The organism is Ensifer sp. NPDC090286, from assembly GCF_044769565.1.
GTDB lineage: Bacteria > Pseudomonadota > Alphaproteobacteria > Rhizobiales > Rhizobiaceae > Ensifer.
This window is the reverse complement of sequence record NZ_JBIVYF010000004.1, coordinates 170323-395032: the sequence shown is the minus strand read 5'-3', so window position 1 is coordinate 395032 and position 224710 is coordinate 170323. Positions and strand designations below refer to the sequence as shown.

Here is a 224710-nt window from a genome sequence, read left to right as displayed (position 1 = left end):
TCCGACCGCATCGCGGTGATGTTCGGCGGCCGGATCGCTCAGGTTGCGACGCCGAAGGAAATCTATCAGCGCCCCAACACCCGCCAGGTCGCCGACTTCCTGGGGGGCATGAATTTCATGAAGGCGCGCGTGACCAACGAGACCGCGACACGGATCTCCGTCGAGACCCCGCGGTTCGGCGGCGTCACGATCGACAAGCCGCTCGGCTTCGTCGCCCGCAACGGCTCAGCGACGATCGGCATCCGGCCGGAGCGGCTGCGCGTTCTCTGGGACGACGCCCGCTCCGACTTCGAGGTCGCGGGCAAGGTCGTCGACCGACACTATTTCGGTGAAATCACCCACCTGATCGTCGATATCCCGGGCCTCGAACAGCCGCTCTCGGTTTCGGAAACCAACAATTTCGGCGCCGACGACATTCCGGTCGGAGACACCGTACGGCTGGCCTACGATCCGGATGCGCTGGTTGCAGTCGCCGACTGAGGAGAATTCGGCGAGCCGTGCTTCACGGCTCGCCGGTATTTCCACTCAGTAGCCGGATTTGATCTTCTCGAACTCGGCGATCATGCGCTGACGCAGTTCGATCGGCATCGGCGACTGGAACAGCGTGTTGGCGAGGAACTTCGAGACATCCGCATAGCCCTTATCGGCAAGAATTTTCGGATCGACCTGCGCCATGCCGCGAGCGTTGGCGTGCCCATAGCCCCAGGCGTCGACCATGTAGGAGGTGATCGCCGGGTCGGAGATCGAATTGAGGAAATCATATTGTTCGTCGACCGGCGCTGCCGCCCCCTTGAGCCGGACATAGCCGCAAACCCAGGTCGAAAGTCCCTCAGCCGTATCCTTCTTGATCGCCGCCGGAACGCCGTCGGCCTGAAGCGTGGTCGCCGTCTCGTTCCAAGCCCAGGCAAGATCGACCTCGCCGCTGGCGATCGCCTGGCTCAAATCGGTGTTGTCGGTCCAGTAGAGGCGGACGTTCTTGTGCACCTCCCGCAGGAAATCGGAGGCCTGCTTGAACTGCTCGTCGGTCATCGTCGTCCAGTCCTTGACGCCGATGGCGAGGCTCGCCAGCGCATAGGCGTCATCGACATTGTCGCCGATGGAGACCCGGTCCTTGAACTTCGGATCGGCAAAGGCCTTGAGCGACTTGACCTCGTCCTCCTTCACCGTGTCGGTGCGGTAGGTGAGCACCGTGTTGCCCCATTCGAAGGGCAGCAGCCAGGCCTTTCCGTCCGGCGTGGTCACCAGCCCCTTCATGGCAGAGATCGCCGGATCGATATCGTTCCAATAGGTGAGCTTGGAGGTGTCGAGCGGCTCGATCAGCCCGGCTTCACGCCATTTCGCCACGCTCTGCGAACAGGGATGGGCGAGGTCCGCCTTGAAGCCGGAGCGCAGCTTCTGGAACGCCTCCTCTTCGTCACCGAAGAAACTGAAGTCGGGCTCGTCCCCATGTTTTGCCGTGTAGGACGGATGGAAAGCCGGGTCCTCGTAGCCGGACCAGTCGAAGATCGTGAGGTTCTCGGCAGCAAGGGCCGGCAGGGCGGTGGTCGAGACAAGCGAGGCGAGAAGGGCGCCTCCCAAGATTTGCCTGCACGCGTTCACCAATGTCATTGCCAACCTCCTCTATCCGGCCATTCCGGCGTTATCGTTCCCTATTTCGGCCCTTCCCGGGTGAAATGCTTCGGGAAGGCGACGAGCAGATATTCGACCGCCGCCGCGAACGCCTTTTCGCGCGTCAGCCCGTCGCCCATCATCAGCCGCAGCCAGAGCCCTTCCATCGATGCGCAAAGCGCCAACGTCATACCTTCCGGCTCGTAGGCGTAGCCGCCCTCGTCCTTCAGCGTCTGGCAGAGCGCCAGGAAAATATCCTGATACTTGACGTCGCGCGCACCGCAGAGCGCCTGGTAGGTCGGGCGCGACTTCGCCTCGCCCCAGAAGGCGCACCAGGCCGCCAGCTTGCGCTTGGTGCAGATCTTGCGGTCAAAGTCGCAGGCAACGAGCGCCCAGAGTTGCGCCGCCGCCTTGTCTCCTGCCTTTTCAAGTGCCGCGCCCCAATTGGCGGCATATTCGTCCGCCATGAATTGCAGCGTGGCGATCAGCAGCTTTTCCTTGCTCTCGAAATGGAAGTTGACGATGCCGCGCGACAGGCCGGCGCCGTCGGCGACATCGGCGAGCGTCGTTTCCGAATAGCCGCGCTTGGCAAGCGAATCGATCGTCGCCTCGATCAGTTGCTGCCTGCGTGTCTCCTTCGACGCCTTGCGCCCACGCTTCTCCGTGTCCGCCGCTTCCCGCACTTCAGGGGTGAGTTTCATCCGTACCGCCGTCTCGTTCTTCTTCAGGCGCAGGTGCATGTCATGCATCCCGCCGCATCGGCTTGATGCCCCGCAGATGAGTGGGACAATGCTCACCACTGTCAAGCACCTTCTGCATGGCCGTCCAGGTCCGGATATTCTTGGCCACATAGGCCTCGCCAACCGCTGCGACGGCAGCCGAATGCAACGCTCCCTCGAGACGCAAAAGCTCCTGGCGCGCGACGCCGCGGTACCATTCATTGCGGCTTTCCGCGCGTGTTTCCACGAAGCCCGCCTCCCCCATGGCAGAAAGATAGGTCGCGGCGGAAGCCATGCCGAAACTTAAACCCTCGGCCCTGAGATAGGCCTTCATGTCGTCGGAGGGTTCGCCGTCATGGGCGATCAACCAGTCGGAGGCGGCAAAGGTGCCGCCCGGCGAAAGCACGCGAAAGATCTCGCAAAACAGGTCGTGCTTCTGGGGCACATGAACGAGCGCATCCTTGGAAAAGACGACATCGAAACTGCCGTCGAGGAATGGCAAGAGGCCGGGCGGCGCCTGGACGAAGGAGACGCCGGCGACGCCCGCGCGCTCGGCCGCCGTCCTTGCATGTCCGATCACCGGCGCCTCGACGTCGAAACCGGTGATGACAAGGGGATGATGGGTTCGGGCGATATGCAGGGTCACGCCGCCGGCGCCGCAGCCGAGGTCAAGGACGCGTTTGCCCGCCAGATCGAGCCCACGAAGCACGCGATCGACCTCCTCGGGACCACCGGGCGACAGATACCCCTCGCCCCACAGCACCTCGAGGAAACGGATAGCCGTATCGTCATATTCGACGCCGTGCACCGCTTCTTGATCGACCGACGACATCCGAGCTCCTGGCCACATCAACCCTTGCTAAAAATCCTATCGCATTATCAGCGGATTGCAATATATTTGCTGAACGCTCATTCAAAATGGATGGACAACATTCTGCTTTCCGTGTCATTTTTTGATCAACGACAAGGGGAGCCACATGAAAAAATACGACGTGGTGATGATCGGAGGAGGACATAACGGCCTGGTCGCCGCCTGCTATCTGCAGCGGGCGGGGCTGAATGTCGTCGTCCTAGAAAAGAATGACTGGGTTGGGGGTGCTGCCACCAGCCGCGAGCTGACGCCCGGCTTTCTTTATTCGAACTGTTCCTATGTCTGCTCGCTCTTCCGCCCGGAAATCATGCGCGACCTCGAACTGCCGAAACATGGGCTGCAGGTGATCTCCTACGAGGGTGGCGCGGTCCTGACCCGCGACGGCGACTATCTCGCCTCCTATCGCGACCACGATTCCCACCGCCGCGAATTCGCGCGCTACTCCAAGCGCGATGCAGAAGCCTATGAGCGCTACGCCCGCGACGTCACCCGCCAGTGCCGCTTCATCCAGCCGCTTTTGATGCGCACCGCCCCCGACCCGTTCAGCTTCAAGCCGCGCGACATCTCGGAACTTCTCTATCTCGGAAAGAAATTCGGCGAATTCTTACCGGCCGAGATGGCGGCGACGCTGCGCTTCTGGACCATGTCGATCGCCGATTTCCTCGACGAGTATTTCGAGACCGACGTGATCAAGGCCTATCTGGCGCTTTCCGGCATCATCGGCACCGCACTCGGGCCGATGTCGCCGGGCACTGCCTATGTGCTTCTGCACCACTATATGGGCGAGGTCGACGGTTCGGTCGGCGCCTGGGGTTACGCCCGCGGCGGCATGGGCGCCGTCACTAAGGCGCTCGCCTCCTCGTTTAAGGCCGCAGGCGGCACGATCCGCACCGGCGCCGACGTCGCCAAGGTCCTGACCCGGGGCGGCCGCGCCCAAGGTGCCGTGCTTGCCGACGGCGAAGAGGTTCACGGCCGCCTCGTCGTCTCCAATGCCGACGTCAAGCGCACGTTCCTGAAACTCGTCGATGAGGACGCCCTGCCGGAGCGCTTCGTCCACCGCGTCAAGCACTTCAAGATGCGCGGCTCCTCCGGCAAGCTCAACATCGCGCTCGACAGCCTGCCGGAATTCCCGGCGCTGCCTGCCGGCTCCTCCTGCATCCGCGGCGACCTGCATTTCACCGACAGCGTCGAGCGCATGGAGCGGGCCTATGACGACTGGAAGGCCGGGCGCTGGTCGGCCGACCCCTTCGTCGACATGATGATCCCGACGACGCTCGACCCGACGATGGCTCCGCCGGGAAAACATTTCGTCTCCTGTTTCGTGCAGTACTGCCCACCGAAGGTGGAGGGCCGGGACTGGACCGATGCCGACAGGGACGCCTTCGCCGAGACGGTGGTCAAGCAGATCAGCGACTACTCACCGGGTTTTCGCGACCGCATCCTGCACATGGAGGTGCGCACGCCACGCGAGATCGAGCAGGAAGTTGGGCTGACGGAAGGCAACATCTTCCAGGGTGAACTCACCTTTGACCAGTTGCTCTTCAACCGGCCGGTCCCCGGCTATGCGCAGTATCGCAGCCCCGTGCGCGGCCTCTACATCTGCGGTTCGTCGACCCACCCGGGCGGTGGCGTCATGGGGGCGCCCGGCCGCAATGCCGCCGCCGAGATCCTGCGCGATCTTCGTCACAACCCCTCCGACAGGATGAGCCCCGCCCATGACGTCATTTGATGCCATCGTCATCGGCGGCGGCCACAACGGCCTGACCGCCGCCACTTTTCTCGCCCGCTCCGGCGCCAGGGTCCTCCTCGTGGAGGCAAGCGACGCGCTCGGAGGTGCGGCACGCGGCTATTCCTTCCATCCGGGCTTCTCGAGCCCGGGGCTTGCCCATGTCGTCAACCGCCTCGACCCGGAAGTGGGGGCGGCCATCGCGCTCGACGGCAGCCGCGACACGCCCGCGCCGACCGTCGTTCTGTCCCTGAGCGGACGTCACGCGGTGCTTCGCGGCGGCTATGGCGAGGTCATCGACGGCGTTTCTGACGACGAGGCGAAGCGCTTCCAGGATCTGCGCGGCAAGCTGATTTTCCAGGCAGGGATCCTGAAGCGTTTTCTGAAGCGCCGCCCGCCGGAGATTGGCGAGATGGCGCTGACTGACCTTGCCGCGCTGGCCGGCGCCGGGATCGGACTTTTGCGCAAGGGGCGCGAGGAAAGCCGCGACTTCCTGCGCATGCTGCTGATGAATGTCGCCGATATCGCCGACGAGTATCTGACCGACGACCGATTGAAAGCGCTCATTGCCTTCGACGCGACGCTCGGCATCCACCTCGGGCCCCGCTCGCCCACCTCGCTGCTCGGCCTCTATTATCGCCTGACCGGCGAGATGCAGGGCGTGACAGGCGCCCAGCGGATCGCCGGCAGTGGCGGGCGATCGACGATCGCAGCCTTTGAGAAAGCGGCAATCGGTGCGGGCGTGACCGTGCGAACCGGCGCTCGGGTCGAGCGTATCGTTGCGGACCGGGGCTGCGCCTCGGCAATCGTGCTTTCCTCCGGCGAAACGATCGAGGCCGCGGCCATCGTCTCGGCGATCCACCCGAAGGCGACCCTCACAAGCCTTGTCGATGCGGCCGAGATCGGCACCGGCTTTCGCCGCGCCGTCGGCAACATCCGCTCAAACGGCAATGTCGCCAAACTCGACCTGGCGCTTGATCGTGTGCCGGCATTTGCCGGCGTCGCATCCGCCGATCTTGAGGGCCGGCTGGTGATCGCCCGTTCGGTAGACCATGTCGAAGAGGCGTTCAACCCGGCGAAATACGGCCAGTTCTCCAACGATCCGGTGATGGAGATCACCCTGCCGAGCCTTGGCGATCCGTCGCTGGCGCCTCCCGGGGGCTGCACCCTGTCGGCACTTGTCGAATTCGCCCCCTATTCGCTCGCCGATGGCTGGGACAAGGGCAAGCCCGTCTTTGAAAGGATCGTGCTCGACACGCTGGAACGCTACGCGCCCGGCCTTGGAGATAGCATCGTGGCCGCCCACCTCCTGACCCCCGCCGACATCGAAGACCGCTACAACCTGCCCGGCGGCCACTGGCACCACGGCGAGCTCCAGGCTGACCAGCTGCTCGTCAACCGCCCGGTCAACGCGGCTTCCGGTTACGCAACGCCGCTGCGCGGCCTTTATCTGGCAAGCGCCGGCTCGCATCCGGGAGGCGGCATCTCGGGCTTGCCGGGCCTGCTCGCGGCCCGCCAGGTTCTTTCGGAGAAACGCTGATGACGATGCATCCGACCGCCCTTCGCCGCGCAGCCCAGGGCCATATCCAGACGCCCCGGCTGGAAACGCCGTTCCACGCACGCCTTGCAGCGCTCAGCGAAACCAACGACTGGTACAGCTGGGCAGGCTATAAGGCGCCGCACTCGATCTTCGACACGGAGCTCGAATATTTCGCGATCCGCTCGACCGCGGCGTTGTTCGACATCTCGCCGATGGTGAAGTACCGCATTCGCGGCGCGGATGCCGAGCGCTATCTCAACCGGCTGACGCTGCGCAACGTCGCAAAGCTCGGCACCGGCCGGGTGCATTATACCGCCTGGTGCGACGACCATGGCCACGTGCTCGATGACGGGACGCTGTTCCGGCTCGGCGCCAGCGACTTTCGCCTCTGCTGCCAGGAGCGCCATCTGCCATGGCTGTTCGACAGCGTGGCAGGTTTTTCCGTCGAAATCATCGAGGAAACGAGCGACATCGCGGCGGTCGCGCTTCAGGGCCCTACATCCTTCGCGGTTCTGGAAGCCGCGGGTCTTGCCGGCGTGGCGACGCTGAAACCGTTCCAGTTGGCCGAATTTCCGCACGGCGACGGCACCGTGACCATCTCGCGCACCGGGTTTACCGGCGATCTCGGCTACGAACTCTTCGTCGATGCTAGGCAGGCCGTCAGCCTCTGGGACCGGCTGTGGGCGGCCGGCACCGGCTTCGGTCTCAAGGCGATCGGCTACGATGCTCTCAACCGAGCCCGTGTCGAAGCCGGGTTCATCGTCGCCAACGCCGATTTCATCACCGCCGAGGCCGCACTTCGTGCTGACCGCGAGCGTTTGCCGGACGAAATCGGCCTCGACTGGCTGGTGGACGCGGAAAAGCCCTTCTTCAACGGACGCGACGCCATCTTCCGCGCGCGCGAAAGGAACACGCTGAAGCATGTGCTCGTCGGCCTTGAGATCGAAGGCAACATCCCGGCTGAGGGGGCAATTGTCTATCACCGCGGCAAGAAGGAAGTCGGTCTTGTCACCGCGGCGATCTGGTCACCGCTTGCCAAGCGCAACATTGCGATCGCCACTCTTTCACGGCCTTACGGCACACGCATCGTCGACGATCTCTGGGTCGAGATTTATGCGCTGCGGGAACTTCAGTATCAGAAACTCATGAAACGGGCCCGCATCGTCGCCCGACCCTTCGTCAAGCTCGACCGCCGTTCGGCCAACCCGCCGGGACGGTTCTGAGATCACCGCCATGGACTACGAGACGAAACGGCACTGGGAGATGATCAGGTTTCCGGCCGGAACCGAGTGGTCCGGCCGTGCCCGATATGCCGCCGCCATGTTCTTCTACCAGCACGGCCTGATGGATGCTGAAACGCTCGAGGTCTATCGGATCTGCTCTCGTCTCGATGCCGAGGACCCCGCTGCCGTTCTGCGGCGCTACAAGATCGGCGTTGATTGGCTGGCCCTGCTGGAAGGCTCCGTCGATCCGTAACCTCCCCGAGGGAAATGGAGCTGGGTGGCGAGACTTCTAGCGCCCGGCCGCTGCATCGTGACTTGGAAATGCCGCGTCCTGCGTGATTAAAGGCCTGGCGCGACGGTATTGAATCCCCCGCGATCGCGGCATCGGCTTAGCCGTGTTGTCGCTAATTTTGTCGTCGCGGTTTCGGCGGAGATGAGGCGCAAGCGTCGTCTTGGCAACCACGCCCCACTCGCTCCTACAACTGCTGTTTGCGAGCATGACTGCAGTTGTCGACGCGGAAGCATTGTTGCCGCGTCACGCCGGATCTCATGCAAGCGTTGACCTGAAAGCGCCACCGTCGAGCAGGATGTTCTGGCCGACGATGTAGCCCGCGTGCTGGCTGCAAAGAAATGCCGCGGTAGCGCCGAATTCGTCAATCGTGCCGAAGCGCCCGGTCGGATTCTCCGCATGCGCCTGCTGCCGCACCTGTTCAAGTGAGATACCCTGCATTTCTGCCCTTCGCTGGAGAAGCGCGGCTACACGATCAGTCTCATGCGAGCCCGGCAGGAGGTTGTTGATCGTTACCCCATGTTTCGCGACTTGCCTTGCCGTGCCGGCCACGAAACCAGTCAGCCCGCTGCGCGAGGCGTTGGACAGGCCCAACTCCGCGATCGGTGACTTTACTGACGCGGAGGTGATGTTGATCACACGGCCCCAGCCCCTGTCGATCATGCCGGGCAGAACCGCCTTCATCAGCAGGATCGGTGTCAGCATGTTGGCGTTCAATGCATTCAACCATTCATTCGCCTCCCAATCGGACCACAGCCCAGGCGGCGGTCCTCCTGCATTGGTCACGAGGATGTCGGCTTTCGGTTCTGCTTCGAGAAGCTGTTGCCTGCCTTCTACGGTCGTCACATCGGCTACCACGGCATAGACTTCGCCACTTGTCAGCGCGCGAAGCTCCCTTGCGGTGGCCTCCAGCGTTTCATGGCTCCGACCATTGAGGGTAACGATCACGCCCGCCTCTGCGAGCTTCTGCGCCACACCTCTGCCCAGCCCTTTTGAACTCGCACAGACGATCGCGCGCTTGCCCCTTATTCCCAGATCCATCGTGGTTCCGTCCTTCTATCGGATTGCATCTTTTGCGATTTTTTCAACCGCATCGACGAGGTCCTCAACCTCTCCCGCAGTGTTGTAGTAACTGACCGAGGCCCGGGCTATTTCCTGTAGTCCGCGCGCGGTCATGTCGAACGGCGTGTAGGGTACGCCGTTTGCCCCGATCGAGATACTTTTCTCGGCCAGCTTGCTTCGTACAACCGATGCGGAAATTCCCTCCACGGTAAAAGAGACGAGGCCTGACTGTTTCGTGCCGAGATCGCGCACCTCGACACCCGAAATGCACTTCAACCCTTTCCGAAGCCGGGTTGCCAGGAAGGCAATGCGGGCTTGGATCGCCTCGACGCCCAATTCCGAAGCCAGCGCGATCGCCTCGCCGAGCCCGAGAAGCAGCGATATCGGCGCTTCGGACGTTTCGAACAGGCGGGCGTCTTTCCTCAGTTCGACTTTTCCATCCACGAGAGGGCCGGAGCTTACGTCGACGAAACCGGGATTGAGCGTCTCAAGGAACTTGGAGCGAATGTAGACGAGAGCGGTTCCGCGGGGGCCTCTGACGTATTTCCTGCCGGCCGCCTTGAGGACATCGCAACCTATCTTCGACACGTCGATCGGGAGCTGACCAAGCGCTTGTCCGGCATCCACGAAGTATGGGACGCCCGCGGCGTTGGCTACCCGCCCGATGGCTTCGGCATCGTTTATCAATCCCCCATTGGCAGGAAGCCATGTCAGCGAGATTAGGCGCACCTTGTCGTTGAGCATTGCAGAAAGAGCGTTCGCATCGACACTGCCGTCGTCCAGGCAGGGAATGATCTCGATGCTTGCGCCGGCATGGCTTGCCGCACGCTGCATCGATGCGACGTTGCCGCCCCATTCCTGTCGGCCGATGAGAATACGGTCACCCGATCTCAGTGGTGGCAAAGCGGCAAACACGCTTCCCCAAAGGGCAGACCCCGATCCACCGAACGCAACCTCGCCTTCTTCGGCGCCGATGAATCTGGAAGCGTTGGTACGCAGCATCGCGAGCTCGTCCGTAACCCGTGCGGCAGCTTCCATCGGACCTCGCGTGGATTCCAGCATCAGGTGACCGACAATGGCTTCGGTGACGCGCCTTGGCGGCAGCGAAGCTCCGGCGTGATTGAAGTGCCTGCGCTCGGCGCAACCGGGTGTATCGCTACGCAGGCTGTCGATTCTTGCGTCGCTCAGCACCTGGTCGCCTCCAGTTCCACGACCGCGTCGATCTCGACGGCTGCCCCAGCGGGAAGCGAACTGACACCAATGGCGGCCCTCGTGTGCTGTCCGGCTTCGCCGAACACCGCGACCATCAGGTCGGAGGCACCGTTTGCAATCTTCGACTGATCCTTGAAATCGTTCGTTGCCGCAACGAACACGCCGAGCTTGACAATACGACGGACAGACGAAAGCGAACCGTCCGTCTTGGCGGCGATCTGCCCCAAAACGTTGAGGGCTGCGACACGCGCCGCGTGCACCCCCTGCTCGTGGGAGATGTCCGCCCCCAAGATGCCCGCGACGATATCACCATCCGGCGCCCTGCTGATCTGACCGGAAATGAACAGGAGGTCGCCGGTGCGGACCACCGAAATGTAATTCGCAGCCGGAGAGGTCGGCGCGGGCAGTTCCAGGCCAAGAGTAGCCAGTTTTTCTCGGATCGAAATCGTCATCGCTTTCTCCTTTTCTTTCTTGCTTCATGGAAGAAATCCGAGGAGCCCGCCAATTCAAAGCTTTGCGCCCTGCGATCGAATTTGTTAATGTCAACCGTCAATCATCCGCGAGGCATCGGCACGTTGCGAAGTTCCCCATCCCTCCCACCTCTTTCCGCGGCCAGGGTCTTTCAGGTGGTCGCAAAACGAGGAAGCTTCCGATTGGCCGGCGAGGGAACTGCTCATTACCCAAAGCGCGGTGAGCCACCACATCAAGCAGCTCGAGAGTGCTCTGGGCACTCCGCTCTTTCGTCGGATGAGTAAGAGCATAGAGCTGACCGAGGCAGGCACGATGTTTCTTGCCACCGTTGACGAGGCTTTCGCTGTGCTATCGGAGGGCACCGCGAAGGTGCGCTCGCGTTCCGGGCAGACCAGCTTGCGTGTGAGCCTGCTCCCCTCTTTCGCCGCGAACTGGCTGGTCAACAGACTTGGCGGTTTCCTCAAGAGCCATCCAGCGATCGAACTCGAATTGGATCCGACGCTGCGAATTGTCGATGTCGGGCGCGGAGAAGCCGATATCGCGATCCGATTTGGTGATTTTGGCGCGAGCAAACAGTCCTGCGTGCACCTCGCAGACGAAGATTTATCTCCAGTCTTGAGCCCGGCGCTGTACGGTGACGGATCCAAGTTTCAATCCCCCCTCGACATTCTCGACCACGAGATATTGCAGGCCAAGAGCGGCCTCGAGTGGCAGCTGTGGTCCGAGGCATTCGGATTTCCGCTTGAGAAGGCCAAGCAGACCCGCCTGACCGACTACAACATCGTCTTGCAAGCTGCTCTTGATGGTCAGGGCGTCGCCATGGGACGCGGCCTCCTTGTTCGGGAGCATGTTCGGGCCGGGCGGCTCATCAGGCCCTTGTCAGCGACCTTGAGCTCACAGAAAGCAGCGTACTGGGCAGCCTTCGACCCTCTCTCGAAAAAACGTTCAGCGATCGAAGCGTTTGTCGGCTGGTTGAAGAACGAGATGACCCTATCGGCGTAGCGAGCCGTGCGGCCCCAGGTCTGATCGATGCAATTCGTGCATTTCAACGACGCGAGCGGCGGAGTGGTGGCGATCAGAGACTGCGCTGCCCGTCAGCGTAAAATGCCCCCTCACCTCATCTGCCCGGCCACGCCAGCGACGGCGATGTCGATGATGTCGTCCGTGCACTGAGGGATCCTGTCATTGGCCGCTCGAGTGAGGTGAGCGCGAGCCTTGTTCTTGTCTCACCGTAGGCGGCTCGCTTGGTTCATCCTCCATCCGGGCTAATGGCGGCACGGCCAAACGCATGATAGTTTTATATTACTAATTGCGAATATATTGGTGCTTGTTTTGGGCGCGACATAGTTCGCATTCCTTGCGCAGCTGCCGGTGGACGATACTTCCGGCCGACTTTCGTCTCGTCTCCAACAATTCGCGGGAAGCCGAGGCAGAACGCAACGGGATCGCTCGGACCGCCGCGCGGCAGGCTTATGGGGGGCTGGGCGGGTGCGACCGGCAACTGCGCCGGGTTGATCTCGCATCGAGTACGAGTGGGAGGGGACATGCTGAAAAATATGATGCTGTTGTTGATCTCGCTCACCGTGGCGCTCGGTGTCGGGGAAGCAATGCTGCGCATGTTTACGCCGTTTCCAATCGGCACACGGACACACAAGAGCATCGACGAGAAATACGGCTATCGCCTCGATCCGGCACTGGGCGACGTCGATAAGGACGGCTTTCGGGATCCCTCTGGACTAAGCCATGACTTCCAGGTCGCGGCGGTCGGCGATTCGATGACCTATGGCAACAACGTTGACAGCGCGCATTCCTGGCCGGCGGCTTTTGCGGCAATGACGGGCGAGCGCACGTACAACTTCGGTGTTGGAAGCTACGGTATCTACACTTATCACGCCATCGTGCACGATGCTTTGGCCGCGGGCGCGAAAGGCAACATTGTCGCCGTTTTCCCTGCCAACGACTTCGCGGTCGTCTTTTCCGCCTGTGATATCATGAAGGCTCGTTCCGACTTCTGGCTCTCAGAGCAGAAGCGGCTTCATCTGAAGGCCCTGTTTGGTGACGCGCGAGGCTATTCGATGTGCGGCGAGGAGCAATCCGAGAGCCTCAAGACGAAGCTTGTCGAGAATGTCGCGATCCTGAGTGCCTATCACCATGAGATAGCGGAACGACTGAAGAGCCTTTACGCCCAACTGTTCAAGCAAGGCGACGGGGAAACATCCGAATACTATACATTTCCGGACGGGTGCCCTTCGGTCCTGAAGCGCTATGTCGACGACCACGGCCGGATGGCGGATCTGGCGTCGCCCGAAACCGCAGCAATGTTTGGCGACTTCCAGCGGTTTGCGGCCGATTGGGCACAGCAGCGGCCGGGGCGGGTCGGCATTCTGCTCATTCCGTCAAAAGAGCGCGTGATCTTCGAGTGGCTGCGTCGCCACGACCGGCTGGCGTCAGCCGCGCCGGAGTTTGTACTCAGCGTTGAACGCCAAGTTGCCCTCGAGGACAAGATCCGCCAGACCGCAGAGGAGTTCGGTTTGCCGTATCACAGCGCGCTGGCCGCAACCACCGATGCCCTGCAGGAGGCGATCCTTGCCGGGCACCGCCTTTATCCTGAACGAGACGGCCATCCGTTTGAAGCTGGTTACAGCGCGTTCGCACGGACAGCATCATTACTTTGGGATGAGATGACGGTGAGGGCCGCTCAGGCTGGCGACTAGTCGCCGATCGGAAGCCCTTTGATAGGGCCCAGCGAGCAATGAACGCTGTGCCGATGCGCGAGATTTCCCCCTCTTGGACCAGGCAACCCTTTGATCGACGCCGCGCACGAGCTTGGCGTCAATCAGAGTTCAGACTGAATGACGTTGACTATTATGCCTGATGGTCAACGCCACCCCTTGAAACCGCAGAGCGGGCGCGGTCAAAGCACCAGCAAATCTGGACCAACTCGCTTGGCCAATTTGCTAATCGCGCCTGGCGATTCAGAATTCCTGCCAATCGCTGCTGACATCGAGTGCTGCGCTCCCGTGGTAAGCTGCTGTCCTACGTGTCGGCCGATGCGGCTGAGAGCTGTCGCTCCTTGTGGTCGTTCGCGCATTCGCCAAGGGCGTCTCCGCTATGCCCTGAAGCTTGAATTGGCTGACAAGCTCCCTGAGGCGCACGGCCTCATTGGCAAGCGTGTTGGATGCCGCATTGGACTGCTCCACCATTGCCGCATTCTGCTGCGTCGTCTGATCCATCGCGTTGACGGCGGTGTTGACTTCGGCAAGCCCGACGGACTGCTCTTTCGCCGACGTGGCGATCGATTCCATATGGACATTGATTTCGACAATGAAGCCACTGATCGTCTTCAACGCGGAGCCTGCGTCCCGGACGAGCTTCACACCGTTCTCCACCTCTGCGGAGGAGTTGTGAATGAGGCCTTTGATTTCCTTGGCTGCCTGCGCCGAACGCTGCGCCAGCTCACGAACTTCCTGGGCAACGACCGCAAAGCCCTTGCCGGCTTCGCCCGCCCGGGCCGCCTCCACCCCGGCGTTGAGGGCAAGAAGGTTCGTCTGAAACGCAATCTCGTCGATAACGCCGATAATGTTGGAAATCTGCTGCGAACTTTCCTCGATCTTTCGCATGGCCTCTTCGGCGTGGGATACGACCTGGGCGGATTCAGCGGCCGAATGGTTGGCGCGGCTTGCCACCGCCTTGGCCTCCTCGGTTCGTTTGGAGGAATTGGCGACGTTGACGGTAATCTCGTCGAGCGCCGCCGCGGTCTCCTCGAGGGAGGCTGCCTGCTGCTCCGTTCGCTTTGAAAGATCGTCCGTTCCGACGGCGATCTCGCGCGTGCCGGTATCAAGGGTCGAAATCGATCCTGAAATCTGCACAAGGGTCGTGCCGAGTTGGGCGACTGACTGATTGAAATCGTGGCGAAGCGCTTCGAAATCCTGCGCGAAGGCATTATTGAGCTGGAAGGCCAGGTCGCCGGATGCCAGCCTCTTCAAGCCAGCTGCCAGGCCCGACGTTGCGACGCGCAACCGTTCGGTGGCATCGGCTTCAGCCTTTTCCTGCATGGCAATGCGCTCGAACTCGGCGCGTTTGCGGCTTTCTGCGGCGTCCTGTTCGAGCCGCCGGTTCGTGATGGCGGCCTGGCGGAAGACTTCAAGCGCCTTGCCCATATCACCGATTTCATCGGAATTGCGCGCAAGTTCGATCTGGGCGTCCAGCTGCCCCTCGGCAACGAGACCCATGGAAGTCCCAAGCCTGTACATGCCTCCGATAATGCGTTTGAAGGTGACAAATCCGACAATGACAAGCATGAGCGCCAAAGCGGACATGGCGATGGTGATAAGGGTCCAGTAGAACGATGCCTCGACATTGGCTTCGTCGACCGCGGCTTGCGTGCGATGCTCCAATTTCACGTAGAAAGCATCCACCGGCTTCATGATCTCAGCCTTGAACCGGTGGTAGTCCGGCGAGTTGAGCATTTTCGTCGCTTTGCCCTTGGCTTCGGGCCCAAGTGTGGCGGCGTTGTCAACGAGCTCCATCGCCTCGGTTTCAAGCTTGATCAGCGCATCGGAGCGCTTTCCCGCCTCGTCGAGAAGGGCGAATTCCTCCTTGGTGAAACCGGCCTGCTTCATCAGGTCCTGCATGGACACGGCCGCCCCGTCAGGACGCGGCTTTGCGTCCCCGCCGGCGACGAAATCCCAATAGATGCGGTGATAGTCTTCAGGCCGAGGCCGCGTTCCATTGCGGATTTCAACCACCGCATTGTATTGGTCCTTGAAGGAAGGGTCCCCGGTCTCCGCGTAGGTACGCACAAGCCGGGTCAGATCATCCGACGATTGCCGGAAGTTGTCAGCCAACATGTAGGAACGATACTTCTGGTCGTATGCACGCGTAACATCGGCTGCGGCACCCGCGTAGCCCCAAAGGCTGGCGACGAGGCCAGCCATGGTCATACCGGTGACCGATGCCAGAACGATGAATTGGCTCTTAATTCTCATGACGACGATTCCTGATGCGGATATCGCTGCTGGCGCGCCGAATTCATTTCTTCGCCAGAGGCCATACCTCACACAAAAGCAGGGTAGACCGGACTGCATTGCCCGAAACAAGTATCCCCTAGAATAAATTGGTTATTGAACCGATAATCGATGTTGAGGATACAACGAATTTTCAATAAATTCTGAATATTCCCTTTTAGGTTGCAATATTTATTATAATAATTTGTGGTTTACCTCTTTCTGGTTGGTCGCGCATATTGCTGCCATAGCGCATGGTATCGAAGATTATACCTTCTAATGGTCGATATGCGTCGCTACAATTTCTGAGTGAGAATTTGGAGACTGCGCGGTCCTGCCGCGGAAAGACCAAGCCCTCGGCCGTTCAACCCGTTCACGATGCTAATCCAATAAGGATCGCCAACGGTGAAACGACTGGAAGCTGGGACGATTGCTGTTCAACCACTACCTGGCGAAGACCAGCAACATATTGTTGGCAGGCATCTCGATCGTCTCGCGGAGATTTAGTCCGGCGGCCTCAGCCGCTTGCTCAAGCGCAACGATGTCACGCACACCCCAGGATGGGTTTCGCTCCCTTAGAGCGGCGTCGAAGGTCGCGTTCGAAGGGGCGTTGTGTGCGCCATCGCGCATGTAGGGGCCGTAGAGAACAAGAAGCCCACCCGCCCGAAGCAAACGGCCAGCTCCTGCAAACAATCCCAAGCTTGCCGCCCATGGCGCGATATGGATCATATTGATCGACACGATGGCGTCAAAATGCCCCGCTTGCTCGACGCCCCATTGTCCTGAGCACACATCAATATCCAGCGGTGGCAGCACATTCTCCTGCCCTGCGAATTTGATCCAGCTGGACGTGCTCGCGCGTGCGTCGGCATCCGGATCGCTCGGCTGCCAGGTGAGGTTCGGCATTGCTCCCGCAAAACACACGGCGTGCTCGCCGGTCCCGCTACCGATCTCCAGTATGGCCCCATGTGCCGGAAGGACACGTTTCAGGACCGCGAGGATGGGCGCCGAATTTCGCGCAACGGAAGGCGAGAACATGCGCTTGTCAGCAGTTGCGCTGCGCTTTTCCAGCGCGACAGACGAGCGATCCTCCTTCTTTGTGGGCATAGGTCTTACATCTCCTTTGGGCGCTGTGCTTTTCGGACGGCGCCGAGGCCAGCTCTTCGGCATCCAGATGATTGCTATGGCCGCCCGGCCGCTGCCGCAAGCGGTGAACGACAGATTGCGGCGCAGACCATCACGGAGAGCAGGCGCAGACCGCGTTGATGTCCAGAGCCCCTTGTTTCCACATCCTGGCGCTTCGCACCTTCTTTGAGCAAGTGCTGACAAAGCGGCTTGACACCAGGCGAAAGCGTCCGTAGTTAGTTGTAGGCCTAACCCTACAAGTGGAATTCATGCCTCATTTGCCTCACTCTTCGCCCGCAGCCCTGCAGCTGACCGATCTGCCCGGCCCGGATGTGACCGTACGTCGCCTGCGGCACCCCGGCCGCTGGATCAGCGGGGGCCTCGTTCTGCTGCTGCTCGCCGTCATCGGCCGGGCCTTCGCCGTCGGGCAGATCCAGTGGACCGTGGTCGGACAGTTTCTGACTGCCGGCGTCATCGTCACTGGCTTCGGCTGGACGCTGCTGATTTCGGCCTGTGCTTTGGTACTCGGCGTCGCCCTTGGCTTTGCCTTCGGCATCATGCGGCTCTCGGAAAATCCGATCCTGCGTTTTGCCGCGTGGCTCTATGTCTGGGTTTTCCGCGGCACGCCGGTACTCCTGCAGCTGCTCATCTGGTTCAACATCGCGCTGGTCTTCCCACGCCTCTATATTCCGGGCATCGTCGACGAGCGCATGGTCGACGTCGTCACGCCGTTCGTGGCAGCTGTCCTCGGGCTCGGCGTCAATGAAGGTTCCTATCTCACCGAAGTGGTGCGCGGTGGTATCGGCTCCGTCGACCGCGGCCAGAAGGAAGCGGCCCACACGCTCGGCATGACGCCGGGCCAGACCATGCGACGCATCATCCTGCCCCAGACGGTGCGCCTGATCCTGCCGGTGCTCGGCAACAGCGCCATCGGCATGCTGAAATTCTCCTCGCTGGCCGCCACGATCGCCATGGGCGAGATGCTGAACGCTGCACAGCGCATCTACTTCATCAACGGTGCGGTGATCGAGCTCCTGTTCGTCTGCGCTGTCTGGTACCTGGCCGGGACCACCGTCCTTTCCATCGGCCAATATTATCTCGAACGTCACTTCGGCCGCGATGCCGCAACCGCCACCAGCGATCGCCGCGGGTTCTGGGCCTGGGCGCGCCGGCCGGCCGCAAGGGGGGAAGCATGAGCCTCGCAGTCAAGGCGGTCGGTATCCGCAAGAGTTTTGGCAGCCACGAGGTCCTCAAGGGCCTGGATCTCGACGTCGCCTATGGCGAGGTGCTTTGCATTCTCGGGCCATCCGGCAGCGGCAAGAGCACGTTCCTGCGCTGCATCAACCACCTGGAAACACCCAATGGCGGCTATGTCTGGGTCGATGGTTCGATCATGGGCTATGAGCTTAACCGCGGCGCGCTTCAGGAATTGCCGATCAAGCGGTTGCGCGCCCAGCAGAGCCAGCTCGGCATGGTGTTCCAGCATTTCAATTTGTTCGCGCATCGAACGGTGCTCGGAAACGTCATCGAGGGCCCGATGGTTGTGCGCGGTCTCAGCCGTAGCGAGGCCGAAGCCCGCGCCATGACCCTGCTCGAGCAGGTCGGCATGGCCGCCAAGGCGTCCAGCTACCCCTCGCAACTTTCTGGCGGCCAAAAGCAGCGTGTCGCGATTGCAAGAGCACTGGCGATGGAACCGCGCGTCATGCTGTTCGACGAACCGACCAGCGCGCTGGATCCGGAACTCGTCGGCGAGGTGCTGGAAGTGATGCGCAATCTGGCACGCGGCGGCACGACCATGATCGTCGTCACGCACGAGATCGGCTTTGCCCGCGAGGTCGCCGACCGCGTCGTGGTGATGATCGACGGCGAAATCCGCGAAAACGGTGCGCCGCAGCAGGTTCTCAGCAACCCCGGCGACCCGCGCGTGCGCAGTTTCCTCAGCCGCGTGCTGGCCTGATCAACAAAGTTCAAAAAAGGGAGAACGGAAATGAAACAACTGCTGCCGACGGTCCTCGGGCTCGCCTCAGCCACATTCATCAGCCTCGCATCCGGCCTGGCCGCCCATGCCGCCGACGAAAAGCTAGCAGCCACCCTGCCGGAAGCGGTTCGCTCGGCCGGTAAGCTGAACTTCACCATCAGCCTCGCCTATCCACCGATGGAATACAGCGACGCCGGTTCGACCGAACTCAAGGGTTTCGACATCGACCTTGCCAAGGCGATCGCCGAACGCCTCGGCCTGACGGCAGAATTCCAGAATGTCGAGTTTCCGCAGCTCATTCCGCAGGTCGTCACCGGCCGCTCGGACATGATCATCACCGCCTTCTCCGACAAGGTGGAGCGACAGGGCCAGCTCGACTTCATTGACTATTTCAAGACCGGCAACGTCTTCTACTCGACGCTCGATCATCAGAGCGAGATCAAGACCGAGGCCGACCTTTGCGGAAAGACGGTGGCCGTGGCCACCGGCACGAGCTGGGTTACCTGGGCGGAAGAGCTTGGAAAATCGATCTGCCCGGCCGACAAGCTGATCACCGTCATCCAGATCCCGACCCAGGCCGAGCACATCATGCAGATCCGCCAGGGCCGTGCCCAGGCCTCGGTCATCGGGCTCGAGGGGCTTCTCGATCTCATCAAGCAGGAGCCGGGCAAGTTCTACCAGATCGGCGATGTCGGAGAAATCAACCACTACGGCATCGCCTTCGCCAAGGCGAACGGCGATTTGCGCGATGCGGTGCATGCAACGCTCAATGCGCTGAAGGCAGACGGTACTTATGCACAGATCCTCGACCGCCACGGCTTGAAAGAGGCTGGCGTCGAGGAGTTCAAGATAAACGGAGCGACAAAGTAACCCCTTGCCGGAGCCTGCCTTGACCCATCCTTCCACGCCAGACGCCAACGCAACGACCGAAAGCCCGGATGACCGGCTGTCGCGCTTTCGCCTCGATTCCTTTTCGAGCGAGCAGCTCTACCGGCAGCTATACCGGGCCTTGCGTGCCGCCATTCTGAGCGGTGACTTCTCCGAAGGGGAAGCCATCCCCTCGGAGAACCAGTTGCGCGACCAGTTCGGCATTGCCAGGACCACCGTGCGCAACGCGATGGCGCTGCTGGTGTCGGAAGGATTGGTTCAGCAGGTGCGCGGTCGGGGCACCATCGTCTCGCACCGACCGATCAGCCACAACATCTGGAACTTCGGCAGTTTTACCGAGCTGGCCCGACGCCAGGGCCAGCGCCCGGTGACCCGGGTGCTGGAGCACAAGGTGGAAAACGGCGAACTCCTCCTGGTGCGCGCCCGGGGCCTTGCGAACGGCGAGACGATCAGCTGGCTGAACGTCGACACGTCGCACCTCGACCTTTCCCTCTACCCCGGCATCGATGCCTACGATTTCGGCGCGCAATCCCTCTACGAGGTGCTGCGCCGCGATTACCATCGCCATCCCCTTCGCTCGGAACTGCTGCTCACCGTCGTGCCGCCGTCCGATCGTCTTCGGGAGGTCTTTGCTCCGGCGCCTTCAGTGCCGGGCTATCTTTGCGCCAGCGGAGACGTGCTCGATGCCGACGACCAATTGGTTGAACGCACGTCGATCGTCTACTCGCCGGCCGTCCAGATGAAATTCGCAACGCGCTGGGGGCGCGATACCGCGCCCGCATGAAGGCGGTGCGACCCAGGAGAACTGACATGAGCCGTTTTGGCGAGACTTTCACAACCCCGAAACCCATCCTCGGCATGCTGCACCTGACCGGCGATGGACCCGCCGCAAAATGCGCCCAGGCCGAAGAAGAGGCCCGCATCATGGCCGGCGAAGGGGTCGACGGGCTGGTGGTCGAGAACTATTTTGGCGATGCCGACGATGTCGAGCGCGTCCTCGAACGGTTGTGCACCCTCAACCTCGGCGCGCGGATCGGCGTCAACGTGCTGCGCGACGATGCGCGGGCGTTTGCGCTTGCCGCACGCTTCCCCGTCTCCTTCATTCAGGTGGATTCCGTTGCCGGCCACCTGCCGCCGGAAAGCGACGTCTCGTTTGCGGCTGACCTTGCCGCCCGGCGGGCCGGCGTACCGGCCTTGCTTCTCGGTGGCGTACGGTTCAAGTACCAGCCGGTTCTTTCGGGGCGATCCGAAGAAGATGACGTCCGCCTGGGGGCAGCACGCTGTGACGGCCTCGTGGTGACGTCGGATGCCACAGGCCAGCCAACCGACATGGAAAAGGTGGCGCGCTTCCGCGCGGCAACCGGCGGCACCGTGCCGCTCCTCATCGGCGCCGGCCTCACGGAAGCCAATGCGGTCGAGCAGCTTGCGCACGCCGACGGCGCCGTTGTCGGGAGTTGGTTCAAGCACGACCATAAGGATACCGGCCTGGTGGAGGCCGGCCATGTGGCACGGCTGATGCGCGTCGTGCGCACCGCACGGAGTGCAGCATGAGCACCCACACCGTTGCGGCGCGCCCGGTGACGCCTGAGAATTTTGCCCGCTACGGCAAGGTCTATGACCTCGTCGACGATCTGGACGCGCAGGTGATCTGGACGACGGGCGATGGATGGCATGATGGCTTCACCCGTATCCCGCTGGTAGAAGGCTCGCCCCGCCTCGGCATCACGCGTGCGCCGGGAGCGCCATGGTCGTGCACCGCGATGGAACGGCATCTGCTGACCGAGGAGGCGATTTTCTGCGCCGGCGAGCCGGTCGTCCTTGCGGTGGCTCCCGCTTCGGCGGCCGATGCTCCCGTTGCGGCCGACATCGAGGCCTTCATCATCACGCCGGGCAAGGCCGTGGTGATGCATCGGGGTATCTGGCATGACGCCTGCCGGGGTGCATCCGGCCCGACGCCCTATTATTGGATGGCGGTCTGCGGCCTCGGCGAAAGTCCATGGGTGCCGGTCGAGGGAGGACCGCGCCAGATCGAGGTCGTGCAAGGACAAACCGCATGACCGCCTTTTTCATCGGCGATATCGCGCTCGACGAATACTACACGGCCGATCGTTGGCCCGGCCGCGCAGACAAGGGCATGGTCCGCGAATTGCCGGCCGAAATCGGCGGCTCCATTGCCAACGCCGCCGTCGTGCACGCGGCGCTCGGGGGCGATACCCAGTTCATTTCGCTGCTCAATGACAGCCCGCTGTCGCGCCGCCTGATCGACGACCTCGGGCAGAACAGCGTCGCTGCCGATCATATGCTGACCGATCGCACGGTTGCGGAATCGCGCAATCTCATCTTCCTCATCGACGGCGAGCATGTCGTTTTGACAGTCGAGATGGGCGAGCAGCCAATGTGGCTCCCACCGGCAACGCTTGCTGCCCTGCGCCAGCCAGGCTTCCTCTACACGACGCTTTACCGGGTGCGTCGGCTCCATGCAGAGACCGACGGGGGCGTGCTGAAGCAGGCCGATCTCGTTGCCGATCTCAGGCGCCACGACCGCCGCGCGATCTTCGATCTCGATGTCGGCGGCTGCGCATCCGAAGACCTGCCCTATCTCAAGGGCGCTGCCGTCGTCATCTTCAACCAAGTCGGCTTCCGCGCCGCCTTCGGCCATGACGACATCTCCCGCATTGCTGACTGGATACGGGATCACGAGATCGGCTGGGTCGTGCGCACCCTGGCCGCCGACGGTGCGGAGGCACACGACGGAAAGACGCGCCTTGAGGCAAAAGGCTACCCGGTCGACGTCGTCGACGTGACGGGTGCCGGAGATACGTTCGGCGGAGCATTGACCTGGTGTTTGAGCGAGGGGCAATCCTTTGCAGAGGCGCTGGATTTTTCCATCGCCGCCGCGTCGCGCTCCGTTACGATCCATGGCCCGCGCGGCGGTAAGGCGAGCGCGCCGGATATCCTTGCATGGCGTGCGCAAAGGCGCGGGCCCTGATAGGCCGAGACTGCGACCGTGCCTCAGCCCCGAAATCGCCGCCCGTACGCTTTGCCTTGATCTCGCGAAACGGGAGGCCTTGCCTCCTGCTTCGCAAGCTCGCGCTGACCGATGGGGATTGAAGTTGAAGCGCCTGCGCGAGGAACCGGCCGCACGGAGCGAAACGTCAGTGAAGTAAAGGAAGCCGGGCGGCAGGTGCGTGAAGAGGCGGAGGGAGCAGCTCCCGGCCCCTCAAAGTTCACGAAGACCCGGTTGTGACGTCGAACTCCGCGGCCAAAGGGCATGATACGCACGACGACCAGGGCTCCCCAGGGCCGCTCGCGGACCTACCCGGTGGTTTGCCGGCCCCCACCAACGCTGCGCTCGTCGCGGCAGCGGCCACGGCAAGCGCTGGATAAGGTCCCGCGGCACCTGGCCGATCGCATCGAACGGTTCGCAAGCCAACGGCATGACCAAGCAAGAGGTGGAACTCTGCACCATCCTGACAACGCCCGTTGCAGTTGCGCCACAAATGGACATCCGTTGATATGGACGAATAGAGTTTGCTGGCCGGCTCAACGACATCACGCAACGCGGTTGGCTTTTGCAAGCGTTCGATCCTCGTCACCTGTCCCGGAAGACTTGCGGATGTGTACGGCGCCGGCCGCTCTGAATGCCACGGCGGCCGTCATCAGCGCGAGTGCCGCGATCACCGCTGCGCCCACCGGCAATGCGGCGATGTCGTAGCGGACAAGGAAACCGCCGACGATCGTTCCCAGTCCGACGCCAACATGCATTGCCGAAAAATTCAGGCTGATGCCGGCTTCGGCTGTTTCCGGTCCGGTCGAGATCAAAAAGCGCTGCACGACGGGCGAAATCATCCAGCTGATGCAGGCCCAAACCATCATGACGGCGAACAACGGCCCGGGGCTGCCTTTGAGCAAGGGGAGCCCTGCAAGCGCCGCGAGATAGGCCGACGGCGTCAACAGGAGGGCTGCGCGCGGTGACAACCTGTCTGCAAGCCACCCCCCGAAATATCCACCGCTTACGCCTGCTATTCCCAACGCGGCGAAGCCAAGAGCGACATTCCCGTCCGCGATGCCGGCAACCTCGACGAGATAGGGCGCGAGAAAGGCAAAGAGAACGAAGTGCCCGCCAATCATCAAGATGGAGACCAGCTGCCCGGCGGCGAGAGGGGCCGATCTCAAATGCTTGAGATATCCAGGTAGCGCGACCTCGCGGAGGCCGGAGGCGGGAATGCAGCGCCAGCTCACCATCCACACGGTGAAAGCAAGTGCGGCGAGCGCAAGAAAGACCCCTCGCCAACCGGTTACGTCCGCTATCAAGATGCCTGCCGGAACGCCGAGCACCAACGACCCGCTGATCCCCATGAACATAATCCCGATCGCCCGCCCTTGCATGCTCTCATCTGCGAGTTCCGTCGCAAGCATTGTTGCCAGCAGGCACACGGTCGCGCTCGCCGCAGCCATCCCGATACGAGTAAGAAGCATGATCGCGAAATTCGGGCTCGCGGCCGCGGCAAAGGTGCTCAGGATGAAGAGGCCGAGCGCTGCAAGGAACAAGCGTCTGCGATCAATCCGTTTCGTCAGGACGAGCGCAAGAGGCGCCGTGACCGCAAAGACGATGGAAAAGACGGCGGTCAGTTGACCCGCAAGCGCCAACGACACAGCGAGACCGCCGGCTACTTCGGGAAGGATCCCGACAATGATGTTCTCCGCCGTCCCCGTCACAAAGGTTGCGAAGGCCAGCAAGATGACGACGGGATTCATGCGTTTCACCCTCCAAACATGACGACCCATGTTGGGTGGCGAATAGCCGGCCCGACACGGAAAGACGTGTCGGGTTTCGAGGCAAAGCTTCGGTTATCCCTTAACGGCACGACTAACACGCCATTGGGAAAGCGGAAAGCCTTTTCGGTGCCATGACTGCAGGTCGACGCCCAGGCGGGCCACTGGCCAGTCGCCAAGCTATAGGGCATCGAACTCCATGCGGGGATGCGCGATCGTCCGGATAGAAAATATTCGGCACCATGAATGCCGCAAGTTTCGCGCTCACCACATCTGCGATGTGTTTCGGGCATGATTTGCGCGAACGGAACATCAATGGGCGGGAACATGGAGCGCGACGAAACCACCGAGCTGACGCAAACGCTCCTCCAAAGCCTTTCGGTGATTGCCGAAAGTGACGATCAAACACGGCTTCGGATCAAAAATACCTATCAATCCGGTCTTATGCTTTCAGCCCATCTCGCCCTGACGGGCGATGATGCGCGCCCGGGTATCCGAACCTGTCTTGCGTGGTATCGGGCAGCAAGCGAGGCAAACGAGGCCGCTTCCGTCGGCTGGCTGCTCGCTGCAATCGACGAGCGGATCAACGCGCGCGATCTGCGGGACTGGCAAGCCCTGCAGAAGCTGCTTGATGACGCTCACGACTGTCTGACGCCCACGCATCACTAGACGATAGCACAGCCACCGATTCTAAAACCCGCCGAGCGAGGCCGCTCGCGGCGACAAGCGGTCGATGTGGAAAGCAGGCCGGGCCCGCACGTGAAGCTCTCCGACACATTCTGGCGTGGCCTACGAAAGGGGTGATCATAGCCCACGGTCCGCCGATCACCGATGACGGGCAAGCCTTCCTGCGCAGTGCGTTTCACTGGTTAACTGGCCAAGGGTGAACTTCGAACGCGATCCGGCGACGGGGATCTGTTCCGTCATGATGGGCAGTCCACCTCCTGAGGCGCCGTGGGAAGCGCGGCGCAAACTCCCACCTCGGTGTCGACCGATTTCAGGCGGGAGTAAATTGTAGGACGGCCAGCGTGATCTCGCGGCAGCAACGTGACGTCAATCGGTCGCCCGACCCCGTTCTAAAGATAACGGTGATCGCGTCCTCAAGGGCTTGTGACAGGCCGGAGACATTTAGTCCAACAATAGTCAGAAAATTCGTACGTTATTGCGAGCGCTTGCGTCGGCCATACGAAGAATGCGCCCGATGCAGCCCGTACATTTTACGGCCCGCGAACACCGAGACTTGATACAATTGCCGTCGGTGTTCTCAGGGCTTTGACGGAACGTGGTCTGCGCGTCCCGCAAGACATCGCCCTTGCCGGCTTCGACGACCTTCCCATCGCGTCGATGCTCACGCCCTCTCTCACCACGGTTAGACATGACCCGAGCCAGCATGCCGCGCTGGCCGCGGATATGCTTGTGCGCCAGATCCATCGAAAAGCTGTAACCGAACGACAGGTTGAAATCGCTCCAGAGCTGGTGATCCGCGAGTCCTGCGGTCGGCTATCGGATTGATCGAAACAGCCGCGGGTTGACGCAAGATTTTCACGTCGGCGAGCATTTCTGTCGATACCTATGCCGCTCTAACAGGAACATAGCGTGTCGAGCGTTGTCGTCGCACCCAATTTGGCCGCGCCGACGTTACGCCCCAGATCGCCGCACGTTGGACGACATCGCGCGGATCAGCGCTTCTCAGTTGCAAGCTCTATGGCTGGAGCGGAGGGTCGAAGGCCTCTGGTGCACGGAAAACTGCAACCGAAACGCGACCTGATCAAGCTTTCAGGAAAACCAGCGCGCGCAAGATCTCGGCAAAATCCGCATGCTTGAAGGCAACGGCGCGAGGACCGTGCGCATAGGCTCCGGGATACCAGCCGGCACGATAGGCATCTGTCGGATTGTTGAACTCGATCACCACTTCGTAGCGCTCGGCCCTGGACGGCAGCACCTGAGAAAAATCGCCGGACAGCGCTTCTGCTACGCCTTCACGAATAAGCCGGCGCGACCAGGCAGGCGAGATCGACGTCGTAGAACGACCTTTACCCTCCAGTGTTTCCACGGACTTCAGCCCCGGCACCATCGCCCGGGCGTCGGAGCATATACCGGCATCGCCGGCAAGGAAGACCGACGGTACGCCGTAACCGGCGGCGCAGAGCGCGTTGACGCTGAATTCCGAGGCGACCTCGCCGTTCAGAAGCAGGCGCGAGATGCGCATGGTGGAGGTATGGGCGAGCGGATTTGCCTCGCTGCCGGCTTTGGAGTGATAGCCCGTATAGATCGCGGCCGCGAAGCCGGCATCGAGGCCGAACATCATCGCATCAGGATGGCCGGACCAGCCGCGCACGATGCGGACATAGTCCGGCAGGCGGTCGAGAATGAGGTTGCGGCCGCTGTCATGGGCGTCTTTCACCATGACTTCGGTCGCACCGGCGGCACGCGCGCCCTCGCAGGCGGCGACTACCTCGGCGGTCATCAGGGCGCGAAATTCGGTCCAGTCGGCATGGGTGCGCTCGGCTTCGTCCCATTGCGCAATGCCTGCGGTGCCTTCGATGTCAGCGGAAATGAAGACTTTCATGGGTAGGTTCCTCTATCGGTCAATCGGGAAGAGCGGGATAGATGCGGTCGTTTCAGGCAGGCATCACGAAGGCCAACACCCGCGCTCGGCGCCCCGCAACCGCAGGGCTTCAGCGGCCACTTGGGCAGACTTGTTATCGGCGAGGCACGCGTGACTGGTAACCGGCGATTTGCATGTCGTTGGGACGGAACATTGGTCAAGCTCCCCACCACAGGCCAATTCAATTTGCGCAAAACTCCATGCAAAAATCGCCTAACCCCTGAAATTTCAATTTGTTATGGATACCCTCTCACGAACAGACGGGCACGCACGATCGGTAGCGCGATGCCGCCGACGCCAAAGTCGGCGGCATCGCCACACGCAGTTCTAGAGAAGCTCGCCCATCGACTGCAGGAGCCGATCGATCTGATCGGTCGTGTGCTCGGAAAACACCGCAAGCCGCATGGTCGCGACATCGGACGCGTCGGAATAGCCACCAGGCTGCTGCACCCTGACAATGATATCGCGCTCCGCAAGGCGATCGCGCAGCTGTTCGAGGTCGGTGACGCCCTTGATGGTGACGATCGGTACCGGCGTGTCGGCAACGTCGAACCCGAGGCTCCGCAACCCGCAGCGCACATGCTTGACGTTGCGAACGAGATTGGCGCGCTTTTGCGGTGTCGCCTGCAGAACGCGCAACGATGCCGCGGCAGCGGCTGCAAGCCCCGGTGGCGCCGGCGAGGCGCCACGCATGATCATGGCATTTCCCGCGATCTTGGCAGCCAGATCCGCACTGCCGGGAACGATGCCGCCGAGCGCGCCGAACGCCTTGCTCATCGTGCCGGCGAGATAGTTGCCCTCGCCTTCGAGACCCGCGTGCTGCAGCGATCCGCGGCCGGTCTCACCAAGAACGCCGACGCCGTGGGAATCGTCGATGCAGAGCAGCGCGCCATCATAGGGGGTCATGGCCTGCCGATAATCCCCAAGTGGCGCCAGCCGCCCGGACGACGGAAAGACGCCGTCGGTCAGCACCGCCGGTCGCTCGCCCGCCTTCACATACAGCGACAGTTGCGCAGCAAGATCCTCCGGATCGGCATGTCGAAACTCATGAACCCGCTTGCCGAGCGTCGGGATCGCGTCACGGGTGCTGTAATGCGTTGCGGAATCCATCAGGATGACATCGAATTCGTCGCGCAGCCCCTGCAGCAACACCATGGGGCTGGTGTAGCCGGAGATCATGTAGACGACCTCCTCCGTGCCGAACCAGTCGCGCAACCGCTCCTGCAAATCGGCATAGACCTGCATATGGGCAAGTGTCCCCGGACCCATGCCGTAGCGCCTCGTCGCTTCGCAGGCCGCCTCGATCACCTCGGAGTGGCCATGCAGGCAGAAGTACGACGTTCCGCAATAATAGTCGACCTCGCGCCCGCCGATGAACATGCGGGCGCCAAGAGGTGACTCCATCTTGATTGGAGGGGTCATGATTGGGTCACGCAGCTTCGGCTTGAGACGGGCTGCGTCGCTCCAGGAACATCGGGCCGACGCGGATGCCGCGCTTGCCGTTGTCGTCGACGGCGTCGAGCTCGAGGATCTCGTCTTCGTAAAGCCGCCCGTGCATGCGGAAGCGTCCCTCCTCGACCGGCTCGCATGTGTGGGTGCAGAAGTACTCGATCAGGCACTTCAGCCCGCCGTGGCTGTAGGTCAGGTAGGTGATGTTGAAGTCCGGCCCGTATTCGCCGAGATGCGGCGCAATGGCATCGGGCACAGTCTCATCCTCGGGCGTCTCTATGCGTGTCCAGCTTGTATCCCGCCAGACGAGCTTGCCGGCTGCCGGGAAGGAGAGGTTCATGTGGGCATAGTCCGCACCGCGCCCGTAGATACGACCGTCGATGACGAAATCGTTGCCGGCAACCGGACGGATCTGGTGCGGTACGCCCTCGCCCATCAAGTAGATCTTGCCGCCCTTGGACTTGACCTCGACAATCTCTTGCGTCGCATCGTCCCGGTAGTAGCCCGGAAGCGTCTCGAACTGCGCTTCCGTAATTTCCGGCGGACGCTGTGTCCGCTCCGGCATCTTGCCCATCTTGCGTTCGGCAAGGACAATTCGCACACCTTCGACACCGAGCCGCGAGGCGATCTGGTTGGCGAAGTCGAGGGTCGCGAAGATCAGCACGCCGACGCCGGCTGACGGCAGCAGCATCATCTGCGAGGCGTAGCCGTAAACCGCGCCGCCATGGCCGACGGAAGTCCAGCCGTCAACTTCGCCTGCGCCAAAGCACAGGCCATAACCGGCGAGCGTCTTGTCGCCACCCGGACGCTTGCCGAACGGCGTCCACATTTCGCGCAGCGACGCCGGCGAGATGATGGAATTGCCCTCGGCATCGAAGCCTCCGCGCAGCAGGCATTGGGCGTAGCGCGCCATGTCGCCGGTGGTGGAGAAGATGTTGCCGGCCGGCGACCCGCCGAGGCTGAACACCGGCGCCGGCGTGTCGCCGTCGAGCGTCCACATGTCGGCAGGTGCCAGCCGCTCGCGAATGCCGGGCGCCATGCCGCAGGAGGAACTGTCCATACCGAGCGGTTTCAGGATGTTGGCAGCGACATAGTCGGAATAGCTCTGGCCTGTGACGACCTCGATCACCCGGCCAACGACGGCGATGCCGGCGTTGGAATAGTGCATCACGCCAATGCTCGGATCCTGCTTCAGGACGGAGGTTGCCAGCTCGTTGACCGTGTCTTCGAGCGGAGGACGGGTTGCGTCGAGATAGTGGCCACTCTTCGGTTCGCGCACGAGGCCCGCCGTATGGGTCATCAGCTTGCGCAGGCTAATGACCGAGCCGTAGGGCCCGCCCTCGGCACCGGCGAACGGGTTCTCCGGCTTGAAGCCGGGCAGATAGGTCGAGACGTCGACATCGATATCGACAAGGCCCTTTTCGACCAATTGCATGATCGCGAGCGACGTGAAGGTCTTGGTGATCGAGCCGATACGGAAGCACGTGTCCTTGCCCATGTGGAAATGGCGGTCATGGCGCTGGACATGGCCTTCGGCAAGCACACCGTCGCGGTCGACGAGGGCGTAGGAGATCGACGGGATCGCCTTATCCTCGACCTCGTACCGGATCAGGTCCTCGAATAGCTCGATGGAAGCAGCAGACAGAGGGGACATGGAAAATGCTCCTTGGGTCGTAAAGGGATTGGGTCTCAATAGGCGTGGCGCGGGTCGAGCATGTCGCGCAGCGCATCGCCGACCAGGTTCCACGACAGCACGAACAGGAAGACGGCCGCACCGGGGAAGGCCAGCGTGTACCAGAACTGGAAGGGATTGCCGGGCTGACCGACGATCCAGTTGCGCGAATAGGCGATGAACTGGCCCCAGTCGGCATACCCTTCTTCGGTGCCGACGCCGAGGAAGCTGAGCGCCGAGGCGGACAGCACCATGGAACCGGTCGCCATCGTCGCGAGCACCAGCACCGGGAACATGGCGTTCGGCAGGATATGCAGCACGATCAGCCTGAGATCGCTGGCGCCATAGCTCCTGGCTGCGTGGATGTAATCCATCTCGCGGATCCTCAGGATCTCGCTTCGAACGATACGGGCATAACTCATCCAGCCGAATGTCGTGAGCGCGATCGTGATGGGCACGATGCCTTTGCCGAGCAACGCCGTCAGCACCATGGCGGCGATCAGGAAGGGTACGGCCATGAACACGTCGACGATGCGCATCAGCACTTCCTCGACGACGCCGCCGTAGTAGGCCGCGACAGCGCCGACGACCGTGCCGATGAGCACGGAGATCGCCACGACCCCGAGCCCGATCTTGAAGGCCGTGCGCGTACCCCAGACGACGCCATAGAAGATGTCGTACTGACCCTGGGTCGTGCCAAACACGGCCTCCGGCGAAGGCGGTTGCGGCGTCGCCAGGAAACCCGCGCGCGGCGTGTCGTAGGGCGAAAGCTGGAAGCTCTGCGGCGGTGCCAAGACGGGGGCGAAGACGGCGATCAGCACGAAAGCGAGCAGGATCACGACGCCAAACAGCGACACCGGATTGCGTGCGAGGTAGCGAAGAAACTTCATTGCGTCTTCACCCTCGGGTCAAGCAACGGATAGATGAGATCGACGACCAGGTTCATCAGCACCAGGACGACTGCGAAATAGAGGCCGAAGCCGAGAACTGCAGGAAAGTCGAGATTGGCGGCGGTCTTGGCGGCGAACTGGCCGAGGCCGGCATAGTCGAAGATGGTCTCGGTGATGACCACGCCGCCCATCATCACGGCGAGTTCCATGCCGGCGATGGTTGCGAGTGGCAGAAGCGCGTTGCGTCTGGCGTGATGCAATTCGACGACGCGGCGCGGCAGTCCCTTGGCGCGGGCGGTGCGCACGTAGTCCTGGCGCAGCGTTTCCAGCATCGAGGTGCGCATCACCCGCGTCATGCTGGCGACGTTGACATAGGTCAGCGTGATGACGGGCGCCGCAAGGTGGCGAAGTGCATCGCCGAAGATCGCCAGGTTACCGTTCAAGAGGGCATCTATGGTGTTGGCGCCGGTGTAGCGAACGAAGTCGCTTGAACTGACGATGGTCTGGGCCCACTGGCTGAGCCGGCCGGGCGGGAACCAGTCAAGCGCCGAATAGAAGATCAGCAGCATCAGCAGGCCGAAGACGTAGACCGGAAAAGACCAGCCAAGAATGGTGAAGATGCGGATGACATGGTCCGGCCAGCGGTTGAGATAGATGCCGGCGCGCGAACCGAGGTAGACGGCGAGCAGCAGACAGGGCACGAAGGCCAGCACGACCAGCTCCAGCGTCGCCGGAAACAGCGACATCAGCGCCGTCGACACCGGCTGGCGGGCGGTCTCGGACCAGCCGAGATTGCCGCTGAGAACGCCGCCGATCCAGCGGCCGTACTGGAGGTAGAAGGGATCGTTCAGCCCGTACTGCTCGATCATCCGGCGAATGCTTTCCTGACCGCCCTTGAGATAATCGGGCGACGGTGCGTAGGCCGCCAGTCTCTGTGTCGGCGAAAGCGACATCTGCAGTGCGAAGATCATCAACGACAGCGCGAAGAGGACGATCGGCAGCATCATCAATCGTCTGAGTGCATAGTTCAGCACGGCTCACACATTCCGATTTCAGGGAAAATGAAACAAGGGCTACCGGGCGGGATCGCCACCCGGCAGCCCTGGCCAATCAGTCGTTGGCCTTGGTGACCGGGTAGAAGTCCCACGCACCGTAGAGGATCATGTTGTCGACATAACCATCGATATTGCTGCGGGTGACGACGTAGCCGAAGTCTTCCCAGAGGAACTGGGTGGTGGCGTATTCGTAAGACATTTCCTGCAGCTTGGCGTAGATCGGCTCGCGCACGGCGGGGTCGACCGAGGCCCAGGCTTCGTCCAAGAGCGGTTTGAACTTCTCCGCCATCAGGTCGCGGTAGCCCTGGCCGACCATGCCGCCGACGAGACCCGTGGGCGAAAGATAGTAGCTGGCGGCACCGAGCGGACCGCCCGGATCGGAATAGTCAGGTCCCCAACCCATCACCGTCAGGGGTGCTGCCGGCTTTTCGCGGTTGTTGAGCTTGTCCGAGACGGAGGCCCAGGGCAGCGCCTGGATCTGCATCTTGAACTTCGGATTGATGCGCGACAGACCCTGCTGCAGCGCGGAAAGTGCGGCGGTCAGCTGCGGATTGCCTTCGGTCACATAGGCGGTGAAGGCAAAGCCTGTGTCCCAGAGCTTACCGCCGAACGCCTTCTTGAAGTGTTCTTCGGCCTTGGCGGGATCATAGCTGTAGACAGGTGAATCCGGCCGGTAGCCCATGATGCCGCGAACGGTCGGGCCGCGCGACTGCACGGTCTTGTTGAGCAGCACCTGGGTCAACAGCGCATCGTAGTTCTGGGCGTAGTTGAAGCCCTTGCGCACGTCGATGTCGGCAAAGAAGTCCGGGGGAATGCCGGCACCGTCCAGCTTACCACTGCCGATTGCCGGATTGTCGTTGTCGTCGAGCGGCCAGGCAAAGAAGGCGCCGCGCGAAAATACCTTCTGCAGGCCGTCAATGACTTTCACGCCTTCGGTCTTGCTGAGTTCGTCGATGAACTCGACCGGGGCGGTGACGAAATCGGCGTCACCGGACAGAAGCTGCAGGCGCCGCGTCGTCCATTCCGGCACGGTGCGCATGACCACGCGCTCAAGCTTGGCGGGGCCCATGAAGTAATTATCGAAGCGTTTCAGGGTGATGCGCCGGTCGGTCCGGTCCCATTCCTCGAGCATGAACGGTCCGGTGCCGTTTTCTTCGGCAAACAGCGGATTGGCGCCAAGTTCCGGTCGGTAATAGGCCTTCCAAGTGTCGCCGGAACCGTCCCAGCCGCCGACAGATGCAACCCATTCCTTGTCGACAACCGAGGTGCCGAAGGGCAGCGCGATCACGCCGAGCGTCGCCGGAAACGACTTCGGCAGTTTCAGCGTGACATTATCGCCGTCGACGACGATCTGCGAGGCGAGCTGGTCATAGACCTTGCGCAAAACCTCGGGGCTGGCGTCATTGATGGATTTGACCTCGCCTTCGGTCTCAACCCACTTGGCGATGTCGGTGTATTTGCCGGCGGTAATCACTTCGGTGATCGCGTTCGACATCCACGACTGCCCCTGGAGGATGGCGCGCAGCAGCGAATACCGCACGTCCTCCGGCGTGATCTGGCCATAGCCAGGCTCGATCGTCGCCTTTTGGGCGTCGGTCAGCTTGTCGTAGTACTCCCAGGTGACTTTGCCGTCAGCGCCCTTGATCCCGACCTTGTGGGCGAGAACGCCTTTGCGGATGGGGAAGGTGTAGCTGACGGAGCCATCGGCCGCCTGCTTGATGAGGCCGTTTTCGAGCGACGGTACTTCGGTCGAGAGCGACGGCACGAACTCGGAAATCTTCGAGCCGTTGAAGTTCAACAGGCGGCTGTAGATGTTGAGCGAGCCGTAAGAGCTCGGCGTGTTGGCGATATAGGCCGGATCGAACGACTGGATGTCGTCAGTCCACATGAAGACGAAGGTGCCGGGGTTCTTGGTCTCGGCCATAGCGGGCGCAGCCGCGATGCCGAGCCCCAAGCAGAGAGCTAGGGCTAAGGTGCGTTTCATCGTTGTTCCCATTTGGTGGAGGCGGAAGTTTTTCTTCTCGTTATGGGGGAGGCTAGAAGAGCCCTTGCAGGTCTGTCCAATGTGTAATTAGGATAGACTATGCAAAACACGCATGAGGGCCGGCATGGAACTGCAATGGCTTGAAGATTTTCTCGAAATTGCCGCCACGCGGAATTTCTCGACGGCGGCGACGGCACGCAACATTTCGCAGCCTGCCTTCAGTCGCCGCATCAAATCGCTTGAGAACTGGATCGGCGCAGACCTGATCGACCGCAGCACCTATCCTGTTCAATTGACACGGGCGGGAACGATGTTCCTTCCGGGTTGCCAGCGTCTCGTGCGTGAGGCCTACCGGCTGCGCACCGATTGCCGCAACGTCGCGGGCGAAAGCTCGGCCATGCTGACATTTACCTCGCTGCATACGCTGGCGATGTATTTTTTCCCGAGATGGATCGGCTCGCCGCTAATCTCGCGGATGCCGCTTCGCACCAGCATGCATGCCGCCGACTTCCTTGAAAGCATAGATCACCTATGTTCGGGCCAGTGCGATTTTGCCATCACCTATGTGCATCCCGATGGCCCGCCGGTTCTGGAAGGCGGTCCGTTCGAATCCCTGCAGATCGGCAGGGACAGGCTCATCCTCGTGTCGGGAACCGACGAGAGCGGCCGCCCGCTATTCGACATCGACGGGCCTGAAACCACGGAAATTCCCTACCTCGCCTATTCCTGGAGCGACGGTTACATCGGCAAGCTGGCAACGCTCATCCAATCCCGCTGGCGCCGCCCGCTCAACCTCAGCACCGTCTACCAGTCGGGCCTTGCCGACGGCCTGAAGCACATGGCCGTCGCCGGGCGCGGCGTCGCCTGGCTGCCGCAGATCTGCGTGGCGGAAGCCCTGCGCCAAGGCCGCCTCGTCCAGATCGGCGGGCCACAAATGTCGCTCGAAATGGAGATCCGCATCTTCAGGCGCGCCGGCCCTGGTAGCGCCGACAGCGATGCGTTGTGGCAGCATCTCAAGCAATGTGCGGCACTGCCACAGTACAAGAACGGATTCGATGCCGGCATCGACGCCGCCTGAGGCACCGTCATGACCGAAATCGCCCGACCGAGACCGTATGCGAAGACAGGCGACACGATGCAGAAAGCGCATAGTTTCGATTGCCACATTCGCGACACATTGATTTCATTCGGTTTTGTGGGACGGACCGAAGCCGCTCGGATGCCGCCCGGGCACTGACGGTCAACCTCCCAGGGAGTTCTCCACCATCCGAGCATATTGACAGGATGCAACCCCGTTGCGAGACCTGACAGGGCAACGTCCCCTCGAAATCGGGTCCATGTGCTGATGTTCCTGTCTAAATCCGCGCCCCCTGAACTGCCCGAGGATGTCATCCTATCCGTGGAAGACCTTGAGGTTTCCTTCGCGGCCGGCACCCGCTCACAGCTGCGCGCGGTGCGGGGCGTCTCCTTCCGCATCGCGCGTGGCGAGACAGTTGCGCTGGTCGGCGAGTCCGGATCCGGCAAATCGGTGACCGCCATGACGATCATGCGGCTGACCGAATATGACGGCGCGGCGATTACCGGCGGACGGGTGCTGATGCGCTTGAAGGACGGCAAGGTCGCCGACCTTGCGACATTATCGGAAAAGCGGGTCGAAGCCCTTCGCGGCGCGGACATCTCGATCGTGTTCCAGGATCCGATGTCCAGCCTAAACCCGGTCTTTACCGTGGGCGACCAGATTGCCGAAGCGGTGATCCATCACCAGAAAAAGAAACCCGAAGAAGCGCGCCAGATCGCGCTCAACACCCTCAAGCTCGTGCGTGTGCCCGATGCGGAGCGCAGGCTCGACCAGTATCCTCACCAACTCTCCGGCGGCATGCGCCAGCGCGTCATGATCGCCATTGCGCTTGCCTGCCGCCCATCGCTGATGATCCTCGACGAGCCGACGACCGCGCTCGACGTGACCATTCAGGCGCAGATCCTCGATCTGGTTCGCGCCCTCCAGCGCGAAATCGGCATGTCGGTGTTGTTCATTACCCACGACATGGGCGTCGTTGCGGAAGTCGCCGACCGGGTCTGCGTGATGCTCAAGGGTGAAATCGTCGAGACGGGTTCGGTCTACGACATCTTCGCCAAGCCGAAGCATGCCTATACACGCGCCCTGATTTCCGCCGTGCCGCGTCTCGGCAGCATGGCCGACAAGGATGCGCCGGAGAAATTTCCGCTGCTGGTGTTTGAACCGGAGCGGCAGCCCGCGGAGGCGACACAATGAACGCGCCGGCTCATATGACGCAAGCCCCTCGCCCACTCGTCGAGGTGCGAAACCTGGTGACGCGCTTCGATCTCAAGGCCGGGCTGTTCGGCCACGTCTCCGGCCGGGTGCACGCAGTGGAGAACGTCTCCTTCGATATTTTTCCCGGTGAGACCCTGGCGCTGGTCGGTGAATCCGGCTGCGGCAAGTCGACGGTCGCCCGCTCGCTCATGCAGCTCGATCGACCGCGCTCTGGCTCGATCCGCTTTGATGGAACCGAGTTGATCGGCGCGCCGCGCCCTGTCCTCGCGCGGTTTCGGCGCGAAGCGCAGATGATCTTCCAGGATCCGTTTTCTTCGCTCAACCCGCGCATGACGATCGAGCAATCGCTGACGGATCCGATGCGGGTCCACAAGCTGGGTTCGACCAGGGACATGCGCGCCCGCGCCGCCGAACTTCTAGCAAAGGTAGAGCTTTCGCCTGAGCACCTCGAGCGCTATCCGCATGCATTTTCCGGTGGCCAGCGCCAGCGTATCTGTATCGCCCGGGCGCTTGCGCTCAAGCCGCGTCTCATCGTCGCCGACGAGGCGGTCGCTTCGCTGGACGTGACGATCCAGGCACAGGTGATCAACCTCCTCATGGACCTGCAGCGCGAGATGCAGATCGCCCTTCTGTTCATCAGCCACGATATGGCGGTGGTCGAGCGTATCGCTCACCGCGTTGCGGTCATGTATCTCGGCGAAATCGTCGAAATCGGCGATCGCCGCTCGGTCTTCGGCAATCCGCAGCACCCTTATACCCGTAAGCTCCTATCGACCGTGCCGATTGCCGATCCGACACGCCGTCCGGAAGGGCGCCAGCCGATGTCCGACGAAATTCCAAGTGCGGTGCGTGCGCCGGACTTCGTGCCTTCCGAACTGCCGATGCGGCAGATCTCATCGACCCACTACGTGCGCCAGGTCGCAACCGGCTGACAGTAGCCGCGATACGCCATTCCAGATCAGAGTATCCCATCATGAGCACTTTCGAAGTGACGCAACCGGCTGCCAGCGCTGCCGGCCTAGCGGCGACAGATATCAGCGACAGCGCAAGCGGGACTAAGGCCACAGGGTTCCTGCGTCCAGCGGCCGCCGATCAACCGACACCCTATATCGAGGTCGACGAGAAACGGCTCACCCGCAATATCAAGGCCATGCAGCAGCGCGCCGATGCAGCCGGCGTGGCAATGTTTCCGCATGTGAAGACGCACAAGAGCCTCCACATCGCCCGGCAGCAGCTAGCTGCAGGTGCGCGCGGTATCACCGCCTCCAAGCCCAGCGAAGCGCTGGTCTTTGCCGAAGCCGGGATTCCGTCGATCATCCTGGCCTATCCCATCGTCCGCGCGGCGTCGCTTGATCGCCTGTTGCCTGCGGTCAAAGCGCGGGGTGTGGAACTGCGCACGATTACGGCAAGCGAAACAGGTGTCGATGCGCTGTCGGAGGCCGCCAGCCGGCACGGCGTCGAGATCGGCGTGTTCCTCAAGGTCGACGTAGGCCTCGGTCGCGTCGGCCTCAAACCCAATGACCCGGCAGCGCCTGAACTGTGCGCAAGGATCGCCGGCGCCCCCGGCTTGCGATTTGCCGGACTGCTTTCGCATGCCGGACATGCCTACGCCGCTCCGGAGCCGCACGCCCTCGCCACGATCGCCCGCGACGAGGCGGAGGCCCTCGCCGGCCTCGCCGACCGGCTTCGGCAACGCGGGATCGCCGTCGATTGCATTTCCGTCGGCGCAACGCCGACTTGCCTCGGTGCACCGCTGCCCCGGGAAGTCGATTACATCCGCCCCGGCAACTACGTCTTTCTCGACGGCACCGCCCTTCGGCTTGGCATCTGCACCGCCGACGACCTCGCGCTTTCAGTCGTCGCCCGCGTCGTTGCCTCCAACAACACGCACTTCATCATCGACGCCGGTTCGAAATCCATGAGCTCCGATCGCGGCGCACACGGCATGGGTGGCGCAGGGTTTGGCACGATCGTCAGCGCCGAAGGCGATGGCGAGACCGGCCTGTGGACGCTCGAGCGACTGTCCGAAGAACATGGGTTCGTCCCCCATTCCGGGCGCCCCCTGCCGCTGGGCAGCCGCGTACGCGTGTTCCCCAACCATTCCTGTGCCTCGATCGCCAACTTCGACAATTTCGTCCTGGCGCGCGCGGATGGCACCTCAGCCCGCCTGCCGGTCGACGCCCGCAACGGTCAGACGTGAATAGCGCACCGGCCTTGGCGGTCATTTGGGCGGCGATTGATCGCGGCCCGTGAGCGATCTGAAGATCTCGATTCTTTATCCATCATCAAGATGGATTGCTGGTTTCTGCGACCTAGATCTCCCAGATGTCATTGCGACGCCAATGTCAGTGCATCGAGAAGCCGACGCGGCTGATCGGACTTCAAATCTACTCCTCCAGTGCAAAGGATATGATCCATGAAGGTCCTAATGGTCCTCACTTCGCACGACACCCTCGGCAACACCGGCAAGAAGACAGGGTTCTGGCTCGAAGAGCTGGCGGCTCCCTATTACGTCTTTAAGGATGCCGGGGCCGAAATCACCCTTGCATCGCCCAAGGGCGGCCAACCGCCGCTCGACCCGAAGAGCGATGAACCGATGTTCGAGACCGATCTCACTCGTCGCTTCAAGGCTGACCGGGAAGCCAAGGCCCAGCTCGCCGAGACGGTTCGCCTCGACAGCGTCAACCAGGGGGACTTCGACACCGTTTTCTATCCCGGCGGTCACGGTCCGATGTGGGATCTCGCCGAGGACGGAAACTCGATCAGGCTGCTCGAAGCCTTCATTGCGGCGGGCAAGACGATTGCCCTCGTATGCCACGCCCCCGGCGTTCTGCGCCACGTCAAGAAGCCGGACGGCTCACCTTTCGTAAACGGTCGAAGGGTCACCGGTTTTACCAATTCCGAGGAAGCGGCCGTCGGCCTGACAGAGGTCGTGCCCTTCCTGGTGGAAGACGAGTTGCTCGATCTCGGCGCCGTTTTCTCGAAGGTGAAGGACTGGGGCGTTCACGCAGTCGTCGATGGCCGGCTCATCACCGGCCAGAATCCCGCCTCATCTGGCGAAACGGCAAAAGCCCTCCTGGCCGCCTTGAAATCGTGATCGGAGAATGGATCGCCAGAAAGAGCAGCCGCCTTGCCTTCGCTAGAGCAGTGCGCATCGATCTCATCGGTAGACATCATTGCGCTCTCATTGAGAGCATATTGCACATGATGCGAGCCGGTGAGCGATCACGACACGCTCGCTCAAATCTGGCTGCCAGATCCCCGAGCCCACCGGCGTTCAACGGCAGGCCGCGCCCAGTGTGGACTTGGTTACAGGCGGCGCCCTACAAAGGTCCACATCTCTGGGCGCTGTCTTAGCCATATGCCTGCGACGACAGTTCCCGGGGGGCATCGAAGTCAAGGCATCGTCGACGGTCAAGGCTGAGGGCTTCCGAGGACTGCGGCACGGCATCATTTTGCATGATCACGACCGTGTGGCGCAATTCGGTGATAAATTGCACGCTTCATCTCTTCCGGCCCTGTGGACGATGTAAAATCGCGCAAGATTTATTGTGGAACCTTGTCGACCATGGCCATCCGTCAATCGGCCAGCGCACGTCAATGACTTCGCCCCCGCGCCTCACAGCGGGAGTATCCCCGCTGTGAGGCCAGTCGGCGTCAACAATGCCCACTCAGGCCTCAAAGCCTCAATAATGGACAGACAAGGAGTCGATTGGCGCCGCCTTCGGCGGAGCGAACTTCGTCAGGTCGATTCCGTCAACAGCGGTTCGGTACTCATCCATGCTCGGCGTGCGGCCAAGGATCGCTGACAGCACCACGACCGGGGTCGAGGCCAGCAGCGATTCACCCTTCTTCTCTGCCGTATCTTCAACGACCCGCCCCTGGAACAGACGGGTGGAGGTTGCCAGAACCGTATCGCCCTTCTCCGCCTTTTCCTGGTTGCCCATGCACAGGTTGCAACCCGGACGCTCGAGATAGAGGATGTTCTCGTATTCGGTCCGGTTCGCAGTCTTCGGCTTCAGGTCGTCGAACTCGAAGCCCGAATACTTCTGCAGGATGTCCCAATCACCTTCGGCCTTCAGCTCGTCGATGATGTTGTAGGTCGGCGCAGCGACGACCAGCGGCGCCTTGAACTCCACCTTACCTTCGAGCTTCTCGATGTTCTTCAGCATCTGCGCGACGATCTTCATGTCGCCCTTGTGCACCATGCACGAGCCGACGAAGCCGAGGTCCACCTTCTTGGCGCCGCCGTAGTAAGAAACCGGACGGATCGTGTCGTGGGTGTAGCGCTTGGACACGTCGGCGTTGTTGACATCGGGGTCGGCGATCATCGGCTCGTCGATCACGTCCAGGTCGACAACCACTTCGGCGAAGTACTTCGCGTTGGCATCGGGAGCCAGCGCCGGCTTCTCACCCGAGCGGATCTCGGCGATGCGCGCATCCGCCTTGGCGATAAGGCCCTTCAGCGTACCGGCGGCATTTTCCATGCCCTTGTCGATCATGATCTGGATGCGCGACTTGGCGATTTCAAGCGACTCGATCAGCGTCTCGTCCTGCGAAATGCAGATCGAGGCCTTGGCCTTCATCTCGGCCGTCCAGTCGGTGAAGGTGAAAGCCTGGTCGGCGAGCAACGTGCCGATGTGGACTTCGATGATGCGGCCCTGGAAGACGTTGTCGCCACACTGCTTGAGCATCTGCGCCTGGGTCGCGTGCACCACGTCGCGGAAGTCCATGTAAGGCTGCATGGTGCCCTTGAAGGTCACCTTGACCGATTGCGGGATCGGCATGGTCGCTTCGCCGGTGGCAAGCGCCAACGCAACTGTGCCAGAGTCCGCGCCGAAGGCGACGCCCTTGGACATGCGGGTGTGGCTGTCGCCGCCGATGATGATCGCCCAGTCATCCACGGTGATGTCGTTCAACACCTTGTGGATCACGTCCGTCATCGAATGGTAGACGCCCTTCGGGTCACGAGCGGTGATCAGGCCGAAATTGTTCATGAAGCTCATGAGCTTCGGGATGTTTGCCTGCGCCTTCTTGTCCCAGACCGAGGCCGTGTGGCAGCCCGACTGATAGGCGCCGTCCACGAGCGGCGAGATGACGGTGGCCGCCATTGCCTCCAGTTCCTGCGCGGTCATCAGACCGGTCGTGTCCTGCGAGCCAACGATGTTCACCTTCACCCGCACGTCGGAGCCCGCATGAAGGGTCTTGCCCGGCGTCACGCCGACGGCGTTGCGATTGAAGATCTTCTCGACCGCGGTCAGGCCCTGACCCTCGACGGTGATTTCCTTGTTCGGGGCAAAGACCGGGGTCGCCTCGACGCCGAGGGTCTGTGCCGCGAAGGTCTGGAGCTTCTTGCCGAAGACGATGGCATAGGAGCTGCCCGCCTTCATGAACTCCATCTTCTGCGGTGTGAAGGCGGAAGCGACATCGACCAGTTCCTGGCCGGCCTCGTCGCGGAGTTTCTTGTTCCTCACGTCCAACGAAAGAACGGTGCCGGTCTCGACGGAGAACTTCTGTTCCAGGATCGGATTGCCGTCATTGTTGAGGATCGGCTTGCCGTCTTCACCTGTCTTTTTGACCCAGTTCTTCAGATTGATGCCGATGCCGCCGGTTACGTCGACGGTTGTCGCGAAGATCGGCGAGATGCCGTTAGTGCCTGCAACGACCGGGGCGTAGTTGACGAAGGGCACGTAGGGGCTGGCCTGCTTACCCGTCCAGAGCGCCACGTTGTTGACGCCCGACATGCGCGACGAGCCCACGCCCATGGTGCCCTTTTCGGCGATCATCATCACCCGCTTGTCCGGATGCTGCTTTTGCAACGCCACGATTTCCTGCTGCGCCTCCGGCGTGATCATGCACTGGCCGTGCAGTTCGCGGTCCGAGCGCGAGTGGGCTTGATTGCCGGGAGACAGAAGGTCGGTCGAGATATCGCCTTCGGCAGCGATAAAGGTCACGACCTTGATCTCGTCCTCGACCTCCGGGAGCTTTGTGAAGAACTCGGCCTTGGCGTAGCTCTCAAGGACGCCCTTTGCGATCGCATTGCCCGCCTTGAAGGCGTCACGCAGCCGGAACATGTCGGCATCGTAGAGGAAGACCTGCGTTTTTAGCACTTCACCGGCCTGCCCGGCTATTGCGGTGTCATCGCCAAGGGCAATGTCCAAGAGCACTTCGACCGAGGGACCACCCTTCATGTGCGAAAGCAGCTCCAGAGCGAATGCGGGGGAAATCTCGGAAACTACCGTTTCGCCAAGGATGATCTTCTTCAGGAACGCGGCCTTGACGCCAGCCGCACTCGTCGTGCCCGGCAGCGTATTGTAGATGAAGAATTTCAGGGCATCCGCCCGGTGCCCGTTGCCGGCATCCTCGATCAGCGCAATGATTTCGGCCACGAGCCCGCCGTCATCGATCGGCTTGGGAGCGAGCTTTTGACTTTCTCTGCTTTTGATCTCAGCCAGGTAATCGAGGTAAAGGGTCATCGCTATCTCAACGTTTAGAGGTATGTGCCGTCCAAATGCCGTTCGTTGAACAGCTTTGCTGGCTGAGGTGGTTATACGCCTCGACTACGTCAACCAACGCCGGCTGACAAGATACCGCAACCGTGTAAAAAAGTGGTGTTTTGTATTCAAGTTTAATCGGCTAGACGTTGCCTTGAATGCGCATCGGATTGGATTAGGGCAAACTTCGATTTTATCGCACTTGGCTTTTCCGATCTGTCCAACGACGAGCGTTCATCGTTTCGGTTTTTCGACTTTGGCAATCGAGCGGCACCTCTGCCATGAGCCGAAAACAGCCTGACCGACACGTTGAAAAAATGATCGGTTGCGTGACGGGCCTGCTTCTTGTTCGACGTCTTTGGAACACTTCATCGGCGAAAAACGTCCAGCAATCGCTCGGTCTTGACGGCGATCGAAGAGACGCTGCTCAACGAAATCGGTTCCGTTGACGGCGCGACAAAGCAATGCGTCAAATCGTTAAAGCCTCGGAGATCCCGCGGTCTGGCTATGACCACCTCCTGGAAGTGATCCGCAGACCACCGCGAAATTGACTATACTTAATAAATATTTCCGGAAAACCAGAATTAATTTCAAAACAATACAAGTACAATCCCCAATAATTTGAAGGGTTGACTAGGCAATACAAGACATACATCGTGACAGCATTAGAGGGGATATTTGCATGATCGATGGGAATCTGCGCACATGAAGTGGCGCGGTCGGAAGAACTTGTCCCGTTCATCCATCGCACCTAACGTTACGGCGAGGATAATCTCCGCTCACCTTCTGCTGGTGTTGTCGTCATGCACAACCGATGCGGTCGACGACCTAAATCCCAACAGCGAAATCGCACGCGGCGTCCAGGAAGAGTATCGTCGCTTCGTGGCCAAGGCCGAAGGAGACCTTGGGCCGCATACGGCGGACAAGGATGGCAACGTGACCCCTATATCGCGCTCGGATGCCGCCTATGCCGGAGCCTCGAGGATCCCTCCCAAGGTCGAAGGTCTGCCGATCGGAAAGGCATCCGCCGGGGCCTATTGGGAAAAGGCTATGAGCGCGCGGCAATCGCGCAAGCCGAAGAAGGTCCAGGTTGAAATAGACGAGCTGCTCGGTCGGATGCTTGCCAGCTCAAACCAATTGGCAGCAAGTTCCGATATCCCGATGATCCGAGAGGCGGTGGTCAAAGAGGAAGAGGGCCGCTTTTCACCCTATGCGTTCGGTGAAGGCAACTACAAGGACACGGATACCCCGCGATCGAGCCTGCTGCAGACCGGAACGTCCTCATCCTCTCCGACAACATTGAAGGAAGACGAAGGGTCGGTCGAATTCGGCCTTGGTCAACCTCTGATCACGGGCGGTGAACTGCGGCTGTCGCAACGGCTCGGCCGGCGCGACAGCAATTCGGAATTCTTCGTGCCCAAGGACCAGGCCGATGCCAAGCTGCGGCTGGAGTTCAAGCAGCCATTGCTCCGCGGTGCGGGTGTCGAGGTAAATTCTGCGCCGATGCAGCTCGCGCGGCTCGAACGTGACCGAAGCGTGGCTGATTTCCAGCGCCAGATCGAAGACCAGTTTTCCGAGGTGGTACGGGCCTACTGGACCCTCTATGCGGAACGTGCGCGGGTCTTGCAGCGGCAACGCCTCGTCGGCGAACTCCAAGGGGTCGCCGGGCGGATCGCAGCGCGAAAGGGTCTGGACACGCTAACCGGCGAGACCGAACAGGCGACCGCCTCTATTCGCAGCGCCGAAGCATCCATCATCCGCGCCCGTACGGGCGCGGACAACAGCCAGGCCCGCCTTTCCGCCCTCTTGAGCGACAAGGGGCTTTACGGCGACGAGGTCGAGGTCATTCCGACCCAGGGACCGGTCAAGAAATTCGTCGATGTCCCTCTGGAAGACGTGGCATTGCTCGCGGTGCAGAACCGTCCGGAGCTGAAAGCCGTCGCTCTACAGTTGAGGAGCGCTGAGCTTCAGGAAAAGGTCGCCAAGAACAATCTGCTCCCGGACCTCGATCTTTTTGCCGGCGTATCCAATGACGGTCTTGCAGGAAACAACCATTATGGCGATGCCTGGAAGGGCCAATGGGACCAGACCGACGTGGATGTCGATGTCGGCGTTCGCCTGAAGGTGCCGCTCGGCAACACGAGTGAGAAGGCCCAGCACGAACGTCGGCGCATCGAGCTCAGACAACTGACCTCGCAAATGCGCAACGTCAGCGACACCGTTTTGCTTGAGGCCCAGATCGCTGTGCGCGAGGTCCGCAGCGCCTATCAGGAAATGAAAGCGCGCGAGGCTGAACTTTCGGCCGTCAGCACCGAAATCGGCGCTCTTCAGGCTCGATCCGAGGAGGGGCTCGAAAGCGGCAGCGCGTTTCTGGCGACATTGATCTCCGGTCTTGAGGACCGCACACAGGCGGAAGAACGGCTAATGGAAGCCGCCGTCACCTATAATCTTGCACTTTATGCGCTGGAGCGCGCGGCCGGAACGATGTTGACCGTCCGCGGCATCCAGGCAACGCGCATCGCGTCCGACGATCTCGACTACATCAAGGTGAGCCGGCGCGACTATGTCAGCAAGGATGCCAACGCGTCGCAAGATGGCTCCGGCAACATACTTGTCGATCCGCAGGCCATTCGAAAGCGCAACGCGCAGACCGGGGCTCAAAATGCCAAGACGGCGCAGGACTAGGTCGTCAGCCAGCTGTATGATGGCGCTGATCGCCTGCGCGGTCGCAGGCGCTGCAGATGCGCAAGAGTGTACCGCAAAGGTGGCCACCGGCTTCACCGAACCGGCATCGACCGTCGAAGTGGCCGCCCGCGAACCGGGTATCGTGGCGGTGATGCATGTCGAAGCGGGCCAGAAAGTGAAAGGCGGCGACGTGCTTGCAGAACTCGACAAGACGATGGCGCAGGCCGAGGTTGACAGCGCACGCGTGCGTTACGATGCCAGGGGGCGCTTGATGATGGCAGAGGCCAAGCGTGACCTGGCGCGCCGAAAGATGAGCGAGCTTGAAAAACTCGAGAAGGCACGGGCCGTCCGCCCGCTGGAAATGATCGAGGCGCGCGCCGAGCTTCAGGTAAGCGAGGCTGAAGTCGAGGCCGTGGAGGAGGAGCGCCGCGCTGCTCAGATCGCGCTTTCGAGTGCCCAATCGCGCCTTTCGCTGCTCGACATCCGCGCTCCCTTCGACGGCGTCGTCAGCACCCTGCATCGCAAACCGTCGGAACTGGTGGGCGCCGGCGGCGACGCACGCCTCGTGACCTTGCTCAAGCTCGAAAAGCTCCACGCCGACTTCTTTGTGCCCCCGGTCTGTCTTGGCAGCGCAAAGGCGGGAACCTCCGTCCAGGTCCGGTTGTTGCGGGAGGGGCGAGAGGTCACAGCACGGGTCCGCGACCTCGGACCCGACATCGATGCACCGACAGGCTTGAGGCGGCTCGGCATTGAAATCGAGAACGGCGACTATCAGCTTTTGAGCGGGGAAAGGGTCGAGCTGGCGCTTCCTCTCTTGGCTCCCGTGCAATGAACGCGGCAGGAAAGATCGGCGCGGCCGCAAGCAGCAGTCAGGTCGATGGGGAAACGCCGCCTCCACCCGTCTACCGCCGCCTGCATGGCCTCGTCCAATCCTTCGGATCCGATCGTGGCAAACCCAACCGCCGGCAGGGCGAACTTCTGGCGGCAGTTGCCGAGCTGATCGATGCGCTTGCGCTCGGCCTGGTTGTTGACCGCGAAGGCACGCTGGCTCTCAGCGAATTTGCGCTCGACGCAAGCCATCGCGCCAACCACTTGGCGATCGGCAACGAACTCCGCCTTGCCGCAAGCGAAGCCATCCGCACGATGGAGCCACGCGCCGACGTTTCCGCCACAGTGCCGAACGCGGTTCTGCTCGCGACCCCCCTGCCCCGCGGCATCGGCGCGATTACCGCAATCAGGGCAGCCTCGGAGGCCGCGCTCGGATCATCGCGGGCCACTTTGGAATTGGCGGCGCTGGCCGTCTCTTTTGGGAATATCGACACAGATACGAGACATTCAAAGACGCTTGCGGATCTGGTGGCGGCAAGCGCAACAACGCCATTGCCGCAGGACCCAAGCGCCCTCGCCGATCGGCTTCGAGAAACCTTGCATGCGCGCTCGGTGTTGATCGCCACGCCTGGCGGCGATGTTCTGGCCGCTTCGCCGGCGGCTACACCGCGCGGCTCAGCGCCGATTTCGGAACAGATCAGGAGCTTTGCGCGACGCTGCGCTCGGCTGGACCAACCACTCGTCGAGGACAAGGCGAAAGACGGCAGGCCGGGCCTCGCCTTCGAACTCAACGCACGCAGCGTCGTCGGCTTTAAAGTCACAGACCGCCGATCGTCACACGATACCGTCATCATTGTCGCCGAGCCCGGCTCCGCGTTCGCAGAGCTGGACGGCAACGGCTGGACGGTTGTTCGCACCGTCGTCGATATCAGCGTGAAGCGCGAAGCAAAGCGGCGCATGCCGAGCCTTCGCCCCGGCGCCCGTCTGTTGATGGCCATTGCCTTGGCAGCGTTGCTGGCCGCGGCTCTCTTCGTTCCCGTGCCGGACCGCATCCGCGCGGAAGCGGAACTCGAGGCTGAGGGCAGACATTTTGTTTCTGCCAGTTTCAGCGGTGTCCTGAGGGAGGCGAAAGTCAAGGCCGGGGACGTGGTCCGGCAAGGCGACATCATCGCTCTGCTCGAAGGCGAAGCGCTGCAGCTTGCACGCAATACCGCAGCCTCGAAAGCAGACGAGGCCTTTCGGCGCCGCGACGCGGCCGTGCGGGAAAAGCGCATCACCGAGGCCGAGCTTGCCCGCAACGAAGCGGAGGCAGCCGCTGCGGAGCGCGACCTGCTCGATTGGCAGCTCGCAAATCTGGTACTGAAGGCACCGGTAGACGGGGTCGTGCTCAGCAGTCCACTCGAGCGTTCAGCAGGCGCGCCCGTACGTGAAGGCGATACGGTCGCCGAGATCGCGCCACTCGAGCACATGCGCGTGCGTGTCGACGTTCCGATCGAAGCCCTGGCGCGCCTGCCCCATCAGGCAGACGCACTGCTCTATCTCGATGGCGTGCAGTCAGAGCCCATCAAGCTTGAGAACTTCAGGAACGCGCCGGAGGTCGAAACCATCGCCGGCCGCACCGTCCTGCCGGTGCGCTCGACAATCACAAACGCCGGCCAATCCCTTCGACCGGGACAACGTGGCGTCGCGATCCTTCCGACCGGCCGGGCCCGGCTCGGAGAGATCCTCTTTCGCGACGCCTGGATTGCCCTGAAGCGGTGGTGGAGGTGAGATGGCGGACGATTTCCCACGGCTAAGGCCGGAGCTACGCTTCATCTATCGCGACGAGGACGCCCGGGAAATCGTCCTCATCGAGGATCCGTTTGGCGGAAGCTTTATGGAAACGGATCCTGAGACGGCGGCGTTTGCGCGCCTGCTCGACGGCACGATCGCCAGCAACGAGGCGCATGCCCGGCTGCTGCTCGAATATCCAGGCGCCGGGCTGAAGCAGAACGAGGTGCCTCAGCTCGTCGACGAGTTGAAGCGGCATGGACTGCTTACCGGTTCGCAAAACGCCAACTCGCCGAGCAGTCGGCGAAACCTCGGAGTGATTTCCCAGCGGATCAGGCTTGGGACCTGGGATCGGTTCTTCCAGTTTTGCGCTGTCCGATTGACGTGGCTTTATGGCCGGCTCGGAGCATTGCTCTTTCTTGTTCTGCTGGTTGCCGCTGCGGTCGAGCTTACGGGCAACTGGAATGCCTTCCGCAGCGACCTTGGATCGCTATTCAGCCTCGACATGGTTGTCTGGCTTTGGCTCGCCTGGGTCGTGAGCAAGCTTTGGCACGAATGCCAGCACGGCATTGTCGCCCGGCTCTATGGCGTCGAAATCCGGGAAGTGGGCATTCTCTTCATCCTGTTCATGCCACTGGGCGCCTATGTCGACGTGACCGGGGCCTGGCGGTTGCAATCGCGCTGGCGCCGCCTGCACATAACCGCCGCCGGCATCATGGGCGAACTGGCGCTTGGCGCGGTGGCGGTTCTCCTATGGTCGCAGGCAGAACCTGGCCAATGGAAGGCCTTTCTCCAGTCGCTGATCGTCGCAACGACGCTGAGCACGGTCGTCTTCAATGCCAACCCGCTGATGCGCTACGACGGTTACTACGCGCTGGTCGACCTGTTTCGGGTCTCCAATCTGTACCAACGCGGTGCAGCGGCGGCCCGTGACCGTGCAATGCGGCTCCTGACGGGGATCAGCCCGAAGGTGTCCGAACGCGGATGGATCGAGTTCTACGGCTGGCTCGCCTTCGCCTGGCGGCTCATCGCCGCAAGCACGCTGACGCTCGTCGCTACGCATCTGGCATTTGGTTTTGGCCTTGTCTTGGCGGCCCTCGTGGTTTGGACGATGGTGGTTACACCCTTCTTTCGCTTCCTTCTGGCGGCCTGGAAGCTCACGGCGGGCGATCGGCGAGCGGCATCTCAGCGCGTGGCATTGGGAATGGTAGTCCTGCTTGCCCTGTGGTTTGCGCCCGTCCCCGTCTGGCTGTCAGCGCCCGGCGTCATCGCCTACCGCGATGCCCTTGAAGTGCGAGCGGCCAGCGCCGGGCTGATCACCGATATCTTCGTCAGGTCGGGAGACAGGGTCGAAGCCGGCGAGCCATTGGCATTGCTTTCAAATCAGTCGTTGCAGGCAGACCGCAGCCGCCTGATGGCCCGAAAGGGTGGTATCGACATTCTTCTCGCGCGTGCGCTCGATGGCGGCGATCCGAGCGCGCAGGCAGGCGCGGAACAGGCGCTTTCGGCCATGCACGACGAGATCGCTGACACGGATGAGCGGCTGGCCGGCCTCAAGATCACTGCGCAACGATCCGGCATCATCTACGGCAACGACATGGACGCGCTTTCCGGCCGGTGGATCGAGCGTGGGGAGCTCCTCGGCGAAATTGCCGAGCCGCGAAGGTTGGAGATCAAGGCCTGGCTGCTTCCAGAGGACGCCGACTGGCTGCGCCAGGATGCGGGGGATGTGTTTTTTCGCTCAGCAGTTTTCGGATCAGGCCCGGCTCCCGTCCAGCTCCTGAGAATCGATCCGACGGCCAGCAATGCCTTGCCGCCGCCGGCGATCACGGCCGAAGGCGGGGGTCCGCTGGCCGTCGACATCAGCGGCGCCAAACACACGCTTATCGACGTCCGCTTCAACTCGGTCTTCCTGCCATATGAAGTCCAGGGGGACTGGGTCGCAGGGACGCCCGGACGGCTCACTTCGGGACTGCGATGGCGTTCCGTCGGCAGCTTTGCTTCGGAATGGCTGCACTACGTTAACCTGGGGCATCTGCCGCGCTGGGCTCACTATCGAAACTGATGTATTGTCGCGGGCACCTACCATCGCGAGTTGCGCGCCCGAGACATGACGACAAGGGAGATGGCAATGCAGATCGAGCGGGGACAAGCCTACAGACCGCGGATTCGCCGCCTTGAGGACCGGGTGCTTCTCAACGCGACACCGGAGGCGGCCGTCGTCGACCTTCCGGCCGAAGAGCTGATCAACGACGATTTCGCCTTCGCGGTCACCTTCGACAACACTGCCTCGCCCTCAGATCCGTTGGGAACCGGGTATGGTCCCTTTGTCGATGTCACGGTCGAACCCGGTGTCGAAATCAACAGCGTGACCTATCTTGGAACAACCGTGACGAGCCAGACTGTCGGCACCTGGAATGGCAGCAACTGGGTCGACGGCAGCGGCAATGTGGTCAGTGCCCATCCCTTCGGCGGCAACATGGCGCTGCCGCAGGGGACCGAGATCGGCCAGACCTGGGTCAACGTCCTCGCCCCATTCGGCAGCTATGGGCCGGACCAACCGGTCATTCGCCTGGATTTCAACGCCACGCTCGCCCAAAGCCCCAATGGGGTGGACCCGGGTGCCGTTCCCGGTGATCCGATCGACATCACAGCCCGCGGCGGTTTCCGCTTCGGTATCGACGAGCTGAACAATCCATCGACCGATCCGCCGATCCAGCAGGGATCGACCAGCACGGACGCGATCACCCCGATTGTCATGAGGCTTGAAAAGGCGGTGCAGCTGGCGGAAGGCGAGACGGCGCAGGGGCCGAACTTCCCCTTCACCTATACGATCTCCATCGATGTCGCGACCAACATCACGGTCACCGACGTGGACGTGCGGGATCTTCTGCCGACGAACCTCTACTTTCTCAACGCAACGACCAACGTCGCTGCGACATCAGCAACAGCGCCGGGTGTCGGCGCAACACCGCAAGGGGTCCCCGGCGCCGACACGGTGACCACTGCGGAGTGGAGTTTTGCGACGGTCACCGGTCGGGCTGGTGATGGCGACATCGTCATCACGCTCAGCGCCTACGCGCCCGAAAGGGATGCCAGCGGCGCGCTGATCATCAATCCGCTGAACCCGCATGTTGCGATCGCCACCAACGATGCGAGCGTCGAGGCGCTCTATCAGGGCAACCCGGTCGACGCGGCAACCGGCGGAGATCTCCAGGACAGCATCGACATCGCGATCCGCCCCTATACGGTCTTGAAGACGGTTTCGGTCGAGGGCGGCGGCGCCGCGATACCGGGCGCCTACCTGCGCTTCCAGGTGACCATCGATGTTTCCGACTACCAGGCGTTCAGAGCCGCGATCCTCAACGATATTCTCTCGGACGGTCTCACATTTGACACCACCGACAACGGCGTTCTGGAACACACGCCCGTGCTGCAACTGGTGCAGAACGGCCAGACCACGTTCATCGATCTGCAGCGACTGGTTCCTCCGAACCAGCAGACGGAACTGACCTCGGCATTCCAGACAAACGGCACGGAAACGCTGACGTTTTTCATCAGCAACGCGCTTAGCAACAGCGGCCACGATTCGCGCCTGGTCGGCGACCTCTTCGCCGGCGATGCCCAGCAAGGCGCCACGACACTGACGCTCGTCTACTTCGCTCGCATCGACGAAACGTTCCGCCAGCCGGGACGCGGCCCGGTCGTCGTCAACGAGGTGCTTTCCAATTCCGTCTCGATGACTGCAAACAGCGCGCTGCCCGGCGGAGGCGCTGCCGACCCGGATGGATCGCAAAGCTCCGTCACCGTGCCCCAACCGCAGGGCCACAAGAGCGTCTACGCCGTCAACGGCGTGCTCGGTAATCCGGGCACGGTCTCGCCCGGAGACACCGTCACCTATCGCATCCGCATCGTCGTCGCATCGAGCGACGTCGACGATCTCGTCATCACCGACTACCTGCCTTTGCCCGTTTACGACGTTGACGCCAATGGCACAGGCCTCGTGTTCACGGACACGCAGGGCGGCGTCCCTGTTGCCTTCACCATCATTCGCGGCCCCGACGATACGTTGACCGGCGGCGGCAGGGTTGCCGGCGTACCTGTTGTCACGACGCTCGGCGGCAACAATGCCATTCGCCTGTTCTTCGACAATTTCGACGAGAATGCGAGCACGGGGGGCATTATCGATATCCTCTATACCGTCGTCGCCACCGACCAGCCGTTTGCCGACGGCCTGTTGCTCGTCAACCAGGCGGTCGTTCAGACCGGCGACAGCCAATCGTCGCTTGTCCTCGAACAGGACTTCATCAACTCGATCATCCTCAGGCAACCGATCCTTTCCTTGACGAAGGGCGTTGTCGCCACCAACGCCAATGGCGCTGTCGACAATTCGCTCGCCTTCAATCCATCAACGGTCGGACCGTCGAAGCTGACCTTTACCGTTGGCACGCCCGGCTTTTCGACCACGTCACCGCTGACGACGGCAGATCTCACCTCCAGCCCGATCGTCAGCGACCTCTCAGGCATCGACGCGGGCGATACGGTCAAGTTTGCCATCGTCATCCAGAACACCGGCGGTCAGGATGCCTTCGATTTGCTTATTCGCGACCAGTTGCCGCCGGGCTTTACGATCCCGCCAGGAGCAGCCCTGCAGCTTGACGTGCGCTACGGCGACGGCACGGCGGTCGGCAGCTTTTCCGGCGATCTCTTCGGCGCCGGCCTGTCGATCACCGACGGCAACGGCATCGGTTCGATTGCGGCTGACGGCGCCAATGACGGCCGCAACATCATCATCATCACCTACCAGCTGGTGGCGATCGACAGCATCGATCCGGGCATTACCGTCGAAAACGCGGCCGAACTCGTTTCCTATGCGGCGGTCGAGGGAGGCACCGACTTCACGCTCAATGTCGAGGGCCAGTTCATCGACGCCGTTTCGCTGGTAACGCAGGGCGTTGCGGCTTCCAAGCGGCTGGTGGCGACGGACCAGACCTTTACATCCGGCAACGACTTCGCGATCGGCGAAATAGGCACGTTTCAAATTGCGGTGACCTTTCCCGATGGAGACACGGCAGCAACGGTTACGGATACCTTGCCCGCGGGCATGGTTCTCGTCGGCTCGCCGATCCTGCGCCTCACCTACGTCAATGCCGCCGGACAGACCGTCACCTTCGACGGCGTGGTCGCGCAAGGCGGTACCCTTCTTTCGAACGGCGCGCTGCTGACCTACACTTATGTCAACAACGTGCTGACTTTCGATTTCAGCAATGTGGTCGCGAACGCGGCGCCGGGCACCACGCTTTCGGGACAATCCTTCGTTATCGAGTATCAGGTGCGAGCCAGCGACGATCCCGCCCTCCAGGCTGGCGTCACGGTCAGCAACTCGGCCATCCTCGATACGCCGACGACCGCGCCGACGGCGCCGGCCGTCGTTCCGGTCGATATCGTCGAGCCCAACCTGTCGATCATCAAGGAGTTCCTGCCCGACGTGGCGCAGGGTGGCCAGCTCATCCAGATGCGCCTGACCGTTCAGAACTCGTCGGCAAGTTCGAGCACGACGTCTTTCGGCCTGCAGATGTCCGACGACGACCTGCCGCTCGGCTGGTTCACCAACCTGGTTCTTTCGTCCAAGACGGGCACCGGCGCCGTCAATACCGCGTTCGTGGACGTGACGATTTCGCAAGCCGGGGGCTTCTGGGTCATCACCGTTGCCGACAACGATCCGAACTTTGCTATCGCGCCCGGCGAGAAGCTGATGCTGAACTTTGCCATGCGCGTCGATCCGGGCATCATCACTGGAAGCACGCTTGACAACGTCGCGGTGATCCCCGACGGCGGCTATACCTCACTGCCGGGCATCGACCCGAATGAGCGCGCATTCGAGCAAGTGACAGGTCAGGATCGGCTGACGATCCTTGCGCCACAGATCACCAAGACGCTGATCAACACCTCCTACGGCGGCACTGAATATCTGACGCCCGGGCAACCGGGCTACGTCGCCGACACCAACCCCAATGTGCTTGTCGGCGAGATCCTGATCTATGAAGTCCGCGTGCCCATCCCGCGTGGCACATCGCAGAACGTCGTCGTCTACGACGACACCGACTTCCTGAACGTGCTCGGATCGCAGGGCATCATCGAGATCCTGAAAGTCGACAGTTCCAGCGTCGGCTCGGATCTGCAGCTTTCCGGAACGCCGTCCTACCAACTGCTGGACACTGACGGTGACGGTGTCGTCAATCGGTTGCAATTCGAGTTCGGCACGATCGTCAACAACGCAACGGGCACCGTCAGCGATGAGGAGACGATCGTCATCGTCGTGCGTGCCCAGGTGCTGAACGTTCCCGAAACCGATGAGGGCGACGTCCACCTCAACGGTACCGCTGTAACATTCAGCGTCGGCGACGTTCCCAATTTCGCTTTCCCCGACACCAATGTCACGGTGACGGTGACCGAACCGGCGATCGATGTGGTCAAGTCGTACACGACACCGGATAGCACGACCGATGCCGGCGACGTTGTCACCTATACCTTGACCATTCGCCACAACGCCTCGTCGACCGCAGACGGTTTCGAGCTCAACCTCGTCGACCAGCTGCCGCCGGGGACCATACTCGTTTCAAACTCGGTGACGATCCGTGCGGGCACGCCCGCCTTCGGTCTGGATCCGCTGCAATTGAGCGACGTCACGCTCGACCTCGTCAACAATCGCGTGCTCGTTTCCGGCTTCGATCTCGGTCTGAACCAGGTGGTGACTATCACCTATCAGGCGACGGTCGCGCCGAATGTCGTATCCGGTCAGGCGCTGACCAATACGGTCGACCTCACCTACAAGTCGCTGCCGGATGTCGATGTCGTCGACAACGAAGATCCTTCTCTGGCGAAGGACGTCCCCGGCGCCGTCAGTGAGCGTCGCGACGGGAGCGACGGCGGGCCGCGCACGGACGAGGCCCTGCTTAACAACTATGCCTTCACGACGACGTCTACGCTAACGATTGCCCAGCCCGGCCCGATCATCAAGACCAGCGACCGGACGACCTACACGATCGGCGAGCAGATCATCTACACGATCACCATTCCGGTCATCGAGGGACTGACGGAGAACCCGTTCCTCACCGATTTTCTTCCGGCCGGTTTCGTCTTCGTTCCAGGCAGCGGCATTGCCGTCGACGCCAACGGCAATGCTCTGGTCATCGATAGCGCCAATACGGCCACCCAGACATTGACGCTCGACCTTGCCAGTTTCACGACGCTTGCCGACAACGACCCGAACAACGACTTCATTCGGGTGAGCTTCCGCGTCCAGGTCCTGAACACGCTCGACAACGTCAACGACGCCGTCAAGGTCAACACAGCAACCTTCACCACGGATCATTCGCCGACGCGCACCGACACGGTCGACGTTCGCATCGTCGAGCCGAAGCTCACGATCGGCAAGACCAACGACGCCCAGGGCCCGGTCGATGCCGGCGATATCGTCACCTATTCCATCACCGTCGCCCACACCACGTCTTCCAAGGCGACGGCCTACGAATTTGCGTTCCGCGACCCGACGCCGGCAGGCCAGCGCGTCATCGGCATCGTCAGCGCCAGGATCAACGGCGTCGATGTCACCAACCAGATCGGTTTCGATGCCACCGGCGTCTTCTCCGTGGCCGGGTCCAATCTCGACATTCCGCTGGGCTCGACCCTGACGGTCGTCTACCAGGTCGAGATGCTGGACAGCGTCGGACCAGGGCAGACGCTGACCAACACAGTCACCGGCGACTGGAGCTCGCTCGACGGTGAGGTCAATCCGGGGGCGATCAACGGCGAGCGCATCGGCACGCCCATCCCTGACGCCAACAGCTACATCACCGCGGCACAGAGCACGATCGAGACAGCCACGACCTTCGAGATCAACAAGGAGGTCGTCGGTCCGGACACGCAGTTCACCATCGGCGAACGCATCGACTATCTGATCGATCTCAAGGTCTTCGAAGGCACGTTGCGCAACGTCGTCATCGTCGATGTGCTGGTCCCGGGGCTGCAGATCGACGCTTCAACGCTCGCCATCGTCAACAGCGGCTTTGCCGGCGGCACCGTCTCGATTCGCAATGTCCAGGTCACGACCAACGTGCTCGGCTATACGATCCTGACTTTCGAGCTCGACAACGATGCGGCGACGGCCGGCTCGCAGATCATCAATCCCGGCGACCCCGCCGGCAACACAGTTGCAAACGACACGATCCGCATCGCCTATCAGGCGATCGTGCGCAACATTTTCTCCAATCAGCAAGGCGAGTTCCTCCCGAACGTCGTCGGCGCGCAGGCGGACGATGTCGACGACGCGCTCGGCGTTGCGATCGTCGAGGTGGTCGAACCGCATCTGACGATCGACAAGCGCCAGACGACGCCACCTAGCACCGTCGATGCGGGTGACTCGGTCGGTTTCGAGGTGCTGATCACCAATGACGGGCTGTCGACTGCCTATGACGTAACGTTTGTGGATGCCGTAACGCCCAATGCCGTCTTCGGGCTCGCCACCGCCTTCGACAGTTCCGGCAATGTGGTTGGATCCTTCACGATTTCGCCGAATGGACACGTGCTTAACGGCAGTGGCTTCACCATCGCGCCCGGCGATTTCATTCGCGTCGTCTATACGATCGTTGCCTCCGACTCCCTTCAACCGGGCGACGATATCATCAACGGCGTCGATGTTCGCTGGACCTCCACACCGGGCGTCAACCCGGACGAACGGACCGGCGCCGATGGCCCCGGTCCCGATGAGACCGTACTCAACAATTATGTCGCGCGCGACGTCGAGATCGTTGCGACCGGTCGCGGAGTGAACGGGGTGGACCTCGACAAGTCCGTGTTCGATACCAGCATCGTCCAAACCGCCGGCACGAACGTCGCCGTCGGCGAAGTTGTGATGTTCCGGTTGCGGATCGTGCTGGACGAAGGCACGATTGTCGGCCTGCATCTGCGTGATTTCCTGCCTGCCGGGCAGCGCTACATTCCCGGATCCGTTTTCGTCGTGCCGGGCAATCCGGGCGCGACGCTCAATTTCGATCCTGCGAGCGTGACCGTCACCGCCGGCAACGAACTCATCATTCCGCTCGGAACCGTCGTCAATCCCGGCGACAACATTCGGCAGAACGACTTCGTCGACGTTTTCTACTCCGTCGTCATTGTCGACGATCCGACCAACGTCACCAATGGCGCCGTTCTGCCGAACACCGTGCTCCTCACCGGAAATCGTGTTGCGGCCTTCGACACGGCCGACGTGACCGTCGTCGAGCCGAAGCTCAACATCGTCAAGAACGTCAGTGCGCCCTTTGTCGCCATCGGTGATCGCGCCAGCTACACGATCACCGTCAGCCACGACCCAACCTCGGCGATCGACGCCTTCGACGTCGTCGTTTCGGATCCGTTCGACAATCCCAACATGGTGCTGGACCCGACCTCGATCACGGCCGTCATCGTCAACGGCGCCGGGCTGCCCGCTCCGATCGTCGAACTGGTCGGAACGGGCTTCCGCGTGACGGTCGCCGATCTTCCTGTCGGCGCGACGCTTCAGATCAGCTTCTCCGCCGTCGCCCAGAACACGGCAACGGTGAACGGCCAGAGCGTCGTGAACACCGCGACGATCAACTACGACACGGTGCGCGGCACCGATACGCCGGACGAGCAGCGCGGCTATAGCGATAGCGACGACGCGACGATCACGATTGCAGGTCCGGACCTGCAGGTGCTTAAGGACGCGTCCGCGCTCGTGGTGCGCCCGGGAGAAGTGTTCAGTTACACGATCCAGGTCCTCAACAAGGGCGCGCCCGGCCTCGATGCCGGATCGATCGAGCAGGCCCGCAACGTCGTGTTGACCGATACCTTGCCGCCCGACATCATCCTGCACACCGTCAGCATCGATGGCGTCGCAGTGCCATTCACTCTCGATCCGATCACCCGGCAGTTCAGCGTCAATCTCGGCACGATGAACCCGGAACAGGTTCACCTCGTGACGCTGACGGTTTCGGTGGCGGATCCGCTGTCGCCCGTCTTTAACGGTGGTCCTGACCGGTTCTTGCTCGTCAACACCGCGACCGCCACGATGGATCAGCCCGAGCCGACCCCGTTCGACAATACCGACACGGCGACGGTCACGGCACTGGCCGACCCGGATCTCGTGATCACCAAGACCAATGCGATCGAGGAGACCGGTGGCAGCGAAACCGTGACCTTCACGATTACGGCGAAGAACGTCGGGCAGCGGATCGCCGCCGGCGTCGAGATCGTCGACATGGTCGATACGACCGTCTTCGACTTCGTCTCCGCCAGCAATGGCGGAGCGTTCGACGCGGCCACCGGTCGCGTCATATGGCAGCTCAACACCCTGTCACCCATGGATCCCGATCTCACTCTGACGCTGGTGCTGAAGGTCAAACCGGGCCTGCCTGCGAGCCTTGATGAAACCACCAACGTCGTCGTCATCGGCGATAACGGCCTCGGCGGTCGCGATCCGACGCCCGACAACAATCGCGACACCCATACCGACCGGCTGATCTATCCCGACCTCGTCGTCACCAAGACCAACAATGTCGAGGAGGTTTCGCCCGGAGACGTCGTCACCTACCAGATCACCGTCAGCAATGTCGGCGCGTTCCTCGCCGATGGCGTGCGGGTCACCGATATCGCCGATCGCAGGGTCTTCCGCTTCATCAGCGCCAGCGACGGTGGTACCTACGACCCGGCGACCGGCCGCATCACCTGGGATCTCGGCACGCTTCAAGCCGGGTCCGCACCACGTGTGTTGACGCTGACAATGGAGGTCCTGTTCCCCTCGACATTCGGCATTGAAAACGCAGTCAATCTCGTGGCGATCACGAGTGACGGCACCCGCGGCCAGGATGCGAACATCTTCGACAATATCGACGTCGATATCGACAAGCTCAATGCGGCCATCGATCCGGCCGAGATTCGCGCGCTCTTTGAGCATGACGAGCCCTTCTTCGAGGAAGAAGAGGACGACCGGCTCTATATCTCTCCGATGCTAACCGGCCGCGCGGCTGTCGGTTCCTATGTATCGGTCGTGTTAATCGGACCGGACGGCCAGCGCATGGAACTTGGCTCCACGCAGACTCCAGCCAGCGGCGACTGGATGATCAGCCTGCCCGACATGCACGGAAGGGGGCCGGTTTCAGCGATCGTGACGACGGCGCCGCCCGTCATGACGAGCCTCGGGGCGCTTGACGCCAACAATGTGTTCTTCAATCCGGGTGGAGATTCGCCGATCAGTTTCCAGCGGCGCTACGATCTGTTCAGCGTCAGTGACAGTGGCAGTCATTCCGCACTTCAGGCGCGGATCGCCGCCAGCGAAGAGCCCCTCGCTCTCGCATCACGTCGGTTTGTCAACTTCAACAAGGTCGGAGCGACGGGCATCAGCCTCTTCTAACGAATGGCTTACCCATGGCATCACCTGCCTGGTCACGCCAGCGAGCGGGCAATGATATATTAGCGACAACGTACCGGATTCGCGGAAAGTGACCTTCCCGTGGCGCTTCATTCTTGGCTATGTGCGCGTGTCAGTCTTTTGATGGAGTTTCTTCCCCGCGTCCCAGAGCCAACTGGGCGCGAGCCTTGCCCCGCCTTCCCCGGCGGGGTTTTCTTTTGGACGATTTTGTGGGCGAACCAGCCTGAAACGTCTGCCGTTCCTCTCGCCAATCAAACGCCACGACCTCAAAAAGCAAAAGCGCCCGCGGGAGATGCAGGCGCTTGGCAATTCTTCGATCTATGTGGGTCGCCTTAGCGGGCGTAGGCCGTGCGTGCAACGCGGTCGATGTCGGCGCGTTCGATGCCGAGGTCGCGAAGTTCGCGGTTCGACATGCGGCCCAGTTCGGTGACCGTCTGACGGTACTTGCGCCAGTTGTTGATGGAGCGTGCGATGTTCATTTGATCCCCCTTTCAATGGGCTTTCGAAGCCTGGCCGCCAGTCCGTGGCGCCTCGTTCACTTCGATGAACACCTTATAGCTCAGGCTTTCCGTAAGTTGCAGCGCTCAAAACTCAGCGCTCCCATGTGGCAAATGCATAGGCGCTCGACGAGCCAACGGCGATGGCCACACACCATTGTGAGCCGGGCGCTACAATGTCCGGTGGGTAAAAACATGGCTGCCGCCCCGATTGACGGCTTTCAGCCTGCCCTACGCGACTTGGCCCAGCACGTGCCGTCTCCCTGCTTGGTGTACGATGCCGGCTTCCCCGACAATTACCCGGAGAGATCTGCGCGGCTGCGCTGGCCGGTGACGCTCGTGCCAGGTGAGAGCGACTGATCGATGACACTTTCGGCGAAGGCCATCATCAGCGGACCGACACCCTTGGGATCATCGGACACCACCCGTTCTGCGAGGTAGTAGCGGGGCGTACCGTCCCTGTACGTGCCTTCGAAGCCCCCGAGACCTGCAACGCAGACGATCGTCGTCATCCTGGTTATGCCCTCGGTGTCGGCAACGAGCCGCATGGAGAGCAAAGCACCGAGTGCGCGGCGCCCGGCCGCGATGGTCTCTGGCACCCGATCGGGTTCGACGAGGCCAAGACGTGCAGCGCGGATCAACGCATAGGCAAACATGGCGGAGGCAGAGCTTTCCTCGTAGTTGCCTTCAAGGTTCGGTGCGTCGAGCACCTGCATCCAGAGACCAGACGATGTCTGCCGCGCCATGAGCTCCCCCAAAAGCTGGCGCGCCCGCAACCGATGAGGACGGGAGATTTCGTCGTCAGGGAGAAGCGCCAGCGCATCCACGAGTGCCATGGCCAGCCAGCCAACAGCGCGTGCCCAGACGGCAGGCGATTTGCCTGTCTCCGGATCGGCCCACCGCTGTTTTCGGCTGTCGTCGTAGCCATGAACATAAAGGCCGGCCGGGGTCGCCGTTAGCGAAAGCGCCGTCGACAATTGCCGGAGAGCGTCAGTAATCAACCACGGCTTGTCTGTGGCGAGCGCATATTCGATTTGAAACGGCAAGCCCATGTAGAGCCCGTCAAGCCAGACCTGATGGGGATAACGCTGCTTGTGCCAGTAGTTGCCTTGGGGAATCCGCGGATGGCTTTCGAGTTGGCCGGCCAGTTGTTCTGCCGCCGCGAGGTACCGGCTGTCGCCCGTATCCCTGGCCAAGGCGAAGAGCGGTCGGCCCGCCAGGATGTGGTCGATGTTGTATTCCGCGGGATCGTAGCCGAGGAGCGTACCATCCGCCCCAATTTGCCGATCGGCCAGCCGGTGCAGATGGTCCATCCAACGCTTCTCGCCCGTTGCCTGAAAAAGAAGCTGCAGACCTCGGTAGAGGCAGCCATCCTCGTAGCACCAGCTTCCACCCTTATAGGGCCGGTAGCGCTGCGCAAACTCGTCAAAATAGTCGGTCGGGTTCATGGGAGGTCTCACTCGAAGGACGTTGATATTGCGGCCGCGCTCAGGAGCGCCAGGTCGTCGCAATCGACCTCCGCCTGTTCCGAGACGATGGTTTCGTGGCGCATCGGGCGGACATGGTCAGCCATGATGGGAGGGGCGGCCGCCGCCTTCGGATCGAAGGACGCAATTTTGAGGCGGCGAATTTTGATGTTGCGGATTGGGGCCTCCGGCAAGCCGAGGAAGGCGCCGGCAGCATGGGCTAGATCCCGGATCTCGACGTCCTCGATCGTGACGCCATCGATGATGGGCGTACCCGCATCCACCGGAGCCGGCCGACGCGATTGCACCCAGGTGTCGTGGCCATCCGGATCGCAATGGTAGTGGGCGTTGGCGGAGAGCGCAGTCTCGACGCCATCCATAAGAACGTGGCGCATCGTGATTCCGGTAATCGCGCCACCGCGCCCACGCCGCGTCTTGATACGCAGCCCGCGATCGGTACCGACCATCACGCAATTCTCGACGGCGACATCATGCACGCCGCCGGACATTTCCGAGCCGATAACGAGACCGCCGTGACCGCGCTCCATCAGGCAATGGCTCACGCGCACGCCCCGCGTTTCGCTGAGATGCTCGCCCTCGCCGTTCTGCCCGCGCTTGCCGGCTTTAACGGCAATGCAATCATCCCCGACGGAGAAGCGCACGCCGGCGATCGTCACATCCTGGCAGCTTTCGGGATTGAAGCCATCGGTGTTCGGGCTGTCGGCCGGAGCGGAGATGAAAAGCCCTGCCGCCGTCAATCGTCTGCAGCCCTGCGGATGGATCGTCCAGGACGGTGCATTGCGGATGGTGAAACCAAGAAGCGTCACATCGGAGCAGGAGGCGAGATGAAGGCCGCGCGGGCGGCGTGCACCGCCGCGCGTTTCTTTCGGCCAGGTCCACCAGTCCCCCCTGTCGCCGGATCCGTCGAGCGTGCCTTGCCCCTCGATTGTCAGCGCTGTCACGCCAACGGCATGAAGCGGAGCTGCGAAACAGTCAGCCGGAAGGCCTTCCCAGCTCCCCAACATCTCGCCGGACGTGTCACGGGCGACCAGGACGGGCCATCCGGCCCGACCCGAAGGCGCCCGCAAGACCGACCCTTGGGAAAGATGGAAGGTCATGCCGCTCTTGAGTGCGAGGGGAAATGCCGTCCAGACCCCGGCCGGCAGCCTGAGCGTACCGCCCTCGGGAACCGCAGCAACAGCCTCTCGAAGGGCAGCGGCGTTGCGGCGTGCGCCCTCGATATCGTCAGGATGGATATCGCGAACGAGACCGAACTCGCCTGCATCGACGAGCCCCGCGCAGGACGGGGTGTCAAATTCGACAGCTTCAAACCCTTCCGCTTCGAAGCGATAACGTGCGCGAGGTTGAAGCTCGTGCAAAAGCGGCACAGCAAGAGAGGTCTCTCCCTGCCGCACCTGTTCGTCCGCGTCGGACGAGGAAAGGCGCCACTTCGCTGCCGCCGGCAGGAGATAGAGCGCTCCGCGTGCCGGCAGGCAAAGCGCCGCCGTTCGCGCCGACAGCGCGATGATGGATGGTCGGGTCATGATCTCTTCTCGTGTAGGCTCCCCGCAGGGCGCAGTGACGCCCGCCGCGACGGGCAGTCTTAGCAATCAGTCAAACTTGGCGAGAACGTCATTCACCGTATCGATGATCTGTTCTGCCGCCTCCTTAGCATCGAGCTGCCCATAGGCGTATTCCTCGAGCGTATCGATGAAGGCGGCGCGGATCTCCGGGTGTTCATTGAACGGCGAAACCGTCGGACCGCCTGCGGCGAGCACGATGGCGTTGGCGGCACGGACCTCGGGCTCGCCCTTTTCGCCAAGGCGGGCTGCAGCGGCCTTCGACGCCGGCAGACCGCGAGAGGTGCCGAGCGCATCGATGCCTTCCGGTTCGTTCAAAAGGCAGTTGACGATTTGAGCCGCCGCCGCCGGGTCCTTCGAATTCTTCGAGATCGAGAACACCATGGACGGTTTGCGGTAGACGCCTTCCGTTACCGCGTCAGCGAGCTTAAGCATCGGCACCGGCGCCAGCACCTGACCGTCCTTCAACGGATCGGCATACTTGGAATAGGTTGAGTCCCATTCATAGGAACCGGCGACCTTACCCTCGGCCCAGGCGGGCTTCTCGAACAGATTGACGTTGCCATCGGCTGCCTCTTCCTTCTGGGAACGGATGGCGCCGGTCTCGACCAGCTTGCCGAGGAAGGAAATGCCTTCGGCCAGTTCCTCCGGTGTCCAGGCGACACGATTGGTCTCGGGATCGACGAGGTCCTTGCCGGTCTTTTGGACGACGGCCAGCGTCGTTAGAAGTTGTGCGGTCTCCTTGACGGCGTTGAAGGTGTAGTAGTCCTTGCCGAGCTTTTCCTTGATCGTGGCCGTTGCGGCAAAGAACTCGTCCCAGGTTTTCGGGATGGGCACCCCGGCCTTCTCGAAGGTCGTGGCGTTGAAGAAGAAGACGCGGCCGGTGGTCGAGACGGAAAGCCCCTGCAGGACCCCGTTCATGGAGCCTGCCGCGAGATCGGCGTCGCTCCAGTTGGAAAGGTCGATCGCCTTCAGCGTCCGCAAGTCGGCAAAACCGTCGCCATTTTTTGAAAACAGCGGTAGCCACGGCCAGTTGACCTGCACGATATCCGCTTCGGTCTTGCCGGCCATCTGGGTCGTCAGCTTTTCGAGGTAGCCGTCAAAACCGGTGAACTCGCCCTTGACTGTATGGCCATATTTTTCACCGCACGCTGCGATCGCCTTCTGGGTGGCAACGTGGCGGCTCTCGCCACCCCACCACGCCATACGCAATTCAGCCGCGTGCGCTGCCGTGGCGAGCGCAAGAGCGCCATATGCGACGCCGGCAAGCGCGGCGATCTTTGCTGTCATTCTCATTGCCTTCTCCTCCTTGGAATTGAACGACGCGGCGCCTCCTCAAAGCGACACGTTGCGGCCATCGGTCTTGTCGAAAACATGCAGTTGGGCAGGGTCCGGGCGCAGGCGGATCACATCCGAGCGTCCCAGAGCCTCGAATTCGGCAGCCCCCACCACGCTCACGAACTTTCGCCCCTCAAGATCGGCGTGCAGGTAGACTTCATGCCCCATGAACTCGGCATTGGTCAGCTTCGCCGAAAATGCCGCGCCGTCGGCGGCAAGCGAGAGATGTTGCGGGCGTATGCCGAACACAGCCTCAGCGGGCCTCGACGAAAGCCGCGTCTCGAGGTTGGAGCCAAGTGGCAGACGCTGGCTGCCGATCGAGACGTCCCCACCGTCGAGCCTTGCATCGATGAGGTTCATCTCCGGGCTACCAATGAAGCCGGCAACGAAAAGGTTCGCCGGGCGATTGTAGAGTTCCTTCGGCGTCGCCACCTGCATGATGCGACCCGACTGCATGACGCAGATACGATCGCCCATCGTCATCGCCTCGGTCTGGTCGTGTGTCACGTAAATTACGGTCGAGGATAAGCCTTCGGCCTTGAGCTGGCGGTGCAGGTCGGTGATGCGGACACGCATCGAAGCGCGCAGCTTGGCGTCGAGATTGGAAAGCGGCTCGTCGAACAGGAAGACCCCGGGCTTCTTGATCAAGGCACGCCCAAGCGCCACGCGCTGAGCCTGGCCGCCGGAAAGCTGCTTCGGCAATCGATCGAGCAACGGCTCGATTTCAAGGATTTTGGCCACGTGATCGATGGCTGCGTCGATTTCCGCCCTTGGCTTGCCGGCAATCTTCAGACCAAAAGCCAGATTACCGCGCACCTTCATGTGCGGGTAGAGCGCGTAGTTCTGGAACACCATAGCGATGGAGCGTTTGCCGGGCGGCAAGTCGTTGACCCGCTGGTCGCCGATCACGACCTCGCCTCCCGATATCTCCTCGAGCCCGGCGACCATGCGCAGCGTGGTGGATTTGGCGCAGCCGGAGGGGCCGACGAAGACCATGAACTCACCATCCTCGATATCGAGGTTGATGCCGTGCACGGCCTTGAAGGCGTTGCCATAGACCTTCTCGAGATTCTTCAGTTGGACCTTAGCCATGTTCAGCCTTTGACTCCCCCGGAGGAGATCCCTTCAATGAAGTACCGTTGCGCAGCGAAGAAGACGACCAAGGCGGGTGTGATCGTCAGCACCGACATTGCGAGAATGCGGTTCCATTCGAAGGCTTCGGTGGTGTCGATGGAAAGTTTGAGCGCGAGGCTCACGGGATATTTGTCGACCGACGACAGGTAGATCAGCGGCCCGAGGAAATCGTTCATGGTCCACATAAACTGAAACAGACAGACTGAAATCAGCGCCGGCGCGAGCATGGGGACGACGATGTAGATCAAAGTCTGGAGACTGTTGGCACCGTCGACACGAGCCGCCTCTTCCATATCCGTCGGAAGCGAGCGCAGGAACTGCACCAGCATGAAGACGAAGAAGGCATCGCCTGCGAAGGCCGAGGGCACCCAGAGCGGTAGAAACGTGTCAAGCCAGCCGAGATCGCGGAAAAGAATATACTGCGGAATGCGTGTTACGACATTTGGCAGAAGCAGGATGGCGATGACCGAACCGAAGAGGATCTTCTTCAGCGGAAAGTCGAACCGTGCGAAAGCATAGGCCGCCATCGTGCAGGAGATCGCCGTGCCAATCACTTTCGGCAGGATAATCAGGAAGGAATTCCAGAAGAACCGACCGAAGGTATAGGGCGTCGACGTCTGCCAGCCCTTTACATAGCCGTCAGCGGTCGGACTTGTCGGCATGAAGCCGGCGCCCGAAAAGATCTCCGAATTCGTCTTGAAACTCGCGCCAACCAGCCAGATCAGCGGGTAGAGCATGACGAAGCCAACGGAAAACAGCAGCACATAGCGAACCGTCGTGGAGAACAGGCGGAGCCTTGCCCTGCGGGCGGCCAGGCGATCGTTGAGAACTTGAAGATCGGTCATCTCGTCAGCTCCTCTTGTCGCCGGCGTAATAGACCCACTTCTTCGAAGACCAGAAGGCAACAAGGGTCAGCAAGGTAATGATGGTGAAGAGCACCCAGGCGATGGACGAGGCGTAGCCCATGTTGAACTTCTTGAAGGCCTCGTCATAGATATAAAGCGGAAGCAGATAGGTCGCCTTCAGCGGCCCCCCCTGGGTGATGATGTAAGGACCGTTAAACTCCTGAAACGCCTGAACCATCTGCATGATCAGGTTGAAGAAAATGACGGGCGTCAGCAGAGGCAAGGTAATCCAGAAGAAGGTGCGCACCTTGCCTGCGCCATCGATCGCGGCCGCTTCATAGAGCGACTTGTCGATCGACTGCAGGGCGGCAAGGAAGATCACCATGGCCGAGCCGAACTGCCAGCAGCGCAGTAGCGTGATCGTGAAGAGCGCGTTCACGGGATCGCCGAACCAATCGACGGGCGCAAGACCAAGGGTCGCGAGCGCCATGTTCGCAAGACCGTCCGAGGCGAAGACATAGCGCCACAGAACGGCGATCGCGATCGAGCCTCCAAGGATCGAAGGCACGTAGAATGCCGTTCGAAAAAGACCGATAAACGTCAACCTATGATTTAGAATGGCCGCGATGAAGAGCGCAAAGGCGAGCTTCAGAGGCACGGTGATGAAGACGTAAAGAAGCGTCACGTTGAGCGACTTGATGAAGGTGCGGTCGCGGGTAAACAGCCGCTCATAGTTGGCGACACCTGTCCAGCGCGGTTCGCTCATCAGGTCATAGCTCGTGAAGCTCAGATAGAATGAGCCGATGAACGGAATAGCCGTGAAGATCAACAGGCCGATAATGTAGGGCGCCAGATAGCCAAGCCCCAAAAGACGCTGCCCTTTCATGCCGGCCCTCCCGGACGGCGCTGAAGAGCGGCCATTTTAGATACGGTTTCGTACAAATTACGCTCCCGGAACGGTGCAGACAGGCGCAGGCTGTAGCCCCCTCCCCGTCCGCTGACCGATCTCCTCCCAGTTCGATGCGGTGCGTGCATGCATTTCTGCGATGACACTCACGCATTTTTGTCACAGAATGAATTCACAAAGGCGAGGAAAAAGATGGACGAAATTGAAGGTGGAATTCTCTCTGCTATTCCGCCGGCGGCGCTGACGCTTAATCTGACCCGAGCGGCTATCCGCATGGAGCATTCGCAGACTTGGCGCATCGACAAGTCGAACCCGGTCGACGACCTCGTCATCTGCCTTGAAGGGCGCGGTCACTATCTGGTCGATGGAGAGCCACACGTGATGGAGCCGGGCGATGCCATGCTGATTTCCCGCGGGCAGCGCTTCATCGGATGGAGCGAGGGACCGGAGACATATCGCGGCCTCGCCCAGCATTTCACACTTGATATTTACGGCCGTCACAACCTGATCGAGCAGATGGATTTGGTGCCGAAGCTGAGGCTGGCGCGGTGGGGGTTGCTTGAGCCGCTGGCGCGCCACTATCGTCAAAGCGCGCCGCCCTCTTCCGTGACGCTTGGTCAGCACCACCTGTTCATGGTTCTGCTGATCGCCTTCATCGAAGATGCGTTCATCGGCTGGCGAGACCATGCCACCTACCAGCCCGAGGGAGCAGATGCGATCGATCTCGCCGTCATGAAGGCGGCAACGATGATTTCCGCCAATCCGCTCGACCCGGATATTGCGACAAAGGCGGTCGAAGCATCTCCCTACAATCGCGATTACTTCCTGCGGGAGTTCCAGAAACGCGTAGCGCGTACACCGCGCAAATACCAGGAACTGAAACGCATGGAGCGGGCAATGCACTTTCTCGAAGCAGGGCTTTCGGTTTCCTCTGCAGCCGCGGAAGTCGGCTACCCCGACCCCTACTACTTCTCACGGATGTTCAAGCGAACTCTGGGCCTCAGTCCACGCGATCACATGAGAAGGGTTCGACAAAGCCGAGACGGTGGCCTCATGCACCTCGACGAACACGAACAGGCCCTTATGCTTGCCGACGGACTTGCGGGCGACTAGGTGGGAGTGTGTTTGGCGCTAAGCCGGACCGACACGCACCCATGTGTATCGCCACGAGCCGGAGAACATGCCCGGCAAGTTCGGACAGGGCCCCATGCGGCACGCACGTCCACCTGGCTCTCACGTTCCGGGCATCTTGAACTGGGCGAGTGCGTCGCGGTCGATCTCGATACCAAGGCCGGGTGCGTCGGGAATGGCAACGTCACCGCCCACCGCCTCGATCGGCGTCTTCAGCACCGCCTGGCGGAACGGGTTTTCCGTCCGGTCGAACTCCAGGATCGGCTCGATGGGATTGACCCGCACCGGATCCGGCGTCATCGCCGCCATGAACTGCAACGCGGCAGCGATGTGCACGCCCGTGCCCCAGACATGCGGCACGATGCGCACGCCGTGCAGCGTCGCAAGGCTTGCGATCTTCGCCATTTCGGAAAAACCACCGCAGCCGCAAAGGTCCGGCTGCAGGATATCGACGGCCCGGCTTTCGATCGCCGGCCACATGCCGTAGCGGCTGTGCCAGGTCTCGCCGCCGGCCACCGGGATCGGCTGGCCGGCACGCACTTCGCGATAGGCCGAGAGCTGTTCCGGCACCACCGGTTCCTCGAACCAGTCGATGTCGTAGTCGGCCGCCGCCTTGCCGAGCCGGATCGCCTCGGTGACGGTGTAGCCATGGTTGGCGTCGATCATCAGCCGCATCTGGTCGCCGATCGCCTCGCGCACCGCCCGGATGACCCGCAGGTCTTCGTCGATGCCGAAGCCGATCTTGATCTTGCAGGCGTGGAACCCTTGCGCCCGGCGCTCCGCCATCTCCAGCGCATTGTCGGAGACCCGGTCGACGCCGTCGCGCTTGAAGCTGCCGGTCGCATAGGCGCGCACGCTCTCGCGCCAGCGCCCGCCAAGCAGCATCGAGACGGAGGCACGATAGTGTTTGCCCTTGATGTCCCAGAGCGCGATGTCGATGCCGGAAAGGGCGGTGATCGCAAGCCCGCGCTGGCCTTGATCGCGCAGCGCATTGTAGAGGATCGCCCAGAGCTTTTCCGTCTGGCGCGGATCCTGGCCGATCAGCCAGGGGGTGTAGGCGGCAACCACCGCCGCATTCGGGCGCGCCGGCCCGAGGCATTCGCCCCAGCCGATCGTGCCGTCGTCGCATTCGATCTCGACCAGCACATGGGCGCGACGGTCAAAACGCATGGAGGCGCTTTCGAACGGCACGGCCAGCCGATGTTCGAGAAGATGGGTACGGACGGCGACGATCTTCATGGGCTATCCTCGCAATACGCTCATTTCCGACGCTTGTTCGCACCGATGAGCGCGTCGAGCATGGCGACCTCCTCCTCGGTCAGGTCTTTCAGCGGCGCACGCACCGGACCGGCATCGAAACCCTGCAGCCGTACGCCGGCCTTGATCGCCGACACGGCATAGCCCTTGGCGCGGTTGCGGATGGCCATGAACGGATAAAAGAACTCGTTGAGGATGCGCTCGCAGGTGGCGCGCTCGCCGGCGCGAAGGGCTGAATAGAATTCGTTGGCAAGGCCCGGCACGAAATTGAAGACGGCCGAGGAATAGGTGGTGAAGCCGGCACCGAGATAGGCCTCGGCAAACAGTTCCGCCGTCGGCATGCCGCCGAGATACATCAGCCGGTCGCCCATCTTGGCGGTGACCTGGCGCACCAGCCCGATATCGCCGGTGCCATCCTTGAAGCCGATCAGGTTCGGGCATTCGTCGCAGAGCCGCGCCAGCGTGTCGGCCTGCAACACCGCATTGTCGCGGTTATAGACCATGACGCCGATGCCGACCGACTGGCAGATCGTCTTCACATGGGCATAAAGCCCTTCCTGCGGCGCATCGATCAGGTAGTGCGGCAGAAGCAGGATGCCGTCGGCGCCGACGCGCTCGACCGAGCGGGCGATGTCGACCGCCATCTCGGTGCCATAGCCGCAGCCCGACACGATCGCCGTGTCGCCGGCAACATCCTTGGCCGCCCGGACGATGCCGGGGATTTCCTCCGGCTTCAGCGAGAAGAACTCGCCGGTGCCGCCGGCGGCAAACAGCACCGGCGCCTTGTAGCCGGCCAGCCACTCGACATGCGCCCGGTAGCTGTCGGACGCAAAACGACCCTCCGCATCGAAATGCGTCACCGGGAACGAAAGCAGGCCCGATCCAAGTGCGGCCTTGATTTGCTCAGGGGTCATAACGTTGGTTTCCTCTTTGGTTGATGACTCCCAATAGCCGGCTCATCACACTAATGTCAATAGTCATCATACAAGTAGTCATACAAGTTGGCAGCTAACGCGCCAGCCAGCCGCCATCAACATTCAAGACCGCACCATGGACGTAGTTTGCAGCCGCCGACGACAGGAACACCGTCGCGCCGGCAATGTCTTCGGCGCGGCCCCAGCGGCCTGCCGGAATCCGTTCGAGTATTGCCTTGTTGCGATCGGGGTCTGCCCTCAAGGCCTCGGTGTTGTTCGTCTCGATGTAGCCGGGCGCAACCGCATTGACGTTGATGCCTTTTGACGCCCATTCGTTGGCGAGAAGCTTCGTGACACCCACAACGCCATGCTTGGCGGCGGTGTAGGACGGCACGCGAATTCCGCCCTGGAAGGAAAGCAGCGAAGCGATGTTGACCACCTTGCCGGGCATGCCCTTCGCAAGCAGCTCCCTGGCAAAAGCCTGCGTCGTGAAGAACAGTGCCTTGAGGTTCACATCCATAACTGCATCCCAATCCGCTTCGGTAAAGTCGACCGCGTCCGCGCGACGGATGATGCCTGCGTTGTTGACGAGAATGTCGAATCCCGCGCCGGCAAAGATTCCGGCTGCTGCCATCGGATTGGCGAAATCAAGCGCAAGGGCGGTCGCCCTTCCCCCGGCTTTGTCGATGAGTGCGAGGGTCTCGTCGGGCGCTCTGCGTGCAGCGCAGACGACCTCAGCTCCCGCCTGAGCCAGGCCAACAGCAATCGCTTGACCAAGACCGGTGTTCGCCCCCGTGACGAGAGCCTTATGTCCTTCAAGAGAAAAGAGATTTTTCATCGCAGGTCCGCCGGTTGAATGAAATCCATGTCCGTGTAGTCGATGTTATCGCCGGCCATCGCCCAGATGAAGGTGTAAGAGCCGATGCCCGCACCCGAGTGGATCGACCATGGCGGCGAGATCGCACCTTCCTCGTTGGCGACAAAGAGATGCCTCGTCTGCTGCGGCTCACCCATCAGATGGAGCACGCGAGATTTTTCGTCCATGCCAAAATAGAGATAGGCCTCCATGCGGCGGTCATGCACGTGGGAGGGGATCGTGTTCCAAACGGAGCCGTCTTCGAGCGTTGTGTAGCCGAGCACGAGCTGGCAGCTTTCCATCACGAGCGGGTGAATGAACTGATTGATGGTCCGCTTGTTGGAGGTTTCCGCCGCGCCAAGCTTGACCTCCTTGCTTTCACCGAGTGTCACAAGCCGCGCCGGCAGGGTGCGGTGCGCCGGGCAGGAGACGATGTAGAAACGCCCGCGCCCGGCAAACGTCACCGCACCGGAACCGGCTCCGAGATAGAGCACGTCGCCGCGGCTGAGGGCGTATGTCTCATCGCCGGCCGTCACCGTACCGGCCTCACCGATGTTCACGATGCCCATTTCGCGCCGGTCAAGGAAGGACGGCGTCTTCGTTTCCTCGACCCGGTCGAGCGTCACCGTGGCGCCGCCTGGAACGGCACCACCCATAACGAAGCGATCGTAATGCGTGTAGATCAGCCGGATCTCACCGGGACGGAACATATCCTGCGCCAGGAAATGCTTGCGCAGGCCCTCCGTGTCGAGCGCTCGCGCATAGTCCGGATTGACGGCCTGCCTGGTTTCGACGGTCAGCATTCGGTCCTCCTTTGGGGTATTGCGGACAAGAGATAATACATGTTAGTCCGTATTGTATGATAACATGTTCAAGGTCAAGACCCGAATGAAGCGCCTCCTGATCACGGGCGCGGCCGGCGCGCTTGGTCGCGCCTTGCGACCGCGACTAGCGTCGCTTGCCGAAACAATCCGGCTTGCCGACATCGCACCGGCGGAGGCCACCGGCCCCAACGAGGAATGGCTGCACTGCGATCTCGCCGAACCGGGAGCGGTCGACGAGATGGTAGCGGGCTGCGACGGTATCGTGCACCTCGGCGGGATCTCCGTCGAACGCCCGTTCAACGAGGTTGTCTCAAGCAACATCGTCGGCCTCTACAATCTCTACGAGGCCGCTCGCGCCCATGGCTTGCCCCGTATCATCTTTGCAAGTTCAAACCACACGATCGGCTACTATCCGCAGACTGCTCGACTTTGGCCCGATGCACCGTGTCGGCCCGACGGGCTCTATGGCGTCTCCAAATGCTTCGGTGAATCGCTCGCCCGCCTGTACTTCGACAAGTTCGGACAGGAGACGGCACTCGTGCGCATTGGTTCCTGTACAGCGGAACCGATGGACCACCGGATGCTGTCAACCTGGTTTTCCCATGGCGACTTCGCATCGCTGATCGAAGCCATTTTCCGCGCACCAGTGCTTGGCTGCCCAGTCATTTGGGGCGTTTCAGCAAACGACGCCTGCTGGTGGGATAATTCGCATCTGGCTTGGCTCGGCTGGATGGCGAAAGACAACGCCGAGGCCTGGCGCAAGCAAATCGAAACGAACGTGAAAAAGCCAACCCCCGATAGATCAATGGCGCGCTTTCAAGGCGGTGCCTTTACCGACAATCCCATCTTCAAGGAGTGACAATGACCTTCACCCCTCACGGCAAACACCTCGTTGCGGGCGAGTGGATCGCGACCGAGCAGACATTCAGCAGCGAACCTGCCCATGGCGCCGCGTTTAAGTTTTCCGTTGGCACGATCGATCTGGTCGACAGGGCCGCGAAAGCGGCCGAGGAAGCGTTCTGGTCCTATGGCTACTCCAGCCGGAAAGAGCGCGCCGCCTTTCTCGAAACCATTGCCGATGAGATAGAAAGCCGCGGGGCGGCCATTACCGAGATCGGCAGCGCTGAAACCGGTCTGCCGGCAGCCCGGCTAGAAGGAGAACGTGGGCGCACCACCGGCCAACTCCGGCTCTTTGCAGCCCATGTCCGAAAAGGCGACTATCTCGACAGACGCCGCGATGCGGCATTGCCGGAAAGAAAGCCCCTGCCGCGCCCCGATATCCGACTGCTTCAGCGACCAGTCGGTCCGATTGCGGTGTTCGGTGCCTCCAATTTTCCGCTGGCCTTCTCAACGATGGGCGGCGATACCGCGTCGGCCCTTGCCGCCGGGTGCCCCGTCGTCGTCAAGGGCCATTCCGCCCATCCAGGGACGAGCGAGGTGGTTGCCGAGGCCGCCCATGCCGCGATCAGGAAGCAAGGGGTTCACCCCGGCGCATTCTCCCTCATCCAGGGCGGCCGCCGGGACGTCGGCACTGGCCTCGTTACACACCCTCTGATCAAGGCCGTCGGCTTTACCGGCTCCCTTGCAGGTGGCCGCGCGCTTTTCGACCTATGTGCCCAGCGCCCGGAACCAATCCCCTTCTTCGGCGAACTGGGTTCGGTCAACCCCATGTTCATCCTGCCTGAGGCCGGCAAGGTCGGCTGCGAGGAGATAGCTAAGGGTTGGGCAAGCTCGTTGACGATGGGTGCCGGACAATTCTGCACCAATCCAGGCATTGCCGTCATCTCAGCCGGCGAGGCGCCAGCGTTTGCGGAAAGCGTGCGAGCCGCGCTTTCGCAGATCGGCGCGCAAGTGATGCTGACGGATGGGATTGCCAAGGCGTATCGCAATGGGCGCGATCGCATCGCCTCAGGCAACGGGGTTCGCGACGTCTTCACGTCCAGTAGCGATCGGCGCAACGTCACACCCAATCTCTTCCTCGTCTCGGCACGGGACTGGCTCGCCAATCACACGCTATCAGAAGAAGTGTTCGGCCCGCTCGGCCTCATCGTCACGGTCGAAAGCATTGAAGAACTGATCGCCGTCGCCAGGCGTTTCGATGGCCAACTGACCGCAACTCTCCATCTCAACGATGGAGACACCGATCTTGCGCGCAAACTTATGCCCATCCTGGAGCGCAAGGCCGGCCGTGTTCTTGTGAACGGATTTCCCACGGGCGTGGAGGTCTGCGACGCCATGGTTCATGGCGGGCCTTATCCGGCCTCTACGAATTTCGGCGCGACCTCGGTCGGAACTATGGCGATCCGCAGATTTCTGAGGCCCGTATCCTATCAGAATGTACCCGACGGGCTTTTGCCTGCTGATTTGCTATCGGATTGAGGAGCGATTGCCTCGTCCGCCAGCTTTCGACGTATCCAAAGATCCGATCCGGACGCCCAGCGGCCCAGGACCCTAGTGGCAAAGGTTACCGACGATCTGCGCTACCATTTCGCCAAGGGCCGCTACCGACCCGGCGACCGGTGCCATCAGAGGCGCAAACTAACCCAAGATTTTGAGGTCGTCGTAAGAGAAGCGACTGTTCCGACGGATTGGTCGAGGCACGGCACGGTGTCGACGTTTTCGTGCTGGAGCCTGCCCCGGCTGCGAGATATCCCTTTCACAACGTCGATCTCCCGTAACTCATCATTGATCGAGATGCTAGAAATCAGAGCGGCAGTCGAAGGCGATGCGGCCGGATTGGCGGCGCTTCGCGCCGTCCGGTCTCCGGCGACGGAAAAGAAGCCACCCTTCCCTCCGGCGCGATGCGCCAGCTTTCGATGAACACGAGGCGATACTCGACGCGCTCCAAAGCGGTGATGAGATACTGACTCGCGCGGCCATGCGCGATCACCTGCAGAACGGCCAGACACGATATCGCTCCATGCGGCGAACCTTGCACTAACACAGGTTGAGAGAGCCGCACTTGCATTCGAACAGATAACGGCTAACATGCCAGACAGGTTTAGGCATGTTGGGACAAAAATGGAAGCCGTGAATACTATGGAGCGTGGCACGTCGCTTGCGGCAAAAATTAGCGCCGCGCTGCGTCGCGATCTGGCGGAAGGCGTGTTTCGCCCCGGCGATAGGCTTCCGAGCGAAAGCGCTCTGACCCGCGAGTATTCCGTCAGCCGTACAGTCGTGCGGGAAGCGATTGCCATCCTCCGCGCCGACGGCCTGGTCGAAGCGCGCAAGGGCGCCGGCATCTTTGCCCTTGAGATACAGCCGGAAAAGGACCAACCTTTCAAGGATTTGAAGACCGAGCGCATTTCGTCGGTTATAGAACTTCTCGAACTTCGAACGGTTTTCGAGGTCGAATCGGCTGGGCTGGCGGCCGCGCGCCGTTCGCCCGCCCAGATCGAAACTATTCTGGAGGCCCATCATCGTGTTGGCGAGTGCCTGGCGACTGGCAATCCCACGCGCGATGCGGATTTCGAGCTTCACCTGGCGATTGCGGAAGCGACGCAGAACCGCCGCTTTCCGGAGTTTCTCCAACTGATCCGCACCGGAATCATTCCGCGCGGCGAATTGCAGGGCTCCGCGCCGGGCTCGCGCCCGAAGGACTACAACCTCCATCTTCAGGAGGAGCATGGCCAGATCGTTGAAGCAATTATCGAAGGCAACGCTGAAGCGGCGCGCCAGCGTATGCGCGCCCACTTGCGGGGAAGCCTCGATCGGTACAATGCGCTCTTGCGTTCCCGCACCATGACCCCCGACGCAGTTTAATAGACGCACAGAGTTGTCATACAGGAAAGGACATGTATGGTGATGTTGTCATACATCATCAATGAGGTCCGCATGTCTCTTCCCACTTTCCCCTCGATTTCGACCGATACTGGCGTCACCCGTCAGGTCCTTTCAGAATCGCCTGAGCTCATGGTCGTCTCCTTTCGCTTCGAACGCGGTGCGAAAGGCAAGCTCCACCGCCACCCACACGTACAATCGACATATGTGGCGCACGGCAAATTCCGCTTCTTTCGCAATGGCCAGGCCTACGAATTGAAGACTGGCGACAGCCTTGTAATCCCCGGAAACACGGAACATGGCTGCGAATGCCTGGAGGCAGGAGAGCTTATCGACTGCTTCACGCCCCGCAGAGATGACTTCCTCTCCGTCAGCTCTGCTTGACACTCGATATAACCTGTGACAGGTTCAATGAAAGTTGTCATACAGGATTGGAGCCTGTAACGCCTCACCGCAGGCGACTGACAAACGGAGGAACCATGTCAATTCGTCGCCTACGATTCCACGGCGTGGCCGGGCAGGTCGGGACCATTGCGGTCACGTTGCTCGGCCTTCTGCTCCTGACGTTCTTCATCGGCCGCCTCATGCCTGCCGATCCGGTCCGCGCGATCGTTGGGGAGGACGCAACCCGTGAGACTTACGAGCAGGTCTATCGTTCGCTCGGGCTTGATCGACCACTTTGGGAACAATTCGCCTACTATCTTGGAGATGTTTTCACCGGCAACTTCGGAACCTCCATCCGCACCGGCCAGCCGGTCATCCAGGATATCCTGCATGTGATGCCGGCAACGATCGAGCTTGCGACCTTCGCAATCCTCATCGGGGCTGGCCTCGGCGTTCCGCTCGGGGTGCTTGCTGCCGTCAACAAGGATCGCTGGCCCGACCATATCGTGCGCGTCTTCAGCCTGTTCGGGCACTCCATGCCGATCTTCTGGACCGGCATGATCGCGCTGATCGTCTTTTATGCCTATCTCGGCCTCGTCGGCGGCAGCGGACGCATGGACCAGTTCTATATTGGCCTTGTCGAGGAACGGACCGGATTCCTGCTGATCGATAGCCTGATCGCCGGCGAAATGGATGTGTTCTGGTCGGCCGTCAACCACATCATCCTGCCGGCGTCGCTGCTTGGCTACTCGTCGTCCGCCTATATTACGCGCATGACCCGCAGCTTCATGCTGGATCAGCTCGGTCAGGAATATGTCACGACCGCACGCGTCAAAGGCCTTTCTCGCAGCCAGACGATCTGGCAGCACGCCTTCATCAACATTCGGGTGCAACTGGTCACCATCATCGCACTTGCCTATGGCTCGCTGCTCGAAGGCGCCGTGCTGATCGAGATGGTCTTCGCGTGGCCGGGCTTTGGCCAATATCTCACCAACAACCTCATCACCGGCGACATGAACGCCGTCATGACCTGCGTCCTGATCGTCGGGATCATCTTTATCGCCCTCAATCTTCTGTCCGACGTTCTCTACCGCATCTTCGACCCGAGGACACGCTGATGACCACCCAAGCTGAAACTGCGTTCCGCTTGCCGGCTCCGCTTGCCGCACTCAAAAACATCGTGCGCTTCCTTTTGAAAAGTCCGACCTCGACCTTCGGTCTTGCGGTCCTGGTCCTGCTCGTCCTTGTCGCGACCTTCGCGCCGCTGATTGCCACCGATGATCCCTATGCCCAGAACCTCGCAAACACCCTGCAAGCGCCCGGAAATGGGCATCTTTTCGGCACCGACGAGCTTGGTCGCGACATCTTCAGCCGCCTGGTCTGGGGCTCGCGTATCACGCTCACGATCATCTTCCTCGTCTCGATTGTCGTTGGCCCAATCGGACTCGTCATCGGCACGACTGCGGGCTATCTCGGTGGGAAGGTCGATACCGTGATGATGCGCATCACGGACATCTTCCTGTCTTTCCCGAGCCTCATTCTCTCGCTCGCTTTCGTTGCGGCGCTCGGCCCGAGCCTGAACAACGCCATCATTGCGATTGCGCTGACGTCGTGGCCGCCGATCGCACGCCTCGCGCGCGCAGAGGCAATGACCTTTCGCAAGGCGGACTACATCTCCGCAGCCAGGCTCCAGGGTGCATCGGCCACACGCATCATCGTCAAATCGATCATGCCCATGTGCCTGCCCTCGGTGCTCATTCGCCTCACACTGAACATGGCGACGGTTATCCTGACGGCTGCCGGTCTCGGTTTCCTGGGGCTCGGCGCCCAGCCGCCGCTGCCGGAATGGGGCGCGATGATCGCGACAGGTCGTAAGTACATGCTGGACAGCTGGTGGCTCGTCACTTTCCCGGGTGTCGCCATTCTTTCGGTCAGTCTCGCTTTCAACCTTCTCGGCGACGGGCTGCGCGATGCGCTCGATCCGAAGCAGATGAACCGGAGGTAGACTAATGAGCAAAGTTATTCTCCAGGTCGATAACCTCCGCATCCGCTATGGCGGCGCAGCGACCGATGCCGTGCGCGGCGTGTCCTTCACCCTTGGCCGCGAACGCCTTGGCATCGTCGGCGAATCCGGCTCCGGCAAATCGACAGTCGGACGCGCCCTGCTGCGACTTCTGCCGGGTGCCACGATCACCGCCGACACGCTGCGCTTTGCCGAGCTCGATCTGACGGCGCTTTCGGAAAAGGAACTGCTCAAAGTGCGCGGCCGGCGCATGTCCATGATCCTTCAGGATCCGAAATTCTCTTTGAACCCAATTCGACGGGTCGGTGACCAGGTGGCGGAAACCTATCTGCGACACTTCAGGTGCCCCAAGGCGGAAGCCCGCGAAAAGGCGCTCGCCATGCTGTCGGCAGTCAAGATCCGCGACCCGGAGCGCGTTTATGACCAGTATCCGCACGAGATATCCGGCGGTATGGGGCAACGCGTCATGATCGCGATGATGCTGCTTGCCGATCCGGAGCTCGTCATTGCCGACGAACCGACTTCGGCACTCGACGTCACGGTGCGACTTCAGGTGTTGAACATTCTCGATGGGCTGGTGCGGGATCGCGGCATTGGGCTCATCATGATCAGTCACGATTTGAACCTTGTACGCAATTTCTGCGATCGCGTGCTCATCATGTATGCCGGCCGTATCGTTGAAACGCTGGCCGCCCGGGATCTCGACAAGGCCCAACATCCCTACACGCGTGGCCTGCTGGCAGCTCAGCCGCGGATTGGCGGCCCACGGGCACCGCTCAGCGTGCTTGATCGCCGTCCCGAATGGTTGGAGGAGAAAGCCTGATGTCCGTCTCTGTCGAAGCTCGCGACGTCTCCATCACCTTTGGTAGCGGTCCCACCGCAGTCAAGGTGTTGCCACGCGTCACCTTCTCCGTGGCGCCAGGCGAATGTTTCGGCCTCGTCGGCGAAAGCGGATCAGGCAAGTCCACGGTGCTGCGCTGCATCTCGATGCTGACCGACATCTGGACCGGCGACGTGCTGATCGGCGGCAGGTCGGTGCGTGACATGCCGTTGATCGAGCGTTGCCGTACGCTGCAGATGGTCTTCCAGGATCCCTACGGCTCGCTGCATCCGCGCCAATCGGTTCGCACGGTGCTGAACGAGCCTCTTGTCATCCACAAGCTCGGTGATCGAGAGGAGCGCATGCGCAAGGCAATTACGGATGTCGGCTTGCCGGTTTCCTTCCTCGATCGTTTTCCCCACCAGCTCTCCGGCGGCCAGCGGCAGCGTGTTGCGATCGCGCGAGCGCTGATCCTCGAACCTTCCCTGCTACTTCTCGACGAGCCGACGTCGGCGCTCGATGTTTCGGTGCAGGCGGAAATCCTCAACCTGCTCCAGCGCCTGCGTGAGGAGCGTGGCTTCACCTACATCATGGTGACGCACGATCTGGCGGTGGTGGACCACATGTGCGACCGCTTTGCGGTCATGCTGCACGGAGAGATTACCGAAATTTTGCCCCGCGAGGCGATCCCCGGCAACCAGGCAACCCACGCCTACGCACGTGAGCTCATCGGCGCCTCGCTGGAGTACGAAGGCTCGCACTGAGCCAGCCGCATCTCCTCCCCAAGAAAACCTCCTTCTCCCCAACTCGCCCGGCTCAACGCCGGGCTTTTGTTTGCCCGACCGAACCTGGCCTGATGTGACAATTGCCCGTGATTTCAGCTTTCCAATGGCCCAGGTGTTCGCCGCGGGCCCTTGCACACGCAGCGGGGCCTTTGAACCTTGCGGCGGCGCGATTGCAATTCGCTGCCCTTCACACCCGCCACCAGCCGTGCCGGCAATCAAGGTTTTCGCATGACGAGGGTGATCGGTGGCCATTCAGGCAAGCCGGTGAAGGATAGGAATACATGGGGGGTAACAGCGAGAGGACGTGGCCTGGGGTGACCAAGGGGCCGTTGCCGATTGTATGCGACAGGCGCGTTAGCGTCTGGTTCACGGCGCTTTTCGCAGTCGCCAAAGAAAGAAGGCGCATGGATCACATGCGCCTTCTTCACTTCATTTTCTCGAGTGTCTGGAAGCGACTACCGCTCCTTGGTCACGCCCTCGAAGCGCGAGAGCCAGGGGCTGACGATCATCCCCTTCACATCGCTTCGGTACGCGGCCGTGTCGATCACTTCCGAGAAGGGCTGGATCGACATGACGATCTCGTCCATGTACTGCTGCACGCCCTCGTAGAGCTTGGCCTGCTTGGCCGGGTCGCGCTCGACCAGGGCCTCCTCGATCATCTTGTTCAGCTTCTCGTCATGGAAGCTCGTGCGCCAGCTCTGATAATTGGTGAGCTTGGCGTCGTCCGAATTGTCGGGATTGTAGGCGATAGAGCGCAAGTTGTTGTCGGGATGCGGCTGCTGGCCGCCGCCGCCACGGCCGAGGAGCAGCTCGAAGTTCCGCTCGCGCATCGCGCCGTAGATCTGATCGCCCGAACCGCTGATGAGCTCCGCCTGAATGCCGGCCTGGGCAAGCGTGTTCTGGATGGCTGTCGCCGCCTTCATGAACGGATCTTCGGACAGGACCCGCAGCGTCGTCTTAAAGCCGTCCGGATAGCCTGCCTCGGCAAGCAGTGCCTTTGCCTTGGCCACATCCAGCTTGTAGCCCTCGTCCGGCAGCGCACCGAGAACGCCCGTCGACAACGGCCGCTGATGCAGCTTGCCATAGTAAGGCATCACGGCCTTGTCGAGACCGTCATAGTCGATCAGATAACGCAGGGCTTCACGCACCTTCTTGTTGGCAAAGCGCTCGTCCTTCATCGAGACGCTGAGATAGTAAAAACCCGAGCCCGGTGTCGATGCGATCGCAATCGCCTCGTCGGCTTCGAGCGACTTCAGGTCCGGCGCCTGCAGGGAGTAGGCAACATCGATGTCGCCTTTTTCCAGAAGTAGCCGCTGCGACTGGGATTCCGGCAGATGGCGCATCAGCACCCGCTTCATCGCGGCCTTTTCACCCCAGTAGTCGTCATTGCGCGTAAGGATGATGTACTCGTTCGACTTCCACTGCGTGAGCGTGAAGGGACCGGATCCGGCGGAATTCAGGGTCAGCCAGGCGGCGCCAAGATCGCCGTCCTTCTCGTTTTCGAGAACCGTCTTGCTGTCGAAGATGGAACCAGGCCCGTTCTGGGCAAGGATCATCAGCAGCAGGTTCGGGTCGTCGGGTTTCGGCAGATTGATAACGAAGGTGTGGTCGTCTTCGGCGACAAAGGCCTTGTCGGCCTCTTCGAGCGTAAAGCCTCGCGTCTTCAAGAAAGACGACTGCGCGAGATTACGCGCAAGCAGGCGCTTCAGGCTCCAGGCAACATCCTGAGCCGTGACCGGGTTGCCCGACGCAAATTTCGCATCGCTACGCAGGTGAAAACGGATTGAATTGCGATCGTCGGAGACCTCCCAGCGCTCGGCAAGGCGTGGTTGGACACTGCGGTCCTTCGGCGAAAGAACGACCAGCGTATCGTAGATGTTGTTGAGGACCTGAACGGTCTCGCGGCCAGTGATGGCAGCGGGATCAAGCGTCAGGATATTGCTCATCGTCGTTGCGACGACGAGTTGATCTTCCGGAGTTTCGGCGAACACGCCGTGTGGCGTTGAAGCGATGAGAAGCGCGCCGAACGCGACCGTTGCTAGAAAGCGTTTCATGTTTCCTCCTATTGCGGCCGCCCGTGCGGGAGTTCGGCCTTCCGGTTACAAGTTCTGCCCCGCCTGTTCCTCCACAGGCACCGGGACAGATCAGCCAAGAATTTCGGCAACGGGTGCTGCAAGCGCCCGGCCGATCGCCGCCGTGGCAGCGGCTTCGAGATGGACCCCATCGACCTGCGAGGCGCGCGCGACGGAGCCGGCATCAAAGAAGGCGTGTCCAAGTTCAACTGCGAGCTTGCGGTAGAGCGGAGAAAGTCGCTCGGATTCAGCGACGCTGCGTCCAGCCGCTGGCACCCCGCCCGGACCGGCGCAACAGGGTGGAGGAGCAACGATCAGCATTTTCGGCCTCGCACCACTTGGCTTGTAGGGAAAAGTGTCGATGATCTGCGCCAGCCGGCGCACGCCGGAAACCGCTCCCTCCGCCCGTCCGCCATGTACGGGCTTGATGTCATTGGTACCGAGCATCACGATGACGAGATCGAGCGGCATGTGGCTTGCTAGCGCCACTTGCAGCGCTTTGGCACCATTGCGGCATGCCGGTCCACCGTGGTCGTCGTAGCAGGTCGTGCGGCCGCCAAGCCCTTCGGGAATGACCTTTGCCGTACCGTTGAGTTCACGCGAGAGCACCTCAGGCCAACGACCTTCAGGCGGATGGCGCAGACCGGTCTGCGGATCCGCTCCCCACGTCAGACTGTCTCCAAAAGCGAGAATGGTCTTCATGAAAGATGCCTTGCTTCTTACCGCACCCGGTTGTTTTCGATGAACTCGAAGTTGATGTCCTCGCCCAGCCCCGGCCGATCCGGGACATGCACATAACCCTGGCGATCCATCGGATCGGACAGCGATTTCAGGTAGTCGTGTCCGTCGTCGTATTCGAGGAACGGGTGAAGCAGCCCGCGTTCGTACCAGCGGCAATTCTTCGTCGCCGCGACGACATGCAAGTTCATCGCCGTATTGCCGTGTACCTCGCACTCCATGCCGAAGGCCTCGGCGAGATGCATCGTTTTTAGTGCGGGCGTGATGCCGCCAACGTCATTCACCCCGGTTCGCAAGATGTCGCAGGCGCCCGCCTTGATCCATTCGGCACGGTGCCAATGTTTGCCGCCGGCGCTTTCCGGACCAACGACGGGGATATCGAGATTGTCGGCCAGCCACTTGTAGGAAGACAGCGACTGCTCATCCATCGGCTCTTCGATCCAATCGAAGCCGAGCTTTTCCAGTCCCCGCCCCAACTCGAGCGCATCGGTGCGCGAGTACCAATGAAAGGCGTCGATCATCAGGCGGATGTTCGGCCCGACGGCTTCGCGCACGGCCGCACAGGCCTTGATGTCCATTTTCACGTCCGGCGCCCAGCTGACGGGCGGCATCCAGGTGTGCAACTTGATGCCTTTATAGCCACGCTTGACGAGAGCTTCGGCAAAGCGACCGTAGTCTTCAGATGTTGCGAGCCCACCTTCCAGTTCATCGCCGCACATGATGGAACCGTAGGCTAACACCTTGTCGCGATAACCGCCGACCAACTTGTATACAGGTTGCTTCAAAGTCCGCCCGGCAAGGTCCCAAAGGGCGCAGTCGACCACCGCGAGCGTGCGATCCGTCAACTGCGCGGCCGATCCCCGTTGCCAATGGGCAAGACCCTGCCAAAGCCGCTCGCGATCTCGGTGGTCCTGACCAATCAGGACCTTCTTGACGAATTTTTCGATCACATGCGACCGCACGATTTCCGGCGCCGTGAATGAATGCCCTTCATGACCGTCCTCGGTGCGAACAGTCAGCATAGCTTGCTCTACCTGGTGCGGCGGGCCCGGATGCGCGTGACCGGCGCTGTCCGAATGGCGGCGCGTGGTCGTGCGGAAAACCCGCACTTCGACGTCGGTGATGATCATTGGTCCTCCGGCATGTGAAAGGCGCGGCCTGGCCACACCAACTTGTCTAACGTTAGATTAGACAGATATCAGTCAACCTGTCAAACATGTATGACATGTTTTTATAATATGCCTGATAAGAATCTAGCCATCCAGCGATTTCGGAACGCAAGCCATGATGCGAGAGGCGCGACGACTTCGTGCTTTCAGCACGGTGAGCGACCGGCGAATGTATGCCTAACGAGGGGAACATGCTCGACAGAAATAGAAACGACCGTCCGCACGCAGGCGGGCTAGGTTTCCAGTACGTTCGCTAGAGGCGTGAAACTGCCCTCGATTGGAAGTCGATCCTACTTAAGCAGCGCGTCTCGCCAATCCGCCGGCACGTCGGTCCATCAATGGCTGCTGCAAAAGCGCATCCGAAGGCAAAAGAATACTTGATGAGCACCGACTTTCCCGTCGCTGAAATCGCCCTTGCTCTTGGATTTTCCGACCAGGCCCATTTTACCAGGGCATTCGGTCATGCCGTCGGGACAAGCCCGGCGAAGGGGCGGCGTGCGCTCCGCTACTGAAGGCCATGGACGAAGCCAACGTGGCTATTTGAAAGCGCACCCGCTCGTCGATGACTGAAAACCGCTTATAGATCGAAGCCGCCGGAACGACAGAAACACCCGCGCAACGTCATGCGCGGGGATATCCGTTGAAGCGATGATAAACCTGCCTGCCGACAGGCACGCATCGATATTGCTCTGCAAGAGCGCCGATCAAGCGTCCTCGTCAGCAAAAGCCGCGCCTGATGCCAGCCATGCGCTGATCTGATCGTCAGAATAGCCGAACTCACCGAGGATCTCGCGCGTGTGCTGGCCAACGAGCGGTGCCGGCTTGCGAATTGTCGCGGGCGTTTCGGAATGGCGCACCGCCGGGGCAACGACTTTGACAGTCCCGGCCCGCGGATGCTCGTAGCTCGTCACCAACCCCATATGACGTACCTGCGGGTCTTCTGCCGCCTGCAGATGCGACTTCACTTCGCCGCACCAGATATCGGCCGCCAGCAAGGCGTCCAGCAAGGCGGCCGTCGTCCATTTTCCGGTCTCCGCCGCAAGCCTGCGCCAGATCTCATCGCGTTGCGCAAAGAGCTTTTCCGGATCGTCGTAGACAAGCAGGTCATCATTGCCGAGTACGCCGACAAGGGTCCGGTAGGGGCTCATCGCGATCGTGACCCAGCCGTCCTTGGTCGGATAGGTTCCGAACGGCGCATCCATGCCGGGATGACCGATACCCGAACGCGGCCGCTGGAAATCCTCGTTGAAGTTCAGAGCCATCACCATTTCCTGGTTCTGGTGCGCAAGCATGCCCGCAAGAAGGTTGACCTTGACCTCCTGGCCCCGCCCGGACTTCTCACGCCAAGCCGTTACAGGCAAGCATTGGATCGGCCTCATCGCGGCCTTCGGCGGCATCGCGCTCGTGGCCGTGGGAAGCGGTTCGGGTGTCGACGACCTGTCCAGGACCACGATTTCGGGCGTCATCTGGATGCTCGTTTCAGCCGTAGCGATCGCCTTCTACTACATCTGGAGCGCCGAACTGGCGGATCGGTACGGCACACTCCCGGTGGCCGCGTGGAACGCCCTGGCGGGGCTGGTCGCGATCCTGCCGCTGGCCGGCCTGGAGATGGAAAACACATCCTATCAGGTGACCGCTCAGACGCTGTGGACGGTGGTGTATCTCGGCGTCCTGGTTTCGGTCGCCGGCCTGTTGCTGTGGCTCTACATCTTGCGCGTGGTGCCGGCCCGGGTCGCCGCCAGCGTGCAATATCTTCAGCCCGTCTTCGGAATTTCCGCCGCATCGTTTTTCTTCGGCGATCAGCTTGGCTTGATGTTCGTCGCGGGCGTCGCGTCGATCCTGGGCGGCCTTGCCCTTGCCGTGTCGAACACGCGGCCCGCCCGGGGCGAATCCTGACTATAAGCCCGCCCTCTGCCCTTCGTTCCCCTCCGCTCCCATACTCCTGGAGCGGGTTGGCCTGCCCTCAGGGGCGGGCCTTTTTTCGAGAGCGCGCAGCCCACTTTCGTTTCCACTGCCCTTCGAGGACATCCCGATTTAACGTCGCCCAATACCAAGTCGGCATCGCTGACCCCACGAGGCTACGAAGGCCGTTCCGGCATGCGTAGTCGCATCCACACCTGATTCCTGCCAACCCACCTTCAACTGCGCCCGCGCGAGCGCGCAAGCCGCGTTTCAGCGGTCGCACTCGCTTGGCACTGCCCGCCTCAACGAGGAATGATCGACTTTGCGACCTTCTGCCCGCTCTCGGGCCGACCGCAGTTAAATCAGCCCTTAAGCCGCGGCCTCCACTTCAAGAACCAAATTATCACTCCATTAACCATAACGAACGCAGAAGTAGTCTTACACCTGCAACTGCAATTTGAGCGTCACGATGCAAACCTCACCCCGCCCTAATCGGATCACGCGCCGGCCTCGCTCTTATATGGTGACCGCCGCGGTGCCCGTGGTTGTGTTGCTTGCCACCGCGCTCCAAGCACGAGCACAGGTTATCCTTTCTGGCGACACCGACCCGTCGGATCCTGCAGCCGTAGACAGCAGCATGGATCTCGTGGTCGGCAACAGCGCTGTCGGGAGCCTGACGATATCGAACGGCGGCATCCTGACGAATCATACAGGCATTATCGGCAACGACCTCACAGGTGTCGGTACCGTTAGCGTTTTGGGCCAGGGCGCGCACTGGAACAATTTTGGAGACGTGGTCGCCGGGCAGTCTGGTCGTGGCACATTGGACATTCTGGGCGGCGGGCTCGTTACTAGCGAGGCTGGTTACATAGGGGCCAGCGCGGACAGCGTGGGCGTCGTGACGGTCTCGGGCAATGATGGCTCCGGCGTCGCTTCGTCCTGGACGCTAAGTCAAGATCTTCGCGTGGGCGATGAGGGCAGCGGGACGTTGAACGTCACCGACGGCGGGCGCGTCGTGACCACGAGACGGATCAGCGTCGGCGGTTGGCACGCGGGCACGATTGACGCTTCGAACGGCGCTGAGTTGACAAGCCACGACGGCATTGTTGGCGTCTCGGCACATGGTGAGGCGCTCCTGAGCTCAGGCGCCACCTGGTCGATGATGGACCAGCTCACCGTGGGCCTGTTTGCCCAGGGAACACTCAGGGTCGAAGACGGCGCAAGCATAACCAGCAACCAGGGTTATGTCGGCGCAAACTCTGGTGGCGACGGCAGCGTAACGGTAACAGGCGCTGGATCGAGCTGGACGATGACAGGGTCGAACCTGTCATTGGGCAACTACGGCGTCGGCACCATGACCATCGAAGATGGCGCAAGGGTCTACGCCAAGAACGGTGTCTATCTCGGCATATCGGATGCGGCGGCAAGCGGCACACTGAACGTGCTGGGCACATCTGGTGCCCGTGGGGCGCTGGAAACCAGCGGGCTTCGCGGGGGCCTCGGTACGGCGAGTGTTACAGTGGATGGCGGCATTGTCCGGGCCATCGGCGCCAATGCGAACTTCTTCTGGAATTATGGTGCCCAGATGGTCACTCTCGGCGCTGGGGGCGGCATCTTCGACACCAACGGCCATGATGTCGGAATAGCACCCGAGTTTACCGGCGCAGGTGGACTGACGAAGGAGGGCGGAGGAGCTCTGACCCTGACCGGCACCAACAGCTACGCTGGCGGCACGACGATCAATGCAGGCACCTTGCAACTCGGCAATGGCGGCACGAGCGGGAGTATCCTTGGCGATGTCGCCAATGACGGCGTCCTTGCCTTCAATCGATCGGATCTCGTGCACTTTGACGGCACGATCACGGGAACCGGCGGTGTCCATCAGGTCGGAAACGGCCAGACCATCCTGACGCAGGACAATTCTGGGCTGTCAGGCATGTCGCGGATCTCCAACGGGATTTTGTCCGTTAACGGGATTTTGGGCGGTACCCTCGAGGTGACTGGTGGGCGCCTGCAAGGCGATGGCAAAGTAGGAGCCACGACCAATTTTGCAGGTGGCAGCATTGCGCCGGGCAATTCTATCGGCACGCTGACGGTAGCCGGCAACTATGCCGGCAGGGGCGGCACACTCGAAATCGAGGCAGTACTTGGCGATGACCTTTCGAGCACGGATCGCCTCGTCGTGACTGGGGACACATCGGGCAGTACGAGCGTGCGTGTCATCAACGTCGGTGGCGCTGGCGCAAAGACGAACGAAGGCATCAAGATTATCGATGTCGGCGGCGATTCCGGCGGAAGTTTTTCACTTTTGGGCGATTATATCTTTCAGGGCGACCAAGCCGTCGTTGCAGGAGCCTACGCCTATCGGCTTTATCAGGGCGGCGTGAGCACGCCAGCGGATGGCGACTGGTATCTGCGTTCAGCCCTCCTCAACTCTCCAACACCGACCGAGCCTCTCTATCAGGCCGGCGCGCCCATCTACGAAGCCTATGCATCGGTGCTGCAGAGCTTTAACGACCTGGAGACCTTGCAGCAGCGTGTTGGCAATCGCTCCTGGACCACGGGAACCAACCAGTTCGCCCTGACCGATCCCGCCGGTAACAACGGTTTTATCTGGAGCCGAATAGCCGGCCGTACAGCAAAGACGGCCCCCGAGTTTTCCACCACCGGCATGCAATTCGATACCGACACCTGGCAAATCCAGTCCGGCGTCGAGGGCCAACTTTCCGCCAGCGAGGCCGGAAGCCTGATTGCTTCGCTTTACGCACGCTATGGCAATGTCACCGGGCAAGTCTCCTCGATCTTCGGCATTGGCTCGATCAGAACCGATGGCTACGGTTTGGGGGGCGCTTTGACGTGGTATGGAACCGACGGATTCTACATCGACAGTCAAGCAAGCCTGACGTGGTACGACAGCACGCTCAAGTCTTCGACTGCGGCGGTTGGCCTGACCGCGGGAAATGGCGGTTTCGGCTACGCACTCGGTGTCGAAGCGGGCCAAAAGGTCACGCTGAATTCCAACTGGGCAGTGACGCCACAGGCGCAGATAGTCTACTCCGGGATCAACTACAGCCAATTCACCGATGTTTTCGGCACCAACGTCGCTCTAAAAGAGGGCGACGACTTCAAGATCCGTCTCGGTATCTCTGCTGACTACGAGGATGCCTGGCGAGCCGAGAACGGACAGACCAGCCGGTTACATGCCTACGCAATAGCCGATCTCTACAATGATCTCCTGCCGCAAAACAGCGTCGAAGTCGATGGCGTTCGCCTTGCAGCGGAGCAGGATAATCTTTGGGCCGGTATCGGACTAGGCGGCACCTACAGCTGGGGCGACGGCAAGTACGCGCTTCATGGCCAAGGCAAGATCAACACGGGTCTTGGCCACTTCGGCACCAACTATGCACTGACAGGCTCAGTCGGCCTCACGGCAAGGTTCTAGGCCGAAGCCAATCCCTGCCTGGACAATCAAGGGCGGACCCCGCCGCTTCAACGACATCAAGCGCGCGATCGGGACGATCTCCCAACGCATGCTGACGCTGACGCTCAGAAGCATGGAGCGTGACGGTATCGTCAAACGTACCGTCTACCCGACAAAGCAGCCGCGCGTGGACTACGAACTGACCGCCCTTGGACATTCCCTGCGCGAACCGGTCGAGCAGTTGGGCCTTTGGGCAATCGAACATGGAGCTGCCATCACGAGGGCCCAAACGCGTTTCGATGCCAAGGAGCCGCGCGGCTGGAGCACGCAGAGGTCGCAGACTGCGCTAGCATGCCTCCCGAACATGGCATTGTCTGGACGGCGGCAACGCCGGGGCAAAGTAGCTCCGGCGTCGTCTATTGTCCGCGGCCTTAGCCGCGCTGAGAGTCCAGCTGTTCGTGGTACCTGGTAACGAGGTTCGCCAACCATGAGCGGTTGGAGGCGAAAGCTGCCCGCCAAGAGGCGGGCAATTGCAATTTAGGCGCCGGAAACTTGGCGGATCGCGTACGTTGGGCGACGCGATTGCAAAGGTCTAGCCTCTCCTCAAGACACGTTCGATTTCCAAGGCGAGCTGATGTTGGGTGTAGGGCTTTGCGAGCCTTGCGACATCGAAATCAATGCCCGGCGGGAGTTCGGCATATCCCGACGCAACGAGGATCGGCAAATCGGGAAACAGGTCACGCGCCGCACTGGCAAGATCTCCACCCGTCATTTCCGGCATGGAATAGTCCGTGATCATCAAATCGAAGTGGCCGTTTTCTCTCAGATGGGTGAGCGCCTCCTTTCCGGAATGCGCCTCAACCGCTTCGTGGCCAAGATCGACAAGCATGTCGACCGAGCTCATCGCGATCAGAAAATCGTCGTCGACGAGAAGGATGCGGAGCGATCCTACGTTTTGCACATCCTCTGGCGCCTCTAGCTCTTCCCGGACCGACACCCTGCCGCTTGAAACGGGCATCCATAGCTCAGCGGTCGTGCCTTCCCCAAGCGTACTGTTCAGCCGCAAGGTTCCTTTGAGCTGGAGGGCAAGACCATGGATCATCGACAGCCCTAATCCCGTGCCTTTCCCGAGTTCCTTGGTCGAAAAGAACGGGTCCACGGCCTTTTGCAACGTGTCTTCATCCATACCGTGCCCGTCATCGGTCACGCAGAGCACGCCATAACGGCCCGCAGCCAGGTCACCCTCAGGTTTTGCCAGGCTCATCTCTTTAAGAGAGATACAGACCGTTCCACCGTTCGGCATCGCATCGCGAGCGTTCACGACAAGGTTGAGAAGCGCCAGTTCCAGCTGATTGGGGTCGGCGAGGACAGGCGACAGCCGCTCGGGAAGGCAGGTTTCAATCACGACGCTGGTGCCGACTGAGCGCTTCAGGAGATCGGTCATTTCTCCCACCAGCTTTGCAAGATCCACCGCATCGACATGCAGGTCCTGCCGGCGCGCAAAGGCCAGTAGCCGCTGCGTCAGCGATGCGCCCCGTTTAGCGCCCTGAAGCGCGCCGTCTATCAGCCGCTCGGCCCTTGCATCGCCACCGACATGTTTTCGCAAGAGCTCGAGGTTGCCCAGAACCGCCATCAGCAGGTTGTTGAAATCATGTGCAACCCCACCGGTGAGCTGCCCGATCGCTTCCATCTTCTGGGCCTGCCGAAGCTGCGCCTCGGCTCGCTCACGCTGGGCCACCTCCGCCATGACGATCTCGTGTGCCTTGTGCAGTTCCGCCGTTCGCTCGGCGACGCGCTCCTCCAAAACCTCGTTTAACCGCCGCTGCTGCTCTTCAGAGATTACCCTGGCGGTGATATCCGACGAGATGCCGACCAACTTGGTCGCTCTTCCGTTTCGATCCCGATAAAGCTGGGCCCGATTTTCTGCCCAATGGACGCTCCCGTCAGGCCAGACCGTGCGATACTCGATGGCATAATCGACGCCGCTCACGAGCGTATGCTGTATGGCGACTTTCATTTTCTCAACGTCGTCAGGATGGATGGCGGCAATCAGATCGTCATAGGTGAAAGCGTCGGCAGGACCTCGGCCGAAGACCCCTCGGCAAATGGCCGACGTGATCAATGCGTAGGTGGCGAGGTCGAGCTCCCAAGCCCCCAGATGACCCGCTTCAAGCGCCGCCTGAAGCCGCCGTTCACCTTCGTCCAGCGCATCGATGCGCAGACGTGCCTCGTATTGGCGCCGGCGGCTACGAACGGCCGAAGTCGCGACACTGATAAACGTGGTGGCGTGGAACGGCCGTTCGATGAAGCTGACGTTCCCCAACACCTCCGACAGGCGGCTTGCGGAAGGGTTTCGTTCCGGTCCACCGCCGCGATGGGTGAGGATGACAAAGGGCAGATCGGACCAGCTCGGTTGCGACTTGATCCATGCCACGAGGGGACGAAGATCTGCAAAGCGCAGGGCCTCCTCCGTCACCACGGCGAAAGCGATATCCTCTTCAAGCGCCGAGATGAAATCGGCAAGATCACCGCAGAGCATCGATTGAAAGCCGGCTTCGGCCAGAAGCGAACCTGCAATCTGGGCATCGCGTCCCATTGGCGCAAGGATAAGCGCAATGACGTTTCTATTTGGAATTGTCTTAACCCTCAACGGACTGTAGATGCGGCTTTTCGCCGACAAAGGTTGGCACGCCGCGCAACACGCCCTGGAAGCCCGAAAGGGGTTCGCCGAGCGAAAGTCCGCCCTTGCCGATGGTGAATTCCCGTATGGTTTCCTCGTGTTTGCCGGTACGCTTCTTGACGACGGAGATCGCCCTCCTGACCTTTCCGAGCGCTTCGAAATAACGAAGTAGCACGACCGTGTCGGCAAGATAGGTGACATCGACCGGCGATTTCATATCTCCGACCAGCCCGTGCTGGGCCACCGTCACAAAGGTGTTTGCGCCCTGGCGGTTGAGGTATTGCAACAGCTCATGCATGTGCAGGATCAGCGCGTTTTCCTCGGGCATGGAAGCCTGGTAGCCGTTGATGCTGTCGATAACGACGGTCTTTGCGTCAAAGCCGGCGACACGATCGCGCACGCGCTGGGCGAATTCGCCGGGCGAGAGTTCAGCCGCATCCAACTGCTCTATGTGAATAAGGCCCTCCCGCTGGTAGGTTTCCAGGTCGAAATCCAAGGCTTTCGTGCGCTCGAAGAGAAGGCCCAACTCCTCATCGAAAATGAAGAGGGCCGCTTTTTCACCGCGCTTGACGGCCGCATCGACGAATTGCAGCGCAAACAGACTCTTGCCTGTGCCGGCAGGACCGATCAGCAGCGTGCTCGATCCGCGCTCGATGCCGCCCCCCAGCAGCGCATCAAGTTCGACAATCCCGCTCTTTAGCGTCGAGCGTTCGAATTCCGTTCGGTGTTCAATCGCTCGCAGCCGCGGAAAAACCGATACACCTCCAGTCTTGATCGTAAAGTCGTGATACCCGCCGCGGAACGCTTGGCCACGGTATTTGGTGATCCTCAGGCGTCGTCGTTCCGAACCATAGTTCGGCGCCAGCTGTTCCAGGTGGATGACCCCATGCACCACGCTATGCACTGTCTTGTCGAGACTGTCGGAGGTCATGTCGTCGAGCAGCAGCACTGTCGCGCCAGTTTTTGCAAAGAAGTGTTTCAAAGCAAGGATCTGCCGCCGGTAGCGCAAGGAGCTTTGCGCAAGCAGCCTGATTTCCGACAGGCTGTCGAGCACAACGCGGCTCGGCTTGGTCCTTTCGAATGCCTCGAAAATCAACTTCGTGGTCTCGCCCAGTTCCAGATCCGACGAATAAAGCAGGCTCTGCTGCTGTTCAGCGTTCAACAGGCTCTCTGGCGGAACAAGCTCGAATATCTCGATGTTGCGATCGAGTTCCATAGAGTGGGAAGCCGCACTGTCGCGCAATTCCTCTTCGGTCTCAGATAGGGTGATGTACAAGCACTTTTCGCCAAGAGCTGCGCCTTCTTGAAGGAACTGCAACGCGATCGTCGTCTTTCCCGTCCCTGGTGATCCCTCGAGAAGAAATACATGTCGCCGCGACAGTCCCCCTGAGAGAACATCGTCCAGACCCTCGACACCCGTTTTTGCTCGCGCCGAACCGCTGTTATCCATTTTCGCCCTCCGTTGGTCTGCCGGTAACTAGGGTGCAGCGGTGCAAAAGCAACGGGGTCCTTCACCTCGGTCGGAGGCGTCTCGCGCCGGGCGCGGTCGGCTTTTTGAATGCCGAAGAACATCAAACATGCCCAACCAAAGGATGACGAGAAGTGGGGACCCGTCTTCGTGCCCCCCTGTCAAGCAACCCTCTGTTACTCAAGGCAGTTGGTCGCGATATCCACGGTAGGAACAGGGTTTAGCCCGGATAGGCAAATGGTGTGGCGGCGCGCGGTGTGATAGCGAGCGTCAGCCGTCTTCGGACGGGGAGGAGGCGGTCAGAGGCCTGGCGCTCCAATTGCAGCGACAGGCCTCGCCAAAGTATCCTTGGCGCGTGGCTGTTGTTGGCGGTCGCGTGCTTGAACGGCTTGAGCAAAGTGCCCGGGAAATCCGAATTCCTCGCGCGCGCCTAGCGCCCGACGGAACGTTCGTCTTCGCGCATCACCGCAAGGAGGCGGTGATCGAGGATGCGATAGCCGCCGCCTTGATAGGCGGCGATTGCAGCTCTGTTGCTACCGGTTACGAAAACCTCCGAGACCGGCACCTGCTCTTTGACAAACCATTTGTGGGCTTCGTCGAGGAGGTCTCGGGCGATGCCGCGTCTGCGAAATGCCGGTTCGACATAGATCCAGGATAAAACACCGGTCTTAAGCGCGAAATAGCGGTCCATGCGCTTTTCGGCATAAACGACCCCGACGGGCGTCTGCTTGATCTTGGCCACGCGGACAAAACAATCCTGGTCCACTGCAGCAGCTGTGATTTCCGCCCATTCGCGCTCTACCAATTGATGGCGCTTTATATGCGCATCGACGCCGCTTGCTGACCAATCCAGGCCATAGGCGCCACACCAGCCGTTGACATGCTCGGTCAGCCATTCAGCCAACCACGCCTGCACGGCCCCCGCGTCGCCCTGCAGAAGCCACGAAAATTCGACGTCCTGCGTCATGATATCGATCCCTTCTGAGCCTGAGCAACGATCAAAGACCTTCACCGTATATCGAGCGACTGAGCAAGGACCAGAAAGCAACACCGAGGAACATCGGTCGTTCGTTTCACGACGTAGAGCAGTCCCTGAGGAACCCTCTTTCGAGAGCCGGCGCCTTTGCCGGCTACCCATCTGGGTGGAACAACCGGCGATAGTACCGGTTATCACCGATGGCGAACGGCTTGGCGCATGACTGATCGGCCGATCTCGTTCGGATAAAAGCGTCTCATTGCGCGGAGGATTTGCTATGGACACGCTGGTTCGACATCGGCGCATCACGATCGCCGGCATCGAAGTCTTCTATCGCGAAGCCGGACGGCAAGGTGCTCCGGTCGTCCTGCTCCCACACGGATATCCGTGCTCGTCCTATGAGTTTCGCAATCTGATGCCACGGCTTTGCGACCGTTGGCATCTGGTCGCTCCGGATTTTCCTGGCGCGGGTTACAGCGATACGCCGGATGATTTCGACTACAGCTTCGACGGCTACGCAGCATTTCTGAGCAGCTTCATAGATGCCCTTAAGATCGATCGTTTCGTTCTTTACCTGCATGACTTCGGTTCACCGATCGGAATTCGGCTCGCCATAGCAAGGCCTGCGTCCGTGGTCGGGCTCATCATCCAGAACGGCGACATTCCCTATGAAGATGCCTTGGGACCCAAATATGCAGACATCGAAACGACCTGGACGCTTCCTTTGCCGGAAATGAAGAGCGCGTTGGCCGAAACGGTACGCGAGGAGACATTTCGAGAAGAGTTCCTGAACGACCTGGAGCCCGATCTCGCAGAGACCATTCCACCAGACCTATGGAAACTGCATTGGTCGCTCATGACGCCAAAGCGGAAGGAAATCGCCGTCAATCTAATCGCGGGTTTGAAGGAGAACCGGTCATGGTTCCCGCAACACCGAAGATATCTCGCGGACCATCAGCCCCCTGCGCTCATCGTTTGGGGACCCAAGGACCACTACATGCCGGAGAAATCCGCGCGGGCCTATCTTCGCGATCTGCCGGATGCGGAACTTCACCTTCTGGGTGGCGGGCATTGGTTACTGGAAACCCATCTTGATCAGGCAGCGGCACTTATCCGTGACTTTCTCGAACGGGTCCATGGTTAGCGCATATCCGGCTGGCCAGTTGCAAGTCGATGCATTCGATCGACCGAAACCGCTTAAGGGCCGTCCGGGAAACCCGGCGGATCGCGCCAACGTCTAATCGTGCGCTGGCGCAACCCGCCACACCCTGTTGCCGACGTCGTCGGCGACGAGCAACGCGCCATCGCGCGCCATGGCAACGCCAACCGGCCGGCCGAGCGCCTTGCCGTCGCCGGTCAGGAATCCCGTCAGAATATCGCGCGGCGGGCCGGACGGTTTCCCGTCGGTAAACAAGCGGGTGAAGCCACAGAACCCGGAATTGGTGGCGGTTGCGGTCAAGCCGGACTATCCGCTTGGCCACCACACCGCGTTCCGGCGGTTTGTTTGCGATGGGGCCTTGTCCAGGAACTTAAATGCCGGCCAAGCATTGACCAACAAAGCAATCCGGCAACCTTGAAAGGCAGCCCAGATGCCTTCATTTCCGACCCTTGACGATAAGACACGCCCCCTTGAGACACAGGTGGTGGACCTCATCCCGGCCTTAAGGGCTTTTGCGCGAACCTTTGGCGGTTCGAGATTTGAGGCCGACGATTTGCTGCAGGAAACGCTGTTTCGCGCGCTGCGTGGTATCGACGGCTTCGAACCGGGGACCAACCTCAAATCGTGGCTCTTCACAATCATGCACAACGCGTTTCGCACGCAATACAAGCTGCGCAAACGCGAAGCACCCGGCGCCATAAATTGCGCAGATCTCCCCATTGCGATACCTGCTCCGCAGGATTGGTGCGTGTTGAACGGCGAGTTGCGGACCGCGCTTGACAGGCTGGCGCCCGATCACAGGGAAGTTCTGGTGCTCGTCGCCGGCTACGGTTTGAGCTATAAGGAGGCAGCCGACATCTGTGATTGCGCGGTCGGCACCATCAAGAGCAGACTGAGCCGCGCCCGCGACGAACTTGCCCTCCGCATGAACGGTGTTCCGCTGGATTGAGCGACACGGACAATGACTGTTCAAGCCAAGGCAAACGTAATTGCGAGAGCCGCAGCCAAGCCAACAAGAAAGATGAGGCCTTTCTTCGCAACGCGATCGGCGTTTTCGCGCCTGGTCATGGCACGCGCGTCACGTTGCGACAGCTTGGGGCCGAACCGGCCTTCTCGACGCAAATCGCCCGCTCCCTCATCTCGCCTTAGGCGTTTATCCCTATTGGCGGCGACATCGAGCAAAAGCAATCGACGTCTGTATTGCGCGACATCCCCACCTTGCCTTTCGACCTGGGTGAGATTGTCCTGAAGGTCGGCTCGCTTGACGACGGCACCAAGCGCATTGGCCGCCGCGCGTATCGTCAACGCGTCTTTGGGTTCTCCTGGGCGATGGGTCAAGCTTTCGACAGCCGCTACAACGTCTGGGGAAAACCCGGAAACCAGCAATCTCTCGAGCGTCCAGTCCGGAGCTTTTTCGACGATGTCATGAAGAAATGCGACTGTTTTGGCCTTGTCGCCTTCGACCGCCTCTGCAACCCGCTGGCAATGACGGATATAAGGTTCTCCCGCCTTATCCCGTTGGCCTGCATGAGCGTGCAGAGCCACCTCTTTCGCCCAGACACGCTGCTCCGTGACAGACAGTGAAACCGGAGAGCGCCAAAAAGCGCGCTTTTCGCGGATATCGGCCATGATTAGGGCCTCTGGATATGTGGTCCACCGGGGTTCGTGACGTCTTGCAAGCCGATGCCGGCGAGAGACGGATCCCGGCGCGCTGCGTCGGCAAGCGAAGCGAGGCCAACAAGACCCTTGTTGCGGTAGGGGACCGGCAGGCGGCGGACCTGCTCGTTACCAATGTTGTGTGCGAATTCCGACACGTCCTCGTCTTCAAAGCAATAATTGACGTCGGCCGTCATGATGTCGCTCAAACGGGTATGATCGTGACGCCGTTCCCCGACACAGCACACGACAATGTCGCGATCCGTTATCATCCCGACAAGCCGATCGTTGTCACCAACGGGAGGAAAGCCAATATCGTTCTTGGCCATTTCCCGCGCAATTGTCGAAACGGTGTCGTCGGGCCGCGCGACATGGACGTTCTTCCTCATGATGTCAGCTATTCGCATGGGACTGCTCCTCGAAAATCATGGTTCATGGCTTGGCTGACCCGCCTTTCCCCGCGGGGCGGTCGAAGGCGCGACGACCGTTCCCACCCCACTCTCTTCTCGTCTCTCGTCTGTTGGTTCGCTTGGAGGGCGTTGATCGCCATCTGCCAATTCGCCTTCTGCCTTTTCCCAATGGCGTCGATCGTCACCCTCGGGGCGGCCTTCGCTTTCCCAAATCGCATAGGCGCGCTGGCGAATGCGTTCTTCCTTGTCGTCCATGTCCTTGACCCTCCTGCCTGTGCAGAAGGACAAACCGACCAATGCCGTATTTGTTCCGTCTCGATGCTCTGGCAAAGACCGCAGCTTCGGAACGCGCCCAAGACGTTGCAGCAGTTGATCGTGCAATGCACCGATGGCAAGCGTGACCCGGCAGATCCCGTACAGTCCAGATGACCGGCGAGGCTCCGACGGTGACGCCGTTCGGAACTTTCAGGGGAGTTATCGGTTCGACCTGCAATGCGCCGGAGTGGCGTGAGAAACAGGTACCTATCGGCCAGCCCTGAATTGGGCGTCGACGGCTCTATAGCGGAGAGATGTGATGGCTGAACAGTTGGATGAACGCGGCGAACCGAAAACAGCAACACACGGCGCTGACCGAACCACTTTTTCCGCGCGTGAAACCCGCCAAGCCGGAATGGGCGCTCGGGTTTTCCTGGTGCTTGCCGCAAGCCTCTTTCTGGCGCTGCTTGTCTGGGGGTTCGTCGAATGGGGCCACCGCGGTGGTGAGCAGACCGGACAACCGGCGTCATCCCAACAGCAACAGCCGGATGCCGAAGAGCGTCCAAGCACCGAGAGCCCGCAGGGTATGGCCCCCGCAGAGCGCGCCCCCAATCCACAATAGGCCTGGCGCGATAGCGCTAGAATGCCCGTCGCTCAGAGCATCGACGGACAGCGCCAGGCGCACCCGCCTACCGCCGGGGGTGGCAATTTTCTTCCGGTGACAACCACGTTTCGCAGTCAATTTCGATCGACGAACTTATTGAAGCGGCTGAGTTTACCGTCTTCAGTCGTGTCCTGGTGAAGGAAGAGCAGTTTATTGCGATCAAAAATGACGAAGAACTCTTTCCACGAGATTGGCTCAAGTCCGTTCTCCGGCTCACCGAAATCAATCCTCAGGATGCCATTGAGCGCCCCTTTTACTCTTGCGGGGCGACCTTTCCTCGTCTCGGCCCATTGTTGAATTTCATTGTGATCATCGGTGGTTTTCGCCTCACTCATTGATCTGCTCCTTGCGATCTTTTTGTGCGCCGAACCTCCTTCGCGATCGATTGTTCCGGAACTGCGATCCATCCATACCGCCGAACTTTTCGGAACCAAGCGCAGCTACCCTTGTTCTCCCTGTAGACGAGGAGCAAGGACATGACCCCCAAACCACACGATCCAGGCGAGCGGCAACCGCCAATGCCAAGACCGCATGAGACGCCACCGCCCGTAGAAGAACCCGAACCTGAAGATATGCCGGATGAAAGGAGAACACCGAATCCGGACGAGGTCCGTGAGCCGCCCATTCACACCGATCGGCGCCCTCTCGCGTCCCGGCGTCCCGAGATGCCTAGTGCGGCCCGTATGGGTTTTCAGTGTGAATTGCCGCGATCAGTTCGTGCAGCCACGCGTCGAGACTTTGAGACCTGTCCCTTGTGCCCGCCAGAGCAATGGCTCGCTCTAGTGTCCGCTCCACAAGACGATCGGCGGCTTTTGCCGGAGCTCCGACCATAAGAAACCGCGCTCTGAAACGTAGCGCCGGTATCAGTTCGCTCACGGATTGATCAGTCACCCCGGTGTAAAGTGGCGCCAGGTTCGACAGGCTAAGAAGATGCTGCTCGAAAACCGCGCTCACGAGGTCCGACGAGGCGGAACATTTGCTGACACGCGCAACCGCGCGGAAGCGTTCGGGGACGTTCATGTCGTCATAGCCACTGAAAAAAATCACCGGGACCGATCGGCGCGCAAGTTCGTCGGCAACGGGGAAAATCAATTCGCCATTTAGGTTGATATCGAGAACAGCAACCTGAACATCGACCGCCTGCGCGAGACTATTCAACGTTTCCTTTACCGTGGGCGTTGGGCCGATAATCGTCGCGCCGGCCTGCTCGAGCCAATGCGCGATGTCATTTGCAACAAAAAACTCATCCTCGGCCACGAGCACCCGCAATCGCTGCAGGTCCGGCGTCATTTGCTATCCTCGATCCGCTCGGTGACCATCTCAGTGCTTCCGACGTAGGGTGCCGGTCGTCGCTCGCGACATCTCCCGATGGTCGAGCGCCCTTTGCAACCGGTTGGCAAGTATCAGCAATCGATCCGGCACATGGTCCAATTGCACCATGTCGCCATCGCCTGGACAAGGTGTTGCGCTGTCAGCCAGCAACTCCCGTTTTTCATCGTCGGCTTTTTTGCCCGATGCCATCGCCTTGACCCTGTTCGTCGGAACAGCGCTTCTTCGGCCGTGTCCGTCGCCTATGGTGTCCTTGTCTGAAGATACGCCTTCAATGCAGAGAAGCCAAGCTATTGACGGCCCAAGGGCCAGGCGCGTGCGCGAAGGGAACGGTGAAACAGCACACCCGCGCCCGAGATAGAAGGTGGCTGACTGTCGTCAATGCCGACAGAAACCGAAGGAACCAATCGTCAAAGAACGCGTTTGACGCCCACATCAGGTGGCTTGATCATGATGAAATTCATCATGCCACGTTTACCTGGAGTTGGGTTTTCGCGCCGCCGCCTGGTTCAGCCTAACCTGGGAGACGACCAGATCGGCCTTCGGAAGGAGATCGCAAGATGCTTGGAACCGTACTGTTGATTATTCTAATCCTGCTGCTCGTCGGCGCGTTCCCCGCTTGGCCCTATTCGTCGGGCTGGGGATACGGGCCATCCGGACTGCTGGGCGTTGTGGTCGTCGTTCTGCTGGTTCTGCTTCTGATGGGGCGGATCTGATTGGACACGCGACAGAGAGGGCGCGACGAGGCAGCCGAGCTTGTATATGTCTCGGATAAGGAACCGGGCTATAGTCGGTCGCGCTCCGCCAAAGGCTTTATTTACCGGCGGCCAAACGGTGAACTCCTGAAAGACAGGAGCATTCTTGCCCGCATCCAGAAGCTTGGACTACCGCCCGCCTACGAAGATGTCTGGATTTGTACCAGGCAAAACGGACACCTCCAGGCAACAGGCTATGATGCGCGCGGTCGCAAGCAGTATCGATACCACGATATCTGGCAGGACATGCGAAGCCGCGACAAATACAGCCAGCTTCCCGCCTTTGCCAAAGTGCTACCCCGGCTGCGGCGAACAATCCGCAAGCAGATGGAGGGCCCGGTTGGCGATCCTGCCACGGTTCTTGCAGCCCTTGCGTCACTGCTTGACCAAGCTCCGCTTCGTATCGGTAACTCAAGTTACGTCCAGGAGAATGGCAGCTATGGCGCCGCCACGTTGCTCAAGCGACATCTCAAGATTGCTGACAACTGCATTGAACTGAATTTCAAGGGCAAGGGCGGACAGCGCATCCGAAGACGATTGCGGAACCCTCGACTGCAGCGGATTCTTGAGGAGATAGCGGAGCTTCCAGGCCGCCAACTCTTCGTTTGCGTCGGGCCAGACGGAAGGCCGGATCCGATCGAATCTGGCCGATTCAATCGGTATCTTGCAGAGATCTGCGGAGCGCCGGTTTCAGCCAAGACTTTCAGAACCTGGGCGGGGAGCGTTGCTGCATATGCCGTTGCCCGTCGGGCTCTCGTCGAAGGCCGACGTCCAACCGTTAAGGCGATGTGCCAGGCGGCTGCCGATGCACTTCACAACACTCCGGCCGTTTGCCGCAAGAGTTACGTACATCCGGAAATTCTTGCCTTGGCAGACGCCCACCAAAAAACTCCCCAGCTGCGTAACAACGCCAAGCCGATATCTGGACTTCACGCCGACGAAATACAGTTCGTTCGTTTCCTCAAATGGCTAGCCAGGAACGGACGGCGGTAAACGGAGTGTGCTCGGCCTCGCGTCGGAAGCTCTCGAAATGGAATGCTCATATTGAGAAGCGCACTGTGGCCATCAACGCAATGCTGCCACTTCCAGCGACGGGCGGGAACAATCATCGGGGATACCGGTTGGGAACGAAAACTCGCGATGCCGGTGAGCGTTTCGATCGGCTTTTGAAAGAGCAAACAAGTTCACCGCGCGATCCGCGCCGAACCTCTGCCCCGCAGATCATCGCGTTGTTTCAGCCGGGCTGCTGCAACGGCGCCAACCCTCACTTCCGTCCTAGCGGAGGTTGGAAAATGCCCAAGCTGTTGCGGTTTATCATTTGGCATTTATCGACTGGCTTCGCACTGGGAGCCGTCACCACGCTGGTGATCGCCTTCAGATACCCGCACGCGCTCGGCCATGATGGCGCGATCGAACCAATTGCTCTTCTGCTGCAGATTTATGCCTTCGGCGCATCGTTTGCTCTTGGCTGCCTCGGCACCGCGCTCATGGGAAAGATCGAGTGAGCTCGCCTCGTTAGCTGAAGTCTCCCCCTTGGGTCTGAGGAGGCCAAAGTTTTCAGCCGACGGTTGCTGCTGTTCCTCAAAAAAGCGAGTGCGCCGACCAGCAGCGGGGGCGATTGCCTGCATCGTGGAGGGTTTAGCGAGGCGGCGGGCGTGTCCGCCCTCCGCCGTTCGCGTCGTTTAAGCGGAGGCCTTGATGTTGGCGGCGGAAAGAGCCAGCTTGCTAAGCGCCTTGTCGGTGGCGCCTTCCTCCTGAAGCGTCTGATCAAGCAGTACGACTGCTTTATCGTGCCCAAGCTGCTTGGCCCAGGTCTTCAATGTACCATAGCGCGCGATCTCATAGTGCTCGACCGCCTGAGCCGCAGATATGAGACCGGCATCAAGGGCCGCGCTTCCCTTGAACTCCTCAATAACCTCCTCGCCTTCCGCAATAATGCCTTGAATTGCTTCGCAGGTTTTACCCTGCGCACGCTTGCCGATGATCTCGAAGACCTGCTGAAGGCGCTCCACATGGCCTTCGGTTTCATCGCGGTGCTTTTCGAATGCCGCCTTGGTATCGGGTGACTGTGCCGCGCGCGCCATCTTCGGAAGCGCTTTCAGGATTTGCCTCTCAGCATAGTAGATGTCTTTCAGAGTTTCATGGAACAACATATCCAAGGTCTTCTCCGGCATGGCAACCTCCTTCGCCTTTCTGGGAGGCGCACCCAACACCACAGGGCTTCAAAGGTTCCGGAAGGGAACAAAAAGCACTGTGGAGCGCTTTGACGGTTTTCCGCAAAGGAACGAGCGGTGATCCACCCGAACGGAAGACACATCGTCGATCAGGGAGAGAAGGATGAAGCACAACCAACCCATGTCGAGCAGCGGCGTATCGCTTTCGGCCTATACCAAGAGAAGACGCGCCAAGATCATAGATCCTTCAGAGGCCGTCTATGGTGGACACTACGACCTCGCCGAGTTCATTGCTGCCTATGGTCTGACGCCGTTGGATGCGCGCGAAATTTTCGTTCGCATCGGCCCCACACGGACCGACCTCGATCGGTACATGCACGAGCGCCGCAGCTCCCTGATTTGACCAAGGGGCCTTGGCGTGTGCAAGAGATCGGCTTTGCATCAAACCAACGGGACGGACGGGGCGTCGTCCGTCCGCGTCACAGCAAGGCGGACCCGGGCGCCCCTTTCAATCTCGGCTGCAACGCGCAACGGTTCCTGCAACCTGCCTGCAAGTGGCTCTCGGTGACGCGGTGGGCTCACCATGGCGGCTCCGACTAATGGTCTCGTGATTGCACCGGATGACGGGAGGGCCACAGCCGGAAATGCGAGCCTGACGTTCCTAGAACGCGATGCTTCCGGCCATGAATGCAAGAACAAGGAACAGGAGGAAGATCGCCAGGGCAACGAAAAACAAAACCTTTGCAATACCGGCCGTGGCTGCCGAAATGCCGGAAAACCCGAGCAAACCGGCAACGACCGAAACGATGAAAAATATGATTGCCCATTTGAGCATGCCGATCCTCCTTGATACGCGAATTTGCGCCAGCGTGGGTTTTGAACCCACAAAAGGAAGGATTGTTCCAAGTCGGAAATTCGGAAAGCTCGCCTGAGGACCTCTTGGCCCGTGAGCGACCGCGAGCAAGATCCATCGTAAGCCGATGCGCTCACGCTCAAGAATTTTATGGTTGGAAGCGCAGGCGATGCCATAGGAAGCGACCGCCTGCTATTGCGGTTCGCCAAGGTTTTCTCGTGCAGCTCCGGTACGGTTCAGACAAGAGGTATAGAAAACCTGGAGCGCGCCCGAAAGTTCCGCCATAGGGCTTCAGTCCGATGGGTTCCCACAAAGGTCCTAGTTGGCTGGTGATCCGGTTTCACCGCGCTACCTCCAACCTTAGCCTGGGGTAAACTCCCTGGCATTATGCCGTCCCGGGCGGACAACGACACCAGAGCGGCTTAAACGTCCCTTCGTTTGGCTCGGGTGCCGTTGTCCACGAGGCAGGAAGGATCCTGGAATGTACGAACGCTATAGTTACGGCAAACCGCAGCGGACTTTCTCTACCGGCCTTCCGATCGGCGTCATGCTCTTCGCATTCGTGGTCATTGGCGGTTACCTCGTCATAGGCAGCGCGATCGTGAATGACAGCAATCAAACTGTCGGCGTGGTTCTTCCAACGCCTGTCGCCAGCCTGTCCAAGTAGTCTGCCTAGAACGGACAAATCATTTGGACAGCGTGGTTCCTCCTCCGACATTTCCAGAGACCACCCCGTCGAAAAGGGGAAGCAGCAGGGATTAATGCACCTGGGCAGAGCCCGATTGGCGATGGTGCTTCCGAAACATCGGATCCAGCTTGTCTTTCCGTGCGGACCGTCCGTACGGTGCCTCGGATCCGCGTGATCGGAGGCGAGGAGATGGGCCAAGACACGGACGGCAGGTTCGCCCTCACCCACGGTGTCAACGGTGGCACTCGTTCGATGCCGCAGCGTCATCTGTATTTGACAAGCCGGATCCATGCTCCACTTCAGAAAGATGAGCTTGAGCGAAGTGCGCAGTAGGGCGCAACGGGCAGCAAAACTGGTTAAACGGCCTTTCGGCCAGAAGCGGCGGCGCCCGAGCAGCCCCGTATCCTCCATGCGCAGCTTCTGGGGCCTGTTGTTCGCCTACTGGCTCTCTAATCGGTGGAAAGAAGCCTGGATCCTGACATTTCTCATCCTGCTGCTTACCGGATTGTCGGCCCAGGCAAGCGTCTGGTTTGCGCTGACATCGGGCGAACTGGTCAATCAGATCGCGAATTTCCACCACCCCACCGTCCCAACGACGCCATTGTCACTTCTAAATACCGCAGCGACGCTCGCTGCGATCGCGATCACGAGGGATGCAGGGTTTACCGCGGTCCGCCACTTCCTTTCGACCAGCCTGCACCGTAAATGGCGCCAGTGGCTGGACGAGCGTTTTAACCGGGCGCTACTCGATTCCAATCACACGCACTTCCACCTGCAGCAGAACGGGTTTGGTGGCGGGAGCGAGGCGGACACGTCATCAGCACCTGACAACATCGATCAGCGGGTACAGGAGGCGATCAAAGGTATGACGGGCGGTGCGATCGGCCTCGGCGTCGGCATCGCCGGCGTTGTTCTGTCGCTCGCCTTCGTTGGCGGCAAATTGATCGAGACGTCGAGCCCGGTGAGAGGGCTCGATTTTCTCGGCAGCTACGGTAGCGCCTGCCTGACGCTGCTAGCGATCGCGATCTATGTTCCCCTCAACACGTTCATTGCAGCCAAGCTGGGCGGTATTTTGCAGGGGCTGTCCATACGCATTCAATCGGCGGAAGGCAGCTATCGCAGCGAACTCAACCAGTTGCTGCACCGCAGTTTTCATGTTGCGGTCATCAAGGGGGAGCCGGCGCAAAAGGCGCTCAACGTGCGCCGGTACCAGGATATCGACCGGACCTGGGCGAGCCTCAATCGGATTACGGCCGGCTATATGGGCTTTGAACTGGTGCATAATTTCCTCGGCTCACGCATCGTCGCCTACGCGCCCGGTCTGCTTCCCTATGTCGACAAGACAATCAGCCTGCAGGACTACGTGACTGGCGCCGAACTTGCGACAGCCCTGATCAATGAGTGCTCATGGTTCATTCACGCGATGCCGGACATCGCCACGCTCCGGGCCGACGCGCACCGCATAACGGAGCTCGCCGAAGCAATAGAAACGGTCCAGCGCCCGCAAGACTATTATGCGCAAAGTGGTCCTGCAGCGTTTGAATATACGTCCGAGAACGGAGCAAAGGGCCTGACGATCCATGCGGTCGAGCTCATGCATACTGGCGAGGACGAGCCCTTTTTGACTGCCAATGCGCTCAACTTCGCTCCGGGGGAGTGGACGTTGGTGATGGGCGAATCGGGAAGCGGCAAGACCTCGCTTCTCAAGGCGATCAACGGTCTTTGGCCGCACGGGAGGGGTAAGATTGCGTTGCCCGACGGTTTGCAAACCCTTTACGCCGCCCAGGACGTGAAACTTCAAGGCGTTTGCCTCAAAGATCTCGTCTGTCTCCCCGATGAAGCCGCCGCGCATCAGGACACTGCGGTCTCAAGCGTATTGAAAGAAGCGGGGCTCGAAGAGTTTCAAGGAGAGCTCCGAGATGAAGGTCGGGATGGTCAGCAGTGGGACAAGCTCCTGTCCGGGGGTGAAAAGCAAAAGCTCGTTCTTGCGAAAATCCTGCTGCTGAAGCCAGGCTTGCTTTTTCTGGACGAGGCGACAAGCGCCCTTGATGGGCAGGCAGTGCAAGCGTTCTTTCAATCGATCAAGGACAATTGCCCGGATGCAACGGTCATCGCCATTATGCACGATACGTCCTCGATCCAATCGGAGGGCGGGATTGATTTCTTCGATAGCGTGCTGGTGATCGGAGAAGGCGTCGCCGAAAAGGTGGCTTTTTCGGCGTGGCAGTCGGCGCAAACAAGCGCCCAGACGGGTGTTGCGACAAGGAAATGAGAGGGCGCTAGGCGACATGGTGATGGTTACAAATCCGATGGATGGAACAATGCGTCACCCCGGAGGTTTTCTGCCGAACCGGAGGCAACGGAAATGGAAGCCATTTTTTGGGATCACCCCGTCAGGATCGGCACGCATGGCGAGCGCTGCATCAACGGACCACAGGAAGCACTGCAATATTTAAGCGAGCTGCCCCAGGGCGGGTGGTTCTATGAGCGCGCACGGAACCGTTGCTATGGCGCATTGGAACGCGGCGAAGCGCTCGATCTTTCACGCAAAGCCTTCATTGGCGCAGCGATTGAGGGGTCACTTCCGATCCTCGACGACGGAAACCAGAGCGTTTGAGCCAATCTTAATTAGACGGCTCTCAGCTTGTCGCCTTGAGCGGCCAACTGCGGAAATCCGAGGCCTGGTCAGGGCTCGAAGATTGGACAGTACGCTGCAGCCGAGACAACCGGCGCCTGGATGATCAAGGGCACCAATATTGGCTGGAACCATGAAGCGCAAGGGCAAGTCAAATCACCTTGATTTTCCCGACCGTTGGCGACCGTACGCTCAAAACGCTACGACGCGGGGGAACAAGCACCTGAGAGTCTTGTTTGAATGTGCATCCCGGGCAAGCAGGAAAGGAATGCTCGTCACGGAGGTTGGGTCATGGATCGATTCTTCGCAAAATTCGCCACGGCAACCGCACATGCGACAGGCAGCCCTTTCGCCTTTATCGTCTGCGTCATGACGGTTCTCGCGTGGGCTTTTTCAGGCCCCGTGTTTGGTTTTTCAGAGACTTGGCAGCTGGTGATCAATACGGGCACGACCATTGTCACGTTTCTGATGGTGTTTCTCATTCAAAATACGCAAAATCGTGATGGCGCCGCGCTCCAAGCAAAGCTCGATGAGATCATTCTGTTCACAGATGCCGAGAATGAATTCGTCGGCATTGAGAAGTTGACTGACAAGGAGCTCGATGCGCTACACGCCCGATGCGAAAAGGCCGCTCGGCGATCAAGCGCCATGCTGCAGAGTGCACATGAAGAGCGCGACGCGAGACGGCAGCGGTCGAAGTAGCCGGTTCTATCGGCGCCTGAAGCTACTTGCGTCGATAGGAACAGCTGATGTCGCAGCATCCACACCCAGATCTACGACGCGGGCCTGGCAACGCACACTTTCCAAGTGCGGCGCCTTCGTCCGCCTTCATGAAGAAGGCCTCCGTGTGTGCTGGCTCCGCCGCGGCTCAAAGCCTCCACGAGCATGAGCTTCAACGGTTGCGCTCAATTTGGGGCTAACATTGTCCGAGGCTATGCGGCCACAGCCGCTCGGGCCCCGGCGACGTCGACCAACTGGACCCGGAAATGTACCGAGCGCAGCGTAGTAGCCCTCAAATTCTGGCGAAACGTAAGCGTTAAACCTTTTTGCGCTCCTCAGCCAACGCGTTTGCTTTCTCTCGCGAGTCGCCCGCTTCCTTGATGATATCGCGGGCCTGCTCCATTGTGAGCCCGTGCTTGCGCTTGAAGTAGTTGAGTTCGTAGGCCTGTCCGGCGGCAACGCGTCGACGGGCGCTGCCAATATTCTTCTTGTAGTGTGCCATAAAGTTCCTCCGGCTTGGCCAACTTCAACGGCAGATGCCCGAGGAATGTTCCAAGCTCGCTCGAAGGCAGAACCCAGCCATTCTGCCTGGATGGCCCATCATGGGCACGTCGGCGAAGGAATTCATGCAAGCACAGGGGAGGCATTCTGCCGACGACAGCCGAAAACGGTGGACAGGATCGTGACACTTCAGAGGAACTGGAATGGCGAAATGGAAGGGTGGGAAGGCCCCATAACCGAAGATCAGCCCAGTCGCTTTATGTGAACGAGACGAAAAGCAAGCGGCGGCGGAACCTCTTCCAAAGTCAGGCGTTCGTACCGCGGGCCTAGCGTGTTTCCATCCCTCCGGGCCCACGCATGCATCAAACTCCTTAGCCCCATCTCCAGTTGGGGCCTCTTTTTCGCCGCGCAGGACCGAGGGTACACCATGGGATTGATGCAATTGGGTCGAGCACGGCTGGCTCTGTCTTTGCCACGCCATCGCAAACAGTTGCGCGACGCCAGAGATCACCGGCTGTATGGTCTTTTCGAGGAATACGCTCGAGCCTCATCAAAGCTCGCCGACCTCCAACGGGAGCTTCCTCGTCGCGAAGCGCTGATAGCCAACTATCAGCAAACCTGCCTGGATCTGCAGGCAGATGTCCTGGTGTTGCTCGGTAAACTGAACGAGCCGCTTTTTTACTAGATTTCTGACATCCCGCGCCTATCGGAACCAATCCGCAACAGGCGCCAGATCACCGGATCCATTCTTGCTGTGCTGACTTCCGATCAAATCTTCTGGCCCTCAGGCCACCTTTCGCGCCATCTTTTCTTGCAAGGCCCGGAACGATTTCCCAATGCGCGCGTTCCTGCATTGTCTTGATCCCGTTTCCCCGATCGGGTCAGGCGCAAGGCTTCACAGATGTCCCCCAGTGAAGTCTCCTCGATAAGAGCCTCTGGCCTCGTCGCGCCCCCGACGGGGCCATACTTTTTTGGTCCTCTGATGACGGGCAAGTGAGGCCTCGAAGCTCGGCCGATGTTATCGCGTTCGAGCCGACAAGGTCTCTGCCGCCTGACGCTCCTTTACGATCCATGGCCCGCGCGGCAGTAAGGCGAGCGCGCAAGATTGCGTGCCGCGCGCAAAGCGGTCGGGGCTGAGGAGCGCGACCGTGCCTCAGCCCCGAAATCGCCGGTGACGGCACCAGTACGATCACGCCACTCTACCGACCACGTGCGGAAGCGAGCCAGACACCGCCCACTATCAACACGGCCCCTCCAATACGGCCAAGGTTCCGTCTTGCCATCGGGTTCAATCTCCGCCCGATGTACCCGGCGACGAAGGCATAGCTGCCGTCCGAGAGCACACAGAAGACGATCGCAGTCCCGCCGAAGATCACCATCTGCCACACTTGATTAAGGGTGGGATCGATGAACTGCGGCAGGAGTGCGCCGAAGAACAGGAGCTGTTTCGGGTTGCTTAGGGAGACGAATAGACCCTGCAGAAAAAATCCCCTGCGCGGAGGCGCTGGCTGCCGGTTCTCCAGGGACGTACCCTGATCTCGGATCATCTTCCAGCCCATCCAGCACAGGTAAGCTGCCCCTCCCAGCCTGACCCAGTCGAGCCAGTGACCGGCCAGCGCAATGAGGGATGCCAGGCCGAGACCGGATATCGTGATCATGACGGCGAGGCCAGCGATCGTCCCCCCGACATTCAGGAGACCGGCACGGACGCCATGGCGCATCGCGTTGGCGAGTATCATCATATTGGTCGGCCCCGGCATTATCGTCGCGACGAGGCAGATGGCCGCATAGGCGGCGTAGGTTTCGAGAGTCATCCGGAGAGCCTTCGCGCATCGTCGTCACAAAGATTGAAGGTCACCGTAGGCTTGGCGCCGTCCGACATGCGCTGGGTCATGAGGATCGTCGTCAGTTGCCAGGCCGGATCGCTGACGAAGCCGCCGCCCCCTCCGATGGTTACTGCGGGCGCCCCAGCCGGCGTCTTCTCGACGGCGACCGACACCCCGCAATGCCAATCCTGCACTTGCTGAAGGATGATTTCGCTCTTTCTGGGCTGCGCCGGCGTTATCTATTGCTTGTCAGCGCCGCGACCACCTCCGCCGACAACATCCGGCGCACGTCATCCCCGCCGCAGAGTGGTTTCGATTGATCGGTCATGGGTCCTCCCTAGAACCTTTCGAGGTCGTCCGCGCCGGCCCCACCTTGCGGATTGCCCGCGGCAAACCCGGCAAGGCTCGCGTAGCCGCGCACGACCTGCTCGCGCTCCTCGTGGGATGCGACCGCCTCGATGTCGTCGAAACCGTCGGGTGCGCGTGCCTCAATGAGGTCGATCACGCGTTCCGGCCCACCCTTGCGGTTTGACAGGACGATTTCCGATGTGGGCGGACGGCGCTCGCTATCGTAGGCGCCGAGCGCGATCTCGACCGATGTATCGGTTCGCAGATGCTGCGCCAGCGAGTGGGCATCGAGGATAGCCTGGCTCGCGCCGTTCGAGCCCACCGGATACATTGGGTGGGCAGCGTCTCCCAGTAACGTGATGCGCCTGAACGACCAGCGTGGCAGCGGCTCCCGGTCGCAGTTGGGATATTCATAAAACCCGCCGGTGGCGCGAATGATCTCCGCCGGATCGACGTATTCCAGGCGGAAACGATCCCGCACAAAGGGTAAGACTTGTGCAAGGTCTCCCGGACGGCTCCAGTCCCCAAGGGTGCGGCCCGCTTGCAGCGAATAACTGCGGGCCATCACAGCCCAGTTGGTGAGGCACATGGCTGGGTCGTCCGGGTCCTCCCCGATCGGATAGAAAACGAATTTGGCGTGGTTGCCGCCGGCGATCGCCATAGTGCGACCGTCCCGCCATATCGGCCAGCGCGTTGCGCCGCGCCAAAGCATGACACCGTTCCAGACCGGCAAACCTTCTTCCGGATATAGCGCTGCGCGCACGGTCGAATGAATGCCGTCGGCACCGATCAGTAGGTCGCCTCGCGCCAGCGATGCCTTTCCGCCTTCAGACAAGTGGACGGTCACGCTTTGGTCGTCCTGTTGGAAGCCGTGCACGCGGCATCCTGTGCGGATGCTCCCCTGCCCCAGCCGGTCGATGACGGCGTCGTGGACAAGGCCCAACAGCCTGCCGCGATGAATGCTGAACTGCGGCACGGCATGGCCGGCCTCGATACCGCGCAATTCCTGCCAGATGATCTGGCCAAAACGGTTCGCATAGATCAATTCGCGCGTGCGGATTCCTGCCGCGTCAAGCGCGTCCATCAGCCCGAGGTCGGCCAGAAGGCCGACGGCGTGCGGCAGCAAATTGATGCCGACGCCGAGCTCGCGTACAGCGTCGGCACGCTCGAATATCTCAACTTCGAACCCCGCTCTGTGCAGGAAGAGGGCCGCGGTCAGCCCGCCAATGCCGGCGCCTGCGATCAACGCCTTCATCGCCCTTTGCCCTGTTGCGGATATTCGAGCTGCATGGCAACCACATCAGCGGTTCCCTGCCCATGACGGGCTGCTATCTCCTGCAAGGTGCTGTCCAGAGCCTCGGCCGGCGGCTTGTCCGGCATCAGCCGCTCGCCCGCCCAGGAAACGACAACCTGGTCAGGAAGGACGCGCACGCCGTTGCGCGTCGTCACGGCCGTGGGCGAGGCCGCGAAAATCTCGACGCTCGAGCGATAGGTGCGCGACCAGGCGTCAGCGACGAGCGCGAGCGAGACTTCATCCATTCCCGGCTCGAGCGCCACGCCGAAACGATCACGGTTCCAGAATGCAATACGATTGCCCAACACAGTCGCAACGAATGGGCGCGTAAAGCGGAAGGAGCCGCTGTCATGCCCGGCGCTCCAGCCCTCCTGCCGGAGGGCGCGGGCAACCGCCTCTGCCTTGCCGCGCCCGGCAATAACCTCGATCAGAGTCAGCATCATCGGCATTGAGGCGGTAATGCCCGTGGTGGTCGCTATCCCCCGGTCCAACACCATACGCCGGTCGGCAACGTAGCGGATCGACGGGTGGCGCTTCAGCAGTTCACCGAGATAGTACCAATGGGTCGTCGCTCGGCCGCCGTCGAGCAGTCCGGCACTGGCGACAACCTTCGCGCCGGCGCAGATCGCGATGATGATGGCCCCACCCTCAGCCTGCTTACGCAGCCAGACTGTTACCACCGGGTCGTCATCACGGCTCATCGCCGGAACGATCACATAGTCGGCTCCCTTGGGATGAAGCGCGTCGAAGGCCGCGATCGTTGCGTCGGCCTCGATGGTGAGCGCCGGATAGAGTTTGACCGAACCGGATCCGCTCGAGAGGGTCGTCACATCGGCGATGTCCGCTCGGCGCAGAATTCCCACGGGCATCAGATAGTCCGTCGTTTCCGTTGCGTCGTTTATTCCGACGACGGCAATGAGCGGTCGGGCACGCTTTGGCGGCTTCAGCGCCGACAGCATGACCTCCGTTTCGGCCCTCGAAATGGCCGGCGGCGCAAAGGTTGCGGGTGCGGCCTGCAGGGTCGCCAACCAAAGGCCGAAGCCCACAAACGGTATCGCAAGAAGGGCCAGACCCGCGGGAAGAAAATAGCGCATGAACATCGGCACTCCGATCTGCTTGCTGCAATCTTCAGGGTATCGCGCGCATTTTCTGGCGGGAATGACAGAAATGTCGTATTTTCTGCCAATGCATCGTCTCACCTTCGCCGTCTATCCCGGCTTCGAGCTGCTCGACACGGCCGGGCCGATCTCGGTTTTCACCGGCGCCAACCGCGCCCTTGGCCATAGCGGCAAGCCGCCCTTCTATACGGTCGACCTGGTATCGCCAGCGGGTGGAACGGTGACGAGTAGTAGCGGTATTGCCGTGCTTACCCGAAGCTTGGAGGCGTGCGCCCGAGAGGGGGTCGATACGCTTCTTGTCGCCGGCGCCGAAAGGGAGCATCTGCTGCCGGTTCTGGCAGACCCCGCCTGGCAGGCCTGGCTCCCGGAACTTGTCGGCAAGGCGCAACGGTTCGGCTCTGTCTGTTCGGGGGTGATCGTCCTTGCAAGGCTCGGACTGCTCGACGGGCATCGCGTCGCCACCCACTGGGATGCCTGTGGCCCGCTCGCGGCAACTTTTCCAGCCATCAGCGTTGATCCGGACGCGCTTTACGTCGTCGACCGCCGGCTATGGACCTCCGCAGGCGTGACGACCGGCATTGACATGGCGCTCGCCATGGTCGCGCAGGATGTATCGGCCGACATTGCCGGCGAGGTTGCCAAGCGGCTCGTGCTCTATGCACGCCGCCCCGGCTACCAGTCGCAGTTCAGCCCGCTACTTCACGCCCAGGTAAAGGCCGACAGTCCTTTTGCGGACCTGATTGGGTGGATATTGGCTAACCTCGGTTCGCAGCTGGATGTTCCAAGGCTGGCGGAGCGTGCCGGGCTCAGCGAGCGGACGTTCCATCGAAGATTCGTTGCGGTCATCGGCCAGTCCCCGGCCCGCTTCGTCGAAACGGCCCGCCTCGATGCCGCGCGCATGCTGCTTTGTCGGGGACTTTCCTTGAAATCGGTGGCGGCCGAGGTCGGCCTTTCGCCCGCGACACGCTTCTGCGAAGCTTTTGAACGGCGATTCGGCATCGCTCCGCGCCTGTTTCGCGAGATGCATGCGGAATTTTGACCACTCGGAGCATCGGGGAATGCCCATAAGGATCTACAAGCTCACCGGCTGAGAGAACCAGGATTGGATTGGGCGGGGCTCAAAGCAAATTGCCGGAACCCGCTAGGGATCCGGCAACCCACCATATTCTCACAAACCGGTAGCTATGCTGTGTCTCGGGAGGCGGTCATGAGTATCGATCATGGTGACGCACCCATTCCATCCCCTCGGCTTCGTTACGGCCTTTCGCCATGAGATCGAGAAGGGCATAGGTACCCATCATTACCTCTACGCCGCGACCGAAAGTGGAGTAGGTGTGGAAGACGTTGCCGGCCTCGTCCTTGAAAAAGGCGCTGAGGCCCGGCCATTCCTCGCCCAGCTCGCTCCATTGCCCGAAATTGTAGTCGATATGCCCGCTGGCGACCTCCTCAGGCGTGAAACTGACCCGAAAATCGAAGTTGAACGGGCTGCCATTCGAAGACACCCAGCGGAACCGCCACCCCATGCGTTGGCGAAAGGGCTCGATCTCGGCAAGTGGGGCCCGAGAAACGGCGATCATGGTTACGTCATGCGGGGCCAGGTGCATGTTCATACCATCGGTATGATCGGCCATGAAAGAGCAGCTCGGGCAGCCTTGCTTCCATCCCGGCGCGAACATGAAGTGTTGCACCAGAAGCTGAGATCGTCCCTCGAAGAGATCAGCCAGCGTGCGAGGGCCATCGAGCGTATCGAACACATATTCCGTCTCGATGCGCCTCCATGGGAGCTCCAGCCGCTTTCGAGCGACCTCATCGCGATGACGCGTGAGCTCCTTTTCCGCCTTCAGCAAGTCCCGACGGGCGGCTAGCCAGTCATCATGCGAAACGGCAGCGTGTTTCATTGTCAGTCTCCTCGGGTTGGGACGAAATAGTGCCGCGCGCTGTGGATATGCTCAGCCACGGCGGCAGGTGAAAAAGGCTCCTAGGGCTCAGGAAAGCGGCCAAGCGGAGCATATGAACACCCGGCGGGTGAAGCAGGCTGTCGGGGCCAAGGTTGCGCTCGTAACGAGGCCGAGCCGTCCGGCGAGGCTATCCACCCGCTTGAGCACCGATGGTGCCGTTTCTGCGAACTTCGGCATGTCCTTCCTCCATATCGTTTCCAGCGATTGTGGCAGGAAGAGGCTATCGCGAGTGGAGGACATGGTAGGAGTTACAAGTATGGCGGGATCCGTACGGACGCGCTGATTATCGTGGCAATGCGGCCCCTTTTTTTCCGCCGAGAGCCGGTCCGCGCTGACAAGGTGGTGTTGTGCAGGCTCATTGCCATTCCGATCGCAACGCTGGACACCAATGCTGTTCTGCCGTTTTTGAACATGCGCGAGATGGACCTGCAGGTCCGTGTTTCGGAAGTCGCATACGAAGAGACGGTTACTTCATTTCGAACCAAGATGGTGAAGGCCCTGATTGAAGTCGCGAATGGGCTCTCATCCAGGTCAGCCTTGTCCCTCCAGCACCAGCACCTCAAAAAGGCGCTCGATGCACGCAAACGCGCGGAAGCACTCTACGAGACCCGATATCGTGCGGGAGCGATCGCGCTGCGCCCGCTGCTCGACGAGCACGCGAAAAGCCAACGCGCTCGCGGAGGAACGGAAGAGGTAACCATATGAAGGCTTCGCAAGCTCGCACGCTGTCGAAATACGACAGCTGCCGTATGTCAACGGCTCGGCGATCGTCCTAGGCCAAGTCTCCCCGCTTAGAGCCGGGAGATTTCGAACGAAGGAGACGACCAATGAAGATCATGATAGCCGCCGCAGCGTCGCTCGCGATCGCGGGCTCTGCCCTTGCTGCTGTACCGTCCACGACCGTCGAGCAAAAGCCCTCGCTAAAATCGGTCGGCCAAATTGACCTTGCCTGGGGACCAAACCGCAGCGGGAACAAAGCACCATCAACAGGCAAAATCTCGAACGGCAAGACGTTCGGCTGATCGGGCTTGAAAGGGCGGCTAGGGCCGCCCTGAAATTTTGGCATTGTTTTGCCGATGCCGGTATCCCCGCGATGCAAGTAACGGAACGGAGACGAGCGAAACGTCAGGAAGCGCGACGGTTTGCCTTTTCCTGCATGAGCGTCCCTTTACAGTACTTCGATCGTGGCTGCTTGCGCGGCAAGCCGGTAACATAAAGCGGCATGGCGTTGGATGCCGATGCCGCCCAGGATCTGTTCGAGCCGCTGGGATCGCTAGATTTGAATGGTTGCCGGTGACGACGGCGAGCCCGCCCGCCGCGTCAGGGTTGCGTTAGACATTGCTGCCAGATCTCGCAAACATCGCGGACTGGCGGAGGGCCGCGGCGTGTACACCGAGCCGAACCGCGAGGAACCAGCCTGCAACGTGATTGCGATCAGAGCCAGCTCCGTCCGTCAGGGGCACTGCACCCATACGGTGGGAGCTCCCCTTCGAATCTCGATTGCATTTTTCGGCAGCCCCAGCTTCTCAAGGGGAGAGGCATGTAGCCATTCAGCGCGATTCCTACTTCGTCATAGGGACTATCACCCAAGGCGACATACATGTACCACCGCCCACCAATCATCACCGCCATCGCAACGGAAACGAAGATAATGACCTGAACTAACTTCTTGATATTATATCTCCTTACGCGTTTGGAGCAGCCTTGTATTCGTTTTGTATCTGCCAATCAAGGCCATCGACGACGCGCCTTCCGCAGCCACGACCAGATGGCCAGGCGAGCGTGGCACCGATCTGCATCGCCGCCTGAGTGCTGTGAAATTCTTGTGGCGCCTGGCGCCGGCGCGAGGCGTGTTGTTTGGTTTTGAACGGATCGAAACCTAGGCGGAAAACGGTGCCGGAACTCAATCGGCAGACGCAACTCCAATCCTTGTCTTCGACCGCACCGTTCAAATCTCCCAAAACGCCTTGCGAAGAAAGGGACGTCGTTCCAGTTCAGCGGATTTATGGGCCTGCCTGAGGCGAAGCAGGTCCTTGCGGGCGACAAGGCCGAGCAAGGCTCCCGATACCGGATCGGTGATCGGAATCCTCGCTGCATCGGTCGAAATCATGATGTCCGCGATGTGACCAACGGTGTCGTCGGGATGCCCGATCGGGATCGAACTGTCCGACACCTTGTCTGCCAACAGGTCAGTTCCGATTTCCGGACCTCTCCGCCACCTAAGCGCATCTGCACGCGAAACCATGCCGACAAGGACCCCACCCTCGTCAACCACCGGATAGGTCCGGTGAGCATCGTCCGCAGCGGCAAAGTGTGCGCACACTTCCCGCACCGACATCGTCGCCGGCAACGTAGCGACGGTGCTGACCATGATGTCGCGAGCCCGCGCGAACTCGAAGGGATCGACGCCGTATTCACGGCTGATGTGCTGGCCTCTCCGGGCAATTTTCTCTGTCAGTATCGAGCGCCTCAAAAGAAGCACGGTCACTGCATAAGCGGCAACCGTGGCCGCCAGCAAGGGAATGAGCGTGTTGAGATCGCCGGTGATCTCGATCGCGAAGAACGTTCCCGTCAGCGGCGCACGCATCGTGCCCCCCATCATTGCCGCCATGCCGAGGAGTGCCCAGAAGCCAGGATCTCCGGGAAGCAACAAGCCTATCAACCATCCTAGTGCGCCTCCGAGGATCAGCAACGGAGCAAGCACACCCCCTGACGTACCGGACGAGAGAGCGATCAGCCAGATCGTGGCCTTGACCAGGAGAATGGCGACCACCGTCGATGCGGGCAAGCTGTTTTCCAGCAATCCCTCGATAACGTCGTAACCAACACCGAGAGCATGGGGTTCGAGAAGGCCACCGAGCCCGACGGCAAGACCGCCCAGCGCCGGCCACCACATCCAGTGGATCGGCAATCTCTCGAACAGATCTTCGATCTTGTAGAGCAGGGTCGTCAGCAGACCCGATTGAAGGCCCGCAACTATCCCCACTCCGGCACAAAGCATAATCCCCCACCAGGGAAGGTCGGTCCGGAAATGCGTTGGAAAAAGCGGCCCAGCGACGAACAAAAGCGGTCGCCACGAGATGGCGACACAGGCCGAGACTGCAACGGGGATAAAGCTGCGGGGCTTCCATTCAAACAATAGGAGTTCGACCGCGAGCATGACGGCTGCGATGGGTGAACCGAAGATTGTCGTCATGCCGGCCGCCGCCCCTGCCACCAACAGCGTCTTTCGCTCCGCTGCGCTCATGTGGAAGAACTGGGCAAAAAGCGAACCGATGGCGCCACCGGTCATGATGATCGGCCCCTCTGCGCCGAACGGGCCTCCCGTGCCGATCGAAAGGGCTGACGACAGCGGCTTCAATACGGCAACCTTTGCCGACATCCGGCTGCCGCCGATCAAGATGGCCTCTATCGCTTCCGGTATGCCGTGCCCCCGGATCTTCTCCGACCCGAAGCGGGCCATCAGGCCGATGACGAGGCCACCCACCACCGGGATCAACACCATCCAGGGTGAGAAGACGACGTCGGCTATCCGCGCCTCCTGCGTGCTCACCCGCCCGAGCCAGACGACGTTGGTGACAAGGGATATTAGATTGACGAGGAACCAGGCCGCGAAGGCGCCGCCGGTTCCAACGATAAAGGCCATCCCGACCAGCAGGAGAACACGCCGGTCGGTGGTGAAGTCGCCTGCTTCGCGGCGAGCAAGACCGCCCATGAAATCGTGCGGATGCGGACGGGAGAGTGGCGGTGACATCGGAAACCTGTGTGACGGCTGAAGGGAAGCGCGATCGCTCGCAGGGCAGATATATCGTAATACGACATAAATCAAGCCGGTGTTGGCAGCTTGGCCCGCGAGCGCTATGGACATAACCCGTGAAACACTCCTGGTGCCAAAGTCTGTGACCAAGAAACAAGACGCACTCACCGATGCCGATTACGAGGCTCTTGCCAACCTGCGCTACATCCTGCGTCGATTCACCGATTTTTCGGCGTCGGCTGCGCAGCGAGAGGGGCTCCCAACTCAGCAGCATCAGGCCCTGCTGGCCATCAAAGGCCATCGCGGCGAAACCCCCATGACAGTCGGGATCTTGTCCGAGCGCCTCGTCGTCGCGCGGCACACCGCATCCGAACTCGTCGAACGGCTCGTGGGGGGCGGCTATGTTACGCGCGAGACCGATGCGCACGACAAGCGACGTCAAACGCTCGCGCTTACCGCCAAGGCCGAAGACGTCCTTACACGGTTGAGCGCCATTCATCGCGCTGAGATCCGTCATATGGCCCCGCGCTTGATAGAGCTGCTCGGCGATCTCCAGACGAAAGGTCCGGTTTCCAAGCCCTGACCGCTTAACCGCCGACAGCTTTCCAAGCCCAGCGACCGCGATCCGTTTGTTCCATCTCTTGATCGCAGGCAACGAAAGCGAACACCGCTTTATTTATATCGTCTTACGATATATATTGTATCGTGCGCGATTGTCGTGGTGACCCGGACTCGTCGCGGCCGCTTGTTCCAGAAGCGCGTTTGCAACACTGCGACAGCCCGATTGCCCGAATTTAGGAACTGAAAGAGGGAGGTGGGAGGCAAAATTGGATCCGGGTAAGGGTGCCGACATCGTCGGAGCGGCCGGCATCGCCGGCGCGCGCATTACCATCATCGTTTCAGCCCTCGGCGCCGGTGGCACGGAACACGTCGTCAGCCTTGTTGCCAGCCATTGGGCGCGGCTCGGTTGCGCCGTCACGGTGATTACTCTCGAAGCCCCGGCCTCAGAACCCTACTACAAGCTCGATCCGCGGGTTGCCCTCAGGCGGCTCGACGTACCGGTGCGGATGGCCTCGAAGATAAACGCTGCGTGGTTGGTGATCCGGCGGCTCCGTCTCCTGCGCTCGGCAATCCGCAGCTCCCGTCCCGATTTCGTCCTGAGCTTTCTCACCCGAACGAACGTACTGACGCTCCTGGCAACCAGTGGCCTTGGCCTTCCGGTCATCGTGTCCGAGCGCAACAATCCGGCGGTGCAGCCCTTCGGCCCGATTTGGAAATGGCTGCAGCTTCGCCTTTATCCGCGCGCATTTGCGCTGGTGACGATGACCAAGGGAGCGCTCGACTACTTCTCGCCTGATGTCCGCCGCCAAGGAAGAGTGATCCCCAACGCCATCGACCTGCCCGCCGGCTGGAAAAACAGGCGCGGCAACAACAAGCTCACCGCCGTCGGCCGCCTGACCCGGCAAAAAGGCTTCGATATGCTGCTGGAGGCCTTCGCCAGGATCGCCGACCAGCATCCCGACTGGAAGCTCGTTATTTGGGGCGAAGGCGAAGCAAGGACGGAGCTTGAAGCCCAACGCGATGCGCTGGGGCTGACCGACCGGGTGGAGATGCCGGGTCTCACGCAAAGGCCTGGCCTCTGGCTCGAAACCGCCGACGCCTTCGTTCTCTCATCCCGCTACGAGGGCTGGGGTATCGTCCTGCTCGAAGCCATGGCTGCCGGCCTCCCGGTCGTTTCCTTCGCCTGCGACTGGGGCCCGACTGACATGATCGCGGACGGCGAGGATGGCATCCTCGTGCCGAGCGGCGACATCAAAGCGCTCGCCGACGCCCTGTCCGACGTGATGGGCAACAGCGCGCTTCGAACCCGCCTCGCCGCGAATGCGCAGGCCAACGTCCGACGCTACGACGCAAAACACGTCCTCTCTCAATGGGACGCCGTGGCGTTAGCGGCGCTGGAACACTTCGGCCCGCGCAAAAAGCCGGTAAAGCCCTATCCTGCCGAGGCAGCAGGCTAGACAGTCTGGGTCGCGGTGCCGGCGAAGCAATCACATCGGCGAGATGGATCAATCTCATTCTCGAAGAAGTTTAGCCGATCGTCCGTTGATAAACATCGCTCCCATAACATGGTTGTCGTCGATCCCACGGATGTGGTCGAGGACAGGCTGATCGTCGTAGACCATGGCGGCGCTGGCGACCCCGTCGAACGGTCGTGTTGTCAGTGAGGCGACCGTTCGCCCGCAAGCGACGCTGAAGGTGGAGAAAAGATTTCGCGCGACCCGCGTCGTGCCGAGGCCGTAAAAGCCAAGCGCCAGTCTTAGGGTACCTTCTTGGCATCCATCGCCGCCAGCCACTGCTCTCCAGTCCAGAACAATAGCGCGTCCGCCCGCAACTCCGGGGTGAACCGTTTGCCAAACCAGCCACGATTTTCCAGTACACTATCGAAGGGATGGCCGGAGGTTTCCAAAGGACGATCCGTCCGCGTCACGCCGCACACCTCACCATTTCTATCGTTCAAGTTCGGCGTGATCGAGACCGAAATGATCCAGCATGAGTTGCAAGTTGCGACGGTTGGATTTGAAATAGACGTCAAAGACGTCGCCGAGTACGGGAACGCTGCCTGCGGCCGCGTCCAGAACGACATTGATCAACATCTTGAGAAGCTTGTCGTTCGGCACTCCGAGGCGTCGCGCCTCGTTGACGATGAAGAGGCTGACTGCGGCCGCGCCGAAGTCGCCGATGCCGGGGATCAGGCCGATGACGGCGTCCGCGCCAAACGAGAAGCGCGTGCCCGGAATCCGCAGCGCCGTGTCCATCAACCGCGCGAGACCACGGATCCGGCGAAGCCTCGCCAATCGATCGATTGCAATATCCTGCTCCGCGCGATCAAGCGCTGGCGAATTCTGCCGGGATCCAATCATGCCGCAGCCTTCTGTTTGCCCAACCGCTTGATCGCCTGCTCCAGCTGTCGCTCACCGTCGCAGTAATCTTCCCATGCGCTTGTCTTTTCGAGCAGCGCCGGGACTGTGCGGACCGTGAACCGTTTGGGGTCAAGATCGGACTTCACCTGGGTCCAGGTAAGAGGCATGGATACGGTGGCACCCGGCCGCGCCCGTGGCGACAGCGGCGCGACAGCCGTCGCCATGCGATCGTTGCGCAGATAATCGAGGAAGATGCGCCCGCCCCTCAGGCTCTTTGCCATCTTTATGAGAAAGAGGTCCGGATTGTCGCGGGCCATCGCCTGGCACACATCGTGGGCAAACCCCTTGGCCTCGGCCCAGGAAAGCGGCTTGCGGGCATTGACGGCTAGCGGCGTCACGACATGCAGCCCCTTGCCGCCAGTGGTCTTGCAGAAGCCGACCAGTCCGAGATGGTCCAGCCGGTCGCGCATCTCGCGCGCGGCCGCCACGACGGTCGAGAACGGCACGTCCGGCCCGGGGTCGAGGTCGAACACCAGGCGGCCAGGCACGTCAGGTTTACCCGGTTCACAGTTCCAGGGGTGCAGTTCGATCCCGCCGATCTGGGCGATGGCGACGAGACCCTCGATGCGGTCGACTTGAAGGTAGGGTTTCTTGTCACCGTCCACCTTGACCAATTCCAGCAGGTTCGAGGTGCCCGGCATGGCGTGTCGTTGAAAGAACTGTTGGCCGCCGATCCCATCTGGCGCGCGGATGATCGAGCAGGGACGCCCCTTCACGTGTTCGATGAGCCAGGCACCAACGGCCTCGTGATACCGGGCGAGGTCCTCCTTGGTGATCGCGTTGCCGTCGCCGCCAGCATCCGGCCACAAAGGCTTGTCAGGGTTGGAGATGAGCACGCCCATAATTGCTTCTTTTGTGCCTTTGCGGCGCGCGGGCTTTACCTTTGCAACCGCGGCTGGTTCTGGGGTCTCTGTCGTTGCCGGTGACGCCGGCTTTTCGGCTTCCACCTCCGCGGCCGGCTTGTCTTCCCGTAGACCCTTAAACGCGGCCTGGCGAACAAGGCCATCGGCAGTCCAACCAGCGAACTCGATCTCCGCAACCAGGTCAGGCTTCAGCCAGACGACCTCCTTTTCCTTCTTCGGTGCGGCGTTGCCGGTAAAGGGCGACGTTGTCGTCTCGACGGCTTTCATCTTCGCCAACAACTTTGCGACTTTCCTAGCACCAAAGCCCGTGCCGACCCGGCCGACATAGACGAAATGCGCACCCCGATTGATGCCGACAATCAGCGAGCGGAATTTACCGTTCGTCGTGGCATAACCGCCGATGACGACCTCATGGCCCGCCCGACATTTCGACTTTGCCCAGGTTTCTGCGCGCCCTGACCGATAGGGCGCGTCAGCCTGCTTCGAGACGATGCCTTCCAGCGACAATTTGCAGGCCGAGCGAAGAACCGCGTCACCGCCGGTCTCGAAGTGCTCGACGAAGCGCAGGCGCGGATCGTCGGCTCCACCGGCAAAATGCTCGTGCAGCCGACCCTTGCGGTCTGTCAGAGGCTTATCCCGCAAATCGTCGCCGCCATCGAACAACAGATCGAACGCGAAATACACCAGGTTGGCCGTGGTGCCTTCCGAAAGCGCGGCCTGGAGCGCTGCAAAGTCGGGAGCCCCATTGTCATCGAGCGCGCAAATCTCGCCATCAACGATACAGTCCGGAAGCGCGGCGGCGGCCTTCGCGATTTCGGGATACTTTGCCGTCCAGTCGAGACCCTTGCGGGTTTTGAGTGTCACCTTGCCGGAGACGACCCTCATCTGAATTCGATAGCCATCGAACTTGATCTCGTGCACCCAGTTTTCGCCGGTCGGCGGCCGCTCCAGCGTTCGGCAAAGTTGCGGCGGGATGAAGTCCGGCAGATCGGCGGCGGCCGATATCATGGTATCCTTGCGCGCCTTTACCTTGCGCGCATCGGCGGCGAGACCCTGCCTGCTATCCCACACAGCGTCCGCTTCGACGTCGCCGCTGGCCGTCATGAACGGTTTCGGCTTGCGCCCCTTGCCAGCGGCGATCTGTTCCATTGTTCGCGACGAGGCAACCGAGGTCGTGTTGTCGTCGAGAATCGCGGCACCGTTTTTTTCGACGGAGTGTGCGTCATGGTGCTTGATGAGCAGCCAATTGGTCCGCTTTCCACCGTCGCGATCGTGACGCATCCGAACGAGGACGAAGCTGCCGTGCAGCCGCTTGCCGTGCAGGGCGAATTTCAGATCGCCCTTCTTCAGTGCTTCTTCGGGCGACTTGTTGCCCTCGGGCTCCCAATAGCCGCGGTCCCAAAGCATAACCGTGCCTCCGCCATATTGGCCCTTCGGGATCGTGCCCTCGAAATCGCCATAGTCGAGTGGGTGGTCCTCGACTTCGACGGCAAGCCGCTTGTCCTGTGGATCGAGCGACGGGCCCCTCGTCACGGCCCAGGATTTGAAAGCGCCATCGAGTTCGAGGCGCAGATCGTAATGCAGACGGGTGGCGTCGTGTTTTTGGATAACAAAGCGAAGCCGGTTCGACGGCTTGACGGCGGCCAAGCCCTCCGGCTCCTGCGTCTGCCTGAAATCGCGCTTCTTTTTATACGTTGAGAGCCTGTCAACGGCCATCTTCATCCTCGTCGCCAGCACATGGATCGATAGAAAACCCTCTGGGGAGCATAGTTGTTCCAGCCCGTCCGCAGATGCTCGGTTGGCCGCGACGTTGGCGTTTGCCTTATCGAGCTGCACGACTACGCAGGCGGAATTTCGCAACGACCCGGCGCGCGTGAACAAGTCCGTGCTCTGTCCGAGGTTTCCTGCAGAGTTCAGATTCACGCGGTAGAAGTGTGTCGACTTGTCAGGGACTTTCCGGAGAAGGGCGAGCGCACGTGAAGCAGCACGGCGTGTGCCGAACCGTCACGACGCAAAGCAGGTAACTGCGCCGACAAGACGATCACGGGGACCTGACGGCCGCATGGGAATCGTCGACCGCTCCCGTCGGGCCGCATCCGCACAACAATCAATCGGGTTTCATCGCAGCCGAGAAAAACGGCGGCGGAACAATGGCCGTCCTCCGCGGTTGACAGGGATCTCAAGGAGGACTGAACGACATGACGGATCCGGCACGCGAACCAGCAGACGATCAACCACCGGAACTGGCTGGCGAGACAGATCAGCTAACCGAGGCCGATGACATTTATAAGCCCCCCTATGACGCGAGAGAGGCCGAACTGGAGGCCTTGCGTTCTGACATGAACAAGCTTCGCACCGAACTGGCCGAGATCGCCGCCGGCACTTCAAGGCTGATCATTCTGGAAGCTGATGCGGTCAAGCAGATGGCGGAGACCAGGATTAGGCCTCACCTTATTCCAGCTCTGGTTGCGGCTGGGATCGTCGGGTATGTCTGGAGCGCGTTTTTGCGGCCGCGATGAGACGCCGAACTCGACCGAAAAGGACAGTTGCCTTTGTCGATGCGTTCGAAATCCCCGAGCAGTGATCGTCAAATAGCCCTCGGCGTTTGCGTGGTCGCTGCGATCGGACTTTGGCTGCTTCAAGTGAACCGAGAAACCCAGAGTGCTTTGCGGAGACGTGCTCTCGATCAGCCAGGTGAAGCAATCGGCGAAGATCGCGGTAGAAACGCTGACGTCCCCGAGGAAATTCCATCAAAGGGGCTCTACGACGTAGCGTGGCGGGTGGTGCACGAAATACTCAAAGACCGAGTGGCGTTTGTTGCCGCCGGCGTGACCTTTTACATACTCCTGGCGCTGTTCCCGGCTTTGGGAGCGATCGTCGCACTTTACGGGTTGCTCGTCGATCCGGTCGATATAGCCGACCACTTACGAACGCTTGCGTATGTTCTTCCACCGGGTGCTTTCGACATTCTGGCGACACAACTGCTCACGCTTGTGCACATGCGTGACGCGACTTTGAGCGTTACATTCTTCATCGGCCTCACAATTGCTCTTTGGAGCGCGCGAAACGGTGCGCTCGCGCTCTTCGATGCCATGAACGTCGCCTATCAGGAGGTCGAGAAGCGTGGATATTTCCGGCTCAATCTTGTTGCCATCGCATTTACGCTCTGCGCGATCGTGGCGATTGTCCTGATGATTGGTATTGCCGCCGCGTTGCCAACGGTCCTTAGAGTTACGTCGTTTGATCCGACAGACGAAACCATGATCCTGCTCACGGGCAGGTCGCTTGTGGTCATTGCGGCTTTGATAGGCTCGGCTGTGATTTATTGGGTCGGCCCCAGTCGGCAGCCGGCGAAAATCCGCTGGCTGACCTGGGGATCGGTCTTCACGACAGCCACCTGGGTCGCAATGTCTCTGGGCTATGCTTGGTATCTCGACAATCTTGCTAACTATGCCGCCAGTTACGGTGCGCTCGGTGGGCTCGTCGGATTCCTGATATGGCTCTGGCTATCCGTAGCGCTGTTGATCGTAGGAGCCGAGATCAATGCCGAACTTGAGCATCAGACCGCAAGGGACTCGACGACCGGTACGCCCCTTCCGATCGGTTTTCGCGGCGCACACATGGCTGACACGATCGGCAAAGCGGCTAAGTGACCATTCCTAACGCTCGGGTCGATAGACAAAACTGAGCTCGAAGATGTCTCATCAATCAGATCTAGCGTGACGGCGATCGAAGGGGAGGCCTCCTTCGAGACGTCAAATCACCTGTGAGGCTGGCCAGCATCGCGAGGCTGGAAAATCGAGACCCGAGAAAATCAGGACGGTTTCGGCCGCTCAGGGCGCCAGACATGCTTCTCACCTGCTCGAAAAGGAAAGGCCCCGCCGTGAGCGACGAGGCCATACTGATGTTGTCGAGGCTTTACGCGGTGAACGCGTCATTTGCTACTCGGGAGGAGGGAGGTCGTCCGGATCGTCGTCGTCTGGATCATCCAGGTCCGCCTCCTCGGTCTCGGCGAATTCGTCGTCATCCTCAGGATCATCGAATTTCGGCGGTGGGTCGCGTGGCTCGCGCAAGTCGCCTTTGCCGAGCGGGCTATCGTCGGGGTAATCGGTCGGCTCGCGTCCGCCTGCTGTCGACGTATTTGCGATGTTCTCGCTGTTACCGTCTAGATTGCGCATCACCGTTCTCCTTGCTTATGCTTTCGCCTATCTCTGAAGGCGTTCCATTTTTGCGAGGACATCCAACGCGCACGAGAATGCGGCCGGCGCCAGCGATATCTTCGGCAATGCCGCGGACGAAATCGTCCGCACCTGAGTGGCTAACCTGGCCCTCTATGACCACGGATGTTCCAAGCACTCTGAAGCAGAGATTTTCCGTGTCGAAGGGCGCTTGGCACGCTAGAGCAAATTTGATCGAGGCGATGAGCCCCGAGACGTCCGCCCCTCCGCCGCCCCGGTAATCGAATTCAGGTCGAATGAAAACCATAGAAACCTCCTGTTCGGAGTCTCAACTCGCCTTCACGGACCTTGTTCCTTGTCGTATTGCTAATTTAATGGCGCCGTTCATTGCGCCAAACAAAATGGCCTCCAAAGGACGACTAAGAAGCGCGCCGCCCATGCGGAACTGCGGCTAAGGCAACACCGCGCGCGCGATTTTAGAGGTCGGATGGCGAGCGGGGCGCTCAATGAAGGGGAGCCTTGGCCTTCCGAATGATGGCACCCGCCCCTTCTTCGAACATTTTCTCCTTGGCATTGAGCATGAACCACCGGTTATGCGCCAGTTCGATCAGCGCTTCGGCGACCTCGCGTTCGGTCCAGCCCGCCGCCTCGCCATACTCGGCCACCGACTGGAAAACATCTTCCATCGCCAACTGACACTCTAGGTCTCGGTCTGGATACGAACCCGTCCGTTTTGACGACAGGAATCTTGGATGCTTTGCCATGACGGACCTCCTTGGATCCGCAGTAGAACGCACTAAGCTATCCGCAAGCTTTCGCTAAAAACGCTTGTGACTTCTCGCGGTTCCATGCGTCGTTGCGGCAAAGCCGAAACAGCGGAAGAACCGCGGCTGCCTGCCCGCCAGACTTGTCCTTTTCAGGTGGGCCGAGTTCCACGTTGCTGCCGCTCAATCGCACGGGCTCAGTCGAGCGAGTATCAGGCTGTCCGAATGCGCCACAGGAGAAGTGGAACGATTTCTCCGTAAAACTCTTTCTCTCCTGCATTCACCTGCCAAGGAGAGAACCATTGAAATCGCTGGCTGAAATTTTCGAGCATACACTGCAGGATATCTATTTCGCTGAGAACGCCATCACCAAGGCGCTTCCCAAAGTTGCTAAGGCTGCCAAAAGCGCCGAACTGAAAAAAGCAGCCGAAGAACACCTCTCGGAAACCAAAGACCAGATCAAGAAGCTGGAGCAGGTTTTCAAGTCGATCGGCAAGACGGCGTCTGGCGAAAAATGCGACGCCATCGAAGGGCTTATCAAGGAAGCCGACGGCTTGATGAAAGAGGCCGAAGGAACAGCTCTCGACGCCGGACTGCTGGCCGCTTGCCAAGCTGTCGAACACTACGAGATCGCGCGCTATGGCTCGCTTCGTGAATGGGCCAAGGATCTCGGTCATGATGAGGCTCACAAGCTTCTGAGCGAGATCCTTGACCAGGAGAAGGCCACCAACAACAAGCTCACCAACCTGGCCGTGACGTCGATCAACAAAACATTGAAGCGATCCAAGGCGGCCTAAGTCGCCAAGCGGCGGCCGCGTCCATTAAGTGGCGCGGCTGGCGGCGGGGCGGCCACTGCAGCCCCCGCGCCGGCGAGCGGCCGGTTTCGTGAAACCTCATTCTGCAGCGGCGTTCGTCAAAGGAGAAAAGCGCATGACTTACATTGAGGACGACGGCGAGGTCTGGGACCTTGCCGAAAAGATTGGGTTCTGCATGCTCACTACTCAATCCGGAGGGGAACTGAAGGCACGGCCAATGTCGGCGCACATCGAGCGGGTTGAGAACGCCTTGTATTTTTTGACGGACATCAAGGGCCACAAAGATGACGAGGTCGCACAGCACCCAAATGTCTGCCTGGCGTTCGCAGACACGAAGAAGCAAAAATATGTGTCGATCTCGGGCGTGGCCGAAGTGCAAAATGACCGCGAGAAGATCCGCGATCTCTGGTCTACCCCTGCCAAGGCGTGGTGGGATAGCCCCGACGATCCGTCCATTCGCATTCTCAAAGTCACACCTCGCTCTGCAGAGTACTGGGACAGTCCCGGCACTGTGATCAGCTACATCAAGATGGCGGCGGCAGCCGTCACCAGTGCCAAACCAGACATGGGAGAGAACGCCAAGGTTCGGATGTAGGCGGGGTGGGCCGGATGGAAAGTAGGCGCGGCGGATTGGTTTGTACCCGTCGGTGTGAAACTCGATTTCGTACCGCATCTGATAGCGAAGGATTGCGCCGCCTCCGTCGAAGCCAACACCGTTAATCAGCCCTTCGATGGCGACCAACGGAAATGTCGCCAACGTTCAACCTGAGAGAGGTCCGGTCCCGTCGAGCGGTAACGCAAGGCAGAAAAGATGCCGAACCACACCGGCGGAAACGCGACGGCGGAGCGCATCTGCGCCACTGCCGCAATTGGTGTCGCCGCGGGGCTGAGATCGTATGACACGGCCATCGTTCTCTCGATCGTCACCTTCGTAACACCGAAGGTTAAGAAAAATTTCAACTCACCGAGAAACGAAACCCTGACGCCGCTGGAAAAGGAGGGAAATAGCGTCATGGATTGCGGTAGCGGGAGAGCCGCCAACCCTAAGCTGCGCGACCCAGAAAGTCCCGCGGCAAGAGCAAGAATGTTTTTCCCTTCAACATAAACCGCCTGCTCGGGACCGCCATGATATTTTCGATTACAAACGGCCTCGTCGGCAAGACCCTCCTTCCCGACGAGGACCGTCTCGCTCGTTGGGTTCTTGTTGATACCGGTTTTTGCTTTCTTCCCGGGTCTTCCTTCGGGTTTGCCGATGCAAACCGCCAACACCCTTAGATCTCGCGTAGCGACCTCCATGTAAGAGCCAGCTTCCCCTTTGGGCGTACTACTACGGTTGGGTTGAACTTCTTTTGAAGCAGCATTGGCGCAAGTGCTTCTTCGGCCGTTCAAGCATCCCTACCTTCTCTGAACGTCCCCACAACTATATGAGCTGTGACTTCCCGGACGTGTCGGAGCGCGGTTCGCCGGTCACCTCATCCGCGTCCCTCGGCAACTCACCGTTCGGAGTGAGATCATCGACGGCGGTCGGGAGTTCGCGACTTAAACGGCTCACGATTTCTTCGCGCGACAGCCCTGTTCGTGCAGCCAGGTCGTTGAGCACTTCGGGGCCGAGGACCTCGGAGAGCTCGGTCTCGGCAACCGGCTTATTCTCGCCGGGTCGGACCCAAGAATCAGCCGTTTCGGCCTGCCCCTTCTGCTCAAACTGTCGGAGCAACTCTCCAAGGCTTCCCGCTAGCCCCCCGCCCGAGGCCGCGCCACCAAGCAGGCCTCCGAGCCCGCCCATGCCCGATTGGCCGCTGCCGGCCAACCCCCAGAGCAAATCGCCCAAACCTCCTCCGGTTTGCGATTGTCGATCAGGCTCCGGCTGTGATGGATTCCTCAGACCATTTAAGAGTTCGCCGATCTTGTCCCGGTTTTGGTAACCGGCGACGGCCAGCACGCCCAAGAGGGCTTTCAATGCATTGCTCACCATAGCGCATCTCCCTGACATGTTGATGCTTGATGTTGCGGCCCTTAAACAGCCGCTTCGCTCGAACTGTTGCAGTTGTTGCTCTGTGCCGCTCACCCAATCTTCCGCCCTTTGAGTTCTCCTGCAAGCGATGTCCGCAAGGCGTCCATGATGTTCACCACGTTGGAGGATGACACGCGAGTCAATGGCGAGGGCTTGGAATCGTTCCCAGCTAAAATAATTTATTTTCAGAGCCTTGAATCGGTTACATAAATCACTGTCGCACGTTTTGCGAGAATGAGGTCCGCTAGCCATCACCGCGGCTTTCGCACGATGTCCCAACCTGATCATCATCACCTCGGCGATCAACCATTTGATGAAGTACGAGACTTCTTTCCGTCGCGGGCTGAATTCAGGCCGCGACCATCTGCGGAACCAAGTCCACCGAGCACGCGTCAAGCGCGTCGGAGGCGGAGCGCCCGCGAGGTCGCGCCAGACCGCCCGTCGAGCTTGCGCTTGTTTTGGAACCGGCGCCAAGGCGGCTCGCCGGCAATTGACATGAGTCAATGCAGCATTCCCTCCTTCGGGTTTGTTTGGGCGATCCTTTCGCGCCGCAGTGCGCGGTCGCTGCACCAGGGGCTTATCCTCGGTTGTGTTTGAGTGGCCGCGGACTATTCTCGTGGTCTGTTGTGATGGTGGAACGCTAAAATGGAAAAAGCCCGGAAGAATTGGTTTCTAGTCGGTCTGGTTACTCTGGCACTCGTGGGCGGCTACTATGCCTGGCAAAACATGGATCGCAATGCACTGCCAGCAGGGATTGCGAGCGGCAACGGGCGCATCGAGGCCGTCGAGATTGATATCTCGACCAAGACGGCGGGCCGGATCAAGGAAATCTTGGTGGACGAGGGTGACTTCGTCAGTGCCGGCCAGGTGCTCGCCCAGATGGATACCGTGCAATTGGAGGCGCACCAGCGCCAGGCTGAAGCGCAGCAGCAGCGTGCGATCATCAGCGTCGAGGCGGCGAAGAACCTTGTAACGCAGCGCGAAGCCGAAAAGGCGGCTGCCGTGGCTGTCCTCGCGCAGCGGCGCGCGCAATTGGACGCCGCCGAGCGGCGCCTTGCCCGCTCCGAGCAACTGGTAAGATCGAACACCGTTTCGCAACAGGTACTCGACGACGACCGGGCGACCGCCGAGGGCGCGCGCGCTGCCGCCAGTGCCGCGGAAGCTTCACTTGCCGCGTCGAATGCGGCCATCAATTCGGCCAAGTCCCAGGTCGTCGATGCCGAAGCCGCAGTCGAGGCGGCTAAGGCGTCGGTTGAGAGCATCATCGCCGACATCAACGACAGCACCCTAATCTCGCCGCGCGATGGCCGTATCCAGTATCGTGTGGTCCAGCCCGGCGAAGTGCTGGCAGCCGGCGGCCGCGTGCTCAATCTCGTCGATCTCGGCGATGTCTACATGACATTCTTCCTGCCGACGGATCAGGCTGGCCGCCTGTCAATCGGGAGCGATGTCCGGCTGGTGCTGGACGCCGCGCCGCAATACATCATTCCCGCCAAGGTCTCCTATGTCGCCGATGTCGCGCAGTTCACGCCGAAGACCGTGGAGACCGCCGAGGAACGGCAGAAGTTGACCTTCCGCATTAAGGCGCAGATCCCGAAGGAACTCCTGAAGAAATACATCCGCATGGTGAAAACCGGTCTTCCGGGCGTTGCCTATGTGAAGGTCGATCCGAATGCAGAGTGGCCGGCGAGCCAGACCGGCACTCTGGTGCAGTGATGGCCGCCCCGGACCGGGCCGGCGCGCAGCCGGCAGAGCCCGTGGTTCGCTTGAGCGCTGTGACTCTTTCCTTTGGGAAGACAAAGGCGCTGGACGAGGTGACGCTGGATATTCCGTCGGGCTGCATGGCCGGGCTGATCGGACCGGACGGCGTCGGGAAATCGAGCCTGCTGTCTCTCGTTGCCGGCGCCCGCGCCGTGCAGGTGGGCCGCGTCGAGGTGCTTGGCGGCGACATTGCCGATGCCGGCCATCGCCGCCGGACCTGCCCACGCATCGCCTATATGCCGCAGGGTCTCGGCAAGAACCTCTATCCAACGCTTTCCGTATTCGAGAATGTCGACTTCTTCGGCCGGCTCTTCGGCCATGATCGCGAAGAACGCGAAAGGCGGATCAAAAGCCTGCTCGAAAGCACCGGGCTTGCTCCCTTCGCGGCGCGTCCCGCGGGCAAGCTCTCCGGCGGCATGAAGCAGAAGCTCGGGCTTTGCTGCGCGCTGATCCACGATCCCGATCTCCTGATCCTCGACGAGCCGACAACGGGCGTGGACCCTTTGTCGCGACGACAGTTCTGGGAACTAATCGACGACATCCGCGCTGAGCGGCCAGGCATGAGCGTCATCGTCGCGACCGCTTACATGGAGGAGGCCGCCCGCTTCGACTGGCTGGTCGCAATGGATGCCGGCCGGGTGTTGGCGACGGGCACGCCCGATCAACTCCTTGCAAAGACCGGGGTCGACACGCTCGACGCTGCCTTCATCGCGCTCCTTCCCGAGGAGATCCGGGGCGAGCACCACGACGTCGTCATCCCGCCGCGTCCCGAAGGCGCGAGCGACGACATCGCCATCGAGGCGAACAACCTTACCATGCGCTTTGGCGATTTCGTCGCCGTCGACAATGTCAGCTTCCGCATCGGCCGTGGCGAGATCTTCGGCTTCCTCGGTTCCAACGGCTGCGGCAAGACGACGACGATGAAGATGCTGACGGGCCTGCTTGCCGCCAGCGAAGGTACGGCAAAGCTCTTCGGACGCGAGGTCGACCCGCGCGACATGGAAGTGCGCCACCGCGTCGGTTACATGTCGCAGGCCTTCTCGCTCTATACCGAACTCACGGTGCTGCAGAACCTGGAGTTGCATGCCAAGCTGTTCGGAATGGCAGCGGACAGCATTCCCAATCGGATCGAGGAACTGGCAAAGCGCTTCGATCTCTCGGACGTGATGGAAGCCTTGCCGGATGCCTTGCCGCTTGGCGTGCGCCAAAGGCTGTCGCTTGCGGTCGCGCTGATCCATTCACCCGATATCCTCATATTGGACGAGCCGACATCCGGCGTCGATCCCGTGGCGCGCGACAGTTTCTGGCAGATCCTCGTCGATCTCTCCCGCAACGACCAAGTGACGATCTTCATCTCCACCCACTTCATGAACGAAGCGATGCGCTGCGATCGCATGTCGCTGATGCATGCGGGCAAGGTGCTCGTCAGCGATACGCCGGCCGGCATCATGAAGAGCCGTTCCGCCGTGACGCTGGAAGAGGCTTTCATCGCCTATCTGGAGGAGGCGATCGCCGGGCCGAAACAGCCGGTGCCCGCAGTGGTCAGGGCCAAGGCACCGATGGAGCCGGTCGCCAAGCGGTCCAACGAGACGACACGACCGCCGAAATCCGGTTTTTTCGACGTCGGGCGGATGTTCAGCTATACCCGCCGCGAGGCCCTGGAACTGGTGCGCGATCCCATTCGCGCGACGCTTGCCACGATCGGCACGGTCATCCTGATGTTCGTCATCGGCTACGGCATCAACATGGACGTCGAGGACCTGACCTTTGCGGTGCTCGACCGTGACCAGACGACGACCAGTCGCGAATACATTCTCGAAATTGCCGGGTCGCGCTACTTCATCGAGAAGGATCCGATCACCGACTATGCCGATCTGGACCGGCGCATGCGCAACGGCGAACTAAGCCTTGCGATCGAGATCCCACCGGGTTTTGCTCGGGATGCGGCACGCGGCGACACGGTGCAAATAGCCGCCTGGATTGATGGCGCGATGGCGAGCCGGGCCGAAACGGTCAAGGGCTACGTGCAGGGACTGCACGCCCATTGGCTGACCGGCAAGGCCCGCGAACGCTATGGATCGGCAGGAACCACGGGCGCCTTCAAGATCGAAACGCGCTTCCGCTACAACCCTGATGTCAAGAGCATCGTCGCCATGGTGCCGGCGGTCATCCCGCTGCTACTGATGCTGATCCCGGCCATGCTTTCGGCGCTCAGCGTCGTGCGCGAAAAGGAGCTGGGGTCGATCGTCAATCTCTACGTCTCGCCGGTGACGCGGCTCGAATTCCTGATCGGAAAGCAGATCCCCTACATCGCACTGGCGATGCTCAACTTCGTATTGCTCACGGCATTCGCGATCTTCGTCTTCCGGGTGCCCTTTACCGGCAGCCTGCTTACCTGGACGGTCGCGGGGTTGATCTATGTCTCGGCGGCAACGGCCATGGGGCTCGTTATCTCCACCTTCATGTCGAGCCAGATCGCCGCGATCTTCGGGACGGCGATCCTGACGCTCATTCCGGCGATCCAGTATTCCGGCATGATCGATCCGGTGTCGTCGCTCGGAGGCGCGGGCGCCTTCATCGGCCAGATCTATCCGACCACGCATTTCATGACGATTGCCCGCGGCACTTTTTCCAAGGCGCTCGGCTTCGCCGATCTCGGCGGTGCCTTCGTGCCGATGCTGATCGCGGTGCCGGTGCTGCTGGCGATCGGCACGTTCTCCCTCAAGAAGCAGGCGAGGTAGCGATGCGCCTGTCCCACATCTACCATCTCGGCATCAAAGAACTCTGGGGGCTCTGGCGCGATCCGATCCTGCTGATCCTGATCGTCTATTCCTTCACGCTGTCGGTCTATACCGGCTCGACCGCCATGCCCGAAACTCTGAACCGCGCGGCGATCGCCATCGTCGACGAAGATCAATCGCCGGTTTCGACGCGGATATCGACGGCTTTCTATCCGCCCTATTTCGTGCCGCCGCAGATGATCACGCCGGCGGAAATGGACCGCCGCATGGACCAGGGACTCGATACCTTCGCGCTCGACATTCCGCCCAATTTCCAGACGGATCTGCTCGCCGGGCGCACGCCGACGATCCAGCTCAATGTCGACGCGACGCGCATGAGCCAGGCTTTTTCCGGCAACGGCTATATCCAGCAGATCGTGACCGGCGAGGTCTCGGGTTTTCTGGAGCGCCACCGCAACGAGACGCCTCTGCCGGTCGATCTCGTTCTACGGGCTCGGTTCAATGCCGAGCTGAACAAGGGTTGGTTCGGCGCGGTCATGAACGTCATCACCAACATCACCATCCTGTCGATCGTGCTGACGGGCGCCGCCCTTATCCGCGAGCGCGAGCACGGCACCGTGGAGCATCTGCTGGTCATGCCGGTGACCCCGTTCGAAATCATGGTCAGCAAGGTCTGGTCGATGGGACTGGTGGTGCTGCTCGCATCCGCGGTCTCGCTGATCTTCGTGGTCAAGGGCGCGCTCGCCGTACCGGTACAGGGGTCGTTTGCCCTGTTCCTGCTGGCTACGGCGCTGCAGCTTTTTGCGACGACGTCGATGGGCATCCTGCTTGCCACGATTGCGGGCTCAATGCCGCAATTCGGCCTGCTGCTGATGCTGGTGCTCCTGCCGCTCCAAGCCCTGTCCGGCGGCATGACGCCACGTGAAAGCATGCCCGAGATCATCCAGAACATCATGCTAGCGGCGCCTAACACGCACTTCGTCATCCTGGCGCAGGCGGTTCTGTTTCGTGATGCCGGGCTGGACGTGGTTTGGCCGCAGCTCCTTGCCTTGCTGTTGATTGGTGCGATCCTGTTTGCCTTCGCCATGCGGCGCTTCCGGGCGTTCCTGAAGTAAGCCGCCTTCCGAATGGCAGGCGATGCCGACCGGTCGGCTCCGGCGCGCAGCACGTCGGGGGGGGGGACCTCGGACTTTTGATCTCGTCGGTCGCAATCGATCGTTTTAGATTGCGCCGTACCGGATCTGGCACGGGGACCGCAGCCATTAGCTTGCGCGTATAGCATGCTGCGGGTGGTCAAAAACCGCCTGGCACGGGCCGATTTCGACGGTCTCGCCCAAATACATTACCCCGACGCGATGGCTCACCCGCTCCACAACCGCCATGTCGTGGCTGATGAACAGATACGCAAGATTGAAACTTTGCTGAAGGTCGAGGAGCAGATTGCAGACCTGTGCTTTTATCGACACGTCGAGCGCGGACACCGCCCCTCCTCCCAAAGCTTCAGGAACTCGGACGCGGCAAAGCCAACCGTGTAAAGGTGCTCGCCTTTGGGCGTTCCGCAGCTGATGCATCCGGCAGCACATGGGCGCCGTGATGCGCGATCACGCTTCCACGCCTCCCCCGCGGGCGAAAAAAGGGCCGCCGCAGGAGCTTCAACATAGTGGCCCGAACGGGAAGCGGGACCGACTGCCCCCGCCCGAACGTTCCGCTTGAGGAGCGGTCTTAAGGCCTCGTCGCGGACTTTGTTACAAACCCCACTGTGAAGCCAAACAGTCTTCCGATTTTTTCCAATGTTTCCAAAGTCGGGTTCGCCGTACCTGCTTCGATTTCGGCGACTTGCCTACGGGTTAGCCCTAAGGTGCTGGCGAACTCCTGTTGCGAAAGGCCTATACTCTTGCGCATATCAAGCACAGCTTCCGGTATTCGTAACGAGCCGTGCCGGGCGCGCTCAGCAAGGTCCTGGCGCATCGCCAAAATCTGCTCCTTTGTCGGCTTTCTCCAGCGCGCCATGGCTCAGGCTCCTGAAGAACCGGCGAAAGACGCTTCCACGCCGTCGGCGATCTCAACGCACCGCGTCATCACGCGATCGACAATCAGATCCGTCGCGCCCAAGTCCTTCGCGTATTGGGGTATCTGCCTCAGTCGATCGGAAAGCGACAGCAATTGGCTGGCGATGCTCGCCTGGCCGTCCGGTTCGGGCCAAACACCGGCGCAGATCCGGCTCCAGTCCGGAAAGTGGTCTCGGCCGGCATCGCGCATCGATGCCCATCGCGTGGATCGCAAAATGCCCTCCCTTGCCAACCGCATGGGGGCGAAGTCAAAAAGTGGGGAAAGCCGGATTGTGCCGTCAGGATATTTGCTGAGTGCGGAGTTGCGGCCGTGATTGTCAGGATTGCCGAGCGCCAGGTTGACGATGTCGCGTTTCAAATACTCGGCAACGTCTGCAATCGGATCGGCCGAATACGTCTTGAGAATGTCGATATAGGCCTCATGAGTACCGATATGGCCGAAGTCCGCAACACCGGCCGCCGAAACAAGGCTTTCCTGGCCGAGCCGGATCGTATCTCCGTTCGAACCCTTCTGTCGGTCGAACCTGGGAATGATCAGCACGCCTTCAGCATAAAGGGACGGCTCCTTGACGTTCAAACCAAGTTCCAGCGCCAATTGGGAATAGAGGGCCTCGCCCTCAAGTATCGTACGATCAACAGGCTCATTGCTGCGAACGAGCTTGACGATGACGTGCCGAACGGCCTCATCGTCATTCACGGTGCTGTCGGCGTAGTAGAGACCGTCCGAGGCCTGGGTCATTGACACTTTCGGCCATTCGCCCTGCAGCCCGCTTGAGCCGGAGGCAAGCATCGCAAAGCGGTCCGCAATCTCCATGAAACGGTCGGAACGCTCAAGAATATCCTTTTCGGCGACGCCCTGACGCTGCAATCCGCGCAGACGCTCCGATTCCGCCTCGGCCGCCTCCTTGATGCGAATGTTGCCTATTCCACCAGTCGCCGCTCTCAGGAGCAGCGAATAGTCCGACGAGCGAGACACTTCGTTGAGACCAAGATGTTCAGCGAGTTTCCGCCTTGCATGTCCCTGTGGCATCAGGTCGAGAAGGAAAGGCGGCCAGCGATTGCTGTGCCGATTTTCAAGGTCGACGGGGAAGCGAACTGAAAGCGCACGATGATCGCAGACGGTTTTTCCAATCGCGAAATCCCGTGCCGCCGTGGCAACGAAGTAATCAAGGTCGTAGTCGACCAGAGAGGCGCCCTGGTAGCCGGCCTCATTGTCCTCGAGGGCAATCGCCGCAGCCTCGTGCCATTTGCCTTCAAAGTGGATTTCGAGCGTCAGCCTCATGAAACGACCCCTTTGAGGATCATTTAATGTCAAACAGGAAAATAATCAACCCATTTAAGGGGTCATTAACAACCTTTGCGACATAAGAGTTATTATGGAACTTTTCGATGTGCGCGTGCAAAGATCTGAGCGTACCAGGACCATCGATGCGTTACGACGAAACAACCGAGGTCAGTCGTCATAGAAAAAATTAAGCTGCCAGCGCCGCGAGACGAGGAGTTCTGTGACAGGAGAAAGTTCTGCAAACGTTCCCGCTGATGGGCCTTTGGAACAAGGCACGCGCTCCATAGTTTGGCAGATGGAATAATGGGAGACGCTATTGCGTCTTAGCAAAAGAAGGGCCAATGCGAGCGAAGGCTTTCCAATGCAAAGTCGTTTCCTGCACGCTGCTGTTTTCGTTTTCCTAATAGCTCCTCTTACGACGGGGTGTGCGGGGATCTCTAACCAGCAGACCGCAAGGAACACCGGCAAGATCGGTTATGGTTCGAACCCGGTGCTGCCAAAGCCACGGCACACGGTGATCCCAACCGTCAAGATCGCCGACGCTGAGGGATGGCCCAACGGGGCGCACCCTGTTCCGGCCAAAGGATTGAAGGTGAATGCCTTCGCGGCCAATTTCGATCACCCCCGCTGGCTGCATGTGCTGCCCAACGGTGACGTGCTGGTGGCGGAAAGCAATGCCCCGGCAAAGCATGACGAAGGCTTCAGCCTGAAGAAGGTCTTCATGAGCCAGGCGATGAAACGCGCTGGCGCTGCCACGCCAAGCGCGAACCGCATCACGCTGCTGCGCGACACGAATGGCGACGGGGTTGCCGACATGCGCACAACCTTCGCAGAAGGTCTCAACTCGCCCTTTGGCATGGCGTTGTCGCAGGGCAAGCTATATGTCGCCAATACCGACGCACTTGTCGCCTTTCCCTATTCGAACGGGCAGACGCATGTAACGGCGGTGCCGCAAAAAATCGCCGACCTTCCCGCCGGTGACCTCAACCACCATTGGACCAAGGATGTCATCGCGCGACCGGACGGCAGGCTGTATGTTACGGTCGGCTCCAACAGCAACGTTGCGGAGAACGGCATGGCCGTCGAACGCAGCCGTGCGGCGGTACTTGAAATCGACCCGGCAAGCGGGCGCGCCCGCGTTTTCGCCTCAGGGCTGCGCAACCCCAATGGGCTATCCTGGAACCCGCAAGACGACAGACTGTGGGTCGCTGTCAACGAGCGCGACGAACTGGGCGACGATCTCGTCCCGGACTATATGACCTCTGTGCGTGAGGGTGCCTTTTACGGCTGGCCCTACAGCTATTTTGGCCAGAACGTCGATACGCGCGTCAAGCCGCAACGCCCCGATCTGGTGGCGAAGGCCGTCAAGCCCGACTATGCGTTGGGCGCGCACACCGCGTCGTTGGGGCTCACTTTCGCCAAAGGATCGTCCCTCGGCCGAAGGTACGCCAATGGCGCCTTTGTCGGCCAGCACGGTTCCTGGAACCGAAGCGTGCCGAGCGGCTACAAGGTGATCTTCGTCCCATTCCGTAATGGCAAGCCGAGCGGCCCGCCGCGAGACGTGCTTACCGGCTTCATCGGCCAAAGCGGGAACGCCATGGGTCGCCCGGTCGGCGTAGCCACTGACAGGAAGGGCGATCTGCTGGTCGCAGACGATGTCGGCAACGTGGTCTGGCGCATCAGCCGAAAATGACCCTTGCCCAAGGCTGAAACGCCAAAGGCGGTTCGTTCCATCCTTCGAGCGGTTGACCAGGTCTGACCAGTATGGGGCCAGGAACCTTGAGCGTCGGCCGCGGTTTGATCCACTCCACTCAAATAAGGAGGAGGCACTCATGCCCCGTGGAGACAAATCCGCCTATACCGACAAACAGAAACGCAAGGCCGAACACATCGAGGAAGGCTACGAGGACCGTGGCGTCTCCAAGGACGAGGCTGAGCGACGCGCCTGGGCGACCGTCAACAAGGAAAGCGGCGGCGGCAAGAAATCGGGCTCGGGCCGTGGCCACGCGGAAAACCATGCTTCGTCGGAAAAGGGCGGGCGCAAGGGCGGCGCAGCCTCGGCTTCAAGGACGAAGGAAGAGCGATCCGCGTCCGCCAAGAAGGCCGCAGCAACCCGCAAACGCAACGAGCAGCACTCGCATCACTAAAAAGGGAAACGGCGCCGGCCGGCTGGCGCCGTTTCAGGAGAGACGCATATGCCAACAAAATCGAAGAAGAAGTGGTCGCAGAATGTTACCGACACCAGCGACGCAATGGATCTTAACGAAGGTGTCTTCAAGGAGCGAAGTGCAAAGAAGATCGCCCACGCGCTCAAGCAGTCCGCGCAAGCAAGCAGCCGCCGCAAGGCAACTCCATTCCAGTCGGCGATGTCGATGCTGAATTTCTACATCAACCGCGCTGGCAAGCAGCTGACGAAATCACGGGCGGCCACCCTTGAGCGCGCCAAGGATGAATTGCGCAAGGACTTCGACAGACCACCAAAGCACTGACGTCACAGTCGCAAGAGACTTTGCAGGCCGGAGAGCCAGGGGGCGAAGCCGCGCGCATTGCCGACGTCCTACTTCTGCGGAGCGACCCGCCAAACCTTGTTGCCGACATCGTCGGCCACCAGCAACGCGCCGTCACCGGCAATCGCCACACCCACCGGCCGGCCAAGGGCTTTTCCCTCCCCGGTGAGGAACCCGGTGAGAATGTCGCGTGGCGGCCCGGACGGCTTGCCGTCGGCGAAAGGAACGAAGATGACCTTGTAGCCGCTGCGCGGGATCCGGTTCCACGAGCCATGCTGACCGACGAATGCCCCATTTTTCATGTCCGGCCCGAACAGGTCGCCTGTGTTGAAGGTGAGCCCCAGCGACGCGGTGTGAGGCCCGAGCGCATAGTCCGGCCTGATGGCGGTGGCCACAAGATCAGGATTTTGCGGCTCCACCCGTTCATCGACATGCTGGCCATACCAGCTATAGGGCCATCCGTAGAAAGCGCCGTCCATCACCGAGGTCATGTAGTCGGGAACAAGGTCGGGCCCGATCTCATCGCGTTCATTGACGACCACCCAAAGGTTGCTGTCCTGCGGGTTCCACGAAAGGCCGTTGGGGTTGCGCAGCCCCGACGCGAACGGACGCATCTGGCGGGTGGCAAGGTCGATCTCGTGGACTGCAGCCCGACCCTTTTCCTCTTCCATGCCATTTTCGGCCACATTGGAATTGGAGCCGACGGTGGCAAACAGCTTGGTTCCGTCACGGCTCGCGATGACGTCCTTGGTCCAGTGGTGGTTGCGCCCTGAGGGCAGGTCGACGATCTTTTCAGGCGCCGCTGTGATCTCCGTGGCACCGTCCTCATAGGGAAACGCCACGATGGCGTCGGCATTGGCGACGTAGAGCTTGCCCTTGAGCAGCGTCATGCCGAAAGGCGAGTTGAGCCCACCCAAGAATGCTGACTTCGTTTCCGCAACGCCGTCGCCGTCGGCATCGCGCAGTAGCGATATGCGGTTGGCGCTTCGTGTCTCCGCTCCGGCCTTTGATTGGAAGAGGCCCATGAAGAAAGCCCGGATTGAAAAGCCTTCGTCGGGCTTTGGCGGTGCATTGCTTTCCGCCACCAAAACATCTCCGCTCGGAAGCACATGAAGCCAGCGCGGATGGTCGAGCCCGGCCGCGAATTCCTTGACCTGCAAGCCCTCAGCCGCGCGTGGCATCGCGCCAGCGGGCCAGGGCGTCGCCTCGGCGACATTGACCGAAGGTATCCACTCGGTCTTCGGCTCGACAAGAACCGGGTCAGGGCCGTAGGTCTGCTCGATGGGCACGGTCGCCTCCTGCCGCGACGACGTGATGACGCTGAAGCCGGCAATAACTGCGACTGCAACAAGGACGAAGGCAGCGATCAGCAGCTTTTTCATGATGATATCCCTTTGATGGCCGAACCAAACCACGTCCCGCGTGAAGTGTTTCAATCTTGCGACCCAAACCCTGAAAAATACTCGGCGACGCTCTCGATATCGTCGTCGGAAAGGTCTTTGACAGCCTCTTCCATCAAATGGCCGAAGCGGCCCCCTCCCCGTTTTCCCTCCCGAAACAGGTGCAGCTGCGCGCTGATGTAGGACGCAGGCTGGCCCGTGAGCAGCGGATAGTTGGGATTGCGCCCCTCGTTTGCGTGGCAACCAAGGCATGCCGGTATCTTGTCGGCAGGTCGCCCGGAACGCGCGATCTGTTCGCCGGCGCGCGCTCGGCCACTTTCGTCTTTCCCTGTCTCATCACTCCTTGGCAATGCCGCGAAATGGCGCGCGAGTGCTGGAAACTGCGCGGGATCGACAGCCTGCGTGGCGACCTGCATCACGCCGCTCGGTCGCTGCCCGGACGCATAGGCGCGCAGGCTCTCGAGCAGGTAGGTCTCTTTCTGTCCGGCGAGAACGGGCGTGAGGGCACTGCGGCCCTTCCCGTCGCTGCCGTGACAGCGGACACATTCAGCCACGCCCTCGTCATAGCGCAGTGCATGAGCCGGCGCCGCCGCGTTGCCGCCATAGGCGAGTACACGATATCGGCCCGGGTCCATCGCCGGGAGCGCGCGCAGGAATACGACCATGGCCCAGACCTCGTCGTCCCGCGCCTGCGTCGGCCAGGCCGGCATGCCGGTAAAGCGCACGCCGTGCTTAACGATGCGGAAGAGTTCCGCGTCGTCCCAAGTGTCGACCACGGCCGATAGATCCGGCGGCTGCGGCAGCATCGCGAGCGCTGCAGGCGATCTCGGTTCGCCCGGAGCGCCATGGCAGATGGCGCAGCCGCGCACGAAATGGGCCGCTGCGGGCTGGAGGCCCTCCTCCGGCAGCCGGTCCGGGACGTCTACGGCAAGGGCGTAGGTTCGAACCGCAGAGCGCATGGCAAAATGCAGGAACCAGTCGGTGATCTTCCAGTGGCCCGTCGATGCCCCGACGTTGAAGAAGCCGATCCAGGTTGCGAAGAGCACGACGATCGGCAGCATCGCGAGCGCGACAGCCAGGTGTTTCCATCGCACGTGCATCAGGCGGCCCTCCGATCAGGATCCGCAAGCAGGCCAGACAACAGCACGACCCCGCCCGCCAGGTAGGAGGCAGCCCCCACCAGCAGCATGACGACAGCGCCGACCTGCTGGTCCTCAGCCGCGGTGAGCGTCAATCCGAGACATGTGACGTTCTCGTCGCCGTAAAGCGGACGCGGACTAAGCGCAAGAAGCGCGCCAAGCAATGTCATGTGCATGCTCGTCAGGAGCAGACCGACGGTTCCGGCAGCTCTTTGCGATGGCCTTGCCGCTCGTCCGGCGGCCAGGCACGACATCCAGAGAAACAAACCCGCCATGAGAAAGCTTGCCTGCTCGGCAGCCATGCCCAAGGACGAGCCGTCGGCCCACCGGCGCGCAACGGGTGCATGCCACCCCCAGACGACCACCAATTCAACAAGGGACGCCCATATCGGCAAACCAATCAGGGTGGATGCCTTCGGCCTGATAATAGATGGCGCAAGGCCGACGGCCATAAGCGGTGAAGCAACAGCAACCACTGCCATATGTGCCAGCATGTGCGCCGTTACGGAACCGCGCCATCCCGCAATGAACTGTGCGGTCCAGATCACGGCGAGCAACAGGGTGCCGATCGCGAGACAGAATGACCTCATCGCAAGCACTCCGTCAGGAACAGGGCGGGCAATGCGGTCATCACCACTGCAATAAAGCTCAGGCCCGACAGAAGCAGGGTCGCAAAACCCTGGAAGAGAACGCGGTCGCGACGGGTCGGTTCGTCGTGCGGCGGGTCGTCCGTGCCGAAACCCCACTGCCGCCAGGCGAGGAAGGATGACAACAGAATTGCCGAAAGTGCTGCGATCGTGACGGCTGCGATCGCGACGCGCAGGGCGCCGAAGGTCACGCCGAAGAGGTCCGGTTTGGCGCAGATGAGCGCCGCGCTGATGTAGCAGAAGAGGAAGTGACCAGCCCAGACCACCGGTGCGGTAAAGAGCGTCCAGAGCGTATCGACCTCCTTCGGCACCAGACGCATCACAGAGCCTCCGGAAACAGGCCGACGACGGAAAAAGCAATTGTCGCCGTCGTCACCATGAAGTGCCAGTAGAGCACGACATTGCAAAGATCCATGTCGTGGCGTTTCGTCAGCCGCCCGGCAAGGCTGCGGGCAAGACAGTAGGCAAGCATCACCGCACCGACTGCCGCGTGAACGAGCGTCCATCCAACCAGCACCCAGACGATCGCCGCGTAGACGTGACCGGTCGGGTCCATGCCGTGCGACCAGGGACCTGCAACGCCTGCCGCGCCCCCTGCCGCGGCAAGGACGAACGCGACGATGAGGGCGGCGCGCGTCAGGCCGACCCGGTCAAGTCTGTTGAAGCGTCTTGCGACAAGCGCCGTGAGCCAGGCGAGAGCGAAAAGGGCCGCCGCCAACATCGGCCACGCCACCCCCGGCCCGCTCGCGCCGGCCGTGAAATCCTCGTGAATCGTCCAATAGAAGAAATAGCCGAAGACGAGGCTCGCAAAGGCCGTGCTATCGCCGACCATGGTGATGAACATCGCCCACCAGCCAACAGAGGCGGGGCCCGACGCGTAGATTGGCAGGATAAGCCCGTCGCCTACATCCTTTTCCGCCTGTTCGGGAATTTCGGCAGTGCCGGTCCATAGCCAGTAAAGGAGCGCGCAGAATGTGATGAGCGCGGCGATCGCGGTCGCGATCCACCATTTGAAGGTCATTGCGACGAACACGGCGCCGAGCGCCGTAGCAGAGAGGATCGTGACCTTAGAGGTGCCGCCGACCCGCAGCACTTGTTCTGGCCGCGCATCGAGGACGGAGGTGATCAGGCCCTCGCGACGCCCCTCTTTTGCGTCTGCAAGATACCAGCGGCCCTCGCAAATTTCTTCGGCGAGTTCGGGCTGATCCCATAGGGGATAGCGGCTCGCAACGAAGGGGATCGACCGCACGCCCCAGTTTTCTTCGGGCTCGCTGATCCATTCGAGCGTGCCGGCGTTCCAGGGGTTCTGCTCGCCGCGGCGCTGCCGATGCTTGGGGCGAAGGACGTCGACAACGACGATCGCGACGCCGGCCGCAAACACGAAGGCGCCGGCCGAAGAGACGAGGTTCAAGGTGTTCCAGCCGAGATCCGCCGGATAGGTAAACACCCGCCGCGGCATGCCCATGAGGCCGGTAAGGTGCATCGGGAAGAAAGCGATATTGAAGCCGGCGAACATCAACCAGAAGGCGGCGCGGCCCAGCCGGTCCGAAAGCTGTTTCGCATCGATCAGCGGATAATAGTAATAGATGCCCGCGATCACGGGAAACAACATGCCGCCGATCAGGACGTAGTGCAGGTGGGCGACGACGAAGTAGGTATCGTGTGCCTGCCAGTCGAATGGCGCGATGGCGACCATCACGCCAGTCAATCCGCCGACGACGAAGATGGCAATGCCGCCCATGCCGAACAGCATCGGCGTCGACAGGATCACCCGACCGGCAAGCATCGTGGCGATGAAGACAAAGATCTGGACGGCGGTGGGGATGGCAACGGCCTCGGAGGCTGCCGAAAAGAAGGCGAGCGATATCTGCGGCAAGCCGGTCGCAAACATGTGGTGAACCCACAGCCCGAAGGAGAGGAAGCCGGTTCCGACGGCTGCAAGCACGATCCAGGAATAGCCGACGATCGGACGACGCGAAAAGGTCGGCACGATCATCGCCATCAGCGCGATCGCCGGCAGGAAGATGATGTAGACCTCTGGATGGCCGAAGATCCAGAACAGATGCTGCCAGAGCAGCGGATCCCCGCCGCGCGACGGATCGAAGAACGGCCAGTCGAACATGCGCTGAAGCTCAAACAGGATGTCGCCGGCAATGAGGGGCGGAAAAGCAAACAGGATCATGCCGGCAACGATCAGCAGGTACCAGGCAAAGAGCGGCATCAGATTGATGCGCATGCCTGGCGCGCGGCATTTCATGATGCCGACGATCAGTTCCACGGCTGCAGCGATGGAGGCGACCTCGATGAAGGAAAGGCCGAGCAGCCAGATGTCGGCGCCGATGCCGGAGAGCTTCTCGTCGGTTGCAAGCGGTGGATACATGAACCATCCGGAGGACGGTGCGGCGTCAAAGAAGATCGAGCCGCAGACGAAGACGCCGCCGAGAAAGAAACTCCAGAACCCGAAAGCTCCGAGCCGCGGGAAAGGCAGTTCCCGTGCGCCCAGCATCGGCGGCAGGAGGAAGATCGCCACGGCCTCGAAGATTGGGACCGCGAAAAGGAACATCATCACCGTTCCGTGCAGGGTAAAGGCCTGATTGTAGAAATCGGCGGAGACGAGATCGTTGTCCGGCAAGGCGAGCTGCACGCGCATGATCAACGCCAGAAGACCGGCAAAGAGCAGAAAGGCGAATGCGGTGGCGGCATACCACAGGCCGATCTGGGTGTTGTTGACGCTGGTCCAGTAGCGCCAACCGGTCGGATTTGCCCAAACTTTGCGCAGGCGCTCGGCCTGTGCGGAACGCTCGGCATCGGCCAATCTTTCGGTTGGGCGGTTCACTTCAGCCCCCCTAACCAGACCGCGATGGCCCGGATGTCTTCGGCAGGCAACATCGAGAACGCAGGCATACCGAGGCCAGGCTTGAACGCGTGAGGCGCGACGATGAAGCGGACGAGGTTGTCCTCGGTGTTCGTCATGATGCCGGCGGCGAGCATCTGCCGCGAGCCGAGGTGAGAAAGATCAGGGCCTAGCCGGCCTGAGGTTGCCGTGCCCGCAACGCGATGGCAGGCGCCGCAGCCGTGGCGGATGAAGAGGTCGCCCCCCTTTTGGTTCACGCCTATGGAAGGTTGCGCCTCGATCGCTAGCCAGTTTTCGAAGTCAGCCGGCTCCAACACAACGGCGGTCATGGCCATCAACGCGTGCGAACTGCCGCAAAATTCGGCGCAGGCTCCACGAAAGACACCGGCCTTGTTCGCCAGCAGCGACAGACGGTTCTCACGACCGGGGATCATATCCATCTTGCCGCCAAGTGCAGGTATCCAAAACGAATGAATGACGTCGTCGCTCTTCAGCGACACCTCTACCCGCTCGCCGACCGGCAGGCGCAGCTCGTTGGCAGCGATGACCGGCACGCCGGCTCGATGATAGGTGACCTGCCACCAGAATTGCCGGCCGACAACTTCGATGCGCAGTGCATCATCGGCAGCTGTCGCAAATGGTCGCAGGGACGGCATCAGCCAAAAAGCGTAGGTCAGGAGGACGATAAGTGCTGCGGAAGGAACGACGGCCCCGCCCCAGAAGATAAGCCGGCTCGCCGACTGCTCCGGCACCACGCGCCGGCCTGGGCGCAGGGCAAACCACACGAGGGCAGTAACACCAAGCCAGATGACGCCGCCTGCCCCGGCCATACCCAAAAACAGCGTTCTTACCGCCTCCGCTTCCGCTCCGGCAGGGTCAAGCGCCGACTGTGCGCCTTGACAGCCCGCAAGGAAGGGCAGCGTGCCCAACAGCCCGCGCAGGTGGTTCATCGATCCGGCAGCTCGGGAATCGGGCGTGGCGGCTTTCCTTTATAATTGGCTCGTTTCTGTAACTCACGTTTCCGGTCAATGTTCCACAACGCTGAGATGCCGGGCAGCACGACGCCCTTGCGCGACGCATACCATACAAGCAACGCCCCGGCCTTCATCGGAACAACATGCGCGCTGTGGGGTTTGAAGAACACTGCGGCCTTCGTCATACGGAAGGTTTAACGGAAATTGCGAGAGGGGTTCTCATGCCACGAGCAGGACATTCAGTCGCGCTGGTGACCGGAGCCGGTTCCGGGATCGGCAAGGCCGTGGCAGAACGGCTGGCGGCATTGCAAATACACGTCGCCGCACTCGGGCGTACGGCGGCCGAAATCGAACGGACCGTCGCTGGGATACGCTCTCGCGGTGGCTCGGCCCTGCCACTCCAGGCCGACATCGCCGATGAAGGGCAGATGCGCGCCGCCATCAAGCAACTGATCAGCACCTACGGTAGGCTCGATATCGTCGTGGCAAACGCCGGCATTAACGGTGTCTGGGCGCCGATCGACGATTTGAAGCCACACGAGTGGGACCAGACGATCGCCATCAATCTGCGCGGAACCTATCTGACGTTGCATCTTTGCGTGCCACATCTCAAGACGGCCGGATCCGGCGCCATCGTAATTGTCTCTTCGATCAACGGTACACGCACTTTCACCAGTCCCGGCGCGACCGCCTATGTTGCAACGAAGGCGGCTCAAGTCGCGATGACACAGCAGCTCGCCGTGGAGCTGGGAAAGCACGGCATCCGCGTCAACGCCGTCTGCCCCGGTGCGATCAGAACGGCCATTTCGCAAAACACCACTCGTCGTGGCGAGGACGAGACGGCGGTTAGGGTCGAGTGGCCAGAGGGGGACATTCCCCTGACGGGTGGGGATCCTGGCGAACCGGAGCAAGTTGCTGCCGTCATCCAGTTTCTGGTCTCAAGCGAAGCGCAGCACGTGACCGGCACTCCGGTCTGGGTCGATGGCGGGCAGGGATTGCTGCGCTGAAATGCCCGCACTTCACCGCAGGTCGCGGGCGTTTTCGCAACGAAAGGCGCAATCAAACGATTTGCTGACCGCGGCGGCCCGATGCCTGAACGGCAAACACCGCTCTACGAAGGCTCGTCTTCTGTCCAGGTTCGCACGGTCCATCCGCCTTCCCTGGCGGCTTCGATAAAGGCCTGCCGCGCGGCGTCCGGGGTGGTGCAGGCCAGCAGGCCAGCCTCACACGTTGCCAAAGCCGCCGCTTTTGCCGGACCGCCCTCAACGGGCCAATGGTTCTTGAGACACAGATAGGCATCCCGCGTGCTCTGCACCCGGAGCACGTGCTCTTCACGATCCAGTATCACCGCCTCGTCCCAAAGCCGGTCAACCTCTAAATCCGTCATGTTTGGAGAACTCCCTATTGTTGAAGAAACGCGCCAGTCTCCCATTCCGGCGACGAGCTAACTCGTCGACCAGACGATGGTTCCCTATTTGCGATCAGCCCGTATCGCGGCCGCGGACTTCGGCACGGCTGACAATCCCCAGCAGTTCCTCTGTGACGGCGTTTTGGAGGGCAAAGTCGGCGCCCGGGACAATCCCGGGATCTTCTTCATGATCTTGAACCGACAAGTCGTCGCGCAGATGCACCATCAGCTTTCGCCACCAGTCCGCATCGCTGGCGGCGACGGCCAGAAGGGCCGTCAGAATCTTGCGATGAGCGATAAGCTGGAGCTCGAACTTCTCCATCTGCGACCACCTCTCGTAGGGTTGCGTTGACTGGAAACAGCACCAACCTGGTTGGCCGTTTTTGGTTCCAGGCGGTTACGCTCGGAAGACAGTGGAACTTAATCGCCAACCAAGCATTGACTGCGGACAACCCCGCTTGCTTCGAAAGGCGACCTTCGATGCCTTCCTTGCCTTCCAACGAAGAACATGAACGCCCATTGGAAACACAGGTCGTCGATCTCATTCCGGCCCTGCGTGCGTTTGCACGAACTTTCGTCACCTCGAGCTTCGAGGCGGACGACCTTCTTCAGGAAACCCTTTTCCGCGCGCTGCGCGGGATTGACGGGTTCCAACCGGGCACGAATCTGAAGTCGTGGCTTTTCACAATCATGCACAACGCGTTTCGCACGCAATACAGATTGCGAAAGCGGGAAAGCCCCGGCGCAATCAACTGCGCGGACCTCCCGATTCCAATGCCGCCTCCGCAGGAATGGTGCGTGTTGAACGACGAATTGCGCACCGCCCTCACACAGTTGGCACCTCTCCACCGGGAAGTTCTTGTGCTCGTCGCCGGATACGGGCTCAGCTACAAAGAAGCCGCCGAGATGTGCGGTTGTGCGGTCGGGACTATAAAAAGCAGGCTCAGTCGTGCTCGTGACGAGCTTTCCGACTGCATGAGCGGCGGGCCGTTGGACTAACGACGGCAGAGCGGCCCTGCAACCCTTTAGAGTCAGCGCGTCAGTATCGTAATGGCAACAGCGATCGCCGCTAACGCCACCAAGAGCACAAGAATGCTTTTCGCCACGCGATCACCATTCTGCCTACGAACCGCTCGCGCCGCCCCGGTTGCCGTGGGATGGGCCTCTTCAGGCTCTTCGTCGAGATGCCTTTGTGCTATCGCGACTTCGAAAAGGTGCAACCGGCGCCTGTATTGAGCGCCGTTCCTGCCGTGCCTTTCAAGTTGCGCAAGGTTATCTTCAAGGTCCGCGCGCTTCACCGCAATCGCGAGGGGATGCGACGTGGCGCGGATCACCAAGGCATCCTTCGTTTCACCGGGCCGGTGTGTCAGCGTTTCAACTGCAGCGACGATGTCGGGCGAGAAGCCGCAGTCAAGCAGTCGTTCTGACGTCCATCCCGGCGACTTTTCAAGGACATCATGCAGGAAGGCGACGGTCTTTGCCTCGTCACCATCGACGGCATCGGCAACCCGTTGGCAATGGCGGATGTACGGTTCGCCAGCCTTGTCGCGCTGACCGGAATGGGCATGCACGGCGACTTCTCTCGCCCAGGCCCGCTGCTCCGAAGCCGACAGCGATACCGGGGAGCGCCACAGACCGCGCCTGTCTCGGGTCTCAGCCATCTCTAGACCTCTGATTGTGAGCGCCGCCAGGGCATGTCACGCCCTGCAGGCCCAGGCCGGCCAAGGACGGGTCCTGGCGTGCCGCATCGGCGAGCGAAACGATGCCGACGAGCCGCTTGTTGCGATTGACGACCGGCAGGCGGCGGATCCGTTCATCGCCCATATTGCGGGCAACATCTCCCACCTCCTCGTCATCGAAGCAGTACTTCACATCGGCGGTCATAATGTCGGCAACGCGTGTCCTCTCGTCGCGGCCGTCCGCCACGCAGCGCACGACGATATCCCGGTCGGTGATCATTCCGACAAGGCGATCATTGTCACCAACGGGCAGGAAGCCAATGTCGTTTTCGGCCATCTCCCGTGCAATCGCCGCGACAGTATCGTCGGGGCTGGCGACGCGGACGTCCTTTGTCATGATGTCGGCTATTCGCATGGTTCATCTCCTTGACGGTTCCTCGACCATTCGGCGGGTATTGCGCCTGGGTGCGTTCGAAGGGGTAACAATCGTTCCCGGTTGGTCCTCTACCCTTTCGTCCTTCGCCGTTTCAGCCGAAAACGGATGATCGCGTTCCGCCATCTCACGGCTTGCCTGCTCCCAGTGCCGTCGATCGTCTCCATCCGGCCGTCCTTCATTTTCCCAGATCGCGTAGGCGCGCCTGCGAATGAGTTCGTCCCTCTCGTCCATGACATATCCCTCCTGGCTGTGGCGGCCGACCAACCGCCGAACGCCAGTTTTGTTCCCATCGCGCGCGGCGTGAAACAAAGCAAAAAATGGCTGGGAGCAGGATTTTGGCCAGGAACGTTTTCGCGCGCACCCCGTTCGGTGCGGCGATCAGAAAGTTGGAGACACCAATGGCACGCCGAAAGACAACTCTCGTCCCACGCCTGCGGCTGCGGCGGGGAGAAAACAGCGCCGCCGAGATCAACATGCCGCAACGGGCGGTCCTGCCGCGCGGAGCGGACTACGAGAACTCGCTGCGCGAAACTGCTATCGCCAATCGGTTGTCGATCGCCGGACGGCGGACTATTCGCACTCCATATCGGCATGCGCCGGCGTCGCGTGAGGCCGCCAATCGCACCGAAGGGGACGGATGCTGGCAAGGCGTCGGTCCGCGCTCGTATTTGCGCAAGGACATTCGCATTCAGGAGGATGTCAGTGATCGTCTTACCGACGACCAGAAAATCGACGCCTCGCAAATCGAGGTTTCGGTCACCCGCGCTGAGGTGCTGCTGCAAGGTTTCGTTTTATCGAAATGGGCGCGGCGTCACGCCGAGGACCTTGCCGAAGCGGTCCGTGGCGTCACGCATGTCCAAAACAATCTTCGGATCCAGGCTCCCACCACATCGTGCGCCCCCAGCATCGGAAGGCCCGAGGGAAGCGAAAAGCCTTAGGCTTGGCTTTTGCAGCGGCTTTTGAAAACGACGACACTCTGCCCTGCAATCGGCTCTGCGCTTTCCGCCGGAAGGTCTGCGAACGCGCCCGCTGCACTGTCGAGAACGCGCCGCCACTGACGATCGCCGTCAGAAAGGTCGGGAAGGTGGAAGCGACACTCGTCGCCGGCATTGAGCACCAAGAGAAGATCGGTTTCATTGTCCTGCGCCTGCGCAAGCAGCAGCATACCGACGATGTCACTGTCTCCATCTTGCCAGCTCTCCGCCGACATCTCCTTTCCGTCCGGACCGAACCAGCGGGCTGCCTCCTCGTCGAGAAAACGGTTCTGGCGCAACGCGCCATGATCGGTGCGAAACGCTACCAGCCCTTGGCAAAACGACAGGAAGGCGGCCTCCTTCCCCTCCCAATTCACCCACCCGATATGGTTGTCCTGGCAATAGCCGTTGTTATTGCCGCCTTGGCTATTGCTGAGTTCGTCCCCGCCAAGGAGCATCGGAACACCTTGGCTGAGCATCAATGTCGCCATCAAGGCCCGCCGGCGGCACGAACGCCGTTCCCAAACATCCGGATCGTCGCTGTCACCTTCGGCTCCCAGATTGTCCGAGCAGTTCTCATCGTGTCCGTCCCGGTTTTCCTCGCCGTTGGCTTCGTTGTGGCGATCGTTAAAGGATACGACGTCGGCAAGCGTGAAGCCGTCATGTGCGCTGACAAGGTTGACGGACGAGGTCGCGGCGCGCCCGGAGTGGTTGAACTCGAGGGGAGAGCCCGAAAGACGCTCGGCCAGCGCTGCGAGCATCCCCTTGTCCCTCCGCCAGAAGCGTCGCACATCGTCGCGAAACCGGTCATTCCATTCCCGGAACGGCGACGGAAAGCCGCCGAGCTGATAGCCTCCCGCACCGACGTCCCAGGGTTCGGCGATCAGCTTGACGCCTGCGAGCACAGGATCCTGGCGAATGGCATCGAAGAACCCGCCCTCGCGATCGAAATCGATGTTTTCCCGTCCGAGCGCACTGGCAAGGTCGAACCGGAACCCGTCCACATGCATGGCTGTGACCCAGTAGCGCAGGCTGTCGAGCACCATGCGCAGGACCATCGGATGTGCGACATTGAGCGTGTTTCCGGTTCCGGTCGTATCGAAGGTATGACGCATACCGCCCTGTGAATGCCGGTAGTAGCTCAGGTTGTCGATGCCGCGGAAACTCAGCGTAGGTCCCAATTCAGACCCCTCGGCCGTGTGGTTGTAGACCACGTCCAGGATCACTTCGATGCCGGCGGCATGAAAGGTCTTTACCATCGCCTTGAACTGCTGGATCCCGCCTGATGGCAGATAGCGTGGTTCCGGCGCGAAATAGCCAAGCGGCTGGTAGCCCCAGTAATTGCTAAGGCCCTTGTCGAGAAGTTGCTGGTCGTCGATGAAATGCTGCACGGGCAACAGCTCTATGGCTGTGATGCCGAGCCGCGAAAGATGGTCGACGATGCATGGATGTGCCATGCCGGCAAAGGTGCCGCGAAGCTCTTCGGGGAGTTGGGGATGCAGCATCGTCAGTCCGCGCACATGCGCCTCGTATATCACCGTGTCGGCCCACGGACGCCGGATTGCCTCCTCGCCCGACCAATCGAAATCCGGATCCTGAACAATGGCCTTCGGCATGAAGGGCGCGCTGTCGCGCTCGTCGAACGTCAGATCCGCCGCTTCGTCGCCGATGCGATAACCGAACAGCGCGTCGTTCCACTGCAGCCGGCCGAACACCTGTTTCGCATAGGGATCCAGCAACAGCTTGTTGGCATTGAACCGATGGCCCCGTTCAGGGTCGTAAGGTCCGTGCACGCGATAGCCATAGATCGTTCCCGGTCCTATTCCGGAAACAAAGCCCGACCAGACGTCACCCTCGCGATCTGGCAAGGGAAGCCGCGCGATCTCCTTTTTGCCATCGTCCGAAAACAGGCAGAGATAAACTTGCTCTGCATGGGCTGAAAACAACGCGAAATGCGTTCCCTCGCCCGTGTATTGGGCGCCGAGTTCCGGCATGAGTGTATCCAGCCGCGAAAACGTAAAATCCATGGGGCCCCTCTCCGCAAGCCCTTCAAGGCTCGTGATCGTCGCTCAGGTTTCAAACGCCGCATGCAAGCGGCCGGGATGCGAACTCGCGGCCCACTGATTTGTTCCTGGCTGACCGCCGGACCGTTTCTGGAACCTACGGCTGCCCCCAAGGTTCTTTGAATTGAAAGAGGGACGATTTCATGAGCAAGTCTAGAGAACCGATGTGGGGCGCGACGGCACTCAACGGCAAGGAGGCACGCTTTCGGATCTGGGCGCCTGACCACCGGTCCATGCGTCTGGCGCTTACCGATCGCCTTATTGAGATGGATGCAGAGCCGGACGGCTGGTTCTCGATTGTCTGCGCGGCCGTGGCCGGCGATCTCTATCAATTCGCGCTGCCCGACGAAACGAGGGTAAGCGACCCGGCATCACGGGCCCAGGTCCATGGCGTCGAGGGACCATCGATCCTGACAGTCAAAAGGGGCTTCGACCAGCCCTGGAGCGGGCGCCCCTGGGAAGAAGCGGTTATCTATGAAATCCATATCGGCACCTTCACGCAGGAAGGGACCTTTCTGGCCGCCATTCCGCGCCTTGCCGAACTCGCAAGCTGCGGGATAACTGCAATCGAGATCATGCCTGTAGCGCAATCTCCCGGGAGCCGCGGCTGGGGTTACGACGGCGTGCTCCAGTTCGCACCCGATGGCGCCTATGGCCCACCGGAAGCCTTGAGGATGCTCATCAATGCCGCCCACGGTCTGGGGCTGATGGTTTTGCTCGATGTCGTATACAACCACTTCGGGCCCGTCGGAAACGCGCTTCCGCAATATGCCGGCCGTTTTTTTGACGATCGCCGAACCACGCCTTGGGGCAAGGCGATCGCCTTCGATGAACCGAACGTCCGTCGCTATTTCCTTGAAAATGCGCTTTACTGGCTGACGGAATTCGGCTTCGACGGCCTCCGTCTCGATGCAGTCCAGCATCTCAAGGACAGCCAGCGTCCCGATTTTCTCTCCGAACTGGCAACCGTCGTGCGCGAGGCGGTGCCGGGCAGGCATGTCCACCTGATTGTCGAGGACGACCAGCGCCGGCAAGAACTGATCCGCTATCGGCCGCCGCAAGCGCCGGTCCTCTATACTGCCGGCTGGAACGACGACTTTCACCATGCGATCCACACGATCGTCACTGGCGAAACGGGAGGCTACTATCGCCCTTACGCCGATGCGCCCTGGCGCAAACTCGCCGAGACCCTTGCCAACGGCTTTCCGGTTGATCGCCCCGCAACTGAGGAAACGGCGCCAGCGGTCCCGATGGCGCGCGTGGCATTCCTGCAGAACCACGACCAGGTGGGCAACCGCGCAAAGGGTGAACGCCTCACCACCCTTGTCACGGATCCGGTCATGGAGGTGCTCACCGCCTTGCTTCTTCTATCGCCGCAGACGCCACTCCTTTTCATGGGTGACGACTATGGCGAAACGCGGCCGTTCTTCTATTTCGCCGACTACGCTGGCGAGCTCGCCGAGGCCATCCGCAAGGGTCGGCTGAAAGAAGCCGAAAATTTCGGATGGAGCCGTGATGGCGCCGCCGAATCACTTCCCGACCCGATCGACATTGCTACCTGCCAGGCATCGAAGCTCGACTGGAGCCGTGCGCAGACACCGACAGGGCATCGTCACCGGTCCCGACTGAGAGAGCTCACCGCGTTGCGTCGGAAATTCGTCGTGCCGCTTGCCGGTCGCCTGGAGGATTTTGTCATCCATCCCGTCGTCGAGGGTGTCATGGCGGTAGATTGGCTTTTCCCGGATGGAACGCTTCAGATCAGGATGAACCTTTCGCAAGCGACTGAGCCGGTGCCGCGGCCTGCCGACACCACCATCTGGTCGATTGGCTGGCGCAGCGACGAAGGCGTACTCGCATCGCCTGGAATCGTCGTGGCTGTCGGTCCACCGGTTGAGCCGGGCTGAAACAGTCAGGAGAGGAGGAAGGGATGCAGCAGACAATAAGGACGAGGGCGGGCCCAGCACTCGTCGAGGAACACGCACCCGGCTCTTCACTCGGCGCCATCGAGCGACAAGCAAAGGACTGCCGGCGCTGCGATCTCTACAAATACGCCACGCAACTCGTCTTCGGCGAGGGCCGCCGCGATGCCCGCCTGGTGCTGGTCGGCGAACAGCCGGGCGACAAGGAGGATATCGCCGGGCGACCCTTTGTGGGACCGGCGGGCGTTGTGCTCACCGACTGCCTTCACGAAGCTGACATCGAGCGAAGCGATTGCTATCTGACCAATGCCGTAAAACACTTCAAATACGAGCAGCGCGGCAAGCGCCGGCTGCATTCGAGACCGAATGCCGGTGAAATTCAGCGTTGCGCCTGGTGGCTCGGCGCCGAACTCGACCAGCTTGATCCGCACGTCGTGGTGGCGCTGGGTGCGACGGCTGCAAGAACCCTGCTCGGCCCGTCAGTTAAGGTGACCAGGGACCGAGGACACCCGATTGCGACGGATAGCCGCTTTACGATTTTGGTGACGATACATCCGTCCTATCTCCTTAGAATTCGCGATCGGCAAGCGGCCACGGCCGAACGCTCGCGCTTTATCGATGATCTGAAGACCGCCGTGAAACTTGCCAAGGGAAGCGAGTGACCCGTCAATCCGAACGCTTCAGAATACCAGCATCCATACACCGCGCCAAAACAGCGATCCGGGGCTGTCGAGGTGCTCTTCGTCGGCGCATGCGTCGTGCCGCGTACGGCATTCCTCGGCCTGCTTTCGAAGCGGGCGGCAGGGGTAAGGCACGATAATCCACGTGACGGTCTGTTTGCTCATCGAGGTCATCCTCACGCTCTGCCAACTCCGGTCGCGCGGTAACGTTCCGCGGTGTGTGCAAGTTCTCCTCGGGAACATTCCCCTTGAGTGCCAGTTCGGTTTTAAAGTGGCGGCACTCGGTCGACGCGCATGGCTCTCGCCCGGTCTGAAGGGGGCCGGAGCCCTATCGGATTGGAGAGAACCCATGGCAGAACGACTGGACGAACGAGGTGAAGCGGCGACTGCGACGCACGGCGCAGACCGAAGCCAGTTTTCGGCACGCGAAACCCGTCAGGCAGGAATGGGCGCCCGCGTTTTACTGGTGCTTGCCGCAAGTCTTCTCCTGGCTCTGCTCGTGTGGGGCAGTGTTGAATGGGGATGGGTCGGCACCGGAAGCGACCAGGCCGACTACGGGCAATCCGCGCCGCAGAGTTCCTCGCAACAGCAACCCGACGTCGACCAACGCCCGAGTACCGAAAGGCCTGAAGGCTTGGCGCCCACGGACCGCAACCCGACACCGCAATCCGGATCCGGCGCCCCAACCCAGAACACCGCGCCCGACGACACCAATCGATAGCAGGTCCGCTTTGTTCAGCCCTTGCCCGGGCGCATTACCGCCTGCCAACTGTCGGGAGCACCTCGCCATGCAAATTCTTGCGGCTGCGGCCGAAATCTATCCCTTCGTCAAAACCGGCGGCCTGGCGGATGTTACCGGCTCACTTCCAAAGGCCCTTGAAAAGTTCGGCGTTCACACGCGAACGCTCGTTCCGGGGTATCCCGACGTCTTGCGCTCCTTGGACAGCGGGACGGTGCTTCGAACCTATGAGAGCGTTTTCGGGGCGAAAGCCCGGTTGCTCGGCGCGCATGTGAACGGGCTCGACATCATTGCCCTTGACGCACCGGATTTGTTTCTTCGGCCCGGAGGACCCTATGGTCCGGGCGGTGCGCAAGAATACGACGACAACTGGAGACGGTTCGCTGCGCTATCCTGGGTCGCCGCCGACATCGCACAGAACGGCGCGGATGGCTGGCGTCCCTCTTTGCTGCATGCGCATGACTGGCACTCCGCACTCAGTCTCGTCTATCTCAAATATTGCGGAAACGTCGACATCCCGCGGATCCTCACCCTTCACAATCTCTCGTTCCAGGGCCAGTTTCCGGCTGAGCGCTTCGCCGAACTTGCATTGCCGGCGTCCTGCTACAATGTCGACTGTCTCGAATACTACGGCGACCTCAGCTACCTGAAGGCGGGTCTCTTGTCAGCCGATGCGATCACGGTGGTCAGCCCCACCTACGCGCGCGAGATCCTGTCGCCGCAAAACGGCATGGGTCTCGACGGCGTCCTCAACCTCCGCCAGGAGGACATCGTCGGCATCGTCAACGGCATCGACATGGATATTTGGGACCCTTCTTCCGATCCCCATATCGTTCACCGCTACTCTGCGCGTACGCCGCTGCGGCGCCTCGCAAACAGGATCAGTCTTCTCAAGCAGGTGGGCCTGCCGTCGACACGCGGCCTCGTCTTTGCCAGCGTCAACCGCATGACCTGGCAAAAGGGAATGGACATGCTGGCCGCCGTCGTCGACGAAATCGTCGACCGCGGCGGCAAGTTGATCGTACATGGAAAGGGCGACGACGCGATCGAACAGCTTTTCGTCCGCGCAGCGAAACGCCATCCCCGTCATGTTGCGGCCGTGATCGGTTATGACGAGGCGCTGGCTCACATGATCCATGCCGGGGCCGACGCCATGTTGGTGCCTTCGCGCTTCGAGCCCTGCGGACTGACGCAGCTCTATGCATTGCGTTACGGCTGCGTGCCGATCGTCTCGCGCACCGGCGGCCTTGCCGAAACCATCATCGACGCAAACGATGCAGCCGTGCATGCCCGCGCTGCGACTGGCATCCAGTTCAATCCCATAAACGTCGGCGGTCTGCGGCACGCGCTCCAGCGTGCCTTCAAGCTGCATCGCCGCCATCGCGGATGGGAGAGGTTATGTCGGCAGGCCATGAAGGCCGATTGTTCGTGGGAGCGCAGCGCCGCTCAATATGTCGAAGTCTATGGCCGGCTTCTGGACAAGGGCGACCACCTCCAGCAGCAGGCGTGATCTGTCAGCAAAAAAGCTGATCGGCAATGTTGCCGCGGTGATCAGGGTCGATCGACGAACTTGTTGAAACGGCTCGGCTTGCCGTCGGCCGTTTCGTCCTGATGGAGGAACAACAGTCTATTGTGATCGAAGATGCGGAAGAACTCCTCCCACGAGATCGGCTCAAGACCTTTTTCAGGCTCTCCGAAATCGATCCGCAGAATGCCGCCGGTCGCGGCGCCCTTGACCCGGGCCGGACGTCCCCGTCTCTTTTCGGCCCAGCTGCGGATTTCATGATGATCGCTGGTGGTCACAGTCTGGCTCAATGTCGTCTCCTCGCTTTGCCGTCTACGCGTCGAACCGGCTGTGCTAAGGATTGTTCCGGCCAAAATCCGGTGATGGCAGGTCGGCGCCGTTCCTGGAACCAATCGCGCCCCATCGAAGAGCCGGAGCCCGAGGTGCCGGACGAAAAGAACGCCGAACCTGGACGAAGTCCGCGAGCCTGCCATCCACACCGATCTTGGCGGATTGACGTTCAATTCGGGCCGTAAGGGCTTTCGCCGTGGATGGCGGCCATCAATGCGTACAGCCAGGCGTCGAGAGACTGGGATCTGCATCTGGTGGCCGACACTGCGATAGCACGCTCAAGGGTGCGCTCCACCAGACGATCCGCTGCCTCGAGCGGGGCCCCTGCCATCAAAAGCCGTGCGCGATAACGAAGGTCCGGCAGGAGGTCAGTGACCACTTGGTCCGGAATTGCCGCAGTCAGTGGAGCGAGGCCCGAGAGGCTGAGAAGATGTTGCTCGAAGACGGCGCTGACGAGGCCCGACGAGCGGACGCACTTGCTGAGCCTGGTGGCCGAGTGGAACCGGGAGGGAATGCTCAGGTCGTCATAGCCACTGAAAAAAATGAGCGGCACCGACCGCCGCGCCAGTTCGTCGGCCACGGGAAAAATCAGTTCGCCGTTGAGATTTATGTCCAGCACCGCAACCTGGACGTCTTCCGTCCTTGCCAGGCTCTTGAGTGTTTCTTGTACTGTTGGCGTGGGGCCGATAATCGTCGCGCCTGCCCGCTCAAGCCACAGCGCGATGTCATTTGCGACGTAGAACTCATCTTCAGCCACCAGCACCCGCAAGTGCCGCAGGTTTGGCATCATGTCCTATCCTCGGCCATTCCAGCCCACCCTAGTTTTTTCTGCGGCCGTTGGCCGGCCCAACTGCGCGCCGATTGTCGAGCGCCCTTTGTAACCTGTTGGCAAGAATCAGCAGGCGGTCCGGCACATCGTCTACCCGCGCCGCATCGCGATCGTCAGAGTGGGAAGCAATGGGGCCCACCACAAGGCTTTCGTGCTCATCGTCGGTTTTCTTGCCCGAAGCCACAGCGTCCACCCTGACCTTCCATACCGTACCTGCGTGTCCGTGCTCGTTGCATAGTACACAATAGCGCAACGATACGCCCTCGAAGGCCATAAGCCAAGCTTGAGTGCTCCTTGGCGCGCGCGCCAACGAGCACGAACCGAGCGGATCCGAGCGACCCGTCTCTTCTCCAGAGGTTGGACGCCGCTGATCTGTATCGTCAGCGACGTTCACGTGGTTACGCCTTGGGCGAGCGATCACAGAAGGTCATCCGACGCTGCGGTCGTCGGCCTCGCCGATGCGCGGATGCGAAGGTTGTTTTGAACATGCGTGACGCCGGAAACCATTTCGACGCAATCTTCCGCCCGGCGCTTGTCCTGCCTGCTGGAGACTTCGCCGGAAAGCGTTACCTCGCCGTTTGCAACGGACACGTCGATATCCGACGCGTCGAGCCACGGATCGTCAGTGAGGCGGTCGTTCGCGTCCTCCTGTATGCGCTCATCGGCGCGCGTGTATCCTTTCGGCCCTTTGCCACGGAACTGATCGGCCCGGCGGCGCGTAGCAGCGTCTTCATCACCAAACCAGGATGCGACTTCATCGCCGGCGCGATCCAGAAAATCACGCTGGTTTCGATAGCCCTGACGCCCGCCGAAACGCCCCCTGTCCGCGCCATAGCGGTCACTCTCGCTGTAGGATTCATAGCGCCCACCCGTCGAAGGATAGTCGAGATCGTCCGTCCGCCAGTCGGATTGATTACCACGGTCGTAATCGGTGCGTTGCTCCGGATACTGTGCTGAACTATGGGGTCGGCCCCGGAATTCGCCGCGCCGCTGTTGGCCCCAGTCATCAGTGCGCTGGTCGTCATAACGACGTCCGTAGCGTTCCTCGCGTTCGTAACGGTCTTGTGCCATGGAACAACTCCTTCTTGCTGGCGCTTCTGCTGGAACGGCATCAAAACCGGCACGGAGCTGTCCGGTTCCATGAAAATTCCGCACGCCGCCAGCGGTCATTCCAAGGGTCGGGTCGTGTATCCGACCCGTTCACGGAATTGCGATTGCTTGAATGCGGTCTGACAGCCACAGTCGACGGCGCGGTGGGTCAGGGCCTAACGCTGGTCTGCCGGAATTTCCCTCATCAGCCCGCCTGCGATCAAAGACCCGAGCGAAGGGTGCTCCCGCACGATATCGCTCAGAGACAGGATCCCGACGGCGTGTTTGCTCTCGTCGACGACGACGAGACGATGCAGCTTTGCCTCGAGCATCGTCTGCGCCGCACTGACGACATTGTCCGAAGGGCGACATGTCTCAGCTGATACCGTCATGAACTCGCAGACGGCAGCAGTCGTCGGAATCGACTTTGCAACCACTTTCACGACGATATCACGGTCGGTCACCACTCCAAGGATAGCGCCCACTCCCGGCGCCTCCACGGGCACCATGCCGACCCCGGCCTCAAGCATCAGGCGCGCTGCAGATTGGGCGCTGTCGCCCGGCGAGATCGAGTAGACGCATGGTGTCATCAGCGCCGCGACGGTCTGTTGTTCATGGCCGCCCATTGGCAAGGCTCCTGCCGTTGATCGACGCCGGCACCTGCACTTCGTCCTGAGGCTCCTGTGGACGAGGCAGGTCAACCTGATGCGGCGGCAAGATTTGTGGCTCCCAGGCGTTCTTCCTCGGATATCCGAAAAGTTCCGGGTGTTTCTGTCGGGGTGGAATAAGCTTCAAACGTCGTTTCACGAGCGTTGTCCTTTCATCGAACAAGACGAGCCCAACGCTTCCTTGGGGAGATGGTTCCAATCTCGAACGTGGCATCGAGCGTCAACATGGTGCCGGAACCAAATGCGCCCCTGGCTGTTAGAGCGCCGAAGGAGGCACGGTGATGGCAAAGGAGCTGCCTGTGCGCGCAGACCATCACGATACCGAGGCCGATGCGGTCGCGCCGTCGGCCAGCGCGTCATTGACGCCCATCGCCCAACTCGCAGTGCTGCGGCATAGGGCACGGACACTTGAGCAAGAAATCGACCAGATGCTTGCTGAGGCGCTGATTTCGAACGCGGAGACTGGCGGTGGTGACGCCGTCAAATCTATGGTGGACGAGAAACGGATAAAGCTCGTCGGACTGCAATCCGACCTGGCGAACCTGGAACGACGCCTGGACCGCGAGACCGGCAGCATCAGGTAATCGCGTCGGTTTCGAAGCGATGAGACGCCGCATTGGTGCGGGAGAAAAAAGATGCCCAAAGTGTTGCGCTTCGTGATCTGGAACATGGCGTCGGGCTTCCTGCTCGGAGCGACCACCGCTTTGGTGATCGTTGTTGTCGACCCGGATGCACTTGGTCATGGGCACTCGATCCAACCGCTTCCTCTTTTCATGCAGATTTACGCCTTTGGCGCTTCCTTCGCGCTTGGCAGCCTTGCCACCGCGTTGATGGGGAAGATCGACTGACGTCGGTGACCGCTTCAGCGATCCGTTGCTGACCGGCTCCCGAGCGGCAGCGTTGCGGGGCCGGCTCCACCGCATTGATCGAACGAAACATAGGGTGACGATTCCATGTCTTTCTTCCGCAATAACGGGCTGACCATCGTTCTACTGGGCGCATCGGTTGCGACGATTATCCCCATGTCGCTCACTGGCTTTCTGGTGTTTGCCGAGCAAGCGGCACGCCATCACGCCGCGGGCGTCACCTTTATTCAGTACCTGTCGAGCGGCCATTTCCTTTCGGCACTCTTTGAAAACTGGGAAAGCGAATTTCTACAGATGTCGGCCTATGTTTGTCTGACGGCGTACTTCTTTCAACGTGGTTCGGCTGAATCGAAGGATCCCGATGCTCCAAGCGACAAACGGCAGCGTGATCGAGCGCACCCGCTCTACGCCTATTCACTCGGCATTGTCCTGGCAACGCTATTCCTGGCGTCCTTCGCGCTCCATCTGGTTTTCAGCGCGCGTGCCGCAGGTGAGGATGCCTTGCGCCATGGCGGCCTTCCCGTGCGAATTCTTGAGCATGTCGGGGACGCGGAATTCTGGTTCGAATCGTTTCAGAACTGGCAATCGGAGTTTCTGTCGACAATGGTGCTCGTCGTGCTTTCCATCTTTCTACGCTATCGCGGATCGCCGGAGTCAAAACCGGTTAACGCGCCGAACAGCCAAACTGGAACGTCCGACTAGCGCGAACTTGCCTTAAATGATTTGGAATGAGGAGCCGAGCCAGTCCGTGCGCAGGACGCATCGCATCCTGCGCACGCGAGACTTATGCCGTATTCTTCGCCTGGACGTTAGCTGCGGATACAGCCAGCTTGCTCAGTGCTTTGTCCGTAGCCCCCTCCTCCTGAAGCGTCTGGTCGAGCAACAGAGCCGCTTCGTTTAGTGCAAGCTGCTGAGCCCAGGTCTTGAGGGTCCCGTAGCGCGCAATCTCGTAGTGTTCGACCGCTTGAGCAGCCGAGATCAGGCCGGCATCAAGCGCCGGGCTTCCCTTGAACTCCTCAATGATCTCCTCGCCTTCCGCAATGATCCCCTGGATAGCCTCACAGGTTTTGCCCTGTGCTCGCTTTCCGACAATCTCGAATACCTGCTGTAACCGCTCCACATGACCTTCGGTCTCTTCGCGGTGCTTTTCGAATGCCGCTTTCGTATCTGCCGATTGCGCGGCACGTGCCATCTTCGGCAGTGCCTTGAGGATCTGTCTCTCCGCATAGTAAATGTCTTTCAAAGTCTCGTGGAAGAGGACATCGAGTGTCTTTTCCGGCATAACAGCCTCCTTTATCGTGTAACGAACCACCTCCAACCCGGTTCTCCTTTGAACGTTCCCGTCGGACAAAGGTTACCCTTTCCCAGTTTATTGCCCCCGGGGTCGCCGTAGCCGCGAACTGCGTCAGCGATCGGCGTTGGGCACAAGGCGCACGCGCAATTTCGGCTGGATAGGTTGATGGGCCTTTGGAACCATCCCCCCGGTTTGCGGTTTGAAAACCATCACACAGACCTTTATCGGAGGCGGAAAGACGGTCCCATGTCCCGCAAGATCAAGGCCGCAACGGCCCAGAAATTGAACCTGATGCTCAGCCAAGCAGTGACGGCTATGCGCGTCAACGAGCAGTTGATCTGCCGTCTGCTTTGGTGGGCCGCCGCGGAGAGGGCGGATCCCTGCCGCTTTATCGACAAGGCGCTGGAGGACGTCAGAAACGATCTTCGACAAAGCGCCGACGCCCGCAGCACGATATCGACAATCGCGCTCGATGAGGCGCTTGAGTATCTCGATGACCTCGCGACCGAAATCCAGGCGAAGGTGCCGACACAAAAGCCAAAGGACGCCGTCCCGAACAGCAAGCGATACGTGGTCGAGCGCCTATAGAACTGATCGTCGCTCCACCCGTGCGTCGACCTTGCAACACGCCAACCAGGTTGGAACCATTTGGCCCCGCACCGGTTTTAAGGCCCTTGATCGGAGATTTCCCTATGGTCGCGCAACACCGTCTCGAACTTCATTTCGACCCCTTGAGCCGCCGTGCCCTCTTATCTTGTGGCCCGAATGAATATGTGATGCCCGATAGCTACCCTGACAGGGACGCAGCCCGTGTTGCGGCGCAGCGCTATGCATGGGAGGAGTTGGGGTTCAAAGCAGCGTGCTCCGAGATGAACGACGCATGCGAGTTGCCTGTCTGGTTCCGTTGATCTGCTGAGGGACGCCTCACGCGTGCGTGGTTGGGGTCAAGGGACAGGGCCTTCAGGCGACTGCGAATTCGCAGCCATTAGACAATCACGGGCGGCGGCTCAGGCCGTTCACGCCACCCTGGAGGTCGATGTCGGGCCCTCGGTTCCGCGCTCATCCCACTTACCCATTCCGGACGGAGCGTCAGACGTCCCCGGTATGTCGAGCTTGCCGAGAAGAGGACATAGCATCCTGCGCATCGATACGCTTTGCGAGACGACCGAACCGCAAATCGTTGCGCGTGTTCCGGAGCGACCACCTTCGGAACATCAAGGGCCGAAAGCGGTTTTGTCGATGCCTGTGACCTGGAGGCCGCATTATGGATCGCTTCTTCGCAAGGTTCGCAACCGCGACTGCGCATGCCACCGGAAGCCCCCTCGCCTTTATTCTCTGTGTTTCGGCCGTTCTCGTATGGGAGGTGTCGGGCCCGTTTTTCGGCTTCTCCGAAACATGGCAACTGGTTATCAACACGGGCACCACGATTGTCACGTTTCTGATGGTGTTCCTCATCCAGAACACCCAAAACCGCGACGGCGCGGCACTTCAGGCTAAGCTCGACGAGATCATTCTGTTCAGCGATGCCGAAAACGAATTCGTCGGCATTGAGAGGTTGACCGACGAGGAACTGGAAGTGCTCCATGCCCGATGTGAGAAAGCGGCGCGGCGCTCGCATGCATTGTTGCAGAACACGCATGGGGAGAGAAACGCAAGAAAGAGCCGTTGCCAGTAAAAATCGGCCCCACCGCGCGCCAGCGCTCGCTCACTTGTTGATCGTGGCCCCGCTTTGGACCCGTGCGTGCCGAATTCCTGGAACATCGGCGCGCTCAGAAGGTTTTGAGCCGATACTAAGCTTGATCTCTCTTTGAATTAAGGAATCTCGGCATGGCTAAATCTGCAAAGCAGGCACCCGACAAGCGCGCAACGATTCACGATCAGAAGCTGTCACGCGGCAGCGGCGGAGAACTCCATCAGATTGCCGACGAGAACTACGAGGTTATGACGACCGCGCAGGGTGGCCCCATTACCGACGATCAAAACACCTTAAAGATCGGCGAGCGCGGGCCAACGCTCGTCGAGGACTTTCACTTCCGCGAAAAGATCTTTCATTTCGATCATGAACGCATCCCGGAGCGCGTGGTGCATGCGCGTGGCTACGGTGCCCATGGATTCTTCGAAACCTATGAGTCCCTTGCCGCCTATACCCGTGCCGACATCTTTCAAAGGGCAGGCGAAAAGACGCCCGTCTTCGTGCGGTTTTCAACCGTCGCCGGCTCGAAGGGTTCTTTCGACCTTGCGCGCGACGTGCGCGGCTTTGCCGTCAAGTTCTACACCAAAGAAGGCAACTGGGACCTCGTTGGCAACAACATTCCCGTCTTCTTCATCCAGGACGCGATCAAGTTTCCCGACATCATCCACGCCGTAAAGCCTGAGCCTGACCGGGCTTTCCCCCAGGCCCAGTCGGCGCACGACAATTTCTGGGATTTCATCTCGCTCACACCGGAATCGATGCACATGATCATGTGGGTGATGTCGGACCGGGCCATCCCCCGCTCCTTCCGGTTCATGGAAGGCTTTGGCGTGCATACGTTCCGGCTCGTCAACGCGAAGGGCGAATCAACCTTCGTCAAGTTCATCTGGAAGCCGAAGCTCGGACTGCAGTCGGTTGTGTGGAACGAAGCGGTCAAGATCAACGGCGCCGATCCGGATTTTCACAGACGCGATCTCTGGAACGCGATCCAATCCGGCAACTTCCCCGAATGGGAACTGCAACTGCAACTTTTCGACCAGGATTTCGCTGACAGCTTCGACTTCGATGTCCTCGATCCGACGAAGATAATCCCTGAAGAGATTGTAAAGCCGCTTCCGGTCGGACGGCTTGTCCTTGACCGCATGCCCGACAATTTCTTCGCGGAGACCGAACAGGTCGCGTTCATGACCCAAAACGTGCCGCCCGGCATCGACTTCTCCAACGACCCGCTGCTACAGGGGCGGAATTTCTCCTACCTCGACACGCAGTTGAAGCGTCTCGGCAGCCCAAATTTCACGCACCTTCCAGTCAACGCCCCCAAATGTCCGTTCCATCACTTCCAGCAGGACGGGCACATGGCGATGCGCAATCCGGTCGGACGGGCCAACTACCAGCCGAACTCCTGGGGTGAAGGTCCGCGAGAAAGCCCTCAAAAAGGATTCCCCACGTTTGCAGCCGAGGAAAAAGGGACAAAGGTTCGCCTGCGTGCCGAGAGCTTTGCAGATCACTATAGCCAGGCGCGCCAGTTCTTCATCAGCCAGACCGCAACCGAGCAGCGCCATATCGCCATGGCCCTGACGTTCGAACTGGCGAAATGCGAGAACCCCGTTATCCGCGAGCGCATGGTTTCCCACCTTCTCAATGTCGACGAGACCCTTGCCACCACCGTTGCCGACAAGCTCGGGATCGCGACACTCCCCAAATTCGCCGATGCGGCCATACCGCCCCGCGACGACCTCCCCGCCTCGCCTGCCCTTAGCATTATCGAGAATGGACCGAATAGCTTTGCCGGGCGAAAGCTTGGCGTATTGGTGACGGCGGGGGCGGATGCCGGGCTGGTGAAGGCGCTGCAGTCGGCCATTGAAAAGGAAGGCGCCGAGATGGATGTCGTGGCACCGAAAGTCGGCGGCGTAGAAGCTGCAGATGGCAGCTGGATCGTCGGCAAGCACATGATCGACGGAGGCCCATCGGTCCTTTTCGACGCCGTCGCACTGATCCTGTCTAACGAGGGAGCCGAACGCCTTGCCGGTGAAGCTGCAGCCCGCGATTTCGTCGCGGATGCCTTTGCGCATTGCAAGTTCATCGGCTTTTCCACCGAGGCTCTTCCGCTTCTCGCGCGAGCCGGCATTGAACCCGAAATGGATGAAGGACTGATTGCACTCGACGCAGAAAAATCGGTCACTGCCTTCATAAAGAACTGTCGGAGGCTGCGTCTGTGGAGTCGGGAAACGTCAGTCAAATCTTAGTGTTGGACACGGGCGTTGCCGCTTGTGTGCCTGAACGCTCATCGGCCACGAGGCATGGCGCTTTCGCCCTGCCTGCCGACCGCGAGACGTCGAACCTCATCCAACGCCCGCACTGCGGATCCTGCTCTGCAGTCGGTCCAGTCTCTGGCATATCAGCAACGCGTACAAGACCATCAGCTCGGTCTCGGCTCTGATTCCTCGAAGGCGGTTGCGATCCTCAATGTGGAGCGCCCGCGAACGTTCGAATGTCGCCAACAACGCTCGGGCAAATCGGCCGTCGCAGGCGGCTTTTTCGAGCGCGTCGACAATTTTCCTTTGAAACATCACATGTTGCGTAGCGTCCTGAACGTGTCGTTCGGCCATGGCCAGGCTGCGTTCGATAAGCCCGAGCCCGGCCACCCCATGGTCGAGCATGGACAACCGCCTCACGGCGCGGCGCGGTTTTGCGCGCAACATCGTCAAGGTCCGCCGGCCATCGAGCCGACGACGACCATGACCAGCGCATCCACGTCTATTTCCCCTCTGACATCGACACGGTCGCCTCGCCGCTCTACGGAGAGCTGGTCCGGCGCCTTCGCGGCTTGCCGTTCCAGTTCTTCGAGGACAGAGGCGATTGCCTTCGCTTCCAACGGCTGGCCAATCAGATTGCCGGTACCCATTTCCAGAACACTCCTTCCTTGCGTTCGCGATAGTGCTTGAACTCGCATTCAAATTTCCTGCCATAGGCGCCTGCGGCCGCAATGGCGACCGTAGCGGGCGGGCTCATGCCTTTTCCCGGCGCAAACCAGTCTTCAAGCAGATCATCCGGGACGTAGGCGCCGATCCTGAGCGGCAGAAGTCTCAGCACCTCGTCCATTTCCTTGGGTGGTGCCATCTTCGGTTCCTCCTGGCTGTCTTGTTCATGACAAAGCGCCCGAGTACCACTGACACGCCGGAAACGCGGCCCGACGGCGGCAGCGTCAGAGCCTTGCCAGTCGCGACGGGGACGATGAAAAGACCCCGACGGGTGTTGGCGTCATGCCGGCCTCGATGCAAGCGCCGACGAACGCTTCCCGCGCGACGGAAGCCGGTGCGCGACCGTTCAACGCTTCCCTGCAGCTGTCCACTGCCGCCTTGTAGGTCTGACCGTTGCGTACGGGCCATTCGTTTTCGAGAAAATCCAGCGCATCGAAAACGGTAGAAAACAGACGCTCGGCGCCGGACTGCAATCGCACGGATAACGGTACGCCCCAAGGCAGCTCCCGACCGTACATGGGTATTCCTCCCTTTGACCGCGCATGTGCGCTGCTCAACGGCGTTGCAGATGGCGAAGAATGTAGGCGACCGCCAGCGCGGCGCTGGTGGCAAGCAGGAACGTTTTCAGCGGACCACCCCCCTCCCCTCGCCGCAGATCGATCTCCTCGTGCGGCGCGACTTCGGTTTGCGGCCGATCGAGGCCCGAGGCGATCTGGATATGCCAGCGACCGTCCGGATCCTGAAACTCGATGTGCTCGTCAACGCCCGGGATCCTGTGGTTGGCCGCAGCGATCCGCGCTGCAGCCAGCGCATCGGTTTGCGACGGAAACGTCTCGGAAAAGGCTTCCTCGACCTTGTAGGCCCACCCGTCATCATGCTCGACAACCTCATATTGCACTTTGGGCATGCGACCCTCCGTTTTGCGCCCACGCCGCGCGGCTAGTCGGCGAGCGCCTTGGCCATCTCCAGATGATGCTGCAGGGCCGGCAGCGTTTGGGCCGCCCATGCCTTTAGTGCGGCGTTCTCACCGTTTTCGGCGTAGCGTCCAAAGATATCGACGGCATCTTCATGCGCTTCGATCTGGTCGTCGCGATATTGTTTTTTGAACTCCGCCCCTTGCAGGGCCTTCAAATCACCGAGTGCCTCGTTCTGGTCGTCGGACATCGCAGCCGCCGGCGAAACCTTGACTTTGCCGCTGTCGACAAGCTGCTTCAATTCACCGGTCGTCTTTTGATGATCCTGGACCATCTGCTGAGCAAATGCCTTCGTGCCCGCGTCGGTGCGCTCGACGGCAAGTTTGCTTGTTTCGATTTCAAAGATATCGCTCATAGAGACTTCCTTGACGAAATCCTCCGTCTTCGGAGCGGCTCCCACCAGACTGTTTATTCCAGATTTCTCCGCCGCTGACTGGGCAAAGGCGGACGTGGCGGCAAGGAGGGCCGCCGCCATAAGCGTGATCGTTTTCATTGGTCTTCTCCTCGTTCGATGCCCGAACAATGAAGCCTCGAACATGTTCCCAGGGGCCGAACGTCTGTCGTCGACACTCTCAAGATTTCCTTGATGGCACGATCGCGAACGCTGCCAGCCCACTCCCCGATAACGATCATCGAAACCCATGGAACCTTTTTCAGAGCCGCTTGTTTGAACCTTCCTGCAGTGAAGAACTCCGGAGTCGCCGGCGCTTGCAGGCATCTAAATTACCTGAGTTTCAAACAGCGTTCGCGTTGCCTGACCAGCTACAGTTTTCTCCATGACCAAGGGAGGGTTGAATGGTGGAAGCAGGTTCACAGGTGTCCGATCACCAGATCGGTCAAGCTGAATTGGAAATGCTGCAACGGACGTTCGATCGCGTCTGTCTCTGGCGCAATATCCCGAAGGACGGAAAGAGGGCCGCTCGGTTGGCCGGCTATCTGACGGGGCAATACCGCAATGGCATATGCGACGAAGCGACCTTGTTCGAAAACGCCATGTGGCTGGAACGACCGCGGTCAACGGTCGTGCCGCTGCTGCGACGAGGCGCTCCGTTAGCGGACATTTGATCGATCGCGGCGGACACCGGCTGAGGCGGGTTCTGGAAGGAGCCAGTTCGCCAGGATGGCCTGGTTGAGGAGCCTTGCGGCGTGGACAAGCTCGGACATCCTTGCCGGCTTGTCGACGATACCGCGATCATCCAAAACGTCGCAGACCCCGGCGCTGGCAAGCGCCCATCAGCTTCTCTTCAAATCGGAATGGAGCGGGGCTGAACTGGGAGCGTTGCCGCTGGCCTGCGGACAGGTCGTTCCGCCGGGCATTCGGCCGACTGACCCTTGGCGGGTCGCTCGGTCTGGGCAAGGGCCGGCATGCCCGACTTAGAAAAACAACGCTTTTGATGAAATGCTGGTCATTGTGATGCTCCAGGTAAGGTCGTCCCTTCTGCGCAACCGAACCGGCTGAGCTTCCCGATGTTCCCCTAGGGCTGAACTCGTCTGCGCCGCATGGCGACCCAGCCAAGAACCATTTCCTGCCTGGCGGGTTGTACCAAGGATCTGGGACGGAAAGCGCACCGCCGCGTGAGGCAATCACAACACCGATCTATCCTTCAGGTGCGCCATGAGGGGTCCGGACAAGGGAGGTAGGAATGTCGATTTACATCATGGCTGCCGGTAGCATCGTTGTCGGCGTACTTCTGCTGTGTTGGGAGGCTCTTGCCGGTCGGCCCTTAAGCCGTCCTCACAATCCGGCGACCAACAGCCCCCCGACCTTGGAACCTCAGGGCCAGGGTCTCAGTTTCCTCGGGCCCAAACGAAATTGGGCTGGGTTGGGTCTGATCGCGGCCGGGATAGCCCTTTTCGTTGCCGCCGCTTGACCAATTCGTTTGCGCGCGGTTAGCGCCGCCGTCACTGCGGAACGTATTGCCATTCAGCTGGTTGGAGCGGATCTATCAACTGACGAGGTAAGTCCAATGCTCGACAGAATTCTGATCGCGGCAGCCATTGTTGTTGCATGCGCAGGTTCCGCGCTTGCACAGGCCGACATGGTCTGTGACCAAAGCGGTATGACGAAATTGGAGACCGACGTAAACTCGATCACGGACGCGACAAAAAAGGAAATGGCGATGGCCAAGGAAGCAATGGCTGCCAATGATGCGCAGAAATGCAAGACCCGCATGGAAAATGCGATGAAAGACAAGGACGCCATGTGATCGGCCCAGTTTGACTTTCGAGCGCCGCGTTCTGCGTTCCATGGCGGAGCGCGCCGCTCACTACCTCTTGGAGGCCGCGCCTAACCATTCTTCGACGGTTGCAAGTTCGAGCTGGACGGAAAAGCGGTTACCGAGGAGTTCGAGTGAAGCGTCGTGAGTTTGGTCGAGCCCGCTGTAAACGCCGTCTTTCAGCAGCACCACACCGTAGCCCAAATCAATGGCGCCCAGCACTGCTGACATGACGCAAACATCAGTTTCGCCGCCCGTCACAACAATCGTCTCTACACCTTCATAATTCAGCGTTCGCTCAAGGCGACCGCTGAGCCATGGCGAATAGGTGCGCTTATTCAAAATGCGCGCAGGCGGCACCAGCCGCTGAAGTGGACCAATAAGTTTGATAAGGTCCGGGTCTATCTGTCTTGCCGTCATCATCGGCCATTTTTTGTAGTAGTCGCGCCACATACCCGGCATCTCCTCGGGAGCATCGGGGGGAACGAAACGCGTAAAAATCGTCCGCTCGGGAAAGCGCGTTGCGACCTCGATCACCTGGTCGGCAATTTTGGGCATCCATCTTGCCTGCCATGGCGTCTCGTCTTCGAACATGCGCTGCATATCGATGCAGAGGTGAATCCATTTCTTCGATCTCATTCCGGTTGCCCAACAGAGAATTGACTTCCCAACTGCGCGCAGGGACCGGCGGTTCCAAAAAAGGTTGCCGCCGCCGGGCGCGTCTCAACTATCTACTCGCGAGCGGCTTGCCCGCACGAAGGCTCTAAGCGTCAGCGACTACCCCGGATGCAATCAGTAGCCGCCAATGATGGGTAGTATTTCGCCGGTGATGTAGCTCGACATCTGCGGCGATGCGAGGAAGACGTAAGCGGGGGCAATCTCCTCTGGCTGGGCAGCCCGCTTCATCGGCGTTTTGGACCCGAACGCCTCCACGTCTCCAGCTTCCTTGTCGGAAGGGTTGAGGGGTGTCCACACAGGACCGGGAGCGACCGCGTTGACGCGGATGCCTTTGGAAATGAGGTGACCAGACAAGGCGCGCGTGAAAGCATGAATGCCGCCTTTCGTCATCGAGTAGTCGAGTAGGTCCTTTGATCCCATGAGCCCTGTCACAGATCCCGTGTTGATAATCGAAGAACCGTTCCCAAGATGAGGAATGGCCGCCTTCGCCATGTAGAAATATCCATAGAGGTTCGTCTTCAACGTCTCGTCGAAGTGTTCCGCAGTCAGGTCTTCGATGTCCTTTGCGTGAACCTGGAACGCGGCATTGTTGACAAGAATGTCCAAGCGTCCGAACGTCTCAACCGTTTCCTTCACGACCGTTCGGCAAAATTCGTCTTCTTTGACGTCGCCTTTTTTCACGAGGCATTGACGGCCCTCCGCCTCCACTGCAGCTTTTGTATCGGCAGCATCTTTCCCTTCATCCAGGTGTACGAAGGCAATGTCTGCTCCCTCACGTGCAAAAAGGATGGCAACCGCCCGCCCGATTCCGGAGTCGCCTCCGGTAATCAGCGCAACCTTGCCTTTCAGCTTTTCCGATCCCTTGTAGAAGGGCGCGTCATACATCGGCGCAAGCGGCAGATCGGCCTCCGATCCCGGTTTGGCCTGATGAACCTTCGGAAAGGGAGGTTCAGGATAATGCCGCGCACCCGCTTGCATGGCGCCGCGCGGCTTTTGATCCTCTTCCTTCCTGTCGGCGTTTTCCACCTGTTTCTGGATCTTGCGCTGCTTCTGTGCGGTAGGAGCCGTCATTCAAATCTCCTTTGACTGAGAAGAGGAAACACCGGTGCGCTCAACCTTGAGCATGCACTGGCGCAAGCCCTGGGCCAGGCCTACTTTTGGTCGTGTTCGGACCGGTCAACCTCATCGATCGCACCTTTGGCACCCTCGATGGCACCTTCCGCGACTGCGTCGGCCGTTGTTGCAAGGTGATCGCGGAGGCGATCCGAAGCTTCGCCGGCCGCCTCATCCTCAAAATCAGTCGCAGGCAATGCTGCTCCGATAGCTGCACCAATCGCAAACGCGAGCGCGCCGCCAACAAGGGGCTGGTCACGAAAAGTCTTGACAAGAACCGCATTCAGTTCCGCACCGTGGTTCTGGGCGCTTTGGCGGACACTGCGAACACTATCGGCGGCCGAGCGGCCGGCGTTCGAGACGGTGCCGGAAATCCCGCTTGCCGTGCCTTTCACTTCGCGCCACGTCGCCGACGCCCAACCGGTTGCTTCATCGAACAAGCTGCCGGTCTCGTCCCGTATGTCGTCGATTGCCTGACCGGAAGCGTCAGCGAAACCGCGATAGACCGTCCCGCTTGGATCAACGAAGTGACCCGCCCTGCGGCCAGCGGCGTCAGTTCTCGCCCGAAAGCGGCTACCGCCTTGATCTTCGAAATGGCTGTAACGGTCGCCGAAATTCGCCTCGACCGGCCCCACTCGGCGCATGTTGCCCTTGATTGGGGCGAGCGGATAGTCGTCCATCCCTGGATCGACGGCAGAAGCTTGGGGCGCCCTCGAGCCAGGATCGGCAAGTAGCCAAGCAAGGCCGATCCCCGTCAGCGCTACCGGAATTGGATTTGCTTTCATGGCGCCGCTGAGGTTGCCGAGGAATTCGGCACCACCACTTCCTTTCGCGTAGGCGATGAACTCGTCCATCAACTCGCCAGGTGACATTCGCTCCTGAATGGCATGGAGACGTTCTTCGATCCTTTGGCGATCGGTTTCGATTTCCCGCTGAAGTTCTGCGGATGAAGGTGTATCGGAGCTCATTTCACTGTCTCCTTGGCCACGTCGAGGTCGCGCTGGAGCGAGGCCGCGGTTTTATCGAAGCGAATGCTGCGGTGTGAAAGCGTGGCGAGGCTTCGGGAAATCATCACCCACGCGAGAACGCCCACCAAAAGCCCGACTAGGACCGCTGAGAGCGCATGGGCATTGGCCTCTTGCATTCCTTGGCCGATCATGAAGGCCCCGACCGCCTCCACCACTGCGCTCAAAAGCACGCCGATGGCCGCGATGGCAAAGACCAGCCCGATGAGGAGCGTCTCGATGCTTCCGATTGCGCGGGAGAAGTTTTCGCTTGCCTCAGCCTTCGCCAGATCGATCTCTTTGCGGAACAGGCCGGCGATGTCGCTCACCAGTCCCGCCATGAGGTCCGACAAAGAACGGTCGTCTCGTGAGTTAAGCATCGCGCACCTTCCTTTCAAAGGCCTTGCCTTCAGTGCGGGTAGTCGACGGCGTTTCGTCCGACCTCTTGGCCGACGCACTCAAAAAACGACTTGCCGCCAGTCCCGCGATCGCAGCCATGCCGAGGAAAGCAAGTGGCTGCCTCCGCCCGAAATCTTCCGCCAGCGCCGCGATTTCTCCGAGATCCCGATTGTCGCAATCGCGGGCCAGGCGACCGACTGAGCGGCCGAGGCTTTGGGTGTAGCGACCAAGCGCAGGCTGGTCCGAATGAGAGAGCTCGGAGCCGACTCTCTCCATGGCGCCGGCAAGCCCGCGCAACTGTTGCGCAAGTGCGCCTTTTTCGTCATCCATCGCCTTGGCCGCTACCGCCTTTGCGTGGCTGGAGCGACTGCCATACTCGGCATCCTCGTCGGCGTCGTGGTCCGGCACTTGGTTTTGGGGCCGCCCGAGGTTTGGGTCTCCCTCATCCGAGCGCCAGACATCCGGCTGCTGCTGTGGTCTGCGGCTTTGTGGGTCGTCGATCATGTCGCGCCTCCTGGTTTGCGTGGACGGCACCCCGATCCGTTGGCTTCAAACCAGCTGCCTGCGATCTTGTTCCCAGCCCAATCCGCCAATCACTTCCGGCAGGCGAAGCAGACCAATCTCTTCCTGCGGGCCCGTTTCCCGCGTTGACACCGTGTGAAACAGCCGGTCACGGATCTCGTCGCAGGGCCTTGATGGTCGCAGAGCACACTTGCCGTCGTGTTCGAGCCGCCGGCGACCGGTGCTGGGGGCAGCGTAGGTCGTCCCTCTTCGCTCGGCCAAAAGTCGGGCTGGCGTGCTGCATGGCAGCGTACGACCCGCACGGCAGCCAAGAATTGGTCCGCCTTTTTCGGCCCCGGCGGAACATTATCGCTGGAAGACGCTTAGGTTCGCCTCAGTCAGATCGACTGAGGAGGACAAACCAAGGAGAAACACAATGCCAAATCAAGGCGGCCATGGTGGTGGCAGCGAACAACAGCGCAAGGCTGGCCAGCAAAGCCACAAGAACGATGACAAACGCGAATCCAGCAGCCGCGAGAGTGGCGCCAACAAGGGTTCTGGTTCTGGGAGCAGCAAGGGCAGCTCTGGCAGTTCCGGGAGCAGTTCTGGCGGTCGCGATCGGAAAAGCTGAGACCAGTCCATGGTATGCGATCGAAAACGCTATCGGCTCGGTGAAATCCCCGAAGATGGCCCGCTTCGCCAAGACGATCTGCCGGAACCGAGAGAGCCCGTTCCCGATCCCAACGAAGACGAAGAATCGATCGAGGACGAGGAAATCGAGATCCCGGACAAGGGGCTCGATGCAGACGACGACGATCCAGACGATTTGCCTGATGGCAGATAAAGCCGCCTGGATGCCGAAACTGTGATGCAAACAAAGTCGCCCGCCCTTGGCGGGCGACTGCATTCAATGGCGCTCGCTACTCATCTGAGCAAATTTCCACGCCAACAAGTGCTTATCGACAAGCACCAGCAGATCTGCGCTGAACTTGCAGGGAGAAGTGGTGGCGCTCCTCGCCAGCTTGGATGAGCGGCTATTTCCCTAGCCAACGCATTTATCTTGGCCCCCTAAGACCATGTCCCAAGCAACCTCCGACCAATGTCGGACTACGGTGCGACTGAAGTCGGGCACCCGGAACCGTCCCTGCGAGAGGAGGTTTGAACGGAATTCCCGCATTGACAGTGGGAATTCACCTGATTTGGAGACGAACATGAGAAAGCTTCTGAACATTGCCGTCACCGGCTTCTACCTGCTCGGTGCAACCGGCGTGACCTTTGCGCAAACGGTCGTTGTTACCCCGGAACAGGAAACAGTCGTTCGGGAATATGTGAAGAAAAAACCGATCGCGTCGATCAATCTGCCTGGCGTAGAACTCAATGTCGGATCCGCGCTTCCTGACACAGTGGAGCTGCATACGATTGACGCTCCCGACGTCCAGTATCGCTACGTGGTCATTGATAACCGCACGGTGCTTGTGGATCCCGGCACACGCAAGATCGTTCGGGTCCTGCAGTGACCGCGAGGGGTCTCCCTCGTTCGGCAACCCGGATGAGGTGTACTCCCGACTGACCGAACTCCCGTCGGTCAAACCAGGGCACCTCGGGCCAGCGGCCCGAGGTAAGCGCGTGCGGCGGCCGTCTTTGGTTTCGTCGCACGATGTCCATCTCCCAGACGCAAGAACCTATAGGTCACCATGCTGAAGGAGAGCTTCGACTGCCTCAACCAGCGCCTCGCTCGCGAATGGTTTGCCAAGAGTTGGAGCGGTGTGCGCGCTGCCGCTCAAAGCCGAAGCCCCATATCCGCTCAGAACGAGAAACGGGATCGATTTCTCGCCGCAAGCGTCTGCTACCGGGATCCCGCTATGCCCTTGGAGGTTCATATCCAGCACGACCACATCGATCGGCGACGTCTCCTCGATCAGCGCCAACGCCCGGCTGACCGAGGGAGCGAGGCCTACGACCTGCCCTCCAGCCGCTGCCAAAGTGTCCTCGATCGACATGGCCACGAGCATTTCGTCTTCGACGACGAGTATTCGCCGTCCCGCCAATGTACTTGAGTTGGTCAACATCAGTGCGCTCCCAAGGGCGGCTTGCTGGTGAAATCCAGGCTCATCGTGCATGTCAGTCCTTCCGGTTCGAAGCGAAGCTCGACCGGATATCCAAGTTCGTGGGCGAGGCCCCGATTGAGGACCCGCAGGCCAAACCCCTGCCGACCCGGTACTGCCGCCGGTGGTCCACCACGCTCTTCCCACAAGATGCTGCACACATCCTGGCATTGCCAGGACAGCGCAACGCGTCCATTCCCGTTTGATAGCGAGCCATGTTTAATCGCGTTGGTCAGCAGTTCGTTGAACGCCATTGAAAGCGCAAGGGCTTGCTTCGGGTTGATGCGGATCGGTGCGCCGCGGAGAGACACGCGGCCATCTTCCACCCAGGCTGCAAGGACGGTCTGCGCGATATCGCTCAGGTTCACCGCCTGCCATGCCTCGCGTGTCAAAAGGTCGTGCGCCTTGGCAAGCACGAGCAGACGGGTGTTAAAGGCTTGGGCGAACGCCTCGGGAGTGTCAGAACTTTTCAACGTTTGCTCGGCCAGGGAACTCACGGTCGCCAGCGTGTTCTTTACCCGGTGGTTGAGTTCTCCGACCAGGAGCTTCTGACGCTTTTCTGCCTTGCGCTCCTCGGTTCTGTCTCTGAAAATCTTGAGATAGCGATCAGGTCCGCTCTCCTCCACAGGAAGCATGACGCCAGAACCCCAAAAACGTGAGCCATCCTTGCGATAGTGCCACCTTTCGTTTGCCGCACGCCCCCTTTCGCCCGCGATAAGCATTTCCTGCTGGGGGACATTGGAGACCCGATCCTCAGGGCTGAAGAAGATCCCCCCGGAAAGGCCAAGTACCTCGCTGTCGCGATAGCCCAAAAGACGTTCGGCGCCACTGTTCCAGCTCGCGATGCAGCCGGCCGCGTCGAGCGTGATGATGGCATATTCGCTGGCACTGTCGAGGATGGCACGTAACCGCTCATTGGTGCGGCGAAGCCCCTCCTCGGCGCGCTGGTGGGCCTCCTCTGATCGCTGACGCTCGATGCTAAAGCCGAGCTGGCGCGCGATCGTAAGGCAGAGGACGGCCTCGTCCGCCGTAAATACGTGAGCGATCTCACGATAGGCCATGAACTTGCCGATCACGATCCCGTCGATGGTTAGGGGGATGAAGGCAAGGGCGCGGATCCCTTCATCTGTGATGATATCCTTGAGTGCCTGTGGTTCGTCAGCCAGTTCGATGTCGCTGACGAAGATGGGAACGGCATCTCGGTCTCCCGGCTTCCACGGTGAGTGCCCGTCAACCGCGCAGCGATAGCCTTCCGACAGCCCCCGCGAAGCAACGAAACGCATCACGCCCTGGTGGTCAAAAAGCAGGATCGAGGCGCGCGAACACCCCAATGCTCGCTCGATCGCATCGAATGTCGCATCGAACACATCGGTGGTGGTCTCTGCGCGATAAAGACCGTCCGTCAGTTGGAAGAGCGCTTCCAATTCATCGGCCTTCCTGATCCAGGACTTATCGGCGACAGTATCGCGTTGGCTCATGTGTGGCCCCGCTGGGCAATCGAGCCCGTGAGAACTCGGCTCTCTTCAGAGACTGCTGTAGCCGTGCCGTCAGATAGGCTCAGCTCTCATCAGGTTCAGGTAAGGAGATTAGGTGTGGCACGCGGGCATGAATTCAAGCCCTCAAGAGGCGGCTACGTCCGAACCCGTCACCCGCAACCGGGAAGAGCCAGTTGCAATGCCATCGTGAAGGAGTCCCGCCAGCAGTGACGGGGCCGTCTCCTGCGTCCAGACGCTCCCTAATGGGTTGGAAGCCCGTTAGGCGGATGCACAGCGCAGCCGTCAGCCTGGCTGCCCTGGTCGGTGCGGTGATTACGCAGGTCGTCGGCAAAATTCTTTGAGACAGTACCGCCGGCCAACCGGGCCCAAGAGACCTCTAGCCAGCAGTTCGACCCATTTCCTAGACGGCTGGTCGTTCGCGTTGTACATTATCGTTTCGGCATGCCGGACCCGGTCCGGAATTCAGCCAATCGCACCGACCGCACAAAGCGCGGTTTCGAGCTGCGCCAAACCTCCCCCAACTCAACACGATCCACGCCAGACTGGAGGAACTTCCGATGGCAACCGCGCGATGCGCCTGTGGCGCTCTGACACTGAGCTTGAGAGAACCGCCTCAATTGACCGCGCTGTGTCACTGCCTTGCTTGCCAGCGACGAACGGGTGCGCCGTTCAGCGCGAATGCGTTCTACGCAACCGACTCCGTCGAAATCTCAGGGGCGTCGACAGAGTACACGCGCACCGGCGATAGCGGGCGTAAGGTGCGAATGCATTTTTGCCCGACCTGCGGTTCGACGGTTTATTGGATGGCCGAGGCTTCGCCGACCTGGGTGGGCGTGGCAATCGGTTCATTCGCCGACCCTATCTTTGCGCCGCCCGCCATCTCGGTGTTCGAGCAATCGAAGCATGACTGGGTGCAACTCGGCGACACCGTCGATCATTTCGACGGCCTCCCAGGCGCATAACCGTAGCAGGATTTTACAGAGAGCCCAGCAGCCGACGCGACGGTGCCGCTCGAGACAATCCTTCCTGTAGAACTGGTGGTGAGGAGAGCACGGCGCCGGCTTCGGCCTGAACTGATCAGATAACTGCGAGCCCCGCAGATCGCGTCCGGGAAGCGACCTAAAGCCGGCCCTCGCCGCAACCTTGGTGGCCGAGAGCGCCGGATGGCCACCGCTTTCGGCAGGTCAAATGCGTAATCCGCTCATTTCGCCGGCTCAGCCTGCGGAAGGTGCCGTCGAGTACGTCCTGATGTGGTCGGTCGCAGGCGACATGCCTTGGCAAGGCTCGTCCGCCGGATCCGTATCACCTTAGACGTCGAGCGCTGTGCCGAGTACTGCCGCCGACGTCAAAGTATCGAGGGGCGCTTGCAGAATGGGTCCTCGATCTGCTCTCGTTCTACGCCGAACCAGTAAATAGCCGTTGCAGGCCAATAAAATGCAGCTCGTCCTCATCGCGAACGCCGAGGCAAAACAGCTGGTAAAGGCCAAGCTATCGGCTATCGTTTCCCGGTTGGGAGTACGCGCGGCCAGGCAGATACCGTTGAGGATGCCGCGCAAGAGTTCGGCAACTTCCTGGGATACTGTCTCGCCCATATGGTCCATGCATGATGCAATTCCCCAAGTGGTTTCGGTCCTCGGATGATGAGAGCTCAGTGCTTCATCCGCATGGCGAGCCGGGTGGCATCGAAGTTCGCCATTGCCGCACCTAATCGGCAGATCGTTCGACGAACGCCTCAAAAGCGGCGCCGACGGCGGAGTGCGGACTGTTGGCTGTCACCCAGACGGGGCTGCTTGCAACAACGGCTCTGTGGCGACCGTCGTCAGGAATCGCCTCAAAAATTGCGCATGCACGCTTTCCCTTTCGATTGAAAGCGATCTCGAACATCCCTTCCGGTGGGCCGGCATGATCCGCGAAAACTTGCACGACGTAGGCACGAAATCCACGCTTATCATCGCGGTCTTCGATTTGTGCCAGGAGCGAAGGGTTGAGCTCGGCCACGTCAACGGCAATGGGCGGAGACCAAAAAGGACCGGCGGCAGACTTGAAGGTTAGGCCAAGGTCGACACCCGCCACGGTCGCTCTCCCTTTTCAAATTCGACGGGCGACATTATCACGGTGTAGTCCTTCGTGACCAGTGAACATTGAGTGGCAATAATGAGGCGAACGCAGTCCGCTGAAGTACCAGGATTCCAACCTGGGCGGAGCCAAAACGCGCGTGACGCAGGGGGCATCGTTTCCCCGTCTCAATCTGCCTACGAAGCGCTGTTCGCAAATACGGCCGAGCCCGTTCACCCTAACGACGCCCCGCGGCGGGATCGCCTCCCTCGCAAAGCCCACCTCCCTCACTTCACCTCCCCGGCCGCGCCAGCGACCGCGCTATGTCGATGATGTCGTCCCGTGACGCCGTCGGGTCTTCCTCACATGAGGAGTATGGCGTCAACCGTGATCAAGGGGGCATATCGATCTCCTCATTTCGAATCCAAGGTCTGAGCCCGATGCTTTACTGGCTCGACCTGCGAGCCTGTACAACCTCACATACGGTCGCCGCTCCAGGCGGCTGCACCACGATCCTGATGTTCGTGGCGGGCGTCGCGTTGATCCTGGGCGGCCTTGCCCTTGCCGTGTCGAACACGCGGCCCGCCAGGGGCGAAGCCTGACGACAAGCCCGCCTTCTGCCCTTCGTTCCCCTCCGCTCCCATACTCCTGGAGCGGGTTGGCCTGCCCTCAGGGGCGGGCCTTTTTTCGAGAGCTCGCGGCCCACTTTCGTTTCCACTGCCCTTCGAGGACGCCCGAATTCTCACCGAAAATCCCGCGTCTTCACCTTGATCTGATCCAGATGCAAATAGGGATCAACGATATCGCGCGGCCGCGGTCCCTTCGGCAATCCGCGCGGATCGGGCGCCGGCGCGCCGCGATGAAACTCGTCGCCGCGGCCATGCGGCAGCGGGAAATCGGCATCCCGATCACCGACGCTGGCAAGCTCGCCTGAGAGATCCGCCAGCCGGTGGGCAACCAGGTGGACCACCTCGCCCTCCCTCTGGATCCGGCCGTAGATGCCGAGCATACCGGCACCCAAGACCACGCGGCGGTATTTCTCGAAGGTCTTTGCCCAGACGACGAGATTGGCAACCCCGGTCTCGTCCTCGATGGTGATGAACATCACGCCCTTGGCCGAACCCGGCCGCTGGCGCACCAGCACCAGCCCCGCAGCCTCCAGCCATTTTCCATCGCGCGACCGCATCGCTTCCCGGCAGGTGACGATCCGGCGCTTCGTCAGATCCGCACGCAGGAACGAAAGCGGATGCTCGCGCAGCGTCAACCCGACATGGCCATAGTCCTCGACCACCTCGCCGCCTGACGTCATGGGCCTCAGCGCTACCGCCGGTTCATCGAGCTCGGCCACCGTTCGGTTCTCGCGATCGGATGCGGCCGCAAACAAGGGCAACGGCTCGTCGCGCAGCGCCTTGATCGCCCAGAGCCCCTCGCGTCGGGCAAGATTGAGCGAAGGTCTGAACGCATCGGCTTCGGCGAGTTCGACAAGCGACGCTGCCGGCGCGCCGGCGCGGCGCCAGAGATCGTCGACGCTTTCGAAGGGTCGCTCCGCGCGCACAGCAACGAGGGCGGCTGCGTCGACATTCGCAAGCCCCTTGACCATGCGAAGACCGAGACGCACGGCAAATCGGGTGTCGTCGCCGGTCGGCTCAAGCGTGCAATCCCAGCGGCTCTCGTTGACGCAGACCGGCCGGATCGCGACCCCGTGCTCGCGCGCGTCGCGAACGATCTGGGCCGGCGCGTAGAAGCCCATTGGCTGAGCGTTCAAGAGGGCCGCGCAGAAGACGTCCGGATGCCAGCATTTCAGCCAGGATGACGCATAGGCGATGAGCGCGAAAGAAGCGGCATGGCTTTCCGGAAACCCGTAGCTGCCGAACCCTTCGAGTTGTCGGAAGGTCTTTTCGGCAAAGTCCGCCTCGTAGCCGTTTTCCACCATGCCCGCGATCAGCTTCTTGCCGAACTTCGAGACCCCGCCGGTGTGCTTGAACGTCGCCATGGCGCGACGCAGCTGGTCGGCCTCGCCCGGCGTGAAACCGGCGCACTCGATCGCAACCCGCATCGCCTGGAAGAGCGGCACGCCAAGCGTCTTTCCGAGCCCCTGCTCCAGTTCCGGCTTTGGATAGACGAGCGCCTCCTTGCCCTCGCGGCGGCGCAGATAGGGATGCACCATGTCGCCCTGGATCGGGCCGGGGCGAACGATTGCCACTTCAATCACGAGATCATAGAAGGTGCGCGGCTTGATCCTCGGCAGCATTGACATCTGCGCGCGGCTTTCGATCTGGAAGGTGCCGAGCGTGTCGGCCCTGCGGATCATCGCATAGGTGCGTGGATCCTCGGCCGGGATGCTTGCAAGGTCGATGTTGATGCCCTTGTGCTCGGAAAGCAGATCGAAACCGCGCTTCATGCAGGAGAGCATGCCGAGCGCCAGGCAATCGACCTTCATGAACTTCAGGATGTCGATATCGTCCTTGTCCCACTCGATCACCTGCCGGTCGGCCATGGCTGCCGGCTCAATCGGCACGAGCTCGTCGAGCCGATCATGGGTCAGCACGAAGCCACCCGGGTGCTGCGACAGGTGACGCGGCGCGCCCATCAGTTGGCGGGCAAGGTCCAGCGTCAGACGAAGGCGCCGGTCGCCAAGATTGAGGTTCAATTCCTCGGCATGCTTTTCGCCGACATCCTCGCCCCATCCCCAGACCTGGGACGACAGCATCTTCGTCATGTCTTCCGGCAGCCCGAGCGCCTTGCCGACATCGCGTAGCGCGCCTTTCGACCGGTAGCGGATGACGGTCGAACAGAGTGCCGCGTGATCGCGGCCATAGGTGTCGAAGACCCATTGCATGACGATCTCGCGGCGCTCGTGCTCGAAGTCGACGTCGATATCGGGCGGTTCGCGCCGCTCCTCGGAGACGAAGCGTTCGAAAAGGAGATCGTTGGTATCGGGGTCGATCGAGGTGATCCCGAGCACATAACAGACCGAGGAATTGGCCGCCGATCCCCTGCCCTGACAGAGAATGTCCTTCGAGCGCGCGAAGCGGACGATCGCGTTCACGGTCAAGAAATAGGGCGCATATTGGAGCTTCTCGATCAGCTGGAGCTCGTGCTCGAGGTTGCGCCTGACTTTGTCGGGAAGCCCCTCGGGATAGCGCCAGACCGCACCCTCCCAGGTCAGTTGCTCAAGCGTCTGTTGCGCCGTCAGCTCCGGATTGGAACGCTCCTCGGGATACTGATAGGCAAGTTCGTCAAGCGAGAAACGGCACCGCTCCGCGATCTCGATCGTGCGATCGAGCGCCTCCAGGTAGCGCGGGAAGAGCCGCACCATTTCCTCCGGCGGCTTCAGGTAGCGATCGGCATGGCGCTCGCGCCTGAAGCCCGCGTCATCGATGGTTATGTTGTGACGGATGCAGGTGACGACATCCTGGAGAATGCGCCGCTCAGGCACATGAAACAGGACGTCATTGGTAACGACCGTCGCGACGCCATGGACGGCGGCCATGTTTGCAAGCTGATGAAGCCGCAGTTGATCGTTCGGCCGCCGCCTGAGCGTCAGGGCCAGGTAGCTGCGATCATCGAAGGCTTCCCGCAGGCGCCGAAGCTGCAGCGCCAAATCTTGATCTGGCTGGTCCGGAAGGAGAACGGCAATCAGGCCTTCGCCATAGGCAACCAGATCGGCCCAGCCGAGCCGGCATTTCGCCTTGCCGCCGCGCTTTTTGCCAAGCGAGAGCAACCGGCAAAGGCGGGCATAGGCCGGCCGGTCGGTGGGATAGACCAGCACGGAGAGATCATCGTCGAGATCGAGCCTGCAGCCGACGACAAGCCGGACGCCCGTGTCCTTGGAAGCCTGATGCGCCCTGACGATGCCGGCGAGACTGTTGCGGTCGACGATCGCAAGCGCCTCAATCTTAAGTTCCGCTGCGCGTTGGAACAGCTCGTCGCAGGAAGAGGCCCCGCGCAAAAAGGAAAAGTGGGACGTCGCCTGCAGCTCGGCATAGCGCGGCGCCGTCATGCGAATATCCCATGCAGGAACCAGCGGTGACTGCCGGTCTCACCATGTTCGCCGTCGCCTGCACGGAAGATCCAATAACGCTCGCCGGCGTCATCCTCGACCTGAAAGTAATCGCGCACAGCGACCAGCTCGGCGTCGCGCTTCCACCATTCGCCGAAAACGCGCTCCGGCCCGTCGGCCCGACGCACGCGCCTTCTGACACCGCGCCAGGTGAAGCTGACCGGCGGATGGTCGGGAAGAAGCGCCATGGTTTCGATCGGCTCGGGATGAAGAAGAAGGCGCGTCGGCCGCGGCCAGTGACCGGGCCAGGTCTCGCCCGCATCCGGCGCCATCGGCGCAATCCGGGCGATGGAGCGCTCAGGCACGTCGCTTGCGACCGGCGCGAAGCGGAAGAGCCGCCGGTGGCCGATGCGGTTTCCGAGGATGTCGATCAGACCCGATACATCGGCTTCCGGCTCCTCGACCAGCGACGAAATCACCTGGGTTGCAACAAGCGGTTCGGTGTGCGTCGCCGTCAGCGACATGATCTCGATCCCGAAACCCGGATCAATCGTCTCGATGCGGTCAGTCAGTAGCCGCGTCAATCGCTTGACGTCGCGGACGGGGGTCGCCGTTCCCGCCCTGATCGCCTGATAGGAATTGTCGACGCGATGAAACAGGAGATCGACGCGCCGCGCGCCAAGGCCCTTCTCCTCGAGCAGCCCACAGAGGACGCTGACGAGCTTGGCCGTATAGCGCGCGATGGTTTCGGCGGCAGCGATCGGCTCCCCGAACGAGCGACGGACTTCGATAAGCTCGGGCGTGCGTATCGGGTCGATCGGTTGGGCAACGCGGCCAATCGCCTGATCGAGGCGCCGGCCAAGTTCCGGCCCGAAACGCAAGGAGAGCGGGGCACGCGGCTGACGGTCGATGTCGCCGACCGTATTGAACCCGAGAACGCGAAGGCCATGAACGATCGAGGGATCGAGGCGAAGGGCTGCTATCGGCAGAGTGCGGAGGAACTCCCCTTGAGTGCCAGGCGCTACAGCGAGCGTCGGCTGAGCGAGGAAGCGGGCAGCGGCGTGTGCCGCGCCCCAGGTGTCGGCGATCGCCACCTGGGCGGCGATGCCGGAACCATGGAAGCGATTGACCATGCCCGAAAGCATGAGCTCCTCGCCACCATGCAGATGGTCGGCACCTGACGTGTCGATCACCAGCCCGTCAGGTGGATCGGCGGAAACGATCGGCGCGTACCGCTGCAAGGCCCAAAGCGCCAGGCGCTCAAGCGCCGCGGCATCGGCAACGGGATCCGCATCCATGACGATGAGACCGGTCACAAGCGCCTGTGCCTTGGTTGCCGGCATGCCGATCCTCAGGCCTGCGGCAAGAGCTTCCGCGTTTGTCGCCATGACGACCCGTCGGCGGTCGCGGCGACCAACAAGCACAAGCGGAGCGTCAGCCGGCGGCGCGGTGTCGGCGAGCTTCCGCCTCAGGCGATCCGTCGGCCAGGTCGGAAGGAACAGCGATACGACCCTTGGCATCGGGGGCCTCCACTTCGAAATCTGCACTTTCGCCGGATCGGCAACGGATGAGTTCAAGGAGCCAGCGCGCGCGGCCGACGCCGGGAACGGGCAACGGCGCCGAGGGAAGGACGGAAACCCGCCAGCGTGTCGTCGAAGCGGTCGGCTGCCCGAAATCCGAGGCCTCCGCCTGCCGTCGCCACCGGCGGATCGCGATCCCGATCGTGCCCGAGCTTTCGGCCGCAAGCTGCAAGCGCCGCGAGGCCGTCATCGACAAGCGCGCCAGTTCGCCGACAACGGCACCCAGGCCGCCATGACGCAAGCCTTCTTCCATGCAGGCAAGAAGCGCCTTTTCGTCCCCCGCCTCCACATAGATAACGCGGCCCGGCGAGAGACCGACCTGGGCAAGCGCGGGCGCAAAGAGATCCGGTCGTGTCACGCACCAGAGCACCTTGCCCTTTGTGCGAGCAGCAACGCCTGCCGAAAAAAGCGCTGCAGCAGCACCGTCGATCGCGCCGTTGCCGCCGCCTGCGATCTCATGCAGGGCGCCCAGCGCCAGCCCTCCGCCGGCCAAGCGCCGGTCAATTTCGGCATCGCCGAACGGAAGAACCTGCCGCGCGCGGCCGCTTGGCCCTTCAAGACGCTGAATGCGTTCACGAAGCTCGGAAACGACCCTATTGTCGACTGGACGGGGCATTTTGAAAGGAACAGCTCCTCAGGCCTATGCATTAGCGCTTCCTGTTGATATGTTCTTTATTTGTTCTCTTTCGCATTGCGAGTCAACTGACCGTGAGGCAAGAGTTCCTGACGAACACAACAAACGGGGCAGGCGCCGACGACCGCGGATGTGAATGCGGCGCTGGAGACGGAGGAATTGGAGCGTGTGCAATCTCTACAATCTGACGACAACACGTGATGCCGTCATCCAGTTCACCAGGGCCTTCCGCGACAAGGCCGGCTGGAACGAGCCGTCGCTGGACGTCTATCCCGGCTACCAGGCGCCGATCGTACGCGTCGGCGAAGACGGTGAGCGCGAAATTACGCGCACCACCTGGGGCATGCCCTCCCCGCCGGAAGTCGTGAAGAACTACGACCCCGGCGTCACCAACATCCGAAACCTGAATTCGCCGCACTGGCGGCGCTGGATGGGTCCGACCAGCCGCTGCGTAGTGCCATTCACCTCATTTGCCGAGCCTGATCCCGCAAGCAAAGTCCCGGGAGGCAAGATCCCGAACGCCTGGTTTGCCGGCACCAAGGATCGGCCCCTGATGTTTTTCGCGGGCTTCTGGACCCCCTGGAAGGGTGTGAGGCGGGTGCGAGACGGTGAGCGCGAATACGAACTCTTCGGCTTCCTGACGACCTCGCCGAACGAGATCGTCGCACCGATCCATTTCAAGGCCATGCCGGTGATCCTGACGACGCCGGAGGAAGTGGACCTTTGGCTCACAGGATCCTGGAACGAGGTCAAGCATCTGCAACGGCCGCTGCCGGGCAACATGCTGGTCATCGTCGAGCCGCCGGCGGCACCCCCTGAAGAAGGCCTGCTGTTGTGACCTATGATCCGGCCACGATGGTGCTGCCAAAGTGACGGCTGAGGAAACGCCCGGCCGACCGCGCAAGATCATCCATGTGGACATGGATGCCTTTTATGCATCCGTCGAGCAAAGGGACAATCCAGAGCTTCGCGGGCTTCCGCTTGCGGTCGGTCACGGCGAGGCGCGGGGCGTCGTCGCGGCCGCCAGCTATGAAGCCCGCAAGTTCGGCGTCCATTCGGCCATGCCCTCGGTAACGGCCAAGCGCAAATGCCCGGACTTGATTTTCGTGAAGCCGCGCTTCGATGCCTATCGCGCCGTGTCGCAGCGGATCCACGCGATCTTTTCCGAGTACACCCCGCTCATCGAGCCACTGTCGCTCGACGAGGCTTATCTCGACGTCACCGAAAACCTGAAGGGGATGGAATTAGCCACCGAGATCGCCGAGGAAATCCGCCAGGAGATCAAGGCACGAACGGGACTGACAGCGTCCGCCGGTGTTTCCTACAATAAGTTCCTCGCCAAGATGGCGTCGGACCAGAGGAAGCCGGACGGCCTCTTTGTGATTACGCCCAGGAACGGCCCGGCCTTCGTCGAGGCGCTGCCGGTCAAGAAATTCCATGGCGTCGGGCCAGCAACGGCGGAGCGCATGCACAAGCTCGGGATCGAGACAGGTGCGGATCTCAAAGCCTGCGACCTTGTCTTCCTGCAGCAGCACTTCGGCAAGTCTGGGCCGTATTTTTACTGGGTTGCGAGGGGCATAGACGAGCGCCAGGTCAAACCCGATCGGGAGCGCAAGTCGATCGGTGCGGAGGACACCTTCACAATCGATGTCCACGACTTCGGAACGGCGCACGCCGGCCTCCAGCCGTTGATCGATAAGGTCTGGCGCTATTGCGACGCCAATCGCATCCGCGGGAAGACGGTGACGCTCAAGGTGAAGTGGGCGGACTTCACGCAGATCACCCGCAGCAAGACGGTCACGGCGCCGGTATCGAGTTCGAGCGAACTTGCCGATATTATCACCTTGCTCCTGTCACCGATCTTTCCCGTCTCAAAGGGCATCCGACTCCTGGGGGTCACCCTCTCGTCGCTCGACCATGCGAGCGCCCAAAGCGCACCACAGCTCGCGCTAGCGCTTTGACGTCGACTTCGCCAAGAGGTCATACCTGTGTCGGCTTGATGTTGCCGACAGAAATCGCACCCGACAGGATACCCCTTACAAGTCCCGGCCGCCCTCTTTCGATCTCGACGACACTATAGAGCTTTTCGGATCGAAACGGACTTGCCGAGGCCGTGGTCACATCCTCGGCCGGAGCTGCGTCTATTTCCATGAAGTCGAGTTCGCCGCCGGCCGCGACGACGCGCGCGTCCCCTGAGGTGCGCGCCGCCACGACAACTTCCCCTTGCGAGGGTGCGTTTGCCCATCGTGGATCACTGGCAGCAGCGATGGGAACCAACCGGTAAACATTGAGGGTTTCGGTTCGACCGCCTGATGCAACAGTCTCTGCATCCGCCATCTGCGCTTTGCTTTCGACCGATTGGCCGACCGTCGTCCCGCTGACGGGGGGATTGCTCGGATCAAGGTCGTCTTTCGGATCACTGGACATTTGGCTCTCCGCTTTTTCAGAATGGACCTTCGTAACGGTCGACGAAGGATCCCGGTTCCCCCAAGGACAACCCTTTTGCAGTCTCCTGTGCCATGCAGCGCGCGGAACCGTCTTCGCGCTCGGTCGTTCAGCACCAATGTTCGAAGGTTTCACGCTCAAAATGATCGAGGTGTCCGGTGCGACGTTGCGCGTGCGATATGGCGGACGGGGAAAACCACTTCTGCTCTTGCACGGTCACCCGCGCACGCATGCGACGTGGCACCGGGTGGCGGCGACGCTTGCTCCCGACTATTTCGTGGTCTGTCCGGACCTCCGCGGCTTCGGCCAGTCGTCGATCCCTGCAGATACGCCCAACCACTCTGGCTCATCAAAGAGAGCCAAGGCGCTGGATTGCATCGAGCTTATGCAGCGATTGGGCTTCGATCGGTTTTCCGTCGCCGGGCACGACCGAGGAAGCTATACGGCCTTCCGGCTGTCGATGGACCATCCAGAAGCAGTCGAGCGCCTCATCATTCTCGACGGGGTGCCTATTATCGAAGCGCTGGAGCGATGCAACGCCCACTTTGCGAAGGCATGGTGGCATTGGTTCTTTTTCGCGCAACTCGAGACCCCCGAACGCGTGATCAATGCCAACCCTGAAGCCTGGTACAAGGCCACGTCACAATACATGGGAGATGATGCCTTCGCCGATTTTCTGGATGCCATACACAACCCGCAGACTGTCCATGGAATGCTGGAAGACTACCGAGCCGGCGTAGCAATCGATCACCTTCACGATGCCGAAGACCGAAAAAACGGGAATCGGGTGCAGTCGCCGATGCTCGTCCTTTGGTCGCTCAAGGACGATCTTGAGGAGCTCTATGGCGACGTTCTCGGCATCTGGCGGCCGTGGGCTGGAGCATCGTTGAGCGGAAAGGGTCTGGTCTCCGGCCATCACATGGCCGAAGAAGTACCCGAAGCTTTGGCGGCAGAGATGAAAGCGTTCCTCGGATGAACCGCTCTCGCCCTATCGAGGGGCCAATTCACTCGCCCCCCGCAGCCTGAGAAAGCCGTGTTTCCCGAGCCTTCAAAACCGAATCGATCATGGTTTGGAAATGCTCCGCATTTTCCTTGCTTCCGGGGGGGCAGGAAATTCGAGTTGGACTAGCTCTGTCCTCGCTTCAAATCAGAAAGATGAGTTCGCGTAGAGGCGTGCGGAGCGCCGCACAAGAGGTGACACGGAGCCAGTGACCTCTGAATTACTGCGCGTCGGGCCGAGCTTCATCAATCGGCCATCTGATATCGCTTTGGCCTCCTTGTGGAACCTTTTTCATTGCAATCGCTTTGAAGCGGCGAGCGCTCGACGGTTGCAGGCGAAATTGGACAAGCCTTCCCTGCAAGCCCTTTCAGTGCTGAACAGTGGCTCGAGCAGCGCGCTGCTCGCACCACCACCCTTACAAGGAGACGGCTATGGGTCGCGGTATTTTGCTTTGGCTACTCGGTGTTCCGATACCGATCATCATCCTTTTGATGCTCTTCATGCGATAGGAGGCCGAGATGGAAACTTCCGTACTTGCCGATGTCTCAGCGCCGACGGAATCGTCCGCCGCGGGCGTGAACTGGTCGCCGATCATTGCCGGCGCCTTCGCAGCTTCCACATTGACCCTTATCCTCATGCTGGTGGGATCCGGATTGGGTCTCACGATGGTTTCGCCCTGGTCGGGTCAGAGCGCGAGCATTACTACCTTTGCGGTTTCGACGGCCGTCTGGCTGATTGTGGTCCAATGGCTTTCTGCCGCGCTCGGCGGATATTTAACGGGCCGGCTGCGGACAAAATGGGTGGGTGTCCACACCGACGAAACTTTCTTCAGGGACACGGCGCATGGTTTCCTGTCCTGGGCCCTCGCGACGCTCGTCGTGGCCTTCTTCTTGGGTTCCACCGTGTCGGCTGTGATAGGCAGCGGCGTACAAGCGGCCTCCACCTTGGCCTCGGGTGCCGCGATGGGCGCCTCCTCGAGTGCGGGGGGCGGGACCGGGAACGATAGCGGCGGCGGAATGACATCCTACTTCGTCGACGCCCTGCTCCGCCCGACCGACCCCGCGCGGATCGCGGCACCAGGAGCGGAAGGGGACGCAACGGCCGCAGCTCAAGCTTCCCGGATCTTGGTCGAAAGCGCGGCTTCCGGGCAAGTCGCACCAGACGACAGGACCTATCTCGCTCAACTCGTCGCGGCACGCACGGGACTTTCGCAGGCCGACGCCAGCGCGCGCGTCGACGCGGTTCTGGCCCGGATCGAGCAAGCGAAGGTGGATGCGCAGAAAGCAGCCGACGACGCCCGAAAGGCCGGTGCCACCTTTGCCCTTGTTGGCGCGCTTTCACTCATCATCGGCGCATTCATTGCTAGCGCAGCTGCTGCGTTAGGTGGGCGTCAAAGAGACGAGGAGGAAGCGCTCTTTCTCAGCGTGAGCCCAGACAGGTTATAAGACCGCTACCAGAAACCCAATTGGGCTTGGGCGAAGCTTTGCGCCCAAGCAATTTCGGGAGACCTACCATGGCGAAGCTCAAAGCGATCGCTCTCAATGCCACTTTGAAGCCCTCCGGCGGAGAATCCTCGTCTACCGACCGGATGCTGGATCTCATTGCCATATCCATGCAGGATCTGGACGTGACGACAGAGCGCATTCGCCTGGCGGACCTGAACATTAAACCTGGTGTCCTGTCTGACGAAGGAGAGGGAGACGAGTGGCCGGACGTGCGTCGGAAGATCCTTGACGCCGATATTCTCGTTGTTGGAACACCGATCTGGATGGGACAGCCATCGAGCGTAGCCAAGCGTGCGCTGGAGCGGATGGACGCATTTCTGGAAGAGACCGACAAACAGGGCAGGATGGTTTCCTACGGTCGCGTCGCGGCAGTGGCCGTCGTCGGCAACGAGGATGGCGCCCATCACGTTTCTGCCGAGCTCTACCAGGCGCTCAATGATGTCGGTTTCACCATTGCAGCCAATGCCGTTGCCTATTGGGTGGGAGAGGCGATGGGCAGCACGAATTTCGTCGATCTTGCCAAGGCGCCAAAGGTCGTGAAAACCGCGGTCGACATGCTTGCCCGCAACACGGTTCACCTAGCGAAACTGATGAAGGAAAACCCCTATCCAGCCGAAACAAAATAGCGTGTAGCAGCTGCCGTTCATGCGAAGAACTCGAGTTGATGTGAACCACTCAGCCTAGAACTTGATCACGCCAACGTTCAGTGACGCACGCAGCCTCGCGTGCACCGGCGCAGCACGACAGCGTGCGATGAATTCAGGCGATGCCTTCTGGCCATAATGAGCCATCATTTCTGGCATTAAGATCCTCTCCCCGGCGAAGGGAAGATGCCTAACCAACGCTCCCGTGATGATGGGCCCAGGCCGAATGACCCGACAGTAAAAGCCCGCTCGAGCAGCTTCCTTGTACAGCTTGGGAAAACTCATATCACGCATCTTTTCACCCAGGATCCGGCATGGCATCCGCGGTGCTGTCGCTTCCATGACGAGGTCGCCTACGATGAAGCGATCGCCGATCGCCACGGTCTGGCTATCCAGTCCTTCGAAGCAAAGGTTTTCTCCGAAGAGCCCGTGATCGACGGTCCTGTTCAGTGTGTTTTGCCACCACAACCGGGTCAGGTCCCCCTCAACGTACACCGCCTGCTCCGGTCCGCCGTGGTGCTTCTGGTTGCACACGGCGTCGCCTTCGACACCTCCCCCTCCCACGAACTTGCGTTCGTTCGTCGGATGTTTGTTGATTCCGGTTTTTGCCTTCTTGCCCGGTCTTCCTTCCGCCTTGCCGACGCAGACCGCAAGAACCTTCAGAACCCTTGCGCTGTCCGGCACCGGTTCGTCGCGATGTGCGAGGTTGTGAATTCCATATAGCGCAGTGGCCATGACGCGACGCCCTCGATCCGTGCCCAACGCTCAACGGCCTTTCTGCGATTGGTGTGCTGCCGGCACACGACGGTCTGAATTTGGAATGGTCTCAAGCACCAATCTCAATTCGATCAGCAAAACACGCTCCTGGTCAAAGACCTGTATGCCGATCATCGATATGGGGTGCCGCGGGAGGCCGTCGGCCGCCATTTCGGCCAGAGTCACTTTTGCCTCAGTAACGGCTGCCTGCTCATCGGGGAATTCGAACCCCCGGTCTTCGGCACTGAAGCCTTCCTGGTCTGTGGTCCGGAAGTAGAACATCGGCAAAGTGACGCCCTCCTAATGGCTCGTTCCATTCAAGAACGCCGTGGTCGGGGCGGCACGGAGCCAATGTTCGCCCTTGATGGCAATCACCGATTGTCAAACGAAGGCGGCGCAAAGTGGTTCCGTGCCGCGCGTAAATGAAAGCCGCCGCAAGGTGGATGGAGCGATGCGGCTAAGGGCATCCATCGTTCGCTGAACCTTGCGCATCGGTGAACGGAACAATTTACAAAACGGCAGGTTTGCTGGTGGTCAACGCGACGACGAGGCGCGCCGAGCACGACCCGTAAACCATGAAGGCCTTGACCATGACATATGTTGCATACCCAAAAACCTCGAAGGGAAGTGCGGAACGGTCCGCCGACTGTTTCCAATGTGTTTCAGCAACCCTCTCGACAATGGGTCCGGCGGGATCTCTGCCGGCAAACGAGGCCAGTTTGATTTTGGCCGCCGTCGAAGCCGGCTGGGAAGAAGAAGAGGTGCGCACGGCAATAAATGAGGCTCGCTCGGTCAACGCGGATGGGAGCGGGAGGATTGGAGGGGGCCTTACTGACAGGCTTTCCGGATCTTCCGCGACGGAAACAGCAAACGCACCGTTGGACGCTGGCCGCGAGTCGGCGAAGGGCATGCAAGAGAGCGCTCAGCAGGAGGAGCGGCGGATCGAAGAGCTGAAAGGGAGCCCCCTTCTCAAAGGCGAGGAACGCTTCGAGGAACGATCGAAAAGTTCCGACGGGAAGAGTGCGCGAGAGAAGCAAGACCCGGGTGAATGACCCTGGCAGCGTTGGCCGCGCAAATGTGCCGGACCGGCAGGGGCCTAATCGACAGCTTTTCCGAGCGTGTCAGCGACATATGCGCCACGTTCACCCATCGGCAAAGGCTTACCAGTGGTGGTATCGACCGCCGTCTGGTGTTCAAGTTCGGCATTCAAAAGAGCACCGATGATTAAGATCACCGTGGAGATCCAAACCCACATCATGAACCCCGCCAGCGCGCCAAGAGCCCCGTAGGTCGCGTTGTAGTTCGCGAAATTCTCCAGATAAAAGGAAAAGAGCCAGGACGCGGCGAGCCACATGATGGCGCTGAACACCACGCCCCAATTCAGCCAGCGCAGTTTGGCCCGTTCGCGACTTGGGCCGTACCGATAGATTGTGGCCGTCCCCATGGCAGCGAGGAAAAGGATTGCGGGCCAGCGTATCACTCTTGTTAAGGTTTCTACCCAGCGATCCAGCCACACATAGGCGAGCAGAGCAGGAATGATCCCGATCAGGAAGATGAGGATCGCAGCAAATACCAAGGCGGCAAGAGTGAAGGCGAGGCACAAGAGCGTTCTGGCCACGAAGCTCCTTTTCTCGTGTTCACCGTAAGCAACGTTCATGGCGTCAAAAATCGCCGACATGCCGTTGGCTGCACTCCACAGGGAGATCAAAAGACCGCCGGCAAATCCGAAACGAAGCGTGGTGGTCTTCTGCGCCGTCAAAGATTTCAGCTGATCGGTGATCAATCCGTAGGACCCTGGCGGCAGAAGGTCATCAAGCACATTCATGTGCGCGCCGATGTCGACCGGATCCGCGATGAACCCGTAGACGGACACCAACGCGCCAAGTCCTGGAAAAAGAGCAAGCATAAGATAGAAGCTGACCCCTGCCGCGATGAGGAAAACACGCTCGTGCGAAACCTCTCCCACTACGCGCCAAAGGACATCGCGCATGCCCTTGGCCGGTATTTCCTCCGGCTTTTCAGCCGTTCGCCCTCTCCCCGGTTCGACAGTTTCCAGTTGCTCCGTCACACGTCGACCTCTTGGCACTTGTGCAGGTATTCTTTGCGCCGAAATAGCCGGCAGGTATCCCACTTGCAGCGCCGCGCTGTCCGATCCCGTGGGTGTCAGCCGGGGAAGGTGAAAACGAGGATCAGCGCGATCACCGCAAAGGCTGCAATCAGCGCGGCCATTTCAACCATCATGTGATGCTGGGTATGACGACGCATGGCAAAAATCCTCCACATAGCGGCGAAGATAGAAACGGAACGCCCGACCTTCGCAAATGTTCACGGACTGCTGGATTTTAGATTCAGCTGGGCACGCGAACTGCCGAGCATTGAGACACGGAACAGAAGTTGGACCGGCGGCCACCGGAAATGAAACTAATCGTTCCCCCCATCCGGCGCGGACAGGACACATCCGGGCACCGGCGGGATTGCCGCGCCTTTGCTGCAAACGTCGCGCATAAGCGAATTGGGAACAGGCGACTGAAAAGCTCGTTATCTTTCCGGCAGCACTGAGGAGCAAGTTATGTCCGATCCAACCAACTTCCCACGTCTTTCAGATGAATTGGAGGCCGGGCTGACGGCTTACATGACCGACCCTGATGTTCCGTCGGCGTCTGCTAGCCGAGCCGCCGCTATTGAAACGATTTTGCGGGATTGGCTGGTCGCGCATCGATACATGCCTGAGGTCCCGAAACCCGTGCCGGTCCGATTGGACTCGCAGGGCATCAATCGCGAGGAAGTGCAGTACCCGGGATTCATCAAGTGAAGCCTGCATCGCCTGGCGGCTTGAAAGCCGCGCCGACAGAGTACGCTTCCGGAGTCATGTCAAAGTGAATAGTCAAAGCGCACGTCCGATGACTGCAAAAAGGCGCTGGCGACTGGGAGATCCAAGGTCTTCGACAAGATTTTGGATGCCCGGCACATCTCCAAAGGTTGATGCCGGAAATTCACTTGCGCCGCAGCCAGCGCCTGCTGCGAACGTCGCTCCCGGCTTCGGACGTTGGATGTTCTCAAATCGGATAAGTCAAGTTTGATCTGGCCGTTCTCCAGCCCGTGAACGACAGCGCAAGTCGACCAGCTCCGGGCGCGCTGCAGAATGGGGAGGCCGCACGCCACTCGTTGCCGCATGGACGGTCCTGCGCCGTTTTGGCCGCTTGCCGCGGACCGAGTGACAAGCAAACATCGGGCCCGACGCGCTGAGGCCTTACAGAGGCGTTCGCGCTCGGCGATATCGGAAGCCGTCAGCGGGCCCCGGAACTTTAACGCGCTCCGTTTGTTCATTTTCCAACTGGAAAGGAAAGCTAGGATGAGCAAACCAAACCACGACAAAGACAGTGTCAGACCAATCCCTGATCCCATTGAGAAACCGCGGCCGCCAGAGATGGATCTGGAACCAATTCCGGTGCCAGACTTATCGGGAGCAGATTCCGATGAACGGCAGGCCGACCAGGGGCGGGTATCTCCTGTTCCGAGCCGCGACGAAGCCAATATGGAGCCGGATGAGGCGCTCCCAGCAGATGCCGAGGAAGAGATCCTGGACGACGACCCTGCCCGTGAAAAGACCCGGTTCGACTAAGAAGTTCCCAAGAGCAGTCGGTAAGTGCTAGTGCTCAGGTCGGATTAGGCCCACTGAAGTGTCCCAGGGCTGCGCCGCTATTCGCCACCATGATGATGAGTGACAGCGACGATCGATTGCTCGGCAGCCCCCTGCGGCCTCCACCGCTCCTGGCCTGTGGCAGCTTCATTGGTCGCGCCACACACCGCGGCGAAAGCAGATCGCATCGCCCTGATCGCCGGCCTGGAGGCGGACAGGCTGTGGATCCCGCAGCATCGCAAACCCATAAGCCACCGGCCTTAATCGTGTGGGGACCGAACGACATTTGCATTCAGGCGTCAGCGAGAGCCCGTCTGCGCGATCTCCAATGCTTTCATAGCGGAAATCTCTTGGGTTAGGCGGGAACATTCCCGGGGTTCTCGGGTTGACGCAGGCACCGTTGGCGTACGGTTGCGTTAGGGAAGGATTGCACCATGAAATGGATTCCGATCACCGCGTTTTTCCTGGCTGGATCCGCCTTTGCCCAGAGCCCCGAGCTGGAGCAGGCCTGCATCTCTGTCGCGAAGAACTTCTTCATGTCGGACGCATTGAACGTCGGCGTCGTGCAGTCCTTCCCGGAACTCAAACCAGCCGGCGTGCGGTTCAAGTATTCCGAAAGAGCCGACACAAAGAAGACCGACATGTCGGACACCTTCGACTGTGAATTCGACCAGGCCAAAACCCCAATGAGGATCCTCCGCTTTTGCGTCTCGCGAATTTGCTACTCGACCGACCAGGAAGATGGCGAACGAAGACGCCGGTTTGAAGAGATGCAGGTCCTGACGCAAAGAGGCTCCAAGCCATAATCGCGGCTTTTGCCTTCATCAAAATGAGTTTATCGAGCATGGCCTGTAATGCCACGGCGTCGCGGCCGAGCGCCTGCATTCCCACGGCCAACGCCTCCTCTGCTCGCGACGATGTGCACCGCATCCAAGGGCCGTGGCCGTTTTACGCGGGCTGATCCTTTTACGCGGCCTGGTCTGGCGCGTCGTTAACCAGCATCATTTTCCTACTAAAAGCGCGGACTGTAAGAGCCCTCGTGACGCAAGTGATAGGAAGCAGGTCCGGATACCGACGTGCCGATAGCACTCCTTCCGAAACCTGCCCCGCTATAACCATAACCACCTCTTACAGCTTCACAGACGCATTGTCGCCCAAGTCGGGTTTGGCGCCGCTGATCGCTGCTGTCGCCATCTTGATGTAGCTGATGACAGTTCCGGGACTATCCCAATATTCCGCAAATGAGGGATCGACCTTCAAGACCCGGATTGCGGGATCGTCGGGGCTATCCCACCAAGCCTTTGCGGGAAGAGAAAAGAGTTCCCTGATCTTCGTCCTGTCGTTCTGAATTGTGGCCGTTCCGGATATTGAGACGTACTTCTGGCCCTTCGGATCTGCAAAGGCCAGGCAGACTGCGGGATTGCCGGCGATCTCATCGTCCTTGTGGCTGGCATCATCGGTCAGGAAGTAGAAAGCGTTGTCCTCCCGCTCGATGTGGGCCGACATCGGTCGCGCGCGAAGATCGCCTCCCGTCTGGGTGGTTAGCATGCAGAAGCCTATATCTTTGGCCAGTTCCCAAATCTTGTCCTGGTCATTCTCGTTCTCTGCCATCGCCATTTTCCTTCTTTGAAAAACTGAGAACTGTCGCAGCACCTCGAAGTTCCACTTGAACCTCAGCAGAGGTGTTTGATGCTTTCCAGTTCGCAGCCGTTCGCGCGCCAGGGCTCCATTTGCTGTGCGGGATAAAGGAGACGGAAAATTCGATCAGATCCGATTATCGGCGGCAGTTATTGGTCATCTCAACTCCGCTTTGCCAATCGGCGGGTCACGAAAGGCTGGGCGATCACGGAAAATTAAGCTCGCACGGAACCAGCGATGCCTGCCTTCGTTTATACATCGGGTCCGGTTGTCGATCTCTCCGGGCCCGTCGATGACACCGGAAACTCATGGCCTCGTCAGTCGCCTTTCGGGGCCATCTTTTTTCCGGCCCGTTCGAAAAGGTGAATTTCAATGACCGCCAAAGATACCAACGCGACGCCCGAACAGGCGAAGCCGAAAGACATTCATCAACCTGCGAACCGCAGCAAACACCTAGACGAGGAGTCGGTGGCTCCGCCCACTGTACAGCCTGCGGGCGCCAAAGACACGAGTGAGAAGCCGGCCGTGAACCCAGTGACTGGCGTGGCGACGTAGCGGCATGCACAGAACCCTTGCGAAACAACAAGATTGGTAGGCCGGGCTCAAGAGTTTCCATCGTCCGAGCCTGGGCACACACCACCTCTGGCTCCGTGCACCAACGGGGCCATCTTTTTACGTGCAGCTCGGAACTCATTCACCGCGTCAACGTTTCTGAAGCATGGAAGCCCTGAATTCCCCGATCAGGGTGACCTCTTCCCAGAACTGAAGCCTTAATGAACCCCCATGGCCTCGTCTTCCCCTGGACGGGGCCATTCCTTGTGCGGTCCAGCAAATTTGTCGGGAACCGCAGGCTCAAAGGAGAGGAGCAATATGGGACAGATGCAGTTAGGTCGGGCTCGGTTGGCGATGACACTGCCGCGCCATAGAACCCAACTTCGAGTTAGGATGAGCGCCTGTTCAACGTCTTCGAGGCCTACGCTCGGGCGTCGTCGATACCGGAGAATCTTCTGCGAGAGGTGCCCCGTCGAGAAGAGCAGATATCCAAGACTCGTCGATCTGCCTAGATCTCCAAGCTGAGGTCATCGCTCGCCTCACCGTTACCGATGAGCGGGCGTTTCCGTGAGAAACTGCAAAGTATCGGCGTTTACCTGATGCCCCGAAATCCCAAGGGACATTTTCGCGCGGCGACGTCGGTGGATCGCGACCGACGCGACGCGCCGCGCGCTAGCAGATGAGGCGTGTGGGCGGGAGGTCGAGGGCCGTACCAATGGCGTTGCGCCCGCCACTTCGCCGTTACATCGGATCATTGTCCTTCATCGCGTTCGACATGTGGGTCTTGCATTTGTCGGTGTCATTGGACGCGAGCGCTGCCTTTGCCATCGTCAATTCCTTGGAGGCGTAATCCTTTTTCATCTCGTCCTTCATGGCTTTAACGTCATTTTCGAGCTTTGCCATGTTGGACTGATTGCACTTGATATCAGACAGGGCGAACGCGCTCGGCCCTGCAAGCGCGACCATCACAGCGGTTGTCATTAGGATCTTCAACATCGTTTTTTCTCCACTTCGAAAGCATGTACCTCGTGCCAAGCGTCGACTTGCACCTCAGGTTTCTGCGGGGCGGACACAACCTCGTGATCTCCAGGCAGTATCCCCGCTTCTCACGGGGGACAGCGGTCCCACGGTTGGTACCGCCAAGGCACTGCCTGTCCCAACGAAGGAAGAATACGTCTCGCACAACCTCACACTCGGGGCGGAATCTCCACACCTGGCACGGGCGTAATTGCGGGAGCCTCGTCGGGACCGACGTCAGGCTCTGGTTCTTCAATGGGGGGATCCGGCAAATCGGGTTCCCCCGGCGGCATGTCCGGCGGGAACTCGGGATCCGGCGGTTGTGGGATCGGCGTCGTGGGCATGTTTGTCTCCTCTATTGGAATCAACCGCGATGAGGCGTTGTTGTTCCCGCAGACGAACGTGCCCATTCGAAAAGATTGCATAAGAGCCTTGGCGCAAAGACGTTACCGCGAGGGACGGAGGCGGATCATGCACAGGTTGCTGGAGACCTGCCCAGCTTTCCCGGATGTGTCTGTGGGCATCGAGAAATGCCGCTGGTTTGACTTTGAAACGCACCACATCGAACGCGACCATCGCAGCCTCGTTGCGCTTGTTCGGTCCGCCAACTGCACTTCGGATATTTCTGGCCCGAGCGCCATGCCTCGGGCGACACAAGGCATCGAAACCGGAGCACGTTTGGCGCGCGGGAAAATCGAAAATTCGTTGCCCTCGGTTTGCAAAGTTTAATGCCAAACTCACTACCAATTGGTATGCACCAATTCTCTGCGCGGACACAGCTAGGGGGTCAGATTGCAAATCAAGGACTGGAGTAGGGACGGGCGAGGCCATGTTCGAGCATCAGACATCATCGATTGGAAAGCGCAGGCCGCGACGGACGGCAGTGGCGACGTCCTGCTGAGGGTGGAATTTAGCGTGGACCCGCACCGAACAGACGTGTCGTCCCTGCAATTCAGATTGAACGAGCAGCAGGCAAGACACATCGGCGCGACGTTGAATTTGATCTCGACGCCGCCAGTGCAAGAATCCGATAGTTTTTTCCAGACAGCCTGACAGTTCGTTTTGACATGGGTCGTCTAAGTTACGAAGACGCACGAGGCGCAACTTGGACGGCGACAACGTCGCGTTCGAAGTACACCAGCCACACTGCGTCAGATCCTGCCCAAGTATACAACGACATGACGGTGCGGTGGGCGAGATTGAATTGACCGCGAACATCGCGGCAGCGCTCGCGATCCTCCCGGACGTATCGCCTCGTTAAGCTTGAGCATCTCGTCAACGCGCGTGCACGCGAGCGAGGCATCGCCAATGCGAACCGCCATCGTTGGCAGCAGCGAACGGAGGTCAGGAGCCGCTGGAAGCCCCTTACAGTCCGCTCCTTGAGCGACGGACTGTGGCTCGTCGTGGATGGGAATTCGACCTTGCTCAATGCTCGTCATTCCAATTGGCTAGCGGTACCATGCAGGACCAAGTGATCACTCCCTCAGGCGAAAATTTGTGAACATTGATTATTCGCTTTTGGAGCTGACATTTGCGCCGGCCTAAGGTGGAGCGGCCTGCTTGAGCCGTTCGAACCGCTCGAGCCTGGACGACCGCTCGGGCGGCGACGACGCAAGTGCGGAGGTTACTTTGAACGATCCGGTTGCTCCTGATCGAAACCGACGTCCCAATCCTTCGCGGGCTCTTTACTCCCCGGCGGGCTGCGATGTTCAGACATGTCCTCGGAGCCAGTTATGACTGTAGGTTTCGCACTCGATACACCGCTGCTTCGGCGATCCGCCTTCGACTTCGCAAACTGACCCTTTGCGTCCTGCTTCGCCGCCATCGCATCGGACGGCCGGTTGCGCTCGGGATCTGAATTGTTTTCGCCCACTGCATCCCGATCCCGGTCAGGATCGTCCTTTGCCGGAAGATACCCGCGAGGCCTGCTTTCCTCCGGCCCTTCCCAACGAGGTGACTGATCCGTGGTTCCCGGTTTGCCGTCTCTCGGCTTCTCGATTCCCATACCTACCTCCTCTTGGAAACTACAGCAAAACCAGCCCGCAACCCGGAGGTTCCGTTTCGGCAGGAACTTTTGCGCGCACGGCCCGGACAGATGGGGAAACCTGTCCTCAACCTAGTCGGCCGCGTTGCTATCCAAAGCGGGCGCTATGGGTTAGATCGAGGGCAACCGACACGTATCACGACACGGTTGGCGTGCTGCGGTCGGCGGGAAAAATCCGTCTGACGCGCACGAGCGAGCCGGCAGCTCTGATGGCGTCTGAACGCCATCAGAGCTGGGCTTATCGAGTCAGGTTGACGCGATCCCGTGAGTACGTGACGTGAATTTTCCGGTCCGCCGTGGCGAACGAGGCATCAACAGCTTCCATCTCAAGCACGATCTGACGTGCAAGGGCTGGGTGTACTGCCCGGCCCGACTCCGTAGGATCCATCGATAGCAAGCCGTTCTCGCACACGCGATCGTCGTCCCAACCCAAATGACTGATTATCGGGTATAGGCATATGCCCTCAACGGGCACACCCGCTCTCATAGCGGCCCTTGCCTCTTCAGCAACATATTCGAGCCATTCAGAACGATGGTCTCCTTCACAGCCTGTTTCGGCGATCAGCATCGGCCTCCCGTAGCGGGAATAGGTCTCCACGAGAATTTTATGAAGGGGCTTGTGGAGGGGGTGATCCACGTCGATCGGAGCGCCGCCGTGTATCCACTGGTTGTTGTGATAGTAGTTGACGCCAATGATATCAAGATATCGTTCCGCTCCCCCCAATTGCGGCCATAAGCGGCCTGCTATCATGTCCCAGCCTTGGTATTGGGCGAGCCGATGCCCCTCCGCAGCGGCGCGGTCGTGAGGCCGGTCGGCAGCCGCGACAATGTGGATCACCGGGTCGCAATGTACGAACCGTGCGCGAGGGTCGACGCTGAGGATGGCTTTCATGGATGCAATGGAGGCGCGGGCGAGCTGAGCCTTCAACTCAAATCCTCTTTGCGTGGCGAAGGGGTTGAGATAGCCGGCGTCACCGCCAGCCCACGAAAAGAATGAGATTTCGTTCACCGGGCAGTAGAAGGCCGTTGTTTCACTTGCATCTCGAATGACCTTCGCCGCGGCAGCTGAAAAATTGGAGAAGCGCTCGACAAATGCCGGCGCCCATATATCGAGATGATCGGGCCAGCCATAGTGAAGAAGGTCCCACACAACCTGGCAGCGCGCGCGCCGGGCTGCGTGGATCATCGGTAGTGCGCTATCCCAGTCATAGTTTCCGGGCGTCCGCTCGATCAGGTGCCACCGCAATGCGTCCCGAACCGTGCGCAATCCCAGCGCATGGAGTTGGCGATAGTCGCTCTCCGCGCAAATGTCGTGCTTCGTTGAGGCAATGACGTCGAGCCTTCTGTTCTCTCGTGCGGCGTTTTTGTCTCTAACGCGATGCGTCGAACATTCGAAACCGCCCTGAAAGAAGGACAAAAACAATCCGGAGGGTCCACTTGCCGTCCTTTCCTCCAGTACCTCCCGAAACAGCCGCTCCCATAAAGGGACGACGGCGGTGACGCTAAAGTGTCTTTCGACGTTAGAACGGAGCTGCCGCCCAAGACGCGCGCGCAGGGCTGGAGAGTGCGCGAGTTCCAAGATCCGCGCGGCAACCCCATGGGGGTCGCCGTGGCCGACGAAAAGCCCTGACACGTCGTGCTCAATTTGCTGCATCGAGCCATTGTCAGCGGTCGCGACCACAGGAAGACAGGCAGCTCCCGCTTCCGCCAGGACATGCGGCATGCCTTCATCTCGGGAGAGCCAGACAAACACATCAAGTGCAACGAGGACGTCCGGCACGTCGGCCCGATCGCCAAGGAACGTCAGAACACGATCCATTTCCAACTCTCGGCTCAGCGCGCGCAGGCGCTGCTCGTACTGCGGAAAAAACGCGTCCGGGCCACCCACGATGACGAAGCGGACATCGGGACGGCTATCATGCACGATCGACGCCGCGTGGATGAACGTCTCAACGTTCTTCTTCGGGTCGAGGCGGCCAACCCAACCGACCAGGATCCCTTCGCCATCGATCCCGAGAGCGCGACGCATTGCTGGCCGCCGTCTCGGTTCGAATTCACTTAGATCGACCATGGATGGGATTTCGATTGCGTGATGCTCTCGTCCGGGCATCCGGGAGGCGGCCGCCTCCCGGACGGTCCGGCACACTCCGACATACCGACTGGTGAAATGCTTTGGGCCTCCCAAGGCCTCTGACACCAGGCCGCCATGCTCGATCAGAGGCGGACGCAGGTGAAGCCGCTCGAGCGCCGGATAAAGGTCACCGACATTTTGGCAGGAGACGACGATATCGTAGCCGGGAATCTTGTCCGCGAGATAGGCGACGGTCTGTTCGAACGAGAGGGTATAGGGGGTGGTGTCTACCTCAATGCCGAGGGTAGCGAGTTGTTGATGGGATTGGTCGGGCATCCCTTCCTTCCGGAAGCACACCACAATTTCAATCTTATAGCGTGACCGGTCGAGATTTGCTGCCAGCAACCGAACCTCCGTCTCTTCCCCGCCGACGACGAGCCATGCGAAGACAAAAAGAATGCTCTTGGGGCGCTCTAATTCCTTCATGGCCCCACCTTGAAGACGATCTGCAAAAAATCGAACTGCCGCGCCAGAACGCGGCTAAGGAACGCCGGCGCGTCGTCAAATGGGACAATGTGGGTAATAAGGTGCTGTTTAATTGCCTCACCTTCATCGATCAGAAGCCTGACGGTCTCTTCAGCCAGGCGACGCCGATCGAAGTTATGGGAAAGGCCGCGCGGCACACGATTGATCTGCGCGCAAACTATGTTCAAGCCGTTATGGTGGAACTCCTCGCCCAATCGCAGCGCGTCCGCTCCTGATTGGTAAAACGCAAGATCGATCACATTGCCTTGCGGGCGCAGAGCTTTCAAAGCAATGTTTAGACTTTCCAAATGCGCTCGCGTCTGGAAAACCAAGTCCGCGCCACGATCACCGCCACCGTTGTGCCAACGTGCCTTGGCGTGCTGCCACGCTTGATCCTCCGTCATGCTCTGCATGCCCAAGGCTTGCGCCTTGTCGCGTCGAAACATCGATGGGTCCGCAACGATGACCTCACTTGCACCTCGCGACTTGGCCAAGAGGGCTGTGAGCAAACCAACCGTGCCGGCGCCCATCACCAGGACCCGTCTTCCCGCTACGCCACTGCCAAGGGAAGAAACGGCGGTCCCGAAAGTGGTCGCATCCGCGTGCAAAATACCGTTGGCAGCGATGGGACCCATTTGCGCGACGAATACGCCAAGGATGGGATCGAGACTTCTTGGTATAGGAATGAGAAGATCGTGACGCGGATCGGCAGTATGCCCACTCTTATGCGCATAGGTCGTCGCCAGGATGTCGCCTACCGCGAAACCTCGAGATCTGCTTTCGGCAACACGCGCCACCTCCATGTAACCGAGAAATCGGATCGGATATTGGAGCCCCGGGTCATTGGAAATGAATACAGCCCGCTCATGATCGAAACGGGAAGAGAAGTAAGGGTTGGTGTTTTTGAGGAACGTTAGCTCCGTTCCGGCAGAAAAGCCGGTGTAGAGCGTGTCAAGTCGCACCTTGTCCTCATCAGTGGGTCCCTCCTCATAGTCGAAAAAGTCCGCTTCGCCTGGACCTGCGACACCAAGTGAACGAATAGTGCGAGAAGCCATGGGACGCCCTCCTAGAACGTGTCCAATTCAACCGGCAGGCCGGTTTCCGCCGATCTGGCGATCGCCAAAGCGATGCGATGGGTGGAGAGCGCCTCCTGGTATGGGCAACGGATCTGATTATCGCCGCCGCGGACGGCATCGAGGAAAGTGCGATCTTGCAACCAGACCGGATCGCCTTGCGCACATCGCACCGGTCGGCCTTGCCCGATATCGACCATAATGTCGCGGTCGGTCAGTTCGATCGCAAGGCCATCGCAAAAAAGATTAAGACCAATGCGATGGCCCCACCGCAAAGCACAGGTGGAGGCGATGTTGCCGATAGCCCCGGAGGCAAAAGTCAGACTGGCAGTGCTTGCCGTTGCAACATCGAGTTCGGGATAATCGTCACGACTTCGGTGCGTCGTCTGCCCGAAAACGCGCGTCACATCGCCTGCCAGATATCTTGCGAGATCGATGATGTGGGTTGCCTGCTCAACCATTTGGCCGCCCGACGATTGCTTCCTCCACCACCATTGGGGCGGTGGCGTTTGGTCGAGCCAATACCCGGAAAGGAGTTGAGCCGGATTGGCGTCCAGTCGGTTTCTCGCTTCCTCGACGATATCCAAATACCGCCAATGGTAACCGACGGCTGTGATCAAACCGGTGTCAACGACCTCGGCGGCAAGTTCTGTCGCGAGCGAAAGGTCCAAAGTGAGCGGTTTTTCGACGAAAAACGGGAGCCGGCGGGCGATCAGTTCGCGTTCGATGTCACCATGCGCGAATGGCGGAACGCATACATAGGCGGCATCGATTTCCTGGTCTAAGAGCAGTTCCGAAAAGTTGGAGAATGCTTTGGCGCCAAACCGAAAGGCTGCCTCTTTTGCCCGGTCGACCTGCGGATCGCAGAAGGCGACCAGGTTGACGTCCTCGAAAGTCGACAAGATCTCGAAATGGCGCCTTGCAATTCCGCCTGTCCCAATAAATCCGATCCGCGTGCGTTCCATGGTTCTGCGCTCTCTTTTAGTGTCCCGTTGTGCAATCGCTCGATAAATGTCCTCGGTCTGCGCGACCATTCGGGGTGCGCTGAAATGCTGCTCGAACCTCTGGTACTGGGCTTGTCCGGTCCGGAGCGCCGCGATCGGATCCTGCAGCACCGAGCAGATCATGTCGGCCAGCGCCTGGGGCCGACCCGGTTCGACAAGATAGGGATGGCCGGGTCCGAGAGCCTCGATGGTGCCGCCGATGGCGGTGGCAACGACAGGAAGGCCCACTGACATCGCCTCGAGAATGACGAGTGGCAACCCCTCGAAACGGGAAGCCAAAACGAAAACCTCCGAAGAAGCCAGAAGCGAGGCGATATCGCTCCGAACGCCTGCAAACCGCACGGCCCGTTCGACGCCCAGTTCAGCCACAAGGGTCTCGATGGAAACGATTTCCGGGCCCGCCCCCACAAGCAGCAACACGGCGTCCGGATATTGCTCCAGCACCGCGGGCATCGCGCGCACGAGCGTCCCATGGTCCTTTTGAGGGGTGAAGCGCGCAATCGAAATGAGCTTCCTTGCCGATGAAGGTCCCCATTCGGCTCGCGCGTCGCCGCCATCACACATGGGCAGGACGCCGTTGCGGACGACACAAATTAAATCTGGATTGATATCGGCGTTCAGGAAAGTGGCTTTCGCCGCATCCGAGACGACGATCAATCTCTCAACGGCCGCGAGACCGTCCCGAAACTCCAGCTTCTGCGTCTCATCGGTGAGGACAAAAGGTAGGTGTTCTGTCCGCAACACTGAAAGTCCGACTGCCCTCCCCGCTTGGGCGAGAGCATGCCCTTCCCATCCGATCCCAGCGTGCACATGCACAAGATCGACGCCGCTGGACGGCAGCCACGCTGCGAAATCAGCGATGCCGTCAAAAGCTTTGACGGCCAGGCCCAATCCGATCGCCTTATCCATGAACGCGCGATCGCAATTGATAGGTGCCGCCAAAGTAACGGCGTACCGCTCGCGCAACATCTCCCCCAGGAGGAGAATGTGCCCCCCCATTCCGGAGGGCTCGACACTCTCCGTGGCGAGAAGAAGCTTTCTGTTTTTGTTTCGGTGCGCGGGGCTCATGAGGCACCGACCCTGGTCTTCAAAGCATGGTTGCTCTGCAATCGCTTGAATGTCGCCAGCGCCTGACCGATGACCTGGTCCATGTTGTAGTAGCGATAGCTCGCCAGCCGTCCTACAAACGTGACGTCGGTGCGCGACCGGGCGAGCGTCGCATAGTGATTGTACAGCTCTTGGTTCTCCGGTCGGGGTATCGGGTAATAGGGCTCACCCTCGGAACAAGCGTACTCGTAGCAGACCGACGTCTTCGGATGGACTTGCCCGGTAATATGCTTGAATTCGGTAAGCCGAGTGTACGCAACGGTTTCCGACGGGAAGTTCACGACACCTACCGGCAACAGGCGCCGCTGGTCGTGGGTGGTGTGCTCGAACCGGAGGCTGCGGTAGGGGAGAGGACCGAAGCGATGGTCGAAGAATTCGTCGATGGGTCCGGTGAATATCACATGTGCCCCAGGCAAGCGGTCGCGGATCTCGCGGAAGTCTGACCCCAGCAGAATTTCTATGTTGTCGTGATCCAGCATGTTTTCGAACATTGCCGTATAACCATGCTTCGGCATGGCCTGAAACGTGTCTTCAAAGTAACGGTCATCCGTACTGGTTCGCGTGGGAATCCTTGATGTTACGGCCTTGTCCAGCTGCGAAGGATCAAGCCCCCATTGCTTGCGGGTGTAGCCTTCGAAAAAAGTGCGATAGAGGTCGATCCCGACTTGGGAAACGACAACGTCCTTCGACGTGCGGATAAGGTCGGTAGGCTCGGCCTTTGCGGCGAGATACTCCGCGGCCTCAGCCTCGTTCTTCAGATCTAGACCGTAAAGCTCGTTGAGAGTGGTCCGATTGATGGGTATCGGCAACAGCTTGCCTCTCACATCGGCCAGAACGCGGTGCTCGTACAGCCTCCAGGCAGTAAAGCGTGACAAGTAGTCAAATATTGCCTGGCTATTTGTGTGAAAGATGTGCGGTCCGTATTTATGGACCAGGATGCCGTCTTCATTGTAGAAATCATAGGCGTTCCCGCCAATGTGACTGCGTCGATCACATAAGAGGACGCGCCGCTTTCCCTCGTTTGCCAAACGCTCGGCCAACACCGCTCCGGCAAAACCGGCTCCCACGACAAGGAAGTCGAAGCGGCGACGTCTGGACGCAGTCCGCAGCGGCCTGCTCACATCACGACGCGGTGGTGCCGCCGTTCGCTCAAGTGCGGCGGTGACCAGAAGGCTCATCCGGCGTTGCGTGTCGTCCCAGGAAATCCTTGCCAGGCTTTCATCGACAGATTTCAGCCACTCGCCATGCCGCGGTGTTAGGTTTAATGCCCTCTCGCACGCCTGTGTGAACGTCGCAGCGTCTGCCGCGAAGAACACACCGCAAGTTCCGCCGTAATGCCGCACGACATCCGCGATTGGCGTGCTGACCACGGGAAGTCCCGCGGCCAGATATTCGGGCGTTTTCGTCGGACTGATAAACCGCGTAGCATCATTGTTGGCGAACGGCATCAATGCCACATCCCATCCGGAGAAATAGGATGGCAGATCCAAGTAGTCTTTCTGGCCTAGATAATGGATGTTGGGTCGGCGCGGCAGGTCTTCCATTGCGACCTTGGCTACCGGCCCGACAAACACGATCGACCAAGAAGGTCGCTGATCAGCGACGGCCTCAACAAGAGCACGGTCAAGGCGCTCGTCGATCACGCCACAGAAGCCGAGGATCGGACGTGTGATCGCTCTCTCATCTTCGGGCGTGAGCTTCAGCGAGCGGGCCGCGTGGAAATGCCGGACATCGACGCTGGACGGGAAGGGGTGAATATTGTCGTGGTGAAGGCGCTTGGCTTCGTAGAGCGAATACCCGCCCGTAAACACGACGTCCGCCCGCCGCAACAATTCGCGCTCCAGCTCACCCAACAATGGCGACGCAAACTTGAAGTTCGCAAGTTCATCCATGCAGTCGTAGATGACGGCGGAAGCGGCCACGTTCCGCGCCAGCGGAAACATCATCGGCGTGTAAAACCACAGAATGGGCGGTTGTGGTCCGATCAGCGCTACAAGTTCACCAAGCAGCGCGGTCAATCCGACCTCGCGCTCGCCTTCGGTCCAACGGTCCGGAAGTCGAGCCCGTACCGACTTTACGGATGTACCTGAAAAAGAGTGGAACTCGAGGTACGGCAAGTGATGATCGGTTAGAATGTGTTCCTCGAAAAAAAAGACCCTGCGTTCGCGTGCAAACCGTCGCATAAGATGCTGTGGACGCTGGGATACGAAGTCCCACCGAAGGTGAGAAAAGCAGATCAACGGTGCACTTGAACGATCGTTCAACTCTTCGGTTATTGCTGCTGGCAAAACATTCATGAACATATCGCGCTGAGACGTTCAAAAGATTAGTACGTCCTAAAGTTACGCGCGCCCTTTCACGTTTGGGGATAGGATTCAATCAGGTGTCGCAGTTTTTCGATCGAGCGAGGCCACGTCCAATCCCTGAGAGCGGCCGCGCGAGGGCTGAATTCGTGACGCCGGGACAGCATGTCGGCAATTCCGAGATGGAACTCGTCGGCTGCTGCCACTGCCCCTGTCTCGGGCGTTATGTACTGCAGCCCGCAGCGTAGGGCGGCGTTGGCGAGTACGGGCAGACCAGCAAGCATGTACTCGGTGAGAACCGCAGGCGCTCCGTCGTCGATGCCGCAAACCACACCCATGCACGCACTGTTCATCAAGCGATTGACCTCGGCAAAGGGCACACCTGGAGGGCCGACGAAATCGACATTCAGGCCATTCGCCGCCGCCTGCTGACGCAAGGCTTCGGCGTCTTCTCCGTATCCAAATAGGCAGAGTGCCCGAACGCTTCGTGGCAATTGAGTGAGGGCGGCAAAGAGGAGGTCGTGGCGCTTATACGGTTGGGCGGCAGCGACATAGATGAGGTCGTATTCCTTTGAGGTTTCGATCGGATAAAACGTGGTTGGCGATGCGAATTCCGGCCCGATCGGAAGGATGGCGCAGGGCATACCAGGGTGCCGCGCTTGGACCTCGCTAGTCTGTGCTTGTGAAGCCGTCAAAACGAGATCGAAGTGACGGCTTATGCTGGGCGGGACGCGCAAAGCCGGCACATCGATCGAGTTATAGATCTTGTAGCTGCGATCACAGGCTCGGAGGATCTCTTCGCTTACTCCCAGTCCCCAGACGCAAAGGATGCTAGGGGCGCCATAGACCTCGATATGAGCGAGCATGTCGTTGGATGAAAACGGGGTGTCGGGACCATCAAGGAAGAAGGACCGTCGCTTTATAGGCATGGGCGCGGGCAGCACCTGCGGCGGACCGTCCCCTCGCCAATGACTCCAGATCTCGGCGAGATCGACCAGACCATGCGCCAGGCAGGCCAAGGGAAGGCGTTCAAGATAGCCGCCCTCAACGACAATCTCGTGGGAAGCGGCTTCACTCTCCACCCCCTCATCCGCGAGGCTGGACGCCCACGCGCGCAGACGTTCGGCCTTCGGTGAGACTGCGTGCGCGGTCGGCCAACCGTCCTGATAGTCGCTGATGACAACTAGTTTCCGCTTTGACATAGGCACACACATCGCCTTACGAGCGTCGAGCCGACGTTCGTGGAGTGGTTGGTTCGATAGTCGAGGGATCTCGATCGTCGCCATGGAACCAGCTTTGAGTGTGTTTGTTCCGAGCGGCGCGAATTTTGTATTCTTTCGTCCTTATATACGAAGCTACATTGCACCAACGTCGCGGATCGAATTGGTGCGCAGGCGCTCCAACGAGCTCCGCGCCACGGGCGTCGTGGAACAAAACTGCGCTTCTCGGACTTTTGATCACCGTCGCCCAAGGCGATCTGCTCGGGAAGTTAGGAACCGGCCATGAAACAGAACGATCCCGGTTTGAATGATCCCAGGACCTATCCGATTACCGATGGCGTTCGATCAAGGAAGGTCAACGTGCTGAAATCTCTCGACAGCGGTCACTACGATCTGACGGAATTCATTGGAAAATACGGTTTGTCACCGATTGAGGCGCGAGAAATCCTCGAACGCATCGGTCCCGCGCGCTCTTCTCTCGATGCCTATATGAAGGAACGATCAACGGAATGATTGCCTAGACGCGCGCACACACGGCGTACGCTCATTGGACGCCGTGCTTCCCGGGCGGCGACTGGATCCGGTCCTCATTTCCATCATTTCTGTCCAGAGCCCGGTTCAGTCATCTTGGCGTGCTGGTGAGCGAGCACGCTTGCTGGCGTAATATTGGCCACGGCGGCCTGAAGCTTATTTTTCCATCCGCTGACGACATCACCTTCGCCATCAAGCAACGCATCGTAGCCGACCCTGGCAACCTCAGCGGGATCATCCTTTTCAGACTGGCCGATCGATGTGTCCATAAGTTGGGCGCGCCTGAAGAATTCCGTTTCCGTCGCGCCCGGCATCAGGCAGCTTACGGTCACCCCGGTGTCCTTGAGTTCCTCGCGCAGCGCGAAGGAGAAGCTGTTGATGAAAGCCTTGGTGCCGTTGTAGACCGCCTGGTACGAGCCAGGCATGAAGCCGGCAATAGAACCGGTCAAAAGGATCCGGCCGCCGCCGCTCGCCCGCATCTGTTTACCGATCTGCTGAACGAGATAGATCGTCCCGATGATGTTGGTATCGACGACTTTGCGCGCTTGCGCGAAGTCCTGATCGAGAAAACCTCCATCAAGACCGCGGCCCGCATTGGCCATGAGGAGAGCCACAGGTCGCCCGCCGATGCGTTCTGTCAGCAGGTCAACACCGTCGATTGTGGAAAGATCAGCCTCGACGGCTTCGACGGACATGCCCAACTGTTGCAATCGGAGACAGGCGTCTTCGATGGCCGCTTCATCGGCCGAGATGACAAGATCGTAGCCATCTTGCGCGGCGCATTTCGCTAGTTCGTATCCGATACCGGTCGAGGCTCCCGTCACAACGGCGAGCCCTTTTGAGGAGGTCGCGTCAGTCATGTTCTTTCTCCTTAGGGCCTCAGGACGACTTTGATGCAGCCATCCTGTTTGTCGCGAAAAGTCTTGTAGAGATCCGGCCCTTCTTCCAGCGACGCCCGGTGCGTGATGATGAAAGACGGATCGATCTCGCCGTTTTCGATACGTTGCATTAAAAGGGGCAGGTAATGCTGAACCGGTGTCTGAGCCATCTTGAACGTCAGGCCGCGATTGATGGCCGACCCCATTGGAATCTTGTCGAGAAAGCCGCCATAAACGCCGACAATCGACACCGTGCCGAAATTTCGACAGCAATGGATAGCTTGGCGCAGAACGTGGGGCCGATCCGTCCCCATGAAAGTCGCGACCTTGATGCGGTCGATCCGCGAGTCCCAGCTCGCGGCCGGGTCGGCTTCTGTGCCGACTGCATCGATGCAAGCGTCGGCACCCCTCCCATTGGTCATTTCCATGATCTTGTCGTAGATGTCGTGATCCATGAAATCGAGCGTGTCGGCGCCTGACTGCTCGGCCAGTCGAAGTCGTTCCGGAACGGTGTCGATGGCGATCACCCTTCCGGCGCCCAGGATGAAGGCGGATTTGATCGCCATCTGGCCGACGGGGCCGCAGCCCCACACAGCGATCGTGTCCTCCGGTTTTATGTCGCAGAAATCGGCAGCCATGTATCCGGTCGGAAAAATATCGGAGAGGAACAGCACCTGTTCGTCCGTCAAACCGTCCGGCACCTTGATGGGCCCTACATCTGCATAGGGTACGCGCAAATATTCGGCCTGGCCGCCGCTGTAGCCACCGAGAAGATGGGTGTAGCCGAACAGGCCCGCCGGAGAATTTCCCCACAGCTTGGTGACCTTTTCGGGATCGGGGTTGCTTCTCTCACAACCGGAGAAGAAACCGCGTCGGCAGAAGAAGCACTCACCGCAGGAAATCGTGAAGGGCACGACGACGCGATCGCCAACCTTCAGCTTGCCGTTATCCCGACCAACCTCAACGACCTCACCCATCGTTTCGTGGCCCATGATGTCACCGCGATGCATGTCGGGCATCACGCCATTGAAGAGATGAAGGTCTGATCCGCAGATGGCGCATGCAGTGACTTTGATGATCGCATCTCTGCCATGCTCAATTTCCGGGTCCGGCACGCTTTCACATCGAATGTCGTGCTTGCCATGCCAAGTGAGTGCCTTCATTGGAGCCTCCAGAGGTGGAAACAAGGTCCAACCATCAAGGAGGGATTTCGCTCCATTGTTGGTTCATGAAGTGGACAAAAAGAACCAAGAAGCGTTCCTCACGTCGCCGACAGTCACCGGACAGATTAATCCGGCAGACGGATCGCAATCCAACCAAGGGTCGAAGTGAATTGAATGCTCACACAGAAAACTTGCGGCTGAGGTAGCGGGAGCCCTGCGCCCCAAAACGCCAGGGCAGGTCCACAGCCTTGCGAATACCGATGCGCGGTCCCCGACACACTTCCAATTCGTTCTGACCGGCAGAAAGTCGCAACTTGCTGGAAAAAAGCGATTGACCGGAAAGACCAAGCGTTATCTCAAGCGCTTGGCAAAGACGCCCCGGTCCCGCGCACAAAATCCTGTCGTTCGAGGTCCGGCGCCTCAGCCGCATGATCTCAAGACCGATAGCCGGCTCAAGGGCGCGCACGAGGACTGCACTTCCGGTTTGACACACGAAATTCAAGCATATGTGGAGGCCATGGGATCTGTAGACATAGAGCGTGCCAGGCGATCCGAACATCGGACTGTTTCGGGGAGTTCTGCCCCGATAGCTGTGAGACGCGGCATCGTCCTTTAGGTACGCTTCCGTTTCAACAATGGTGCCGCCTGCGCCGTCTACTTCTAGAAATGTACCGATCAGATCTTCGGCGACCGTAACGGCGTCACGCGCAAAAAATGCCGAACTGATCATGTGCTTTTTTCCTTCGAAGACCCGCCCGGACGTCGCACCAACATCAGCGGCGTCGCCCGAGGCCTGTCCAAAAGTAACCGAGGGTGCCGCCTTGAGCCTCCCGCCTCGGTACTCCAACGAGGCAAAGGCGGCTGTTGTTCCACCAGCTGGAGCCGGGTGCGCCCCGATGCAACGCAAGGCAGCGCGCCAGGTTCGCGACTGTTCCGGATTGAGGCCGGAGGGCGCGGAACCATTCCGGCCTATCGCCGGACGAGCCGATGACGACACTTTGACAAGGGATCGTCTAGCTCTAGTTATCCCTCGATCGACATCATACACGAGCGCCAAGCCCTCTGCGAAGGCATGTTCACCCTCAACCTTTGCTGCTATCCGTTCTCTGCGATGTTTCAAGGATTTGAGTAGTGAGCATGAGCGACGACAACGAGTACCGGCCCGCTGCAAACCAGAAATTTGTGCCGGTCTGCGCGATCGGGGCTTCAGCCGGTGGCATTGGCGCGCTTCAGAATTTCTTTAGGCATATTCCGACCGAGCTCGGTCTTGCCTACGTGGTCATCCTTCATCTTTCGCCCGATGAGCCGAGCTCGCTTGACGACATTTTGGCCGGTTGCACGCCCATGCCGGTTCACCAGGTCATCAGCACTGCTACCCTTAAGCCCGACTGCGTTTTCGTCATCCCACCGGACCGCGAACTGGTAATCGATGGCGATGGCGTCACCGCGCGCGCCTTCAGCGAACCCAGGGGCCAACGCGCCCCGATCGCGCGGCGAAAAGCCGACCGATCTGGAAAAAATCACCCTCGCAATCGGTCGAATGGTCCACGGCCAATGACCCGCGCGGGCTGCCGGGTTCCAGGAGAGCTAATGGTTTTCCCGATCGATACCGGCAATCGGAAGGGGGAATTTCGCCTCTACGCGACAGGATCTCGAAAATCTGCGAACCGAAGTGGTTGTCGGAGAAGGCGACGAGGGCGGCCAAGCGAGACCGTTCAGCCGTGCCGCGCAATTTCCGCAACGCGCACTTGCATCGTCCAAGCAGGCTTCTAAGATCAGCTGAGGGGTTTGGAGCGACGGCTGCATGGACACGGGCAAGAGGCTGACGGTCTCAACCGCTGCCACGTCAATCGTGGCGGCAATGTTTGCGGCGCTCGTCGTCCTGTTGTTTCTATGGATTTACGAAAGCTATCGCTCCTCCCTGTTTCGGTCCGAAGAGCGTGCTGCAACGGCGTCAAAGATCGTGGCGACCAACGCATCCTGGATTAACGCGCTAGCTGCTCAGGCTCTTCGGCGCATAGACGACACACTGGGACCCACGCTCGGGGTTGCATCCGATGAGGTGGCCGATATCAACCTGGCAGTCGCAGACCTGCCTGGACAAGTCCAGGCTTACGTCGTTGATCGCAACGGCCGGACGCTGTTCTCCACAGACCCCAATATCAAACCCATCGACATTCGAGACCGGCCGTATTTCGCCGCCCTTGCTGCAGGAAAATCCTCCTACCTCTCGGGCCTGCTCGTCAGCAGGTTGAATAATCAGCAAATTTTCGTCTTCAGCAGGCGCCTGGAGCGGGACGGAATATTTGCGGGCGCGGCGATGGTTTCTTTCGAAGGCAAGTTGCTCAAGGAAGTTTGGGAGGCGGTATCCCTCGGGGAAAATTCGACGGTCAGCCTGATACGAAACGATGGCGAACTCGTCGCAAGATATCCTCCTGCCGAAGGTCCGTTGAACATGAGCAAGTACGTTCTGTTCACAGAATATCTACCCTCCTCACCAACCGGCACATATTTGGCGGCGTCACCTGCCGATGGTGTTCGTCGGGTGGTAGCTTATCGCCGCGTGAATGGAACGGATCTTGTGGCTGTCGCCTCTGCCGACTATGGCGCCGGTTTGGGGCCGTTCTGGAGCGACCTCTCCATCGCGTTGGCTGTTCTGGCGTTGGCGGCGGTCGCATCAATTGCTGCAGGTGGCTGGATACATCAATTGGTCCGGCGCGATGTCACGAAGTCCGCGCACCTGCAAGCAGCCTTGGCAGACAATCAGCTGTTGCTGCGTGAAATCCACCATCGCGTGAAGAACAATTTCCAGGGTATTCAGAGCATAATTCGGATGCAACAACTGCCGTCTGGCTCTCAGGAGGCGCTGTTTGACCGCATTGGCGCGATGATCGCAGTTCACGAACAAATCTACGAACACGATCAGTTTGATGCCGTGTCAGCAGCCGATCTGATACCGTCCGTGGTAGACAAACTTGTCGCGGCCTATGCGGACAATGTTTCGATCCGTTATCAGATTGGCGATTTCAGATTGACGCCGGAACAAGCCACTGCAATCGCGCTACTTGTGAACGAGGTTGTGACGAACAGCCTCAAATATGCCTACCCCGACAGCCGACCCGGCCGTATCGAGGTCTCCTTCCAGCAAGCGGGCGAGCACAGCGCTTCTCTTGCCATTATCGACAACGGTGTTGGTTTCGATCCGTCCACGGCACGCAAAGGGATGGGGAGCCGTCTGATACGTGGGGTTATGAGCCAACTCCAGGGGACGTATGAATACAAGCGATGCCATGGGACGACTTTCAACGCCACGGTCAGGCTTCGATAGCCGCCCCGCCCCCGATCCCTCAAAGACGACATCTTGCATTTCGTTGATGGGACCCACTGCCCCGGGCTTCCAAGGCGATGATGCAGAGTCCCGAACGACATGCGTGGGTGAGAAGGGTTGCCCAGCAGGCTTAGCGTGGCACCGTGGGTCGTATCAGGCAAGTTCCAGAGCGCATCCAACATGGCTGGCATACCCGACTGCTCGTCTCGCGCCGTGAGCGCGCCGTCATGCTCGAACCCCCGGGGCAAAGGTATCGTTTTATGGACGCTTCCGCTACGGTGACAAAGTTCGCGATGAGACGACTATTTTGGCAGCCTTCTTCTGGCCGGCCGCAAGGAACATGATTGGAAGTATGTCGGCCCAGTCGGAACGGGGTTTAGCGCCAAGGGCGCCGACTATCTCCGCAGCACGCTGCACAAGGTGGGGACCAGACAGCCGGCCGTGCCGCTCAAGGGCAAAAATCTGGTATTCGTCCAGCCCACCTTGATCGCGGAGATCGAGTTCGCGACTGGACCCATGAGGGCAATTTACGCCACGCCTCCTACAGGGGACTGCGCGAGGTCCAGGACAAAGCCGGTGTTCGACATGAGTGAGAAGAAGGACGGCTAAACAGACGGGGCGCTCGACCCTTTCGGGAACCGCCCTGCCGGCCTTGAACGATCGCGCGCGGCAGCCTGAGCGCTGAGCGGTCAGGACCATTATTCGGGTTTCACGGTTCGTCGACACGCTCGAGTTCGAAGAAATAGATGCGGTCGTCGACACCTTGGATCGTCATCGCTCCCATGACCCTCAGCTCATCGATGCGCCGGAAATAATCCACGACGGGTTGATGGTCATAGACCAAGGCTCCACTTTCGACACCACCAAATACCAGGCTCTTAAGGGATGCCACCGATCCCCGCGCCCGCAGACGGCGCTGAAGACAGGAAAACAGGCTTTTCCCCAAATGCGTTCTACCGAGTTGATGGAAGCGCAGCGCCAGACCAAGCGGTATCCATTTCGGATCGATGGCAACCAGCCGTCGGTCGCTGAAGCGAAACAGCAAGGCATCCGTGCGCCGGTCCGGCTTGAACCGCTTGCCGAACCAGCCGAGATTTTCCAGCACGCCGTCGAACGGGTGGCCTGCCGGTATGCCGCGCCCCCTCCATAGGCCGACGAGTTCGCACGGCTGGATAGGTGGCAAGCTTTCGAAGTCCTCACGTACCGTCTGCTGGTCTCCCACCAAAAGAACTATCCTTCCCCTTGCCCTCTCGGGCCCGTCGCCCCGATCTCGCAGCGCGTCGGGCGATCCGTAACTCAGCGAGCGACGGCGTCCACCAACCTCGGTCGACTTCGTGCTGTGCTGGCCGAGCTTGCGACGGCCAGGTCGTCACCAATTCCTCCAGCGAGCCCGACCGCCACGACGCCCAAAGGTATTCTTCACCATCTGCCGCGGGAAAGTAGAACGCGCCGATCGTCGCCGGGTCCGCCACTTCTCCGTCCGTGCCAATGAAGAAGACCACGCCGACATGGGTGCCGATCGCGCGCTCGAAGGGTGGGCCATCATCGGCAGGCACGGGATAGCGTTTCCGCCGGCGCTCCCGCGTCCTCGCCTTGGAAGCCCGTTCTTCGTCCGTCCCCTTGATTGCCTCACGCCGGACGCGCCTGGCTTCCGGCTCATTGCGTTCAGCTGCCAATTGGATGGCCGGCCACCGTCGCCGGAGTTCGTCAAACGAGCGATAGGGCACAGTCCAGAGGCGACGATCACCGTCCCAGCGTGCATGTGGGATTTCGCGGATCTCGTTGATGACGCTTCGTGAATAGGGGGTCCGGATCTGGAAATTTGCCGGTCGCGCCTCAAGGTAGTGGCTCTCGATCGGATCGAACGCGAAGGCGTCCCTGCCCTTCTCGTCGGCAAACGTGGCGGCCTCGGCCTCCATCTCGGCCAGCCAATGGCTGATGCGCCTTTCGGCAGTGCGGCCCGGCACGAACCATGCATTGCGGCTCTCGCTCCACCGCGCACGCGGGAACGCCTCCCGAAAACGCTGGATCGTTATCCGGTCGTGCGGCAGGTCAGTCGTCGCTCCCACCCCCTTTGGGGAGGCCGATGCGCCTTTGATTTCCTTTTCCATCTTCCATAGCCCGAGAACGGCCTTGGTAGTTCACGCGGCCCTTCTGCGCTTGGCACGATACTTCGAGAGATTGTCGGCCATATCCCGTTCGGACCCTTTCATAGCAGGAGGCGCGGCGGCGGCCTTTCTCCTGATATTGATCTCAACGAAACAACAACGCCTCCGACGGCCGGAAGTTTCAAAGAGCGTCATCGCAGATGGCAACAGTAAAAGGCGAGTGAAATCGAGCCGAGCGCTGAGCACATCGCCCCACGCGACCTCATCAACGCCGACGAAATTCTGCGGCTGTCGGCCAGCGATGTCCCCGCTGCGGCTGGGGCAGCCGCCAGCGGTCGTCGCGAATCCGATACTTCGAGGACAAGACGTTTGACGGCCTGTTTACGCAGGGCGAAATGGATGCGTTCGGACGTGAACAAGCTTCGCACCGAACTGGCCGCGATCGCCGCGGCACTTCGTGTGCTGGTCATTCTGGAAGCTAATGCACTTAAGCAGATGGCAGACGAGTTTACCTGACAGTCCTTGCCTGAGAACCACGCTTAACGGCTCCGAAGAGAAAAAACGGGATGCGCCATGGAAGGGGAACATTTCTGGTCTGCGTTTGTTTCGGGGCGGGTGACTGGAGTTTGGAGCAATTGATGGTAGACGGGGCAAAGATTGGTCGCTCTTCAGACGCGGCGCGGGTTGACCACGGCTCCTGCTTCTGCGGTTCGGTTCGCGCCAAAGTCATCGGCAAGCCTTTTTGGATAACCTACGACCACGATGACGATTGCCGAAAGGCATTGGGCAGCCCACTGGCGATCTGGATCGGCTATAAGCGGGAGCAGGTCACTTTCGCCGAAGGAATGCTCAAGCGCTTCAGCAAAACGCCGAGTGTCACGCGTTTCTTTTGCGCAAAATGCGGAACGTCTATCGCCTACACGGACGAGGGCCTTGAGAACGAGCTCTGGCTTACGATCGGTTTCATGGACCAACCGGAGGCTTTCAAACCAGACGCCCATGGTTTCTGGAGATTCAAACTACCCTGGCTCACTATCGCGGATGATTTGCCTCGCTTCGACGGATACACGCGGAAGCGCGCACGTCATTACGGAAATCCGGCGGATAGATAGAAGAGGAGGTAGATGTCCTTTCTCGGGGCGATGCTACATAGTCGCCTGGGCCGAGCCGTGATAATCAAGGCGAGCTGCCCAGCCGCACCAGCGATGGGGCAATGTCGATGATGGAGCGCGTGGCAACGCCAACCCCGATCTTTAGGATCGACACCACGGACGGGCTTTATCTCGAGTTGCGGGTCGGCAGATCCCTCGTACATCCGGGACAAACCCAATGCCAGCCGGCAGCGACCTGCAAGAAGGTGTCGTCGCAGCTGTGGCAATGTGCCGGTGATCCGGCTGACCGGTCTTCCAGACGGCAAATATTGGGCCGCGCACAAAAACTGGCGCGCGGGGCCGGGTGAAACGTCCGATCCGACAGCTAGGCGTCGCATCCTAAAACCGGCAAGAAGCGTGCCGCCGGCCGGGATGCCGCGAGGGTCCACGCCCCCCGAGGGGCCGAAGTTCAATAACCGCGCGAGGCCCACCGCACCTTGCTCGCCCCGCAACCGTCAATGAAATCAGGAACCAAAGCGGACTTACCGAGTTTGATAGGCAGCTCTACTGGCTGTGAACAAGGAACCACATCATGAAAAATTTCCTGCTCGCCGGGGTGTTTCTCGGCGTAACGACCTTTGGCGCGCTGGCGCAGACCGCAACACCGCCCGCCACTACGGACGGCGACACGCCGGCGGTTGCGACCCCTGACACGACCAATCCCACCGCACCGGTTGCCGGCTCAAACAGCTTCACTGAGCAACAGGCCAAGGACCGCATCAACGAAGCCGGGTACACCGAGATTACCGGGCTGAAGCTCGACGAGACCGGCGTTTGGCGCGCCACGGCGATGAAGGACGGCAAGTCTGTGCAGGTCGCTCTCGATTACCAAGGCAACATCGTCGCCAACTGATCCCTTAAGGAGACCTTTGATGAAGACGGTTACCGGACTTTTCGACGATCATGCCGACGCACGCGCAGCAGTTACAGCGCTAGAAGATTGCGGCGTGCCTTCGGATGATATCAGCATCGTTTCCAACAATGCTGGCGATCGCTATGGCAGCGCAGACGACAGCAATGCGGCGGAAAGTGCCGGCACGGGCGCCGGTATCGGCGCTGCAGTTGGCGGGGTCGGCGGGTTGCTGACCGGCCTCGGTGTCATGGCCATTCCGGGCGTCGGACCGGTGGTGGCAGCTGGTTGGCTTGCCGCTACCGCAGCAGGTGCTGCGGCGGGGGCGGTCACCGGGGGAGCCGCTGGCGGGATCATCGGTGCGATGACGGACGCGGGCGTCCCGGAGGAACATGCCCATGTCTATGCTGAGGGCGTGCGCCGCGGGGGCGCCGTCGTCACCGCCCGCGTCGATAACGCTGTCTATGCAGATGCTGAAGCCATCTTACGCCGGGGCAGTTGGGTCGATCCGGTCCAGCGCCGCGCCTCTTACTCCGAGCAGGGATGGGCAAGCTTTGACGAATTGCGTGATCCCTATACGGCCGACGAGATCGAGAAGGAACGTTTGCGCCTTGAGAGCATGCGCTAAGGCGCCGGTGACAAGGTTAGACTCGGCCCCGACGCGGCCGAGTCTATTGGCTTTATTGGGAACCGCGGTTCTTTTGTGCCCGGCAGTTTCGGGCCGGGCATCAGTCGCTGATACCATTTAAGGAAGAGTTCAACGAACTGGATGTCAGGCAAACGACTAGGCTGCGTGCTAAAGGCTGCATTCGCACACAATAGTATCTAAGCCACGTAAGGTTGCCTGTTCCCGGATTAGGCCCACTTTCCATCCGACGCCTTCGGAAGCGGGCGTCAGTCGGAACCCATGTCATCGCCGACTTCTTTTACCCGTCCGCGATGCAGCGGCCTGCCCATTTCCCTAACCCGCCACGTCATCAGAGCCTGCAAGCGGCGCTATGCTTATACTCGAACTCTGCAACAGCACTGCGGTGATTGCCGGGTTTCGCAGATAACAGAGGGTTGAGCGCCGATGAGGGGTCGAGCCGCCGCAATCGAACGGGCATGGGAGTGTCTTTACCGCTTGGAACATCCGGTGCGAGAGACGGTCAACCCTCGCTAGAAGCTCTTCTGAATAATCATTGCCCGGACGCCAGGAACATCCGTTTCCCGAAATGATTTGGTAGAAGGTGCAAGTGGAGAAGCGGCATGCAACATCTCGACAAGAAACACTCGAAGCGGGCAAAAGAAGTATTCGACGTTGTGGCTTATTGTAGTTCGCACAGGATCGATGAGAAGGAAATGCGGAAGCTTCTGCGTCTCTTAGGCCATTTTGCTACTCGCCATGAAATCCAGATGAACCTGACAACACGACCCGCGCGCACCCGTTAGAACTCGACACGAGGAGGGCGTCGGGCGACAAATGGGCCAAAGCACTCGCGCGAGTGTTCGATCCCGGCACGCAATCTGCACGAGGGGTCGATCTAAAGATTGCCCGCGCCAAACCGCCACTCAGTCGTCGCTAAAAACGTCGAACGCCCGCCAACGGCGAGAAACAAGCCGTAAAGAACGGTCTGGTTCGATCACATAAATCTCGTAGACGGGGCGACCAAATTGATCCCGAAATTGATGAGGCACAATACTGCCCACCGGCGCCTTCGTCAGCTTGGTACGCGGTTGCCCGCCATAGGTAATACTGCCGGGGATCGGTTCGAGCTGCGAGGAAAAGCGGTAGGTCGTAACCCCGGCAGTGCAGCCGCAAAGAGAAGCGGCAATCACCAGGGCAACAACAGCGATCTTCATGGCTTTAGTCCTCAGGTCATCGGCGTCGTCTTTGTCTTCCGTAGCTGCAAGCTATAAAGCGGCGCGGCGACGAGAAGTTCCAATAGCTCAGTTTCCGTGATCTACCCCTCGCGGCTAGAACTAACGGAACAATTGCCGTCGACGCGACCATGCCCTCGGGTTCAAGGCGTCTTAAGATCTGCAGTCGTGACACAACCCGCGCACTTACCCGCTTCGCATCTCTATGACCTGAGCGTGCCGCGAGTTCGGGACATGGCCTCGAACCCCGACTCCCGCCGGGTTGGCCAGGGGCAGAGGAATTTTAGGTTGCGACCGTGGAACTTTGGCTGCTTCGCGTGGTTCGCAGGCAACGGGAGAGTTGTTTCGGGGGAGTTCAGCCGCTGCCCGACCTACGCACTATGATCTTCGTGACCAGAATCTGGCGCGCGGGCGGGCCGAAAACGACTTGGTCGAAAACCCGCCACCCATCTCTAGGAAGTCCGCCATGACCAATGCAGCCGATATTCTCATCGAAACGCTCATCGCTTGGGACGTCAAGGTCGTCTTTGGCCTTCCGGGAGACGGCATTAACGGCATAATCGAAGCGCTCCGCGTTCATCAGGAGGAAATCCGTTTCATCCAGGCGAGGCACGAACAATCCGCCGCCTTCATGGCCTG

General features: G+C 60.5%; 216 protein-coding genes and 8 pseudogenes (2 of these 224 running past the window's edge). 104 read left to right on the top strand and 120 right to left on the bottom strand.

Going from position 1 to position 224710, the window contains the following annotated elements:
* On the top strand, window positions 1-480 hold the end of the coding sequence (locus tag ACIQUG_RS22465; RefSeq protein WP_402324634.1) for an ABC transporter ATP-binding protein. The gene continues 594 nt to the left of window position 1, outside the view; only the last 480 of its 1074 coding nucleotides appear in the window; the start codon falls outside the window, past its left edge; it ends in the stop codon at window positions 478-480.
* Window positions 481-525: 45 nt separating this feature from the next.
* Here the strand turns inward: ACIQUG_RS22465 and ACIQUG_RS22460 are convergent, their stop codons facing one another.
* From ACIQUG_RS22460 to ACIQUG_RS22450, 3 genes are read right to left on the bottom strand one after another with little or no spacing between them, the layout of a single operon-like run.
* Window positions 526-1608: an extracellular solute-binding protein gene (locus ACIQUG_RS22460; RefSeq protein WP_402324203.1), complete on the bottom strand. Its 1083-nt coding sequence runs from the start codon at window positions 1606-1608 to the stop codon at window positions 526-528.
* Window positions 1609-1649: 41 nt separating this feature from the next.
* Entirely contained in the window at window positions 1650-2309 is a 660-nt protein-coding gene (locus ACIQUG_RS22455) for a TetR family transcriptional regulator C-terminal domain-containing protein (RefSeq protein ID WP_402324633.1), read from the bottom strand.
* A 40-nt stretch (window positions 2310-2349) separates the two neighbouring features.
* On the bottom strand, window positions 2350-3159 hold the full coding sequence (locus ACIQUG_RS22450) for a class I SAM-dependent methyltransferase (protein WP_402324202.1): 810 nt from the start codon (window positions 3157-3159) through the stop codon (window positions 2350-2352).
* A gap of 145 nt (window positions 3160-3304) precedes the next feature.
* Here ACIQUG_RS22450 and ACIQUG_RS22445 point away from each other — a divergent pair, with 145 nt between their 5' ends.
* Genes ACIQUG_RS22445 through ACIQUG_RS22430 form a run of 4 tightly spaced genes read left to right on the top strand, consistent with a single transcriptional unit; the run spans window position 3305 to window position 7940 of the window.
* Window positions 3305-4927 (top strand): phytoene desaturase family protein, encoded by a 1623-nt coding sequence (locus ACIQUG_RS22445; RefSeq protein WP_402324200.1) that lies wholly within the window; start codon window positions 3305-3307, stop codon window positions 4925-4927.
* Window positions 4914-6464 carry a phytoene desaturase family protein gene (locus ACIQUG_RS22440; protein ID WP_402324199.1) on the top strand — a complete coding sequence of 517 codons (1551 nt, stop codon included), beginning with the start codon at window positions 4914-4916 and terminating at the stop codon, window positions 6462-6464. The genes ACIQUG_RS22445 and ACIQUG_RS22440 overlap by 14 nt, the downstream gene beginning before the upstream one ends.
* The gene (locus ACIQUG_RS22435; protein ID WP_402324196.1) at window positions 6464-7687 is read left to right on the top strand and encodes an aminomethyltransferase family protein; all 1224 of its coding nucleotides are present in this window, start codon (window positions 6464-6466) and stop codon (window positions 7685-7687) included. The genes ACIQUG_RS22440 and ACIQUG_RS22435 overlap by 1 nt, the downstream gene beginning before the upstream one ends.
* 10 nt (window positions 7688-7697) lie before the next feature.
* Window positions 7698-7940 (top strand): hypothetical protein, encoded by a 243-nt coding sequence (locus ACIQUG_RS22430; protein WP_402324194.1) that lies wholly within the window; start codon window positions 7698-7700, stop codon window positions 7938-7940.
* Window positions 7941-8234: 294 nt separating this feature from the next.
* Here the strand turns inward: ACIQUG_RS22430 and ACIQUG_RS22425 are convergent, their stop codons facing one another.
* Genes ACIQUG_RS22425 through ACIQUG_RS22415 form a run of 3 tightly spaced genes read right to left on the bottom strand, consistent with a single transcriptional unit; the run spans window position 8235 to window position 10702 of the window.
* The gene (locus ACIQUG_RS22425; protein WP_402324193.1) at window positions 8235-9017 is read right to left on the bottom strand and encodes an SDR family oxidoreductase; all 783 of its coding nucleotides are present in this window, start codon (window positions 9015-9017) and stop codon (window positions 8235-8237) included.
* Between the two features lie 15 nt (window positions 9018-9032).
* Window positions 9033-10229 (bottom strand): aminotransferase class V-fold PLP-dependent enzyme, encoded by a 1197-nt coding sequence (locus tag ACIQUG_RS22420; RefSeq protein WP_402324192.1) that lies wholly within the window; start codon window positions 10227-10229, stop codon window positions 9033-9035.
* Window positions 10223-10702 carry a RidA family protein gene (locus tag ACIQUG_RS22415; RefSeq protein WP_402324190.1) on the bottom strand — a complete coding sequence of 160 codons (480 nt, stop codon included), beginning with the start codon at window positions 10700-10702 and terminating at the stop codon, window positions 10223-10225. The genes ACIQUG_RS22420 and ACIQUG_RS22415 overlap by 7 nt, the downstream gene beginning before the upstream one ends.
* Window positions 10703-11033: 331 nt before the next feature.
* On the opposite strand from ACIQUG_RS22415, the gene ACIQUG_RS22410 reads away from it, so the two are divergent.
* Window positions 11034-11723: a LysR substrate-binding domain-containing protein gene (locus ACIQUG_RS22410; protein WP_402324631.1), complete on the top strand. Its 690-nt coding sequence runs from the start codon at window positions 11034-11036 to the stop codon at window positions 11721-11723.
* A 542-nt stretch (window positions 11724-12265) separates the two neighbouring features.
* On the top strand, window positions 12266-13435 hold the full coding sequence (locus ACIQUG_RS22405; RefSeq protein WP_402324189.1) for a hypothetical protein: 1170 nt from the start codon (window positions 12266-12268) through the stop codon (window positions 13433-13435).
* A 261-nt stretch (window positions 13436-13696) separates the two neighbouring features.
* Here ACIQUG_RS22405 and ACIQUG_RS22400 read toward each other — a convergent pair whose 3' ends face one another.
* Window positions 13697-15709, bottom strand: a complete 2013-nt coding sequence (locus tag ACIQUG_RS22400; protein WP_402324188.1) for a methyl-accepting chemotaxis protein — start codon at window positions 15707-15709, stop codon at window positions 13697-13699.
* Window positions 15710-16171: 462 nt separating this feature from the next.
* Entirely contained in the window at window positions 16172-16834 is a 663-nt protein-coding gene (locus tag ACIQUG_RS22395) for a DUF938 domain-containing protein (protein WP_402324187.1), read from the bottom strand.
* A 287-nt stretch (window positions 16835-17121) separates the two neighbouring features.
* On the opposite strand from ACIQUG_RS22395, the gene ACIQUG_RS22390 reads away from it, so the two are divergent.
* Genes ACIQUG_RS22390 through ACIQUG_RS22360 form a run of 7 tightly spaced genes read left to right on the top strand, consistent with a single transcriptional unit; the run spans window position 17122 to window position 22707 of the window.
* On the top strand, window positions 17122-18048 hold the full coding sequence (locus ACIQUG_RS22390) for an amino acid ABC transporter permease (protein WP_402324185.1): 927 nt from the start codon (window positions 17122-17124) through the stop codon (window positions 18046-18048).
* Window positions 18045-18809: an amino acid ABC transporter ATP-binding protein gene (locus ACIQUG_RS22385; protein ID WP_402324184.1), complete on the top strand. Its 765-nt coding sequence runs from the start codon at window positions 18045-18047 to the stop codon at window positions 18807-18809. The genes ACIQUG_RS22390 and ACIQUG_RS22385 overlap by 4 nt, the downstream gene beginning before the upstream one ends.
* Before the next feature lie 30 nt (window positions 18810-18839).
* Window positions 18840-19700 (top strand): ABC transporter substrate-binding protein, encoded by an 861-nt coding sequence (locus ACIQUG_RS22380; protein ID WP_402324182.1) that lies wholly within the window; start codon window positions 18840-18842, stop codon window positions 19698-19700.
* A gap of 19 nt (window positions 19701-19719) precedes the next feature.
* Entirely contained in the window at window positions 19720-20502 is a 783-nt protein-coding gene (locus ACIQUG_RS22375; protein WP_402324180.1) for a GntR family transcriptional regulator, read from the top strand.
* Between the two features lie 26 nt (window positions 20503-20528).
* A complete protein-coding gene (locus ACIQUG_RS22370; RefSeq protein ID WP_043625311.1) occupies window positions 20529-21269 on the top strand; it encodes a BtpA/SgcQ family protein in 741 nt (246 codons plus the stop codon).
* Window positions 21266-21775: an ureidoglycolate lyase gene (locus ACIQUG_RS22365; protein WP_402324179.1), complete on the top strand. Its 510-nt coding sequence runs from the start codon at window positions 21266-21268 to the stop codon at window positions 21773-21775. The genes ACIQUG_RS22370 and ACIQUG_RS22365 overlap by 4 nt, the downstream gene beginning before the upstream one ends.
* Window positions 21772-22707 carry a carbohydrate kinase family protein gene (locus ACIQUG_RS22360; protein ID WP_402324177.1) on the top strand — a complete coding sequence of 312 codons (936 nt, stop codon included), beginning with the start codon at window positions 21772-21774 and terminating at the stop codon, window positions 22705-22707. Before ACIQUG_RS22365 ends, ACIQUG_RS22360 begins: the two co-directional genes overlap by 4 nt.
* A 563-nt stretch (window positions 22708-23270) precedes the next feature.
* Here the strand turns inward: ACIQUG_RS22360 and ACIQUG_RS22355 are convergent.
* The gene (locus tag ACIQUG_RS22355) at window positions 23271-24476 is read right to left on the bottom strand and encodes an MFS transporter (protein ID WP_402324176.1); all 1206 of its coding nucleotides are present in this window, start codon (window positions 24474-24476) and stop codon (window positions 23271-23273) included.
* 345 nt (window positions 24477-24821) lie between these two features.
* Between ACIQUG_RS22355 and ACIQUG_RS22350 the strand changes: the two genes are divergently transcribed.
* Both ACIQUG_RS22350 and ACIQUG_RS22345 read left to right on the top strand, forming a co-directional pair.
* Window positions 24822-25163, top strand: coding sequence for a hypothetical protein (locus tag ACIQUG_RS22350; RefSeq protein WP_402324175.1), 342 nt, complete (start codon window positions 24822-24824; stop codon window positions 25161-25163).
* Window positions 25164-25655: 492 nt separating this feature from the next.
* Complete coding sequence (locus tag ACIQUG_RS22345; RefSeq protein WP_402324630.1) at window positions 25656-26006, top strand: substrate-binding domain-containing protein; 351 nt, start codon at window positions 25656-25658, stop codon at window positions 26004-26006.
* A gap of 256 nt (window positions 26007-26262) precedes the next feature.
* Here ACIQUG_RS22345 and ACIQUG_RS22340 read toward each other — a convergent pair whose 3' ends face one another.
* From ACIQUG_RS22340 to ACIQUG_RS22315, 6 genes are all read right to left on the bottom strand, one after another.
* Complete coding sequence (locus ACIQUG_RS22340) at window positions 26263-27063, bottom strand: M55 family metallopeptidase (protein ID WP_402324174.1); 801 nt, start codon at window positions 27061-27063, stop codon at window positions 26263-26265.
* A 366-nt stretch (window positions 27064-27429) separates the two neighbouring features.
* On the bottom strand, window positions 27430-28524 hold the full coding sequence (locus tag ACIQUG_RS22335; protein WP_402324173.1) for an aminotransferase class I/II-fold pyridoxal phosphate-dependent enzyme: 1095 nt from the start codon (window positions 28522-28524) through the stop codon (window positions 27430-27432).
* Window positions 28525-28531: 7 nt separating this feature from the next.
* On the bottom strand, window positions 28532-30205 hold the full coding sequence (locus tag ACIQUG_RS22330; protein ID WP_402324172.1) for a serine hydrolase domain-containing protein: 1674 nt from the start codon (window positions 30203-30205) through the stop codon (window positions 28532-28534).
* A gap of 35 nt (window positions 30206-30240) precedes the next feature.
* The gene (locus ACIQUG_RS22325) at window positions 30241-31113 is read right to left on the bottom strand and encodes an ABC transporter permease (protein ID WP_402324171.1); all 873 of its coding nucleotides are present in this window, start codon (window positions 31111-31113) and stop codon (window positions 30241-30243) included.
* Complete coding sequence (locus ACIQUG_RS22320; RefSeq protein ID WP_402324169.1) at window positions 31110-32147, bottom strand: ABC transporter permease; 1038 nt, start codon at window positions 32145-32147, stop codon at window positions 31110-31112. The genes ACIQUG_RS22325 and ACIQUG_RS22320 overlap by 4 nt, the downstream gene beginning before the upstream one ends.
* Window positions 32148-32223: 76 nt before the next feature.
* The gene (locus tag ACIQUG_RS22315; RefSeq protein WP_402324168.1) at window positions 32224-34152 is read right to left on the bottom strand and encodes an ABC transporter substrate-binding protein; all 1929 of its coding nucleotides are present in this window, start codon (window positions 34150-34152) and stop codon (window positions 32224-32226) included.
* A 124-nt stretch (window positions 34153-34276) separates the two neighbouring features.
* On the opposite strand from ACIQUG_RS22315, the gene ACIQUG_RS22310 reads away from it, so the two are divergent.
* From ACIQUG_RS22310 to ACIQUG_RS22295, 4 genes and pseudogenes are all read left to right on the top strand, one after another.
* The gene (locus tag ACIQUG_RS22310; protein ID WP_402324167.1) at window positions 34277-35230 is read left to right on the top strand and encodes a LysR family transcriptional regulator; all 954 of its coding nucleotides are present in this window, start codon (window positions 34277-34279) and stop codon (window positions 35228-35230) included.
* Between the two features lie 267 nt (window positions 35231-35497).
* Window positions 35498-37377, top strand: a pseudogene (locus ACIQUG_RS22305) (ABC transporter ATP-binding protein).
* A 41-nt stretch (window positions 37378-37418) separates the two neighbouring features.
* Window positions 37419-38645, top strand: coding sequence for an alanine racemase (locus ACIQUG_RS22300; RefSeq protein ID WP_402324166.1), 1227 nt, complete (start codon window positions 37419-37421; stop codon window positions 38643-38645).
* A 216-nt stretch (window positions 38646-38861) separates the two neighbouring features.
* Window positions 38862-39542, top strand: a complete 681-nt coding sequence (locus ACIQUG_RS22295) for a type 1 glutamine amidotransferase domain-containing protein (RefSeq protein WP_402324165.1) — start codon at window positions 38862-38864, stop codon at window positions 39540-39542.
* 589 nt (window positions 39543-40131) lie between these two features.
* On the opposite strand, the gene ACIQUG_RS22290 is transcribed toward ACIQUG_RS22295, so the two are convergent.
* Complete coding sequence (locus tag ACIQUG_RS22290) at window positions 40132-42921, bottom strand: bifunctional aconitate hydratase 2/2-methylisocitrate dehydratase (RefSeq protein WP_402324164.1); 2790 nt, start codon at window positions 42919-42921, stop codon at window positions 40132-40134.
* A gap of 954 nt (window positions 42922-43875) precedes the next feature.
* On the opposite strand from ACIQUG_RS22290, the gene ACIQUG_RS22285 reads away from it, so the two are divergent.
* Both ACIQUG_RS22285 and ACIQUG_RS22280 read left to right on the top strand, forming a co-directional pair.
* Window positions 43876-45624, top strand: a complete 1749-nt coding sequence (locus ACIQUG_RS22285) for a TolC family protein (RefSeq protein ID WP_402324163.1) — start codon at window positions 43876-43878, stop codon at window positions 45622-45624.
* A 16-nt stretch (window positions 45625-45640) separates the two neighbouring features.
* Window positions 45641-46456, top strand: coding sequence for an efflux RND transporter periplasmic adaptor subunit (locus ACIQUG_RS22280; protein ID WP_402324162.1), 816 nt, complete (start codon window positions 45641-45643; stop codon window positions 46454-46456).
* Here ACIQUG_RS22280 and ACIQUG_RS22275 read toward each other — a convergent pair.
* Window positions 46396-46704, bottom strand: coding sequence for a hypothetical protein (locus tag ACIQUG_RS22275; protein WP_402324161.1), 309 nt, complete (start codon window positions 46702-46704; stop codon window positions 46396-46398). The two genes, ACIQUG_RS22280 and ACIQUG_RS22275, sit on opposite strands and share 61 nt — an antisense overlap.
* Before the next feature lie 12 nt (window positions 46705-46716).
* On the opposite strand from ACIQUG_RS22275, the gene ACIQUG_RS22270 reads away from it, so the two are divergent.
* From ACIQUG_RS22270 to ACIQUG_RS22260, 3 genes are all read left to right on the top strand, one after another.
* Window positions 46717-48222: an efflux RND transporter periplasmic adaptor subunit gene (locus ACIQUG_RS22270; RefSeq protein WP_402324160.1), complete on the top strand. Its 1506-nt coding sequence runs from the start codon at window positions 46717-46719 to the stop codon at window positions 48220-48222.
* 1 nt (window position 48223) lies between these two features.
* Complete coding sequence (locus tag ACIQUG_RS22265) at window positions 48224-50287, top strand: site-2 protease family protein (RefSeq protein ID WP_402324159.1); 2064 nt, start codon at window positions 48224-48226, stop codon at window positions 50285-50287.
* 66 nt (window positions 50288-50353) lie between these two features.
* Entirely contained in the window at window positions 50354-59653 is a 9300-nt protein-coding gene (locus ACIQUG_RS22260; protein ID WP_402324158.1) for a hypothetical protein, read from the top strand.
* A 350-nt stretch (window positions 59654-60003) separates the two neighbouring features.
* Here ACIQUG_RS22260 and ACIQUG_RS22255 read toward each other — a convergent pair whose 3' ends face one another.
* From ACIQUG_RS22255 to ACIQUG_RS22225, 7 genes are all read right to left on the bottom strand, one after another.
* Window positions 60004-60150, bottom strand: a complete 147-nt coding sequence (locus ACIQUG_RS22255) for a DUF1127 domain-containing protein (RefSeq protein WP_402324157.1) — start codon at window positions 60148-60150, stop codon at window positions 60004-60006.
* A gap of 314 nt (window positions 60151-60464) precedes the next feature.
* The gene (locus tag ACIQUG_RS22250; RefSeq protein ID WP_402324156.1) at window positions 60465-61616 is read right to left on the bottom strand and encodes a glycoside hydrolase family 105 protein; all 1152 of its coding nucleotides are present in this window, start codon (window positions 61614-61616) and stop codon (window positions 60465-60467) included.
* An 8-nt stretch (window positions 61617-61624) separates the two neighbouring features.
* Entirely contained in the window at window positions 61625-63178 is a 1554-nt protein-coding gene (locus ACIQUG_RS22245) for a glycoside hydrolase family 28 protein (RefSeq protein WP_402324155.1), read from the bottom strand.
* 66 nt (window positions 63179-63244) lie between these two features.
* The gene (locus ACIQUG_RS22240) at window positions 63245-64510 is read right to left on the bottom strand and encodes an ABC transporter substrate-binding protein (RefSeq protein WP_402324153.1); all 1266 of its coding nucleotides are present in this window, start codon (window positions 64508-64510) and stop codon (window positions 63245-63247) included.
* A gap of 39 nt (window positions 64511-64549) precedes the next feature.
* On the bottom strand, window positions 64550-65644 hold the full coding sequence (locus ACIQUG_RS22235) for an ABC transporter ATP-binding protein (RefSeq protein ID WP_402324152.1): 1095 nt from the start codon (window positions 65642-65644) through the stop codon (window positions 64550-64552).
* A 2-nt stretch (window positions 65645-65646) separates the two neighbouring features.
* On the bottom strand, window positions 65647-66531 hold the full coding sequence (locus tag ACIQUG_RS22230; RefSeq protein WP_402324151.1) for a carbohydrate ABC transporter permease: 885 nt from the start codon (window positions 66529-66531) through the stop codon (window positions 65647-65649).
* A gap of 4 nt (window positions 66532-66535) precedes the next feature.
* Complete coding sequence (locus tag ACIQUG_RS22225; RefSeq protein ID WP_402324150.1) at window positions 66536-67417, bottom strand: carbohydrate ABC transporter permease; 882 nt, start codon at window positions 67415-67417, stop codon at window positions 66536-66538.
* Between the two features lie 213 nt (window positions 67418-67630).
* Between ACIQUG_RS22225 and ACIQUG_RS22220 the strand changes: the two genes are divergently transcribed.
* On the top strand, window positions 67631-68551 hold the full coding sequence (locus ACIQUG_RS22220) for a helix-turn-helix domain-containing protein (RefSeq protein ID WP_402324628.1): 921 nt from the start codon (window positions 67631-67633) through the stop codon (window positions 68549-68551).
* A gap of 120 nt (window positions 68552-68671) precedes the next feature.
* Here ACIQUG_RS22220 and ACIQUG_RS22215 read toward each other — a convergent pair whose 3' ends face one another.
* The 4 genes from ACIQUG_RS22215 to kduI form a co-directional block, all read right to left on the bottom strand.
* Window positions 68672-69808 carry a mandelate racemase/muconate lactonizing enzyme family protein gene (locus ACIQUG_RS22215; RefSeq protein ID WP_402324148.1) on the bottom strand — a complete coding sequence of 379 codons (1137 nt, stop codon included), beginning with the start codon at window positions 69806-69808 and terminating at the stop codon, window positions 68672-68674.
* A gap of 20 nt (window positions 69809-69828) precedes the next feature.
* A complete protein-coding gene (kdgD, locus tag ACIQUG_RS22210) occupies window positions 69829-70740 on the bottom strand; it encodes a 5-dehydro-4-deoxyglucarate dehydratase (protein WP_402324147.1) in 912 nt (303 codons plus the stop codon).
* Between the two features lie 94 nt (window positions 70741-70834).
* Window positions 70835-71578, bottom strand: a complete 744-nt coding sequence (gene kduD, locus ACIQUG_RS22205) for a 2-dehydro-3-deoxy-D-gluconate 5-dehydrogenase KduD (RefSeq protein ID WP_402324146.1) — start codon at window positions 71576-71578, stop codon at window positions 70835-70837.
* Window positions 71575-72399 (bottom strand): 5-dehydro-4-deoxy-D-glucuronate isomerase, encoded by an 825-nt coding sequence (gene kduI / locus ACIQUG_RS22200; RefSeq protein WP_402324145.1) that lies wholly within the window; start codon window positions 72397-72399, stop codon window positions 71575-71577. Before kduI ends, kduD begins: the two co-directional genes overlap by 4 nt.
* A gap of 85 nt (window positions 72400-72484) precedes the next feature.
* Between kduI and ACIQUG_RS22195 the strand changes: the two genes are divergently transcribed.
* The 9 genes from ACIQUG_RS22195 to ACIQUG_RS22155 all read left to right on the top strand — a co-directional run bounded on the left by ACIQUG_RS22195 (window position 72485) and on the right by ACIQUG_RS22155 (window position 80191).
* Window positions 72485-73279: an NAD-dependent epimerase/dehydratase family protein gene (locus ACIQUG_RS22195; RefSeq protein ID WP_402324627.1), complete on the top strand. Its 795-nt coding sequence runs from the start codon at window positions 72485-72487 to the stop codon at window positions 73277-73279.
* Window positions 73280-73281: 2 nt separating this feature from the next.
* Window positions 73282-74799, top strand: a complete 1518-nt coding sequence (locus ACIQUG_RS22190; RefSeq protein ID WP_402324144.1) for an aldehyde dehydrogenase (NADP(+)) — start codon at window positions 73282-73284, stop codon at window positions 74797-74799.
* A gap of 346 nt (window positions 74800-75145) precedes the next feature.
* Entirely contained in the window at window positions 75146-75361 is a 216-nt protein-coding gene (locus ACIQUG_RS22185) for an FCD domain-containing protein (protein WP_402324143.1), read from the top strand.
* An 80-nt stretch (window positions 75362-75441) separates the two neighbouring features.
* Complete coding sequence (locus ACIQUG_RS22180; protein ID WP_402324141.1) at window positions 75442-76182, top strand: FadR/GntR family transcriptional regulator; 741 nt, start codon at window positions 75442-75444, stop codon at window positions 76180-76182.
* A gap of 36 nt (window positions 76183-76218) precedes the next feature.
* Window positions 76219-76584 carry a cupin domain-containing protein gene (locus ACIQUG_RS22175; protein WP_402324140.1) on the top strand — a complete coding sequence of 122 codons (366 nt, stop codon included), beginning with the start codon at window positions 76219-76221 and terminating at the stop codon, window positions 76582-76584.
* A 95-nt stretch (window positions 76585-76679) separates the two neighbouring features.
* The gene (locus ACIQUG_RS22170; protein ID WP_402324138.1) at window positions 76680-77702 is read left to right on the top strand and encodes an ABC transporter permease; all 1023 of its coding nucleotides are present in this window, start codon (window positions 76680-76682) and stop codon (window positions 77700-77702) included.
* Complete coding sequence (locus ACIQUG_RS22165; protein WP_402324136.1) at window positions 77702-78589, top strand: ABC transporter permease; 888 nt, start codon at window positions 77702-77704, stop codon at window positions 78587-78589. Before ACIQUG_RS22170 ends, ACIQUG_RS22165 begins: the two co-directional genes overlap by 1 nt.
* Before the next feature lie 4 nt (window positions 78590-78593).
* On the top strand, window positions 78594-79430 hold the full coding sequence (locus ACIQUG_RS22160) for an ABC transporter ATP-binding protein (protein WP_402324134.1): 837 nt from the start codon (window positions 78594-78596) through the stop codon (window positions 79428-79430).
* Entirely contained in the window at window positions 79430-80191 is a 762-nt protein-coding gene (locus ACIQUG_RS22155) for an ABC transporter ATP-binding protein (RefSeq protein WP_402324133.1), read from the top strand. Before ACIQUG_RS22160 ends, ACIQUG_RS22155 begins: the two co-directional genes overlap by 1 nt.
* A 476-nt stretch (window positions 80192-80667) precedes the next feature.
* Here ACIQUG_RS22155 and ACIQUG_RS22150 read toward each other — a convergent pair whose 3' ends face one another.
* From ACIQUG_RS22150 to ACIQUG_RS22140, 3 genes are all read right to left on the bottom strand, one after another.
* A complete protein-coding gene (locus tag ACIQUG_RS22150; protein ID WP_402324132.1) occupies window positions 80668-82266 on the bottom strand; it encodes an ABC transporter substrate-binding protein in 1599 nt (532 codons plus the stop codon).
* 90 nt (window positions 82267-82356) lie between these two features.
* Window positions 82357-82986, bottom strand: coding sequence for an SGNH/GDSL hydrolase family protein (locus ACIQUG_RS22145; protein ID WP_402324130.1), 630 nt, complete (start codon window positions 82984-82986; stop codon window positions 82357-82359).
* Window positions 82987-83003: 17 nt separating this feature from the next.
* Window positions 83004-84152 carry a mandelate racemase family protein gene (locus ACIQUG_RS22140; RefSeq protein ID WP_402324129.1) on the bottom strand — a complete coding sequence of 383 codons (1149 nt, stop codon included), beginning with the start codon at window positions 84150-84152 and terminating at the stop codon, window positions 83004-83006.
* A 377-nt stretch (window positions 84153-84529) separates the two neighbouring features.
* Here ACIQUG_RS22140 and ACIQUG_RS22135 point away from each other — a divergent pair, with 377 nt between their 5' ends.
* Complete coding sequence (locus ACIQUG_RS22135) at window positions 84530-84703, top strand: helix-turn-helix domain-containing protein (protein WP_402324128.1); 174 nt, start codon at window positions 84530-84532, stop codon at window positions 84701-84703.
* A gap of 192 nt (window positions 84704-84895) precedes the next feature.
* Here ACIQUG_RS22135 and ACIQUG_RS22130 read toward each other — a convergent pair whose 3' ends face one another.
* On the bottom strand, window positions 84896-85483 hold the full coding sequence (locus tag ACIQUG_RS22130) for a CoA transferase (protein WP_402324127.1): 588 nt from the start codon (window positions 85481-85483) through the stop codon (window positions 84896-84898).
* Here ACIQUG_RS22130 and ACIQUG_RS22125 point away from each other — a divergent pair.
* From ACIQUG_RS22125 to ACIQUG_RS22115, 3 genes are all read left to right on the top strand, one after another.
* Window positions 85437-86087 carry a DMT family transporter gene (locus tag ACIQUG_RS22125; protein ID WP_402324126.1) on the top strand — a complete coding sequence of 217 codons (651 nt, stop codon included), beginning with the start codon at window positions 85437-85439 and terminating at the stop codon, window positions 86085-86087. The two genes, ACIQUG_RS22130 and ACIQUG_RS22125, sit on opposite strands and share 47 nt — an antisense overlap.
* A 643-nt stretch (window positions 86088-86730) precedes the next feature.
* The gene (locus ACIQUG_RS22120) at window positions 86731-89535 is read left to right on the top strand and encodes an autotransporter outer membrane beta-barrel domain-containing protein (protein ID WP_402324125.1); all 2805 of its coding nucleotides are present in this window, start codon (window positions 86731-86733) and stop codon (window positions 89533-89535) included.
* A gap of 10 nt (window positions 89536-89545) precedes the next feature.
* Window positions 89546-89986, top strand: a complete 441-nt coding sequence (locus ACIQUG_RS22115) for a winged helix-turn-helix transcriptional regulator (RefSeq protein WP_402324626.1) — start codon at window positions 89546-89548, stop codon at window positions 89984-89986.
* Window positions 89987-90106: 120 nt separating this feature from the next.
* Here ACIQUG_RS22115 and ACIQUG_RS22110 read toward each other — a convergent pair whose 3' ends face one another.
* From ACIQUG_RS22110 to ACIQUG_RS22100, 3 genes are all read right to left on the bottom strand, one after another.
* Window positions 90107-92110, bottom strand: a complete 2004-nt coding sequence (locus ACIQUG_RS22110) for an ATP-binding protein (RefSeq protein WP_402324624.1) — start codon at window positions 92108-92110, stop codon at window positions 90107-90109.
* Window positions 92111-92153: 43 nt separating this feature from the next.
* Window positions 92154-93644 carry an ATPase domain-containing protein gene (locus ACIQUG_RS22105; protein WP_402324123.1) on the bottom strand — a complete coding sequence of 497 codons (1491 nt, stop codon included), beginning with the start codon at window positions 93642-93644 and terminating at the stop codon, window positions 92154-92156.
* A 448-nt stretch (window positions 93645-94092) separates the two neighbouring features.
* Entirely contained in the window at window positions 94093-94629 is a 537-nt protein-coding gene (locus ACIQUG_RS22100; RefSeq protein WP_402324122.1) for a GNAT family N-acetyltransferase, read from the bottom strand.
* A 286-nt stretch (window positions 94630-94915) separates the two neighbouring features.
* Between ACIQUG_RS22100 and ACIQUG_RS22095 the strand changes: the two genes are divergently transcribed.
* Window positions 94916-95782 carry an alpha/beta fold hydrolase gene (locus tag ACIQUG_RS22095; RefSeq protein WP_402324120.1) on the top strand — a complete coding sequence of 289 codons (867 nt, stop codon included), beginning with the start codon at window positions 94916-94918 and terminating at the stop codon, window positions 95780-95782.
* 93 nt (window positions 95783-95875) lie between these two features.
* Here ACIQUG_RS22095 and ACIQUG_RS22090 read toward each other — a convergent pair.
* Window positions 95876-96049 (bottom strand): annotated as a pseudogene (locus ACIQUG_RS22090) (sorbosone dehydrogenase family protein); the annotation flags it as partial.
* A 178-nt stretch (window positions 96050-96227) separates the two neighbouring features.
* On the opposite strand from ACIQUG_RS22090, the gene ACIQUG_RS22085 reads away from it, so the two are divergent.
* Window positions 96228-96746 carry a sigma-70 family RNA polymerase sigma factor gene (locus ACIQUG_RS22085; RefSeq protein ID WP_402324119.1) on the top strand — a complete coding sequence of 173 codons (519 nt, stop codon included), beginning with the start codon at window positions 96228-96230 and terminating at the stop codon, window positions 96744-96746.
* A 20-nt stretch (window positions 96747-96766) separates the two neighbouring features.
* On the opposite strand, the gene ACIQUG_RS22080 is transcribed toward ACIQUG_RS22085, so the two are convergent.
* From ACIQUG_RS22080 to ACIQUG_RS22070, 3 genes are read right to left on the bottom strand one after another with little or no spacing between them, the layout of a single operon-like run.
* Window positions 96767-97426, bottom strand: coding sequence for an HD domain-containing protein (locus ACIQUG_RS22080; RefSeq protein WP_402324118.1), 660 nt, complete (start codon window positions 97424-97426; stop codon window positions 96767-96769).
* A gap of 2 nt (window positions 97427-97428) precedes the next feature.
* Complete coding sequence (locus tag ACIQUG_RS22075; protein ID WP_402324117.1) at window positions 97429-97860, bottom strand: CBS domain-containing protein; 432 nt, start codon at window positions 97858-97860, stop codon at window positions 97429-97431.
* A gap of 18 nt (window positions 97861-97878) precedes the next feature.
* Window positions 97879-98118, bottom strand: a complete 240-nt coding sequence (locus ACIQUG_RS22070) for a DUF2934 domain-containing protein (protein WP_402324116.1) — start codon at window positions 98116-98118, stop codon at window positions 97879-97881.
* Window positions 98119-98437: 319 nt separating this feature from the next.
* On the opposite strand from ACIQUG_RS22070, the gene ACIQUG_RS22065 reads away from it, so the two are divergent.
* Window positions 98438-98740: a hypothetical protein gene (locus ACIQUG_RS22065; protein WP_402324114.1), complete on the top strand. Its 303-nt coding sequence runs from the start codon at window positions 98438-98440 to the stop codon at window positions 98738-98740.
* 116 nt (window positions 98741-98856) lie between these two features.
* Here ACIQUG_RS22065 and ACIQUG_RS22060 read toward each other — a convergent pair whose 3' ends face one another.
* From ACIQUG_RS22060 to ACIQUG_RS22050, 3 genes are all read right to left on the bottom strand, one after another.
* On the bottom strand, window positions 98857-99117 hold the full coding sequence (locus tag ACIQUG_RS22060; RefSeq protein ID WP_402324113.1) for a hypothetical protein: 261 nt from the start codon (window positions 99115-99117) through the stop codon (window positions 98857-98859).
* Window positions 99118-99451: 334 nt separating this feature from the next.
* Window positions 99452-100072, bottom strand: coding sequence for a hypothetical protein (locus ACIQUG_RS22055; RefSeq protein WP_402324111.1), 621 nt, complete (start codon window positions 100070-100072; stop codon window positions 99452-99454).
* A 30-nt stretch (window positions 100073-100102) separates the two neighbouring features.
* The gene (locus tag ACIQUG_RS22050) at window positions 100103-100303 is read right to left on the bottom strand and encodes a hypothetical protein (RefSeq protein ID WP_402324110.1); all 201 of its coding nucleotides are present in this window, start codon (window positions 100301-100303) and stop codon (window positions 100103-100105) included.
* A 368-nt stretch (window positions 100304-100671) separates the two neighbouring features.
* Between ACIQUG_RS22050 and ACIQUG_RS22045 the strand changes: the two genes are divergently transcribed.
* From ACIQUG_RS22045 to ACIQUG_RS22035, 3 genes are all read left to right on the top strand, one after another.
* On the top strand, window positions 100672-100827 hold the full coding sequence (locus ACIQUG_RS22045; RefSeq protein WP_192448923.1) for a DUF3309 family protein: 156 nt from the start codon (window positions 100672-100674) through the stop codon (window positions 100825-100827).
* Window positions 100828-101859 carry a DNA topoisomerase IB gene (locus ACIQUG_RS22040; RefSeq protein ID WP_402324108.1) on the top strand — a complete coding sequence of 344 codons (1032 nt, stop codon included), beginning with the start codon at window positions 100828-100830 and terminating at the stop codon, window positions 101857-101859. It begins immediately after the preceding gene.
* Between the two features lie 65 nt (window positions 101860-101924).
* On the top strand, window positions 101925-102371 hold the full coding sequence (locus ACIQUG_RS22035) for a hypothetical protein (RefSeq protein ID WP_402324107.1): 447 nt from the start codon (window positions 101925-101927) through the stop codon (window positions 102369-102371).
* A gap of 177 nt (window positions 102372-102548) precedes the next feature.
* On the opposite strand, the gene ACIQUG_RS22030 is transcribed toward ACIQUG_RS22035, so the two are convergent.
* Window positions 102549-103040, bottom strand: coding sequence for a ferritin-like domain-containing protein (locus ACIQUG_RS22030; protein WP_402324105.1), 492 nt, complete (start codon window positions 103038-103040; stop codon window positions 102549-102551).
* Between the two features lie 163 nt (window positions 103041-103203).
* Between ACIQUG_RS22030 and ACIQUG_RS22025 the strand changes: the two genes are divergently transcribed.
* Window positions 103204-103443 (top strand): hypothetical protein, encoded by a 240-nt coding sequence (locus ACIQUG_RS22025; RefSeq protein ID WP_192448919.1) that lies wholly within the window; start codon window positions 103204-103206, stop codon window positions 103441-103443.
* A gap of 258 nt (window positions 103444-103701) precedes the next feature.
* Here ACIQUG_RS22025 and ACIQUG_RS22020 read toward each other — a convergent pair whose 3' ends face one another.
* Window positions 103702-103875 carry a DUF1328 domain-containing protein gene (locus ACIQUG_RS22020; RefSeq protein WP_192449280.1) on the bottom strand — a complete coding sequence of 58 codons (174 nt, stop codon included), beginning with the start codon at window positions 103873-103875 and terminating at the stop codon, window positions 103702-103704.
* 499 nt (window positions 103876-104374) lie between these two features.
* On the opposite strand from ACIQUG_RS22020, the gene ACIQUG_RS22015 reads away from it, so the two are divergent.
* From ACIQUG_RS22015 to ACIQUG_RS22000, 4 genes are all read left to right on the top strand, one after another.
* Window positions 104375-104560 (top strand): hypothetical protein, encoded by a 186-nt coding sequence (locus ACIQUG_RS22015; RefSeq protein WP_402324104.1) that lies wholly within the window; start codon window positions 104375-104377, stop codon window positions 104558-104560.
* 343 nt (window positions 104561-104903) lie between these two features.
* A complete protein-coding gene (locus ACIQUG_RS22010) occupies window positions 104904-106853 on the top strand; it encodes an ABC transporter ATP-binding protein/permease (protein ID WP_402324623.1) in 1950 nt (649 codons plus the stop codon).
* A gap of 93 nt (window positions 106854-106946) precedes the next feature.
* The gene (locus tag ACIQUG_RS22005) at window positions 106947-107198 is read left to right on the top strand and encodes a DUF982 domain-containing protein (protein ID WP_402324103.1); all 252 of its coding nucleotides are present in this window, start codon (window positions 106947-106949) and stop codon (window positions 107196-107198) included.
* A gap of 309 nt (window positions 107199-107507) precedes the next feature.
* Window positions 107508-107918 (top strand): low affinity iron permease family protein, encoded by a 411-nt coding sequence (locus ACIQUG_RS22000; RefSeq protein WP_402324101.1) that lies wholly within the window; start codon window positions 107508-107510, stop codon window positions 107916-107918.
* 334 nt (window positions 107919-108252) lie between these two features.
* Here the strand turns inward: ACIQUG_RS22000 and ACIQUG_RS21995 are convergent, their stop codons facing one another.
* On the bottom strand, window positions 108253-108438 hold the full coding sequence (locus ACIQUG_RS21995; protein ID WP_402324100.1) for a DUF3606 domain-containing protein: 186 nt from the start codon (window positions 108436-108438) through the stop codon (window positions 108253-108255).
* A gap of 426 nt (window positions 108439-108864) precedes the next feature.
* On the opposite strand from ACIQUG_RS21995, the gene ACIQUG_RS21990 reads away from it, so the two are divergent.
* Entirely contained in the window at window positions 108865-109122 is a 258-nt protein-coding gene (locus ACIQUG_RS21990) for a hypothetical protein (protein ID WP_402324099.1), read from the top strand.
* A 514-nt stretch (window positions 109123-109636) separates the two neighbouring features.
* Here ACIQUG_RS21990 and ACIQUG_RS21985 read toward each other — a convergent pair.
* The 4 genes from ACIQUG_RS21985 to ACIQUG_RS21970 form a co-directional block, all read right to left on the bottom strand.
* Entirely contained in the window at window positions 109637-110251 is a 615-nt protein-coding gene (locus ACIQUG_RS21985) for a LysE family translocator (protein ID WP_402324098.1), read from the bottom strand.
* A complete protein-coding gene (locus ACIQUG_RS21980) occupies window positions 110248-110436 on the bottom strand; it encodes a hypothetical protein (protein ID WP_402324097.1) in 189 nt (62 codons plus the stop codon). Before ACIQUG_RS21980 ends, ACIQUG_RS21985 begins: the two co-directional genes overlap by 4 nt.
* A gap of 164 nt (window positions 110437-110600) precedes the next feature.
* On the bottom strand, window positions 110601-111866 hold the full coding sequence (locus ACIQUG_RS21975; RefSeq protein WP_402324096.1) for a flavin-dependent oxidoreductase: 1266 nt from the start codon (window positions 111864-111866) through the stop codon (window positions 110601-110603).
* Complete coding sequence (locus tag ACIQUG_RS21970; protein WP_402324095.1) at window positions 111863-113005, bottom strand: DJ-1/PfpI family protein; 1143 nt, start codon at window positions 113003-113005, stop codon at window positions 111863-111865. Before ACIQUG_RS21970 ends, ACIQUG_RS21975 begins: the two co-directional genes overlap by 4 nt.
* Before the next feature lie 67 nt (window positions 113006-113072).
* Here ACIQUG_RS21970 and ACIQUG_RS21965 point away from each other — a divergent pair, with 67 nt between their 5' ends.
* Entirely contained in the window at window positions 113073-114062 is a 990-nt protein-coding gene (locus ACIQUG_RS21965) for a GlxA family transcriptional regulator (protein WP_402324093.1), read from the top strand.
* A gap of 166 nt (window positions 114063-114228) precedes the next feature.
* Here ACIQUG_RS21965 and ACIQUG_RS21960 read toward each other — a convergent pair whose 3' ends face one another.
* Window positions 114229-114921, bottom strand: a complete 693-nt coding sequence (locus tag ACIQUG_RS21960; RefSeq protein ID WP_402324092.1) for a DUF899 domain-containing protein — start codon at window positions 114919-114921, stop codon at window positions 114229-114231.
* A gap of 348 nt (window positions 114922-115269) precedes the next feature.
* Between ACIQUG_RS21960 and ACIQUG_RS21955 the strand changes: the two genes are divergently transcribed.
* A complete protein-coding gene (locus ACIQUG_RS21955; protein WP_402324091.1) occupies window positions 115270-115686 on the top strand; it encodes a hypothetical protein in 417 nt (138 codons plus the stop codon).
* A 122-nt stretch (window positions 115687-115808) separates the two neighbouring features.
* Window positions 115809-116003 (top strand): hypothetical protein, encoded by a 195-nt coding sequence (locus tag ACIQUG_RS21950; protein ID WP_402324088.1) that lies wholly within the window; start codon window positions 115809-115811, stop codon window positions 116001-116003.
* A 663-nt stretch (window positions 116004-116666) separates the two neighbouring features.
* Here ACIQUG_RS21950 and ACIQUG_RS21945 read toward each other — a convergent pair.
* Both ACIQUG_RS21945 and ACIQUG_RS21940 read right to left on the bottom strand, forming a co-directional pair.
* Complete coding sequence (locus ACIQUG_RS21945) at window positions 116667-116933, bottom strand: hypothetical protein (protein WP_402324086.1); 267 nt, start codon at window positions 116931-116933, stop codon at window positions 116667-116669.
* Window positions 116930-118735, bottom strand: a complete 1806-nt coding sequence (locus ACIQUG_RS21940) for a chloride channel protein (RefSeq protein ID WP_402324621.1) — start codon at window positions 118733-118735, stop codon at window positions 116930-116932. Before ACIQUG_RS21940 ends, ACIQUG_RS21945 begins: the two co-directional genes overlap by 4 nt.
* Before the next feature lie 145 nt (window positions 118736-118880).
* Here ACIQUG_RS21940 and ACIQUG_RS21935 point away from each other — a divergent pair, with 145 nt between their 5' ends.
* On the top strand, window positions 118881-119321 hold the full coding sequence (locus ACIQUG_RS21935) for a MarR family winged helix-turn-helix transcriptional regulator (RefSeq protein ID WP_402324085.1): 441 nt from the start codon (window positions 118881-118883) through the stop codon (window positions 119319-119321).
* Between the two features lie 244 nt (window positions 119322-119565).
* Window positions 119566-120756, top strand: coding sequence for a glycosyltransferase family 4 protein (locus ACIQUG_RS21930; RefSeq protein WP_402324084.1), 1191 nt, complete (start codon window positions 119566-119568; stop codon window positions 120754-120756).
* A gap of 54 nt (window positions 120757-120810) precedes the next feature.
* Here the strand turns inward: ACIQUG_RS21930 and ACIQUG_RS21925 are convergent, their stop codons facing one another.
* The 4 genes from ACIQUG_RS21925 to ligD are packed head-to-tail and all read right to left on the bottom strand — an operon-like array spanning window position 120811 to window position 124298.
* Window positions 120811-121092, bottom strand: a complete 282-nt coding sequence (locus ACIQUG_RS21925; RefSeq protein ID WP_402324082.1) for a DUF4334 domain-containing protein — start codon at window positions 121090-121092, stop codon at window positions 120811-120813.
* On the bottom strand, window positions 121056-121226 hold the full coding sequence (locus tag ACIQUG_RS21920) for a GXWXG domain-containing protein (protein ID WP_402324081.1): 171 nt from the start codon (window positions 121224-121226) through the stop codon (window positions 121056-121058). Before ACIQUG_RS21920 ends, ACIQUG_RS21925 begins: the two co-directional genes overlap by 37 nt.
* A 19-nt stretch (window positions 121227-121245) precedes the next feature.
* Complete coding sequence (locus tag ACIQUG_RS21915; RefSeq protein WP_402324080.1) at window positions 121246-121659, bottom strand: DUF4112 domain-containing protein; 414 nt, start codon at window positions 121657-121659, stop codon at window positions 121246-121248.
* Entirely contained in the window at window positions 121656-124298 is a 2643-nt protein-coding gene (ligD, locus tag ACIQUG_RS21910) for a DNA ligase D (protein ID WP_402324079.1), read from the bottom strand. The genes ACIQUG_RS21915 and ligD overlap by 4 nt, the downstream gene beginning before the upstream one ends.
* 482 nt (window positions 124299-124780) lie before the next feature.
* Here ligD and ACIQUG_RS21905 point away from each other — a divergent pair, with 482 nt between their 5' ends.
* Together ACIQUG_RS21905 and ACIQUG_RS21900 are read left to right on the top strand one after the other, a co-directional pair.
* A complete protein-coding gene (locus tag ACIQUG_RS21905) occupies window positions 124781-125101 on the top strand; it encodes a hypothetical protein (RefSeq protein ID WP_402324078.1) in 321 nt (106 codons plus the stop codon).
* 39 nt (window positions 125102-125140) lie between these two features.
* Entirely contained in the window at window positions 125141-126235 is a 1095-nt protein-coding gene (locus ACIQUG_RS21900) for a YihY/virulence factor BrkB family protein (RefSeq protein ID WP_402324619.1), read from the top strand.
* A gap of 288 nt (window positions 126236-126523) precedes the next feature.
* Here the strand turns inward: ACIQUG_RS21900 and ACIQUG_RS21895 are convergent, their stop codons facing one another.
* Both ACIQUG_RS21895 and ACIQUG_RS21890 read right to left on the bottom strand, forming a co-directional pair.
* Window positions 126524-126760 (bottom strand): hypothetical protein, encoded by a 237-nt coding sequence (locus ACIQUG_RS21895; RefSeq protein WP_402324076.1) that lies wholly within the window; start codon window positions 126758-126760, stop codon window positions 126524-126526.
* A gap of 503 nt (window positions 126761-127263) precedes the next feature.
* Window positions 127264-127524, bottom strand: a complete 261-nt coding sequence (locus ACIQUG_RS21890) for a hypothetical protein (RefSeq protein ID WP_402324075.1) — start codon at window positions 127522-127524, stop codon at window positions 127264-127266.
* Window positions 127525-127826: 302 nt separating this feature from the next.
* Here ACIQUG_RS21890 and ACIQUG_RS21885 point away from each other — a divergent pair, with 302 nt between their 5' ends.
* Both ACIQUG_RS21885 and ACIQUG_RS21880 read left to right on the top strand, forming a co-directional pair.
* Window positions 127827-128321 carry a ferritin-like domain-containing protein gene (locus ACIQUG_RS21885; protein ID WP_205239790.1) on the top strand — a complete coding sequence of 165 codons (495 nt, stop codon included), beginning with the start codon at window positions 127827-127829 and terminating at the stop codon, window positions 128319-128321.
* 133 nt (window positions 128322-128454) lie between these two features.
* Window positions 128455-128934, top strand: a complete 480-nt coding sequence (locus tag ACIQUG_RS21880; RefSeq protein WP_192448904.1) for a pyridoxamine 5'-phosphate oxidase family protein — start codon at window positions 128455-128457, stop codon at window positions 128932-128934.
* Window positions 128935-129059: 125 nt separating this feature from the next.
* Here the strand turns inward: ACIQUG_RS21880 and ACIQUG_RS21875 are convergent, their stop codons facing one another.
* A complete protein-coding gene (locus ACIQUG_RS21875) occupies window positions 129060-129635 on the bottom strand; it encodes a hypothetical protein (protein WP_402324073.1) in 576 nt (191 codons plus the stop codon).
* 124 nt (window positions 129636-129759) lie between these two features.
* Window positions 129760-130311: a YidB family protein gene (locus ACIQUG_RS21870; protein WP_402324072.1), complete on the bottom strand. Its 552-nt coding sequence runs from the start codon at window positions 130309-130311 to the stop codon at window positions 129760-129762.
* Window positions 130312-130995: 684 nt separating this feature from the next.
* Here ACIQUG_RS21870 and ACIQUG_RS21865 point away from each other — a divergent pair.
* The 3 genes from ACIQUG_RS21865 to ACIQUG_RS21855 are packed head-to-tail and all read left to right on the top strand — an operon-like array spanning window position 130996 to window position 135967.
* Window positions 130996-132066, top strand: coding sequence for an HlyD family secretion protein (locus tag ACIQUG_RS21865; RefSeq protein ID WP_402324071.1), 1071 nt, complete (start codon window positions 130996-130998; stop codon window positions 132064-132066).
* Window positions 132066-134852 carry a ribosome-associated ATPase/putative transporter RbbA gene (gene rbbA / locus ACIQUG_RS21860; protein WP_402324070.1) on the top strand — a complete coding sequence of 929 codons (2787 nt, stop codon included), beginning with the start codon at window positions 132066-132068 and terminating at the stop codon, window positions 134850-134852. Before ACIQUG_RS21865 ends, rbbA begins: the two co-directional genes overlap by 1 nt.
* A 2-nt stretch (window positions 134853-134854) precedes the next feature.
* A complete protein-coding gene (locus tag ACIQUG_RS21855; protein ID WP_402324068.1) occupies window positions 134855-135967 on the top strand; it encodes an ABC transporter permease in 1113 nt (370 codons plus the stop codon).
* A 61-nt stretch (window positions 135968-136028) separates the two neighbouring features.
* On the opposite strand, the pseudogene ACIQUG_RS21850 reads toward ACIQUG_RS21855, so the two are convergent.
* From ACIQUG_RS21850 to ACIQUG_RS21840, 3 genes and pseudogenes are all read right to left on the bottom strand, one after another.
* A pseudogene (locus ACIQUG_RS21850) lies at window positions 136029-136336 on the bottom strand (glutathione ABC transporter ATP-binding protein GsiA); the annotation flags it as partial.
* A gap of 238 nt (window positions 136337-136574) precedes the next feature.
* A complete protein-coding gene (locus tag ACIQUG_RS21845; protein WP_402324067.1) occupies window positions 136575-136862 on the bottom strand; it encodes a helix-turn-helix domain-containing protein in 288 nt (95 codons plus the stop codon).
* Window positions 136863-136865: 3 nt separating this feature from the next.
* Window positions 136866-138203 carry a type II toxin-antitoxin system HipA family toxin gene (locus ACIQUG_RS21840; RefSeq protein WP_402324065.1) on the bottom strand — a complete coding sequence of 446 codons (1338 nt, stop codon included), beginning with the start codon at window positions 138201-138203 and terminating at the stop codon, window positions 136866-136868.
* A 364-nt stretch (window positions 138204-138567) separates the two neighbouring features.
* On the opposite strand from ACIQUG_RS21840, the gene ACIQUG_RS21835 reads away from it, so the two are divergent.
* The 3 genes from ACIQUG_RS21835 to ACIQUG_RS21825 all read left to right on the top strand — a co-directional run bounded on the left by ACIQUG_RS21835 (window position 138568) and on the right by ACIQUG_RS21825 (window position 140695).
* The gene (locus ACIQUG_RS21835; protein ID WP_402324617.1) at window positions 138568-139899 is read left to right on the top strand and encodes a PQQ-dependent sugar dehydrogenase; all 1332 of its coding nucleotides are present in this window, start codon (window positions 138568-138570) and stop codon (window positions 139897-139899) included.
* A 139-nt stretch (window positions 139900-140038) separates the two neighbouring features.
* Window positions 140039-140353 carry a plasmid stabilization protein gene (locus ACIQUG_RS21830; protein WP_402324064.1) on the top strand — a complete coding sequence of 105 codons (315 nt, stop codon included), beginning with the start codon at window positions 140039-140041 and terminating at the stop codon, window positions 140351-140353.
* Window positions 140354-140401: 48 nt separating this feature from the next.
* Complete coding sequence (locus ACIQUG_RS21825) at window positions 140402-140695, top strand: DUF3175 domain-containing protein (protein WP_402324063.1); 294 nt, start codon at window positions 140402-140404, stop codon at window positions 140693-140695.
* A gap of 68 nt (window positions 140696-140763) precedes the next feature.
* Here the strand turns inward: ACIQUG_RS21825 and ACIQUG_RS21820 are convergent, their stop codons facing one another.
* From ACIQUG_RS21820 to ACIQUG_RS21790, 7 genes are read right to left on the bottom strand one after another with little or no spacing between them, the layout of a single operon-like run.
* On the bottom strand, window positions 140764-142095 hold the full coding sequence (locus ACIQUG_RS21820; protein ID WP_402324061.1) for a PQQ-dependent sugar dehydrogenase: 1332 nt from the start codon (window positions 142093-142095) through the stop codon (window positions 140764-140766).
* Window positions 142096-142145: 50 nt separating this feature from the next.
* Window positions 142146-143174 carry a c-type cytochrome gene (locus tag ACIQUG_RS21815; RefSeq protein WP_402324060.1) on the bottom strand — a complete coding sequence of 343 codons (1029 nt, stop codon included), beginning with the start codon at window positions 143172-143174 and terminating at the stop codon, window positions 142146-142148.
* A 38-nt stretch (window positions 143175-143212) separates the two neighbouring features.
* Window positions 143213-143842, bottom strand: coding sequence for a cytochrome c oxidase assembly protein (locus tag ACIQUG_RS21810; protein WP_402324058.1), 630 nt, complete (start codon window positions 143840-143842; stop codon window positions 143213-143215).
* Complete coding sequence (locus ACIQUG_RS21805) at window positions 143839-144219, bottom strand: hypothetical protein (RefSeq protein WP_402324057.1); 381 nt, start codon at window positions 144217-144219, stop codon at window positions 143839-143841. Before ACIQUG_RS21805 ends, ACIQUG_RS21810 begins: the two co-directional genes overlap by 4 nt.
* Window positions 144219-146735 (bottom strand): cytochrome c oxidase subunit I, encoded by a 2517-nt coding sequence (ctaD, locus tag ACIQUG_RS21800; protein WP_402324056.1) that lies wholly within the window; start codon window positions 146733-146735, stop codon window positions 144219-144221. The genes ACIQUG_RS21805 and ctaD overlap by 1 nt, the downstream gene beginning before the upstream one ends.
* Window positions 146732-147703 carry a cytochrome c oxidase subunit II gene (gene coxB / locus ACIQUG_RS21795; protein ID WP_402324054.1) on the bottom strand — a complete coding sequence of 324 codons (972 nt, stop codon included), beginning with the start codon at window positions 147701-147703 and terminating at the stop codon, window positions 146732-146734. Before coxB ends, ctaD begins: the two co-directional genes overlap by 4 nt.
* Window positions 147700-147897: a hypothetical protein gene (locus ACIQUG_RS21790; protein ID WP_402324053.1), complete on the bottom strand. Its 198-nt coding sequence runs from the start codon at window positions 147895-147897 to the stop codon at window positions 147700-147702. Before ACIQUG_RS21790 ends, coxB begins: the two co-directional genes overlap by 4 nt.
* 51 nt (window positions 147898-147948) lie before the next feature.
* Here ACIQUG_RS21790 and ACIQUG_RS21785 point away from each other — a divergent pair, with 51 nt between their 5' ends.
* Window positions 147949-148734: an SDR family oxidoreductase gene (locus tag ACIQUG_RS21785; RefSeq protein WP_402324051.1), complete on the top strand. Its 786-nt coding sequence runs from the start codon at window positions 147949-147951 to the stop codon at window positions 148732-148734.
* A gap of 104 nt (window positions 148735-148838) precedes the next feature.
* Here the strand turns inward: ACIQUG_RS21785 and ACIQUG_RS21780 are convergent, their stop codons facing one another.
* A complete protein-coding gene (locus ACIQUG_RS21780; RefSeq protein WP_402324049.1) occupies window positions 148839-149114 on the bottom strand; it encodes a DUF982 domain-containing protein in 276 nt (91 codons plus the stop codon).
* A 94-nt stretch (window positions 149115-149208) separates the two neighbouring features.
* Window positions 149209-149457: a hypothetical protein gene (locus ACIQUG_RS21775; protein WP_402324047.1), complete on the bottom strand. Its 249-nt coding sequence runs from the start codon at window positions 149455-149457 to the stop codon at window positions 149209-149211.
* Window positions 149458-149654: 197 nt separating this feature from the next.
* Here ACIQUG_RS21775 and ACIQUG_RS21770 point away from each other — a divergent pair, with 197 nt between their 5' ends.
* A complete protein-coding gene (locus ACIQUG_RS21770; RefSeq protein ID WP_402324046.1) occupies window positions 149655-150134 on the top strand; it encodes a sigma-70 family RNA polymerase sigma factor in 480 nt (159 codons plus the stop codon).
* Between the two features lie 32 nt (window positions 150135-150166).
* On the opposite strand, the gene ACIQUG_RS21765 is transcribed toward ACIQUG_RS21770, so the two are convergent.
* The 3 genes and pseudogenes from ACIQUG_RS21765 to ACIQUG_RS21755 form a co-directional block, all read right to left on the bottom strand.
* Window positions 150167-150706: a metal-dependent phosphohydrolase gene (locus tag ACIQUG_RS21765; protein ID WP_402324044.1), complete on the bottom strand. Its 540-nt coding sequence runs from the start codon at window positions 150704-150706 to the stop codon at window positions 150167-150169.
* A gap of 82 nt (window positions 150707-150788) precedes the next feature.
* Window positions 150789-151229, bottom strand: a complete 441-nt coding sequence (locus ACIQUG_RS21760) for a CBS domain-containing protein (RefSeq protein ID WP_402324043.1) — start codon at window positions 151227-151229, stop codon at window positions 150789-150791.
* A gap of 141 nt (window positions 151230-151370) precedes the next feature.
* Window positions 151371-151481 (bottom strand): annotated as a pseudogene (locus ACIQUG_RS21755) (DUF2934 domain-containing protein); the annotation flags it as partial.
* A gap of 167 nt (window positions 151482-151648) precedes the next feature.
* Here ACIQUG_RS21755 and ACIQUG_RS21750 point away from each other — a divergent pair.
* Window positions 151649-152188: a BON domain-containing protein gene (locus tag ACIQUG_RS21750; RefSeq protein WP_402324042.1), complete on the top strand. Its 540-nt coding sequence runs from the start codon at window positions 151649-151651 to the stop codon at window positions 152186-152188.
* Here the strand turns inward: ACIQUG_RS21750 and glgX are convergent.
* Complete coding sequence (gene glgX, locus ACIQUG_RS21745) at window positions 152185-154251, bottom strand: glycogen debranching protein GlgX (RefSeq protein WP_402324040.1); 2067 nt, start codon at window positions 154249-154251, stop codon at window positions 152185-152187. The two genes, ACIQUG_RS21750 and glgX, sit on opposite strands and share 4 nt — an antisense overlap.
* 179 nt (window positions 154252-154430) lie before the next feature.
* On the opposite strand from glgX, the gene treZ reads away from it, so the two are divergent.
* Together treZ and ACIQUG_RS21735 are read left to right on the top strand one after the other, a co-directional pair.
* A complete protein-coding gene (gene treZ / locus ACIQUG_RS21740; protein ID WP_402324038.1) occupies window positions 154431-156191 on the top strand; it encodes a malto-oligosyltrehalose trehalohydrolase in 1761 nt (586 codons plus the stop codon).
* 23 nt (window positions 156192-156214) lie between these two features.
* Complete coding sequence (locus tag ACIQUG_RS21735) at window positions 156215-156868, top strand: UdgX family uracil-DNA binding protein (RefSeq protein ID WP_402324037.1); 654 nt, start codon at window positions 156215-156217, stop codon at window positions 156866-156868.
* Between the two features lie 18 nt (window positions 156869-156886).
* On the opposite strand, the gene ACIQUG_RS21730 is transcribed toward ACIQUG_RS21735, so the two are convergent.
* The gene (locus ACIQUG_RS21730) at window positions 156887-157051 is read right to left on the bottom strand and encodes a hypothetical protein (RefSeq protein ID WP_402324036.1); all 165 of its coding nucleotides are present in this window, start codon (window positions 157049-157051) and stop codon (window positions 156887-156889) included.
* Between the two features lie 184 nt (window positions 157052-157235).
* Here ACIQUG_RS21730 and ACIQUG_RS21725 point away from each other — a divergent pair, with 184 nt between their 5' ends.
* Window positions 157236-157607 (top strand): hypothetical protein, encoded by a 372-nt coding sequence (locus ACIQUG_RS21725; RefSeq protein ID WP_402324035.1) that lies wholly within the window; start codon window positions 157236-157238, stop codon window positions 157605-157607.
* Window positions 157608-157674: 67 nt separating this feature from the next.
* Window positions 157675-159135: a glycogen synthase GlgA gene (gene glgA, locus ACIQUG_RS21720; protein WP_402324033.1), complete on the top strand. Its 1461-nt coding sequence runs from the start codon at window positions 157675-157677 to the stop codon at window positions 159133-159135.
* Window positions 159136-159176: 41 nt separating this feature from the next.
* Here glgA and ACIQUG_RS21715 read toward each other — a convergent pair whose 3' ends face one another.
* The 5 genes from ACIQUG_RS21715 to ACIQUG_RS21695 all read right to left on the bottom strand — a co-directional run bounded on the left by ACIQUG_RS21715 (window position 159177) and on the right by ACIQUG_RS21695 (window position 162024).
* Complete coding sequence (locus tag ACIQUG_RS21715) at window positions 159177-159440, bottom strand: hypothetical protein (protein WP_402324032.1); 264 nt, start codon at window positions 159438-159440, stop codon at window positions 159177-159179.
* A 209-nt stretch (window positions 159441-159649) separates the two neighbouring features.
* Entirely contained in the window at window positions 159650-160270 is a 621-nt protein-coding gene (locus ACIQUG_RS21710) for a response regulator (RefSeq protein ID WP_402324030.1), read from the bottom strand.
* 28 nt (window positions 160271-160298) lie between these two features.
* Window positions 160299-160502, bottom strand: coding sequence for a hypothetical protein (locus tag ACIQUG_RS21705; RefSeq protein WP_402324029.1), 204 nt, complete (start codon window positions 160500-160502; stop codon window positions 160299-160301).
* 224 nt (window positions 160503-160726) lie between these two features.
* Window positions 160727-161380, bottom strand: coding sequence for a BON domain-containing protein (locus ACIQUG_RS21700; protein WP_402324028.1), 654 nt, complete (start codon window positions 161378-161380; stop codon window positions 160727-160729).
* Between the two features lie 194 nt (window positions 161381-161574).
* Complete coding sequence (locus ACIQUG_RS21695; RefSeq protein WP_402324026.1) at window positions 161575-162024, bottom strand: CBS domain-containing protein; 450 nt, start codon at window positions 162022-162024, stop codon at window positions 161575-161577.
* Between the two features lie 323 nt (window positions 162025-162347).
* Between ACIQUG_RS21695 and ACIQUG_RS21690 the strand changes: the two genes are divergently transcribed.
* From ACIQUG_RS21690 to ACIQUG_RS21680, 3 genes are all read left to right on the top strand, one after another.
* Window positions 162348-162650, top strand: a complete 303-nt coding sequence (locus ACIQUG_RS21690) for a hypothetical protein (RefSeq protein ID WP_402324025.1) — start codon at window positions 162348-162350, stop codon at window positions 162648-162650.
* 51 nt (window positions 162651-162701) lie between these two features.
* Window positions 162702-162914 (top strand): hypothetical protein, encoded by a 213-nt coding sequence (locus tag ACIQUG_RS21685; protein ID WP_402324024.1) that lies wholly within the window; start codon window positions 162702-162704, stop codon window positions 162912-162914.
* 105 nt (window positions 162915-163019) lie between these two features.
* Window positions 163020-163634, top strand: coding sequence for a DUF6766 family protein (locus tag ACIQUG_RS21680; RefSeq protein ID WP_402324023.1), 615 nt, complete (start codon window positions 163020-163022; stop codon window positions 163632-163634).
* A gap of 82 nt (window positions 163635-163716) precedes the next feature.
* Here ACIQUG_RS21680 and ACIQUG_RS21675 read toward each other — a convergent pair whose 3' ends face one another.
* Complete coding sequence (locus ACIQUG_RS21675; RefSeq protein ID WP_402324022.1) at window positions 163717-164214, bottom strand: ferritin-like domain-containing protein; 498 nt, start codon at window positions 164212-164214, stop codon at window positions 163717-163719.
* A 177-nt stretch (window positions 164215-164391) separates the two neighbouring features.
* Here ACIQUG_RS21675 and ACIQUG_RS21670 point away from each other — a divergent pair, with 177 nt between their 5' ends.
* From ACIQUG_RS21670 to ACIQUG_RS21660, 3 genes are all read left to right on the top strand, one after another.
* Window positions 164392-164814: a hypothetical protein gene (locus tag ACIQUG_RS21670; protein ID WP_402324021.1), complete on the top strand. Its 423-nt coding sequence runs from the start codon at window positions 164392-164394 to the stop codon at window positions 164812-164814.
* 676 nt (window positions 164815-165490) lie between these two features.
* Window positions 165491-165901: a low affinity iron permease family protein gene (locus tag ACIQUG_RS21665; protein ID WP_402324020.1), complete on the top strand. Its 411-nt coding sequence runs from the start codon at window positions 165491-165493 to the stop codon at window positions 165899-165901.
* Between the two features lie 152 nt (window positions 165902-166053).
* Window positions 166054-168165: a catalase gene (locus ACIQUG_RS21660; protein ID WP_402324019.1), complete on the top strand. Its 2112-nt coding sequence runs from the start codon at window positions 166054-166056 to the stop codon at window positions 168163-168165.
* Between the two features lie 96 nt (window positions 168166-168261).
* Here ACIQUG_RS21660 and ACIQUG_RS21655 read toward each other — a convergent pair whose 3' ends face one another.
* The 6 genes from ACIQUG_RS21655 to ACIQUG_RS21630 form a co-directional block, all read right to left on the bottom strand.
* Entirely contained in the window at window positions 168262-168579 is a 318-nt protein-coding gene (locus ACIQUG_RS21655; RefSeq protein ID WP_402324018.1) for a hypothetical protein, read from the bottom strand.
* A 44-nt stretch (window positions 168580-168623) separates the two neighbouring features.
* Window positions 168624-168824, bottom strand: a complete 201-nt coding sequence (locus ACIQUG_RS21650; RefSeq protein WP_402324017.1) for a hypothetical protein — start codon at window positions 168822-168824, stop codon at window positions 168624-168626.
* Entirely contained in the window at window positions 168806-169039 is a 234-nt protein-coding gene (locus ACIQUG_RS21645; protein WP_402324015.1) for a hypothetical protein, read from the bottom strand. Before ACIQUG_RS21645 ends, ACIQUG_RS21650 begins: the two co-directional genes overlap by 19 nt.
* A gap of 85 nt (window positions 169040-169124) precedes the next feature.
* Entirely contained in the window at window positions 169125-169418 is a 294-nt protein-coding gene (locus tag ACIQUG_RS21640) for a DUF982 domain-containing protein (RefSeq protein WP_192448779.1), read from the bottom strand.
* A 35-nt stretch (window positions 169419-169453) separates the two neighbouring features.
* Window positions 169454-169807: a DUF2188 domain-containing protein gene (locus ACIQUG_RS21635; protein ID WP_402324014.1), complete on the bottom strand. Its 354-nt coding sequence runs from the start codon at window positions 169805-169807 to the stop codon at window positions 169454-169456.
* Between the two features lie 32 nt (window positions 169808-169839).
* The gene (locus tag ACIQUG_RS21630; protein WP_402324013.1) at window positions 169840-170367 is read right to left on the bottom strand and encodes a DUF4142 domain-containing protein; all 528 of its coding nucleotides are present in this window, start codon (window positions 170365-170367) and stop codon (window positions 169840-169842) included.
* Between the two features lie 302 nt (window positions 170368-170669).
* Here ACIQUG_RS21630 and ACIQUG_RS21625 point away from each other — a divergent pair, with 302 nt between their 5' ends.
* Entirely contained in the window at window positions 170670-170939 is a 270-nt protein-coding gene (locus ACIQUG_RS21625) for a hypothetical protein (protein WP_402324012.1), read from the top strand.
* Between the two features lie 902 nt (window positions 170940-171841).
* Window positions 171842-172081 (top strand): hypothetical protein, encoded by a 240-nt coding sequence (locus ACIQUG_RS21620; RefSeq protein WP_402324011.1) that lies wholly within the window; start codon window positions 171842-171844, stop codon window positions 172079-172081.
* A gap of 60 nt (window positions 172082-172141) precedes the next feature.
* Here the strand turns inward: ACIQUG_RS21620 and ACIQUG_RS21615 are convergent, their stop codons facing one another.
* The 6 genes from ACIQUG_RS21615 to ACIQUG_RS21590 all read right to left on the bottom strand — a co-directional run bounded on the left by ACIQUG_RS21615 (window position 172142) and on the right by ACIQUG_RS21590 (window position 176692).
* The gene (locus ACIQUG_RS21615; protein ID WP_402324009.1) at window positions 172142-172729 is read right to left on the bottom strand and encodes a cysteine hydrolase family protein; all 588 of its coding nucleotides are present in this window, start codon (window positions 172727-172729) and stop codon (window positions 172142-172144) included.
* A 153-nt stretch (window positions 172730-172882) separates the two neighbouring features.
* Window positions 172883-173839, bottom strand: a complete 957-nt coding sequence (locus ACIQUG_RS21610; protein ID WP_402324007.1) for an SDR family oxidoreductase — start codon at window positions 173837-173839, stop codon at window positions 172883-172885.
* An 80-nt stretch (window positions 173840-173919) separates the two neighbouring features.
* Window positions 173920-174849, bottom strand: coding sequence for a DUF3618 domain-containing protein (locus ACIQUG_RS21605; RefSeq protein ID WP_402324006.1), 930 nt, complete (start codon window positions 174847-174849; stop codon window positions 173920-173922).
* Complete coding sequence (locus tag ACIQUG_RS21600) at window positions 174846-175265, bottom strand: phage holin family protein (protein WP_192448773.1); 420 nt, start codon at window positions 175263-175265, stop codon at window positions 174846-174848. The genes ACIQUG_RS21605 and ACIQUG_RS21600 overlap by 4 nt, the downstream gene beginning before the upstream one ends.
* Window positions 175258-175788, bottom strand: a complete 531-nt coding sequence (locus ACIQUG_RS21595) for a nutrient deprivation-induced protein (RefSeq protein ID WP_402324005.1) — start codon at window positions 175786-175788, stop codon at window positions 175258-175260. The genes ACIQUG_RS21600 and ACIQUG_RS21595 overlap by 8 nt, the downstream gene beginning before the upstream one ends.
* Before the next feature lie 391 nt (window positions 175789-176179).
* Window positions 176180-176692: a hypothetical protein gene (locus tag ACIQUG_RS21590; RefSeq protein WP_402324003.1), complete on the bottom strand. Its 513-nt coding sequence runs from the start codon at window positions 176690-176692 to the stop codon at window positions 176180-176182.
* A gap of 304 nt (window positions 176693-176996) precedes the next feature.
* Here ACIQUG_RS21590 and ACIQUG_RS21585 point away from each other — a divergent pair, with 304 nt between their 5' ends.
* The gene (locus tag ACIQUG_RS21585) at window positions 176997-177302 is read left to right on the top strand and encodes a DUF1236 domain-containing protein (protein WP_402324002.1); all 306 of its coding nucleotides are present in this window, start codon (window positions 176997-176999) and stop codon (window positions 177300-177302) included.
* Window positions 177303-177467: 165 nt separating this feature from the next.
* Here the strand turns inward: ACIQUG_RS21585 and ACIQUG_RS21580 are convergent, their stop codons facing one another.
* Window positions 177468-177854 carry a response regulator gene (locus ACIQUG_RS21580; RefSeq protein WP_402324000.1) on the bottom strand — a complete coding sequence of 129 codons (387 nt, stop codon included), beginning with the start codon at window positions 177852-177854 and terminating at the stop codon, window positions 177468-177470.
* Window positions 177854-179368 (bottom strand): sensor histidine kinase, encoded by a 1515-nt coding sequence (locus ACIQUG_RS21575; protein WP_402323999.1) that lies wholly within the window; start codon window positions 179366-179368, stop codon window positions 177854-177856. The genes ACIQUG_RS21580 and ACIQUG_RS21575 overlap by 1 nt, the downstream gene beginning before the upstream one ends.
* Before the next feature lie 575 nt (window positions 179369-179943).
* On the opposite strand from ACIQUG_RS21575, the gene ACIQUG_RS21570 reads away from it, so the two are divergent.
* Window positions 179944-180348, top strand: coding sequence for a GFA family protein (locus tag ACIQUG_RS21570; protein WP_402323997.1), 405 nt, complete (start codon window positions 179944-179946; stop codon window positions 180346-180348).
* 742 nt (window positions 180349-181090) lie between these two features.
* Here the strand turns inward: ACIQUG_RS21570 and ACIQUG_RS21565 are convergent.
* A complete protein-coding gene (locus tag ACIQUG_RS21565; protein WP_402323995.1) occupies window positions 181091-181459 on the bottom strand; it encodes a hypothetical protein in 369 nt (122 codons plus the stop codon).
* 422 nt (window positions 181460-181881) lie between these two features.
* Here ACIQUG_RS21565 and ACIQUG_RS21560 point away from each other — a divergent pair, with 422 nt between their 5' ends.
* Entirely contained in the window at window positions 181882-182043 is a 162-nt protein-coding gene (locus ACIQUG_RS21560) for a hypothetical protein (RefSeq protein ID WP_402323994.1), read from the top strand.
* Window positions 182044-182183: 140 nt separating this feature from the next.
* Here the strand turns inward: ACIQUG_RS21560 and ACIQUG_RS21555 are convergent, their stop codons facing one another.
* Genes ACIQUG_RS21555 through ACIQUG_RS21545 form a run of 3 tightly spaced genes read right to left on the bottom strand, consistent with a single transcriptional unit; the run spans window position 182184 to window position 187640 of the window.
* Window positions 182184-185444, bottom strand: a complete 3261-nt coding sequence (locus ACIQUG_RS21555) for an error-prone DNA polymerase (protein ID WP_402323992.1) — start codon at window positions 185442-185444, stop codon at window positions 182184-182186.
* A complete protein-coding gene (locus ACIQUG_RS21550; RefSeq protein WP_402323990.1) occupies window positions 185441-186964 on the bottom strand; it encodes a Y-family DNA polymerase in 1524 nt (507 codons plus the stop codon). Before ACIQUG_RS21550 ends, ACIQUG_RS21555 begins: the two co-directional genes overlap by 4 nt.
* On the bottom strand, window positions 186879-187640 hold the full coding sequence (locus ACIQUG_RS21545) for an ImuA family protein (RefSeq protein ID WP_402323989.1): 762 nt from the start codon (window positions 187638-187640) through the stop codon (window positions 186879-186881). The genes ACIQUG_RS21550 and ACIQUG_RS21545 overlap by 86 nt, the downstream gene beginning before the upstream one ends.
* A gap of 184 nt (window positions 187641-187824) precedes the next feature.
* Between ACIQUG_RS21545 and ACIQUG_RS21540 the strand changes: the two genes are divergently transcribed.
* Together ACIQUG_RS21540 and dinB are read left to right on the top strand one after the other, a co-directional pair.
* Window positions 187825-188496 carry an SOS response-associated peptidase gene (locus tag ACIQUG_RS21540; RefSeq protein ID WP_402323988.1) on the top strand — a complete coding sequence of 224 codons (672 nt, stop codon included), beginning with the start codon at window positions 187825-187827 and terminating at the stop codon, window positions 188494-188496.
* Window positions 188497-188527: 31 nt separating this feature from the next.
* On the top strand, window positions 188528-189619 hold the full coding sequence (dinB, locus tag ACIQUG_RS21535) for a DNA polymerase IV (RefSeq protein WP_402323987.1): 1092 nt from the start codon (window positions 188528-188530) through the stop codon (window positions 189617-189619).
* Between the two features lie 19 nt (window positions 189620-189638).
* On the opposite strand, the gene ACIQUG_RS21530 is transcribed toward dinB, so the two are convergent.
* Window positions 189639-190085, bottom strand: coding sequence for a hypothetical protein (locus tag ACIQUG_RS21530; RefSeq protein WP_402323986.1), 447 nt, complete (start codon window positions 190083-190085; stop codon window positions 189639-189641).
* Window positions 190086-190221: 136 nt separating this feature from the next.
* Between ACIQUG_RS21530 and ACIQUG_RS21525 the strand changes: the two genes are divergently transcribed.
* From ACIQUG_RS21525 to ACIQUG_RS21515, 3 genes are all read left to right on the top strand, one after another.
* A complete protein-coding gene (locus ACIQUG_RS21525) occupies window positions 190222-191079 on the top strand; it encodes an alpha/beta fold hydrolase (RefSeq protein ID WP_402323984.1) in 858 nt (285 codons plus the stop codon).
* Window positions 191080-191621: 542 nt separating this feature from the next.
* On the top strand, window positions 191622-192548 hold the full coding sequence (locus ACIQUG_RS21520; protein ID WP_402323983.1) for a hypothetical protein: 927 nt from the start codon (window positions 191622-191624) through the stop codon (window positions 192546-192548).
* A gap of 68 nt (window positions 192549-192616) precedes the next feature.
* Complete coding sequence (locus tag ACIQUG_RS21515; protein WP_402323981.1) at window positions 192617-193234, top strand: flavodoxin family protein; 618 nt, start codon at window positions 192617-192619, stop codon at window positions 193232-193234.
* A 54-nt stretch (window positions 193235-193288) separates the two neighbouring features.
* Here the strand turns inward: ACIQUG_RS21515 and ACIQUG_RS21510 are convergent, their stop codons facing one another.
* The 4 genes from ACIQUG_RS21510 to ACIQUG_RS21495 form a co-directional block, all read right to left on the bottom strand.
* The gene (locus ACIQUG_RS21510) at window positions 193289-193987 is read right to left on the bottom strand and encodes an MOSC domain-containing protein (protein WP_402323979.1); all 699 of its coding nucleotides are present in this window, start codon (window positions 193985-193987) and stop codon (window positions 193289-193291) included.
* A gap of 30 nt (window positions 193988-194017) precedes the next feature.
* Window positions 194018-194290, bottom strand: a complete 273-nt coding sequence (locus ACIQUG_RS21505; RefSeq protein ID WP_402324616.1) for a DUF6894 family protein — start codon at window positions 194288-194290, stop codon at window positions 194018-194020.
* Between the two features lie 226 nt (window positions 194291-194516).
* The gene (locus tag ACIQUG_RS21500) at window positions 194517-194918 is read right to left on the bottom strand and encodes a hypothetical protein (RefSeq protein WP_402324650.1); all 402 of its coding nucleotides are present in this window, start codon (window positions 194916-194918) and stop codon (window positions 194517-194519) included.
* A 186-nt stretch (window positions 194919-195104) separates the two neighbouring features.
* Window positions 195105-196076 carry a YihY/virulence factor BrkB family protein gene (locus ACIQUG_RS21495; protein ID WP_402323976.1) on the bottom strand — a complete coding sequence of 324 codons (972 nt, stop codon included), beginning with the start codon at window positions 196074-196076 and terminating at the stop codon, window positions 195105-195107.
* A gap of 501 nt (window positions 196077-196577) precedes the next feature.
* Here ACIQUG_RS21495 and ACIQUG_RS21490 point away from each other — a divergent pair.
* From ACIQUG_RS21490 to ACIQUG_RS21475, 4 genes and pseudogenes are all read left to right on the top strand, one after another.
* Window positions 196578-196820 (top strand): hypothetical protein, encoded by a 243-nt coding sequence (locus ACIQUG_RS21490; protein WP_402323975.1) that lies wholly within the window; start codon window positions 196578-196580, stop codon window positions 196818-196820.
* A gap of 540 nt (window positions 196821-197360) precedes the next feature.
* Window positions 197361-197630 carry a hypothetical protein gene (locus tag ACIQUG_RS21485; protein ID WP_402323973.1) on the top strand — a complete coding sequence of 90 codons (270 nt, stop codon included), beginning with the start codon at window positions 197361-197363 and terminating at the stop codon, window positions 197628-197630.
* A 127-nt stretch (window positions 197631-197757) separates the two neighbouring features.
* Window positions 197758-197974: pseudogene (locus ACIQUG_RS21480) on the top strand (alpha/beta hydrolase); the annotation flags it as partial.
* Between the two features lie 108 nt (window positions 197975-198082).
* Window positions 198083-198454 (top strand): hypothetical protein, encoded by a 372-nt coding sequence (locus ACIQUG_RS21475; protein WP_402323971.1) that lies wholly within the window; start codon window positions 198083-198085, stop codon window positions 198452-198454.
* 322 nt (window positions 198455-198776) lie between these two features.
* Here the strand turns inward: ACIQUG_RS21475 and ACIQUG_RS21470 are convergent, their stop codons facing one another.
* Window positions 198777-199259, bottom strand: coding sequence for a pyridoxamine 5'-phosphate oxidase family protein (locus ACIQUG_RS21470; protein WP_402323970.1), 483 nt, complete (start codon window positions 199257-199259; stop codon window positions 198777-198779).
* 399 nt (window positions 199260-199658) lie between these two features.
* Between ACIQUG_RS21470 and ACIQUG_RS21465 the strand changes: the two genes are divergently transcribed.
* Window positions 199659-199841, top strand: a complete 183-nt coding sequence (locus ACIQUG_RS21465) for a hypothetical protein (protein WP_402323969.1) — start codon at window positions 199659-199661, stop codon at window positions 199839-199841.
* 738 nt (window positions 199842-200579) lie between these two features.
* Here ACIQUG_RS21465 and ACIQUG_RS21460 read toward each other — a convergent pair.
* Complete coding sequence (locus ACIQUG_RS21460) at window positions 200580-200834, bottom strand: hypothetical protein (protein WP_402323967.1); 255 nt, start codon at window positions 200832-200834, stop codon at window positions 200580-200582.
* Window positions 200835-201191: 357 nt separating this feature from the next.
* Between ACIQUG_RS21460 and ACIQUG_RS21455 the strand changes: the two genes are divergently transcribed.
* Window positions 201192-201584: a hypothetical protein gene (locus ACIQUG_RS21455; protein ID WP_402323966.1), complete on the top strand. Its 393-nt coding sequence runs from the start codon at window positions 201192-201194 to the stop codon at window positions 201582-201584.
* A gap of 63 nt (window positions 201585-201647) precedes the next feature.
* The gene (locus ACIQUG_RS21450; protein ID WP_402323965.1) at window positions 201648-201908 is read left to right on the top strand and encodes a hypothetical protein; all 261 of its coding nucleotides are present in this window, start codon (window positions 201648-201650) and stop codon (window positions 201906-201908) included.
* A gap of 571 nt (window positions 201909-202479) precedes the next feature.
* Here ACIQUG_RS21450 and ACIQUG_RS21445 read toward each other — a convergent pair.
* From ACIQUG_RS21445 to ACIQUG_RS21420, 6 genes and pseudogenes are all read right to left on the bottom strand, one after another.
* The gene (locus ACIQUG_RS21445; RefSeq protein WP_402324615.1) at window positions 202480-202680 is read right to left on the bottom strand and encodes a hypothetical protein; all 201 of its coding nucleotides are present in this window, start codon (window positions 202678-202680) and stop codon (window positions 202480-202482) included.
* Window positions 202663-202860: pseudogene (locus ACIQUG_RS21440) on the bottom strand (hypothetical protein); the annotation flags it as partial. The pseudogene ACIQUG_RS21440 and the gene ACIQUG_RS21445, both read right to left, overlap by 18 nt.
* Before the next feature lie 277 nt (window positions 202861-203137).
* On the bottom strand, window positions 203138-205456 hold the full coding sequence (locus ACIQUG_RS21435; protein WP_402323964.1) for a glycosyltransferase: 2319 nt from the start codon (window positions 205454-205456) through the stop codon (window positions 203138-203140).
* A pseudogene (locus tag ACIQUG_RS21430) lies at window positions 205453-208571 on the bottom strand (glycosyltransferase). The gene ACIQUG_RS21435 and the pseudogene ACIQUG_RS21430 overlap by 4 nt, the downstream one beginning before the upstream one ends.
* Before the next feature lie 65 nt (window positions 208572-208636).
* Window positions 208637-210862: a UDP-galactopyranose mutase gene (gene glf / locus ACIQUG_RS21425; RefSeq protein ID WP_402324614.1), complete on the bottom strand. Its 2226-nt coding sequence runs from the start codon at window positions 210860-210862 to the stop codon at window positions 208637-208639.
* Between the two features lie 173 nt (window positions 210863-211035).
* A complete protein-coding gene (locus tag ACIQUG_RS21420; protein ID WP_402323962.1) occupies window positions 211036-212268 on the bottom strand; it encodes a glycosyltransferase in 1233 nt (410 codons plus the stop codon).
* A gap of 216 nt (window positions 212269-212484) precedes the next feature.
* On the opposite strand from ACIQUG_RS21420, the gene ACIQUG_RS21415 reads away from it, so the two are divergent.
* Entirely contained in the window at window positions 212485-212715 is a 231-nt protein-coding gene (locus ACIQUG_RS21415) for a hypothetical protein (protein ID WP_402323961.1), read from the top strand.
* Window positions 212716-212798: 83 nt separating this feature from the next.
* Here ACIQUG_RS21415 and ACIQUG_RS21410 read toward each other — a convergent pair whose 3' ends face one another.
* The 3 genes from ACIQUG_RS21410 to ACIQUG_RS21400 form a co-directional block, all read right to left on the bottom strand.
* Entirely contained in the window at window positions 212799-213593 is a 795-nt protein-coding gene (locus ACIQUG_RS21410; protein WP_402323959.1) for an SDR family NAD(P)-dependent oxidoreductase, read from the bottom strand.
* Between the two features lie 11 nt (window positions 213594-213604).
* Window positions 213605-214774: a zinc-dependent alcohol dehydrogenase gene (locus ACIQUG_RS21405; protein ID WP_402323958.1), complete on the bottom strand. Its 1170-nt coding sequence runs from the start codon at window positions 214772-214774 to the stop codon at window positions 213605-213607.
* A gap of 178 nt (window positions 214775-214952) precedes the next feature.
* Window positions 214953-215504, bottom strand: coding sequence for a DNA-3-methyladenine glycosylase (locus ACIQUG_RS21400; protein WP_402323957.1), 552 nt, complete (start codon window positions 215502-215504; stop codon window positions 214953-214955).
* 407 nt (window positions 215505-215911) lie between these two features.
* Here ACIQUG_RS21400 and ACIQUG_RS21395 point away from each other — a divergent pair, with 407 nt between their 5' ends.
* The 3 genes and pseudogenes from ACIQUG_RS21395 to ACIQUG_RS21385 form a co-directional block, all read left to right on the top strand.
* On the top strand, window positions 215912-216547 hold the full coding sequence (locus ACIQUG_RS21395) for a chemotaxis protein CheB (RefSeq protein WP_402323955.1): 636 nt from the start codon (window positions 215912-215914) through the stop codon (window positions 216545-216547).
* A gap of 31 nt (window positions 216548-216578) precedes the next feature.
* Window positions 216579-218102: a sensor histidine kinase gene (locus tag ACIQUG_RS21390; protein WP_402323954.1), complete on the top strand. Its 1524-nt coding sequence runs from the start codon at window positions 216579-216581 to the stop codon at window positions 218100-218102.
* A gap of 309 nt (window positions 218103-218411) precedes the next feature.
* A pseudogene (locus ACIQUG_RS21385) lies at window positions 218412-218695 on the top strand (ATP-dependent DNA ligase); the annotation flags it as partial.
* A 116-nt stretch (window positions 218696-218811) separates the two neighbouring features.
* Here the strand turns inward: ACIQUG_RS21385 and ACIQUG_RS21380 are convergent.
* Both ACIQUG_RS21380 and ACIQUG_RS21375 read right to left on the bottom strand, forming a co-directional pair.
* Window positions 218812-219324 carry a DUF4334 domain-containing protein gene (locus tag ACIQUG_RS21380; RefSeq protein WP_402323952.1) on the bottom strand — a complete coding sequence of 171 codons (513 nt, stop codon included), beginning with the start codon at window positions 219322-219324 and terminating at the stop codon, window positions 218812-218814.
* The gene (locus tag ACIQUG_RS21375; RefSeq protein ID WP_402323950.1) at window positions 219299-220213 is read right to left on the bottom strand and encodes a hypothetical protein; all 915 of its coding nucleotides are present in this window, start codon (window positions 220211-220213) and stop codon (window positions 219299-219301) included. The genes ACIQUG_RS21380 and ACIQUG_RS21375 overlap by 26 nt, the downstream gene beginning before the upstream one ends.
* A gap of 635 nt (window positions 220214-220848) precedes the next feature.
* Here ACIQUG_RS21375 and ACIQUG_RS21370 point away from each other — a divergent pair.
* The 3 genes from ACIQUG_RS21370 to ACIQUG_RS21360 all read left to right on the top strand — a co-directional run bounded on the left by ACIQUG_RS21370 (window position 220849) and on the right by ACIQUG_RS21360 (window position 222839).
* Window positions 220849-221322 (top strand): GFA family protein, encoded by a 474-nt coding sequence (locus ACIQUG_RS21370; protein WP_402323948.1) that lies wholly within the window; start codon window positions 220849-220851, stop codon window positions 221320-221322.
* A gap of 571 nt (window positions 221323-221893) precedes the next feature.
* Window positions 221894-222214, top strand: a complete 321-nt coding sequence (locus ACIQUG_RS21365; RefSeq protein ID WP_402323946.1) for a PepSY domain-containing protein — start codon at window positions 221894-221896, stop codon at window positions 222212-222214.
* Between the two features lie 19 nt (window positions 222215-222233).
* Window positions 222234-222839 carry a general stress protein gene (locus ACIQUG_RS21360; RefSeq protein ID WP_402323945.1) on the top strand — a complete coding sequence of 202 codons (606 nt, stop codon included), beginning with the start codon at window positions 222234-222236 and terminating at the stop codon, window positions 222837-222839.
* A gap of 923 nt (window positions 222840-223762) precedes the next feature.
* Here ACIQUG_RS21360 and ACIQUG_RS21355 read toward each other — a convergent pair.
* Window positions 223763-224053, bottom strand: a complete 291-nt coding sequence (locus ACIQUG_RS21355; RefSeq protein WP_402323943.1) for a hypothetical protein — start codon at window positions 224051-224053, stop codon at window positions 223763-223765.
* 484 nt (window positions 224054-224537) lie between these two features.
* Here ACIQUG_RS21355 and ACIQUG_RS21350 point away from each other — a divergent pair, with 484 nt between their 5' ends.
* Window positions 224538-224710, top strand: the start of a protein-coding gene (locus tag ACIQUG_RS21350) for a thiamine pyrophosphate-binding protein (protein WP_402323942.1). It continues 1588 nt past the right edge of the window; 173 of the gene's 1761 nt are visible here — the first part of the coding sequence; its start codon is at window positions 224538-224540; the stop codon falls past the right edge of the window.

Bases quoted from the DNA above. Each gene is read 5' to 3' on its own strand.
- ACIQUG_RS21605 (WP_402324006.1), bottom strand. From the start codon at position 174,849: ATGAGCTCCGATACACCTTCATCCGCAGAACTTCAGCGGGAAATCGAA.
- ACIQUG_RS21520 (WP_402323983.1), top strand. From the start codon at position 191,622: ATGGAAACTTCCGTACTTGCCGATGTCTCAGCGCCGACGGAATCGTCC.
- ACIQUG_RS21865 (WP_402324071.1), top strand. From the start codon at position 130,996: ATGGAAAAAGCCCGGAAGAATTGGTTTCTAGTCGGTCTGGTTACTCTG.
- ACIQUG_RS22180 (WP_402324141.1), top strand. From the start codon at position 75,442: ATGGAAGCCGTGAATACTATGGAGCGTGGCACGTCGCTTGCGGCAAAA.
- ACIQUG_RS21360 (WP_402323945.1), top strand. From the start codon at position 222,234: ATGAAGACGGTTACCGGACTTTTCGACGATCATGCCGACGCACGCGCA.
- ACIQUG_RS22360 (WP_402324177.1), top strand. From the start codon at position 21,772: ATGACCGCCTTTTTCATCGGCGATATCGCGCTCGACGAATACTACACG.
- ACIQUG_RS22145 (WP_402324130.1), bottom strand. From the start codon at position 82,986: ATGAAGACCATTCTCGCTTTTGGAGACAGTCTGACGTGGGGAGCGGAT.
- ACIQUG_RS21815 (WP_402324060.1), bottom strand. From the start codon at position 143,174: ATGCTGCCGATCGTCGTGCTCTTCGCAACCTGGATCGGCTTCTTCAAC.
- ACIQUG_RS21570 (WP_402323997.1), top strand. From the start codon at position 179,944: ATGGCAACCGCGCGATGCGCCTGTGGCGCTCTGACACTGAGCTTGAGA.
- ACIQUG_RS21895 (WP_402324076.1), bottom strand. From the start codon at position 126,760: ATGCGCAATCTAGACGGTAACAGCGAGAACATCGCAAATACGTCGACA.
- ACIQUG_RS22390 (WP_402324185.1), top strand. From the start codon at position 17,122: ATGCCTCATTTGCCTCACTCTTCGCCCGCAGCCCTGCAGCTGACCGAT.
- kdgD (WP_402324147.1), bottom strand. From the start codon at position 70,740: ATGACCCCTGAGCAAATCAAGGCCGCACTTGGATCGGGCCTGCTTTCG.
- ACIQUG_RS22150 (WP_402324132.1), bottom strand. From the start codon at position 82,266: ATGAAACGCTTTCTAGCAACGGTCGCGTTCGGCGCGCTTCTCATCGCT.
- ACIQUG_RS21365 (WP_402323946.1), top strand. From the start codon at position 221,894: ATGAAAAATTTCCTGCTCGCCGGGGTGTTTCTCGGCGTAACGACCTTT.
- ACIQUG_RS21870 (WP_402324072.1), bottom strand. From the start codon at position 130,311: ATGGTGAGCAATGCATTGAAAGCCCTCTTGGGCGTGCTGGCCGTCGCC.
- ACIQUG_RS22265 (WP_402324159.1), top strand. From the start codon at position 48,224: ATGGCGGACGATTTCCCACGGCTAAGGCCGGAGCTACGCTTCATCTAT.
- ACIQUG_RS22230 (WP_402324151.1), bottom strand. From the start codon at position 66,531: ATGACCGATCTTCAAGTTCTCAACGATCGCCTGGCCGCCCGCAGGGCA.
- ACIQUG_RS22050 (WP_402324110.1), bottom strand. From the start codon at position 100,303: ATGGCATCGGGCAAAAAAGCCGACGATGAAAAACGGGAGTTGCTGGCT.
- ACIQUG_RS21810 (WP_402324058.1), bottom strand. From the start codon at position 143,842: ATGAGGTCATTCTGTCTCGCGATCGGCACCCTGTTGCTCGCCGTGATC.
- ACIQUG_RS22105 (WP_402324123.1), bottom strand. From the start codon at position 93,644: ATGGATAACAGCGGTTCGGCGCGAGCAAAAACGGGTGTCGAGGGTCTG.
- ACIQUG_RS21555 (WP_402323992.1), bottom strand. From the start codon at position 185,444: ATGACGGCGCCGCGCTATGCCGAGCTGCAGGCGACGTCCCACTTTTCC.
- ACIQUG_RS21825 (WP_402324063.1), top strand. From the start codon at position 140,402: ATGCCAACAAAATCGAAGAAGAAGTGGTCGCAGAATGTTACCGACACC.
- ACIQUG_RS22435 (WP_402324196.1), top strand. From the start codon at position 6,464: ATGACGATGCATCCGACCGCCCTTCGCCGCGCAGCCCAGGGCCATATC.
- ACIQUG_RS22295 (WP_402324165.1), top strand. From the start codon at position 38,862: ATGAAGGTCCTAATGGTCCTCACTTCGCACGACACCCTCGGCAACACC.
- ACIQUG_RS21510 (WP_402323979.1), bottom strand. From the start codon at position 193,987: ATGGCCACTGCGCTATATGGAATTCACAACCTCGCACATCGCGACGAA.
- ACIQUG_RS22260 (WP_402324158.1), top strand. From the start codon at position 50,354: ATGCAGATCGAGCGGGGACAAGCCTACAGACCGCGGATTCGCCGCCTT.
- ACIQUG_RS22440 (WP_402324199.1), top strand. From the start codon at position 4,914: ATGACGTCATTTGATGCCATCGTCATCGGCGGCGGCCACAACGGCCTG.
- ACIQUG_RS22395 (WP_402324187.1), bottom strand. From the start codon at position 16,834: ATGCCCACAAAGAAGGAGGATCGCTCGTCTGTCGCGCTGGAAAAGCGC.
- ACIQUG_RS21710 (WP_402324030.1), bottom strand. From the start codon at position 160,270: ATGATGCCAAACCTGCGGCACTTGCGGGTGCTGGTGGCTGAAGATGAG.
- treZ (WP_402324038.1), top strand. From the start codon at position 154,431: ATGAGCAAGTCTAGAGAACCGATGTGGGGCGCGACGGCACTCAACGGC.
- ACIQUG_RS21445 (WP_402324615.1), bottom strand. From the start codon at position 202,680: ATGGCGGCGAAGCAGGACGCAAAGGGTCAGTTTGCGAAGTCGAAGGCG.
- ACIQUG_RS21630 (WP_402324013.1), bottom strand. From the start codon at position 170,367: ATGAAAACGATCACGCTTATGGCGGCGGCCCTCCTTGCCGCCACGTCC.
- ACIQUG_RS21505 (WP_402324616.1), bottom strand. From the start codon at position 194,290: ATGTTCTACTTCCGGACCACAGACCAGGAAGGCTTCAGTGCCGAAGAC.
- ACIQUG_RS21415 (WP_402323961.1), top strand. From the start codon at position 212,485: ATGAAACAGAACGATCCCGGTTTGAATGATCCCAGGACCTATCCGATT.
- ACIQUG_RS21875 (WP_402324073.1), bottom strand. From the start codon at position 129,635: ATGGAGGTCGCTACGCGAGATCTAAGGGTGTTGGCGGTTTGCATCGGC.
- ACIQUG_RS22425 (WP_402324193.1), bottom strand. From the start codon at position 9,017: ATGGATCTGGGAATAAGGGGCAAGCGCGCGATCGTCTGTGCGAGTTCA.
- ACIQUG_RS22325 (WP_402324171.1), bottom strand. From the start codon at position 31,113: ATGAAGTTTCTTCGCTACCTCGCACGCAATCCGGTGTCGCTGTTTGGC.
- ACIQUG_RS22380 (WP_402324182.1), top strand. From the start codon at position 18,840: ATGAAACAACTGCTGCCGACGGTCCTCGGGCTCGCCTCAGCCACATTC.
- ACIQUG_RS22450 (WP_402324202.1), bottom strand. From the start codon at position 3,159: ATGTCGTCGGTCGATCAAGAAGCGGTGCACGGCGTCGAATATGACGAT.
- ACIQUG_RS21395 (WP_402323955.1), top strand. From the start codon at position 215,912: ATGAGCGACGACAACGAGTACCGGCCCGCTGCAAACCAGAAATTTGTG.
- ACIQUG_RS22235 (WP_402324152.1), bottom strand. From the start codon at position 65,644: ATGGCTAAGGTCCAACTGAAGAATCTCGAGAAGGTCTATGGCAACGCC.
- ACIQUG_RS21490 (WP_402323975.1), top strand. From the start codon at position 196,578: ATGTCCGATCCAACCAACTTCCCACGTCTTTCAGATGAATTGGAGGCC.
- ligD (WP_402324079.1), bottom strand. From the start codon at position 124,298: ATGGCCGTTGACAGGCTCTCAACGTATAAAAAGAAGCGCGATTTCAGG.
- rbbA (WP_402324070.1), top strand. From the start codon at position 132,066: ATGGCCGCCCCGGACCGGGCCGGCGCGCAGCCGGCAGAGCCCGTGGTT.
- ACIQUG_RS22190 (WP_402324144.1), top strand. From the start codon at position 73,282: ATGACCTTCACCCCTCACGGCAAACACCTCGTTGCGGGCGAGTGGATC.
- ACIQUG_RS22365 (WP_402324179.1), top strand. From the start codon at position 21,266: ATGAGCACCCACACCGTTGCGGCGCGCCCGGTGACGCCTGAGAATTTT.
- ACIQUG_RS22120 (WP_402324125.1), top strand. From the start codon at position 86,731: ATGGATCTCGTGGTCGGCAACAGCGCTGTCGGGAGCCTGACGATATCG.
- ACIQUG_RS22215 (WP_402324148.1), bottom strand. From the start codon at position 69,808: ATGAAGATCGTCGCCGTCCGTACCCATCTTCTCGAACATCGGCTGGCC.
- ACIQUG_RS21650 (WP_402324017.1), bottom strand. From the start codon at position 168,824: ATGGGTACCGGCAATCTGATTGGCCAGCCGTTGGAAGCGAAGGCAATC.
- ACIQUG_RS21995 (WP_402324100.1), bottom strand. From the start codon at position 108,438: ATGGCACACTACAAGAAGAATATTGGCAGCGCCCGTCGACGCGTTGCC.
- ACIQUG_RS21695 (WP_402324026.1), bottom strand. From the start codon at position 162,024: ATGGGCGGCCATGAACAACAGACCGTCGCGGCGCTGATGACACCATGC.
- ACIQUG_RS21400 (WP_402323957.1), bottom strand. From the start codon at position 215,504: ATGATCAGTTCGGCATTTTTTGCGCGTGACGCCGTTACGGTCGCCGAA.
- coxB (WP_402324054.1), bottom strand. From the start codon at position 147,703: ATGAACCACCTGCGCGGGCTGTTGGGCACGCTGCCCTTCCTTGCGGGC.
- ACIQUG_RS22170 (WP_402324138.1), top strand. From the start codon at position 76,680: ATGTCAATTCGTCGCCTACGATTCCACGGCGTGGCCGGGCAGGTCGGG.
- ACIQUG_RS21625 (WP_402324012.1), top strand. From the start codon at position 170,670: ATGGTGGAAGCAGGTTCACAGGTGTCCGATCACCAGATCGGTCAAGCT.
- ACIQUG_RS21635 (WP_402324014.1), bottom strand. From the start codon at position 169,807: ATGCCCAAAGTGCAATATGAGGTTGTCGAGCATGATGACGGGTGGGCC.
- ACIQUG_RS22130 (WP_402324127.1), bottom strand. From the start codon at position 85,483: ATGCTTGCGCACCAGAACCAGGAAATGGTGATGGCTCTGAACTTCAAC.
- ACIQUG_RS22045 (WP_192448923.1), top strand. From the start codon at position 100,672: ATGCTTGGAACCGTACTGTTGATTATTCTAATCCTGCTGCTCGTCGGC.
- ACIQUG_RS22410 (WP_402324631.1), top strand. From the start codon at position 11,034: ATGTTTCTTGCCACCGTTGACGAGGCTTTCGCTGTGCTATCGGAGGGC.
- ACIQUG_RS22405 (WP_402324189.1), top strand. From the start codon at position 12,266: ATGCTGAAAAATATGATGCTGTTGTTGATCTCGCTCACCGTGGCGCTC.
- ACIQUG_RS22255 (WP_402324157.1), bottom strand. From the start codon at position 60,150: ATGAACATCGCACGCTCCATCAACAACTGGCGCAAGTACCGTCAGACG.
- ACIQUG_RS21985 (WP_402324098.1), bottom strand. From the start codon at position 110,251: ATGACTCTCGAAACCTACGCCGCCTATGCGGCCATCTGCCTCGTCGCG.
- ACIQUG_RS22275 (WP_402324161.1), bottom strand. From the start codon at position 46,704: ATGGCTTGCGTCGAGCGCAAATTCGCTGAGAGCCAGCGTGCCTTCGCG.
- ACIQUG_RS22220 (WP_402324628.1), top strand. From the start codon at position 67,631: ATGGACGAAATTGAAGGTGGAATTCTCTCTGCTATTCCGCCGGCGGCG.
- ACIQUG_RS22015 (WP_402324104.1), top strand. From the start codon at position 104,375: ATGTACGAACGCTATAGTTACGGCAAACCGCAGCGGACTTTCTCTACC.
- ACIQUG_RS21830 (WP_402324064.1), top strand. From the start codon at position 140,039: ATGCCCCGTGGAGACAAATCCGCCTATACCGACAAACAGAAACGCAAG.
- ACIQUG_RS22350 (WP_402324175.1), top strand. From the start codon at position 24,822: ATGGAGCGCGACGAAACCACCGAGCTGACGCAAACGCTCCTCCAAAGC.
- ACIQUG_RS21595 (WP_402324005.1), bottom strand. From the start codon at position 175,788: ATGATCGACGACCCACAAAGCCGCAGACCACAGCAGCAGCCGGATGTC.
- ACIQUG_RS22140 (WP_402324129.1), bottom strand. From the start codon at position 84,152: ATGATCATCACCGACGTCGAAGTGCGGGTTTTCCGCACGACCACGCGC.
- ACIQUG_RS22400 (WP_402324188.1), bottom strand. From the start codon at position 15,709: ATGAGAATTAAGAGCCAATTCATCGTTCTGGCATCGGTCACCGGTATG.
- ACIQUG_RS21515 (WP_402323981.1), top strand. From the start codon at position 192,617: ATGGCGAAGCTCAAAGCGATCGCTCTCAATGCCACTTTGAAGCCCTCC.
- ACIQUG_RS22315 (WP_402324168.1), bottom strand. From the start codon at position 34,152: ATGAAACGCACCTTAGCCCTAGCTCTCTGCTTGGGGCTCGGCATCGCG.
- ACIQUG_RS21525 (WP_402323984.1), top strand. From the start codon at position 190,222: ATGTTCGAAGGTTTCACGCTCAAAATGATCGAGGTGTCCGGTGCGACG.
- ACIQUG_RS22160 (WP_402324134.1), top strand. From the start codon at position 78,594: ATGAGCAAAGTTATTCTCCAGGTCGATAACCTCCGCATCCGCTATGGC.
- ACIQUG_RS21785 (WP_402324051.1), top strand. From the start codon at position 147,949: ATGCCACGAGCAGGACATTCAGTCGCGCTGGTGACCGGAGCCGGTTCC.
- ACIQUG_RS21680 (WP_402324023.1), top strand. From the start codon at position 163,020: ATGTCTTTCTTCCGCAATAACGGGCTGACCATCGTTCTACTGGGCGCA.
- ACIQUG_RS21775 (WP_402324047.1), bottom strand. From the start codon at position 149,457: ATGGAGAAGTTCGAGCTCCAGCTTATCGCTCATCGCAAGATTCTGACG.
- ACIQUG_RS22310 (WP_402324167.1), top strand. From the start codon at position 34,277: ATGGAACTGCAATGGCTTGAAGATTTTCTCGAAATTGCCGCCACGCGG.
- ACIQUG_RS22025 (WP_192448919.1), top strand. From the start codon at position 103,204: ATGAAGCACAACCAACCCATGTCGAGCAGCGGCGTATCGCTTTCGGCC.
- glf (WP_402324614.1), bottom strand. From the start codon at position 210,862: ATGCGACGGTTTGCACGCGAACGCAGGGTCTTTTTTTTCGAGGAACAC.
- ACIQUG_RS22055 (WP_402324111.1), bottom strand. From the start codon at position 100,072: ATGACGCCGGACCTGCAGCGATTGCGGGTGCTCGTGGCCGAGGATGAG.
- ACIQUG_RS22185 (WP_402324143.1), top strand. From the start codon at position 75,146: ATGCGGCCGGATTGGCGGCGCTTCGCGCCGTCCGGTCTCCGGCGACGG.
- ACIQUG_RS21970 (WP_402324095.1), bottom strand. From the start codon at position 113,005: ATGTTCATGCGCTATTTTCTTCCCGCGGGTCTGGCCCTTCTTGCGATA.
- ACIQUG_RS21690 (WP_402324025.1), top strand. From the start codon at position 162,348: ATGGCAAAGGAGCTGCCTGTGCGCGCAGACCATCACGATACCGAGGCC.
- ACIQUG_RS21975 (WP_402324096.1), bottom strand. From the start codon at position 111,866: ATGAAGGCGTTGATCGCAGGCGCCGGCATTGGCGGGCTGACCGCGGCC.
- ACIQUG_RS22335 (WP_402324173.1), bottom strand. From the start codon at position 28,524: ATGACCCCTCCAATCAAGATGGAGTCACCTCTTGGCGCCCGCATGTTC.
- kduI (WP_402324145.1), bottom strand. From the start codon at position 72,399: ATGCTGACCGTCGAAACCAGGCAGGCCGTCAATCCGGACTATGCGCGA.
- ACIQUG_RS22370 (WP_043625311.1), top strand. From the start codon at position 20,529: ATGAGCCGTTTTGGCGAGACTTTCACAACCCCGAAACCCATCCTCGGC.
- ACIQUG_RS22430 (WP_402324194.1), top strand. From the start codon at position 7,698: ATGGACTACGAGACGAAACGGCACTGGGAGATGATCAGGTTTCCGGCC.
- ACIQUG_RS21725 (WP_402324035.1), top strand. From the start codon at position 157,236: ATGGCAGAACGACTGGACGAACGAGGTGAAGCGGCGACTGCGACGCAC.
- ACIQUG_RS22030 (WP_402324105.1), bottom strand. From the start codon at position 103,040: ATGCCGGAGAAGACCTTGGATATGTTGTTCCATGAAACTCTGAAAGAC.
- ACIQUG_RS22060 (WP_402324113.1), bottom strand. From the start codon at position 99,117: ATGAGTGAGGCGAAAACCACCGATGATCACAATGAAATTCAACAATGG.
- ACIQUG_RS21965 (WP_402324093.1), top strand. From the start codon at position 113,073: ATGTCGTATTTTCTGCCAATGCATCGTCTCACCTTCGCCGTCTATCCC.
- ACIQUG_RS22100 (WP_402324122.1), bottom strand. From the start codon at position 94,629: ATGACGCAGGACGTCGAATTTTCGTGGCTTCTGCAGGGCGACGCGGGG.
- ACIQUG_RS21620 (WP_402324011.1), top strand. From the start codon at position 171,842: ATGCTCGACAGAATTCTGATCGCGGCAGCCATTGTTGTTGCATGCGCA.
- ACIQUG_RS21645 (WP_402324015.1), bottom strand. From the start codon at position 169,039: ATGGCACCACCCAAGGAAATGGACGAGGTGCTGAGACTTCTGCCGCTC.
- glgA (WP_402324033.1), top strand. From the start codon at position 157,675: ATGCAAATTCTTGCGGCTGCGGCCGAAATCTATCCCTTCGTCAAAACC.
- ACIQUG_RS21750 (WP_402324042.1), top strand. From the start codon at position 151,649: ATGGCACGCCGAAAGACAACTCTCGTCCCACGCCTGCGGCTGCGGCGG.
- ACIQUG_RS22415 (WP_402324190.1), bottom strand. From the start codon at position 10,702: ATGACGATTTCGATCCGAGAAAAACTGGCTACTCTTGGCCTGGAACTG.
- ACIQUG_RS21805 (WP_402324057.1), bottom strand. From the start codon at position 144,219: ATGCGTCTGGTGCCGAAGGAGGTCGATACGCTCTGGACGCTCTTTACC.
- ACIQUG_RS21685 (WP_402324024.1), top strand. From the start codon at position 162,702: ATGCCCAAAGTGTTGCGCTTCGTGATCTGGAACATGGCGTCGGGCTTC.
- ACIQUG_RS21500 (WP_402324650.1), bottom strand. From the start codon at position 194,918: ATGCCCTTCGCCGACTCGCGGCCAGCGTCCAACGGTGCGTTTGCTGTT.
- ACIQUG_RS21550 (WP_402323990.1), bottom strand. From the start codon at position 186,964: ATGCCAAGGGTCGTATCGCTGTTCCTTCCGACCTGGCCGACGGATCGC.
- ACIQUG_RS22005 (WP_402324103.1), top strand. From the start codon at position 106,947: ATGGAAGCCATTTTTTGGGATCACCCCGTCAGGATCGGCACGCATGGC.
- ACIQUG_RS22300 (WP_402324166.1), top strand. From the start codon at position 37,419: ATGAGCACTTTCGAAGTGACGCAACCGGCTGCCAGCGCTGCCGGCCTA.
- ACIQUG_RS21530 (WP_402323986.1), bottom strand. From the start codon at position 190,085: ATGTCCAGTGATCCGAAAGACGACCTTGATCCGAGCAATCCCCCCGTC.
- ACIQUG_RS21435 (WP_402323964.1), bottom strand. From the start codon at position 205,456: ATGAAGGAATTAGAGCGCCCCAAGAGCATTCTTTTTGTCTTCGCATGG.
- ACIQUG_RS21700 (WP_402324028.1), bottom strand. From the start codon at position 161,380: ATGGCACAAGACCGTTACGAACGCGAGGAACGCTACGGACGTCGTTAT.
- ACIQUG_RS21465 (WP_402323969.1), top strand. From the start codon at position 199,659: ATGACCGCCAAAGATACCAACGCGACGCCCGAACAGGCGAAGCCGAAA.
- ACIQUG_RS21675 (WP_402324022.1), bottom strand. From the start codon at position 164,214: ATGCCGGAAAAGACACTCGATGTCCTCTTCCACGAGACTTTGAAAGAC.
- ACIQUG_RS21545 (WP_402323989.1), bottom strand. From the start codon at position 187,640: ATGCCCCGTCCAGTCGACAATAGGGTCGTTTCCGAGCTTCGTGAACGC.
- ACIQUG_RS21940 (WP_402324621.1), bottom strand. From the start codon at position 118,735: ATGTCACCGCCACTCTCCCGTCCGCATCCGCACGATTTCATGGGCGGT.
- ACIQUG_RS21655 (WP_402324018.1), bottom strand. From the start codon at position 168,579: ATGCTCGACCATGGGGTGGCCGGGCTCGGGCTTATCGAACGCAGCCTG.
- ACIQUG_RS21835 (WP_402324617.1), top strand. From the start codon at position 138,568: ATGCAAAGTCGTTTCCTGCACGCTGCTGTTTTCGTTTTCCTAATAGCT.
- ACIQUG_RS22280 (WP_402324162.1), top strand. From the start codon at position 45,641: ATGATGGCGCTGATCGCCTGCGCGGTCGCAGGCGCTGCAGATGCGCAA.
- ACIQUG_RS22085 (WP_402324119.1), top strand. From the start codon at position 96,228: ATGCCTTCATTTCCGACCCTTGACGATAAGACACGCCCCCTTGAGACA.
- ACIQUG_RS21660 (WP_402324019.1), top strand. From the start codon at position 166,054: ATGGCTAAATCTGCAAAGCAGGCACCCGACAAGCGCGCAACGATTCAC.
- ACIQUG_RS21990 (WP_402324099.1), top strand. From the start codon at position 108,865: ATGGGATTGATGCAATTGGGTCGAGCACGGCTGGCTCTGTCTTTGCCA.
- ACIQUG_RS22155 (WP_402324133.1), top strand. From the start codon at position 79,430: ATGTCCGTCTCTGTCGAAGCTCGCGACGTCTCCATCACCTTTGGTAGC.
- ACIQUG_RS22445 (WP_402324200.1), top strand. From the start codon at position 3,305: ATGAAAAAATACGACGTGGTGATGATCGGAGGAGGACATAACGGCCTG.
- ACIQUG_RS21580 (WP_402324000.1), bottom strand. From the start codon at position 177,854: ATGTTGACCAACTCAAGTACATTGGCGGGACGGCGAATACTCGTCGTC.
- ACIQUG_RS22355 (WP_402324176.1), bottom strand. From the start codon at position 24,476: ATGAATCCCGTCGTCATCTTGCTGGCCTTCGCAACCTTTGTGACGGGG.
- ACIQUG_RS21915 (WP_402324080.1), bottom strand. From the start codon at position 121,659: ATGATTGGATCCCGGCAGAATTCGCCAGCGCTTGATCGCGCGGAGCAG.
- ACIQUG_RS21820 (WP_402324061.1), bottom strand. From the start codon at position 142,095: ATGAAAAAGCTGCTGATCGCTGCCTTCGTCCTTGTTGCAGTCGCAGTT.
- ACIQUG_RS22455 (WP_402324633.1), bottom strand. From the start codon at position 2,309: ATGAAACTCACCCCTGAAGTGCGGGAAGCGGCGGACACGGAGAAGCGT.
- kduD (WP_402324146.1), bottom strand. From the start codon at position 71,578: ATGAAAAATCTCTTTTCTCTTGAAGGACATAAGGCTCTCGTCACGGGG.
- ACIQUG_RS21730 (WP_402324036.1), bottom strand. From the start codon at position 157,051: ATGAGCAAACAGACCGTCACGTGGATTATCGTGCCTTACCCCTGCCGC.
- ACIQUG_RS21845 (WP_402324067.1), bottom strand. From the start codon at position 136,862: ATGGCGCGCTGGAGAAAGCCGACAAAGGAGCAGATTTTGGCGATGCGC.
- ACIQUG_RS21960 (WP_402324092.1), bottom strand. From the start codon at position 114,921: ATGAAACACGCTGCCGTTTCGCATGATGACTGGCTAGCCGCCCGTCGG.
- ACIQUG_RS21470 (WP_402323970.1), bottom strand. From the start codon at position 199,259: ATGGCAGAGAACGAGAATGACCAGGACAAGATTTGGGAACTGGCCAAA.
- ACIQUG_RS22070 (WP_402324116.1), bottom strand. From the start codon at position 98,118: ATGGACGACAAGGAAGAACGCATTCGCCAGCGCGCCTATGCGATTTGG.
- ACIQUG_RS22165 (WP_402324136.1), top strand. From the start codon at position 77,702: ATGACCACCCAAGCTGAAACTGCGTTCCGCTTGCCGGCTCCGCTTGCC.
- ACIQUG_RS22225 (WP_402324150.1), bottom strand. From the start codon at position 67,417: ATGAAAGGGCAGCGTCTTTTGGGGCTTGGCTATCTGGCGCCCTACATT.
- ACIQUG_RS21855 (WP_402324068.1), top strand. From the start codon at position 134,855: ATGCGCCTGTCCCACATCTACCATCTCGGCATCAAAGAACTCTGGGGG.
- ACIQUG_RS21410 (WP_402323959.1), bottom strand. From the start codon at position 213,593: ATGACTGACGCGACCTCCTCAAAAGGGCTCGCCGTTGTGACGGGAGCC.
- ACIQUG_RS21840 (WP_402324065.1), bottom strand. From the start codon at position 138,203: ATGAGGCTGACGCTCGAAATCCACTTTGAAGGCAAATGGCACGAGGCT.
- ACIQUG_RS22135 (WP_402324128.1), top strand. From the start codon at position 84,530: ATGGCTGCTGCAAAAGCGCATCCGAAGGCAAAAGAATACTTGATGAGC.
- ACIQUG_RS22175 (WP_402324140.1), top strand. From the start codon at position 76,219: ATGGTGATGTTGTCATACATCATCAATGAGGTCCGCATGTCTCTTCCC.
- ACIQUG_RS21900 (WP_402324619.1), top strand. From the start codon at position 125,141: ATGCGTTCGAAATCCCCGAGCAGTGATCGTCAAATAGCCCTCGGCGTT.
- ACIQUG_RS22340 (WP_402324174.1), bottom strand. From the start codon at position 27,063: ATGAAAGTCTTCATTTCCGCTGACATCGAAGGCACCGCAGGCATTGCG.
- ACIQUG_RS21665 (WP_402324020.1), top strand. From the start codon at position 165,491: ATGGATCGCTTCTTCGCAAGGTTCGCAACCGCGACTGCGCATGCCACC.
- ACIQUG_RS21760 (WP_402324043.1), bottom strand. From the start codon at position 151,229: ATGCGAATAGCCGACATCATGACAAAGGACGTCCGCGTCGCCAGCCCC.
- ACIQUG_RS22065 (WP_402324114.1), top strand. From the start codon at position 98,438: ATGGCTGAACAGTTGGATGAACGCGGCGAACCGAAAACAGCAACACAC.
- ACIQUG_RS22020 (WP_192449280.1), bottom strand. From the start codon at position 103,875: ATGCTCAAATGGGCAATCATATTTTTCATCGTTTCGGTCGTTGCCGGT.
- glgX (WP_402324040.1), bottom strand. From the start codon at position 154,251: ATGGATTTTACGTTTTCGCGGCTGGATACACTCATGCCGGAACTCGGC.
- ACIQUG_RS21615 (WP_402324009.1), bottom strand. From the start codon at position 172,729: ATGAGATCGAAGAAATGGATTCACCTCTGCATCGATATGCAGCGCATG.
- ACIQUG_RS21485 (WP_402323973.1), top strand. From the start codon at position 197,361: ATGAGCAAACCAAACCACGACAAAGACAGTGTCAGACCAATCCCTGAT.
- ACIQUG_RS22330 (WP_402324172.1), bottom strand. From the start codon at position 30,205: ATGTCCCCTCTGTCTGCTGCTTCCATCGAGCTATTCGAGGACCTGATC.
- ACIQUG_RS21420 (WP_402323962.1), bottom strand. From the start codon at position 212,268: ATGGCGACGATCGAGATCCCTCGACTATCGAACCAACCACTCCACGAA.
- ACIQUG_RS21585 (WP_402324002.1), top strand. From the start codon at position 176,997: ATGAGAAAGCTTCTGAACATTGCCGTCACCGGCTTCTACCTGCTCGGT.
- ACIQUG_RS22195 (WP_402324627.1), top strand. From the start codon at position 72,485: ATGAAGCGCCTCCTGATCACGGGCGCGGCCGGCGCGCTTGGTCGCGCC.
- ACIQUG_RS21640 (WP_192448779.1), bottom strand. From the start codon at position 169,418: ATGTACGGTCGGGAGCTGCCTTGGGGCGTACCGTTATCCGTGCGATTG.
- ACIQUG_RS22075 (WP_402324117.1), bottom strand. From the start codon at position 97,860: ATGCGAATAGCTGACATCATGAGGAAGAACGTCCATGTCGCGCGGCCC.
- ACIQUG_RS21670 (WP_402324021.1), top strand. From the start codon at position 164,392: ATGGGCCTTTGGAACCATCCCCCCGGTTTGCGGTTTGAAAACCATCAC.
- ACIQUG_RS21475 (WP_402323971.1), top strand. From the start codon at position 198,083: ATGAAATGGATTCCGATCACCGCGTTTTTCCTGGCTGGATCCGCCTTT.
- ACIQUG_RS22240 (WP_402324153.1), bottom strand. From the start codon at position 64,510: ATGAGAATGACAGCAAAGATCGCCGCGCTTGCCGGCGTCGCATATGGC.
- ACIQUG_RS21780 (WP_402324049.1), bottom strand. From the start codon at position 149,114: ATGACGGATTTAGAGGTTGACCGGCTTTGGGACGAGGCGGTGATACTG.
- ACIQUG_RS21890 (WP_402324075.1), bottom strand. From the start codon at position 127,524: ATGGCAAAGCATCCAAGATTCCTGTCGTCAAAACGGACGGGTTCGTAT.
- ACIQUG_RS21355 (WP_402323943.1), bottom strand. From the start codon at position 224,053: ATGAAGATCGCTGTTGTTGCCCTGGTGATTGCCGCTTCTCTTTGCGGC.
- ACIQUG_RS22385 (WP_402324184.1), top strand. From the start codon at position 18,045: ATGAGCCTCGCAGTCAAGGCGGTCGGTATCCGCAAGAGTTTTGGCAGC.
- ACIQUG_RS22110 (WP_402324624.1), bottom strand. From the start codon at position 92,110: ATGGGACGCGATGCCCAGATTGCAGGTTCGCTTCTGGCCGAAGCCGGC.
- ACIQUG_RS22250 (WP_402324156.1), bottom strand. From the start codon at position 61,616: ATGAACCCGACCGACTATTTTGACGAGTTTGCGCAGCGCTACCGGCCC.
- ACIQUG_RS21880 (WP_192448904.1), top strand. From the start codon at position 128,455: ATGACTTACATTGAGGACGACGGCGAGGTCTGGGACCTTGCCGAAAAG.
- ACIQUG_RS21390 (WP_402323954.1), top strand. From the start codon at position 216,579: ATGGACACGGGCAAGAGGCTGACGGTCTCAACCGCTGCCACGTCAATC.
- ACIQUG_RS22000 (WP_402324101.1), top strand. From the start codon at position 107,508: ATGGATCGATTCTTCGCAAAATTCGCCACGGCAACCGCACATGCGACA.
- ACIQUG_RS21600 (WP_192448773.1), bottom strand. From the start codon at position 175,265: ATGCTTAACTCACGAGACGACCGTTCTTTGTCGGACCTCATGGCGGGA.
- ACIQUG_RS22245 (WP_402324155.1), bottom strand. From the start codon at position 63,178: ATGACCCGACCATCCATCATCGCGCTGTCGGCGCGAACGGCGGCGCTT.
- ACIQUG_RS21375 (WP_402323950.1), bottom strand. From the start codon at position 220,213: ATGGAAAAGGAAATCAAAGGCGCATCGGCCTCCCCAAAGGGGGTGGGA.
- ACIQUG_RS21370 (WP_402323948.1), top strand. From the start codon at position 220,849: ATGGTAGACGGGGCAAAGATTGGTCGCTCTTCAGACGCGGCGCGGGTT.
- ACIQUG_RS22290 (WP_402324164.1), bottom strand. From the start codon at position 42,921: ATGACCCTTTACCTCGATTACCTGGCTGAGATCAAAAGCAGAGAAAGT.
- ACIQUG_RS22095 (WP_402324120.1), top strand. From the start codon at position 94,916: ATGGACACGCTGGTTCGACATCGGCGCATCACGATCGCCGGCATCGAA.
- ACIQUG_RS21735 (WP_402324037.1), top strand. From the start codon at position 156,215: ATGCAGCAGACAATAAGGACGAGGGCGGGCCCAGCACTCGTCGAGGAA.
- ACIQUG_RS21950 (WP_402324088.1), top strand. From the start codon at position 115,809: ATGAAGATCATGATAGCCGCCGCAGCGTCGCTCGCGATCGCGGGCTCT.
- ACIQUG_RS22080 (WP_402324118.1), bottom strand. From the start codon at position 97,426: ATGGCCGATATCCGCGAAAAGCGCGCTTTTTGGCGCTCTCCGGTTTCA.
- ACIQUG_RS21610 (WP_402324007.1), bottom strand. From the start codon at position 173,839: ATGACGGCTCCTACCGCACAGAAGCAGCGCAAGATCCAGAAACAGGTG.
- ACIQUG_RS21405 (WP_402323958.1), bottom strand. From the start codon at position 214,774: ATGAAGGCACTCACTTGGCATGGCAAGCACGACATTCGATGTGAAAGC.
- ACIQUG_RS21575 (WP_402323999.1), bottom strand. From the start codon at position 179,368: ATGAGCCAACGCGATACTGTCGCCGATAAGTCCTGGATCAGGAAGGCC.
- ACIQUG_RS22460 (WP_402324203.1), bottom strand. From the start codon at position 1,608: ATGACATTGGTGAACGCGTGCAGGCAAATCTTGGGAGGCGCCCTTCTC.
- ACIQUG_RS21905 (WP_402324078.1), top strand. From the start codon at position 124,781: ATGACGGATCCGGCACGCGAACCAGCAGACGATCAACCACCGGAACTG.
- ACIQUG_RS21560 (WP_402323994.1), top strand. From the start codon at position 181,882: ATGCTTTACTGGCTCGACCTGCGAGCCTGTACAACCTCACATACGGTC.
- ACIQUG_RS21590 (WP_402324003.1), bottom strand. From the start codon at position 176,692: ATGCAGTCGCCCGCCAAGGGCGGGCGACTTTGTTTGCATCACAGTTTC.
- ACIQUG_RS21460 (WP_402323967.1), bottom strand. From the start codon at position 200,834: ATGTTGAAGATCCTAATGACAACCGCTGTGATGGTCGCGCTTGCAGGG.